The following is a 228,313-nucleotide window of genomic DNA, read 5'->3' as shown; positions in this document are numbered from 1 at the left end:
AGCTTGCTCGCCACCGCCTGCGCCGTGCGTTCGTTGTCGCCGGTTGCCATGATCACCTTGATGCCCAGATCGTGCAACTCGCGGATCGCCGCCTCGGCAGTTGGCTTGATCGGGTCGGCCACGGCGACCAGACCGGCCAGCCTGCCATCCAGCGACACGAACATGGCGGTCTTGCCCTCGCCGCGCAGGCGGTCGGCAGTGTCCTCGCCGGTGTCGCAGTCGATCCCAAGCGAGGTCATCAGCGCGTTATTGCCAAGCGCCACGTCGCGGCCATCGACCTTGCCGATCACCCCCTTGCCGGTGATAGCTTCGAACTCCTCGCCATTACCAAGGCTCAACCCGCGCGTTTTTGCGCCTTCGACAATGGCTTCGGCCAGCGGGTGTTCCGAGGCCCGTTCCAGCGCCGCCGCAGCACCGAGCAACTCGCCCTCGGGCACGTCACCGAAGCTGGTCACATCGGTCAGTGCAGGCTTGCCTTCGGTCAGCGTGCCGGTCTTGTCAACGATCAGCGTATCGACCTCGGCCATCAGCTCCAGCGCCTCGGCATTCTTCACCAGCACGCCCGCCTGCGCGCCGCGCCCCGCCGCCGTGGTGATGGAAATCGGCGTCGCCAGCCCAAGCGCACAGGGACAGGCGATGATCAGCACCGAGACCGCCGAGGCGATGGCGAAGACATATGAGGGGCTGGGGCCGAAGATCAGCCAGACGATGAAGGCCAGCACCGCGATCACCACCACCGTCGGCACGAAGATCGCTGACACCCGGTCGGCCAGCCCTTGAATCGGCGCCTTGGACCGCCGCGCCCCGGCCACCATCTGCACGATCTGCGACAGCACCGTATCGGCGCCGACATCGGTGGCGCGGATCGCCAGCGTGCCGTTCTTGTTGATCGTGCCGCCGGTCACGCGGTCGCCCTGCACCTTCTCGACCGGCACCGGCTCGCCGGTGATCATGCTTTCGTCGACGGAGGACCGCCCCTCGACCACCTCGCCATCGACCGGCACGCTATCGCCGGGCCGCACGCGCAAGAGGTCCCCGGCCGCGATGTTTTCCAGCGGCGCGTCATATTCCGTGCCATCGGGCAGGATGCGCCGCGCCGTCTTGGGCGCCAGATCCATCAGTGCCCGGATCGCATCACCGGTGCGTTCCCGCGCCCTGAGTTCCAGTACCTGCCCGACAAAGACCAGGGCAACGATGACCACCGCAGCCTCGTAATAGGTGTCGACCATGCCGCCCATTCGGTATTCCTCGGGAAAGATGCCCGGCAGGAAGGTGGCGAAGAGCGAATAGAGATAGGCCGCGCCGACACCCAGCGAGATCAGCGTCCACATGTTCGGTGAGCGGTTTTTGAAGGAATCCAACCCGCGCTGAAAGAAGGGCCGCGCCGCCCAGAGCACGATGGGCGTGGCTAACAGGAATTCCAGCCAGACGGCGGTGCGGTGCCCGATCCAGTCACGGACCGGGATGCCCACCATCTCGCCCATGGTCAGGATCAACAACGGCACCGCAGCGGCCACGCTGACCCAGAGCCGCCGGGTGAAATCGGTCAGTTCATGGCTGGGTTCATCCGAGGGAATCATCTGCTCCAAGGCCATGCCGCAGATTGGGCAGGCGCCGGGTTCGTCGCGGACGATCTCGGGATGCATCGGGCAGGTCCATTGCGTGCCCGCCGGGGCGGATTTTTCGACCTTGGCCGCCGCGCCCGAGGCGTAGAACCACGGGTCGCCGTCGAACTTCGACTGGCAACCGTCCGAGCAGAAATAGAACGTCTGTCCCTCATAGTCGCGGTGCCGGGCCTCGGGCTTGATCGTCACCTGCATCCCGCAAACCGGGTCGATGGCCTTACCGGGATCAGCCTGTGCCGGTGCGCCACCGTGTGTCCCGTGATCGTGATGCCCATGCGAATGATCGTGCTTGTGGTCCATGACTCTCTCCCGGCAGATACCTATAGGGGGTATATCAGACTTGCTCTATACCCCTTGAGGGTATAGTACAAGCCTCAGATGTTGAAGTTCGGAGCCCTCCTTGGCGCATGACAAGCAGAACCGAGACGCGATCCTGAAGCGGCTTTCCCGCCTGAACGGTCAGGTGCAGGGCGTCTCGCGCATGGTCCAGGATGGGCGCTATTGCGTCGACATCCTGAACCAGACCGCCGCCATCCGGTCTGCCCTGCGCGGCGTCGAACGCTTGCTGATCGAGGATCACGCGCGAAGCTGCATGGAAGACGCGATCCAATCCGGCGATCAGGACCGTCAGCGGGTGATGTTCCGCGAGGTCGTCGAACTGATGGAAAAGGTACGCGACTGATGCGGTTCCTGCTATCGGCACTGCTTGCCGTCATGCTGGCGGTGACGATGCCACTGGCCCTGACCGGCGCCGCAACGGCGGAAGCGTCGCAGACGGCCTCGATAGCCGAAACATCCGTGCCGCCGGCCGCGCATGAATGCTGTACCCCACAGCCGGACTCTCAGCATGGCGACTGCACAGCCTGTGCCGCCATCGGCCATGCCGAAGTCACGCCGAACGCGGCCCGTTTGCCACGCCGCATCCGGCACATTCCCGCGTTGCAGGATATGAAATCCGCCAGGCCGCGTTTGCCGCTGCCCCCTCCGCGACCCGTTGCTCTCTGACGCCGCCTGGCCCGATGGGCCTGCAAGCTGATCAATTGCGCCACGAGAGGGGCGAATGCCCCTACGGCGCGTAATATCCTGAAGGACATCAGAAATGAGCAATCCCAATTTCTCGCGTCGCGGGGCGATCCTGGCGGTCGCGGCGATGCTGTCGACAACCTCTACCCTTGCCTTTGCCGCCACCGGCTCGGACGAAAAGCCGAACCTGCTGAGCATCACCAAGGACCCCGGCTGCGGCTGCTGCGGCGCCTGGGCCGATCTGGCCATCGAGGCGGGGTTCGAGGTCGAGATCACTGAGGCCAGCGACTATGTCGGTATGAAGCGCGACGCCGCTGTGCCCGAAAACCTGTGGTCCTGCCACACGACCCGGATTGGCGGCTATATCGTCGAGGGCCATGTGCCCTTCGCGGCCATCAGGCAGCTTCTGGAACAGCGCCCCGATATTACCGGAATCGCCGTGCCGGGGATGCCCGCCGGATCGCCGGGAATGGGCGGCGAGGTCGAGGCCACCGCCGAGGTCATCGCCTGGGGCGGCATTGCCGGTGACGGTCGCGCCTTTCCGCTGGACGGGTAGCAGATGACGCGCAACGCACTCATCCTCATCGCAGCGGTCGGTCTGGCCGCTGCGATCCTGATCCTCTGGCGCGGCAGCGCGGCGACTGAGACAGCCGCGCAGGATCAGGCCGTGATCGCGCTTGGCCAGCGGCTCTACGCCGAAAACTGCGCCAGTTGCCACGGCGCCGATCTGGAAGGCCAGCCGGACTGGCAGACCCCGCTGGAAAATGGCCGCTATCCGGCGCCCCCGCATGACGAGACCGGCCACACATGGCATCACGCCGACCCGCTGCTGGAACGGATCATTCGCGACGGCACGGCCGCCGTGGTCGGCGATGGGTATGAAAGCGACATGCCCGGTTTCGGCGATGTCATGAGTGACGCCGAAATTGCCGCCGTTCTGGACTATATCAAATCGACCTGGCCCGAACGGGAGCGCGCAATCCAGAGCCGCATGACCAGCAACAGCGCGCCTTGACAACCCGGCGTGTCACCAACATAGCCAAGGAGTTATTCCAATGCAGAAAAGAACCGCCGCCATATCCTTGACGCTTCTGGTCCTCGCCGGATGCGCGGCTCAGGCGCCCGACGTCGCAGCCGAGGCCGCGTCCCCCTATCCGATCCCGGACGAAGTCGTCGCCGTCGCCGGCCCCAATCAGGACCTGACGACGGCACGGCTGGACCCGGCGGACGATTGCTACTGGTATTATCACGCCGGGCCGGTCGAAACGACGCTGGTGCCGCTGCGCGCCGCGAATGGCAACCAGATCTGCAACGTGCGCGCGTCCTGACGCCAGGCATTACCGGAAGGCACGCGACTAGCTGACGGCCGACACGCTGCCTTCCGGCGAATAGAGATATGCGGTCGCGCCGATCTGGACCCGCGGATACAGTTCGTTGATGTGGGCCATGACCATGCGGACGCAGCCGGAACTGGCGCGGCTGCCGATCGAGGTTGGAAACGGCGTGCCGTGAATGCGCAGATAGGTATCGCGGTCGCCGAGATAGAGATACAGCGCACGCGAACCCAGAGCGTTCCGAGGGCCGGGTTCCATGCCGTCCTCATATTGCGCATAGATCTCGGGTTCGCGCTCGATCATGTTGCGCGTCGGGGTCCAATGCGGCCATTCGGCCTTGCGCTTGATCGTATAGGTGCCCGGCTCATACAGATCGCCCCGGCCGATAGCGACGCCGTAGCGCATCGCCGTGCCACCCTCTTCGATGTGGTAAAGGTATCTTGCCACGGCATCGACATGAATATCGCCCGGCACCAGACCATCATTCGCGACGATCCGCTGCGGCAGGAAGCGCGGATGCAGACCCCAGGGATTGGGGCCACCGGCTTCCACCTCGGCATCCCAGGCGGCCTTCTGCGTCGCGTCGGGCCAGGTCGATGCCATTAACGGATTGGCAGCGGCAGCCGAGAACAGGGCGGTTGTCGTCCGAATGAAATGTCTGCGTGTCAGCATGTGATTGCTCCTCATTTATTTCTAACTTGAGAGAATGTGGTAAATGCAGCGAGTTCAGCGCCCATCTACCTCTGGCGTCGCCGCAGGTCCGCCTTCCAGATCGGCGATCAGCGCCTTCATCTCGGCGATTTCCAGCGTCTGGGCCTCGATGATGCTGTCCGCCAGCGCCCGCACGCGAGGATCCGAGATATCCGCGCGGGTGGATGTCAGGATCGCAATCGAGTGATGCGGAATCATCGCCTTCATCCAGGCGGTGTCGTCGACCGTTGCCTGACTGCGAACCAGAAACAGGCCGAGGGCAAATGCCAGAATTGAAAGGCCTGCGACGGTCATATTGGCGCGCTGGTTGCGATACATCCCAAGCATGAAGGCCAGCATGATCAGCGCCATGGCGCCGCCCATGTAAAGCGCCATCCACATCCGGGTCTGGCTGAAAAAGACATGATCCATCGCCCAGGTGTTCAGATACATCAGCCCGAACATGATCACCGTCGAGGTAGCGATCATCGCCGCAAAACGGCCATAGCTTCCGCCGCTCTGGCTTCCGTGGCTATTGTGTCGATCAGAATTATCCATAGCGTTGTCCTTTCGTGAAATGCTTCAATTGCCACGCGAGGCCGCAACCAGTTCGGCCAGTTCCGTTGATGAAATGGCGCCAAAGCGCGAATCCGATCCGGCGATGAAGGTGGGTGTGCCGACAAGCCCCATCGCCTCGGCCAGCGCATTGGACTGCTGGATATGTTGGGCAATCTCCGGGCCGCCCATATCGCGCTGCAACTGCTGAGTGTCTAAACCCATGGATCGCGCAACACGCAGGACGCTGGCCCTTTCGGCCCGGGGTTTCTGACTCATCAAGGCGCGATGAAAGTCGGCGTAGCGGCCCTGCTTGCGCGACGCCAGCGCCGCGCGGGCCGCGAAAACCGAACCCTCGCCAAAGACCGGCCATTCCCGCATCACCATCCGCAAGCCGGGATCGGCTCCTAACACGGCATCCACCACTGGCATCATCGCACGGCAGAACTGGCAGTTATAGTCGAAGAACTCGATCAGAGTCGCATCGCCGTCAGGATTGCCGAAGATCGGCGCATTCGCGTCATGTTCAAGCTGCCTGCGGAATTCGGGTGGAAGCGAATGACCAGCCCAAGATAGGCGCGGTGCGATGGCCATCGCCGGGGCGGTAAGGGCCAGGGTCAGGATCATGCGTCGCTGAAACATCATGTCACTCCCGTCACGCCGAGACCGCGAACGTCGTCATCATGCCGCTGGCAAGATGCGGCATGTGGTGACAATGCAGCATCCATTCCGCCGCCTCGCCCGCATCCAGCGCCACCGTGACCATCGACATGGGCGGCACATAGACCGTGTCGCGCAATGCACCGGAAAACCGTCTGCCATTGATCGCGACAACTTGGAAATGATGGCCATGCAGATGCATGGGATGGCCCATCATCGACATGTTGTGGCACATGATCTCGACCCGCTGGCCTGTTTTGGCCGTAACCGGAATCCGATCCTCGAACACGCGGTCGTTGATGGTCCAGCGATAGGGCTGCATCTGCCCGCCCAGCATCACCATGGGTGATGCATCGGCAACTCGTTCCGTCAGCGGAGCAACGGCCCGCAAGGCGGCTTCCTGTGCAAGGTCGATATCGAATGCAGGTGCGGCCTCGTCTGCCATTCCAAGCATGACCGGCACCTTGGCGCCAGCGGTCGCAAGGATAAGGCCGGTGCGCTCCTGCGCGCCTTCGCGCAGAGCAAGGATCGGCCATGCGCCGCCTCCGGTGGGCAGGTCAAGCTCGATATCCAGGCGCTGCCCCATGGCCAGACCAAAGCGCGTTCCTGGCAAGGGCTGCACCGGCTGGCCATCCACCGCAACAAGCCGACCCGGAACCTCGCCGCTGTCGAGCCAGAATACCGTGGCCGCAGCCCCGTTGATGACCCGCAGCAGGATACGGCCGCCCTTCTCGACCTGCACGACCTCTGGGTCGCTCAGGGTGCGGTCATTCGCCAGATAGGCATCGAAATCGAAGTCGTTCAGGTCCATCTGCATCCCGCTCATACCGGCCATGGTCATGCCACCCATTTCCGACATCCCGTTCATGGGCATGCCGCCACCCATGTCGTGACCGGCATGGGGATCGGCTGGTTGCGACATTTCGGCTTCGGCGGCCTCGTCATGCCCCTTTCCCGAGCGGATTTCTTCCAGCACCTCTTCCGGCGAGCGGAACGAAAAGTCGTGAAGGAACATGGTGACCTCTTGCCGATCAACTCGCAGATCCTCAGGGCGGCGGACGATCAGGGGTGCGGCCAGCAACTGCATCTCCTGAATGGGCACATGGCTGTGCATCCAGTGCGTGCCTGCTGCGGCCTCAAAATCATAGGCACGCGTCTCTCCTGGCTTCAGCAGCGGCATCGGCATATCGGGAACGCCGTCCTGCGCGTTCGGCGGGATCTGTCCATGCCAATGAATGATCGTCGGCTCGGTCAGATCATTGGTCAGGTCCAGCAGGAAACGCTGGCCGGGGTCCAGAATCAGCCCGGGCGTTCCGTTGCCGTTGATCAGCCCGAAAACAGTGGCGGCGCGGCCATCGATGTCAAGCGTGCGCGTCGTTGCCTGCAATGCCAGCGCGGCTGGCTGCGCAAAGCCCGCGCGCGGGATGACAAAAGCTGCGGCCATGGCAGCGGATGCGGTCAGAAAGCCGCGGCGATTCAGTGTGCAAGTCATATGAATAATCCATCAGATCCCGTAGGGCGAACCATGTTCGGCACCTTGAAAGGTGCGGCAAGCAAGTGTTCAGATGGATTTCGGAGGGCGGTATCCGGGGCCGACCAGACGGCCCTCACGTGTCACTGCTATAGAGTGCCATTTCAGCGAATGCTCGGTCTCAACAGGCGCAAGTTGCGCGGCAGCAAGCCAGGGCGTAGGTGTGCCGACACATACAATCGCACAGGCATCGGTCATATCGTGCCGAGAAGGCTCTCCTGAATAACCGTGCTCATGCCCGGTTGTATCGCCGGGATGGCTGATCGAAGCGACAACGTGATCGGTCGGCAGTCCGGCTGGGCCAGCACTTTGCCCATGCTCCGTCGTGCCCGCCAACACGAGCAGAACAACAAGCACAGAACATATCGCGCGGCACATCATGTGGTTGAGTTGGAACCGATGAAACTAGCTTGACAATACGCAGGACAGGCTCTCGTTGCAATTCACGGTTTAATCAACAGAGGGTGTAGGTTTCTCCCTTCAGAGCCATTGACCGGCAGCCCTCCCCCGAGGTTCTGCCACCTTCCGCCTCCCCGCCGGTCTGACCGGCGATGTATGACTTGCCATGCGCGCGAGGCTGAGCCTCATGTGGGATGCAAGTCGGAGGCACTGGGCATGGTGAAGCGATTGAGGTTGAACGAGAAATCGGTGCGGGAGGCCGCGCCGGAACCGGGCCGGGACTATCAGATCTTCGACAGCGAGGTGCGGGGCTTTGCCATCTGCATCTACCGCTCGGGCAATCGGGCCTTCACGCTGGATTACCGCCATGCCGGGCGGCAACGGCGGATGACGCTGGGGCGCTGGCCGGAATGGTCGACGGCGGCGACGCGGGAACGGGCAAAGGAGCTGCGCCGCAACATCGATGCCGGTGGCGACCCGCTGGGCGTGAAGGAAGACGGGAGGGACGCGCCCGCAAGCTCAAGGGATCGAAATCAACGCCGGTGTGCGCCAACCGGGTCGGCGAGGTGCTCCGAAAGATGTTCACCTATGCGCAAAGCTGGGCTGGCGTGAGGACAATTCGGCATCGGGATTACGCCGCCGGATCGAGAACCAGCGCGAGCGGTTCCTGCCACTGGGGGATCAACAATCGTGGTCGGAAGTAAGTGGTTGCCGCTTGCCGTCAACGGGCCAACGTAAAATGCCGCGCCAAGCATGCAATGGCAGGTCTGGTGATTGCTGCAATGTAGCGCCGAACCGAGCGCAAAAGTCCGCTCTGGGCCGGTCGCGACGCGGTTGGGGCGGCGAAGGAACGTCGCGACGCAAACCTCCGACCGGTCACCCCGTTAGATCGTCGGCGGCGCTGACACCGGCGGCAGGTTCAAGCTTGTGCCGCGCATGTTTGCCCTCGTGGAGGGGAATCTTTGCGCAATCTAGGCCAAGCCCGGCGAGGAAAGATATCACACCAGCAGCCGTCTTGAACTCCCGGATTTTGATGTCATTGTTCGTTTTGCGCGTGCGTGCTGTTACAAGGCGCTTCTGATCTCCCTCCTCGGATACCGCGCGCATGACCCATAAACCGTAGTACGTGGGGCCTTTCTTTTTTGCGGCCTCAAGACAAAGGACTTCAATGCGATAGCCGCTCTTAGCTAGCGCCCGAAACCGGGCCTCAGTCGCGATATCCAGATCTGTACTTTCCCAAGCCATGGTCTTGCTCCCGCTGTTTGCAGCACTGCTGCCCTGGCTGCACGCGATCAATTTTCAATAATATATCATAGGTAGCAAGATGTATTATCGATAGGGCGCAGCAGAGCCTTCCGATTCCTCTGGCGACTCCGGACCCTGGGCCGACATGACATGCTGCTCAAACCATTGTAAACTTTGGCCTACCCTTCTTTGAGACATCACATGCGCAAGCCCACGTCATCCTCGGACCCTGTCCAGCTCGACCTTTTTGCCCCGGCGCCGTCTCCCGCCCATCTGGAGGATTGCGCCGATTATGCGCGCGGCGCCGCGCCCGTCACATCATCCCCTATGCGGCCAGAAGAGATGAGCGACGAGGCCTTGCTGGCGGAGCTTCCCAAAGCGTCGGTGGCGTCCGTCTCGGGTCTTGGCGCCGAGCTGATCAAGCGGCGCCCCTTGGGCTGGCAAGAGGCAGCCCTCAAACTCTGGGGTCGGTTTCTTGGCTTTGGGGGCGAGAGGCCCACGGTAGAGCAAGAGCTCGTCCTCACCATGGCGATCACCACGGCTGATCGGAACTTGGTGGAGGCAATCCTGCGCATGGGGCAGATTCTACCCTGCTTCGAGCCATTCCTTGTTCGGGCAGCAGCCGCCAGTAGAGTTACTCTTCCCAAATCCATTGTGGAGGCCGGGCTGAGCAGCGCACAAGCAGATGTGCGCTGTGCGGCCTTGAGTTTGGCTGTGGCCTCGGATGTCTCGCTCGATGACATCTACCCCTATTTGACAGACCCTGTGCGCGAGGTCCGCCGGGCAGCTGCAGTCGCCCTTGCGGAGGCGGGAGAAGAAGATGCGCGCGACGTGTTGCTCTACGAGATCCGTGTGCGCCCAAGCCGAACTCTCCTTGACGCGCTCAGCTTCGTCGCCAACGAGGATGTTGTCATCCGGCTTGGTCAGCTCGCACGTCAAAGTCCGAAATGGTGTGAGCCGGTCATTGCTGTGCTGGAAACCATCGATCACCCGAAGGCGAGCAAGGTCATTGCCAGCCTTATGCGCTGACCCGCTTCGCTGTAGCAGATTGCCTCGCGACCGCCCTCAACCGGCTGCCGCCTCATTCAGGAACTGATCAAGTTGGCGCGTGCCTTTCTGGTAGGCCTCAGCGTTGGGCGCTGGCCTCGGCTCAGACCTCGATGCCTTCTTGCCTCTGTTGTCTTTCATGGCTTCAACCTCCGCGCGGCGCCTGCCGCCCGCCTTTGCCTTTTTCTTCGCCGGCGCGTTGGGCTCCGCTCCGGGCAACTCCAACGCCCCCACCTTTGCCTCCAGTGCCTTGATCTGCCCCTCCAGCCCGCGCACCTGATCGCTGGCAGACGGGTATGGCAGTGGGCCGCTCTGCTGATCATAGATCGCCTTGAAGAAGCTGTCCTCATAGTACTTGATCCGCTTGGCGCGCACGGGCATCTGAGCATCGACCACCATGACAATGTCGTCGAGCGCCATGCGGCGGGCCTCATCCTCAGGCAGCAGCGCAGTTTCTTCGGTGCGTTCGGACATGCTGCGCCCGGCGAAGGGATTGCGGCCGATCGCGCGGGAGCGTGTGACCACGCGTTTCGTGGTCTTGCCGACGGCCTTGCTCAGTTCTTCGATGGTCTTCTCATCAGAGGGGGTGAGGTAGAGTTTGATCCCGGCATTGCCCTGTAGGGCGCGGCGGGCGTTTTCACCGTAGATCTCGTCGAGGGCGGGAATGGTCTGGGTGACGATGGCGAGATTGGCACGGTAGGAGCGCAGGGTTTCGATACTGTCGAGCACGATGGGCATTTTGCCCAGGCGGTTGAACTCGTCGAGCATGATCATGACCGGCCAGGGCTCGTCCTCGCCTGGTTCATGGTCCTGCAGAGACGCCAACAGGTCGGAGAAGAAGAGCCGGATCAGCGGCGCCAGCGGTTTTACCATCAGCGGCTCGACCACGAGATAGACGCTGAAGGGCGTGCGGCGGATATCGCGGAAGTCGAAGTCTGACGTGGCCGTGGCGCGGTCAATGGCCGGGTTGGCCCATTGCTTGAGGCCGGAGGTCATCAAGAGCGATAGGTACGAGGTCAGCGTATCGTTGTTGGTCGAGGCCATGCGCATGAAGATCAGCTGGGCAGCGGGGTTCTGCACCTCATCGGCGCGGCGGCGATATTCCTTCTGCTTGTCGCCGCCCGAGGCGGTGATGCGGTAGATCTCGCCCAAGGTGGGCCGCTTGCGCTCGAAGGCCAAGAGACCCGCGGCGACGAAGAGATCGATGCCGCCATCCAGCAGGCCCTGCACGCGGTCACTGTCGGCCTGCAGAAAGAGCGAGGCCAGAAGCTGCAGCTCCATCTGCTGACGGTCGACATTCTCCAGCGAGGCGATGCGCAGAAGCGGGTTGTAGCGGTGCGAACGGCCATCCTTCCAATCGGTGGGCGCAAAGCGGAAGACCGCGTCGCCCTGCGCGGCGCGGTGCCGCGCCGTGGCCTCGAAGTTCTCACCTTTGACGTCGAGCACCACGGTGCTGCCCTGATAGGTCAACAGGTTCGGGATCACGAAGCCCGTGGTCTTGCCGCGTCCCGTGGGCGCCACGATCAGGGCATGCGGGAATACGGTGGAGAGCAAGAACGGCACTGAGCGCTTTGGCGGCCCTGTCTTGCCGAGGATGAAGCCCTGACCGGGCTCGCCCATGAAGCCGTTGCGCTTGAGCTCACTGCGCGTCTGCCAGTGGGTCTCGCCAAACCGTGTGAGCATATCGTTCATCAGGATCGCGCTCAGTAGCAGCCCGGCCCCAGTGCTGGTCCCGATGATCAGATGCACGATGGTCATGTCGCCGGGATGGGCGGTGCGCAGCTCAGCGTAGCTGCGGGCAATCACCAGGAAGTCGATCTCGGCGCCCATGCCATACCAATGGAAGGCGAGGAAGGCCGAAGCCAGCGCATAGCCCAAGGCCGCGCCAAGCAGGGCAAAGCTCAGCACGCCGATGACTATCCGTCCCTTACCCATGACGCGGTCCCCCTTCGCCATCGGTGTCGCCATGGCGCTCACGCTGCACGTCGATCTCTTCATTGGCGATCTCGTCCAACACATGTTCCATGGCCGCACTCTGGGCCAGCGCCGCATCGCTCTGCAGATAGGCTTTTGCCATGTAGAGCCGGTCCAGCCGGTCCTCGAGCACCTCCTCCAGCGCATCCTCATCGCCGGTGGCCAGATCGATGGCGCGCTCATCCCCGATCCGCGCGTCGATCTCGCCGCGGAAGGCCAGGCGCTCGGCCTCATCGCGGAACGGATCGCTGGCCGGGTCATCCCGCAGGCGGCCGAGCACCTCGGCCGCGGTTGGCGGCAGGCCGGCCAAATCTGCGTCCCGCGCCGCGCGGTCGGTGTCATCGAGCATGTCGCGTTCGCCACTGTCGCGCAGCACCTCGGCCTCTGCCAGGGCGCGACCCAATTCTCCATGCACGGTATCCAGCCGGTCGATGGCCTGCTCCAGCTCATCGGCCCGGGTCAGATCGAGTCCTTCGGTCTCGGCAATGGCGCGCAGGTCGCGGGCCAGCCATTGCCGCTCGAGCGCGGCGTTCTCCGCGCCAAGCTCCACGCGGGCGACCACGTCCTCGGCTGAGATGCCGGTGCCCTCGAGCGCACGCTCGATCCGGTCGGCCAACGCATCGGTGCCAAGTCGGTCCACGACCTCAAAGTCGATATTCGCCGCGGAATAGACACCGCTGCTCGACGGTTCTTCGAGCAGCGTGTGGGACTGTGTCCCGAGCGGGCTCAGATGGGAGATGTCGCGGTAGATCTCGTTCAGCTCATATTCCAGTTCCACGCGCCGCTCCGCGGGGGCTTCGGCCACTACACGCTCGGCCTGGGCGATCTTGTCATGGAAGGCCTCCACGACCGCGTCGAATGAGGGCTGGTCCTCTGCCATGCCGTATACCTTTCCATCTGCTGTGAGGGGCTGCCCCCGGTCCAAGGCCATCGCGGCCTTCTCCAGGGCGCGAGCGATGTCCTCGTAGTTCTGCTTGGAGGCCTCGGCCGCGAGCCCACGATAGGCCCGGGAATGGCCCGCGATCTCGGCCAAGGTCCGGTCCAGCTCCGGGCCCACCCGCTGGCGCTCGCAGAGCTCCTGGCCGGTTTCCATCGCGCGGCGGATTTCGGCGTCCGCGGGCGGTTTCGCTGTGTGGCCACGCTCGACCCGGCGGGTGGCCTCGAGCCGCAGCCCGTAGCGGTCGCCGACCTCCACCATCGCCTCGCGGAAGGCGTCGTAGTTGAAGTGATGGCCTTCCTTGAGAAAGAACAGCTCGCCATCCTTGCTCCGCCGGTTCAGCACGATATGCGCATGGGGGTGATCACGGTCTTCATGCACGGCGGCGATATAGTCGAAGTGGCTGCCGTCCCCTTGGAAGAACCGCTCGCAGATCTCGCGGGTGATCTCACCCACATCTTCCCCGCGCGTGCCGATGGGATAGGCCATCAAGAGATGCGAGGTATGGCCAAGCTTGGGGTTGAACCGCTCATCCCATTGCGCCGCAAAGCGGCGGGTGACCTGTTCGACCTCTTTGTTGCTCAGCCGGGCCTGCCCGTCATAGGTGCCACGGCTGTCGATGATCAGGGAGGATTTCGAGGTGAGGTAGCCCAGTTGGTTGCTGAGCTGCGCACGGGAATGGGTGCCACCCGAGCGGATGGCTTTGAAGATGGCTGGCGTATGCCCCATGGCGGCGCGCACCATCTGCTTCTGCCGACCCCGCGGTGCGCTGCCGCTGATCCGGCTCCAGTCACGATCGAAGAAGGCGTCGCGATGCGCGGCTATCGCGTTATTCCGCGCCATCGCCCACTCCCTGCAATACGCGCGCGACCTCGCCCGAGAGCGCCTTGCGCCGACGCTCAGCCATCTCCTGCACCTGGTCGGCAATGTCGAAGACAAGCGCTCCAATGGCGCGCACTTGGGAATGGGCGCCCTCACCATAGGGCGCCACCTTGCCGCGCTGCTTGGCCTCGTTCAGGCGCTGCGCGATCTGGTTCACGTTGTTGCCTGCGCGGTTGAGCGCCGCCGACAGCCCGCGCATTTCCGAGGCCAGATCATCATCGGGCACGAAGAGATCGCTCGCCGCATGGATCAGCCGCCGCAGCGCCTCCGCCCGGCTGGCGATCTGACGCCGGGACAGCAGCGCATCGAAGTCCCGCAACTCCCTCTCGGTCAGCCGCACATTGACCAACTCGGTGCGCACCCTGCCATCGACCTTGCGGTTCTGATCGCCCTGCAGCGTGTAGTAGATCGTCCGCTCCGTGACGCCATACGCCCGCGCCAGATCGGCCACCGCCACGCCCTCCGAGCGCTTGCGCACGATGGCGAAGCGCTGCTCTCCTGTGAGCCGGATCATCGATTTGGCGGGGCGGGCGGCCATGTGAAGTAATCATCCCTATTTCTTGCCACTCTCATACGAGGCAGGGTCGTTATGACGGATCATAACGATTGACGCAATGCTATAGCTTTGCATCAAATGCCTCGTATTCCGTGTGGCAGCCCTCAGGCTGCCTCCTCCGCCGGGGGCAGGATGCACCCCGGCGGGTCTTCAAGCACCGGGGCGATCCCGGGCTTGGAAGGGCTGCGGGCCGGCGTGTTTTGGCCAAGCCGCGCAGCCAAACATGACAACGCGCCACCGAACGATCGGCAGCGCGTTATGCGATTTGCAAGCGGTGTTTGGGCCCGAAGGCCCGCCACCAGGATCAGTCTTCGATGACGGCTGCCTCAGCCCGGCGCCGTTCATCATGGCTGAAGTCGTCGATCTGCTCGGCAGCGAGGGTGACGCCGTAGACGGTCGAGCCGTCCTGGGCCTCCCACTGGCTCTGGCGGATCGTGCCGCGGGCGTGGACGATATCGCCGGGGCGGATATTGGCCTTGGCCCAGGTGATGGTCGCCTCGTTGAAGAGCGTGACTTCGTTCCAGAAGGTGTTCTGCTGGAACTCGCCGCGGTCGTCCTTGCGACCGTATTCCGAGGCGAGGCTGATCCGAAGGGTCGGGCCAACCTCTTTGAGTTTGCCAACCCGGCCGATGATCTGGAATTCGCTGAAGCTCCGCATGATCTCATCTCCTGTTCATTGCGTGGTTCGATGACAAACGCCCGCGGCCGGGACGGGCCGCGATCAACTGCAAAATCGGAGGGTCCACCTCGTGGAAACCGGTTTTGTGGTTGAAGGGCGCCCCGCGTCCGCTCGCTAAGCCCGGCCCGCGCCAAAGGTTGCGTTGTGAGACCCACGCGAACAGGAGAGGCAAGGCATGGAGCGCGAGACCGAGGGAATTCCGGATCGGCCCGGGGGCAGCTCAGCTCCGTTGGTCCAGCTCAAGGATCGTGGCGACGAACGGCGCGCTGCTCACCGCGGCATGATCACAGACCCCGAGGAGACGCTCACCCGCAAAAAGCGGCCCGAACTGGGCAGAGCAGTCCGGGCCGAGGCAGCGATCGAGGTCCAGGCGGCGGCGCTCGATCTGAGACAGACAGTGTCAGTGGGTTTGGCTGTCGATCCACCGGCTCATCAGTTGGCGATCCTGGAAACATTCATCCGGCACATGGGTGCGCTTCATGGCGGCCAGACGCTCGGCAAAGGCGACCTGCTTGGAGGTCGGCCGGCGGGCAGCATCCGAATTACGCGCCACGGCCTTCTGCTCATCGATCCAGCGCGACAAAGCCCGGCGATCCTGCTGCGCCTGCCAGGGCAGCACGGCGTTGGCCTGCAGGGACAGCTGGCGCGCATAGAGGATTTGCTTTTGCGTCGGCGGCAGCGGCGTCGGGGCGTGCTGAAGTTCAGCGGCATCAGACATAGGGGCAGCTCCTTTGTTGATAGCCCCAGACTGGAACAAAAGGGGATCAAGGTCAACCATGTTATGCACCCTATCGAGCACGGCACAACATGTAGATGTCGGCCATTCCTTTGGACACCCATCGCGCAATCCGGCGCCTTGCGCCGTTCCGGTCGGCAAGCGGGGGCCTCCCGCGCGCCGACCGGAAATTTTGAATGCAGCGCCGCCGGGGGCTCCGGCAGCGCGGCAGTGCTCAGTGGGTCCAGCTCTCCGTGCCATGGGGCGTCACGAAGAGCGTGCGGCCAAAGAGGCGCACAGGCTGCGTGCTGCCATCGCTACGCGCGACATGTCCGCAATTGCCGTCATACTGGGGATGCTCCGGCCAATCGGGCCGCGTGGTGAAGCCTGTGACATTGTAGCACCATGGCCCGGGGATCGCCGGGCCGAGGGCATAGGCAAAGCTGCCGGTCTCCGGATCGAAGCTGTCCAGCGGTCGCACGAATTCCCGTGCGACCTGCCAGCCGTCTACCTCGCCCACCTGCCAGCCGGTGCCGTCTTCGCGGCGCAGGTCTTGCGTGATCTGAACCTTGGTCATTGCGCGGCCTCCTCTGCCGTCTCGCCGATAAAGAATTCATCCGGCGCGCCATTGAGCAGTGTGCCGGTCTGGTCCGTCAGCCCGATGGCATCACCGGTGCGGGTGTAGAGGATCAGATATTGCCCAAGCTGGTCGCGGGTGACGCGATAGCCCGGGTTGGCCCAGTGAACGCGGTGTCCCGCGTCCACGGCTGCCTTGATCTCTTGCAAGGTCACTTGAGCGCCTCCTCGAGCATGGCGATGGCCACGAGGCAATCGTCGATGAACGGGCCTTCCTCGCCGTCGAGGTCTTTGAGCTCCAGCCGATTGAGGGCCGCATAGAGCGCGGCCCGGGCCTCCCGCGCGGCGTCGCGCAGGGTGACCATGGCGTCGAGCCGGGCGGTGGCGAAGTCGTCGCTGTGATAATCGGGCTGCAGGCTCATACCGTCGCCTCCCGCTTCCAGCGCGGCGCGATGTCCTTCAGCGCCACGTCAAACGGGGGCAGCTGGTTATAGCCGTTCGCACTGCCCACCACCTGCACCTTGGCGCGTGCGTCGCCCACCTCGAGGATCTCCACGGTGAAGACACCGCCCAGGCCAGACGGCACGACGATCTCTTTCAAGCTCGCGAGGGTCTTGCCGCAATAGACGCATGCCGAATAATGCCCTGCGATGATGTGTCCGCCGGTGGTGCGATCACAATCGCAGGTCCAGAACTTCGGGGGCTGATATCTGCAAGCCATCTGTGGCCTCCTTCTCTCTCGCGGGCGGGGCCCCGTGCCCCTCTCTCCGCCTATGGGCTGCGCCGCGGCCAATCTGATCTGACCGGAAACGCATGTTTCCGGCGGAACAGAGTGGGTGGGAGCGAAGCCCGACCCACGGCCCGGGGGCGGACAGTCAAAGGATCGCAGACGGGGACATTGCGCGGCCCGCAGGCCCCAAAGGTCAAAAACGTTTCAGGCTGGAACAGGCTGAATAAGGATTTTGGCCGCAAAAGCAGAGGCCGAGGACACGGGGTCCCCGGCGAAGACGACGCGGCACGCGGCGCTTGTCTTTTTACTTTCCGAACCCGGGATGTTGGGCGGCCCAAATCAAACAGGATCGAGCCTGCGCGGGGCTGAGCGGGCCAAAGGCCCGTTGAAGCCCGGCGCAGACCATTGCCCTACTTGCCCGCGCGCCTGCGCGGCGGGCGCCATATTTTTACCCCGCACGAGGGGGCGTCACCCGCATGGGCCGAGACGGCGGAACGCTGGCTCGGGTCCGGCGCGCCGGACTAGGACCCGGTCCCGTCAGGGACGGGCCAATATCTTGCTCGAATGGCACCAGCCTGTGATGATACAGACCGATCCCAGTTCACCAGCGCGAACCAGATTGCGATCGAGTTATGCGCTCACAAAGGTCGATGACCATTGGCGCGGCATATTCCCAAGCCGGGACATCAGTGCAGCATGGTGCGCCGGCCACAGCATTGCTTGAACTTCTTACCTGAACCGCAAGGACACGGATCGTTCCGCCCGGTCTTTGCACCGGATCGCGCGAATGTGCCCGACGGCATACTGTATGCCGCACGGCGCTTGAGGAAATACCGGTGCATGCGCATGACGCCGGCTGCCGCTCCGATGATCAGCGCCTCACGCCTTTCATCGCTCACGGGCTCTTCGTAGGGGCGCATCTTGGGATATTCATGATGCTCATAGGCCAGCGCAAAAATGGGGATCATCGCACCGCCCTCGTTCTCATCGTCGACAAGCTCGCGCCAGATTTCGTGACGCAGATTTGTTCCGGCCAGAAATCCCTGCGCCCAATGATTGCCTCGGACGTTACCCTCTTCATCCTCGTACAGTTGAGGCAGGTAGACGTCGGCGGTATCAAGTTGGCGGTTCACATGATTCCAGTGACGGCCGACCAGCTCGGTGAACTCCTGGGCCTCGGCCAGGTCTTCGAAAACCAGATCGCCGTCTTCGGTTTCTCCGCTTTGCAGAACGCTCATGTACTCGCTCGGCATGATCAGGTCCGGGCAGCAAGCTAATGCCGCGAAAAAGCCATCAAGCGCTTCGATGTTGGGAATGGTGCCACCCTGCACGCGGGCAAGATATGCGTCGAGGCGGTGCTCTTCTTGCTCTGAAAGCTCTGACTTTAAGTTCATGGCGCCCCCCTATGGCTCTCGATTACCTTCGCCGACAATCCCGTAAAAATCGATTAAGTTCAAACCCCTTCCGACACGTGCCAGCACCCCAAAGGAGCAGTCTCGTTCTCTCTTGGGGCAGCTGTCCCGGTAGCGCAGACTTGCGTCGCCGTCCGGATATTGCACAGCAGTCGTAGGCTTGTGCCACTGCCGTACACAGAGGTTGCGGCTCCCGCGCGGATAGCGCCGGTCCGGTTTGAGGTCGGGCGTGCCCCGGCGTCAAACCGGACAAATTTTTAGATCCTGCCGTCCTCAAAGCAAAACCGCCGCCGGCATGGGCGGGGGTACGGGGCGTCGGATCAAAGCTCGATCCCGGGTTTGAGGTTGCCGTCCGGGTCCAGCCAGTGCCGGGCGCGGGCGCAGGCGTAGCAGATGCATGTTCCAGCGCCGGCCACCACGACGGGGGCGAGAAAAACCACAGGGTTTGACGCGCCGCATTTGCGGCACGTCATGGGCGGCAGGATCGCGGGGGCGCTCACGCCGCCGCCTCCTTGGTCTGGCCTGCCGCATTCAGCAGGTAGTCGGCCGCCTTCTGCGCTTCCGAGGCTGCCCGGAAAATCGCGCGCTTGTCCTGCTTGATGGCCTGTAGCCAACTTTCCACGTAGGCCGCGCTTTGATCGAATTCCGGCTCGATGCCGATCTGCGCGCCAAGGAAACAGGCGCCGATCTCGGCCACCAGCTCTTCGAACGCGTAGGCCTCACGGTTGGCAAACTTCTTGATCCGGTCGAGGCGCTTTTCGCTGCCGGTCCAGTGGACGGATTCATGGGCAAGGGTCGCAAAATACCCTTTAGCGCTGTGGAAGGTCGCCACGGGCGGCATGTGGATGTGATCCTTTGCCGGGCTGTAATAGGCGCGCGGCTCCTCTGTGGTCACGATCTCCGCGCCGGTGCGGGCAAAGAACGCCTCCAGCGCGGGGTCGGTCTCGGTGCCAAGGTCGCGCGGGGGCTCGGGCTGGATATAGTATTCCGCTGGCAAGCCTTCGATCTGATCAGCGTTGAACACGCGATAGGCGCGGGCATAGGGGATGTCCTCCTCTTGGCCGGCCTCGTTCTCACGGGTGAAGGTGCCGTATTTCACGACGGTGGCGGATTTCTCGCCCTTGCGCACCTGCGCGCCAAGCTCTTGGGCTTGCTTGTAGGTCATCCAGCGGCTCGACAGGTAGCCATGCTTGGCCGCCATCACCCAGAGCATCAGAACGTTGATGCCGCGATACTCCTCGCCATTGTGCCGGGTGGGAAAGGCGATGCCGGATGTGCTGCCGGTCCAGGGCTTGCGCCACGGGGGCGTGCCCGCTTCGATCTCGGCAATGATGGTGTCGGTGACATGGGTGTAGACGTCAAATTTCGGTGCCATGTGTGGCCTCCTCTCAAGGTGACGCGAAAGGGCGCTTTCCCTTCCGCCGATGGGCTGCGCCTCGGCCACCTGATCTGACCGAATACGCATGTATTCGGCGGAACAGAGTGGGTGGGGGCGAAGCCCGACCCACGGCCGGGGAGCGGACAGTCCATGGGTCGGAGACGGGCCTGGCGCGGCCCGCAGGCCTTCAGGCCGAGGACACGGGGCCCGGCGGAGACGACGCGGCACGCGGCGCTTGCCCATTGACGGGACGGGACACGGCTGTTGGGCGGACCAACAGAGAAGAAAAAAGGCCTTCGGAGGGGTGAGCGGGCCAATGGCCCGTCGAACCCCTGCGAAGTCTATGGCCTTGTGCTGCCCGCGCGCGAAAGCGCGGGTTCACTATGAAAAGGCGCCATGCGGCGCCCTCAGATCATGCTTTGTGCAAATGTGGGTAAGCGCAAACCTTCATTTGCGGAAGATGCCGGCCTCGTCTTCGAGCTCCTTGATCCGCTGCTCGACGAAGGCCTGAATCTCCGCGCCCATCTTGCGGCCCGTCGCACTGCAGGCCGTCTTGAACCGCGTGTGCATGGAGGCTGGCAGGTCGAGGCTCAGGCGCTTGGTGGGCTCGGTCGACCGCAGAGAAGGCGCACTGCCATCTCGACGGTCATGGCCAGCACCGCCTTGCTCGAAGGCCCGTATTTGATCATCCGTTGGCGGCTTGGGCTTCGGCGCCGTCGAAAAGCTCTTCTTGGACATAGGTCTCGATCTCTTGGGTGAGGGCTTGGATTTCACGGGCGGCGGGGCTCGATGGCGCCCATTCGAAAATCGTCTGGCCCATGGTCAGGCTTTCGGCAAAGGCCACGCGCTGTTCGATCTCAGCATCGAGGATCGGGATGCCGGCCTCGGCAGCCATGGTGCGGATTTCACGGCCGATGATCGTCTTGCCGATCTTGCGGGAAACAACAAACCCACATTTAAGGGACGGCTTGAAGTCCTGCGCCTCGCGCACCTGCCGCACGGTCAGATCAGACGCCCAGGCCGACAGCCCCGAGGGCTCGATCGGCAGGGCCACGAAGTCGGACGCTATGATGCAGGACCGCGCGACCTCTTCGGCATGCGGCGGGCCGTCGATGATCGTATGGGTGTAGTCCCCTGCCAGCTTCAGCGCATCCCGCGCCATATTGGCCCGGGCCATGCTCACCACCTGAAAAGGGGCCTCGTCGCGCAGGCTCGCCCAGGTCCCCGCCGAGCCCTGCTTGTCGGCATCGATTAACAGCACTTTGTGGCCCTGCTGTGCCAGCTGCGCCGCGACGTTCACGGCCAGCGTGGTTTTGCCGACGCCGCCCTTTTGGTTGAGGAATGAGATGATCATGAGGCAAGAGTCCCATAGTTCCATTTATGTGTAAATGTAAAAACCCACATTATTACCTTCATCCGCACACAAACTTGGCGGGTCGAACTTGAAGTGAGGCGTTTTCCAAGCTAGCAAAGTACCAGCACAGAAATTGTGCTGTTGGCGGCAAATGGATTCGTTGGAAGGCGACAGCTTGGAAAAGACAAAAGACAGGCAGCTACGGTGGGGCGTAGAACAACGCCTAGAATTCATTGAGTTCCGCCTGTTTTGGGAGGGGCATGTCAACCGTGGCGACCTGATGGATCAGTTCGGGATATCGATCAATCAAGCGTCCAGCGATCTCAGCCGTTATGCTGAATATGCCCCCGGCAACATGGTCTACGACAAAAGCGCCCGGACCTACGTGCGCGGGCCTGAGTTCAAGCCACAGTTCCTAGAGCCTGACGCAAGCCGCTATCTGGCCCAGCTGCGGTCTGTCGCTGATGGTATCCTCGACAGAGAAGACTCTTGGATAGCCGACCTGCCGCCTTATGCAGCCTCGCCCACTCCCGTGCGAGGCGTCGACCCTGTAACACTCCGGGCAGTCGTCGGCGCCATCCGCCGGTCCGAGGCGATCGAGGTGAAGTACCAGTCCCTGTCTAGCCCCGAGCCGCGCTGGCGCTGGATCGCGCCTCACGCCATCGCGTTCGACGGGTTCCGCTGGCACACCCGGGCGTTCTGCCTGACCGATGACTGCTTCAAGGACTTCCTACTCTCACGGATCATCGACATCCGCGGATCACGGGAAAGCGAAACGTCGGCCGACGAAGATCGCGACTGGCATTCCGAGGTCACCCTGGAGGTCGGTCCCCACCCTGACCTCTCGGAGACGCAGGCGAAGGTCATCGCGCGTGACTACGGGATGCGGGGTGGCAAGGCCAAGATCAAGGTGCGGCGCGCGCTCCTCTACTACGCGCTGAGGCGGCTTGGGCTCGATACGGACCCGGCAGCTAGGAGGCCGCAGGATCAGCAGATCGTGCTCCTCAATCGAGAGCACATAGGTCGCCTCACCCCCTCCGTTGGTAGTGCCTCCGGTCCCGCAAAAACAGGTTCCGGAGAGCTAAATTGATTACGGAATATCACGCCAAACTATTTGCGTACGAATTGAGCAAGCGGCATTCAGTTGCCGACACTGAGAAACTCGCTGGCGCATTGCTGGACGCGCAGGTGGACCTCAATCCTCATCAGGTTGAGGCTGCACTGTTCGCGTTCAAGTCACCGCTCTCGAAAGGGGCGATTCTGGCTGACGAGGTGGGCCTCGGAAAAACAATTGAAGCCGGATTGGTCCTTGCCCAGAAATGGGCTGAGGGGAAGCGTCGCATCCTCATCATCACGCCAGCCAACCTGCGGAAGCAGTGGTCGCAGGAAGTTGAGGAAAAATTCTTCCTCCCCACACTCATCCTCGAAGCAAAAAACTACAACAAGTTGTCGAAGGACGGGGTGCGTAGCCCGTTCGATCAGAAGCGCCTTGTGATCTGCTCTTTTCAATTTGCGGCTCGACACGCCGAGGCTTTGATGGTCATCCCTTGGGACTTGGTGGTAATTGACGAGGCACATCGCCTGAGGAACGTGTACCGACCAGACAATCGGATCGGACGCACTCTGAAGGGAGCACTCATGAACGCGCCCAAGATCCTGTTGACAGCTACGCCCCTGCAGAACTCGCTGATGGAGTTGTACGGACTCGTCAGCCTGATCGATGACTTCACCTTCGGTGACGCAAAGAGCTTTCGGGCCAAGTACGCGCGGCTCACCGGTGATGATCAGTTCGACGAACTGAAGCAGCGACTGCAAGCTGTCTGCCATCGAACGCTCCGTCGCCAGGTGCTCGAATACATACGCTACACAAATCGCATTCCGATCACGCAGGAGTTCGTGCCAACCGAGGCAGAGCAGGCTCTTTACGACATGGTATCAGATTACCTCCGAAGGCCTTCTCTGCACGCGTTGCCGTCATCGCAGCGAACCCTCATGACGCTGATCATGCGGAAGCTGCTCGCATCCTCGACTTTCGCCATCGCAGGCGCTCTCGACACCCTTGCGCGGAAGCTTGAGCGGCAACTCAAGCAAGACACTGACCTGCGGAGCAAGCTCGAGGAGGAACTAGCGGAAGACTACGAGGAGTTCGATGAACTTGCAGACGAGTGGCCAGAAGGCAATGACCAGCCCGAATTGCTGTCCCCGGAAGACGTGAACGCGATCACGAAGGAAATCTCCGACCTACGCGAATTCCGCGACCTCGCTGTTTCGATTTCTGAGAACGCGAAGGGGCAAGCACTTCTCAGCGCGTTGAGTGCTGGTTTCGCGAAGACAGAAGAACTTGGTGCCGCCCAGAAAGCCATCATCTTCACGGAGTCGCGCCGCACCCAAGAGTATCTTGTGCGACTCCTGTCAGATAACGGCTACGGCGATCAGCTCGTTCTTTTCAACGGGTCCAACACCGATGCGCAATCCAAACAGATCTATGATGCATGGCTAGAGAAGCACAAAGGCAGCGATCGCATTACTGGCTCAAGGACGGCCGACATACGTGCCGCATTGGTCGAGTACTTCCGCGAGAATGCGTCGATAATGATCGCAACAGAGGCCGCCGCAGAAGGCATCAACCTGCAATTCTGTTCCATCGTGGTGAACTATGATCTGCCTTGGAACCCCCAGCGAATCGAGCAACGCATCGGTCGATGCCACCGCTACGGCCAGCTTTATGACGTTGTTGTCGTCAACTTCCTAAACAAGAACAACGCGGCGGACCAACGTGTCTACGAGCTCCTGGCTGAGAAATTTCAGCTATTCTCTGGGGTATTCGGCGCCTCGGATGAGGTCCTTGGATCGATTGAATCGGGGGTCGAATTCGAGAAACGGATCGTCTCCATTTACCAGAATTGTCGTACGTCAGAGGAGATCGAGTCCGAGTTCTCCCAACTTCGTGGCGAAATGGACGAGAACATCAGCGCAGCGATGGAGGACACTCGGCGGAAGCTGCTGGAGAACTTCGACGCCGAGGTTCATGACCGCCTGAAGATCAATCTCGACAAGAGCAAGGAGTACATCGGACGATACGAGAGGATGCTCTGGGCGGTGACCCGGCATGAGCTCCGCGACCGAGCTCAGTTCGATGACGAACACCTCACCTTCACGCTGAAGGAGCCGCCAGGCGGGCTCGCTGTGCCTGCCGGAGGCTACGGGATCGCCAAGAACGGTCTGAGTGAACACCGATACCGTTTGGGTCACCCGCTGGCGCAACATGTCATCGAGTGCGCCAAGGCCCGAACCCTCGGAGGATCCTCTTTGGCATTCGATTACTCGGCATGGCCAGCCAAGGCCGTCACCATCGAACCGCTTGTGGGGCGCGGCGGTATCCTCGCGGCGCACTGCCTCAGCTTTTCGGGCTTCGATGCGCAGGACCACATCCTGTTCGCGGCGATGACCGATGAGGGCGAGCTCATCGAAGAAGATGTCGTTCGACGCCTTTTCGACATGCCGTGCCGCATCACAGGCGGGGCTGCGGCGATCGAAAGCTCCCGATTGGAGGGTCCGCTCGCTGCACGCGAACAAGCCGTGACCGACGCCCTGAAGCGCCAGAACGCGGAGTGGTTCTCGTCCGAGAGCCAGAAGCTCGAGAGGTGGGCTGAGGACAAGGTCTTCGCCGCCGAGAAGGAGTTGAAGGACGCGAAGGCGCGGATCCTCGAGCTCAAGCGCGAAGCGCGTACGGCCGAATCCCCCGACGAGCAGCACCGGATCCAGAAGCAGATCCAGGATCTGGAAAAATCCAAGCGCCGGTTGCGCCAGCGCATCTTCGAGGTGGAGGACGAGATCATCGACGAGCGCGATCAGATGATCTCGGACCTGGAAGCCCGCCTCCAACAGGATATCAGCAAGCAAGAGCTCTTCGCCATCCGCTGGACGGTCGTGTGAGCCAACAGAACGCAGGAGAAACCCGCTATATGCCGAACGTCGAGAAACAACGAGAACGCTTGATCAGCCTGCTGAAGGAGCTGTTCCAGCTCGACCAGCCCGACCTGGACTTTGGCTTCTATCGCATCATGCATGCGAAGGCCGGCCAGGTGACGAAGTTTCTCGAGGAAGATTTGCTGGGCATCATCCGAGATGCTTTCGGCGAGGCGGACGGCGCCCGTGTCGAGCAGGCGAAATCCGCCTATGAGGCCGCGCGCAAGCAGGCCGAGGAATTCGGCGCACCCGATCCGGATGCCGCTCCGAAAGTGAAGGAAGCCAAGGCGGCCTGGGATGCGGCCAAGGACAGCGGCAGCAACGAAGGCGACGTCTACGATCACCTCTACCGCTTCTTCGAGCGCTATTACGACAACGGCGACTTCATGAGCCGCCGCTACTTCGCGCGCGAGACGGACGGCAAGGCCGCCCCCTATGCCGTCCCCTATGACGGGCGCGAGGTCTATCTGCACTGGGCCAACCGTGACCAGTACTACATCAAGACGTCCGAGTACCTGACCAACTTCACCTTCGATCCGACGCAGGCGAAGGAGTTCAAGGACAAGCACGGCGCGCTGTTAGAGCAGAAGCCGCTCAAGGTCCACTGCCGGATCGTCTCGGCGTCCGAAGGCGAGCACAACAACGTCAAGGCGTCCGAACAGACCGAACGCTACTTCATCATCCACGAGCCGGAACCGGTGAAGATCGAGGTGGGCGACACCGGCGAGCCGGAGCTGGTGATCCAGTTCCAGTATCGCCCGGATCCCGAGAAGACGGGCCAGGACGGGACATGGCGAAAGAAGCGCGTGGTCGATGCGGCCAAGAAGGTGAAAGAACTGCTGCATAAGCTGGAGGGCGGGGACGACTATGTGACCGCCCTGATGACACCGGCGCCGACCGAGGCCGAGAAGGACCGGACGCTGCTGGAGAAATATCTCACCCACTACACCGGCCGGAACAGTATGGATTACTTCATCCACAAGGATCTGGGCGGGTTCCTGCGGCGCGAGCTGGACTTCTACATCAAGAACGAGGTCATGCGGCTGGACGACATCGAGTCCGGCGATGTGCCGCGGGTGGAAGCCTACCTCGCCAAGGTCAAGGTGTTGCGCCGCATCGCGCGGCACCTGATTGACTTCCTCGCCCAGCTTGAGGACTTTCAGAAGCGGCTGTGGCTGAAGAAAAAGTTCGTTGTCGATACGCATTACTGCATCACGCTCGACCGTATCGCGGAGGAATTCTATCCGGAGATTGCGGCCAACGACGTGCAGCGTGAACAGTGGGTTCAGCTTTTCGCCATCGATCAGCTCGACAATTACTCGGTGCCCCTAACAGTTGAATTCCTGCAAGAGAACGAAAAGCTTCTTCTGGATACCGCTCTTTTTGAGGCCGATTTCAGAGATCGTGTAGTTTCAGAAATTCAAGATATCGACGCCGAACAAATCGGGCAGCTTCTGCACTCTGATAATTTTCAGGCTCTGAGGGTTCTAAAAGAGAAACTTAAGAGCGGCGTCAAGTGTATCTATATCGATCCGCCATACAACACCGACAGCAGTTCCATTCCATACAAGAACAGCTATAAGCATTCGTCTTGGGCAACACTGATGCACGACAGACTTCATGCGATGAAGCCGTTGTTGCCTGAGAATGGCGCGATTTTTGTGAGTATCGACAAGGCCGAGAGAACGGTACTTGAGCATGCAATGGATGCGGTCTTCGGTCCGGAGAACCGGATTGAAGAGCTGATCTGGTCGATGAACACCAATAATAGCCAAGTTCCAAACTATTCGACCAACCACGAATACGTTTTGGTTTACGCGAAGGACAAGCCAACCGCTGAGAAAGACCGGAACATGTTCAGAGAACCCAAGCCGGGTTATCTGGAAGTGATGGAGCTTATAGCAGCTCTGAACGCAGATTACCCGCCGATCTCGGAAATTGAAGAGGCAATCAAGAAATTATACAACGATCACAAAATCGCTTATCGCGAAGAAATTGAAGCGCAAGGTCTTGACTGGGAGGACCTTCAGAAGGACGACCCGTGGAAGGGACTGTTTAACTATAAGAATGCAGAATATCGCGATGCTGATGGGAAGATCGTTGACGAGTCTGTTGCTAGAGAGCTTCAAGCGCAGATCTGGGTCTTCAGGGAGTCTGACCTCGCACTACCAGCGACCAAACAAGCCGCAAGTACACGTGATCCCAAGAGCCCTAACTATCGATTCTATTCCGCCAATCATCCAATAACAGGAAAGCCGGTCACAATGCCCAAGAGTGGCTGGAAGTTTCCGTATGACCGAGCGGAGGATGACACAAATCGAACAACACTTAAGACGTTGGACGAGGACGGGCGTATTGCATGGGGCGACACCGAAGCCAAGGTTCCCCAAATCAAGAGAATGCTCCATGAAGTCGAAACAAACGTCGGAAAGAGTATTTTTGTAGATTATTCGGACGGGGAAAAGCAAACCTCTGCGATGTTTGGTCAGTCTGGTATTTTTCTTGCGCCGAAGCATGCTGATTTTGTTTCTCGTTTCATAACGCACGCGGCAGAAAAAGACTCGACGATCCTTGATTGTTTCGGCGGCTCGGCAAGCACTGGGCATGCCGTGATATCGCTGAACAGAGCTGATCACGGCTCCCGCAAGTTCTGTCTGGTTGAGATGGGCGAATATTTTGATACGGTTACGCGACCGAGAATGCAGAAGGCAATCTACGCGTCACAGTGGCGGGACGGGAAACCGCTTTCGAACGACGGCTTGTCCGCTCTGTTCAAATATGTTCGGCTCGAAAGTTACGAAGATGCCTTGAACAACCTTACGCTCCTCCCCGGGACCGACTTCAAGGGGGCCAAAGGCGACTTCGCACGCGACTACATGCTTCGCTACTGGCTCGATTTCGAGACCAAGGGCAGCCCGTCGCTCCTGAACATCGAATGGTTCGACGATCCGACCGCCTACAAGCTGAAAATCAAGAAGCCCGGCACGGACGAGTATGTCGAGAAGTCCGTGGACCTGGTCGAGACGTTCAATTGGCTGATCGGCCTGCATGTCGAGCATCTGGACCGTTGGCGCGGCTATGACGCCGCCTTTAAGCGCGAGGTCGATCCCGAGCTGCCGGGGGACACGAACACCCGGCTGATGCTCGACGGCGCGCTGAAGGAGACGGATGACGGCGCCTGGCGCTTCCGTAAGGTCGAGGGCTACACCCTGCGCACCCCCGGCGATCACAACGATCGCGAAAGGGCGTTGGTGGTCTGGCGGAAGCTCACCGGCGATCTCGAGCAGGACAACCTGATGCTGGACGAGTGGTTCCGGAAGTACCGCCTCTCAGCGCAGGACACCGAGTTCGACGTGATGTACGTGAACGGCTCCAACAACCTGTTCAACCTCCGCAAGGACGAGGAGACCTGGAAGGTGCGCCTCATCGAGGAAGCCTTCCACCAGGCGATGTGGGACGTGGAGGGCTGACCGATGGCGAGAAAGTCCAAATCCAAGATCAAGCCGCTCCCCTTCGGCCACAAGCTGGTGCTGAACCAGTGGATCGTCAGCCTGTTCGGCTTCGATCCACTGAAGGACCACAAGGACGGCAAGCGCACCCTGCGGCCGGTGCAGCCGCTGGCCAAGACGGTGAAGGACGCGCCCGAAGGCATGACGTCCGAGAACCTGCACCATTTCTACAAGGCGCTGGACGTTCACCTGCAGGCGGGCGCCCAGATCACGCGGGCAGACCTGCTGCGCTACGAGCACAACATCGTCAGCCACACGCTCGCGATCAACGAGAAGCGCGACCGGCCGATCGTCTGGAAGTACTACCAGTGGCTCTCGCTGCTGTTTGCCGAGATCTATCTCGACCGGTTCTTCGCCGACCGCGCGGTGCTGCTGGACTCGCTGAACGCCTATGTCGATGAATTCGACAAATACTGGACCGATGCGGGCTACGAGCCGGGGATCACGCCCTACGAGCTCGACGATCTGAACAAGCTCTGCCTGCAGAACGCCACCGGCTCGGGGAAGACGCTGCTGATGCACGTCAACTTCCTGCAATTCCGGCACTACGCTTCGAAGTCGCCACTCAAGCACGACCTTACGCGGACGGTGCTGATCACTCCGAACGAGCAGCTTTCCCTGCAGCACGCGCGCGAGATGAAGGGCAGCAATATCGTCGCGTCGCGCCTGCTGACGGACAGCGGCGACCTGCTGTCCTCCGGCAAGAACGGGTTGCGCCAGGTGGACTACACCGAGGTCACAAAGCTCGGTGACACCGACGGGCCCAACGTCATCGCGACGCGCAATCTGGGCGACCAAAACCTGCTGCTTGTCGACGAAGCTCATCGCGGGTTGGGAAGCCAGGAAGAGCGCGGCTGGTTCCGAAGCCGCGCCCGCCTGTCGGAGAAGGGTTTCGTTTTCGAATATTCGGCGACGCTGAAGGAGGCTGTCACTGCCGCAAAGCGTCCCGAAATCGAGGCATCCTACGCGAAGACGATCCTGTTCGACTACTCGTACCGGTACTTTTACGAGGACGGCTACGGCAAGGACTACCGCATCTTCAACCTTCCGAGGACCTTCTCTCAGCTTGAATTCTCATACCTGACGGCGTGTCTTCTGAGCTTCTATCAGCAGCTGAAGCTCTACGAGGACAAGCAGACGCTCTATGCGACTTACAACATCGAGAAGCCGCTCTGGGTTTTCGTCGGTTCCAGCGTGACCAAGGCCACCGGATCCAAGGCTGAGAAGGCCACGGTTTCTGACGTAGGCAAGATCCTCGCCTTCATCGCGAAGTTCCTGAAGAGCGAGGGTACATCGGCCGCCGAAATCGAGCGGATCCTCACCGGTAACGCTCAGGAGACCGGTCTCCTCGATGAGAACGGCGGCGACATTTTCGCCGGCGGTTTCGTCTATCTGCAGCAGCTCATGCTTAGGGAGGGCTGGAAGTCCGGCGACCTGTTCCGAGACATCCTCGAAAAGCTCTTTCAGAATCGGGCCGGTGGCGAGTTGTCGATTGCCCGGATCAAGGGCGACGAGAACGAGATCATGCTGCGTGTCGGTCAGGCCGAAAGGCCTTTCGGGCTCATCAACGTCGGCGATGCATCCGGCTTGGCGACCCATATCGCTGAGCAGGGGTTCGACAACGTCGCGGTCCTGGAATCCGAGTTTGCCGAGACGATGTTCGGGCAGATCAACCTCTCCAGCTCCCCGGTCAATCTGCTCATCGGTTCCAAGCGTTTTGTCGAGGGCTGGGATTGTTGGCGCGTCAGCACCCTTGGTCTCATGCATGTCGGCAAGAGCGAAGGCGCGCAGATTATCCAGCTTTTCGGGCGCGGCGTCCGTCTAAAGGGGTATGACTGGTCGCTCCAGCGCAGCGGCTTCGCCACCCCCACCCATCAACCGGAGCTCATCCAGTACGTCGAGACACTGAATGTCTTCGGGATCGAAGCCGATTTCATGGAGCGTTTCCGAAAGTTCCTCGAAGAGGAAGAGCTGCCTCGCAACGATCAGAAGCAGGTCTTCACAGTTCCGCTGACGGTCACATACGACTTCGGGCAACGCCTCAAGGTGCTGCGCCCCCGAAAGAAGCGCGGTGACGGTCGCGAGTACGATTTCAAGAGGGACGGCGCAGTGCCGGCCCTGACGCTGATCCCAGAAAAGATACGCCACAAGGGCGTCGCGATAGATTGGTATCCCCGCATCCAGTCTCTTGAGTCCAAGAAGGGCAGCAAGCTGGGCACCAAGGAGGAGACCGTTTTCGAGGCTGGCCACCTGAACTTCCTAGACTACGATGACCTTTTCTTCCGTCTTGAGAAATTCAAGCGTGAGCGCACCTGGCACAATCTCAACATTACGAAGTCCATGATCAGAACGCTGCTCACTGACCGGACCTGGTACAAGGTCGTCGTGCCTTCGGGTAAGATGGAGTTCTCGGATTTTGGAAACGTCGCGCTCTGGCAGGAGATGGCGGCGGAGCTGTTGCAGAAATTATCGGAAGAATACTACAACTACTGCAAGGCAGCCTTTATCGAGCCACGTCTTGAACTCCGTGAGATCGAAGCCCGTGACGGAAGCCTGCCTGAAGCGGAGGAATACCAGCTAATCGTCGATGCCAGCGAAGCCGCGCTCATTAACGACATCCAGAACCTCACCGGCGAGATATCGGCTCGAAAAGCCGGGGTGTTACGCGCTGGCGACTTGAAAGGCTGCCTGTTTGGTGCGCATCTCTACGAGCCGGTGCTTCATGCGACCAAGGGAAGCAAAATACAGATTGCGCCGGTTTCATTGAATGAGAGTGAATTCCAGTTCCTGGATGATCTGCGCCTCTTTATCGAAAAGGATCAAGCGCGGCTGGCGTCAGAAGGAATTGAACTATTCTTGCTTCGCAATGAGAGCCGTGGGCGCGGGGTGGGCTTCTTTGAGGCGGGAAATTTCTATCCTGACTTCCTTCTATGGCTCGTGAAGGACGGCAGACAGCACTTGGCTTTCGTCGAGCCCCACGGCCTGCAACATGAAGGTCCCGGCCACAAGAAGATCGAGTTTTATCAGGTCATCAAAGACATTCAGGCAAGGCTCGCCACTGAAAACGTCACATTGAACAGCTTTATTGTCACGCCAACGCGCTTCGGCAAGCTGAACTGGGGCAAGACGATCCACGAATTGGAAGATATGCACGTGTTATTTATGGACGATCAGCGGGACACATATGTCTCGAAGCTTGTTCAAGAAATGACCCAATAACTTTGCGGTTCAGTGTTGAGAAAGTACGTTTCAACCCGGAGATGCGAGATTGATCAAGATCTTACACACTGCCGATATTCACCTCGACTCGCCGCTGACCTCTTTGGCGCTTCGTGATGAGCAACTACGTGCAAATATACAATCTGCCACACGCTCGGCTTTCGTTAGGATTATCGACACCGCCCTCTCGGAGGACGTGGCGGCACTTTTGATCTCTGGCGACCTATATGATGGCGCGCAGCGCAGCGCCAAGACGGCGGCCTTTCTGACAGCGCAACTTGAGCGGCTTCAGGTGGCGGGCATCCCTGTCTTCTACATCAAGGGCAACCATGATGCAGAAAACCCGATTACAGGCGAAGTCACGCTGCCCGATAACGTCCATGTGTTTGACGGTCGTGGCGGCAAAGTCCAGTTGGCCGATACCGATATCTGGATCCACGGTGTGAGCTTCAGCGGCAAGCACGCTCCAGACAGTCTTCTCAACAAATTCGCCGCGCCCGTTTCCGGTGCGGTCAATATTGCGATTTTGCATACCTCTCTTGGGGGCGCCGTCGGGCATGACAATTACGCGCCCTGTTCGGTGGCTGAGCTTGCAGCCATGGGTTTTGACTATTGGGCGCTCGGCCATGTGCACAAACGGCAGGTGCATTCTGAGGCGCCCTGGGTCGTGATGCCCGGTATCCCACAGGGGCGTGACATCGGTGAAGCAGGGCGCAAATCCGCCACGCTTCTGAGCATTGATGAGGAAGAGATCACGGTAACGGAAATCCCAACCTCGGTTGTCTTATTCCTAAGCCATGCCGTTGATCTCTCTGGCGCTGAAAGCGATGATGATATCCGTCAGAAAATCCGGGCCGATCTTCATGAAATGACCTCGGAGCTTGGCCGTGCGGAGCGCACAATCTTACGGCTTTCGCTGGCTGGGCACACAACCAGGCACTGGCATGTGCTCCGAGACCGGGACGTCTGGTTTGAAACTGTCACGCAAATCGCGGAAGAAACGGGCCGGCTTTGGGTTGAGAAACTCAGCTTTGCGCTTGAGGCGCCCCGAGTGGCATCTGACAAAAGCGCGACAGAGGAGCTCGGTCAGCTCATGGCCAAGATAGCGGCTGAGGATGGGTTTGTGGCCCAGGCGCAGGCAGAAGTGGAGGAGGTTCTATCGCAGTTACCCTCTGCATGCCGGACCGCGCTCCTGTCGGATCCTGCAGCGCTTGCAACTCTTACAGACGAACTGGCGAAAGCCGGATCAGAGCATCTCTTCGCCTCGATGAAGGGAGCTTCTGAATGATGCGTCTGCGTCGGCTCGATCTGGAGTTTTTCGGCCGGTTTTCCGGCAAGTCATTCGATTTTGGAGCGCGCCGTGACGCCAACACGCCGGATTTCCATGTCATTTATGGGCTGAACGAGGCTGGCAAAACCACGACCATGGAAGGCTATCTTCGGTTGCTCTATGGGTTCCCGCACCGCGAGCCCTACGATTTCTTGCATCAACGCAAGAACCTTCGCGTGACGGGGCTCTTGGATATTGATGGCGCTGAGACAAGCTTTACGCGGATGCCGACTCGCGATCCCTCTCTGCGCGATGCCGAGGGCCGGGAATTGCCAAACAGCGCCTTGCAGGCCCATCTTGGCGGGCTGTCTGAAGACGATTACCGGAACCTGCTGTGCCTTGATGATTTGACCATCGAAAAAGGCGGCGAGGAGATTACGAAAGCCAAAGGCGATATCGGGCGCCTGCTGTTTTCAGCCGCGGCAGGGATCAGCGAGCTTTCCGCAGTTCTCGACACCGTGCGAGAGCAGGCCGATACCCTCTATCGCAAACGGGCCAGCACAACCCGGCTCGCGGCTTTGAAAAAAGAACTGGCCGATGTCGAAGGACAAATCCGTGATCTTGACATCTCCGCCGCGCAATATCGCAGCTTGAAGAAGGCGCTCGGCGTGGCATTACAGGAGGAAACCGAGGTTTCCGGGCGGCGTAAGGAGTTGTTTGCGTTAAAGGCGCAATTAGAGGCCAAACTTCAGGCGCTGCCGATCCTGCATGAGATTGATGAGCTTGATGACAAGCTGGCGGATTTTGAAAACTGGCCGACGCAGCTGAATGTTGACCCAGAGGATCTGGTTCAGATGCTCGCCAACCAGACTAAGGCCACCGGCGACATCACCAAGTTCAAAGAAGAGCTGGAAAGTCTTCGTGCGGAACTGGGGGCGATCAAGCATCATCCGGAGCACGTGGCACTCGCGCAGGCGCTGGAAGACCTCGATCCCCTGAGAAGCAAATATGCGGCCGCCCAACTGGACTTAGACCGTCGGCGAAAGAACCGCGATCAGGTTCTGGTTGATATGGGTATCGCCGTTCGCGACATGGGCATCACCGAGGATATTGACCCAAAGGCACTTGTCCTGCCGGCCGCCACCTTGTCAGAGCTTGAACAAGCGCGGGATCGGATGCGTGATGCTGATGCCGCTGTCAGGCATGAGCAAGATGAGGTCGCGACCCTCAATGACAAAGTCCGGTTCGCGAAGACGCAGCTCGCCGAGCTGAATGACGGCACATCCGCTTCTGCTGACTTGGCTGATCTCTTCGAGCGCTTCGACATTGATACGCTTTCTGCGCGCTATGCAGCCGCGTCAGAGGCGTTGAAAACCGCGCGTGGCGCACGACATGTGGCATTCGATGCGCTCACGCTCAAGGGACAGAGCTTTGAAGCTCTGCCGGTCAGCCCCTTGACCGCTGAGGAGGCGGAAGCACAGCATAGCGAGCTGCAGATTACCGTTCAAAAAATCCGTGCTGCAGAAGAAGACGTCAAGTCGATTGAGGCCACCGTGGAGGAACGCGCCGCGCGGATTGCCGTCATAAAAGACAGTGATGGGTTGGTTGACGATGCCGAGGCCCGCCACCTGCGCACAGAACGCGACGCGTTTTGGCAGGCACATCGGGCAAGCCTGAGTGCTGCAACTGCAGACGCGTTCGAGGGTGCCATGGCGCGCGTTGACACAGTGACAGACCTGCGGCTCTCAAAGGCCGCCGATCTCGGGACACTGCGCCAACAAGAGCAGGATCTTGCATCCGATCAGGCAAAGCTGGAAACAGCGGCACAGAAGGTCGCCATACTCACACGAGCGCGCGACAAGATACTGGAACGAATGGCCGGTGCGGCGCGCGATGCGGGCATCAAAACCTCGATTACCCCCGACACCTTCTGCTCTTGGCTGCGCAAACTCGATCTCGCCAGGCAAGCCCAAGACACGCTGCGCAGACTAGAAGCTGAGCACCAGGATACATTTCAGAAAGCGGATCGGTTAACCCAAGCGCTTGCGGCGCATTTCAATCGGGATACACCAGAATTCGAAGAGCTTGTCGGCGCCGCAAAAGCGAGCCTGACAGCGCAGCGTAGCCATCAAGAACGGCTACGAAGCGCTTCATCGCGGCTCAACGATCTTACGCAGGACCACCAAAGGCGCACCGATAAACTCTCAGCGCTTGAAGACGTAGCCACGACTGCCCGCGGCGATTGGCTCGCGCTGATCAAACATGTGCTGCCGGACATCATCGACGTGAATGCCCTCGAAAACGCGCTTAAACCCCTCCAGGATTTGCGCGAGCTCGACACGCAAAGGGGGCTGCTGGAGCGGCAAATCTCTTCCATGGAAGAGGATCAGGCCCAATTTGGCAAAGGCGTCGAGGCGTTGATCGCGCGCCTTGGCACCATGACCCTTGGCGAGCCAATGGCTGATTATGCCGAGATGAAGGCGCTGGTTCAGAGCGCTGCTGAGGCAGAAAAAACGGCCGAGGATTTAGCAAAGCGCATCAATGCGCATGAAGCGTCAATGGCGGCGGCGCAAAAAACCCTCGGCGATATCAACCGCATGGTGGCTGAGCTGGCGCGTGCCTTTCCCGACGACGTTGACACGGGATCTCTCACCGCTCTGCGGCAGGCTGTCAATAGGGCTTCGGACGTTATCGACAGCCGGTCAAAACGACTGGAACAACAGCGAAAGGTCGCCACACTTCTTGATCTCAAGAATACCGAGGAAGCGCGTTCTTTCCTCACTGGTGCAACACAAGCCGGATTGCAGGCCCAGCTGGATGAGGTCATTGCCGATCTTGAGGGCATTGATACGCACTACAAGGCGGCAATTGAGACCCGCAGCGCGGCCGAGCAACAGCTCCGATCCATCGGCGGTGACGCTGATGTTGCCCTTCTCGTCGAGCGCAAGGCGACCATTGAGATCGAAATGCAGGAGAATGCCCTACGGCATCTCGAGCTGAGCCTCGGCCACCGCCTCGCAGAGACAGCGATCCGCCGATATCGCGACGTTCATCGCAGCATGATGATGCAAGCTACCGAAACCGCTTTCGCGGAACTAACCAACGGCGCCTATTCAACGCTCCAAACCCAAGTGGATGGAAACTCAGAAACCCTTCTTGCCATTGATTCTGCAGGAATGGCGAAGCAGGCCCAAGACATGTCAAAGGGCACCCGGTTCCAGCTATATCTTGCCCTAAGGGCAGCAGCTTATGAGCAATTGGCAGATCAGGGGGCAGCGCTTCCCTTCTTTTGCGATGACATTTTCGAGACTTTCGACGAGGAGCGCACGCGTTCAGCCTGCCGCGTCATGGAGCGGATCGGGCGGCGTGGGCAGGCAGTCTACCTGACTCATCACCAGCACGTTGTCGATATTGCGCGAGATGTCTGCGGCGAGGGGGTGCAAATTCATCAAGTGGCCTAGTGTTAGGGCTGGCAACCTCATACCATCTTCCACCTTTCCGCCCTCAACCCAACAGGCACAGTCGGGCCTTCACGGCCGCCTCGATTGAAGACATCAGCGCCCCAGGGAAATCGCCTGGCAGTCGGTTGAGGGTGGCATCAACGCGCTCGAGCGCGGTATCCTGCAATTCGTCGAATAAGCTCTGCACGGCCGCGCGGGACAATCCGGAATGCACGCCGGTTTCCGTAAGGTGGCGCCCCACGATATCCGCCACCTTGTAGTGATTTGAGTTGCCGAAACTCATGGCGAGCCGGAACTGCTTTCGCTCGATCTGCCGAGCGTCGACGGTCGGCTGAACGGTCAGGATGTCGTACAGCGGCGTCAAGCGGAAGCGGCCGCCTGGCAGGAGGCTGATGCTGAAGTTCTTGCCGTGCCCATCCGTCGCGCCCAGAAGCCAGAACAGGACATTCGCTTTGAAAAAGTCCCTCCGGTCTGTGTTGGCGTCATCACTCCCGAGCAGCAGGCTCATGATGTCCGCGATCCTTGGGCCGCCCTCGTTCTGATACTTCTGCGTGGGCACCACGGACAATGCTTGGCAGCAATCTTCCTGCGGCAGGCGGATCAACCGGCCATCAGACGTCCATCGCCGATCGAACCGCTCAACGACCAAGGCTTTCTTCTCGCCGAACCGCGCCATTTCGGCCTTGGCGACCCGTAGGCCGAAGGCCTCCATCAACTTCAGGCACAGGAATTCGTTTTCCACGCTGTCGGACAGATCCATGCCATTGGGCAGCCGGCCGATTTGCGGCTTGATGATATGCGTGGTGGGCGTCGTGCCGGTTGGTTCGATCCACTGACCGTCCTTGCGCAGAAGGGCCGTTTTTTCCTGAGCGCCTGCGACAGAAATGCGGACATCATTCTCACGCCGAATGCCAAGCGGCGCGATGTCGAGATCGTTCAGAATGGCTTCGATCTGCGCGTCGTCCACCGTCTCACCGCTAAGTTCGTTCATTGGCTGTGGGGATTGCCCATCGGGTAGAAACTGCAACGCGCCGATACAATCGCGCCCAATCTGTGACAGCAGGCTGAAGGCATCCACGCCTTCAGCGCCAACGCGCTCCGCGACCCGACGGCGGATCAGGTCACTGTCGGGCAACAGATTGTCGAATACCGCCATCACCGGCGCGCCGACGGTGCGGTTTTCCTGCAGCGGCAAGGACAGGGAAACAGGCATCCGGTGCTCCCAGTCGAGCCATTCTCGGGCATAGGCGAAACTGATGCCGCCTGAGGACTCCCGCACCAACTGGCCGACAAGCCGCGCGTTCAGGAACACGTTCAGCGGTGTGTAGCTGCGCTTGCGGCCCATGTCAGAAAATATCCTCGAACCCGTCAGAGGCACCCTTGCTGCGCTCGGTGACCGTGAGTTCAAGATCAAGAGCCGCGAGCAACTCGAAGATCGTTTCCAGCTTGGTACCGCCGCTGCCGTTCTCGATCTTGGAGATGGTCTCTTGCCAAACACCGCTCATCGCGGCGAGGTCCGTCTGGGTCAGGCTTTTGGCCTTTCGGGCCTCGCGAATGGCATGGCCGATGTTTTTTGGCGTGCGGACAAGATGCTTCATGGCGGTTCTCCCATAACGCCAAATGGCCCATCGATCATAATTTGTCAATATGGCTTCGAAGCCATAAATCAATTCTATGATCCATTGATCATAAGTGCCAGGTATAGTTCGGGCCTGATTTTCGAGTCTGGTAAGCAAGCTCATGGATGCAGACCCGCCGCAAGTACTTGCTCAGCCGTCACCATTTTCGAGGCAATGAGCCCATCGATTTGCCGTTGGGTGATATGGCGGCACAGGGGGTGGCGGTCTCGGATCCATCCGACAAGATTGGCGCGCCCTTTGGTTTCAGCCTCCACTGCTTTCTCGCGGTCAGCCTGTATTTGCGTGAGCCTCGTCTCCCATCGGCGCATCTTGAACCAGTTGTCCGAGAAACAGACCTTGCTACGCGTATAGCCCTCGCTCTCTTTCGCGTAGGCCTTCACCGCCTGTAGCAGGTCATCGGGGACCGCGCTTTCCTTCAACGCTGCTGAAATTAGGCTTCGGGTCGTCCGTCGGTTCCTGATCCTGTCCTTCGGGTAGGCTGCAAGGATCTTTTCGGTTTCAGGGTTCTCTACCTCCTCCGCCGCCTCGCGTGTGCGCGTAGGTTGTTTATGGATGGTTTTAGGGTGGTTTGGGGTCCGCTGTGGACCCCGTACCCCGTCCACTATGGACCCCGTACCGGGTCCAGGCTGGACGGGGTCCATGGTGGACCCCGTGTCGAGCTCGGGCTCACCGATGGATTCAAGCGTACGAATGCGATCAATCATGATGCGGTAAACGACGGTATAGCCGTTGCGGCAGGGACGGCGCCCGGTCTCAACAAGGATGCCTTCGCTCAGGAAGTCGGAGATGGTCCGCTTCACGGTCGTCTCCCCCAGTTCCGTGTGGCGCTGGATGGTTCCTTTTGAGCACCAAATGCCTGAGCCGTCATCGCTGGCCTTGTCGGCCAGGAACATGATGATCTGCTTGCGCGCGGCACTGCCAAAACGGCGCTCGGCGCATTCATTTGCGATACGCCAGCTCATTGGACTTCTCCACCCCCACAACAATAGGGCAGCGAATTCTTCGCAAGCGAGCTTTTTGCCGTGGTGAACGAGCAGAACTTCTCCGACGGCCCACCCAACATGTCAGACCCAACCATAACGGCAGGAAAGCCATCTAACTTGCCTTGAGCAGCAACGGCATGGTATGCAGACAAGCGTAGGAACTGTCGTTTTCCAACGAAATGACGCCGAGTGCAGTGGCCGCTGCCTCGGCGTTTTTCTTTTTCGGTTCTGCGGTTGGACAAGCCGGGAAATTCCCCAATGTTTTCAATGGGGCAAGGTTTCGGGGTTAGACAGTCTAAGTGTCTGTTTTTGCTGGAGCGGTTTATCTTCTGCCGGGGTCACCAACGCTTTTCGCAATCGCCTTCCCCCAGCCGGCCCTCGGCGGCGTCGGACGCGCCTCGCTCGCTTTTCCCTCACCGGCAGGGCGAGCATGGCGACACAGCTTGACGCGAGGCTGCATTCCCATAACGTCGCCTGATGAGCGAAATCGGCGGCGAGGCTCGGCTACGCGGGGCGATGCGGGGTCGGCGGCAGGATCATCTTCAGGCAGGACTGTTCGGCGCCGGGCTCGCAGGATGTGCCGCGTTGCTGATCTGCTGCGCGGCGTTGCGGCCGATCGGGGTTTCCGGGTGGGTACTGCCCGTCATCGGGTTCGTGCTGCTGTGGCTGCTGATCCGGGGGCTGATGGTGCGGCACTACCCGCTTCACCGGGTCGGGCCGGCCAATACGCTGACCATGATCCGCGCGGCCATGATCCTCAGCCTGACCTCACCGCTCTTGTCAGGCATGGCGGCGGGCTGGACTGTTGCGGCGATTGCCAGCGTCGCCCTGGCCTTGGACGGGATCGACGGCTGGTTGGCGCGGCGCAGCGGGCTCGCCTCGTCATTCGGCGCGCGTTTCGATCTCGAGATCGACGCGCTTCTGGCGCTGCTGCTGGCGGTGCATGGCTATCTCGGCAGCGCCGCAGGCGCGCCGGTCCTGGCGCTCGGGCTGGTAAGATATCTCTTTGCAGCAGCCTCGATGGTCTGGCCGTGGCTGACGGCACCGCTGCCGCAGCGCTGGCGACGTAAGGCGATCTGCGTCGCGCAGCTGGCAACGCTGATCCTGCTTCAGCTGCCCGCCCTGCCGGGTCCGCTTGCGGACGGGTTATCATGGGCAGCGCTTGGCCTCGTCCTCTGGTCCTTTGCCGCCGATATTCTGTGGCTCCGGGCGCGGCGGTGATGAGGCCGGAGGCGGTTCAGCCACCCGGCCCGCTGCGCGCGGCTTGTGCGGCTCTGGTTCTGTGGTTCGTGCTGGTGCTGCCGCATCGACCCGAAGATCTCTCTCCCGAGGCGCTGCTGAGCCTGCCGCCTGAACTGCCATTGCTGTTGGCACTGTCGGTGATGCTGGGGCGTGGCAGGACCGGGCGCATCCTGCTGGTGTCGATAACCGCGGCGCTGGTCTCGATCGTGGCACTGAAAATCGCCGATCTGGCGACGCGGGAGGTGCTTGGGCGCAGCTTCAACCCGGTGGCGGACCTGCCGCTGATAGAGGCCACGCGGCGCATCCTCGCCGGAAGCTTTGGCACGGCGGCGACGCTGATCCTTGCGCTGGCGCTGATCGCGTTGCTGTCGGGGCTGGCGGTGGCGCTGTGGTGGGCGCTGTCGGTCTGGGCACGGATCGCGCCGAGACTGCGCCCGGCCGCGATCCTGACGCTCGGCGCCGCCGCGGCGGGTATTTTCGCACTGAGCGGGCCGGTCGGCGGCAGCACCGAATTCGCCATCCGCACCGCGCAGACCGCCCGGCAAAGCCTGACTGACCTGCGCGCCTTCCGCGCTGCGGCGCAGCGCGATCCGCTTAAAAGGCGGGACGGTCTGCTGAGCGCTATCAACCGCGACGTTCTGGTAATTTTTATCGAGAGCTATGGTCGGACGAGCTTCGATACACCGTTCTACGCGGACACGCATTTGCCGGTGCTGCGCAAAGCCGAAGCGCAGCTGCGACAGGCCGGGCTGTCGATGCGTTCGGGGTTTCTGACCTCGCCGACGCAGGGCGGGCAGAGCTGGCTGGCCCATGCGAGCTTCGCCAACGGCCTTTGGATCAGCGACCAGTCCCGCTATCTTGCCGCGCTGGCAAGCGGGCGGCAGACGATGTTCCATCATGCGCAGCGCGCGGGGTTTCGCACCGCGGCGATCATGCCGGCCATCACCCTGCCCTGGCCAGAGGCGCAGCGCATGGGCTTCGATGATGTGTTTACAGCGGCTGATCTGGGCTATCGCGGAAAGCCGTTCAACTGGGTGACCATGCCAGACCAGTTCACGCTGGCGGCGGCTGACCGGCTGCTGGCAGAGGGCGACACCGATCCGCGCCCGGTCTTCGCGCAGATCGCGCTGATCTCGTCCCACGCGCCATGGGTGCCGATCCCGTCCATGATCGACTGGGAAAAAATTGGCGACGGGCAGATCTTTAACGAGATGGCAGAGGCAGGAGACCCGCCGCGCATCGTCTGGCAGGATCGCGCGCGGGTGCGGCAGCAATATCGCAAATCCATAGACTATGTTCTGCGCGTCGTGACCGGCTATGCGCTGCGCCATGCCGATGCGCCGCCGCTCATGATCGTTCTGGGCGACCATCAGGCTGCGGCCAGCATCGCGCTGGACGACAGGCGCGACGTGCCGGTCCACCTCATCGGCCCCGAGGCGCTCGTGGCCCGCAGCGCGGCATGGGGTCTCGCGCCAGGGCTGGTTCCGCCGGCTGACACTGATCCGCTGCCGATGGAGGCGATGCGCGATCTGATGCTGCTCGGATTCTCCGACGCCGCGAGGGTCGCGCCGCCATGACGACGCGCCGCCTTCTGCAGATTGGCGTGGCGCTTGCGCTGATGGCGCTGCTGTGGATGCGGCTTGACGGCAAGGCGGCACTGCATCTGCTCCGCGAGGCGCGGCCGGGCTGGCTGATCGCGGCGCTGCTGATCTTGTCCGCGCAGACCCTGCTTTCTGCGGCGAGGTGGAGGCTGACCGCCCGGCAACTCGGGCTGCGCATCCCGCCATCGCTTGCGGTGAGGGAGTATTATCTTGCCCAGATCGTCAACCAATCCCTCCCCGGCGGCGTTCTGGGCGATATGGGTCGGGCGGTGCGCTCGCGCCGGGCCGCCGGGCTGACCCGCGCCGCCGAGGCCGTGGTGATCGAACGCATGGCAGGTCAGGCCGCGATCTTCGGCATGATGCTGACGGCGGTGCTGGCGGTCACGCTTGTGCCGGGCGGGCTTGGCTTGCCGACAGCGGTTCTCGGGCTTGTCTCCGCCATCGCCGCTGCGATCCTGATCCTGACGCTGGCCTTGCTGTATCTGCCTGGCGAGAGGATGCGCCATCTGCGCATTGCCGTCGGCCGGTCCATGGGCCGCGAGGTTCTGCCCCTGCAGATCGCGCTGAGCCTTGGCACCGCCACGGCAAATCTTCTGGCCTTCGACGCCTGCGCCCGCGCAACCGGCACCGCATTGCCGCTTTCGGCGTTGATGGTGCTGGTACCGTTGATCATCACCACCATGCTGCTGCCGATCTCGATCAGCGGCTGGGGCCTGCGCGAAGGCGCGGCGGCGGCGCTTTTTCCACTGGCCGGTGCAAGCAGCGAGGCAGGGCTCGCCGCGAGTATCGCTTTCGGGCTGGTCTTTCTGGTCAGCACGCTGCCCGGCATCGCGATTTTGCTGGCGACAACTCGCCGCAGGGTGTCACGGGATTGAACTAATCATTTCTCCCGACCGTTACTCCGATATTGGCCTTTGACCCAACCAGAGCGGAGCCCCGGCATGAGCATGACATTTTTGACGAGACGCCGTCTTCTGGCGGCGGGCGGTGCCGGGCTGGCCGCGCTGCCCCTGGGGATGCGCCCGATGCGGGCGGCTGCACAGACGCCGGTGAGCCTGCAACTGTCCTGGCTGCATTCCGTGCAGTTTGCTGGCAGCTATATCGCGCAGGACCGGGGTTTCTGGCGCGATGCCGGGCTGGAGGTCGCGCTGCAGCAGGGCGGACCGAACGCGCCGGTGGAACCGCCAGTCGTGTCTGGCAATGCTCTCGTCGGGATCTCGGCAGCGGATTACACCGCCGCCGCCGTGGCCGAGGGGGCGCCGTTCAGGATCATCTGCGTGGCGATGCAGAAGAACCCCTTCGTGATCGCCTCGCTGCCCGAGAACCCTGTCAATGAGCCCGCCGATCTGGAGGGCAAGCGCATCGGCATGGCGCTGGCCAACACGCCGGTGCTTCAGGCGCTGTGCAGCATCAACGATGTGGATATCGATGCGATCGAGATCGTGCCGACGCAGTATTCTGCGCAGCCGCTGGTTTCGGGCGAAGTGGACTGCCTTCTGTGCTGGGAAACCGATCTGCCGGTGGCGATGGCCATTCAGGGCATCGAATGCATCACCATGCTGATGGCCGATCACGGCTATGCAGTGCACAGCCAGACCTATATCGCCACAGAGGACAGCCTTGCCAATCGCCGCACTGAGCTGGTCGGGCTGATGGCGGGCGAACTGCGCGGATGGGAGGCCTATCGAAGGGACACCGACGCCGCGGCGCAACTGACGCTGGAGATGTTCCCGGATGCCGGGCTGGATCTGCCGACGCAGCAGCTCCAGGCCGAGCGGCAGGTACCGCTGATGTTTTCCGAGCTGACCGACGAGAACGGCTTTGGCTGGTGGACCGACGATACCGTCGCCGCCAATATCGAAACCCTTGCGCTGCTTGGGCGTGAGGTCTCGCCAGAGCTATGGGATCGCTCGATCCTAGAAGAGATCCATGGAAGCTGACGCGAACCCGGATGCGCCGCCAGAGATCGTCTGCACCGGGCTGAGCAAGGCCTTTCGGGGCGGGGTCCAGGTTCTGCCGCCGCTGGATCTGACCTTTGCCGCGGGGCACACGACCGCCATTGTCGGACCCTCCGGCTGCGGCAAATCCACGCTTCTGCGCCTTGTCGCAGGGCTTGAGACGCCGAGCGGCGGCACGGTGCGCATCGGTGGCGCGCCGCCTGAACGGATGCAGCGCGGCGGGGCGATCTCGATGGCGTTCCAGGACCCGTCGCTGCTGCCCTGGCGCACGGTCAGCGGCAATATCGCCCTGGCCCGGACACTGGCCCGCAAGCCAGCCGACCCGGAAGCCGTTGCGCGCTTGATCGGGCTGGTCGGGTTGAGCGGTTTCGGCGACACACGCCCCGCGGCGCTGTCCGGCGGGATGCGGCAGCGCACCGCCATTGCCCGCGCCATGGTGACCCGGCCGAGCCTGCTGTTGCTGGACGAGCCCTTCGGCGCAGTGGACGAGCTGACCCGTCGCCAGCTTGCACAAGAGCTGCCCCGGCTGTGGGAAGAACGCGGCACCACCACGCTTCTGGTCACGCATTCCGTCGATGAGGCGGTGCTGCTTGGCGACCGGGTGCTGGTCATGTCGCCGCGCCCCGCCCGGATCGTGGGGGATATTTCCATCGGCCTGCCTCGTCCGCGGCGGGCCCATATCACGCGCAGCGCGGCGTTTCAGGAACTGACCGCCCGCGTCTCCGAGGCACTCGCCGAAGGGGTGCATGGCATTCACGGCCAGGCCGCCGAATGACCGGTGCGGCGCAAACCGATCTGCGGATGGCGCGCATCCGCGGCGGCGTTCCGACCGCGCTCGGCATTCTTTTTCTGCTCATGCTATGGGAAACGGGCGCGCAAGCGCTGAGCGGCAGCTATATCCTCGCTGCGCCGTCCGAAGTTTCGGGATGGCTGATGCAGAACGCCTCGCTGTTGGGTCGTGCCGCTGGTGAGACGCTGGGCAATGCGGCATGGGGCTTTCTCGCCGGCAATCTGGCCGCCGTCGCGCTTGCCGGGATCGCGCTCGCGTGGCCCTCGTCGCAGAGGCCCGTGATGGGGCTGGCGCTGCTGGTCTTCTGCCTGCCGCTCGTCGCCACCGGCCCGATCCTGCGTGTGCTTCTGGGGCCGGGGAACGGGCCGCAGATCTGGCTGGCAGCGCTCGCGGTCTATTACACGACGCTGATCCCGCTGATGGTCGGTCTGCGCGCGGCGCCGTCGGTCTGGCTCGATCTGGTGCAAAGCTATGGCCGCGGGCGTTGGGCCGAGCTGGTCTATATCCGCGCCCGCGCCTCGCTGCCCTATCTGTTCGCCGGGCTTCAGATCGCCGCGCCTGCCGCGTTTCTGGGCGCAATGGTGGGCGAGTTCACCGGCGCCGAACGGGGCATGGGGGTGCTGACGGTCCGGTTTCTGCGAGCGATGGATGTGCCCGCGATCTGGGCCTTGGCCAGCGTGGCGGCGGCGATCTCGATCATCGCCTATGCCGCGATCGGCTGGCTGGCCGAGCGAGTGTTGCAGGACAAGCCGCCCGTGATCCTCGCCCCGCCCGCCGCCGGGCCGGCGAGCAGCGTCACGCGCGTCGTGCTGCGCGCCGCGGTGATCGGCGGCCTGGCACTGCTGTTCTGGTGGGGCGCGATGGAGCTTTTGGGGCTGAACAGGTTTTTCGCGAAGCGACCCGGAGACGTATGGGGTGCGCTGTTCCTCGCCCCCGATGCAGCCCAGACCCGCGAGACCCTCGGCGCAGCGCTGGCCGAAACGGCGATATTTGTGCTGCCGGGTTATCTGGCCGGGCTGGCACTTGGGGCCGGGCTGGCGGTGCTGCTGATCCTGATCCCGGCGCTCGCTTCGGTGGCGATGCCCGTGGCGGTGGCGCTCCGTTCGGTGCCGATTGTCACCACGGCGCCGCTGATCGTGCTGGCGCTCGGGCGCGGCGCACTCGGCACGGTGGTTCTGGTCGCCGTCATGGTGTTCTTCCCGACCTTCGTCGCCTGCCTTCACGGGCTGAAGCAGGGGCCGGGGCAGATCATGGATGTGTTCGACAGCTATGCCGCGGGCCCGCTGCGGCGGCTGATCCATGTCCGCATCCCGGCGATGCTGCCTGCCTTTTTCGCGGCCGCCCGGATGAGCGTGCCGGCCGCGATCCTGGCCGTGACTGTGGTCGAATGGCTGGCGACCGGACGAGGCGTCGGAAGCCTGATGGCGCTGTCGGCGTCGCTGTCGGATTACGACATGCTGTGGGCCTCGGTCGTCGCAGTGGCGCTGCTCACGGTGCTGTGCCACGCCGCCGTCGCCGTGCTGGAACAGCGCGTGCTGAGCGTCTATGCCGCCGAACAGGTCGGGCGATGACCACGCTTCGCTCCGCTGTCTTCGCCATACCGGGCGATATCAACACGGTGACGGGGGGCTATATCTATGAGCGCCGGCTTCTGCAGGGGCTGTGCGATCAGGGCCGCGATGTGGAGCATCTGGAGCTTCCGGCGAGCTTCCCCGACCCCTCGGAAGCCGAAATGGCGGCCGCGATCGATCAGTTGCAGGCGCTGCCCGAGGACCGCGTGCTGATCCTCGACGGGCTGGTCTTCGGGGCCATCGCCACGAGGGGTCTGGCCCGGGTCCGCGCGCCGATCCTTGCCATGATCCATCACCCCCTGGCACTTGAAAGCGGGCTTGATCCGCAGCGCGCCGATCACCTGTTCCGCACCGAGCGCGACAATCTGCGTCTCGCTCGGCATGTGCTGGTGCCGAGCCCGCATACAAAGTCAATCCTCGTCGAGCGATACGGCGTCTCGCCCGACCATATCAGCATCGCGCGCCCCGGAATCGACAAGCCGCGCCGTGTCACGGCGCGTGTGTCTCCGCCGCTGATCCTGTCGGTCGGGATCCTCCATCCGCGCAAGGGGCATGATATTCTGATTGCAGCCCTGTCGCGACTGGCCGATCTTGACTGGCGCGCGGTGATCGTCGGCGGGCGCTGGCATCCGGATCATGCCGATGAGCTGGCGCAAATGATTTCGCGCGGCAATGCGTCGGATCGGATCATACTGGCCGGGAAGCTGCCGGATGACGCGCTGCAACGGCTCTTCTCCGAAGCGTCGATCTTTGCGCTTGCGACGCGCTACGAGGGATATGGCATCGTGTTCGACGAGGCTCTGAGCCATGGCCTGCCCATCGTCAGCTGCGATACCGGCGCGGTCCCCGATACGATCCCCGAGGCCGTGCGCCTGCTCGTGCCGCCCGACGACAGCGCCCGCTTCGCGGATGCTCTGCGCCAGTTGCTGGAGAATGAAGATGAGCGCGCGCGGCTTTCCGGGGCGGCGGCGCGGCTTGCGTCCGGTCTTCCGGGCTGGAGCGATACCGCCCGTGCCGCGGGTGCGGTTCTGGACGGGCCAGCATTCGGCTGAACGATCGCGCTTAGCCAGCTGCGGATAGCGCTTTGGGAAGCAACCCGCGACGGCGCATCTCGGCGTCCAGAAGTTCATGTTCAGCCTTCTGAAGCGGTGTCAGCGTCCGCAGCTTGGCGTGGTGATGCCACATGCGCGCGATCTTCAGATCCTGCGCAAAACCCATTAATCGGCGCTGCGGCCATGAAAACCGCCCGTAACCTTTCAAAAACTCGCGGCGATCGACGGCTCGACTGTCCGGCCATGGGCGTCCCTGAAAAGCCGCGTGATGGCGATAGACCATCAACACGGTCAGAAAATCCGCCAGATCGAACACCGGCATGCCGCGCCGCCGCGCCGTTGGATCGAAGGGAATAAGCCCGTTCGGACCGGCGAAGATATTGCCAATATGATAATCAGTATGCAGCAGAGCATGGCCGCTGCGCCGGATCCCGAGCCGGCGGCGGCGGCGGGCCAGTCTGCGGTCGAGTTCCCGGAAGCAGGACCCCTGCGGGTCGATCAGCAGCGCGCCCTCCATCGCCGGATCACGCAGCGGCGTCGTCCGCCAGGTCCGGTCGTGAAGACGTCGCAGCCATCGGCCCGCCGCCTGGATCAGTTCCAGCCGGTTGGGTTCATGCATCATCTGTTTGACAAGTGGCGCGTCGACCCACTCCATCGCGAAAAAGCGAGATTGCGGATCTAATGCAAAGGCGCGAAGCGACTCTCCCGAACTCTCTGCGAGCCGCTGAAGCGCATGATATTCGTTGATCGTCTTGCGCGGATGGGCGCATTGCTTCACGGCAAGCTGGCGACCATCCGCAGCACGGGCATGGAATACGGCCTCGAAGCCCTCGGATTTATCGCGGCTGACCACCCGTCGCAACTGCCAGGAGCCTTTTTCGCGGCTGGACAGAAACGCGGCAATGTCACGGATCAGCGCCGCGTCTTTTGCCTCGGGCATTTGACGCTCCATGCCTCCCCCTTTTTTGCTGTTGTTAACAAGCTAAGGGTCAGAGCGCCGTCGGTGAAGGTCTATCCACAGTAAATTACTCGGGATCACGCGGAAGCCGCTGAACCCGGTCAATATTATTCTGGCAATATCTTGTCGTCAGAAAGCAACCTGATCGGCCCCTTTCAGCGACAGGATCTCGCGCGCCTCGTCCGGCGAAGCGATTTCCAGCCCGAGACCTTCGATGATCTGCCGCACCATCCCTACCTGCTGGGCATTGCTTTCGGCCAGCTTTCCGGGCCCGGCCCAAAGCGAATCCTCCAGCCCGACGCGCACATGCCCGCCCATAGACGCCGAGATCGCGGCGATGGGAAGCTGGTTCTTCCCTGCGCCAAGGACCGACCACCGATACTGATCGCCGAACAGCCGGTCGGCGGTGCGCTTCATATGCATCACGTCCTCGGGATGCGCGCCGATCCCGCCCATCAGCCCGAACACGGTCTGGATGAACAGCGGCGGCTTCACGAAGCCCGCATCCAGAAAATATTTGAGATTATAGAGATGAGAACTGTCGTAACATTCGAACTCGAAACGCGTGCCGAGCGCGCCGAGCGTGGTCAGAATATGCTCGACATCGCCGAATGTGTTGCGAAAGACGATGTTCTTGTTGCCGAGATACTCGCGCTCCCACTCATGTTCCAGCTTGGCGTCGAAACGGTTCAGCATCGGAAACAGGCCGAAATTCATCGTTCCCATATTCAGCGAGGCGACCTCTGGCTGCCATGTTTCGGCGGGGCGGATTCGCTCTTCGATGGACATGGTTGGCGCGCCGCCGGTGGTGATGTTCACGATGCAGGGGCTGCGCTGCTTGATGATTTGAAGAAAGGGCTTGAACGCCTCGGGCGTCTGGTCGGGCCGCCCGTCTTGCGGATCGCGGGCATGAAGATGGACGATCGCCGCCCCGGCTTCGGACGCCCCGATCGCGGCATCGGCGATCTCTTCGGCGGTGACCGGCAGATGCGGCGACATGGAGGGCGTGTGGATCGCGCCTGTCACGGCGCAGGTGATGATGGTCTTGCGTGTCGTGGCCATGAGATCAGTCCTTAGTCCTCGGTGTCATATCGTCTGAGATGCCGATCCAGAGCGGCCAGTTTCGCATCGCGCTGCGCGCTGCGCTCAGGAACATGATCGGCCGGGGGAAAGGCAGCCGCAAGCCGTTCTGCCGTCTGCGCCGTAAAGGCCTCGCCCCGCGCAGCACTGTCGGCCAGCCCGGCCATCATCGGCCCGTAGCGTTCAAGGTAGTCCGGCACGCCAGCCGGCGCGTTGAGATAGATCGTCTCGAGCGGGCCCATCAGCGTCCAACGTCGTCCGAGCCCGTGCCGCATGGTGTCGTCCAGACCCTCGACACTGACGATGCCCTGACCGATCAGCGACATCGCCTCGGCCAGCACCACCGCCTGAAGCCTGTTCAGGATGAAACCGTCGATCTCGCGGCTCATGCGCACCGGCACCTGCCCGACGCGGCGATGCAACGCCTCGGCACGGTCCATCACCTCGGGCGCGGTGTCCGGCGAGGGACACAGTTCGACCACCGGCACCAGATGGGGCGGGTTAACCGGATGCGCCACCAGGATGCGCGCACGGCCCTTTAGTCCCTCGCCGAAACGCGAAGCGACAAGCGCCGAGCTGGATGACGCAAGGACCGTGTCGGGCGCGGCGATCCCGTCCATCTCGGCGAAAAGCGCCTGCTTCACCTCCAGCTTTTCGGGCCCGTTCTCCTGCACATAGGATGCCCCGGAAAGCGCATCTGCCAGACTGTCGAACACCGAGATCTGTTCGCAAACCTCCTCCGCCATGCCGACCGCCCGCAGCATCTCCGCGATGCGCGCAGGCAGCGCGCGACGCAATCCGGCATCGGGGTCCCAGATCCGCACCGGAAGCCCCGCGCGGGCAAAGACGATGGACCAGCCCCTGCCGATCAGCCCGGCGCCGATGATCGCGATGACCGGCCTGTCCTGATGTTCCGTCACAGCCACAGCACCTCCCGCCGCAATTCCAGATTCTCCGACAGCTCTCGCGAGGGGCCTTCATGGAAGACCCTGCCCATCTCGAGCGCCACCGTCCTGTCCGACAAGGCAAGAGCGAGATCCAGATTATGGTCGACGATGACGATCGACAGCGTATCGCGCAAGCGGTCGAAGGCCTGGAAAAGCTGCTCGACCACGGCCGGGGCCAGCCCTTCGAAGGGTTCATCCAGCAACAGGATGCGCGTGTCGCCCGACAACGCCCGCGCCACCGCAGCCATTTGCTGTTCACCACCCGAGAGCTTGTCGGCCTCGGTGTCCATCCGCTCGGCAAGGCGGGGGAAGAAATCCAGGATCTGCTCTTCGCTCCAATGGCTGCCCTCGCCGGTGCGGCGGCGCAGGCGACCGAGTTCGAGATTTTCGCGAACGGTCATTCCGGCGAAAAGGCCCCGGCCCTGCGGGACATAGCCGATCCCGGCCCGCGCGATGGTCGCAGAATCCAGCCCGGCCAGCTCACGACCGTTGAGCGTCAGGCTGCCCGAGCTGATCGGCGCGATGCCCACCATCGCCTTTAGCAGCGTGGATTTGCCCGCCCCGTTCCGGCCCAAAAGTGAAAGTATCTCGCCCTGTCGGATCTCGAAGCTGACATCGTGCAGAATATGGCTCTTGCCGTAATGCACATTGACCCGATCAAGCACCGCGATCGCATCGCCCGGCTGGCCGTGGTGAACCCCGGCGGCGACCTCGGCGGTGCCAGAGCCGATATAGATCTCGCGCACCTCGTCGGAATTGCGGGCCTCATCGACGCTGCCATCCAGCAACACCCGGCCCTCGTTCATCACTGTCACATGATCCGCGAGGTCGAACACGCGGTCGATATCATGTTCGACCAGAAGGACAGGAATATCGGCCGAGACCTGCTTGATGAGATTGCCGACCCGCTCTCGTTCGGCCACGGACAGACCGGCAAGCGGCTCGTCTGCCAGAAGCACGCGCGGCTGCGAGGCCAGCGCAATGCCCAGATCCAGCAGGCGCTGCCCACCATAGGAAAGCGAGCCTGCCTGCGCCGCTTCCATACCGCCCAGACCCACCCATTCGAGGATCGCCGCCGTGGTCCGGTTCACCTCATCGAGGCGCTGCGCATTCAGCCACGGGTTCATGCGCCGCTTATCGCCAGCCTGCACGGCGAGGCGCATATTCTCTTTCACCGACAGATCCGGGAAAAGATTGGTGATCTGAAACGAGCGTCCCATCCCCATATCGGCGACACGGTCGATGCTTTGCCCGGCGACCTGCTGCCCGGCAAGGGTCACACTGCCGCTGTCGCTGCCAAGCGTTCCGGTCAGAAGGTTGAAGGCCGTGGTCTTGCCGGCTCCGTTCGGGCCGATCAGCGCGTGAAGACTGCGGTCCGCAACCGAAAGGTCGATCCCGTCCACCGCCTTGAAGCCGCCGAAGCTCTTGCTGATCCCGCGCGCCTCAAGCACGGTTCCGCCGCCTTCTTCCGGCGCGCGGCGCAGCATCTCGGGCAGCGGCAGCGCCTCGGCTCGGCGTCCTGCCATGGCGGCATCCAGATCGGGACCGGGGCGCAGCCTGGCCATCACCTGACGGCCGATGCCGATCAGCCCGTCGCGGGCGAACAGGACGAACCCGATGAAGATCAGCCCGAACCAGAGCAGCCAGTTTTCGGCGTAGATCGACAGGTATTCCCGGAACAGGATATAGAACAGCGCCCCGAGTGCCGGGCCGAGAAAGCCGCGCATTCCGCCGATCACCGTCATCGCCAGCAACTCGCCCGAGAACTGGATCGACATCGGTTCGGCCGAGGTCAGCCTGTTCTGGAACAGCAGCAACCCGCCCGCCAGCCCGGTGACCGAGGCCGAGACAACGAAGGCCGCCAGCTTGTAATGCCGGGTCGGATAGCCGATGGCGAGGCTGCGTTCCTCGTTTTCGCGTATCGCCTCGAGCACGCTGCCGAGCGGCGAATTGACCAGCCTCAGCAAAAGCACCGCGACCGCAAACAGGATCAGCGCGACGAGGATATAGAAATTCCAGCCATCGTTCAGGTTGATCCCGAAAAGCGGCGGGCGCTCGACGCCGCCCAGACCGTTCTCGCCGCCGGTCAGCCCGGTCCAGCGAAACGCTACGGCAAAGCCGAGTGCCGAAAGCGCCAGAGTCATCAGCGAGAAATACACACCGCGCCGCCGCAGCATGAGCACGCCGAAACCCGCGGCGAAAACGGCCACGATCAGCACCGCACCGAGAAGCGGCAGCAGCATCTGTTCTCCCGGCATGGCTAGCGCGATCAACGCCGCTGCGTAAGCGCCGGTCCCGAACCAGGCGCCGTGACCGAAGGAGACCAGGCCCGTATAGCCCGCCAGAAGGTTCAGACCCATGCAGGCCATGGCGAAGATAGCGACCTCCGAGGCAGAGGTGGTGGTCAGCCCGACCGCAAGCAGCAGGAACGGTAGCACGATCAGCGCGGCGGCGAGCACGACGAGGTTGCGATAGGATGTCATCTGTTTACTCGAAACGCAGGATCCGCTCGCCCATCAGACCGCGCGGACGGATCAGCAGGACGATGAACATCAGCAGATAGATCGCGGCAAGCGACCATGACGTAAAGCCGAGCGCGGTCACGAAACCCTTGACCAGCCCGACAAGCAGGGCCGAGACGACCACGCCCCAGAAAGACCCGAGCCCGCCAATCACGACGACGACGAAGGCAGCGGTCAGCACCTCGATCCCCATCGCCGGATGCACCGGCACGATCGGCGCCATCAGCACCCCGGCCAGGCCGGCCAGCCCGATCGCGATCGCCGCCACTGCCGAGAGATAGGGCCGCAGCGAGATGCCCATGGCCCCCAGAATATCGGGGTTCTGAATCCCTGCCCTGACGATCCGCCCGAAGGCAGTGCGGTTCAGCAGCAGCCAGAGCAGCGCAACCGCGGTGACGGCCACGACAATCAGGAAAATGCGATAGCGGGAATAGATGAAATCGCCCATGGAGACCTGTCCGCGCAGCAGCCCGGGCATGTCGTAGGCCAGAGGCGCCGAGCCGAAGCTCCATCGCAGGGCCTGCTCGATCACCATTGCCAACCCGAATGTCAGCAGCAGGGAATAAAGCGGGTCCACCCGATAGAACCGCGTGAACAGCAGCCTCTCAACCGCCACGCCAATGCAGGCCACCATCAGCGGCGCGACGATGAGCGCGCCGAAAAAGCCCAGATAGGGTGTCACGAGCACGGCCATATAGGCGCCAAGGGCGAAGAACGCCCCATGCGCCAGGTTCACGATGCCGCCGAGCGAGAAGATCAGCGACAAGCCGAGCGCAATCAGCAGATAATAGAATCCGTCGAGCAGACCGTTGAGCAGCTGCGACACAAAAAGAAACACCGACATGAGGTCACCCCGGTTGCGTATCTGGGAAAGGCCCGGGGCCGCGGCGGGCTCCGGGTCGTGTGGCAGCGCTCAGGCGCTGAAGCTGCAACTGCCGCCAACGGCGTCCTTCAACAGATCCTCGAGCGGCTGATCCTCGGCCAGAAGCGCGCCCGACGCGGTGAAGATATCCCACTCGTTCTCGACCTCATCCGGCGGGAGCGCGGTGATCGCATAGATGTCCTGCAACAGCTGGTGGTTCTCGGGGTAGAAATATCCCGGCCTGTCTTTCAGCAGATCGAATTTCGCGTCGGACGATTCGAGATACTCGATCACCGCCGCCGAATCCGTGCCGCCTGCCTCTTCGAAGGCCTGCTTGACGATATAAAGCGCCATGTAATCGCCCCAGGCCTGGTTTTCGGGCGGCTTCCCGTATTTCTCGGTAAAGGATGCCGCAAATTCCCGCGAGGCAGGAATGTCGAGCAGGTGGTTCCAGACATTCGGCCAGGTGCCACGGAAATTCTGCGCGCCCGCCGCCCAGGCAGAGGCAGTGTCGAAACCGAACCCACCCACCGGAAAGTCCAGCCCGAACTCGCCATATTGCTTGAAGAAGCTGGTGATCTGCGTCCCGGCAAGATTCAGGGCAACGAGGTCCGGCTCGGCCTCACGGATTTTCAACATGAATGCGGAAAAATCGGTTGCATCGGTGGGCACCAGATCCTCGCCCGCGATCTCGCCGTTGTTGCGATCGAGAAAGGCCCGCGCAGCTGCAAGCAGGTCATGACCGAATGCGTAATCTGCGGTCAGGATATACCAACGCTTGCCGTCGACCATCCCTTCGTTAAGGAAATGCTGCCCTTCAGCATTCACATACATGACGTTCTGCGTTTCGACATGAAACATATGCCGCTTGCAGTCCTCGCCGCGCAGCGCGTCGGAGTTCGCGCCGGTGTTGAAGAAAAGCGTCTGGTTGCGCTCGACCGTCTGACCGATCGTCAGAGCCGAAGCCGAAGAGATTTCCCCAATGATCGCGGCAACATTGTCCCGCTGAATCATGCGGTCCGCCTTGGTCGAGGCGGTCTGCGGGTTAACCGAATCCTCCATCAGAAGCTCAACCTGCCGCCCCAGTATCCCGCCATTGGCGTTGATCTGTTCGGCAGCCATCTCGATCCCCATCACGGCATAATCGCCGAGCGGGCCGAGAAATCCTGTGCGCGGCGTCAGGTGGCCCAGCACCAACGGCCCGTCCTGCGCGCGCAGAATGGCAGGGCTGGCCAGAAGCCCGATTGCCGATGCGCCGCCCAGACGCAACACACCCCTGCGATCTAAACGAGATGAAGCCATGAGTTCTTCCTCCTCCTCATCGACGCGGCACCGCGCCAAACTGAGATCACAGTTTGAGATGGGACGTGATTCGTCAAGTATTTTATGAGTAATAGGCGGCTTGCCAACTGTGATCGCAGATGTAAGATCAGCAAATATGCCCTGCGGAACCGCTTATGACTGATCTCACTGAACACGCCTCGAACAGCAAGATCCGCAGACCGCTGGCCGGGCAAGTGCATGACGTGCTCTCCGAGATGCTGCTTTCCGGGGCTTTGGCGCCGGGCGACCGGATGTCGATGCGCGAGCTGGCAGAAAAGCTGGGCGTCTCGGTGATGCCCGTCCGCGAGGCCGTGACACGTCTGGTCGCGCGCGGCGCGCTGTCAGTGGCACCGAACCGGGCGGTTCGGGTGCCGGTGCTGAGCCGCGCAGAGTTTCAGGACCTGACCGAGATCCGCATCCACAACGAAAGCTTCGCCGCCCGCCTCGCCGCCGCGCACGTCACCCCAGGCGAGGAACCACGGCTGCGGATGCTGGAAAACGCTTTTCGGGACAGCATGAAAAGCCACGACGTGCGCGAGGCTGTGCGCACCAACAAGGCGCTGCATTTCGACGTCTATGCGCGTTCAGGCTCTCCGATGCTGACCGAGGTGATTTCGGTGCTGTGGCTGAAGGCCGGGCCGATCATCAATCTCGATGTTGGACAGCAGGTGCGACGCAGCCGCAACGCGGCATCGGTCGAAAATCATCGCAAGCTCGTGGATGCGCTGATCGCAGGCGACGGTGACGCAGCCGCGGCGGCATTGGCGGAGGATATCCGCTCGGCTGCGGATTTCATCCTGTCGCGTGACATTCTGGGACGCTCGGAAGAGGAGATTTGAGATGAAACTGGCACTGGAAGGCGCGCGGGTCATCATAACGGCCGGAGCTTCGGGGATCGGTCGCGCGATCCTCGACGGATTCATCGAAGAAGGCGCAACCGTCGCCACCTGCGACATTGACCGCGCGTCTCTGGACACGCTGCCTGCGGGCGTATTGGCCCGGCATGTCGATGTCGGCGACGAAGCGGCGTTGCGCGGCTTTCTGGATGATGCCGTCGGCGCGCTTGGCGGGCTGGATTGTCTGGTAAACAATGCGGGCATCGCCGGGCCGACAGGCCGGATCGAGGATCTGGACCGCGCCGCCTGGGATCAATGTCTGAACATCTGCCTGACCAGCCAGTTCATTGCCGTCGGCCAAACCGTTGATGCGCTGCGCAAAAGCGCCAACCCGTCGATTATCAACCTGTCCTCGGTCGCCGGACGAGTCGGCTTCGGGCTGCGCACACCCTATGCGGCGGCCAAATGGGGCGTAGTCGGCCTGACGAAATCGCTCTCGGTCGAGCTCGGTCCCGACAACATCCGCGTCAATGCAATCCTGCCCGGCCTCGTCGCCGGGGACCGTCAGCGCCGCGTGCTCGAGGCCAAAGCTCAGTCGCAGGGTCGCTCGGTCGGCGAGGTCGAGGCCGAGGCGTTTTCCTATACCTCGATCCGTGACTATGTCCCCCCGCGCGAGATTGCAGATCAGATCCTGTTCCTCGCCAGCTCGCTCGGGCGGCATATTTCGGGGCAGGCCATTTCCATCTGCGGCGACACCCGGATGCTGACCTGAACAGGGCGCAGGCGGCACGGTGCCTGCGCCCAAGCCGCCCGGAACCTTCGCTCTTTACTTGTATGGAAGTATGGTATACTTTCTCGCCGGGATTGGGGGAATCATGTCAGCCACGCCGGCACTGGATCTGAGCCTGTCGACCGCGCCGCAGCTTTACGAGCTCTTGCGGCAGGAGGTGCTGCGCGGCGAGCTTTCGCCCGGCGACCGGCTGAGCGAGACCGAGGTCGCAAAGCGTTTCGGCGTCAGCCGCCAGCCGGTGCGAGAAGCCTTCATCCGCCTGACGGCCGATGGTCTGGCAGAGGTCCGCCCGCAGCGTGGCACTTTTATCCGCAAGATCTCGGTCTCTGCGGTGCTCTCGGCCCGGATGATCCGCGAATCCGTCGAGGGTGATCTGGTGCGCATGGTGACCGATGCGCCGGATGCTTCTCTGGTCGCCAGTCTCGATGAGGAACTCAGACAGCAGGAACTCACCGTCCCTGAGAATGATTCCGAACGCTTCGTCGCGCTCGACGACCGGTTTCACTACATGATCGCTGAAGCGGCCGGGCATGAAGGAGTCTGGCTGGTCCTGGAAGGGCTGCGCTCGCAGATGAACCGGCTGCGCCACATCACTGCCAAGAAATTCGATCTCCAGAAGCTGATCGGCCAGCATCGCGAAATCGTCGAGGCACTGCGCGCCGGCGACGCCGATCTGGCCGAACAGGCAATGCGCGGGCATCTGAACCAGCTTCTCGACGATCTCCCCGAGGTGACCAGCGCGCACCCGGATCTGTTTACCACCTAGAAATTCATCAACAGGAGGAAGATGATGAAACTTTATCGCCGTCAATTCACCGCTCTGGCTGCCGCGACGATGCTGACACTGCCGGCCCTGGGCGCGTCCGCGCAGGAGGTCACGCTGAAGCTCGGCCACCTCGCCAACGAAGAAAACAGCTGGCACAAGGCGTCGCTGAAATTCGCCGAGGATGTTGCCAGCCTCACCGATGGCCGGGTCGAGGTGCAGGTGTTTCCGAATGAATCGCTTGGCAAGGAAATCGACCTCATCAACGGGATGCAGCTCGGCACAGCCGACATGACCATCACCGGTGAGAGCCTTCAGAACTGGGCGCCGATGGCTGCGCTGCTGGCCGTGCCCTATGCCTATTCTTCGCTGGAACAGATGGACGAAGTCGCCTCGGGCGAGATCGGCGATCAGATCGAGGCCGAGATCATCGAAAAGGCGCAGATCCGTCCCATCGCTTATTTCGCGCGCGGTCCGCGCAACCTGACCTCGAACACCGAGATCATGACCCCTGACGACCTGGACGGTCTCAAGCTGCGTGTGCCGAACGTGCCGCTCTTCGTGAAGACCTGGGAGGCGCTGGGCGCCGCGCCGACCCCGATGGCGTTCAGCGAAGTGTTCACTTCGTTGCAGAACGGGACGATCGACGCGCAGGAAAACCCGCTGGCGCTGATCGAATCGGCCAATTTCAACGAGGTCCAGCAATTCGTGAACCGGACCGAGCATGTCCGGTCCTGGATCTATCTGACCATCTCGGAGATGAGCTGGAACAAGCTGTCCGAGGAAGATCAGCAGGCGGTTCTCGAAGCTGCGCAGAACGCGCAGGACTACGAGCGCGAGCTATTCCTCGCCGATGAAGAGCGCCTGGAGCAGGTTCTGAAGGACAAGGGCATGACCTTCGTCGACAGCGATGCCGAAGCCTTCGCGACCGCCGCGCAGGACGCGGTGCTGGCGAATGTCAGCGAAGACATCAAGCCGGTCGTCGAAGAGCTGTTTGCCGCACAGGAATGATCCCTCTCGCCGCGGCCGGATAGGATCTGGCCGCGGCATATCCCGCTTTCGAACCTTTTTCCCTTATATCACGGGCCCGATGTCAGGCCGGGAGAAGATCACATGAGACTCGTGACCGACTGGATGCGGATCGTGCTGCGGATAGGCGTCGGCCTGTCCTTCGCCGTGCTGATCGGCGCGGTGACCATTCAGGTTCTGGGGCGCAGCTTCATTCTCAGCTCGCCGGTCTGGACCGAGGAACTGACCCGCTTCGCGCTGCTTTATCTCGCCGGTTTCGGCACCGGGCTGGCGCTGCTTTCTGGCGATCTGGTCAATGTCGATCTGGTCAGCGAGAGCCTGCCTGGCCGCGCGCCCTGGCTGTTGCGGCTGCTGTCGGCGTTGCTGGTTCTTGGTTTCTGCCTGATGCTGCTCAGCCCGGCCTGGCGCTTTACCGTGATCGGCGCGATGCAGACCTCGCCGACCTTGGCCGTGCCGATGAATTATGCCCATGCCAGCGTACTGCTTTTGCTGGTCTCCCTGGCGCTTGCCGCGCTTCTGCGGGTGATCGGGATGCTGTCCGGCACCAGCGATGGCCGCCCCGAACATCTTGTGGGAGAGATCGAATGAGCCTCGCGATCCTCGGCCTGACCTTTCTCTTCGGGCTTGTCATCGGGATGCCGGTGGCGATTACGCTCGGCGTGTCTTCCATGGCCTATCTGCTGCTCGAAGGCATGCCGCTCGTGGTCATTCCGCAAAAGATGTATGCCGGGATGGACAGCTTTGTGCTGCTGTGCATTCCGGGCTTCATCCTGGCCGGGAACCTGATGAATGGGGGCGGCATCACCGGGCGGATCATCCGCTTTGCACAGGCGCTTGTCGGCTGGATAAGGGGCGGACTGGCGCAGACGAATGTGGCCTCGTCGATGCTGTTCGGCGGCATTTCCGGGACTGCGGTGGCGGATGCGGCCTCGATCGGGGGGATGATGATCCCCGGCATGAAAAAGGCCGGCTATCCGGCGGATTTCTCGGCCGCGGTCACCGCCGCCTCTTCTACCGTGGGGCCGATCATTCCGCCCTCGGTGCCGATGATCATCGTCGGCTCGCTGGCCGGGATCTCGGTCGGAAAGATGTTCATCGCAGGCGCCTTGCCGGGGCTGCTTCTCGGGGGCGCGATGATGGTGACCACCTATCTCATCGCCCGGCGCCGCAACTTTCCGCGTCAACCCTGGCAGGGCTGGTCCGAGCTGGGATCGGCCTTTCTCGGGGCGTTCTGGGCGCTGGCCATGACGGCGCTGATCGTCGGCGGAATGCTGTCCGGCATCGTGACACCGACCGAGACGGCGGTCGTCGCCTCGATCTATGCCGTCATCGTCGGCGCCTTCGTCTATCGTGAGCTGCCGCTGGCCCGCGTCCCCGGCATTCTGGTCGACAGCGCGGTGTCGTCGGCGGGGATCCTGGCGCTTGTCGGCACCGCCAATGTCTTCGGCTGGATCCTCGTCAGCGAGCAGATCCCGCAGATGATCGCCGAAGCGGTGCTGTCCGTGACCGATAACCGGTTCCTCGTGATCCTGCTCATCAACATCGTCCTGCTGATGGTCGGCATGTTCATGGAAACCATCGCCGCGCTCATCATCCTCTTCGTGCCGCTTTTGACGCTGGCCGAGGCTGTGGGCATCGAGCCGCTGCATTTCGCTGTCTTTGCCGTGCTGAACCTGATGATCGGGCTGACCACCCCTCCGGTCGGGGTCTGCATGTTCGTCTGCGCCAATATCGCGCGCCTGCCGCTGGCGCCGGTGATCCGTGCGCTGGTGCCCTATCTCGTGACCAATATCATCGTGCTGCTGCTGGTGTCCTATATCCCCTGGATCAGCACCTGGCTTCCTTCGCTGATGGACAATTGACATGACCTACAATCTTGCTTGCCGTCTTCACGCCGCCCATGACCTGCGCATTGAACCAGCCCCCGAGGCCGCGGCCGACGAAGCCAGCGCGGTGATCCGCGTGGCGCGGGGCGGGATCTGCGGCTCGGACCTGCATTACTACCACGATGGCGGCTTCGGCCCGATCCGTGTGCAAGAGCCGATCATTCTCGGCCATGAAGCCTCCGGCTGGGTCGAGGACGCACCCGAGGGGTCGGGCCTCAGTGAGGGACAGCTGGTGTCGCTCAGCCCGTCCCGCGCCTGCGGAAGCTGCGAGTTCTGCACCGCCGGACAGCCGCGCCATTGCTTGAAGATGCGCTTCAGCGGTTCGGCCATGCGGGTCCCGCATGAGCAGGGCCTGTTTCGCAGCCGCGTCGCACATCCGGTGGGGCAATGCTTCGCGCTGCCCGACGGCACCTCTCCCGCCGCTGCTGCCGGGGCCGAACCGCTTGCGGTCTGCCTGCACGCGCTGACGATGGCGCCGCCGCTTGAGGGGCAGCGCATGCTCATCACCGGTGCCGGCCCGATCGGCGCCATCTGCACCGCGCTTGCCCGGCTGCGCGGCGCGGCCGAGATCGTCGTCACCGACGTCCAGGACTTCACGCTCGAAACTGCCGCGCGCATGGGGGCGGACAGGGTTGTCAATGTCGCGCGCAATCCTGACGGGCTCTCTGATTATGCAACGGGCAAGGGCCGCATTGACGTGGTACTGGAATGCTCTGCCAATCAACACGCGATCGCGCAGGCCATCGGCGTCACGCGCCCGCAGGGCACTCTGGTCCAGATCGGCGTCGGTGGCAGCCTTCCATTGCCGCTGAACCTGATCGTCAGCAAGGAGCTGCGCTTCATCGGCACCCATCGCTTCGACACCGAATTCGCCGAGGCTGTGCGCATGATCGGCACGGGTGAGATCGACCTCTTACCGATGGTGACGCAGGTGATCCCCGCCGCCGAAGCGGTCCGCGCCTTCGACCTGGCAGGAGACCGTTCGCAGGCGGTGAAGGTGCAGCTCGATTTCGGGGGCTGAGCCATGAGCGTCATCACCGAGATCGAGGATCTGCGTCGGCTGCATCAGCGCCGCGTGCCGCGCATGTTCTATGATTATGTCGATGTCGGCGCATGGACGGGCAGCACCTATCGCGCCAACCGCGCCGATTTCGAGAGCATCCTGTTTCGCCAGCGTGTCGCCCGAAATATCGAGGCGCGCAGCCTTGCGACAACGATGATGGGCGAGCCGGTCTCGATGCCGCTGGCGCTTGCCCCGGTCGGGCTGCTCGGGATGCAGCATCCCGATGGCGAGATCCACGCCGCCCGCGCGGCGCGGGCAGCCGGCGTGCCTTTCACCTTGTCCACCATGTCGATGTGCTCGCTGGAGGACATTGCCGAGGCGTCCGGCGCGCCGTTCTGGTTTCAGCTTTACACGCTGCGCGACGAAGAGTTCCTTGACAATGTGCTGGACCGCGCGCGCCGCGCCGGCGTGACGGTGCTCGTGCTGACTCTGGACCTGACCATTCAGGGGCAGCGGCACAAGGATCTGAAGAACAGCATGACCGCGCCCCCCAGGCTGACCTTGCCGAATATGCTCGACATCGCCCGCCACCCGCGATGGGCGCTCGGGATGCTGCGCACCAAGCGGCGCGGCTTCGGCAATATCATCGGCCATGCACGCGGCGTCGACGATCTGGGCGACCTGATGAGCTGGACCGGTCAGCAATTCGACCAGCGGCTCGACTGGGCGCGCGTGGAAGAGATCATCCGCAAATGGGGCGGCAAGGTCATCCTGAAAGGCATCAACGATCCCGAGGACGCGAAGCGCGGGGTCCAGACCGGGGCCGACGCGATCCTCGTCTCGAATCACGGCGGCCGCCAGCTTGACGGCGCGCCCTCGACGATCCGCGCCCTGCCCCGCATCCGGCGGGCGGTCGGAACGGATTACCCGCTCTATCTCGATGGGGGTATTCAGTCTGGGCAAGAGGCGCTGAAGGCCATCGCCTGCGGCGCGGATGGGGTGTTTATCGGCCGCGCCTTTACCTACGGGCTCGGGGCGATGGGTCAGAAAGGCGTCGAAACCGCGATCGAGATCCTGCGCCGCGAGATGGACATCACCATGGCGCTTTGCGGCGTCAACGAGATTGCAGATTTCGGCCCGGACTGCCTGTGGTCCGAGGATGCAACCTGATTTCATCAGATTACAAGGAACGGATTGATGCGACAGACATGGCGGTGGTTCGGCCCCGAGGACCGGGTTTCGGTGGATGACATGCTTCAGGCCGGTGTGCAGGGTGTGGTCACGGCATTGCATCACATGCCCACCGGCACGGTCTGGTCGCCCGACGAAATCGCCCGGCGCCAATCATTGATCGCCCGGATGCGCGACGGCGCGCCCTCGCATCTGAAATGGGAGGTGGTCGAAAGCCTGCCGGTCAGCGAGGCGATCAAGACCCAGACAGGCGACTGGCGGGCGCATGTCGAGAACTGGATCACCTCGATGCGCAACCTCAAGGCGGCCGGGATCGAAGTCATCTGCTATAATTTCATGCCGGTGCTGGACTGGACGCGCACCGATCTGGCCTGGCGGCGACCCACCGGGGCGACCTGCATGCGCTTCGATTTCACCGATTTCGCAGCCTTCGACATCCATATCCTGCAACGCAAGGGCGCGGCCGAGGACTTCCCCGAAGATATCCGCGAAGAGGCCGCCCGCCGCTTCGCCGAAATGGACGATGCGCAGCGCGAACGCCTTGCCGGGAATGTGGTGTTCGGCCTTCCGGGCGCGGCCGAGCGGTTCAGCCTTGACGATGTGCGCGCGCTTCTCGACAGCTATGCGCCGGTGACCGACAGCGTGCTGCGGCGCAACTTCCACGATTTCCTCGAACAGGTCGCCCCCGTCGCGCAGGAGATCGGCGTGCGGCTGTGCTGCCATCCCGACGATCCGCCCTTCGGCCTGCTGGGCCTGCCGCGCATCATGTCGACCGAGGCCGATTACGCCGAGCGCTGCGCCGCCGTCGATCTTCCCGCGAACGGGATCACGCTTTGCGCGGGCTCACTTGGCGCGCGGCCCGACAACGACCTGCCCGGAATGATGGACCGGCTGGGCGAGCGGGTGCATTTCCTGCATCTGCGCAATGTGCGGCGCGACGGGGACGCATTGCGCGGTTCGTTCTTCGAAGATGAGCATCTCGGCGGGCAAACCGATATGGTTGCCCTTGTCGCAGCCGTTCTGCGCGAAGAAAAACGGCGCCGCGACGCGGGCCGCGCCGATGCCGAAATCCCCATGCGGCCCGATCACGGGCAGGATATTCTGGACGATATCGGCCGCGGCGGTCAGCCGGGTTATCCCGCCATCGGGCGGCTGAAGGGGCTGGCCGAGCTGCGCGGCGTCGAGGCCGGTCTGCGTCACGCGGGGGCGGCAGGATGAGCGATCTTCTGACAAGCCTGACCGGGCTGCCCGCCGATGTCGCGACCCCCGCCTATGATCGCGATGCGGCGGGAGTCGGGATCCTGCATCTCGGCCTCGGCGCGTTTCACCGCGCCCATCAGGCGGTCTATACCGATGACGCGCTGGCGGCCGAGGGCGGCGACTGGCGCATCACCGGCGCCAATCTGCGCAGCCGAGACCTGCCAGAGGCGATGAATGCGCAGAACGGACTTTACACGGTGCTTGAACGCTCGGACCACGACCGCGCACGCATCATCGGCGCGCATGGCCCGGCCATTGGCGGAGATCCGGCGGCGATCCTGCGTGTCGCCACTGATCCGGGGATCCGCATCCTGTCGCTGACCGTCTCGGAAAAGGCCTATGGGATCGACCGGGCGGCCATGGATATCGACGACTCCCACCCGGCGATTGCGGCGGATCTGGCCGCGGCAGAGACACCGAAAGGCGTGGTCGGGATCATCACGAGGGCGCTTGCGGCACGGCGCGCGGCTGGCGCTGCTGCGTTCACCGTTCTGTCCTGTGACAACCTGCCGGATAACGGCGCTCTGCTGCGCGCGGGTGTTCTGGGCTTCGCCCGCCGCACCGATCCCGACCTCGCCAGCTGGATCGAGGCAGAGATCGCCTTTCCCGCCACCATGGTCGACCGCATCACCCCGGCCACGACCGATGCCACGCTGGCGGATATCGAGCGGCTGACCGGGCGCCGCGACCTTGCCGGGGTCGAGACCGAGCCGTTCCGGCAATGGGTGATCGAGGATCACTTTCCGCAGGGCCGCCCGGCATGGGATGCGGGCGGCGCCGAATTCGTCCGCGATGTCGGCCCGCATGAGGCGATGAAATTACGCATGCTCAATGGCAGCCACTCGCTGATCGCCTATTCGGGGCAATTGCTGGGTCTGCCACTGGTGCGCGATACGGTGGCGGATCGCGACCTCTCGCGGCTGAGCCGGCGTCACATGGCTGCCGCTGCCGCGACGCTGCCCCGGAATGCAGGGCTCGACCCGGCGGCCTATGCAGATGCGTTGATGGACCGTTTCGCCAATCCCGGCATCGCCCATCAGACGCGGCAGATCGCCATGGACGGCACCGAGAAACTGCCGCAACGCTGGTTCGCCCCTGCCGCTGAGCTGCTGCGCGACGGGCGCGACACTGGCCCCTTTGCCTTCGCCACGGCAATCTGGCTGGCATGGCTCGCAAAGCTGGCTGACCTCGGAGACCGTCCCGACGATCCGCGGGCAGATGCGCTGATCGAACGGGTGCGCAGCGCAGATGGCGACCACGGGGCGCTGATCCGCGCCGTCCTCTCCCTGCCCGGCCTCGCCCCGGCGGAGCTGCAGCACGCCACGGAATTCACCGATGCGGTGGCCCGGCATCTCGACCGCATTCGCGCCGAAGGCCCGCGCGCGGCCATGACGCAGGAGGCGCAGCAATGAGCCATGACCGCATCCTCTCCATCGGCGAGGCGATGGTCGAGCTGTCCCAATCCGGCCAGCCCGGCCTCTGGCGGCTCGGGATTGCGGGCGACACGCTCAACACGGCCTGGTATCTGCGGCGGCTTCTGCCAGAAGCATGGCATGTCGGCTATCTGAGCCGGGTCGGGCGCGGCGAATTCTCTTGCAAGATGATCGACTTCCTGACCTCCGAGGGTATCGACGCCACCCATGTCAGCCGCGACGACAGCCGCGAAATCGCGCTCTATGCCATCTCGTTGCGGGCGGGCGAACGCAGCTTCAGCTATTGGCGTGACAGTTCTGCGGCAAGACGGCTCGCCGATGATCCCAACCTGCTCGCGCGGGCGCTCGACGGGGTCGGCATCGCCTATTTTTCGGGCATCACCCTCGGCATCCTGCCGCAGGAGGGCCGTGACGCCCTGCTCGACGCGCTGCGCGATGCGAGCAAGGCGGGCACACGAATCGTTTTCGATCCCAATCTGCGCGCGAAACTCTGGGCATCCGAGGCCGAGATGTGCCGCACCGTGGAAAACGCCGCCGCGATGGCTGATCTGGTCCTGCCCAGCTTCGACGACGAACAGAGCTTCTTCGGCGACGCCGATCCACAAGCGACCATCGCCCGCTATCTCGACCGTGGCGCGGGCCAGGTTATCGTGAAGGCAGGGGGCGGGCCGGTGCATTACGGCGGCACTGACGGGGCGGGAGAGATCACCGGCCTGTCCCGCGCCGAACCGGTCGACACGACCTCGGCCGGGGACAGCTTCAACGCGGGCTTCCTTGCCGCGCGGATCGAGGGCGCGGATATTCCCGCTGCGATCCGGCGCGCCCATGCGCTCAGCCTGCGCGTGATCGGCCATCACGGCGCGCTTGTCGCCGAGGCGGTCCCGCCGCGCCGATCGTAACGCGCGGCGGCGGCCATCAAGGGCTAACCGCTATTCGGCGGCCTCGGCATAGGCTTCGAGCGGCGGACAGGTGCAGATCAGGTTGCGGTCGCCATGAACATTGTCCACCCGCCCGACCGGCGGCCAGTATTTGTCCACCCGGAAGGCACCCGCCGGGAAACAGCCCTGCTCGCGGCTATAGGGGCGGTCCCATTCTGCGACCAGATCCTCGACCGTGTGCGGCGCATGGCGCAGCGGGCTGGACCCGATCTCGATCTCGCCATCGGCCACCGACTGGATCTCTTCGCGGATCGACAGCAGCGCGGCGATGAAACGGTCGATCTCGGCCTTGGTTTCGCTTTCCGTCGGTTCAACCATCAGCGTGCCGGATACCGGCCAGCTCATCGTGGGGGCGTGGAACCCGTTGTCGATCAGCCGCTTGGCAATATCGTCCACCGTCACACCATGTTCGGCGAAGGGTCGCGTGTCGATGATGCATTCATGCGCGACACGGCCCCGATTGCCCATGAACAGGATCGGATAGGCCCCTGCCAGACGGCTGGCGATATAATTCGCGTTCAGGATCGCCACCCGCGTCGCCTGCGTCAGCCCCGCGCCACCCATCATCAGGATATAGGCCCATGAGATCAGCAGGATCGAGGCTGACCCGAACGGCGCCGCGCTGACCGCGCCCTCGCCTGTCTGGGGATCGCCAGGCAGATGGGGCGCCAGATGCGCCTTCACGCCAATCGGCCCCATGCCCGGCCCGCCACCGCCATGCGGGATCGAGAAGGTCTTGTGCAGGTTCAAATGGCTGACATCTCCGCCGATCTCTCCGGGTTTCACCAGCCCGACAAGCGCATTCATATTCGCGCCGTCGATATAGACCTGACCGCCATGGTCATGGGTGATCTTGCAAACCTCGCGCACGGTGTCCTCGAACACGCCATGGGTCGAGGGATAGGTGATCATCACCGCCGCCAGCCTGTCGCCCGCCGCCCTGGCCTTATCGCCGAAATCCTCCAGATCGATATCGCCATTCGGCGCGGATTTCACCACCACGACCTTCATGCCGCACATCTGGGCGGAGGCCGGGTTGGTGCCATGCGCACTGGACGGCACCAGACAGACATCGCGCTGATCGTCGCCATTCGCACGGTGATAGGCCTGGATCGTCAGCAGCCCCGCATATTCCCCCTGCGCGCCGCTGTTCGGCTGCATGGAAAACGCATCATAGCCGGTGATCGTGCACAGTTTCTGCGTCAGATCGTCAAGCATCTCGGCATAGCCTGCGGCCTGATCGGCAGGCGCGAAGGGGTGCAGAGCACCGAATTCCGGCCATGTGATCGGCATCATTTCCGCCGCCGCATTCAGCTTCATCGTGCAGGAGCCCAGTGGGATCATCGCTCGATCCAATGCCAGATCCCGGTCCGAGAGCCGCCGCATATAGCGCATCATCTCGGATTCCGCCCGGTTCATATGGAACACCGGATGGGTCAGGTAGTCGCTTTCGCGCAGCAGATCCTCGGGGATCGCGGGCGCGGTGGCGGGCGTGGCTTCTTCGGTAATGCCGAACGCATCCAGAAGCCGCGCAATGACGCTGGCATCGGTGGTTTCATCGACGCTGATCCCGACGCGATCCCGCCCGATCCTGCGCAGGTTGATGCCATGGTTTCGCGCGGCCGCAAGGATACCAAGTTGCCCCACGCCCACGCGCACGGTGATCGTGTCAAAGAACGCCTCGGGTTCCACCTCGGCCCCGGCGGCGCGCAGCGCATCCGCAATCGTCACCGCATTCAGGTGCACCCGCTGCGCAATGGCCCGCAGGCCCACCGGGCCATGGAACACCGCATAGAAAGATGCCATTACCGCCAGCAGAGCCTGCGCCGTGCAGACATTCGAGGTCGCCTTCTCACGCCGGATATGCTGTTCGCGTGTCTGCAAAGCCAGCCGGTAGGCCTTGTTGCCCTTGGCGTCGATGGAGACACCGACGATCCGCCCCGGCATGGCCCGCTTGAATTCATCCCGGCAGGACATGAACCCGGCATGAGGCCCGCCATAGCCCATCGGCACTCCGAAACGCTGGCTTGATCCGACGCAGATATCCGCCCCCATCGCCCCCGGCTCGCGCAGCAGACACAGCGCCAGCAGGTCTGTCGCCACCACGGCAACGGCCTTCGCCTCATGCAGGGCGGCGCATTCCGCACTGAGATCCCGGATATGTCCGTAAGTGCCGGGATATTGGAAGATCGCGCCAAACACGGCTTCGGGGTCCAGATCCTCGGGCTGCCCCTTGATGATCTCGATCCCCAGGGGCTGCGCCCGCGTCTCGATCACGGAAATCGTCTGCGGGTGCAGGTTCTCGCTGATAAAGAACGCCTTGGCCTTCGACTTCGCCACCCGCTGCGCCATGGCCATGGCTTCCGCCGCCGCCGTCGCCTCATCCAGCAGGGACGCATTCGCCACCGGCAGCCCGGTCAGGTCGCTCACCATGGTCTGATAGTTCAGCAGCGCCTCAAGACGGCCCTGCGCGATCTCGGGCTGATAGGGCGTATAGGCCGTATACCATGCCGGATTTTCCAGAATGTTCCGCTGGATCGCGGGCGGAGTCACCGTGCCGTAATAGCCCTGCCCGATCAGGCTGGTCATCACCTCGTTCTTCGCCGCAACCGCGCGCATCTTGTCCAGCAACCCGGCCTCGGACAAAGGCACCCAGTCCAGCGCCTCTTCCTGCCGGATCGAAGCCGGCACGGTCTGTTCGATCAGCGTGTCGAGGCTGTCCACCCCGACCGCCGCCAGCATCTCGTCCATCTCGGCCGGAGAGGGGCCGATATGGCGGCGATTGGCGAAATCATCGGGGTTATAATCGGTCGGGTTCCAGCGGGTCATCTGTCCATCCACGCCCGGATGAGGAGTTCATCCTGGCTTAAATATCCTCGGGGGTCCGGGGGTGGAAACCCCCGGCAGCGGCATCAGCCGATCAGCTCTTTATAGGCCGCTTCGTCCATGAAGCCGTCAATCGCCTCGCCCGCGGCGGGCTTGATGCGGAAAAACCACGCCGCCATCGCGTCGTCATTCACCGCACCGGGATTATCGGCCAGGTCGTCATTTACGGCGACGATCTCGCCCGAGATCGGCGCCACGATGTCCGACGCCGCTTTCACCGATTCAATCACCACGATCTCCTCGCCCTTCTCGACCTCGCGGCCGATCTCGGGCAGTTCGACGAAAACGACATCGCCAAGCTGTTCGCTGGCATGGGCAGTGATGCCGACCGTGACCTCGTCGCCGTCCTGCTTCAGCCATTCATGATCTTCGGTATATTTCAGCATGGGTCGCGCTCCTCAGCGTTTATAGTCGGGTTTGATGAAGGGCAGATCAGAGACCTTCACCGGCACGCGCTTGCCGCGCAGCTCAGCATAAACCGTATCACCATCCGAAAGACCAGATGGCAGGATGGCCATGGCGACCGGACCGCCGACAGACGGACCGAAACCGCCCGAACAGACCGTGCCGATCTGCGCGCCACCCTCGGCGGCATCGTAAATCGCCACCCCCTCGCGGATCGGCGCGCGCCCCTCGGGGCGCAGCCCGATGCGCTTGCTCGCGGCCCCTTCGGCCAGTTCGGGAAGGATCACATCCGCACCGGGGAAGCCGCCTTCGCGCTCGCCGCCCGTCCGCCGTATTTTCGGGATCGACCAGCCAAGCGCCGCCGCGCCCGGCGTCACGTCCGCATCCATGTCATGCCCGTAAAGCGGCATCCCGGCCTCGAGCCGCAGCGAATCGCGCGCGCCGAGACCGATGGGCGCGACCGCTTCATCGGCCAGCAGCGCCTTGGCAAACGCCTCGGCCCGGTCGGCGGGCACGGAAATCTCGAACCCGTCCTCGCCGGTATAGCCGGAACGCGAGACCCACATCTCGGCCCCGTCCCAGTCCAGCACGGCCACATCCATGAATTTCATCTCGGCCACAGCCGGGATCAGCGCGGATAGCACCCGAACCGCTTCCGGCCCCTGCAACGCCAGCAGCGCGCGGTCGGTGATCGGCTCGACGCTGACGCCATCCAGCTTGCGCAGCAGGGCGATATCCTGATCGGCACAGGCGGCATTGACCACCAGGAACAGATGGTCCCCCCTGTTCGCGATCATCAGATCGTCAAGAATGCCACCCTGTTCGTTTGTGAAAAGCCCATAGCGCTGCCGCCCCTCGCCCAGCCCGACAATATTGGCGGGCACGGCGGTTTCCAGCACCTGCGCCGCATCCGCCGCCTTCCCCGAGGGCGCGCGCAGGATCACCTGTCCCATATGGCTCACATCGAACAGCCCGGCCTTTCCGCGCGTATGCAGATGCTCGCCCATCACACCCATCGGGAATTGCACCGGCATTTCCCAACCGGCAAAGGGCACCATCTTGCCCCCCAGCGAGACATGCAGGTCATAGAGCGGTGTTCGTTTCAACTCGGCCAAAGGCATCCTCCTTGCACGGGTCTCGTGCGGTTGGTCACCCCCTCTGTCCCTGCCCGGCCTTCCGGCCTCTGGGCGCCTGAGATCGTCATCCTTCGGCGGGCCCGGATGGGCCACTCTTCAGAGTTTATGGCGGATACGGTCCCTTTGCCTGAGAGATTACCGGGGCGGTTGCTCCTTCGGCCCTGGCCTGCGCCAGCGTCTCCCGTATTCCGCGAGCACGCCTAGCGCGGCTGGACCGATTCAGGCAAGCGGAAAGTGAAGCCGCCGATCCCCGTAACCCTTGAAGCTGCGGCATGCCGGCTGTCTAATCCCGTTATGGAGAACATCACCCCGCCAGAGGATATCATCGACGCTGCCGGAGGCTTCTGGCAACAGCTCGATCTGCTCGTGCGCAACATGCTGTCGCCCTCACGGCTGGCACAGGTCGCGGCGGTGATCCTGCTGATGTTGGCGGCGCATCTGCTGGCGCGGCTGCTCTCGCCGATGCTGCGTCGCTGGCTGCGCAAGCGGGAGGGCTGGCCGAAATGGCAGCTCCGCATCGGGCTTATCGTCGACCGTCGGCTGAGGCTGATCCTGTTCACCCTGATGGCCTGGGCGGCGGTGGGCGTGCTGACGCAGCTCTCGCTGCCGGCGTTGGGCTATGTCGTCACCATCGCAGCCGAACTTGCTACCGCGGTTCTGCTGATCGCCTTTCTGTCGCGGCTGATCGCCAATCCGCTGGCCCGCCGCATCGCGAAATGGGCGGCCTGGATCTGGGCGGTGTTGTATCTTTTGAACCTCACCCCCTCGGCGGGACGGCTGATGGACAGCATCGCGCTGAGCCTCGGCTCGTTCCGCATCTCGCTGCTGACGGTGGTGCAGGCGGCGGCGGTGATGACGGCGCTGCTGGCCGGGGCGCGGGTGCTGACCGGAGTGCTGACGCGGAGGCTCGCGACATCTGCGGATCTGTCGCCGACCATGCGGGTGCTGACAGCGAAGATCCTCCAGATCGGGCTGTTCACTTTGGCCATCGTCATCGGGCTGAAGGCGATCGGGGTGGATCTGACCGGTCTGGCGGTATTTTCCGGCGCGGTCGGTGTCGGTCTGGGCTTCGGTCTTCAGAAAGTCGTGTCGAACCTCGTGTCCGGCGTCATCATCCTGCTGGACAAATCGGTCAAGCCCGGAGACGTCATCAGCCTCGGAGACACATTCGGCTGGATCGACGCGCTCGGCGCGCGCTATGTCTCGGTGGTGACGCGGGACGGGAAGGAATACCTGATCCCGAACGAGGATCTCGTCACCAATCAGGTGGTTAACTGGTCGCATACCAATAATTTCGTGCGGCTCGACGTGCATTTTGGCACCGCCTATGGCGACGACCCGCATGAGGTGTCGCGCGTGGCGATCAATGCAGCCATGACGGTCAAGCGTGTGCTGGCGCAGCGCACGCCGGTCTGCTGGATCACCGGCTTCGGCGACAGCTCGGTCGATTACGTGCTGCGCTTCTGGATCTCGGACGCGCAGGGCGGGCTTACCAATGTGCGCGGACAGGTCTTCATCGCTCTCTGGGATGCGTTCAAGGAACACGGCATATCCATTCCCTTCCCGCAGCGTGAGGTCCGGGTTCTGGGCGAGGATGACGGGGCGGCATCGCCGAAATTCATCGCCGGAGATTGAGAAACACGCTATCGGTGCTATATTGATATCAGCCCGGCGCCGGGGCGATCAGGCGCGAAGACCGGAGGATCTACCCCTGTCCAATCACGTCCAATCGGCAGACCAGCCGAATGTGACCGCCGCGCCGCAGGATCTGAGCAGCGACGAGATCTTGCAGCGTATCCTGACTTCTCTTGATGATGACAAGGCCGAGGATGTCGTGACCATCGACCTCCGCGGCCGTTCGGCCATGGCCGATCACATGGTCATCGCATCGGGCCGCAACGCCCGTCAGGTCGCGACCATCGCCGAGAAACTCGCACAGCGCATCAAGGACGCCACCGGGCGTTCGGCCCGGATCGAGGGCAAGGATGCGGGCGACTGGGTGCTGATCGACACGGATGATGTCGTCGTCCATGTCTTCCGCCCGGAAGTGCGCGAGTTCTATCAGCTCGAAAAGATGTGGATGCCGAGCGACCAGCTGAAAACGCTCCGCGCTGAAATGGCTGCGCATTAATCCACGTTGCTGCGTCGGGCCGTCGCCACGCCGCGATGCGCCGCGCTCAGAGCCTTCGCCCGGTGGTCAGCGCCGGGCGGCCCCTGCCGACCCCGCAGGCGGGGCTCTCGCCCCCACCCGGTCGGGCGCTGCTGAGTTTTTTCGCTTCACCCTCCGATCACGCAAATCTGTGTCATGCGCATCACCCTTCTCACCGTGGGCCGGCTGCGGAAATCGCCCGAGCTGAGCTTGATTGACGACTATCTCGACCGCTTTGCCAAGACCGGGCGCAGCCTCGGCCTGCCGCCGGTGCAGCTTGTCGAGGTCGAGGATAAGCGCGGCGGCGGCATGGCGGCCGAAGCACCGCTGATCGAGCGTGCCATTCCGCAGGGCAGCTTTGTCATCATGCTGGACGAGCGGGGCGAGCAGCCCTCCTCGCCCGAATTCGCGCAGCGCATCGCTGCGTTGCGTGACCAGTCCCGCGATATCTGCCTTATCATCGGCGGGGCGGACGGGCTGGCCCCCGCCCTGCGCAACCGCGCCGACTGGCAGATCAGCTTCGGGCGCATGGTCTGGCCGCATATGCTGGTCCGCGTCATGCTGGCCGAACAGCTCTATCGCGCGGCCTCGATCCTGGCCGGATCGCCCTATCATCGGGCGTGAACCGCGACCGAGACGAAGAAGGGGGGCTGTCTGCCCCCCTTCGTCCGCCCCAGGGGGCGAACGCCCCCCGAGGATATTTGCGTCAGGATGAAAGCCGCGCCTATTCCGCCGGCACCGCCGCCAGATCGCCCGATTCCGCGATCGGATGTTCCAGATTCGGCAGCATTTCCTTCGGGCAGACCTGAAGGAAATTTCCGCGCTCCAGATCCCAGTTCTCGAGGATCTCGCGCGCCTTGGCCGAATTGGTCTCCTCGGCATGGCGCTCGATCAGGGTTTTCAGCTCTTCCTCCCAATGGGCGACGGTCACCGGGCAGGTCACCAGCGTCTCTGGGTTGATATAGCTCGTCGCGACATTTTCTGGATCGTAGAGATAGGCCATCCCGCCGGTCATCCCGGCGCCGAAATTGGCCCCGATCCGGCCGAGTATCACCGCCGTGCCGCCGGTCATGTATTCGCAGCCATTCGAACCGCAGCCCTCGATCACCGCTTTGGCGCCGGAGTTGCGGACGGCGAAACGCTCGCCTGCCTTGCCCGCGGCAAAGAGATACCCCTCGGTGGCGCCATAGAGCACGGTATTGCCGATGATCACGTTCTCTGCGGCATTCAGCGGCGAGGCCATGGGCGGGCGCACGACGACGATGCCACCGGACAGCCCCTTGCCCACATAGTCATTCGCATCGCCCGACACCTCGATCTTCAGCCCCGGCGCCGCGAAGGCGCCCAGCGACTGCCCCGCGCTGCCGGTCAGACGAACCGTCAGGTGATCGGGCTGAAGATTATTGTTCATCCCGAAGCTCTGCACAATCATCGACGAGGTGCGCGTGCCGATGGTGCGCAGCGTGTTGCGCACCGCGTAATGGAGCTGCATCTTCTCACCGGCGCTGAAGAACCGCTCGGCATCGCGGATGATTTCCGCGTCCAGCGTGTCCATCACCGCGTTGCGCGGCTTGGAACGGTCATAGACGATCTTGTCCGACCCATCGACGGTGATCAGCAGCGGGTTCAGGTCCAGGTCGTCCAGATGCGCCGCGCCGCGGCTGACCTGGGTCAGCAGATCGGCCCGCCCGATCACCTCATCGAGGCTGCGCGCCCCGATCTCGGCCAGCACCTCGCGCACCTCGGTCGCATAGAAGGTGATCAGGTTCACCACCTTGTCGGCCGAGCCGTTGAACATCGCGCGCAGCTTTTCATCCTGCGTGCACACGCCCACCGGGCAGGTATTCGACTGGCACTGACGCACCATGATGCAGCCCATGGCGATCAGCGCGGCGGTGCCGATGCCGTATTCCTCGGCCCCCATCATCGCGGCCATGACGATGTCGCGGCCGGTGCGCAGCCCGCCATCGGTGCGCAGCGTGACGCGTTCGCGCAGATTGTTCATCGCCAGAACCTGATGCGCTTCCGTCAGGCCCATCTCCCAGGGCAGACCGGCAAATTTGATCGAGGTCGCAGGCGATGCCCCCGTCCCGCCATTATGGCCCGAGATCAGGATGATATCGGCCTTCGCCTTGGCCACACCCGCCGCAATCGTGCCGACGCCTGACGACGCCACCAGTTTCACGGTGATCTTGGCCCGCGGGTTGATCTGCTTGAGGTCATAGATCAGCTGCGCCAGATCCTCGATACTGTAGATATCGTGATGCGGCGGCGGCGAGATCAGCGTGACTCCGGGGGTCGAGTGGCGCAGCCGCGCGATCAGCTTGGTCACCTTCATGCCCGGAAGCTGGCCACCCTCACCGGGTTTGGCACCCTGGGCGACCTTGATTTCCAGCTCTTCACAGGCATTCAGATATTCCGCCGTGACCCCGAACCGGCCCGAGGCGACCTGCTTGATCTTGGCGCAGGGATTGTCGCCATTGGGCAGCGGATGGCTATGCGCCGGGTCTTCGCCGCCCTCGCCGGAATCCGACTTCGCCCCGATCCGGTTCATCGCGATGTTCAGCGTCATATGCGCCTCGGGCGACAGCGCCCCCAGGGACATGCCCGGCGTCACGAAGCGCTTGCGGATCGAGGTGATGGATTCCACCTCTTCGATCGGGACCGGCTTGCCAAGCGGCTTCACGTCCAAGAGGTCGCGCACATGGATCGGCGGGTTTGACCGCACAGCTTTCGAGAACTGCTTCCAGACGTCGTAGGACGCCTTTTCGCAGGCCAGTTGCAACAGCCGCATATTGTTGGCGCCCCAGGCGTGTTTTTCGCCCGAGCGGCGCAGCTTGTAGAAACCGCCCACCGGCAGAAGCTGTGCCTCGCCCTGAAAACCGCGGGCATGGACCTCTTCCAGCTTGCGTTGAATGCCGTGTAGCCCGATGCCCGAGATGCGGCTCTGCATGCCGGGGAAATATTCGTTTACCAGCGCCCGCGACAGCCCGACCGCCTCGAAATTCAGCCCGCCGCGATAGGAGGACAGGACCGAAATCCCCATCTTCGACATGATCTTCAACAGACCCGCGTCGATAGCATCGCGATAGCGGCGCATATTCTCGATCAGCGTGCCCTCCAGCAGGCCCCGGTCGATCCGGTCGGCGATGCTGTCCTGGGCGAGGTAGGGGTTCACCGTGGTCGCCCCGCAGCCCATCAGCACCGCGAAATAATGCGAATCGACACATTCCGCCGAGCGCACATTCAGCGAGCAGAATGTCCGCAGCCCCTTGCTGGTCAGCCAGCTATGCACCGCCGAGGTGGCCAGGATCATCGGGACCCCGATACGCTCTGCCCCGATCCTCTCGTCGCTCAGCACCAGATGCCCCGCACCCGAGCGCACCGCATCCTCTGCCTCGGCCCGAATCCGGGCAAGCGCTTCGCCAAGCGCCTCGGCGCCGGCATCCTTCGGATAGGTGCAGTCGATCTGCGTGACCGAGTCGCCGAACAGTTTCATCATCTCGGCGAATTCGCCATTGGCGACGAAAGGTGTTTCCAGCAGCAGAATCTCGGTCTGGCTGGAGCTCTCGTCGAGCACGTTCTTGAGATTGCCGAACCGCGTCTTGAGGCTCATTACCCGCGTTTCGCGCAGCGAGTCGATGGGCGGGTTGGTCACCTGGCTGAAATTCTGCCGGAAGAAATGGCTCAGCGGGCGATACTGGCTGGACAGCACCGCGGGCGGGGTATCGTCGCCCATGCTGGCGATCGCTTCCTTGCCGTCCTCGGCCATGGGGGACAGCACGTTTTCCAGCTCTTCGATGGTAAAGCCGGCCGCGGTCTGGCGGCGGCGCAGCTCTTCGCCCTTGAAAACCAGCTCTTCGGGGAGATCGCGCATTTCTTCGGAAAGCTGCACGACCTTCTCGATCCATTCTCCAAAGGGCTGGCTGGCCGATAGCCGGTCCTTGATCTCGGAATCGTGGTAGAGCTTGCCGTCTTCCATATCGACGCAGATCATCTGCCCGGGGCCGAGCGCGCCCTTCTCGACGACATTGGCCTCATCGACGGGCACCATGCCGACCTCGGAACCCGCGATCAGCAGATTATCCCCGGTGACCACATAGCGCATCGGGCGCAGCCCGTTGCGGTCCAGCCCGCCGCAGACCCAGCGCCCGTCGGTCATCGCCAGCGCCGCCGGTCCGTCCCACGGCTCCATCACGGCGTTGCAATAGGCATACATATCCGCCCAGGCCTTCGGCATGTCGGTGACCGTCTTCGACCAGCTTTCCGGCACCAGAATGGTCTTCGTCATCGGCGCCGAGCGGCCCGAGCGCACCATCACCTCGAACACCGCATCCAGAGCCGCAGAATCAGACGACCCGCCCGGCGCGATCGGCTTGATATCCTCGGCCATATCGCCGAACGCGCTCGACGCCATGCGGATTTCGTGGCTTTTCAGCCAGTTCAGATTGCCCTTCAGCGTGTTGATCTCGCCGTTATGGGCCAGCATGCGGAAGGGCTGCGCCAGCCACCATTGCGGGAAGGTGTTGGTGGAATAACGCTGGTGATAGATCGCGAAAGCGCTTTCGAAGCGCTCATCCTTCAGGTCGGGATAGAACTCGGCCACCTGTTCGGCCAGCATCATCCCCTTATAGATGATGCTGCGGCAGGACAGCGAGCAGAAGTAAAGCTGCGGGATCTGCGCCGCGGCGGCGGCCTTTTCGATGCGGCGGCGGATGATATACAGCTCGCGCTCGAACTCGACCGCCGACAGCCCCTTGTCGTTGCGGATCAGGATCTGCTCGATCTCGGGGCGAGTGGCATTGGCCTTGTCGCCAAGCACCGAAATATCGACCGGAACATGCCGCCAGCCATAGATATAGTGACCCATGCGGATCACCTCGGTCTCGACGATGGTCCTGCAACGTTCCTGAGCGCCGAAATCGGTGCGCGGCAGGAAGACCTGCCCGACCGCGATCAGCTTGTCCTTGTCGGGCTCGTGCCCGGTGCGGCGGATCTGGTCATAGAAGAACGGCACCGGGATCTGCACATGGATCCCCGCCCCGTCGCCGGTCTTGCCATCCGCATCCACCGCCCCGCGATGCCAGATCGCCTTCAGCGCATCGATACCGTTCTGCACCACCTGCCGCGAAGGCGTGCCGTCGATGCTGACCACCAGACCAACCCCGCAGGATGAATGCTCGTCCTCCGCCCGGTACAGACTGTTCTCCGCCATCCATTTGCGGCGAGCGTCTTCATTGGCGTGCCAGTTATGCGCGAGTTCAGTCATTGGGCAACCTCCTGACCAGAGATATGGGACGCATCGGGCCGCGCGGCCGTTTGCAGATAAGGGCGCGTTGAAGTCCTTACCGACGCAAGCTTCGTACGGAGCATTTCATCGCCGGGGGAAAGCGGTGTGGCCCGCACCATCTGGATCTCGCAATCGAAAAGCGGCTCGGTCATGCCGAACCCGTCCTCGCCCGGAAAGGCAAAGGTGACGGGGCTGTCATTTTCTTCGTAACGTTCGCCCGTCCAGTCCGAGGATTGCTCGATCCCGCCATAGAACCGCCCGTGGCTGCGGCTGATGAATTGCTGTCCCCGCGACTGGATGAGCAACTGCCCATCCTCGGAAAACACATCCAGCTTGAACTCGGTCAGCTCCAGTTCGACCCCGTCGATCGTGGCCGTCTCTCCGGTCAGTTGGTCCTCGCCGATATTGCGCAGACGCTCGCCGCTGTTCGAAACGGTCCAGAAATCGAAATCGTCGCGCCCGGTCTCGATCAGGGTCGAGAAAGAGGCATGGTCCGGCGCATCCGGCACCAGAAAATCCGACAGCCCGGTATTCAGATCATTCGATTCAAGCCAGCGCGTCTCGGCGTCGATCTTGGAATGATAGCTCGGCCCCTCGCGGTCGTAATAGACCACATGCTGATCGCCCGCCCGGTCCGCCGCGCAGATGTAATGCTGGGACACTTTGCAGCCGCGGGTCTGAACCGTCATCTGGAGACTGCACCCCTCGGGCGCGGTAAACCGCGCAGCCTGGGCCGGCGCCTCTGTCGGCTGAAGGGTTAGCAATGTTGACGCGATCCCGACAGCCGCAAATCCGCGCCAGACCGGCCTCGGCCCTGCGCGGCCACGGCTGTGCACAGGCCGCGTGCCCCCTGTGGACGCGCCATGCACATGCTGTGCAGACCGGATTGCCATCACTCCGCCGCGACCTGCGCCGGCGTGCCCAGATAGGTGGCGATGCTGTCCGCCGCCTCGCGCCCGTCCCGGATCGCCCAGACGACAAGGCTCGCGCCGCGCACGATATCGCCCACCGCATAGACCCCCGGAAGGCTGGTCTGGTGGCTGCGGAAATCGGCCTTGATGGTGCCCCAGCGGGTCACCTCCAGCCCCTCGACGCCCCAGAGACGCGGCAGCTCTTCGGGCTCGAAGCCGAGCGCCTTGATGACCATGTCGGCGGGCTCGTCATAATCGGCCCCCTCGATCAGCTCGGGGCTCTGACGGCCTGATACATCGGGCTTGCCGAGCCGCATCTTCTGCACCCTCACCGCGGCGATATGCGCCTGCTCGTCATTGATCGGCGTCTCCATCCCGGTCTCGCCTTCGATGCCGCCGACAAAGCTGCCCGGAGCGGAGAGCCACACGAATTCAACGCCTTCTTCTTCGGCGTTCTGCACCTCGCGCTGCGAGCCGGGCATGTTCGCGCGGTCCCGGCGATAAAGGCATTTGACCGACTCCGCGCCCTGCCTGATCGCGGTGCGCACGCAGTCCATCGCCGTATCGCCGCCGCCGATCACCAGCACGCGCTTGCCTTTCGCGTCCAGTTCGCCGTCCGCGTAATCGGGGATTTCGTCGCCCAGATCGATGCGGTTCGAGGCGGTCAGATAGTCCAGCGCCCGGATGACACCCTTGGCAGCGGCATTGTCGATATCCAGATCACGGGTCTTGTAGACCCCAGTGGCGATCAGCACGGCGTCATGCTTTTCGCGAATGGCATCGAAGCTCAGATCCTCGCCGATATTCGTGTTCAGCACGAATTTGACGCCGCCATCCTCGAGCTGCCGGTTGCGGCGCTCGACGATCTCTTTCTCCAGCTTGAAGCCGGGAATTCCATAGATCAGCAGCCCGCCCGAGCGGTCATGCCGGTCATAGACGGTCACCTGATAGCCCATGCGCCGCAGCCGGTCCGCTGCCGCTAGACCGCCCGGCCCGGCGCCGATGATCCCGACCGATTCGTCACGCTCTTGCGCGGGGCGGATCGGCTCGACCCAGCCCTGCTCGAAGGCGGTGTCGGTGATGTATTTCTCGATTGCGCCGATGGTGACGGTGCCGTGGCCCGACTGCTCGATGACGCAATTGCCCTCGCAAAGCCGGTCCTGCGGGCAGATGCGGCCGCAGATCTCGGGGAAGGTATTGGTCTCCTGGCTGAGCCAGAACGCCTCCTGGGTGCGGCCCTCCGCGGTGAGGCGCAGCCAGTCGGGGATATTGTTGTGCAGCGGGCAGTGGCTCTGGCAATACGGCACGCCGCATTGGCTGCACCGGCTTGCCTGCTCGGTCGCCTTGAGATCGGCGAATTCGCGGTAGATCTCGTGAAAATCGTCGCTTCGTTCCGCTGCCGAACGTTTCTCGGGCATCTCGCGCTCGAGCTTGACGAATTTGAGCATTTTCTGCGTGGCCATGTGCTGCGCCCCTTCCCTTCACCCCACCCCAGTATACGCGGTGAAAAGCGAATAAAAGGCACTCATGCTGACCTATTTGCGTTTTCCCGGCGGTCCAGCGGGATTTTCACCAGCACAAGACCTAAAACAAGGTCAGTAATGCTTACATACCAGCCGCCAGCGCCAGCAAAACCACGCTCCCGACGATGATTCTCCACCAGCCGAACAAGGCGTAGCCATGGCGCGACACATAGCCGAGCAGCCATTTGACGACGATCACCGCCATGATGAAGGCGCAGATAAAGCCGATGACGATATTCCCGATGGCCTGTCCGTCCAGAATATCGCGATTCTGAAACAGGTCGTAGACAAAGGCACCGGCCATGGTCGGCATCGACAGGAAAAACGAAAACTCCGCGGCGGCCCGCTTGCCCACCCCCATCAGCATCGCACCAACGATGGTTGCGCCAGATCGCGATGTGCCGGGAATCATCGCAAGGCACTGGATGAACCCGATCCCCACCGCCATTGGCAGAGAGATCTGCTCGACCTCGGTCACACGCGGCGTCGGCGCCTTGCGGTCGACGATCAGGATGACGATGCCGCCGATGACCAGCATCCACGCGATCAGCGCCGGGGTTTCGAAGAACACCGTCTTGATGATTTCATGCGCCAGCACTCCGATCACTGCGGCCGGCAAAAAGGCGAGCAGCACCGCAAGGATAAAGCGCCGCGATGCGGGGTTATGCGGTGCCGAGCTGAACAGGTGCCACAACCGTTTGGCATAAACCCCGAGAATGGCCATGATCGCGCCAAGCTGGATCAGCACCTCGAAGGCGCGGCCCGGACTTTCGAAACCGAGGAAATATCCGGCAAGCAGGACATGGCCGGTCGAGGAAACCGGGATGAACTCGGTCAGCCCTTCAAGCAGGCCCAGCAGGGCCGCGACAATGGTGTTATCCATGACTAATCTATCAGCGTGAGCGCATGTTCCTGGCCGAGGCGGTCATATCCGCGTATTGGCCATTCGGACGGAAGCGCCAGAGATATTCGTCAATCACCGCACCGGGAGAGATCGGTTCGATCCCCAGCTCGTCGAAACCGCGCGCGCCGTCGGCAACGACGTTGTCATGGCGCAGCAGCCGGACCTGATCGCGCGTCAGGACACGGTTTGTCAAAAGCCCGCCGGTGATCTTGGAGCCGATATCGAGCACCCAGCCGACGACCCCGGCCAGCCAGAAGGGCAAATTCACCACCAGCCGACGGCGATAGGTCGCGTCCAGCACCTGACTCACGATCTCGCGCAGGGTCATCACATCGGGACCGCCGAGTTCGTAAACCCCCGGCGCAGCATCGCCCAGCACGCCCTTTTCAGCGGCGGCCGCGACATCGTCAACATAGACCGGCTGCATCCGCGTATTGCCGCCGGTGATCGGCAGAATCGGACCGAGCCCGGCCATTGCCGCAAAGCGGTCGTAAATCCCGCCTTCTGGCCCGAACACGACCGAGGGACGGATGATCATAGCGGTCGGGAAATGTTCCAGCACCGCCTCTTCGCCCTCGGCCTTGGTCGCGGCATAGGCGCTGTCGGACTCTGCATCGGCGCCGATGGCGGAAATCTGGACAAGCCTCTTCACCCCGGTTTCCGAAGCTAGCCGCGCGATACGGGCAGCACCTTCGGCCTGCACAGTGTCGAAGCGGTTCTTGCCCTCGCTGACCAGGATACCGACGCAGTTCACCACCGCCTCGGCATCGGCCATGGCGGCCAGAACGGAAGTTTCGTCGCGGATATTGCAGGGCACCGGCTCGACCTGACCGACCGCGCCATAGGTGCGCACGAACAGCGCCTCGCTCGGGCGGCGGACCGCCACGCGCACGCGCCAGCCCTGCTTGGCCATGCGGCGCGCGATCTGGCGTCCGATGAACCCGGACCCGCCGTAAACCGTGACGATCTTCGACATGCGTTGCTTTCCTCAAACCGGCTTTGCCCCGCTGATACCTTGCGCAGCCGGGGCGAGCAAGCGCCGACCCCGGACAAGAGCGGCAAGCCGCCGTGATGATTTTCGGCAGAATCCCCGTTGACACCCCCATGCCACGGGTCTAATCACCCGCCTCACGACACCTGCCCAGGTGGCGGAATTGGTAGACGCGCACGGTTCAGGTCCGTGTGCCGCAAGGCGTGGAAGTTCGAGTCTTCTCCTGGGCACCAAAAGACCCCCGCAGGCCGCCTGGTCCGCGGGGGTCTTTGTTTCTGCGCCCAGCGTTTTGAGAATGTTCGCAAAAATCAGCGGAACCTGCGGGCGGGCGGACCGTTGGCTTGCGTAATTCGGGCAAAAAGGCACCTGTCGCACCATGAAGAGCTTCTCTTTCCTGCCGCATCGGAACTGCTGGCGCGTGGCGTCGGCGGATCGCTTTGGCGTCATCATTGACGCCGCCCAATATTTCCGCGCCCTGCGCGAGTCGCTGGAACGGGCGGAAGATCTTATCATCCTCGTCGGCTGGGATTTCGATTTCGAGATCGAGATGCTGCCCGGCGAAAGCGACGAGGACGGCAACGCGCCCGACGGGCTGCCCAACCAGATCGGGCCGTTTCTCGAGGCTCTGGTCGATCGCCGCCCCAAGCTAGAGATCTATCTGCTGAAATGGAGCGGCGGCGTGCTGATCGCGCCAGGGCGGGCGCTCCCCACCGCGCAGATCAAGCTGCTGTCGCCCGAGCAGGTGCATCTGGGGTTTGACGGGCGCCACCCGATCGGGGCCTGCCATCACCAGAAAATCGTGTCCATCGATGACTCGCTGGCGTTCTGCGGCGGAATCGACGTGACCGACGGGCGGTGGGATACGCGCGACCACACGCCGGGCGACGAGCGGCGCAAGCTGAAAAGCGGCGAGATCGCTCAGCCCTGGCATGACGTGACCACCGTGATCTCGGGCGAGGCTGCCGCCGAATTCAGCAATCTCTGCCGCAAACGCTGGCAGCGCGCGCAGGATGAAGAGCTGGAGGAGCCATTCAGGCCCGGTCGCGACCGCTGGCCCGAGAGCGTCCAGGTCGACTTTACCGATATCGACATCGCCATTGCCCGTACCGAACCGCCCGAACATGACCGCCCCTCCGTGGCAGAGATCGAATCGCTCTATCTCGACAGCATCGCGGCGGCGGAGGATTGCATCTATCTCGAGTCGCAGTATTTCGCCGCAGACGGAATCACCAATGCTATCCGTGACCGGTTGCAGGAAGAAGACGGGCCCGAGGTGGTCGTCATCAACCCCAAGGCCGCGCAGGAAATGGTCGAAGATGCAGCGATGCATGTCACCCGCAGCCGCATGATCCGCGATCTGGAGGAAGCGGATATTTACGACCGTTTCCGCATTCTCTACCCGCGCAACGCCGATGAAGAGCCGATCTATGTCCATGCGAAGGTCTCGATCATCGACGACCGGTTCCTGCGCGTCGGGTCGAGCAATATCGACCGCCGCTCTATGGGATTCGACACGGAATGCGACGTGGCGCTGCTTGCGGATGACGAGCGGGATCGGGACAAGGTCCGCGCCACGCGCGACAACCTGATCGCCGAACATCTGGGATGTCAGCCCGAAGAGGTTGCCGAGGCGATCGAACGGCAAGGGGGCGTGATTGCGGCGCTCGACGCGCTCGAACAGCCTTCAGGGCGGGGCTTGCGTCCGATCCGCCCGCGCAAGGAATCGCTGATGGGTCGTGTGCTGGCCGATACGCGGTTTTTCGACCCGCGCTATCGTCGCAGCGCGCAGGCGCGGCTCGGGGTCACGTCGCGGCATGTGATGATCGGTGCCGCGGTTGTGGCCGCGGGGCTGTTTCTGTGGTCGCGCCAGCGGCGGAGATAGGCTCCCCGCCAGCCGGGATCAGCCGGGGCGGTTTGCGGCATAGCCGCTCGCCTGCTCATAGGCATGGCCGATTTGCAGAACTGAGAGATCCGCGAGACGCGGTCCGATGATCTGAAGCCCCATCGGCTGGCTGTCGCCCTGCGGACCGAATCCCGCCGGGACGGCCAGAACCGGCATCCCCGACAGCGTGCCGGGGATCACAACCTCCATCCAGCGATGATAGCTGTCCATCTCGGTACCGGCGATCTGCTTGGGCCAGTCCATCTCGGCATCGAAGGGGAAAATCTGCGCCGTGGGCAGCACGAGATAATCGTAATCTTCGAACATCGCATTCATCGCCAGATAAAAGGCCGAGCGGTTGGCGCTGGCGCGATAGATGTCCGCACCGCTGAGCTTCAGCCCGTTCTCGACCTCCCAGACCGCTTCCGGCTTCAGCTGCGCGCGGGTGTCTTCGTTGGCGTAAAGCGCTCCGGCGTTTCCGGCGACGAGGAAGCCGCGCAGAGTCAGCCATGTCTGCCAGAGCGTGGCCATGTCGAAATCAATCGTCGCCGCCTCGACCGTGCAGCCCGCCGACTCGAAATATGTGAGCGCCGCTTCGCAAACATCGAGCACGCCGGGCTCCATCGGCAGATAGCCGCCGAGATCGCCGAGATAGCCGATCCGCTTTCCCGACATATCGGCAGAGAGATCGCCGCGGAATTGCAGGGGATCGAGATCACGCGACAAGGGGGCGCGGGCGTCATAACCCGCCTGCACCGACAGCAGGTAAGCCGTGTCGGCCACCGTCCGGCCCATCGGCCCCTCATAGCCGAGCTGCTGCATGAACAGCTCGCCGCTCGGGGCATAGGGAACGGTGCCCTGCGTTGCGCGAAACCCGACCACGTTGTTCCAGCCCGCCGGATTGCGCAGCGACCCCATCATGTCGCTGCCATCCGCGACCGGCAGCATCCGCTGCGCCAGCGCCACCGCCGCACCGCCGCTGGAGCCGCCCGCAGAGAGCGCCGGGTCCCATGCGTTGCGGGTGACGCCGAACAGCGTGTTATAGGTATGTGAGCCAAGGCCGAATTCCGGCGTGTTGGTCTTGCCGACAAAAATCGCGCCAGCCCGCCGCGTCCGCTCGACCAGCACGCTGTCGGCGGCGGGGAGATTATCCTTGAGGATCGGTGAGCCCTGCGTCGTCGGCATATCCGACGTCGCCGTCAGATCCTTCGGCGCCTGGGGCACCCCGTGCAGCGCGCCCAGCTCGTCACCCGCCGCAAGGGACCGGTCGGCCTGGTCCGCAGCCGCCATCAGGGCGTCAGGGTCCTGACGCGTGATGATCGCGTTGTAGATCGGGTTCACGCGATCAATTCGCGACAGATACGCCTCCATCACCTCGCGGCAAGAAAGCTCCTTGCCGCGGATCGCGGCCACCAGATCGACCACACCGAGGTCGGTCACTTCGCCGGGGGCCGATTGCGCCAGCACTCTGCCAGCCTTCAGACCGACCGTGGTCGCCGTGGCAAGCCCGGCGGATGTGTTCAGGAAATGCCGGCGCGTCACACCGTCCTCGTTGCTGTGATCTCTGCTGCTCATGGCCTCTCCTTGGGTGATACGGCGCAGCCTCTGTGCGGGACAGCCGCGCTTTACGCCATCAGACCCTATGGCGAAGCGGGCGTCTTGGCTTGTCGCGTCAAAATCCTGCCGTGCAATCAAGGCGCTGTCGAGCCTCGGGCGCGTGTCGGCATCAATCCGCCGGGGCGGCCCCGGTCGAGGCGCGGATCAGCAGTTCGGGCTGTAGCACGGTCGAGGCGGGTGCGTCGCCGCGCATATGGGCCAGAAGAATGCGGGCCGAGGCGCGGCCGAGATCGCGCTTTGGCTGGCGGATCGTGGTCAACGGCACCGGAAGATGCGCGACCCAGTCGATCCCATCGAACCCAACGACCGAAACATCGCGCGGGATCGAGACGCCATGGCGCTGCAACTCTCCCATAAAGCCCGCAGCCGATTCGTCGCTGAACGCCATGATCCCGGTCGGGCGTTGCGCCGGCGGCTCGGCCATCCAGCTCTGCGCCGCAGCCGCCCCGGCCTGCGGTGTGAAATCGCCCGCATAGCCCGGCGGCGCCCCGCCCGTGACCCGGCAGATCCCTTCCAGCCGGGCGCGATGCAGCACATTGGCCGGCGGTCCGCCGATCCAGCCAAGACGCCGATGACCCAGTTCGCGCAGGTGCCGCGCCGCCATTTCCGCGCCAAGCGCATTGTCCAGCACGACGCGAGGCAGGCTGACGCCCTCGATCCATTCGCAAGCCATGACAAGCGGCGGCGCGACCGGAAGCGCGGCAAGATCTGCCTCCGTCACCTGCCCGTCGAGCAGGATGATCCCGTCGGCGCGGGACGGGTCCAGAAAACGGTGCAGCGCGCGATGACGGCCACCCGCCTCCATCGTGTCACCGACCAGCAGATCATATCCCGCAGCGCCGAGTTCCTGCCCCATCCCGGCGAGGATGCGGGCGAAGAAGGGATTGCCGAGATTTGGGACGAGCGCGACGATTGCACCGGTGCGCTGCTTGCGCAGATTCCTCGCGGCCAGGTTCACCCGGTAGCCGGTCGCCGAGACTGCGGCCATGACCGCCTCGCGAGTGGCTTCGGTCACCAGCTCGGGACGGGACAGCACACGGCTGACGGTTGCCGTGGACACGCCGGCATGACGGGCCACATCGGCGATCCTCACCGTGGCAGAGATCGGGACATCGCTCATTGGGCTTCCTTGCAACGTCCGCAAAGATTGCGCCATCCTGAAATCGTTTACAACACGCGAAACTTCCATTGAAATCGATTTCATTCTATGGCTTGATGGTGCTGAGGGGGATTTCAGCCATGAAAACGATGCAGGGGCCCGGGCTGTTTCTGGCGCAATTCGCGAGCGACAGCGCTCCGTTCAACGACTGGGCATCGATCACCGCGTGGGCGGCCTCTCTCGGCTATCGCGGCGTGCAGGTTCCAAGCGGAGATTCGCGGCTGTTCGAACTGGACAAGGCGGTTGCCTCGCAGGATTACCGAGACGAATTTCTTGGAACGGCACGGGAAAACGGGGTCGAAGTCACCGAATTATCGGCCCATCTTCAGGGCCAGCTCATGGCCGTTCATCCCGCCTATGACGGTGCCTTCGACGCCTTTGCCCCCGCGGCTGTGCGCGGCGATCCGCAGGCGCGGCAGCAATGGGCTGTGGATCAGCTGAGCAAGACGATCCGGGCAAGCAGACTGATGGGGCTGAACGCGATGGCGGCGTTTTCCGGCGCGCTCGCCTGGCCCTATCTTTACCCTTGGCCGCAACGTGCGCCGGGGCTGGTCGAGACCGCCTTCGACGAGCTGGCGCAACGCTGGCGTCCCTTGCTGGATCTGGCCGAGGAACACGGCGTCGATATCTGTTACGAGATCCATCCCGGCGAGGATTTGCATGACGGTGTCACCTTCGAGATGTTCCTTGACCGTGTGGACGGCCATGCCCGCGCCAACATGTTGTATGATCCGTCGCATTACCTGCTTCAGCAGCTCGATTATGTTGAAAACATCGATATTTACCACGACCGTATCCGCATGTTCCATGTCAAGGACGCCGAATTCCGCCCGACCGGCCGGCAGGGCGTCTATGGCGGCTATCAGGGCTGGGTCGAGCGTGCCGGGCGCTTCCGCAGCCCCGGCGACGGGCAGGTCGATTTTGCACAGATTTTCGCCAAGCTGGCGCAGTATGATTTCCAGGGTTGGGCCGTTGTCGAATGGGAATGCGCATTGAAACACCCCGAAGACGGGGCCAGGGAAGGAGCCGAATTCGTGAAACGCCACATCATCCGAACCACCCCCCACGCCTTTGACGATTTCGCCGCTCAGGGCAGCGACGAGGCCGCAAACCGCCGCATGCTGGGGCTGTCGTGATGGCTGCCGGTCCGATCCCGCTGGGCATGGTCGGTGGCGGCGAGGGCGCATTCATCGGGGCCGTCCACCGCATCGCCGCGCGGATCGACGGGCAGTTTGCACTGGTCGCCGGGGCGCTGTCATCCGATGAGAGCCGCGCGCAAGCCTCTGCCGAAAAGCTGGGGATTGCCCGCAGCTACGGCGATTTCCGCGTTATGGCGCAGGAAGAGGCCGCGCGCGAAGATGGCATCCGCGCCGTGTCGGTGGTGACGCCGAATCATATGCACGCACCGGTCTCGATCGCGTTTCTCGACGCGGGGATCAACGTCATCTGCGACAAGCCGCTTACCGCGACGCAAGAACAGGCGCAGGAGCTGGCCGAGGCAGTGCGCCGCAGCAAGGCGCGTTTCTTCCTGACCCATAACTATTGCGCCCATCCGATGATCCGAGAGGCGCGCGCGATGGTTGCCGAGGGCGCGATTGGCGATCTGCGTCTTGTGCAGGCCGAATATCTGCAAGGCTGGATGTCGGAAGAGGTCAAGACCAAGCAGGCTTCCTGGCGCACCGATCCGGCGAAATCGGGCGCGGGCGCGATCGGCGATATCGGCACCCATGCCTGGCAGCTGGCAGAGTTCGTGACTGGACAGACCCCGGCAGAGATCTCGGCCGAGCTGTCCAGCATCGTCGTCGGGCGTCGGGTCGATGACGATGTGCGCGTCAAGCTGCGCTATGCCAGCGGCGCAAAGGGTGGGCTTTGGGCCAGCCAAGTGGCGCTCGGTCAGGAAAACGGGCTGTCGCTGCGGCTGTTCGGCAGCAAAGGCGCGTTGGCGTGGCGGCTGCAGGACGCCGAGGCCTTGATCTTCACCGGCAAGGACGGTCAGTCGCAGCGCCTGACACGGGCGCGGGACCGCAGCGAATCCTATCGCACCCCGCCGGGACATCCGGAAGGCTATCTGGAGGCGTTCGGCAATCTCTACCGCGACATCGCCGAGGTGCTGAGGGGCGATGAAACGCATCTGGACCGCATCCCCGGTCTCTCTGACGGGCTGTCGGGCATGGCCTTCATCGCCGCTGCGCAGGAATCGTCGGCGCAGGACGGCGCATGGGTGCGGATCGCGACATGACCCCGGTTCTCGCGCTCGATCAGGTCACCAAGAGCTTCGGCCCGGTCGAGGTGCTGCACGGTGTCGATCTGGCGCTGCACGCCGGTGAGGTCCACGCGCTGATCGGCGAGAACGGCGCCGGGAAATCGACGATCATGAAGATCCTTGGCGGCTATCTGTCGCCAAGCTCCGGTCAAGTGCTTTTGGACGGAAAGCCTGCGCCCTATCGCAGCGGCCCCGATGCCGAGGCACAGGGCGTGGTGGTGATCCATCAGGAATTTAACCTCGTCCCGGATCTGACCGTCGCCGCGAATATCTTCCTGGGCCGCGAGCTGACACGTGGCATGCGCCTGGACCATACAGCGATGCGGGATGAGACGGCGGCGCTTCTAAAGCGTCTGGACAGTCCGATCAGCCCGCAGGCGCGCATCCGTGAACTGTCTGTGCCAGACCGGCAGATGGTTGAGATCGCCAAGGCCCTGTCCCGCAAGGCACGGGTTCTGATCATGGACGAACCCTCTGCCGCGCTGACCCATCGTGAGGTCGACGCGCTGTATGAACAGGTCAATCGTCTCCGCGGAGAGGGGGTGGCGCTGATGTTCTGCTCGCACCGTCTGGACGAGGTGACACATCTGGCCGATCGGGTGACTGTGCTGCGCGATGGCTCGGTCGTGCAGCAGGCCATGCGGGGCGAGATGACCGAGGATGGCATGGCGACGGCGATGGTCGGGCGAGAGCTGAGCGATATTTTCCCGCCGAAGGACGCCATCCCCGGCGCGCCGCTGCTGGAAATCGACGGGCTGAGCGTGGCGGGGCTTGTGCACGATGTCTCGCTGACGCTGCGCAAGGGCGAGGTCCTGGGAATTGCCGGGCTGGTCGGCGCGGGCCGGACCGAACTGGCCGAGGGGATCGCCGGATTGCGTCCCGCGACCGGCGAGGTCCGGGTTCACGGCAAGCCGGTCCGCATTCAAAGCCCACGCGACGCCTTGGCCGCGCGCATCGCCTATCTGACCGAGGACCGGAAAGAGGCGGGGCTGCTGCTGAACAAGGCTCTGCCCCAAAACCTGACGCTTGCCGCGCTCGACCGTTTCGGTTTCCGCATCGACCGCAAGCGCGAGGCCGAGGAAATGGCCCGCGCCCGCAAGGAATTCGACATTCGCGCCGCGTCGGATGCAATGGAGGCCGGTGCGCTGTCCGGCGGCAATCAGCAGAAGCTGCTGCTGGCCAAGACGATGCTGACCGACCCGGAGATCGTCATCATCGACGAGCCGACGCGTGGCATCGATATCGGCACCAAGCAGCAGATCTATAACTTCATGCGGGCGCTGGCAAAGGACGGCAAGGGTGTGATCGCCATATCGTCCGAGCTGCCCGAAGTGCTGGGTCTGTCCGACCGGGTACTGGTGATGCGTCAGGGCAGGATCGCCGGGGAAGTGGCGGGCGCCGAGATTACCGAAGAAAATATCGTGCGGCTGGCCATGGGGCTGGACCGTCAGGAGGAGCCGGCTTGAAACGGATCGACTTGCATGTGCTTGGCCCGCTGATCGCGCTGATCGCGCTGTTCATTCTCGGGGCGCTGCTTAACCCGGCCTTTCTGGCCCCGGCCAACCTGTCCAACGTGCTGGCGCGATCCGCCTTTATCGGGCTGATCGCGGTCGGCATGACCTTTGTGATCACGCAAGGCGGGCTGGACTTGTCCGTCGGCTCAATGGCTGCATTTCTTGCCGGGATCACCATCATGGCGATGAATGCACTTGCCGGGTTCACCGGCGAGAACTGGGGCACGATTCTGCTGGGCATGGGCGTCGCCCTGGCCGGTGGCGCGGCGGCGGGCTTCGTGAACGGCGCATTGATCACCAAGGCCCGAATAGAGGCGTTCATCGTCACGCTGGGCACAATGGGTATCTTCCGCAGCCTGGTCACATGGCTGGCCGATGGCGGCACGCTGAGCCTCGATTCGGGTCTGCGCAGCATCTATCGCCCGGTCTACTACGGCGGAATCGGCTGGATCACCTGGCCGATCATCATCTTTGCCATTGTCGCGGTTCTGGGCGAATGGGTCATGCGCCACACCCGCTTCGGCCGTCACGTCGAGGCCATCGGCTCGAATGACCGCGTCGCCCGCTATTCCGCCGTCGATGTCGAGCGGGTGCGGCTGATGACCTATGTGCTGCTCGGCGCGCTCGTCGGGCTGGCGACGATCCTTTACGTGCCGCGTCTCGGCTCGGCCTCCGGCTCGACCGGGGTGCTGTGGGAACTGGAGGCGATTGCCGCCGTCATTATCGGCGGCACCGCGCTGAAAGGCGGGCGGGGACGGGTCTGGGGCACGGTGGTCGGCGTGCTGATCCTGTCCATGATCGACAATATCCTGAACCTGACGGACCTCGTCAGCCCCTATCTGAACGGGGCGATCCAGGGCGTCATCATCGTGCTCGCTGTGATCCTGCAGCGAGAGAAACGGGCCGCGGAATAAGCGGCCGATACTGGGAGGACCACAATGAAACGTCGCAATCTGCTGAAGCTGCCAATGGCCGCCGCCGCGCTGTCCCTGATGGCCGGTGCCGGCTTTGCCCAGGACGAGGAAGGCGCCGTCATCGGCGTCTCGATCCCTTCTGCCACCCACGGTTTCATGGGCGGGCTGAACTGGCACGCCCAGGACACGATCGACCGCCTGGGCGAAACCTATCCGAATATCGAATTCGTGCTGTCTACCGCCGGAGACGCGGCCAGCCAGGTCGCGGATATCGAGGATATGCTCGCCACCCGCAATATCGACGGGCTGGTGGTGCTGCCCTTCGAATCCGAGCCGCTCACCGATCCGGTGAAGATGGTCAAGGAACAGGGCAAATTCGTCACCGTCGTCGATCGCGGCCTTGCCGAGGAAGGGATCGAGGATCTTTACGTCGCCGGGGACAACACCGCCTTTGGCCGTGTCGCGGGCGAGTATTTCCGCGACAATCTCGATGCAGGCGCCAAGATCGTCGTGCTGCGCGGCATTCCGACCACGCTCGACAATGAGCGGGTCGAGGCGTTCGAGGCTGCGCTCGAAGGGTCCGACAAGGAGATCCTCGATATGCAGCACGGCAACTGGAACCGCGACGACGCCTTTAACGTGATGCAGGATTATCTGGCGAAATATCCGGAAATCGACGCGGTCTGGGCCGCCGATGACGATATGGCCATCGGCGTGCTGGAAGCCATCGCGCAAGCCGGCCGCGAAGAGGAAATGGTCGTCGTGGGCGGCGCCGGGATGAAGGATATCGTCAAGCGCATCATGGACGGCGATCCGCAGCTTCCGGTGAACGTCACCTACCCACCGGCGCTGATCTCGTCGGCGATCGAGATGACGGCGCTGAACTTCACCTCGAGCGCGCCGATGACCGGCCGCTATATCATCGGCAGCCAGCTCATCACGCCGGAAAACGCCGAGCAGTTCTATTTTCCGGACAGCCCGTTCTGATCCGCAAATCGGCGCCGGGCGGTTCCTGCCCGGTGCCACGCCTCAGGCGCTTTCCTCTTCCTCGCGCATCACTGCAACGCTCGCCGCGATGGCCAGAAGCCAGGGCATGACCCAGAACCGGGCGTAGTAATGGGTGATGCCCATCTGCGAAAAGGCGAGCATGATCGTGGCCGTGATGGTAAGGACGCCGAACCAGCGAGTGCCGCGCGACAGCCAGACCGGCCAGGCAATGAACACGCTGGTGACCTGAAGCCCGAGATGGCCCAGCAGGCTGATCAGCCCGCCCTCGGCCAGCAACAGCAGATAGACATTGTGGACCGGCGCCCCGAAGATGCTGACGGTCCGATACTGGTCCGCCCCGAGCCCGAGAAAGATCGTGTTTCGGGTCAGGCTGAAGGCTTCGCGCATGAGCTCCAGCCTGTCCTCGAATGTGCCTGCCTCGCTGACATCGCCGCTTTCAAGCGCACCGAAGACGCGTTCCATGAAAACCTCAGGCAGGAACAGCTCGCCCCATTGATAGATGGCGAACATGAACAGCGCAGTGCCGATCGTCATGCCGATCCACACCCGAAGCGCGCCGCTGAACAGCGTCAGGAAAGAGATGCCGATCGCGGTCAGCAGAAAGCCGGAATTCGATCCGGTCAGAAGCAGGCCCCATACAAGCGGGACCATGATAAGCGGCAGCAGCCACGACCGTAGCTCGCTGATAAAGTAAAGCCAGAGGGTAAAGGTGATCGCGACCGCCGCAAGCGCAGCCGTCGCGTTCTCGCGCTCGACAAGCCCTGCGAGACGGCCATTCCGGCTGACGAAGCGCAGATCTTCGGGGGTATAGCTGACGGCCCAGGCCCCGTGGACCATGACCACGACCATCGAGAGGACGAAGATCTTAACCAGCAACACCACCTCGTCGCGGCTGCGCTGCATGACGATCAGCGGAAGCAGGATCAGCGAAAAGCAATACTGACCGACAACGATGATACCCGTCAGCAGATCGCCGTTCATGGCGGAGCCGAGCAGAAGGCCCGAGGCCAGCATCAGCACGCTGATGAGCCATCCCGCAGTCGCTCGGCCCAACGGATGCAGCGGCAGCAGCCCGCGCATGAACATGATCGAACAGGTCAGCAGCGCAAAGATGTCACCGAGCGTGATATAGGCGAAATCTGCCCGAAAATAGTTCATCGGGGACAGGAACACCGTGATCCCGACCAGAATCAGGTCGGCGCGCCAGAAGCTTTCCTTCGGCGCGGTGATCGCGTCGGACGCGCCTGTCGCTAGGGCCAATCGTCTCAAATCTTCCGCCGGATCGTGAAATCACAGCCGCGATTATGCGTCGCGTAACCATATCCAGCAAGAGCCTTTGTAATGTTCCGGAATCGTGCTAGGAGGGGATAACGTATTGAGTTTGCGCCGAAATTGTTAATTATTATCGGCCCTTAGCGAGAACGGTTTGCATGCCGCCCATCACGATACTGTATCCCTTTGCTGGCGACACCGGGCTTGGGGGAAGTCACGTCTCTGTGCTCAGCCTGATTACCGGACTCGACCCGGATAGATACCGCGCCAAGATCCTCCTTCATCGCCAGCCCGGCATCGTTGGCGAGTATATCGGCGATCTCGGACTCTCTTTCGAGGTTGCCGAGGACCTGCCCCTGATGCGCACACCGAATTATCCGCGTGACGGAGATGTGGGCGTCGCGCGCTATCTGATGTCTCTGTCACGTCAGATGGTCCGGGAGATCCGGCGCCTCGACCCGCAGATCGTGCACACGAATGAAGGGCGCATCCACACGAACTGGGTGATTCCGACCCGCATGGCCGGGCGCAAACATCTCTGGCATCATCGTCAGGATCCGCGCGCATTCGGCATCAACAAACTCGCGCCCCTGTTCACCAATCAGATCGTCAGCGTATCCCACTTCTCGCACCCGGCAAGGCCGGTGCGCCCGGTCGAGGGACGGTTTACGGTCGTGCGGAGCCCCTTCGACTTCAGCTCTGACATCCCCGACAAGGAAGAATCCCGCAGCAAGCTGTTATCCGAGCTGGGCCTGCCAGAGGAAACGCTTCTGCTCGGCTGGTTCGGAACATTGGTCGATCGCAAGAAGCCGGTCCGATTTGTCGAGGCGGTGGCCGAGATTGCACGGGCCATGCCCGGACGCCCGGTGCACGGCCTGCTCTTCGGCAGTGTCGATGAGGCCGATCCCACGCAAAAGCAGCTATGCCTGAGCCGAGCCGCCGAGCTTGGGATCACCGAAAACATTCACATGATGGGCTTCCGCCATCCGCTGGCCGGATATATGGCCGCGGTGGATATTTATCTTGTGACCGCCATCAACGAACCGTTCGGTCGCACTCTGATCGAATCGATGCATCTCGGCACGCCCGTCATTGCCACCGCACATGGCGGCAACCCAGAGGCGATCGTCGATGGCAAGAACGGCTTTCTGGTCGAGGCCGAGAATCCGGCCGCTTTTGTCGGGCCGACCCTGCGACTGGCCAGCGACCCCCAGCTATACGACCGCATCGTCCGGACCGCGCGTAACGAAGCGCATCAGAAATACGGTCGAGAACGCCATATTTCGCAGATGACCGAGATCTACGATAAACTCGCGCGTCGTTCAGGCACGTGAGGTGGTCTCGCCCGAGGCCGGCCCGACAAGATGCACGGCGCGCAGCATGTTGATCAGTTCCGGTTGCCGGGACGCACCGCTTTTCTGATAGATGTTGCGCAGGTGATAATTCACCGTCGGCTTGGCGATCCCCATCGTCTCGCCGATCTGATCGAGCCGCAATCCTTCAGCCAGATGACCCGCCAAACGCGATTCGGTTGGCGTCAGCCCGATTGCGTCAGAGACCAGTTCGCTTCCCAGCAAGCCGACATGAGATGACGCGAAGATCGTGGCCGCGAAAATCGTGGTCGCATCTTTGCTTTCCGACAGATCGAGCGTCGCCACGAAGAGATGCTGAGCGGAATTACCGCGTGAGGCACCCACGGGGATCATGCGGAAATCCAGAACATGCTCGTCGGGTAGCATTGGCTCGCGCACCGATTGCGCGGCCAGACGAGACACCCAGACCCGGATTTTCGCGACGTTTGCCCGCGACAGTTGACGGGCGATAAGATTCATAAAAATCGGCTGTCCGTGCAGATCATACAGCACCACCCCAAAGGCAAGCCGGTCGAGTAATGCGTGAAATGCCGAAAGTTGCGGCGCGCCGCGAGTCGGGATGGTCGCCGCGGCCTGCATCGCCCGCAACCGTGACACCAGCCTGAGCTGAGATTCGAGCGAGGCGGCAAGCAGCTCGGTGTCGAGCGGCTTTGCCAGATAATCATCCGCACCCGCCATCTTGCCGGCGACGATATCCGCAGGCTCTCCGAAATCGGACATGACGATGATGGGCATATCCGCGAGATCCGGGCGCTCTCGCCGGATCATCTGGGTCAGCGCCATGCCCTCGTGCCCCGGCAGGGACTGGTCACACAGCATCGCGTCAGGCGGCGCAACGTTCAGCTGGAACAACACGCTGTCGGCATCGGCGGCGCTCGTTGCTGTAAAGCCGCGTCCGGACAGCGCCTTGCCGATCCTCTCGGTCAGAGCGGTGTCGGCGGTGCAGATCATCACCCGCCGCGCACCTATGACCCGGGGTTTATCCATGGGCTTGGCCTCCGGCGCAGGGCCGCGAAGGTCTCGCAATGTCGATGCCCCTAGACCGCCGCATCCGAGAGAATCTCGAGCAGCGTGTTGCCGACATGATCGAGCTCTTCATCGCGCCATGTGGGGTCGACCAGAAAGGCGAGGCTGGTTTCGCCAAGCTCCTGCGCGACTGGCAGTGGGGCCACCGGGTGATGGTCCGGATCGGAGAAAATCTCTTCACGGTAGATCTCTGAACAGCTGCCGGAAAACACCGGCAGACCCTGCGCCGCCGACGCTTGAAGAATGCGGTCGCGGTCCCAGCCTTTTGCAAGGCGATCGTGCCGGACAAACGCATAGAAGCGATACCAGGCGTGGGTCACATTATCGGGTGGCACCGGAATCCGCAGTGACGACGCTTCGCTCAGGATCGAGGCCAGCCGCTGCGCATTGCGTGCCCGCGCCGCCCGCCATTCGGGCAGTCTGCGAAGCTGCACACGCCCGATTGCCGCCGATGGGCCGGTCATCCGCAGATTTGTGCCGGTGCCATTGGCGTGCAACCAGCGAAAGCCCGGCGGCGGGTCCGGCGCGAACACCAGAGAGCGGTCCTTGCCGTGATCCTTGAGGCTCCAGATCCTGTCGTAAAGCGCTTCGTCGTCGGTCACGATCATGCCTCCCTCGCCGCCGGTGGACATGATCTTGTCCTGACAGAAGGAATAGGAGCCGAGTGTTCCGAAACCGCCAACGGGCCGATCCCCGATCCGCGCACCATGGGCCTGCGCGCAATCCTCGATCACCCATATGCCGTGGGTTTCCGCAAGCGTCATGATTCCCGCCATGTCACAGGGCCAGCCGGCCAGATGCACGGGAATGATTCCCTTCGTCCGTTCAGTAATCAGGGGCGCAATGGTTTCGGGCGTAATGTTTTGCGTATTGCGGTCGACGTCGGCAAAGACGGGTCGCCCGCCGGCATGCAGCACACAGCTCGCCGAGACGACGAAGCTACGGGGTGTGACGATGACCTCATCACCCGATTGCAGGTCGAGCGCCTGCAGCGCCGCATCCAGCGTCACCGATCCATTGGCCATGGCAATCGCATGGGCGGTCCCGGTGTGTTCTGCAAATTCAGCCTCGAACGCACGAACATCGGGGCCGGTCCAGGCGTTGACCTTTCCCGAACGTAGAAGCTCTGTCACTGCCGCGATCTGTTCATCGTCGAAGACCGGCCATGTTTCGTCGCGTTGCATGCTCATTCCACCATCCTGATCGTGACGAAACCTTCCGCCGCATGGCGGTGCACTGTCGCCCCCCGAAGGGTCGCCAGAGCCTTCAGCGCCTCGACCGAGCGTTCATGCGGTGCAGGCTTCTGCTGGCTTTCGAACATAGCGAATGCGTCGAGCTTGCGCTGTAACGTGTCGGAGATGTCGATGAAAAGATTCGGCAGAAAGCCGGGCGTCAGATAGGGCGCGTTCCAATTCGTTTCTGACAATGTCTCATAGGCGAAGATCCGGGCCGGATAGCGTGGCTGATGGGGCCGGGACGCCACAAGGGCCGAAAGAAAGCTGAGCTGGTGGTCCAGGTGGATATCGCCTGGATGCGGCGCGAAAATCGTGCGCGGGTCGACCTGCTGCACCACCGCAGAGATGGCACGGTTCAGCTCGGTATGGGCATACTCGCCAAGCTCTGCCGCAGGGCAGTCGAGATAATGCGTCTGTGTCACGCCAAGCGAATCATGCGCGGCCTTCGCCTCGGCACGGACTTTCGCGACCTGATCTTCGGGAAAACGCGGAGCGCGTCCGGTTGTGACGATGGCAACATGAAGCTCGGCCCCGGCGTCGGACAGCCGGGCCATGGTGCCGCCGACGCCGAGAATTTCGTCATCAGGATGCGGCGCGATGACCAGCACCGGACCGTAGTTTTTCAGCGCGTCGCTCATCTTGTCTGTCCCAGCATCCCATGGCGGACCAGCCTGTCAGGACCGCTCCATTCCAGAAGGTCGAGGCAGCGCCCGTCGCCGCACATGACCGTTACAATGTTTTCGTCGACAGATTGGATCTGACCGGGCAGACCGATGAAATAACCGTCGCGTGGGTGAAGCCGCGCCCCGGTGACATGGACGGTCTCGGCCTTCGCCGTTTGGGTGGTGGCGCCGGGATAGGGTGGTCCGACGGCGCGAACCAGCCTCTCGATCTCTGTCGCGGAGCGAGACCAGTCGATCTCACCATCCTCGGGACGCCGGCGCGCGCAAATGCTGGCCTTGTCATGATCCTGCGGCCTTGCAGGACGCTCCCCCGCCGCGAGCCTGTCGAGCAAACCGGGCAGCATCGCTGCCATCTCGGTCACCGCCCGATCATACAGCTCGCGGACGGTTATCCTGTCCGGATCGATGTCAAACACCGCTTGCGCCGCGATCGGACCGTCGTCGATCCCCTCATCGATCCAGAAAAGAGTCGACCCGCCCTGCGTCTGCCGCGTCAGGATCTGCCATGGCAGCACCGCCCGCCCCCGCATTTTCGGCAGCGGCGCGGGATGAAAGCCAAGCGTCCCAATCCGCGGTAGAGCGATCAGATCGGCGCCGACAAGCTGCGACCATCCAATGATCATCACCAGATCGGGCGTCATATCCCGAAGCTTCTGCATCAGCGCCGGATCATCGCTTCGCGCAACGCGAAGCAGATCGATGCCGTATTCTTCGGCAATGGGGCCCAGATCCGCGAAATCGCTATGCGCGCCGGATTTTTCCAGCGGCAGGGTCACCACCAGCGAAGGCGCGTGCCCCGCCGCGCAGAGCGACCGCAACGCAATCGCCGAGCCTTCGACCGCGCCGATGAAGGCTGTCTTCATGCGACCACCTCGAACCAGTTGCCGAAGCGGCGTTTGACCCAGTCCATCGCGGCTTGCAGTCGATCATCATCGCGAATCTCGCCCCGCAGCGGCACCATCGCCGTTTCCAGCAGGATGCGCAGATCCATTCCGAAGCTGCGATGCGTGACATACCAGACATCCAGAGCCAGCTTTTCGGCATTGCTCAGCCGCGTATTGCCGCTGATCTGCGCCCAGCCGGTCAGGCCGGGGCGTACTGAATTGCGCAACTCGCCAAGTGAACCGAAAGACGCGACGGTGGCTGGCAGTAGCGGTCGCGGGCCGACCAGCGACATGTCGCCACGCAGGATCGACCAAAGCTGCGGCAATTCGTCCATGCGGAGGCGGCGGATGATTCGCGTTATTCGGGTCTGACGCTGATCGTCGGGCAGCAACTCTCCATCCGCGTCGCGCCGGTCGGTCATGGTGCGGAATTTTCTGACAATGATGGTCTTGCCGTTCATCCCGGCGCGAATCTGACTGAAGATCAGCGGAGGGCCGAGCTGGAACCACAATATAGCGGCGGCGACAATCGCAAGCGGCACCGAAAAAACGAGCAAAAGCAGTGTAAGAGGAAGCTCCTGATACCGTGACACGCAACAACCTATTTAAACCTGGAACATCAGGACTATGATGCCACATTTACCCGGCAACAGCATCCACTTGCAACAGAAATAGCCATTGGCCGGCGCTTATGTGCCGGAAAATATACCACTTTTTAAGATAGTTATTTTAATGGACACAGTTCTCGATTAGCTTGGAATCACTACCCTGTAACCAGTCATGAATTTTTGTTAGAAGATTCTATCATGCCTTGTGCTATAATTAACTTTGCCATTTATGGTGGTAAGGCCCCTACCTCCGATAGGCTTGTTCTGTTATCTGATATCCGGTTTTCGAAATGATCTGTTCATTTCAATCGCATCGTGATCGCGGAAATTTGTCAATTGCCGGGCGGCGACTCGTTGCGCCTGCGCTGATGATATCAGACACTTGCCGCCTGTGCTTCGCAGCCTGTTTCTTCGCGCATGTCAGTTGCGACGTTCTTCCGGTTAAGGAGGCCGCATGAACAGCCCGTCCCGTCCTCACCGCGCCGCGATGCGCGCGGCACCACCGCGTTCCGAGCGGATTGACAGCGAAGAATTCGTTCAGCTTCTGCGCCGCAACGCATGGCTGATTCTGACCGTCGTCATTCTGGTGATGGCGGCGACCTTTTTCTACCTGTCCCGCCAGACGCCGATGTATCGCGCACAGGCAGCCATGGCGCTGACCACCTCCGAAGTGCGGATCAGTCAGGTGAACACCCAGCTTGAGGTCTATGACCTCACACGCGCAAGGGTAGAAACCGAAGAGGATCGGCTGCGCTCGCGCAACTTTGCCGAGCGTGTGGCGGATGGGCTCGACCTGTTCAAGGACCCGAGCTTCCTGCCTGAAAGCGAGGGGAACCCCGCGCTCGGCACGCCGGAACGCAGGCGCGCGGTGGTGGATAAGGTGCTGAGCTCGTACCGGACCAGCCGGTCGGGCGAGAGCCTCGTCATTACCATCATCGCCGAGGCGACATCGCCCGAGCTGTCTGCGCGGATTGCGAACGCCGTGGTGAAGGCCTTCGTGAACTCCTCGGTCGACAGCCAGACTCAGACCATCGAGAAGTCGATCAGCTATCTCAGCAATCAGGTCGACGCCATCGGCGAAGAGCTGACGCTGGAACAGATGCAGCTCGCCGAGTTCATTCGTGAGAACGTACTAGACGACGAAGAACTTCCCGAGAGGCTGCGTCGAGAGCGGACGCATATCACCTCCGTTCTCGAGGTTATGGACAGCCGCAACGAAGGCAACACGGCTGAGCGTCAGAAGCTGGAATCGGATCTCGCCAAGGTCGAAGAACAGCTGTCGGCGCGAACCCTGAACGAATTGAAGCTCAGCAGAATGCGCCTGGGGGTCGAGCTTCTGAATACCCGCTATCAGACCACGGTCGAGCGGCTGAACGTTCTGGAGCCCCAGATCAATCAGGTTCAGCCGGATGCCCGGCAGGTGACGGTTGCCGAGGTTCCGGTCGCGCCGTTCAGGCCGAATATTCCGACGACGATGGCGCTGGCGGTTCCGGGCGGGTTGATCCTCGGGTTTATCCTGGCGCTGCTGCGCAGCACGATGAGCCGCCAGGTCTGGACCGGCCCGCAGGCGACACATATCACGCAGCTGCCCAATCTTGGCAATCTGCCGCGGATCCCGGGGCGCGGCGTGTTTCGTCGCCACCGCCCCACCTGGTTTGTGAAGCGTTTTCCGAGATCGGAATTCAGCGAGGCCATGCGCGCACTGTTGACCGTGCTCTCCACACAGGAATCGCACGACAAGCCGCCGCGCGTGGCGATGGTCACCTCTGCGCTTCCGAATGATGGGAAATCGACGGTCACGACCTCGATGGCATCCGTCGCCGCACAGGACGGTCTGGATGTCCTTCTGCTCGACTTCGACACGCAGCGTGCAGGCGCGAGCCAGCTTGTCGGCGTTTCCGGTCAGCGCCGCAACTCGGTGGTCGCGCTGCTGAATGGCGACCAGCCGATCGAGGACGCCATCATCCCCGCAGAGGGAGAGCGGAATTTCGACTTCATGAGCTTCGAGCAGAAATCGAGGCTCACACCGCGGATGGTGCTGGACTTCGAAAAACATGTGCTTCCGAAGCTGATCCGCAAATACGACATGATCATCATCGATACGCCGCCCGCTCTGGGTGTGTCCGACGCCGCTCGTCTCGGGGCTCTGGCCGATACCACTCTGATCGTCGTTCGGTCGGGGAAAACGCCCGAGCGCGCCCTGCGCAACTGCGCCGAACGCCTGGAAGATAGCGGCGTGAGGCTGGCCGGGACGATCGTCAACGACATTGATGCCCGCCGCTATAGGCAAACCAATCTTGGTGGCAAATATGGGTATTACTAAGCGTGCCGGCGTTCTGACGCGTCATTTCCGTCGTGTCGCGGGCAGTTTTGCCCTGTTCTTCTCCGCAACTTGCCTGCCCGCTGCGGCGCAGCAGGACAACATCGCCTTTCCGGGCGCCATCGGCTACGGCTCGGCGGCAAGCGGCTGGCGCGGCGGAGAGGTGATTGCGGTCACGAATCTGGAAGAGAACGGCCCGGGCAGCTTGCGCGACTGCGCAGAACGTGACGTGCCGCGCGTCTGTGTGTTTCGCGTCTCGGGCACCATCCGGGTGACAGAGCCGATCATGGCCGGGTCAAACCTCTATATCGCGGGACAGACCGCACCTGGCGACGGCATTCAGCTGCGCAATGACGAATCGACCCATGGCCCGCTGATCGTGAAGGATGCGGAGGATGTGGTGATCCGCTTTCTCAAGCTGCGGCCAGGACCCGCGCAGAAGAAAAGCACCACGATCGATGCGCTGACGGTCGAGAACTCAAGCCGGGTCTATCTGGGAAACCTGTCTCTGATGTTCGCCACCGACGAGACATTCGCGATCCATGTCTCGCGCAGCACGGCGCGCGACATCACACTCGCTGACAGTATCCTGGCCTACAGCCTCGACGATTCCAATCACGGAAAGGGCGAGCATTCGAAAGGCGCGCTCATCTGTTCGACGGAAGGCGAGGGCAATGAATGCGGCCGTATCAGCCTGATCCGCAACATTTTTGCACATCATCGCGACCGCAACCCCGATGTGAAGGCCACCGAGATCGGGCCGGTCGAAGTGGTGAACAATATCTTCTATGACCCGATCAGCCAGTTCGGCGAATTTTACGACCTGATTGGGGATACCCGCATCGCCTATGTCGGAAATCTGGCAATGACCGGCCCGTCGACCAACCCGCGCGCCCGGTCGGCGGTGGAACTTTTCGACCGCACCGAAGGGAATGACATCCGGGTCTGGGCATCCGGTAACGAGGCCCGAAGCTGCAATGGCGAGGCCTCGCTTCCGATCCTGGATCCGGTGGCCGAGGCGCTGCAAACCGAGGGCCCGATCTCACTGACCGTCGCACCAATGCCTGCCGCCGAGTTGCTGACGAACCTTGCCACAACTGCTGGGGACCGCCTGCCGGATGACACGCATCGCGACAGGCTCGACCAGCAGATCATCACCGATATCACTGAGTGTCGCGGAAAGGTGATCGACCGGCCCGATCAGGTGGGGGGCTGGCCCGACATACTGCCATCTTCCGCCAAGCCTGACGGCGATGGTGACCTGCTTCCCGATCGCTACGAAGCCATTCAGCCGGAACTCGACCCGAGAATTCCGACAGATCCTTGGGCGGATGCGGATGGCGACGGGCTGTCCAATCTTGAAAGCTGGCTGGCCGAGCTGGCAGGGGACCGCCGGGCGTGAAAGGGCGTGTGAAGAACCGGCTTGCTGCAACGCGCTCGGGGCTTGGGTCCTGTCTTGTCGCAGTCGCACTCCAGCTGGCCCACTCTGCCGCCGCCACGGCAGAGCCCTATCGTCTGCACGCTCAGGACCGTCTCATGGTCCGTGTGCTCACATGGGATTTTCGGCTGAACAGCCTGAGCGGATGGCAGGGCCTGTCGGGCGAATACAGCATCAGCCCGGAAGGCAATCTGCATCTGCCTCTGGCCGGAACGCTGGCCGCCGAAGGGCTGACGCAGGCCGAGCTGAGCGACGCGGCGGGCGAACTTCTGCGCCGGCGCGCCGGGCTCGACGAACAGCCTATGCTTTCGATCGAGCTTGTGTCGAGCCTTCCGGTCTATGTGCTTGGATCGGTCGAGACGCGTGGCGCGGTCAGCTATCGTCCGGGGCTCACCGCGCGACAGGCATTGTCGCTGGCAGGCGGTTTGTTCCGCGCACCGGCAGCGCAGAACATCGCCCGCACCATTGTGCTGTCTGGCGAAATTACCGAAGCGCAGTCGCAGCTCCGGGCGCTGCGCGACGAGCAGGCCCGGATCCAACAGGAGCTGGCCGAACTGGAAAACGCGCCTTTCGCGGCCCCTCAAGATGTCACCCGGTCGGACGATGTGCAAAGCCGCCTTCAGGAGGCGGAGCGAGAGGCGCGGCAAGTGCGCCTTGACAGCTATAGCGACCTTGCCGTCGTTTTGGGTGAAAAGGCCGATCGACTGAATCAGCAGCTTGTGCTGCGGGATGAACAGATTGCGGCGACGCGCGAGGAATTGGCGAGTATCACATCGCTGAACGAACGCGGGCTCGCCGTCAATGCGCGGGTCACATCGCTGTCCTCGGCGCTAAGCGAGCTTGAGGCGAAGCGTCTCGAAATAGAGACCGCATTGCTGCTTTTGGATGAGCAGCGCAACCAGGCCGCACGCGACCGCGACACGATCACCACCGACGCGATTGCATCCCGACTGGCCCGTCTGGTGCAGCTCGAACCCGATATTGCCAACGCGGAGATTGGGCTCTCGACCGCGCAATCCCAGTTACAGGTCGAGATGGGCGTGGTCATGTCCGATGAGGATGAAACAGCTGAACCGCTGCCCGTGTTCACGCTGACCCGCGGCGGTCAGGAACAAGAGGTCAGCCCGAGCGCCGAACTTCATCCCGGCGACACGTTGGAGATCACCACCCGACTGCCCGAAAACACAGAGCTTTCACAGAACTGATCAGACATGACAGCTTCATCACGCCTTCCCGACTTCATCATCGCCGGAGCCGCCAAATCGGCGACGACCTGGTTGCAACATTCCTTGCAGCAATCTCCGCGCGTTTCGATGCCCAATCACGAGCCGCATTTCTTCTCGCGCCGTTATGAGGAAGGCATGGAGGCTTATCTGGCCGAACTTGGCCCGGCGCCAGACGCGGTGCTGTTGGGCGAGAAGTCGAACAGCTATCTGACCATGCCCGACGCCGCGGCGCGCATTCACCGCCACATCCCGGATGTCAGGCTGATCTTTCAGCTGCGTGACCCGGTGGCCCGCGCCTATTCCGATTATCTGATGCTGTTTCGCAGGGGCGAGGTCGATGGTGACATTAACCGTCACCTTGATCCGGACCGCGCGGCGAATGGCCGCTTCCTGAGCGATGGGCGCTATGCCGATCATTTGCAACGCTTCTTTGACCTGTTCCATCGCGAGCAGATCCTCGTGCTGCGCTATGAGGATATTGCCGCGCAGCCGCAGCGCCAGCTCAAACGATTCTCCGAGCATCTCGGCCTGGCGGAACAGCTTGCCCCGCCTATCGAAGGGCGCGTGAAAGATGCCAGCTCGGCCCGGGTGCCGCGTTCGTTACGCCGCATACTGACTCCGCTGCGACCGGTCCTCGACCCGATCCGTCATACCAGGGTGATCGACACGCTCCGCAGCGCCGTCGCCCGACCCGAAAAATACCCACCATTCGACCCGGCGCTGCGTGCGGATCTTGCGGAATTCTACGCCCCGCAAATCTCAGATTTGCGCAAGTTGACGGGGCTGGATTTCGCGGCCTGGGGCTCCGCTTAGAATATATCTGTCAAGAATTCGTCACGTCATGGTTGCGCATAGGCGATTCGCCGCCTGTGCGCAATTTGCTGCTGTGCTGAATCAGAAGCACCAACTATACTCGGCATTAAAGAGAATTAATTTACATAAATACACCTCACGGTTGAGATGGTTAATATTTCCTATCTTCGTATGTTATGTGAACCAAGGCGATTCTCCGGCGTTACGCCCATTGATTTAACGATTGTTTGTATCAAATTATAGGGATCTCTATTTTCGCAACCTATGCAAAAGAACGGGTTACTTGTATAGAGAACGTGCGATCATCACGTTGGGGAAATTGTACTGTTATTGTGAGGGGTTGTCCGGGGGTCTTCCTGTAGGACATGAATGGGTGCTTGGTAATGCTAGCGAATGTCGTAGAGTTTTGGCAACAGAGGCCTGTTGCACAGAAAAACTTTCAGCTAATCAGATCTGAACTTCGTGCCAATCGTAAACTATTTGCGGCAGATGCAATCGCGGTGCTGATTGCATCGAGTTCGGCCGTCATTCTTGCGTCTGGCGCACATCTGAGCACGACCGAACTGGCCGTCGTGCCGGAATTCGTCATTGCGTCTTTGCTGGTCGTCATGCCGATCCTGACCATGTCGGGATTCTATCGACAGCATCGGCATTCCGCGACCATGCCCGGACTTTTGTCCCTGCTTCCGGGCAGCCTGTTCGGGGTTGGTGCCTGCTGGTTCCTGGCGCGCGGGATTGGCTGGCTTCCGGAACTGCCGGTCACAACTTTCCCGATCATGCTGCTTATCATGCTGACCCTGTTCGTGGGCGCCCGCGTCACGGCGCTGACGCGCGAGGTCATGCGGCGCAACCGCCGTCATGCAGCGATAGCATCGCAGGGTGAGCCGGTGGTTTTGGTGGGCCTGGGCGCCACAAGCGATCTGTTCATGCGCGCCGTGCATCAAGGTCTGTCACCCTACAAGGTCGTCGGGATCATCGACGATTCGATGGAAAGCACCGATCTGCTGTTCCACTCGGTGCCAATCCTCGGCTCGATCCGCGATCCGAAGCCGATCATCCGCAAGCTCATGACCGCCGAAGAGCTGCCGCGATGCCTTCTGCTGACCGAAACCGTCACACATTTCGATCGTGAAGGCATCGAGATGCTGCGCAATTGGGCAGAGGCTCAAGGAATCAAGGTGCGCTCGCTGCCCAACTTGACCGAAGAACAGCCGACCTTCCGTATGGGCGGCAATGTGGCGACCATCGATCCTGAGGATGTGCTCACCCGCCCCCAAAAGAGGGTTGAGATGCAGCTTTTGCGCGACACATATCGCGGTAAGCGTGTGCTGGTGACAGGCGCTGGCGGTTCTATCGGCAGCGAACTCGTCAGGCAGCTTGCCTCGCTGAACCCGGCAGAGCTGGTGCTGGTCGAAAATTCCGAATTCAACGCCTATCAGGTGGATCGCCTGCTGGGACGGCATTTCCCCGACGTGCCGCGCGCGCTTCATCTGTGCTGCATCCGCGACCGTGTGCATCTCCAGTCGATCTTCGAAGAACATCGACCGGACATGGTGTTCAACGCCGCGGCGCTGAAGCATGTGCCTCTGGTCGAAGCCAACCCGTGCGAGGGTGTGCTGACCAATGTGATCGGCACGCGGAATGTCTGCGACGCGGCCCGTTCCGTCGGCGTGAAAGCCTTTGTGCAGGTGTCGACCGACAAGGCTGTCAACACGACGAATATTATGGGCGCGACCAAGCGCGTGGCCGAATTCTACTGTCAGGCGCAGGATCTCATTACCCGCGATCTGGGCTGCGATACGCGCTTCTTTGCGGTGCGCTTCGGCAATGTGCTCGGCTCCTCCGGCTCGCTGATCCCCCTGTTCCAGGAACAGATCGCACGCGGTGGCCCGCTGACCGTGACCCATCCGGACATGGAACGTTACTTCATGACAATCCGCGAGGCCGTCGAGCTGACACTTGTCGCCGCTGCCCAGGGGCTGCGCAGCGGGGACGATAATGGCCGCATCTATGTTCTGGATATGGGTCAGCCCGTCCGCATCGTCGATTTGGCCGAGCGCATGATCCGCATGGCCGGTAAGGAACCGGGTAAAGACGTGAAGATCGACTTCATCGGCATTCGCCCAGGCGAAAAGCTCTTTGAAGAGCTGTTTGACCGCACGGAGGTTGTGCAGCCTGCTGGCTTCGCCGGTGTGAGCTGCGCGATCCCGAACGCAGTCCCGATGTCGCGGCTTCGTGCGGCACTGCTCAAGCTGGAACGTTCGGCGCGCAGCGGTGATGAACAGTCGGTGCGTCGCGGTCTGGCCGATCTCGTCCCGGGTTTCGGCGGCGCGTTGCCCGAGGCCGAGGTGCGCCCCTTCCCTGCCCCCAAACCGCAGCCGGCCGCGTCCCGTCAGCTGAGCAGACCGCCTGTCGAGGCGGAGATCGAGCGAGGAAAGGCCTTCGCATGAACGCGCTGGTGGCAACCGCCACAGCCCCGGCCGAAGCCAACGCGCAATCACCCGGCCGCATTGTGCTGGTGATTGCCGGGCTGGCTTGGTCGCTGGTCAATTTCAGGCTCGAGCTGATGCGGCGGATGGTCGCGAATGGCCATCACGTGCTGGCGGCGGCACCCGATTTCGACAGCGAGACCGAAGCGACACTCCGCGCTGAGGGGATCGAACCGCTGACGGTGCCAATGGACCGCACTGGCCTTAATCCGGTGCGGGATCTCAAGACACTCGTCGCGCTGCGCAAGCTGATCCGCGACCGCAAGCCCGATGTGATCCTGCCCTATACGATGAAGCCGATCGTCTGGGGCAGCATGGCCGCCAAGATGGAAAATCATCCGCGCTGCTATCCGCTTTTTACCGGACTCGGTTACGCCTTTTCCGAGGACGAACCCAAGGGCAAGCGCCGTATCGTTCGCCGGGTCGCGATCGAGCTGCATCGCCGCGCCCTCAGCAAGATGCGGCTTGGCTTTCACTATAACTCTGCGGATTTGCATGACCTCCTCCGCTTCAGCATGATCCCCGAAGAAGCACGGATGATAGCCCTGCCCGGATCTGGCGCGGACACGCAGCGCTTCGTGCCCACACCGATGCCGGACGGCCCGACCACCTTTCTGTTCACCGCGCGGATGCTGCGTAGCAAGGGGCTGGACGATCTTCTCGATGCGGCCGCTCGACTTCGGGCAGAAGGTCTCGAATTCAAGCTTGGGCTGCTCGGTCCGACCGACAGCAATCCCGACGCAATCGACGCCGGAACGCTGCAAATCTGGCACGAAGCGGGAGAGATTACCTATCACGGCGCGACCCGCGACGTGCGCCCCTATCTCGCGCAGGCTCATGTCTTCGTGCTTCCGACGCGGCTTCGCGAGGGTATTCCGCGCACCATACTCGAGGCGATGTCCTGCGCCCGACCGGTCATCACCACTGACGCGCCGGGCTGCGGCGAGACCGTGGGGGATGGCGATGGCGGTTTCGTCGTCCCGACGGGAGACAGCGCCGCGCTCGCCGATGCGATGCGCCGCTTTATCGAAGACCCCGGACTCGCTCCGAAAATGGGCGCCCAGGCGCGCAGCCGGGTCTGCCGGAACAACGATGTTCATCTGGTGAACCGCCGTCTTCTGACCGAAATCGGTCTGGAGCCGGAGAATGCCTCAGACTCCGCCGCCTCTGACACCGCCAATCAGGTCGCGGTCGCATGATGGGTGCGTGCGCAGGCGGGGCGCGTTTGCCAGTAAGACGAAAGGACGCGAGATGAAGACGATCCTGCTCGCTGGCGGCGCTGATGACCTGCCGGCAGGAGAGCATAATCAGATACCGAAACCCATGATCGAGGTCGGCGGTCGCCCGATCATGACCCGCGTGATGGATATCTACAGCCATTTCGGCCATAGGGATTTCATTGTCGCTGCGGGGCATCAGGCCGTCACGATCAAGCAGTTCTTCGCCAATTATCATCTTATGGCGAATGACGTGCGGGTCTCGATCGACAGCGGAAAGATCGACCTGCACCCGACCCATGGTGCCGGCTGGAAGGTCGGAGTGGTCGATACCGGGCATTACACGTCAAGCAGCGGGCGGCTGCGGCTGCTCCGAAAATGGGTCGGGGATGAGCGTTTCATGGTCGGCTACGCCGATGCGCTCGGCAATATCGACATCGAGTCTCTGCTCGACTTCCATGACAGCCACGGCAAGATCGCCACTCTCACCGCCGTCCGCCCACCGGCACGCCTCGGCAGTGTCGAGCTTCTGGATAGCCGCGTGACGGCCTATACCGACAAGCTGCGCAGCCAGGATGCTTGGATCAATGGCGGGTTCTTCGTGTTTGAGCCAACGATTTTCGACTATCTCGTCGATGATCAGGAACCGCTGGAAGGCGCGCCTCTGTCGCAGCTTTCAATGGATGGCGAGCTGATGGCATTCCGTCATTACGGCTTCTGGCAGCCGGTGGATACGGTCGCTGATCGCAAGCGGCTGAGCACATATTGCATGTCCGACCCGCCGCCCTGGCTACAGCTTGGCCGTCCCGCAGCGTCGAAAGCTGCCGAATAGTCTGCGGAGAAACCGTATGAAAATCCTTATGATGCAAGCCGGTTTCTCGGCAGGAGGAGCCGAGAAGGTCATGGCAGCGCTTGCAGCACATCGCGCGGCACAGGGCGACGAGGTTCACGTCGGCGCCATGACGATGGGACCCGAGGGATCGTTCTTTCCCTATCCACCAGAGGTGACGCTGCATGTGGTCGGCCCGCGCGGAAAAGGCGGACGCTTCGTTCAGCCACGCCGCGCGCTCGGCACGGCGCGGCTGATCCGAAAGCTGCGGCCCGATCTGATCGTCAGTTTTCTGACCAAGGTCAATTGTCTGACATTATTCGCGGCGACCGGGTCCGACATTCCGGTGGTCATCTCTGAGCGAAACAATCCAAGCGCCCAGTCCGCGAGATTCTGGCGCAAGTTTCAGCGGAAATTGATGCCCCGCGCCGCCGGGATTGCGATGCAGACGCGGGACGCCGCCGCGGATCTTCCACCTGCGCAGCAACGGCGGGCCCATATCATCCCGAATCCATGCCTTCCCGTGGATTACACCCCCGCCGCACCGACGGATCATTGTCGTTTTGTGGCCGTAGGTCGTCTGGTCGAACAGAAGGGCTTCGATATGCTGATCGACGCCTTTGCAGCGCTGCCGCAGGATCTTGACGCAACGCTGGATATTTTCGGGCAGGGCCACCGCGCCGATACGCTTCAGCGCCAGATCAACTCGCGCGGATTGGAGAAGCGGGTCCGGCTGGCCGGGCTGGCCGGCTCGGCGCGAGAATGGTTGGGTGCAGGCGACGCGCTTGTGGTCAGCTCGCGCTACGAGGGGTTCTGCAACGTTCTGGCCGAGGCCACCTGTTCCGGCCTGCCCGCAATCGGCTTCGACTGTCCTTACAGTATCGGCGAAATGATCCATGACGGGGTGAACGGGCTGCTTGTTCCTGACGGCGATGTCCCGGCGATGACCGCTGCGATGGAGAAATTTGCCCGCGACGCGACGCTGCGCAAGCATCTGAGCAGCTCGCCTGAGATCATGGCCTCGCGGCTCGACCCAGATCGGATCATGGGGCTCTGGGACCAGTTGATCGACGAGGCTGCGCGCGGCCTAAGCAAATCGCCAGTCGGTTCAGATCTCCGAGAGGACGGCATCCAGCTGATCGAGTGAAGCGATCTGTGCCTGCGCCGCGTGGTCGGTGTCAGGCGGCGGGGCATCGTGAACCCGGCCCGGTCGCTGAATCTGCACTGTCAGCCAGCCCATGCGGTTGGGCGTAACGAAATCCTTCAGCGCGTTGTCCCCGACATAGACGCATTGCCGTCCGCCCGCCGTGGTCGCGATCTCATCGAAGGCGCGCCGATGTGGTTTGCCGAACCCGTCGGGCCACTGCCCGGTCGGGATAATTGCATCGAAATGCCCGGCGATACCAAGCGCAGCAATCTTCGAGCGCTGCGTCCGCTCCGGCCCGTCTGTGATCAGGGCGAACGGTCCTTCATGATCGTCCAGATAGCGCGCCGCATCGGGACACAGCGCGATATCAGGCTTGTGACCCCGGTAGACGGACACCAATTCGCCGACATTCTGCCGGTTCGAAAGCCGGCACTGCTGCAACGCTTCATCGAAAATCCGCCGCCGATGCGCGTTGTCGAAAAGGCACCGGCAGACACCTGCGAAGCCTTCGACCCCGTGGCGCTTGCCGATCCATTCTCCGACCGCGGCGAAGCCGCTATAGGCAAAGTCACGCTCAAGATAGAGCGTGTCGTCGAGGTCGAACACGATCCTCTTATCCGGTGAAGACGGCATCGTCATATCTCAACATGGTTACCCCCTCGCGCCAAGCGTCGTTGGCATCGCTTGCCTTGCCGCCCAGCTCTTGCACAAGCCAGTCGGCGAAGCGCGCTCCGGCGTGATGAGCCAGCGGGTAGCCGCCGCCGAAGCGTGCATTGATTTCGATGACCTGAGGGCCGCGATCAGCGTCGTCGATGACCTGAAAACACAGCACACCCCGCGCGGAGGGTAATGCGCGATGAATACCCTCCGCGATTTTCCGCAGATCGGCACGGCGCTCGGTCCGGCCTTTTTCCACCTCTCCGGCGCGGGTCTGGATACGCAGATGCGGCACCACGCAGCGCAGCGAACCCTTCCGGTCGATAAAAATATTCACTGTGTATTCGGGGCCGGACAGCACGGGCTGAAACATCATCGGCTCGGGAAAGCGCGCCGGAAGCTCTTGCAAGTTGGCGTAAATGCCCAGACCGCGGCTGGCACTTCCGCCGACGGGCTTTCCGAAGACCGGCCAGCCCAGACGGGTGGGCGCGTCGCGCAGCTCATCCTCGGTGCAGGTCTCGGGGACCGGCACGCCAGCCGCGGAAAGCGTCTGCATCGTGCTCAGCTTGTCGCGCACGACCGAGATCACTTCGGGTGGAGAGACATGGACCTGCGCACCTGCCGAAGCCAGCCGATCCGCCGCGGCGGCGTAAGCGGCGAGCTCGGTGTCGATGGTCGGCACGATCATCCGAATGCCGTTTTCACGCACAATCTGTTCGATCCGGTCAATGAAACCGGGATCGGTGCAGCGCGGAACCTGATGCGCAAAGTCGGACAACATGCAGCCCGAAGACAAGTCCGGCTGCATGTCGCAGCCATGCACCACGACACGGCCCGACGCACCGCCCGCTTGTTGAAAGCTGCGGACAAGCGCCCCGCGGCGACCGGCGGAAGAGATCAGGACGGGGATGTCGTCTGCGTCTGTCACCCTGCATCTACCCCGTAATATTCCCGGAACCAGTCGACATAGGCCTTCATTCCCTCGCGGACCGAGGTCTGCGGCGCATAGCCGGTGAGCCGGCGCAGCAGCGCCGTGTCCGCCCAGGTCGCAGGCACATCGCCCGGCTGGATCGGCAGCATTTCCTTGATCGCTTCGCGTCCGGAGGCCGCCTCGATCGCGGCGATGAAATCCATCAGCTCGACCGATTCGCCGTTGCCGATATTGACCACCCGCCACGGTGCGACCGGAGACAGGCTGTCATCCGCGCCGATCCGGGACGCGTCCCCAGGACGCTCGGGCGGGGCGTCGATCAGCAGGCGGATAGCCCGCACGAGATCGGTCACATAGGTAAAATCGCGCCGCATATTCCCATGATTGAACACCTTGATCGGTCGCCCCTCGAAGATTGCCGAGGTGAAGAGATACGGCGCCATGTCGGGCCGCCCCCAAGGGCCGTAAACGGTGAAGAAGCGAAACATGGTCGTCGGAATATCGAAGAGATGCGCGTAGCTATGCGCCATCGCCTCGTTCGACTTCTTGGTCGCCGCATAGAAGGACATCTGAGTGTCGACCTTGTCGATCTCGCGATAGGGCATTTCGGTATTGGCGCCATAGACCGAACTGGTCGATGCCATCAGAAGATGTTTGGGAGGATGGGTCCGAGCGGCCTCCAGCAGTTCGAAACTGCCGAGAAGATTTGCCTCCACATAGGCGCGCGGATTCTCGATTGAATAGCGAACGCCGGCCTGTGCGGCCAGATGAACGACCGCCTCGGGCTGGTGCTTCGCGAAAAGCCCTGCCAGCAGACCGGGGTCTTCGACCTTGCCGCGCACCGCGTGATAGGCGTCGCTTCCGGTCAGACGAGACTCACGCGCGGTCTTCAGCGCCGGGTCGTAGTAATCGTTATGGCTGTCGAGACCGATCACCTCGTGGCCTTCGGCCAGCAGAAGTTCGGAGAGATGGTAACCAATGAAACCGGCCGCGCCGGTCACAAGCACTCGCATAAATCATTCCTTCAACACACGCGGCGCCGGGCTATGTCGCCACGCCGATAACACGCCCATACTTGCTGACAAGTCCTGCAACCCGAACAGCTTAACACATTCCCGGGCGCTCGCGGGTATCTTCCGGTGTGAAAAGAGCGTTAAACTTGTCACGCGAATTCCGTTGATTTGCCCGGCACGGGGCCAGATAAGGCGATAGCGGTGTTTCTGTCGAGAGCCGAAAGATTTGTTGGTTAGTTTGAACGGTTTGATCTGGGGCTAAGAATGGGGGACAGAAAAGCTCGGACCCTGCGGGAGCGTATGTCCCGCAACCTGTCCTGGACCTTCGCGAGCGAGCTGTTCATCTCTATCGGCGCGGTGGCAACGCTGTTCATCAGCGCGCGCGCGCTCGGCCCGGCGGGGCTGGGGATTCTGGCACTCGTGGAATCCTTCATACGCATCGTCGATCTTCTGGTCCGGCTCGAACCGTGGCAGGCTGTCATCCGATACGGGATCCAGGCGCAGGAGCGGGGCGATCGCGCCGCGTTTCTGCGACTGGTGAAATTGTCGATCCTGATCGACATGGCCGGAGGCTTCCTGTCGGGCATGCTGTGCATGTTGTTGGCCGGCATCGTGGCGCCACGGATCGGGCTGCCCGACGAGAGCGGTGCGCAATATATCTATCTGGTAGCGATCAGCCTGTTCTTCTCGCTACGCCCAACCTCGATCGCGGTGCTGCGCATCTTCGACCGTTTCGACCGGTTGGCCAAGGTGGATATGCTGACCACCGTGCTGCGTCTGGTGCTGACGCTGATAGCCTGGCAGACCGGGATGGGCGTCTGGGGTTTCCTCGGCATACTGCTGGTCCAGAATCTGCTCGACCGGGCCTTGTGTTTCGGCTTCGCCATGCACGAGCTGAGACGCCAAGGCTATCGCGGTGTGAGGCAAGCCAGAGCGCGTGCCGCGATCAAGGAAAACCCCGGCATTCTGCGTTTTCTGTGGAATTCGAACTTCAACGTCATCCTGCGGCAATCCGCGAATCGCTTCGATGTGCTGGCGCTCGGCGCGCTGATGAACCCGACCGCGGTGGGGATGTACCAGCTTGGCAAGCGGGTGATGAACCGCGTGCAAAAGCTGGCCGGCCCGGTCCGGCAGACCATCTACCCTGAACTGTCCCGCCTTTGGGAACAGCGGCGCATCCCCCAATTCACCCGGCTGATGGCCATCGTGACCGTGTCGATCTTCCTGCTGCAGATGGTCGTCGCGGTCCCCTTCATGCTGAATGTCGAGCAGGTGATCGCGCTTGTCTTCGGCCCGCAATTTGCCGGTGCTGGCACGGTGATGAACATTCTGCTCATGTCTTCGATCATCTTTGCCTCGGGCGTGGCACTGAACCCGGCCTTGCTCAGCATGGGCAAGGATAATCTGCTGGTCCGGGTGACAACGCTGTCGACGCTGGTCTTTGCCGCGTCCTTCCTGCCGATGGTGCATTTCTTCGGCGTCGAGGGGGCCGCGCTCAGCAATCTTTTCTTCAATCTCAGTTGGACAATCGGCTGCACCCTGGTCTTCCTGCGCGCGAAGCGGGCGCTTGACTAGGCGGACAGGCGGCCGCGGCGCTCAGACCGGAACCACGCCGCGGCGCTTGATCTCTTCGAGAACCACATTGGTCTGTGCGCTTTCGATGGCCGGCTGGCGAAACAGGAAATCATCGAGGAACCGCCGATAGGCCGCCATGTCGGCACAGAGAACGCGGAGGTGATAGTCCGACTGTCCGGTGGTGGCATAGCACTCCACGACCTCGGGCCGCGCGGCAAGATCGGTCATGACCCGCTTCACCGCGTCCCGGTCATGCCGCACCAGCCGGACATGCACGATGGCGTGAAACTCCAGCCCGGCGCGGTCAGGATCGACAATGGCACCATAGCCGGCGATGACCCCGGCCTCTTCAAGCATCCGCACGCGCCGCCAGCAGGCAGAGGCCGACATGCCCACCCTCTCGGCCAGCTGCGCATTCGAGAGACGGCTGTCCTGTTGCAGCACACGCAGGATCGCGCGGTCATTGGCAGTCAGGTCAAAATCATCCATCTTTCCTGCCAATTCTTCCAAAATCTCTCACAATTTCTCTCGAATCTCACCAATTTCGGTCATTTTTACCAACGCTTCTGGCATATCCTACCGCAAACAGGGGAGGGAACGCCATGCTGGATCAGGCGAATCAGCAAAGCTACGCATTGGAAGATCGCTATCAGGCCGAACGCGGCCGGGTCTTCCTGACCGGAACCCAGGCGCTCGTGCGGATCATGCTGGATCAGGCCCGCCGCGACCGTGCGGCCGGGCTGAAAACCGCCGGGTTCATCTCGGGCTATCGCGGCTCACCGCTCGGCGGCGTCGATCTGGAGCTATGGCGCGCCAAGACCCGGCTGAAAGAGGCTGACATCACCTTCCTGCCAGCCGTGAACGAGGATCTTGGCGCGACCGCCGTTCTTGGCGCACAGCAAGCGACGCTCGACCCCGAGGCGCGGGTCGAGGGGGTTTTCTCGATGTGGTATGGCAAAGGCCCCGGCGTCGACCGCTCAGGCGACGCGCTGCGCCACGGAAATGCCTATGGCAGCGCCCCCAAGGGCGGCGTTCTGGTCGTGGCCGGCGACGATCATGGCTGCGTATCCTCGTCCATGCCGCACCAGTCCGACGTGGCCTTCATGACCTGGTTCATGCCGGCGCTGAACCCGGCCTCGGTCGCAGAATATCTCAGCTTCGGGGAATACGGCATCGCCTTGTCGCGATTCTCCGGCACCTGGGTGGGCTTCAAGGCGATTTCGGAAACCGTGGAATCCGGCGCCTCGGTCGAACTGCCCGAGGATCGCAGCTTCACCATCCCCTCTTTCGATCCGCCTCCCGGGGGGCTGCATGTGCGCCCCGCCGACCTGCCCAGCCCCGAGATCGAGACCCGGCTGACCCACAAGCTGCGCGCCGTCGAAGCTTTTGTCGAGGCCAATCCGATCGACCGCCGCATCTATGACGTCAAGGATGCCAGCTATGGAATCGTGACCACCGGCAAGGCGCATCTCGACCTGATGGAGGCGCTGCGCTTGCTGGGCCTGGACGAGGCCGCCTGCCGCCGCCTCGGCATCGACATCTACAAGGTCGGCATGGTCTGGCCGCTGGCCCGGCGCGATGCGCTGCGATTCGTGCGCAACAAGGAAGAGGTTCTTGTTGTCGAAGAAAAACGGGGAATCATCGAAAGCCAGCTCAAGGAACATTTCTACGACCTGCCCGACCACAAGCCCGAAGCGATGGTCGGCAAACATACCGAAACCGGCGCATCGCTGATCCCGTTTTCGGGCGAGTTGTCGCCGCGCCTCCTGGCCCCCATCGTGGCAGAACGGCTGCACCGGCATTTCCCGGCTGAAAACCTGCCCGAGAAGGCCGCCACGCTAGAGGCGATTCCGGACCTGTCGATGAATGTCACGGGCGCGACGCGGACACCTTATTTCTGCTCCGGCTGCCCTCATAACACGTCGACCAAGCTGCCCGACGGCTCGATGGCGGCCTCTGGCATCGGCTGCCATGTCATGGCCAGCTGGATGAACCGCGAGACCGTCGGCTATGCCCAGATGGGCGGCGAAGGCGTGCCGTGGATTGCGCGGCAGGAATATAATGGCGGCAAGCATATCTTTCAGAATCTCGGTGAGGGGACCTGGTATCACTCCGGCTCGCTGGCGATCCGGCAAGCGGTCGCGGCCAAGGCAAATATCACCTACAAGATCCTCTATAATGACGCGGTGGCGATGACCGGCGGACAGCCGGTTGACGGCCCGGTCAGCCCCGCCGCCATCGCGCAGTCTTGCCGAGCAGAGGGTATCGAGCGCATCGCCGTGGTGAGCGATACGCCCGAAAAATTCGACCGGGCGGAGTTCCCGGGCGCGACCAGTTTTGACCACCGCGACAGGCTGGACGAGGTCCAGCGCGAGCTGCGCGAGATACCGGGCGTCACCGTTCTGATCTATGAACAGACCTGCGCCACCGAAAAGCGCCGTCGCCGCAAGCGCGGGCTGATGCCGGATCCGGCCAAGGCCGTGGTCATCAACGAGCGCGTCTGCGAGGGTTGCGGCGATTGCTCGGTCGCGTCCAACTGCCTGTCCGTTGAACCGCTGGAGACGCCGTTCGGGCGCAAGCGGCAGATCAACCAGAACAGCTGCAACAAGGATTTCTCCTGCCTCGGCGGGTTCTGCCCCAGCTTCGTCACCGTCGAGGGCGCGACGCGGCGCAAAAAGGATGCGGCCAATCTTGACATTCAGGCGATGATGGAAGGCATTGAGATGCCGCATCAGGCGTCGCTGAAGGAGCCGTTCGACCTGTTGGTGGGCGGCGTGGGCGGCACCGGGGTGGTTACGGTCGGCGCGCTCATCACCATGGCAGCGCATCTGGAGGGGAAAGGCGCCTCGGTTCTGGATTTCACCGGCTTTGCCCAGAAATTCGGCACGGTGCTCGGATATGTCCGGCTGGCCCGGCATCCTGACGAGATCAATCAGTTGCGGATAGAGAACGGCTCCGCGGATGCGGTGATCGGCTGCGACGTCGTTGTGGCCTCGGCGCCGAAGGCTTCCGCGCTTTACCGCAAAGGGACGCAGGTCGTTCTGAACCTCGCCGAGATGCCGACGGGGGATCTGGTGCTGAACCGCGATGCCGATCTTCGGGTGGATGCGCGGGTGCAGGCAATCCGCGACAGTGTCGGCGCAGAGAATGTGTCGGGCTTTGATGCGAACCGTCTCTCTCAGCGGCTCTTGGGCGACAGCGTCTTTGCGAATGTCATGATGCTGGGTCACGCATGGCAGTCGGGGCTGGTGCCGGTCGGTCTGGCTGCGATGCAAGAGGCGATCATCCTCAACGGGACCGCTATCGAGGCCAATCAGCGCGCCTTCGATCTTGGCCGGGTGCTGGCCGCCGCGCCGGAACGGCTCCCACAGCCTGACCTGCCCGCGCCCGCTGAAGATCTGCCGGAACTTCGGGCGCGTCTCGAGGCGGAACTGACCGAGTATCAGGATGCCGCCTATGCCGCGCAGTTCCGCCGTCATATCAACCGTTTTGACGATGCGCTGCGGGGGATGCCGGACAACAGCAGGGCAGACTTGGTCGAAACGGCGTCGAAATCGCTGTTCAGGCTGATGGCCTATAAGGACGAATATGAGGTGGCGCGGCTGCTGACCTCTTCCTCGTTCAGCGACCGGCTCGCGCAGGACTGGGAGGGCGGCAAGATCGTCTATCACCTCGCCCCGCCCCTGCTGCCCGCGCGACGGGATTCGCGGGGTCGGCCGGTGAAACGGCGCTTCGGCGCATGGCTCACCCCGGCACTGCGGGTGATGGCTCGGGGCAAGGTGCTGCGCGGAACCGCCTTCGATCCGCTCGGCTGGATGGCAGAACGCCGGCAGGAACGGGCGCTGATCGACTGGTTCACCGATCTTCTCGACGCTCTGCCGCCGCTGACGAGCGAAGCAACTTTGACAGAGGCGATGACGGCTCTGGCCGCGCCACAGCAGATGCGCGGCTATGGCCCGGTCAAGGAGGCGGCGATCAAAAATCACCGCGCCGAAGCCGAAGCTGCCCTCGCGCGCATGTCAGGGTAAGGGGCGCGGCGCCGATCATTCCGGCGTGGCGGCGCGCTCGACCAGCACCGCGGACATGTCGTCGGCCTGCTCGCCGCCGCTATGCGCAAGGATTGACCAGACCATCGATTCGACCAGACCGACCCCTGTCGTGTCCCGGTTGCTCTGCAATATCGTCGACAGCCCGTCGCCGCCGGGCACCCGACCCGCACCGTCCGCCGCATCCCACACCCCGTCTGAGGCGATCAGCAGCCTGTCGCCCGGCTCTATCCGAAACGAAAATTCTTCATAGGTCGCGGTCTCGAGCATTCCGATCGGCATCCCGCCATGGCCGAGCTGCTCGATCCCGCCGTGGGCGCGTTGCAGGATCGGGTGGGGATGACCCGCCTGCACCATGCGCGCCTCGCCGGTTTCGCGGTCGATGGCGGCGTAGACCATGGTGAAATAGGCATCCGTGTGCAGATCGGTCAGCATCAGATGATTGAGATAGCGGGCCAGCACCGCAGGGGGGCGCGATTCGAACAGGCCCAGCTCATTGATATAGAGCGCTGCGTTCTGATCGACAGAGGCGGAAAACTGCGTGGCGAGCCGCGCGGTCAGCAGCGCCGCCGCCACGCCGTGCCCTGATACGTCGATGGCGAAGACGCCGAACTGGTGCGAGTTGATGGCAAAGCTGCCAGTCAGATCCCCGCCGATGTGACCGGCAGGCCGCAGCAGGTTCGAAACGGTGTAATCGCCAAACCGCCCGTCTCTGTCGCCGATGAGACCCTGCTGCAGGCGCCGCGCCTCGTCCAGATCGCGATCCATTGCCTTCTGCGCACTGCGCAGCGCGGCCAGCGTTTCTGACAGCCGAGCGTTCGCGCTTCGGGCATCGTCCTGCAACGCCAGAATTCGTTCGCCAGCACGGAGCCGCGCGAGCAATTCGGACGCAGAGGTCGGCTTGGTCAGGAAATCATCCGCGCCGCTTTCCAGACCGAAGGCAATATCCGACGGGTCTGCCTTCGAGGTAAGCAGGATAAAATAAACGTAATCATCAACCCCGTCCGAGCGGATCTGATGACAAAGTGCCGGCCCGGTCATGCCCGGCATAACCCAGTCGGAGAGGATGAAATTCGGCCGAGCCTCGCGGCAAAGACGCAGCGCCGTTTCGGCGCCATCGGCCTCCATCACCTCATATCCGGCGCGGCGAAGCTGGATCGCGAGCATCATCCGCTGGGCGCGGCTGTCATCGACGACCAGAACCCGCCTGTGACCAGAAGGGGCGGGCATTTCATCAAGGGTAATGCGGTTCAGCGCGGACATGGTCCCGGCATAGCCGAGATTCCCTAAACAGTGATGAATCCGCATCCCGGAAAAGGAAACGGGCCGCGCCAAAGGCAGCGGCCCGCGAGATCCTCGGAGATGGTCCGGTTAGGGATCGAAGATCCGCCCGTCCCAGCCAGGGTTCTGAAACCTGGGGTCTGCCCTCAGGCCGCGGCCCCCCTGACTGTCCCGACACCTCTCTCCAATATCACTCTCGACACTGGACCACCTCCTTTCAATATGTTGCCACGTAAGGGAAGCCTGCCACAGCTTGTGGATAAGTCAACTCAAAATGCAGGGTCGCGACCCAAGATATTGCGGACAATGAGCCGGAACGGCACCAGAGACAGCACGCAGAGCGCCATCTTCAGCATCCAGTCGGCTGCAGCCAGAGACGCCCAGACCGGCGCGACCGGACCGACGCCCAGAAGCGGGATCATCTCGTTGGCCCAAGCGACATTGTCGGAAGGGTCGATAAAGCTCAGCTGTGCCGCGAAGGCGATGGAGAAAAACAGCGCCGTATCAAGCGCCGAGCCGACGAAAGACGATGTAACAGGCGCCGTCCACCACCCGCCCCTGTTGCGCAGGGCGTCGAAGACACCGATGTCGAGAAGCTGCGCAAACAGGAAGGCCGAGCCCGAAGCGATGGCGATGCGCAGCGTCGTCTTGTCGAACCCGGCAGCGATCAGCGAGCAGCCGACACCGATGACGAAGCCGACCAGCACAACCCGGCGCGCTGCCGCAGGCCCATAGACGCGGTTCATCACGTCGGTCACCAGAAAGGCGAACGGATAGGTGATCGCGCCCCAGGTCAGCCAGGCGCCGAGATGATACTGAACGAGGATATTCGAGGCCACGACAATGATGGCCATGGCGAAGACGCCGGGGAGGAAGCGTGTCATAGGGACTTTCCGTTTTACAAGGTCGCGGAACAACTCGGCCCCGATCATCGGGACGCTCGTCCCCTAGTTGCCGGAGCGAGCCGAGTCAATGCCGGGCCTCGCCTCCGGCGCTTGCGTTTTGCAGGCCGATCTCTAGGGTTCGAAGAGGTTTCCGGTGCTTTACGGTTGGTGCATATTGATGATCCGCTTGGTTTTTTCCGTCACGCTGACGACCGTCGCCGCTGCCGTTCCCGTCCGGTCCGAACCGACGCTGTTATGGACGCGCGATGACCTGGGCGAGCAGGTTTACGACATCGAGATCATGCCGGAACACGGCATTGCTCTGGCCGCCGTGACCCTGTCGGCGGAAAGCGAGGGCGATTTCACTGCCGACACGGAATATGCCGTCGCCGTGCTCGATCTCGAGACCGGCGAAACGAAGTCCTGGCTGACCTCCGAGGTCGAGGGCCAGTCCTATGTGCCGTCGATCACCGGTCTGGCCGCCGACGGGGACACGATCGTTCTTCAGGCTCAAGGCGGGTCGGCTGGAAACGAGCGCGGGTATTCTTTTCTCGGCTATGACGCAAACAGCCTGGAACCGCTTTATCAGACCTTCTTGCCCTCCGAGGCGTTTCCCGACCACCGTCCTTTTGATTATGAACCGATGGTGGGTAGCGGCAAGCTTGTGGTGGTGACTGACAAAACCGGCAACAAATCCGGCGTGGACCCGATCATCCAGATCTTCGACCTGCGCAGCGGCGCGTTCGAGCGGGGGCTGGGTCTGCTGGAAACCGACCCCGAGGCCAAGGAAGGCTGGTTCGGACGCAGGCCAAAGGCGCGTGATTTCTTGTTCATGGGAAGTCTTGTCGACGACACGACGCTTTATATCAACGACGACGAGGGCGGGCGCGTCCTGACCTATGATCTGGCAACGAATGAAAAGGGCCCGGTCCTGCCGCTTACCGACCACGAAAGCTTTGCGGGCAGGCTTGCCGTGACCAGCGATGCGCGGCTGTTCTACGCCCTTGCGACCCCTCTCGTCAGCCAGGGCGGCGATCTGTTCAAGACGGGTGAGATCTGGTCGATCTCGCGCGAGGATCCGGAGGACAAGATCGTCTTCGCCGACCCGATCGCAGGGGGTGACGCGGACATGACCTTGGCGGATTTCATTATGCAAGACATAGAGGGCGGCCAGTCTCCGTTCACCGGCAGCATGTTCCCCGGCCTCATTACGGTGTCGCCGGATTATCTTGTCGCCGGTGTGCCGAATTCGCCGCCTTCGCTGGATGGTCTGCCCCTCGTGGCGGTCTATGACATCGAGACCGGAGAACAGCTTGACCTGTTCCTGCCGGGAAGCGACCCTCGGCAAGGCCTCTATATCGGTAATTTCGACCAGGGCGGCGATCTGCTCCTGTCCGAGGTTCTTGACGGCTCGGACGGGGTGGACCAGTCGTTGCATGACATTCGGCTGTACAGGCTGGACTATCCCTGAGCGTCCCGGCGGGACGGATGTCAGAGCACTGTTCGGCTGCGCCGGACCGCGCCCAGCGGCATGCGCTCGGTCGGATCAGGTCAGTTGACGACGCGGTATTCCACCAGCTCGGTGCGTTGGATCGGCAGGAAATTGTCGTCCGAGATCATGGTGATCCGCACGCCCAGCCCGTCATCCCAGGCGGCGATCCCTTCGAGATTGTCATATTGCAGCGTCGCAGATTCAAAGAGAATCTCCTCTGCGGAGATGTCGTCGTCGGCCAGAGCAAAGCGCCGGACCCGCGACTGAAACCCGAGAACGCCGCGAAAATTCCGTTCCAGAAGATAGAGCCGCCCATCGGGGCCGATATCCGCCCCCACCGCCTGCCATTGCTCCGATCCGGGGATCGAAAAGGGTTGATCCCAGGCTCCGTCGCGATAGCGCCAGACCGGGAAGCTGTGATCGACGCCCACCGCATATTCCGGCAATGTCAGGATGGTGCCGTCCCCGGTGATTGCAAGCGCCTCGAATCCCTCATTGGTCGGGATGCTCGACCAGCCTTGCGGGATATCGATGCGCGTGGCCGGGCGGTCCACATCGTCATAGCGGGCGATGCGATCGAGCCCCTCGAAGCTGATCCATCTTGTGCCATCCGCCGCCACCGCCAGCCCCTCGCTGTCGCCAAGCCGTCCGGGTTGAAGGACGCGGCCCCGGCTGTCTTGAAGATGCGCCCGCCCAGCCATGCGCATGCCGCGGATTCTACCCGAGCTGTCGCGGTCTACCGTGCCCCATCTGATCCAGGCGCGGTCAGAAATCACCGTGAAGCCGCTGCCGTCAGCGCTGAGCTCGATCCCTGAAAAGCCGCCGAAATCCCTGTCTGGCAAAGACCAGACATAGGTGCCCACATACTCGACCCGTGCCGCGCCGAAAACGGGCGCGGCCAACAGGCCGAAGATGCAGGACAGAATCAGCGAGCGGTAGCGACGGCCTGACATTGCCTCGGCATTTCGCTCAGCCGGAAGCTCCGGGGGTGGCGATAGTTGGGATTCGGCGTGCCTTTCGGTCGTGTCGAGGGGTTGGCACGGTAGCGAAGCTCTTGCCGCGCGGCGCCGCAGCCATTGTCATTGCCCGAAAGCGAGGCGACAGAGGCGGCGGTATTGCTGCAACTCGGGCTGCCGGGAGGGCAGTTCAGCCGGACATGGAAATGATAATCATGGTTCGGCGTCGGCCGCAATTTCTGAAGCCAGGCCCCGCGATCGCGGTTCTGATCGCACATCGCCACCTTGATCGCCGCGTCCAGGAAGATCCGGTCAACGCGCGGGTCCATCGCCGCCGACTGGATAATTGCCGAATGCGAGCCGGTCCAGTTGCCGTTCACGCTCAGCCCGTTGCCCGCAACGACCGAAATCGACGAGATATTTTCGCGCTCGGAGCGTGACAGGTTCAGCCGCGACGGCGGCAGCATCCAGATATCGGCATCCAGACCCAGCTGGTGGCTGGCATGGCCCGACAGCATCGGACCGCCGCGCATCTGGCTCATATCGCCGATATAGAGGCCGCGAAAACCCATCTTGGTCGCTGCCTGAGACAGGCCAATCACGAAATTCACCATCTCGGGATGGGCCCAGTTGCGGTTGCGCGACAGCCGCATCGCCTGCCAGGTCGGGCCGGTTTCCGGGAGCTGGACCGCGCCCGAAACGCAGCCTTTGTTATAGGTTCCGATCGCCACGCCCGGCGCCGCGGTCGGGCCGGGCGTATAGCCGAAAATGTCCTTCGCCAGCGGGTCGGCGATGGCGGGGGCGGTCAGGCCGACAAGGGCCGCCGCCGTCAGAATAAATTTGCGGATCACTGCTCTGCCTCTCCGTTCTTGTTGACCCAGTTTAACAGGAAGATCGCCAGAAGGAACATCACGATCAGTGGAGAGATCCCGATCCGCTGGTTTCCGGTCAGATCGGTGACCACCGCGATCAGAAACGGGGCGAGGAACGCGGTGGCCTTGCCGGACAGCGCATAAAGCCCGAACACCTCGGTGGCGCGCGCGTCAGAGGTGTGCAGCACGGTCAGGGTGCGCGACGCGGCCTGCAGCGCGCCTCCGGCTCCGCCGATCAGGGCGCCACAGACGAAGAACATCGCGTCGGGGATGATCGAGCCCTCGGCCAGCGGGATGCCGAACAGCGATTGGCGGCTCATCGCGACGACGATCACGCAGACGGTGATCAGGACGATCATGGCAGCGATGATGACGGGTTGAGGCCCCCAACGCCGATCCGCCCGGCCGCCAAGCCACGAGATCAGCGACGCGGAGCCGGCGCTGACAACCCCGAACGCCGCCGAGGTGGGGACCGACCAGCCGAGGATGTTGCCCGCATAGAAGCCGCCGAAGCCGTAAAGCGCGTTCAGCGCATCCCTCGACAGCATCGACGAAACCAGCCATGTCGCGAGGCTCCTGCGGTGCCGTAGGCTGCGGATCAACGCCCACAGATCCCGCATCGCCGGGCCCAGCCGCACCGGACGTGTGATGCCACGCGGCTCTTTCACCCACAGGAAGAAGGGGATCATGAAAAGCGCATACCAGATCGCGGTGAACGGGCCGACGAAACGGGTGCCCTTTGCCTCGGTATCCAGCCCGAAGGGCGGGGTCAGCCCGGCGATGGTCAGCCCGTTATCCCCCTGGGCGAAGAACACCCCCATGATCCCGAGCGACACCAGCCCGCCGAGATAGCCGAAGGCGAAGCCCGATCCCGAGACGCGGCCCACCTCTTCCCGCGGGACGAGGCTGGGCAGCAGCGCGTTGGTGAAGATGGTGGCGAATTCCAGACCCAGCATCCCGATGCCGAAGAAGATGACGGCCTGCACCAGCCTCGGGTCTGTCGGTGTCAGGAACCACAGCCCCGCCGCGCCGATCACCACGAAGCCCGAGAAGAACCAGACCCAGGGCAGCCTGCGCCCGGTCGTGTCCGCCACCGCGCCCAGGATCGGAGCCAGAAGCGCGATGGTCAGCCCGCCCACGGTCAGCCCATAGCCCCACAAGGCCTGTGCCTGCGCCCCGGCGGCATCGGCATCGAGGCCCTGCGCCATGAAACTGTCCTGCGCGACCCCGGCGAAATAGACCGAGAAGATGAATGTGACCAGCAGAGTGTGGTAGGGCTGGCCTGCCCAGTCGAAAAACCACCAGCCCCAGATGCGTTTACGGTCCACTCGGCTTCCTTCCCGTCGCTTGCGACGAGATAAGTCCGAAGCACCGTGGCTTGGCAACCTTCTTTTCGCTCTGGTTTGCCGCGGGGGAAGGGCTGGCAGATCAGCCCGCCGCCTGCATCTGACGAACCGCATCTTCGGGCAGCACCGGCGGCCAGGGGCGTTGCGCATCCGCGTCGATCCACGCCCGGACCCAGTCTGGCAAGGGCGGGCTGTCCATGTCATATCCCATCGCCGCGACGATCTCGGCGGGCGGAATGATCCCGTTCCCGCCGGTGCAGGCGCTGCGCAGCAACATCTGGTTGCAGCATTCACCGTTCCGCCACATCGACTGCTCCATATAGATGAAACGCCGGTCCCAGCCGAGCACCCGGCTGACCATGGTGAAACGGTGAAAGGCACGGATCCGGCGGCGATAGCGGACCGAGTTTCCGGCGACGGTGATGCCCCATTTCTTCTCGCGCATGACCTCGACCAGACCGGCACGCGCCGCCATCGGCAGGCGGCCCAGATCATAGAGGGTCAGGGTCCGGCCGTTATTCAGTTCGATCCACGGGTCCAGATCCCAGGGCCAGCATCTGTGCGTCGAGACATGGCTGTCCAGCATGCCGAGCTTTGGCGCGTTGCGGAATTTCAGAGCTTCCTTGATGAAGCGGATGACGGGATACATCGGCACCTCCTGCGCGGCCCCGGCTAGCAGCCGCCGCGCCGGTGTCAACGCGGACGTCGCGCAACCTTGCTTATGCGGCGCCGCTGCCTTAGGTCAGGGGCGGAATTTACAGGGGAAACGGCTATGGCGATGCATGAGACGCCGCGTGTCGGCCTGATCGGCTGGCGGGGCATGGTGGGTTCGGTGCTGATGGACCGAATGACGACCGAGGGCGATTTCGACAAGATCGAGCCGGTGTTCTTCTCGACCTCGAACGCCGGCGGCATGGCGCCGATGGGCGATGCGCCGCTGGCTGATGCCTATGACCTGCAGGCGCTGAAAAGCTGCGAGGCGATCCTGACCTGTCAGGGCGGCGACTACACTAAGGACATGCATGGCAAGCTGCGCGCCGAAGGCTGGGACGGACACTGGATCGACGCGGCCTCGACCCTACGGATGAACGATGACGCGCTGATCGTGCTGGATCCGGTGAACCGGCCCCAGATCAATGACGCGATGGCGGCGGGCAATCGCAACTGGGTCGGCGGCAACTGCACCGTCTCCTGCATGCTGATGGGGGTGGGCGCGCTGTTCAAGGCAGGGCTGGTGGACTGGATGTCCACCCAGACCTATCAGGCGGCCTCCGGCGGCGGCGCCAAGCATATGCGCGAGCTGCTGACCCAGTTCGGCACGCTGAACGCCGAAGTGCGTGACCTGCTGGATGACCCGAAATCCGCGATCCTGGAGATCGACCGCAAGGTGCTGGCCCGCCAGCAGGCGATGCTGGGCAGCGACGAGTCCGCGCAGTTCGGCGCGGTGCTGGGCGGCTCGGTGATCCCGTGGATCGACGCCGATCTGGGCAATGGCACCAGCAAGGAAGAATGGAAGGCGATGGCCGAGACTAACAAGATCCTTGGCCGCGGCCCGGATGCGCTTGGCGGCTCGGATGAGCGCGCGATCCCGGTGGACGGGTTCTGCGTGCGGATCGGCGCGATGCGCTGCCATTCGCAGGCGCTGACCTTCAAGCTGAAGGGCGATGTGCCCGTGGGCGAGATCGAGGCGATGATCGAAGAGGACAACCCCTGGTCCAAGGTCGTCCCGAACGAAAAAGAGGCCACAATGCGCGACCTCACCCCGGTTGCCGTCACCGGCACGATGAACATCCCGGTGGGCCGGATCCGCAAGCTGGCCATGGGGCCGGAATATGTCGGTGCCTTCACAATCGGCGACCAGCTTCTGTGGGGCGCCGCCGAACCTCTGCGCCGTATGCTGCGCATCCTGATCGAGGGCTGAACCATGGTCACACTCTACCAGACGATTGACCTGATCCTTAGCGTGATCTGGTTCCTCATGATCGCGCATATCATCATGTCGTGGCTGATCAATTTCCAGGTGCTGAACCTGCGTCAGCCTTTGGTCGCGACGATCTGGGACGGGCTGAACCGGTTGCTGGAGCCGGTCTACGCGCCGATCCGCCGGATCTTGCCGAATACGGGCGGGCTGGATCTGGCGCCGCTGGTGGTGTTCATCATCATCATCATCCTGCGGATGGCGCTGCAGAACAACGCGGGCTTCTTCCTGGGGTATTGATGTCGGACAGGCTGTGGAGCAGATCGGAAGGTGAGGGCCCGCCGGTCGTATTTCTGCATGGCTGGATGATGACCCATGACGATGAGTTCGCGATCTATGACCCGATCTTTGCGGCGCGTGGGCATCGCCGGATCTATATCGACCTGCCCGGCATGGGAAACAGTGCCGAAATGCCGGTGCCGCATGATCTGGACGGATTTGCCGATCTGCTCTGCCAGGAGATCTCCGCGCAGCTCGGGGAAGAACGGTTTTTGCTGTCGGGCAGCTCTGCCGGGGCGCTGATCGCCTGCGGTGTTGCGGCGCGTCTGCCGGGTCGCCTTCGTGGGCTGATGCTGCGCATACCGGTCGTGAAAGGTCCCGAACATCTCCGCGATCTGGATCCGCCGGTGCCGGTTTATGCGGACCCGGCTCTCCTCGATGAGATGCCGCCCGAAGATCGCGCCGTTCTGGACACGTCACCGCTGATCCAGCGTCGCGACTGGATCGCGGCAATGCTGGACAAGCTTCGTGGCCGTGTTCTGCCCGCGTTTGCCGCCGTCAATCTCGACGCGGTGGGCCCTGTCCGTGACGACCCCTCTCGCTATGACATGCGGCGGAATATCGAAGCGTTCGACCGGCCCGCGCTGATCCTCGTTGCCCGCCAGGATGGCGATGTGGGCTGGCGCGACGCAGTGGCAAAATTCGGCAGCTGGCCGCGCGCCACAGTCGCAGTCATTGACGCCGCCGGGCACGAGTTTCCATTGCCGCATCAGATGCCTCTTCTTTCGGCTCTGGTCGACGACTGGCTGGACCGACTGGAGCTCGCGCCATGAAAGACGGGGCAGAGCAGCATCTGCGCGAGATCTGGGGGTTTGATGGCTTCCGTCCCGGACAGGAAGAAATCGTCGAGGCCGTCGCCGCGGGGCAGGATGTCCTGGCGATCATGCCCACAGGCGGCGGCAAGTCGCTTTGCTATCAGCTTCCTGCACTGCTGCGCGATGGAGTCACCGTGGTGATCTCGCCGCTGATCGCATTGATGCGGGATCAGGTTCGCGGGCTTCGAGAAGCAGGTGTCGCGGCGGGTGCGCTGACCTCAGGCAATACCGAGGCCGAAACCGATGAGGTGTTTTCGGCCATCCGCGACGGCGCGCTGAAGATGCTCTACATGGCGCCAGAGCGTCTGGCCTCTGGTGGGACGCTGCCGTTGCTGCGCCGGGCGGGTGTCACCGCCATCGCCGTGGACGAAGCGCATTGCGTCAGTCAGTGGGGTCATGATTTCCGCCCCGACTATCTGCGCATTGGCGAGCTGAAGCGCGCGCTGAACGTGCCGCTTGCCGCCTTCACCGCCACCGCCGATGCCGAAACCCGGGCCGAGATCGTCTCGCGCCTTTTTGCCGGGGCAGAGCCGCTGAGTTTTCTGCGCGGCTTCGACAGGCCCAATATCCACCTCGCCTTTCAGCCCAAGGAGGGCCCGCGTCGCCAGATCATGGATTTCGTTGCCGCACGGCCCGGCCAGTCCGGCATCATCTATTGCGGAAGCCGCGCCAAGACCGAAACACTGGCCAGTGCGCTGAACGCAGCGGGCCACCCGGCGCTGCATTATCACGGCGGGATGGAGCCTGACGCGCGCCGCGAGGCCGAGGCAAGGTTCCAGCGCGAGGACGGGTTGATCGTCGCCGCCACCGTCGCTTTCGGTATGGGTATCGACAAGCCCGATATTCGCTGGGTCGCCCATGCCGATCTGCCCAAATCCATCGAGGCCTATTATCAGGAAATCGGACGCGCAGGCCGCGACGGCGCGCCCGCCGAGACGCTGACGCTTTTCGGTCCCGACGACATCCGCATGCGCCGTGCCCAGATCGACGAAGGGCTGGCCGAGAATGACCGCAAGACAGCCGATCATGCCCGTCTCAACGCGCTGCTCGGGCTGGCCGAGGCGACCTCGTGCCGACGTGTGAAGCTGCTCGGCTATTTCGGCGATGAGGCAGAGCCCTGCGGCAATTGCGATCTTTGCGACACGCCGCCAAAGCTGTTCGACGCGACGAAGCCGGTTCAGATGGCACTTTCGGCCATGCTGCGCACGGGTGAGTGGTTCGGCGCTGGCCACGTGATCGATGTGCTCACCGGCAACGAGACCGACAAGGTCCGAGAGCGCGGACATGGCAAGCTGCCCACTTTCGGCGTCGGCTCCGGCTGGTCGCGCCCACAATGGCAGGCGATCATCCGCCAGATGATGGGCCGCGACCTGTGCCGCCCCGATCCGTCCCGCCACGGCGCGCTGCACATCACCGATGCCGCCCACCCGATCCTGCGCGGCGAGGCCGAGGTGACGCTGCGGGAGGACAGCATCAAGCGCGCCAAGCCCGCCTTCACGCCGAAAATGCAGGTGGCAGAAGAGGACGCGCCGCTGTTTTCCGCGCTCAAGGCCAAGCGACGTGCCCTGGCCGAAGCGCAGCGTGTGCCGGCCTATGTGATTTTCCCCGACCGCACGCTTCAGGAAATGGCCGAGCGCCGCCCGCAAACACTGGACGAGATGGCGCGGATCAACGGCGTCGGGGCCAAGAAGCTGGACAGCTATGGCGACGCCTTTCTCGAAGTCATCGCTGGCGAGGCCACGCCCATGCACCCGCAACGCCGTGCGCTTGCCGGACGCGAGGCGGGGACACTGTTTGACCGGCTCGCCGAAACCCAGATGCGGCTTGTGCGGGGCGAGGACGGCACCGAAAAGCCGCTGAGCTGTTCTACCGGACAGCTCCGCCGCATCGCCGAGAATCGCCCCGCCAGTCGCGAGGCCCTGTCGCGCCTGTTGGACGAAGCGCGCCTCGACCGTTTCGGAGACGCGTTCATCGACGACATCATATCACACTGACCCTTGCCGCGCAGTCGCGTTCGGTTACTGTCGGCGTGACAGATACAGGAGGCATAAGCCGATGGCACTTCAGGAAGGCGACAAGCTGCCCGAGGGCAAGCTGCTGAAAATGACCGATAATGGTCCGCAGGACGTCGATCTCAGCGAATATCAACAGGGCCGCGTGGCGATCTTTGCGCTGCCCGGCGCCTTTACCGGCACCTGTTCGACCCAGCATGTGCCCAGCTTCATGCGAACGGCGGACAAGTTTTGAGAAAAGGGCGTCGACCGCATCGTCTGCGTTTCGGTCAACGATCCCTTCGTGATGGGCGCATGGGAAAAGGATACCGGCGCGGGAGAGGCGGGGCTGACCTTCCTGTCGGATGCGGATGGCAGCTTCACCAAGGCGATGGGCATGAATTTCGACGCCCCGCCAGCCGGGTTGTTCGGCCGGTCCAAGCGCTATGCGATGCTGGTCGAAGACGGCACGATCAAGACGCTTCAGGCAGAAGAATCGCCGGGCGAATGCTCGATCTCGGGCGGTGAGTCGTTGCTGGAAAAGGCCTAGACCGGGATCATGGTGCCCTGCAGCATGGCGACATGTTTGCGGGCACCCTTCAGCTCGGCAAAGACATCGGCGGCGACGACAACGACGCGCCGCCCAGGCCGGATGACGCGCCCCTCTGCAATCAGGCGCTCACCCACGGACGGTGACATGAGGTTGATCTTCATCTCGACCGTCATCACCTCGGCACCCTCCTCCATTACTGTCAGCGCGGAATATCCCGCCGCGGAATCGCCAATGGAAAAGGCCAGCCCGGCGTGACCCGCCCCGTGCTGCTGCAAAGCCGTCGGCAGGATCGGAGATGTGATCACAACGCGACCCTTCTCGACGCTGACAATCTCGGCGCCGAGGCTTTGCATCATGGTCTGCTTGCCGAAACTGTCGCGGATCCGCGTTTCGATATCCATCTTGTTCGCTCCATACATCTCGGGGTTCGCGGCGCTTTCCGGTCCGGCCTCACTCCTCGAACAGGGGCTGCTGCGCGGGCGCGCGGGGCGCATCCAGCTCCAGATGCCGCCAGCCTTTCGCGGCCAGCATCCGCCCGCGCGGAGTCCGCGCGATCAGCCCCTGTTGCAGCAGATAGGGCTCGATCACCTCTTCGATGGCATCGCGGCTTTCGGACAGCGCCGCCGAGATCGTCTCGACCCCGACTGGCCCGCCGCCGTAATTCTCGGCGATCAGCCCCAGATAGCGCCGGTCCGCGCCGTCCAGCCCCAGATCGTCGACGCCAAGCCGGGTCAGCGCGTTATCCGCGACCGCCCGAGAGATGCGCCCATCGCCCTCGACAAGCGCGAAATCCGCCACCCGCCGCAGCAGCCGCCCCGCAATCCGGGGCGTGCCGCGCGCCCGGCGCGCAATCTCGCGCGTGCCGTCCGGGTCGGCTTCATAGCCCATCAACCGTGCGCCCCGCCGGACGATCTCGTCCAACTCGTCCTCGGTATAGAATTGCAGCCGCGTCGGGATGCCAAAGCGGTCGCGCAGTGGCGTTGTCAGCAGCCCGAGCCGCGTCGTCGCGCCAACCAGTGTGAAAGGCTGCAATTCGATCCGCACCGTCCGCGCCGCGGGGCCCTCGCCGATCATCAGATCCAGCTCGAAATCCTCCATCGCGGGATAGAGAACCTCTTCTACCGCCGGATTCATCCGGTGGATCTCGTCGATGAACAGCACGTCGCGCGACTCGAGATTGGTCAGGATCGCCGCCAGATCCCCCGCCCGCGCCAGAACCGGGCCGGAGGTCATCTTGAAGTTCACCCCAAGCTCGCGCGCCATGATCTGCGCCAGCGTGGTCTTGCCAAGACCCGGCGGGCCGTGGAACAGCGTGTGATCCATCGCCTCGCCCCGCCGCCGCGCGCTTTCGATGAAGACGCGCAGATTGGCGCGGGCCTCGGCCTGGCCGATGAATTCGCTCAGCGCCTGCGGGCGCAGGGCGCGGCCGCTATCGTCCTCGGGCAGCGGAGCGGGCCGCAATGTTGGGTCAGGGGCGTCCATTCAGCCTCAGTTCTCTCAGCGCGGCGATGCGGTCCTCGGTTGGCGGATGGGTGCGGAACAGGCTGTCCATATTCATGCCCGAAAGCGGGTTTATGATGAACATCGAGGCCGAAGCCGGATTGCGTTCAGCCGGGACATTGACCACCCGCCCCGCCGCCTGCGCGATCTTTTGCAGCGCCGAGGACAGCCCCTCGGTCTGGCCCGCGATCTCGGCGCCCAAAGCATCGGCGCGAAATTCCCGCGTGCGAGAGATGGCCATCTGCACGAGGCTCGCCGCGACCGGCGCGAAGATCATCGCCGCAAGACCCGCCAGCAACCCGCCGCGCCCGTTCCGGCCGCCGGTCCACAGCGCCATGTTGCCCAGCATCGCGATCGCCCCGGCGAGCGTTGCGGCAACGGTCATGGTCAGCGTGTCGCGGTTGCGGATATGGGCCAGCTCATGCGCGATGACGCCAGCCAGCTCGTCGCGGTTCAGGATCTGCATCAATCCCTGCGTGACCGCCACTGCGGCGTTTTCGGGATTGCGCCCGGTGGCGAAGGCATTGGGCTGTTCGGTCTGCATCACATAGACCGCCGGTATGGGCAGGTTGCCCCGCTGCGCCAGCTCGGCCACCAGATCGACCAGCTCGGGCGCGTTCTGGCGGGTCACCGGAACGGCATTGTTCCGGCGCAGCATCGCCTTGTCGCTGTTCCACCAGGCCCAGATATTGCCCGCGCCCGCGAAAATCAGTGCGATCAGCGCGCCGCCCCGGCCACCGATCAACCAGCCAAGTCCCATCAGCAGCGCGGTCAGCGCCGCCATCAGGGCAAAGGTGCGAAGCGTGCTGGACATGGATCCCCCCGTCATTCCTTCGGCGCCAGAAGCCGCAGCGCCGCGCGGATCAACGCCGTTGTCGCGGCCTCGGGTTCCGCCTGTGCGGCCTGCGCCACTGCAGAGGCCGCCTCGGAGGGGTTATAGCCCAGATTGGTCAATGCGGACAGCGCCTCGGACTGGGCGGCGGCGCTGCTCGGGTCCTTTGCCGCGGGCTTGGCAGCGGGTTGGGCGGGGGCCGCAGGCGCGGGCGCGTCGGTCTCGATGACCGAGGCACCCGCATCCACCGTCAACGCGCCACCCATCGCCATGACCGAGGGCGCCTTGTCCTTCAGTTCAAGCACGACGCGCTGCGCCAGTTTCGGCCCGACGCCCTGAGCCTTGCGCACCGCCGACCAGTCACCAAGCGCAATCGCCCGGCCAAGCCCCTCGGCGCCGAGCGTGCCCAGTATCGCCAGCGATGCCTTCGCCCCGATCCCCTGAACCGAGGTCAGCAGCTTGTGCCACTCTTTTTCCAGCAGGGTCGGGAAGCCGAACAGCTGCAACAGATCCTCGCGCACCAGCAAATCGGTATAAAGCGCCGTCGCCTGTCCGACCGGAGGCAGATTGGCCGCCGTGCGCTCGCTGATATGAACGATATAGCCAACACCGCGCACATCGATCATGACGTGATCCGGCGCGCGGTGCAGGATCACCCCCGCAATACGCCCGATCATGCGCTCGCCTTGATGCGCACGCTGCGCGATTGCAGGTGATGCGCGTGGCAGATCGCGATGGCGAGTGCATCCGCCGCGTCTGGCCCGTGAAACTCGACGCCGGGAAGCTGGTGGCGCACCATGTGCTGCACCTGCTCTTTGGCGGCGTGGCCGACACCGACCACGGCTTTCTTCACCGCGTTTGGCGCATATTCCCCGATTTCGAGCCCCGCCTCGGCCGGCGCAAGCAGGGCAATGCCGCGCGCCTGACCCAGCTTCAGCGTGCCGACCGCGTCCTTGTTCACGAAGGTCTGTTCCACCGCCGCCGCATCGGGGAGATGCGCTGTGATCACATCGGTCAGCCCGCGATACAGAAGTAGCAGCCGCGCCCCAAGCGCGCCCGGCCCCGAGCGCACGACACCATTGGCAATATGTCGCAGCCGCGGGCCGTCCAGCTCGATCACGCCCCAGCCCATATTCTGCAATCCGGGGTCGATGCCCAGAACCCTCATGCCTGCCCTCGTTTTTCTCGTTCTTTCCGGGACGCTAGCACGAAACGCGAACATCGGGAAAGGCCCTATCCGCCCCGGCGGCTTGCTTGACACCGGGCGCGCCTTCATTGACACAAATTAAGAAAAGATTTGCGGAGGACAGATGTCGCCAGCCCTGATCGCCGCGCTGCCCTTCCTCGGCGCGCTCTTGCCCGGATTGCTGATCCGCTCGGGGCGGAATGTGGCCGCAATCTCCTGCGGGACGATGACATTCCTCGCGCTGATCGGGGCATGCCTGCACATCCCCGCGATACTGGGCGGTGCGGTCATCACGGCCGACTACGCCTGGCTGCCCCGGATCGGGCTGAACGCAAGTTTCCGCATCGACGGGCTGAGCCTGCTCTTCGCGATCCTGATTCTGGGCATCGGCCTGCTCATCATCACCTATGCGCGGTATTACCTTTCGAAAGATGATCCGGTCGGGCAGTTCTATACCTATCTGATGCTGTTCCAGGGCGCGATGGTCGGCATCGTCCTGTCGGATAACATCCTGCTTTTGCTGATCTTCTGGGAGCTGACCTCGCTGTCCTCCTTCCTGCTGATCGGCTATTGGAAACACCTTCCCGAAGGACGTCAGGGCGCGCGGATGGCGCTGACCGTGACCGGGATGGGCGGGCTTGCGATGATCGCGGGGATGCTGATCCTCGGGAATATCGCGGGCAGCTACAAGATCAGCGACATCCTTCAGGCGAAAGAGGCTATCCAGGCCTCTCCCATGTATCTTCCCGCGCTGATCCTGATCCTGATCGGCGCCTTCACGAAATCGGCGCAGTTCCCGTTCCATGTCTGGCTGCCGCACGCCATGGCCGCCCCGACGCCGGTCTCGGCCTATCTGCACTCGGCGACCATGGTAAAGGCCGGGCTGTTCCTGATGGCGCGGCTCTGGCCGGTGCTGGCGGGCACGCCGGAATGGTTCTATCTGGTCGCGACCACCGGGCTGATCACCATGCTGATCGGAGCGGTAATCGCGCTGTTCAAGGATGATCTCAAGGCGCTGCTGGCTTTCTCGACGGTCAGCCATCTGGGGCTGATCACGATGCTTCTGGGACTCGGGACCGAGGCAGGTGCCATCGCGGCGGTGTTCCACATCATCAACCACGCGACCTTCAAGGCCGCCTTGTTCATGAGCGCCGGGATCATCGACCACGAGACCGGCACACGCTCCATCGCCCGGCTGGGCGGGCTGCGCAGGCTGATGCCGATCACTTTCCTGATCGGGACGATTGCCGCGCTTTCCATGGCCGGGATACCGCCGCTGAACGGCTTCCTTTCGAAAGAGATGATGCTCTATGAGGCAGCACATACGGACTGGGCAGGCTATCACAACCTGTTCTTCATCGTGGCCAGCATCGCGGCGATTTTTTCGGTCGCCTATTCTTTCCGTTTCATCTGGCACAGTTTCTTCGGGGAAGAGCGCGACGATTATCCGCATCATCCGCATGACCCGGGTCCGGGGCTGTGGTTCAGCCCTGCGCTTCTCGTGGTTCTGGTGGTGCTGATCGGATTGATGCCGATGACCATGGCCGGATGGCTGGTCCGCATCTCTGCCGACGCGGTGACCGGGCTTGCGACCGAGCCGGATATCTATCTCTGGCACGGGGTGAATGCGGCGCTGATCGCCTCGATCATCGCGATCATCGTCGGAGCCATCCTCGTGTCGTTGCACCGGCTCCTGCAGGCGGGATGGGACTCGACCCCCCGCCCTGAGGCCAAAACCATGTTCGACGCGGTGATCCGGCGTGCCGCGCGTTGGGCGCAGGCGGCGAATGACGCGCTGCATGATGGGCGACTGGCGCGGGGGGCGACGATGATGTCGATCACCGTGGTCATGGCGGGCGTTTTCGGCTGGGCGACGGGCGCGGTCGGACTCGCCACCCGAGAGATGCTGCCCATCGAACCAGTCGCGGCGATCGGCTTTCTGCTGCTGATCGCCGCGACCGGCTGCATGGTCACCTTCCACCGCAATCGTCTGCTGGCACTGGTGCTGATCGGCATCATCGGGCTGATCGTATCGGGCGCCTTCGTCTATCTGTCGGCGCCGGATCTGGCCCTGACCCAGATCTCGGTCGAGGTGGTCACAGTGATGCTCATGCTGCTGGCGCTCAATTTCCTGCCCAAGCGCACCTGGGTCGAGACCGGCGGGCTGCGGCGCGGCGCCGATGCGCTGATCGCCACGGCGGTCGGGCTCGGATTTGGCGGGCTGGCCTACGCGGTGATGCGACGGGATTTCGCTTTCGACACCATCTCTGGCTATCACCTCGAGAACAGCTACAAGCAGGGCGGCGGCGATAACGTGGTGAACGTCACCCTGGTCGATTTCCGGGGCTATGACACGTTCGGCGAGATCACGGTCCTCGGGATTGCCGCGCTCGTCATCTTTGCGATGACCGAGACGCTGATGACCGGGCGGTCGTCCCGGCGGCTGCTGAACTGGCGGCATGACAAGCGCGACGCGGGCGACCGTCACCCGCTGATGCTGGTCGTTGCGACCCGGCTGATCCTGCCGATTTCGCTGACGGTCGGGCTGTTCATCTTCCTGCGTGGCCATAACGAGCCGGGCGGCGGCTTCGTGGCGGGTCTGATCGTCGCGATCTCGCTGCTCATGCAATACATGGCGTCGGGCTTTGCCTGGGCGCAAGAGAAACAGCGCGTGCCCTTCCACGCCATGATCGGCGCGGGCGTCGTCGTCGCCGCCGCGACCGGCATGGGGGCCTGGCTTTGGGGCGTGCCCTTCCTCACCTCGAATTACACCTACGTGAAGCTGCCTCTGCTGGAGGAATTCGAGCTTGCCACCGCCATGGCCTTCGATCTGGGCGTGTTCCTGTGTGTTCTGGGCGCGGTGATGCTGGCGCTGAATTCGCTGTCGCGGATCGCGCGCCGGGCCGGAGAGACGGTCAACCGCGAGCCGATGGATGTGGACCCCTCGCGCAACAGCCACCAACAGGGGGAGGCAAACTGATGGAAGCGCTCGTAGCCATCGCCATCGGAGCCATGTCCGCCGCCGGGGTTTACCTCGTGTTGCGGCTGCGCACATTCCCGACCGTGATCGGCATGACCATGATGTCTTATGCAATCAACGTGTTCCTGTTCGCATCGGGACGGCTCGCGGTGAACAAGCCACCAATCCTCGATCCCTATGCCGAAGCTGCGGTCTATACCGATCCGCTGCCGCAGGCGCTGACGCTGACCGCCATCGTGATCTCGTTCGGGATGACGGCCGTGGTCGTTCTGCTGGCGCTCGGCGCGTTCATCGAGAGCGGGGACGACTACATCGACATGCCTGACGCCGACCGGCGCGAGGACGGGGATACCGAATGAACCATTTTATCATTGCCCCTGTCGTTCTGCCGGCGGTCATTGGCGGTCTCATCATCCTGTGGATGCGGCATGACATGCTGTTGCAGCGGGTCTTTTCCACCGCCGGGTCCGTCATTCTTCTGGGCGTCTCGCTGTATCTGGCCTTCTATGCCAGCAGCGGAGAGGTCTTCGTTTACCGTCTCGGTAACTGGCCCGCGCCCTTCGGCATCGTGCTGATGCTGGACGAGCTGGCCGCGATGATGCTGGTACTCGGCGCGTTCCTTGCCGTCGTGGTGCAGCTTTACGCCATCGGCTCGGGATGGGACCGCAAGGGATGGCATTTTCACGCGCTCTGGCAGTTCCAGATGATGGGGGTGATGGGCGCCTTCCTGACCGGAGACGCCTTCAACCTGTTCGTGTTCTTCGAGGTGCTGCTGATCGCGTCCTACGGTCTGATGATCCACGGAGGCGGGCCGCTGCGGCTGCGGGCGGGCGTGCAATATGTCATCATCAACCTGCTCGGCTCGACTCTTTTCCTGGCCGCGCTGGGGACGCTTTATGCGGTGACCGGCACGCTGAACATGGCGGATATGGCGGTGAAGGTCGCCGAGATGCCGCCCGAGGACACCTCGCTTCTGCGCACCGGCGCGGTTCTGCTGATGCTGGTGTTTGCGATCAAGGCCGCATTGGTGCCGCTACATTTCTGGCTGCCCTCGACCTATGCCAATGCGCCGGGCCCGGTGGCCGCGCTGTTTGCGATCATGTCGAAGGTCGGGATCTATTCGATCATCCGTTTCTACACGCTCGTCTTTCCCGGAGACTCGGTGGTCGAATCAATCGTCGCGGACATGCTTCTGCCCGCCGCGCTGATCACCCTGGTCGTCGGACAGATCGGCGTGCTTGGCGGGCGGCATCTGGGCCGGGTGGCTGCGCTGTCCACGATCGGATCGATCGGGACACTGGTGATCGCTGTGTCGATGTTCACCCCGGATTCGATCTCGGCGGCGCTGTATTACACGATCCATTCGACGCTCGCCTCGGCAGCGCTGTTCCTGATCGCCGACATGATCGCCGCGCGCCGGGGCGGAGAGCTTTGGCTGACCCTGCGCCCGAAGATCCGCGATTCCGGGCTGATCGCCGCGATGTTCTTCGCCGCCGCCATCGCCGCTGCCGGGATGCCGCCGCTTTCGGGCTTCCTGGGTAAGCTGCTGGTGCTGGATGTGACCCGAGCCGATCCGTGGTGGATCGGGATCTGGTCGACCATCCTCGTGACCTCTCTTTTTGCGATCATCGGCTTCGGGAGGGCCGGATCGACGCTGTTCTGGCTGCCCTTCCAGCTTCAGCGCATCGAGGCGCTGGCCGAGGAAGAGGGTCGCCCGCCGCCACGCGGCCCGATCCCGCCCAAGCTGGAGCCGGATGAACATATCCAGGACATCGACGATGCGGTATCGCCGACGATGACCTTTATCGCGGTCGGCGCGCTGCTTGCCGGGCTGGTGGCGATGACGGTTTTTGCGCGTCCGGCGCTGCAAATGACCGATGCCATTGCCGAGCAGCTTTTCGATCCGCAGCCCTATGTCGATTCGGTGCTGATCGAGCAGGAGGGCGCGCGCAAATGAGACGGCTCTTTCCGCATCCCTATCTTTCGGTTCTGCTGGTCCTGACCTGGCTTCTGCTGGTCAACGAATTCCGCTGGGGCTCTCTGGTCTTCGGTATCATCCTTGCAGTGCTGATCCCGGCACTGATCGCGCCCTATTGGCCAAAGCGCGAGACGATCACCTCGCCGGGCAAATGGCTGGCCTATTGCGCGATGGTGGTCTGGGACATCATCGTCGCCAATATCGAGGTCGCCCGCATCGTCCTGTTCAAATCGCGGCGCGATCTGCAACCGGCCTGGATCGTGGTCCCACTGGATCTGCGCTCCCCCGAGGCAATCACCATGCTGGCCGGCACCATCACGCTGACACCGGGTACGGTCAGCTGCGACCTGTCCGAATGCGGCCACGCATTGCTGGTGCATTGCCTGCACGCACCCGATCCGGACAGCGTGGTGACCGACATCAAGACCCGCTACGAGGCCCGGCTGAAGGAGATCTTCGCATGATCGACTATGCTATCCTGTTCGCCTTCGCCTGTTACGGCATCGGGTTGCTGTTCAACCTGTATCGCGTGGTGATCGCGCCGGGGGTGCCGGACCGCATCCTCGCGCTCGATACGATGACGATCAACATGATCGCCATCCTCACGCTGTTCGGCATCCGCGAGGGGACCGATATGTATTTCGAGGCGGCGCTGCTTTTCGCGATGGTCGGCTTCGTTTCCACCGTTGCCTACGCGAAATTCATCCTGCGCGGCGATATTATCGAATAAGGGGGCGGCCATGGATCTGTTCTTTGAAATCCTCGTATCGGCGCTGCTGATCATCAGCGGGATCTTCGGCTTTGTCGGCTCCTACGGTCTGGTGAAGCTGCCCGAGCCGATGACCCGGCTGCATGCCCCGACCAAGGCGGCGACGCTTGGCGTGGGCGCGGTGCTGATGGCGTCAGTGGTCTATTTCGCCTGGTTCGGCGGGCGGGTCACATGGCACGAGCTGATGATCACGCTGTTCAGCTTCCTGACCGCACCGATTACCGGGTTGATGATCGCCAAGGCGAACATTCATCTGCAATGGACGCGGGAGGAACTGCCACCCACGGGAACCGGCACAAGCTGGGCCACCAAGTCGGATCGGCCCAGCCTGATGGATGACGGCGCCGATTCGCGCCTGACACATGAGGGTGACTGAGTAACCGGCACCGCGCTGACGCGCAGCCCACCCGCCCGCAATCAGATCAGCCCGGCATGGGCCATCGCATCGTCGATGCGGTTTTTCGTGCCCTGGGTCAACCCGATCAGGGGCAGGCGCACCCGTTCATTGCAGATCCCCAGCCTCGACAGCGCGTATTTCGCACCGACCAGACCCGGTTCGATGAACAGCGCGATATGAAGCGGCATTAGCCTGTCCTGCAATTCGAGAGCGCGGCGGAAATCGCCCTCGAGCGCCGCCTCCTGAAACCGGGCGCAAAGCGACGGCGCCACATTGGCGGTCACGCTGATGCAGCCGATACCACCATTCGCGTTGAACGCCAGCGCGGTGTCGTCATTGCCCGAAAGCTGGATAAAGTCGCGCCCGCAGGTGATGCGCTGCTGGCTCACCCGTTCCAGCTTGCCCGTCGCGTCCTTCACCCCGGCGATGCGCGGCAGCGTCGCCAGCTCGCCCATCGTCTCGGGCAGCATGTCCACCACCGAGCGGCCGGGGATATTATAGATGATGATCGGCAGGTCGGTCGCGTCGTGCACCGCAGTGAAATGCGCCACCATTCCGGCCTGTGTCGGCTTGTTATAATAGGGCGTCACCACCAGCACCCCGTCCGCACCGACGCTTTCCGCATGCTGCGCCAGCCCGATCGCCTCGCGCGTGGAATTCGACCCCGCCCCGGCGATGACCGGAACGCGCCCCGCCGAGAGCCGCACGACCTCTTCGACGACCTGGCGATGCTCGTCATGACTGAGCGTCGGGGATTCTCCGGTGGTCCCTGTGGGCACGAGACCGTGGCTCCCCTCCGCGATCTGCCAGTCGATGAATTTCTTGAGCGTGTCCAGATCCAGCTCGCCGTCCGGGGTGAACGGCGTGATCAGTGCGGGCATCGACCCTTTGAACATGACACGCTCCTGTTGCATGAGGTTGAAAAAACTTGCGGGACACTAGACGCAGCCATGCGAATTGCCAAGCTTGTGAATTGAATGCAACGGGCAGCGGCCCCAGATTGAACGGGATGATGTATCCATTTCGCGACACGATCCTGGCCGGGCTTCTGCTGCTGACGGGCGCAAGCTTTGCGCGCGCCGAATCGGTGTCAGAGATGGCCACGGCGCTGACCGCCGCCGGAGCGGGCAACTGGGCGGCGGCAACGGAAGCCGCCGATGAATCGGGACCGCTGGCGCAGGCACTGGTCCAGTGGCACGCGCTGCGTGCCGGGACCGGCAGCTTTGACGATTACCTGTCCTTTGCGACAGATCACCCCGACTGGCCGGGGATGGAGCTGCTGTATCGGCAGGGCGACAGCCGCATTCCGGCTTCGGCAAGTCCCACTGACATCCGGGAATGGTTCGCGGATCGGATGCCAGAGAATGCCGACGGCGCGATGGCGCTGATCGCCGCGCTGCGGGCCGAGGATCAGGCGCAGGCCGAAGAGATGGCGCAGCGGGTCTGGACCTCGATGCCGATGAGCGCGGCAGAGGAAGCCGCCTTCCTGTCGGAACATGGCGAGGCCGTGTCGGAACTGCATGACGCGAGGGTATTCGCTCTGCTGGATCAGTTCGAATGGCAGGCGGCGCAACAGGGGCTTTCGCGGATGAGCGCGTCGAACCGCCCGCTGGCCGAGGCGCGCATTGCGACACAGGCACGCCGCAGCGGGGTGGACGATCTGATCCTCGCCTTGCCCGAGGCCCAGCAAAACGACCCCGGTCTCGCGATGGACCGGTTCCGCTGGCGGGTGCAGGCGAAGCTGCATGATCTCGCGGAAGAGTTGATGATCGCGCAATCCAGCTCGGCCGAGGCGCTGCGCCGGCCCGAGATATGGGCCTCGGCCCGCGCCGATTACACACGCGCCGCGCTGCGGGCCGGCGATTGGGAACGGGCCGAAGCCATCGCCGCGCCGCATTTCCTCGATGAGGGCACCGAAGACTTCGCTGAGATGGAATTTCTCGCCGGCTATGCGGCGTTGCGAGGCGGCGCGCCAGACCGTGCGCTGAGCCATTTCAGCAATCTCGGCGACGGGACCAATAGCATTATCAGCCAGTCCCGCGCCTTGTATTGGCAGGGTCGCGCCCATGAGGCGGCAGGTCATGGCACTGCCGCACAGGCCGCATTTGCCGAAGGCGCGACGATGCAGACTGCCTATTACGGCCAGCTTGCCGCGGAACGGATCGGCGCAGAACCGGACCCCGCGCTTTCCGTCCCCGGTCGCGCCGAAGCCGCGCTGCCGCAATGGCGCCGTTCGGAGCTGCGCGAAAACGAGGTGTTTCAGGTCGGGGTCTACGCATTTGCGGCGGGTCTGCCGGATCTCGGTCAACGTTTCTTCCTGCATCTGTCCGAAACCGCCGAGGCCGACGATATCGCCCGCATGGCACGCCTGACGCTGGAAATGCGTTATCCATGGTATGCGCTGCGTCTGGCGAAGCGGGCAGCGTCGAAGGGGGCAACCTATACAGCGGCCTATTTCCCCTTGACCGGGCTGGAAGCCTCTGATCTGGAGCTGCCGCCAGAGCTTGTGATGGCGATCTCTCGGCAGGAATCAGAGTTCAATCACACCGTCTCTTCTCATGTCGGGGCGCAGGGGCTGATGCAGCTCATGCCGGCGACGGCGCAGCAAATGGCGCGGCAGGTCGGGCTGGATTACGACTATGCGCGGCTGACGCAGGACCCGGAATATAATGCGACCCTCGGGGCCGCCTATCTGCAAGGGCTCCGTGACCGCTTTGGGCCGTCCTCGGCGCTTGTTGCGGCAGGGTATAATGCCGGTCCTGGCCGCTCGCGCCAATGGACCGAGCGTTTCGGCGATATTCGCAATGGTGCGGATCCGGTGGACTGGGTCGAGATGATCCCCTTCGACGAGACCCGCAACTATGTGATGCGCGTCACAGAGGCGCTGCCCGTCTATCGCGCACGGATCGCGGGATATCCGGTGCCGCTGACACCGACGAAGGACCTGACCGGTGACGGTTTCATCCCGCCACCGCCCAAGGCGCGGCAGACTCTGGCCGAGGTGCTGACACGCTCGGTTCCGCCACCGCAGCCGGGCGATCCGATGTCAGCGGCGGCAGAGGCTTTTGTCGAACCCGATCCTGCCGCTCCGCTGCGTCCCGCGCCGCGTCCTACCGGCGGCTGAGCAGCACCGGGCGCGCGGATTCAGCCCTTGACGCCCCGGCTCATATGGCGCTTGCGGCCGTAGCCGGGCACCCGCGTGACCGAAAACCCTGCCGCTTCGAGCGCACGGCGGACGTGACCGGCGGCGGTATAGGTGGCGAAACTTCCTCCGGCTGCCGTATGCGCCGCGACCTCTGCCATCAGCGCGGCATCCCAGAGCTCGGGATTCTTTGCCGGTGAGAATCCGTCCAGAAACCACGCATCGGCCGCGCCCGGCCAGCCCGTCAACGTTTCCCGCGCATCGCCGATCACCAGCTCTGCTTCTACCTTCCCGACGCGGAAGCGCCGATGCCGCGCATATCCCGCGCGCAGCTCTGCCGAGAGATCGCACAGCTCCGGAAAGGCTGCATGTGCCCGTTCCATCTGCGCCAGTTCCATCGGATAGGCCTCGAAGCTGGTGAAGCGGATCGGCGTCGTGGCGATCTGCGCCAATGCCAGCAGGTTCAGCCCGGTGCCGAATCCGAGCTCGGCCACGTGAAATCCCGGCCTGAGCCGCGCAGCCAGTTCGTTTCCGGCCAGAAACACATGCCGCGTTTCTGCCAGACCCCCGGCGAGGCTGAAATAAGGGTCGTCGAATCGGCGCGATACCGGCACGGCACCGTCACGCCAATCAAGATCCGGTGTCTGGCCCTGATCGTGCATCGCGGTTAACTCCTTCGCTGGTGAGACCTGACGAAAGGCGGCAAGAATGGCAAGCATCACGGTGATCGGCGCAGGTATTATCGGTCTTTCCGCCGCGTGGGAGATGGTCCGGCGCGGACGGCATGTCAGGGTGATCGAGGCACGCCACGTCGCCGCCGGCTCTTCCGGCGGCACGGTCGGTGCACTTGCCCCGCATTCACCCGATGGCTGGAACGAAAAGAAGCAGGTGCAACTTGATAGTCTGTTAGCCGCGCCGGACTTCTGGGCCGAGGTCGCGGATGTCGGGGGCCGCGATCCCGGCTATGCGCGCACAGGGCGAGTCCAGCCCGTGCTTGCCGTGGATCTGACCCGGATGCACGCCCGGATCGAGGGGGCCGCACGGCACTGGCGCAATCAGGCGCGCATGTGGCTGACCCGCGATCCCGACGGGCCGCTTATCCCTGAAAGCGCGGATGGCTGGTGGCTGATGGACGATCTGACCGCGCGCATCTCGCCACGGCGGGCCTGCGACGCTCTGGCCGCAGCGATCCGCGCGAAAGGTGGTGAGATTGTGACCGGAGTGGAGGCCACGCCCGACGATGTCCAGGGGCCAGCGATCTGGGCCACCGGGACGGACGGGCTGATCGCACTGAATGCCGAGCTGGGCCGCAAGATCGGACAGGGCGTCAAGGGTCAAAGCGCCGCGCTGCGTTTCAATGCGCCTGACGCGCCGCAGGTCTTCGCGGACGGGCTCCATCTCGTGCCGCATGCGGATGGCTCGGTCGGGATAGGGTCGACCTCGGAAAACAGTTTTGAACATGGTCGGGTCGATGCAAAGCTGGACGAGGTCATCGCGCGTGCCAGAGCGATCTGCCCCGCGCTGAACGAGGCGCCTCTGATCGAAAGCTGGGCGGGGACCCGTCCGCGCGCCCGGTCCCGCGCGCCGCTGATTGGCGCCTGGCCAGGGCGCGCAGGGCATTTCGTGCTGAATGGCGGCTTCAAGATCGGGTTCGGGATGGCACCGTCCATGGCCGGAATGATCGCCGATCTCGTGCTGGGGGGGAGCGCGTCGATTCCCGAGGGTTTCCGACTGGGCGACCCTGCCTCTGGCGCGCGGGGTCGGGACTGACCCGATCCCCGCGCCGCTTGTGGTCGAGCCACCCCCGTGATTGGCTGCGGTGAGGATCAACCATATCAGCACGGACGCCAAATCATGACCCGCCCTGCCATCATCGTCGCTCACGGCCAGCCTTCCAATCCCGGTCCACAGCAGCGCGCGGTCGAGGCACTGGCCGCAGAAGTGGCGCGCCGGGCAGGCAGGCAGGTTCTCGGCGCGACGCTGGCGCAGCCCGATGCTCTGGGTGATGCGGTCCGCAGCGCGCCGAATGGGCTGATCTATCCGATGTTCATGGCCGAGGGCTGGTTCACCGGCACCGAACTGCCGCGTCGCCTTTCGGCGCTTGGCGCGGGGCAGGTGACGCTATTGCGGCCTTTCGGTGTCGATCTGACGCTGCCCGATCTCTGCATCGGCATGGTCCGGCAAGGTGCAGCGGCCGAAGGCTGGGACCCCGCACAGGTAACGCTGCTGCTGATCGCGCATGGATCGCAGCGGGCGCGCGGCTCGGCGCGTGGGGCCGAGGCGATGGCCGAGAAGCTTCGCCCCGCCTTCAGACAGGTCGTGACCGGATTTATCGAGGAGGCACCTTTTCTTGCAGACGCGGCGCGCGATCTCGGGCCGCACGCAATTGCGCTGCCGTTTTTCGCCACGCGCGCCGAACATGTCACCGACGATATCCCCGAAGCCCTTGCCGAGGCCGGATTTACCGGCCCATGCCTTCCGCCCATCGGCCTTGCCCCCGAGGCTCCAAAGCTGATCGCCGCTGCGCTCGACCGCTGCGACGCCGCGATTGCGCCGAGCGCCGCGGGCGCTTAGGTTCCGCCCACAAACGCAGCAGGAGATTTTCCGATGACCCAGCGACTTCATCTCGTGTTCGGCGGCGAGCTGACCGACATCGACGGCACCGAGTTCCGTGACACCTCGGCCATCGACGTGGTCGGTGTGTTCCCCGACTTCGAATCCGCCAAGGCGGCATGGAAAGGCGCGGCGCAGCGCACCGTCGACAGCGCCCATACCCGTTATTTCATCGCCCATCTGCACCGGCTGATGGATGAAGAGCGCGAGACAAGCCCGACCGCGGAACTCGGCGTCTGATGCGCATGCGGGCGGGCGGCGTCAGCTCCGGCTGGTGGCACAGCCTGATCGGACGCAAGTCGCCCGCGCCCGTCCCGCCGCCAGACCTGACCCTGCCAAGCGGCGACGGTCCGCTGATCTGGATGCGCATCGGGGGCGATCATGTGCCTGCCGCGGGCGGCAGCGACACGTTGCCTGCCACCCTGATCCAGCTTCTGGCACAGTTGCGGCGCCGCGGGTTGCAGGTCGCGGTCAGCCGCGCCAACGCGCCGCCGCCCATCATCTCGACACGGGGTGTGAGCGCCATTCCCGACGGTGCGCGCACCGAGCCGATTGCCGAGGCCCATCTGGCCGTGCTGAACCCGGCGGCGATCCTGTTTATCGGGGCCGAGACACCGCAGCCGCTGATCGATACGGCGTTGCGGCGGGGCGTCCCGCTGATCCAGGCAGAAGCGCGCATGGCGTCCGCAAGGCGAAGCGGGTTTCTGAGCCGCGCCGGTCGTCATGGCGATCTTTCCGGCTTCGCACAGCTGCTTTTGCCCGACAGCGCCAGCAAAAATGCGGCAATCGAGCGGGGCGCGCGCCCAGAGCGGGCCGAAATCACCGGCCCGATCACCCTGACCCGCGAACCTCTGCGCCATAACGAGGCCGAGCGCGAGTCGCTGGCCGAGGCGTTTCACGGGCGGCAGCTCTGGCTGGCGGCCTGCGTCAACGAGGACGAGGAGGCAGCGGTGATCGAGGCGCATCTGAATGTGCTGCGCTACAGCCATCGCGCGCTTCTGATCCTGCTGCCCGCGGATCCGCGCCGTGCCGATGGCATGGCCATGCGCGCCAAGGCCGCCGGGCTGGCGGTCGCCGAGCGCAGCCTGGATGACGATCCGACCGAGGAAGTGAATGTCTATCTCTCGGATGATTATTTCGAGATGGGTCTGTGGTATCGCCTCGCCCCTCTCTGCTTTCTCGGCACGACGCTTGCCGGCCCGACCGAACCCGCGCGCGATCCGTTTGAGGCAGCGTTGCTGGGTTCGGCGGCGATCCACGGCCCCCAGGCGGGCAGCCATGCCGAGGAGTGGGCGCAGCTCGACAGCGCCGGAGCGGCCTATCGCATTAACGACGCGGCAGAGCTGACCCAGGCGGTGCTGACCCTGCTCGCGCCCGATCAGGCGGCGCAGATCGCCACCCATGCCTGGGGCGTCGCGACCGGCGGCGCGGGCGCTGCGAGCCGCATCGCGCAGGCGGTGCGCGACATCGTTATTTCGCCCGAACCAGCGCCATGAGCCGCAGCGCGCCCGCCTATTGGTTCCGTAGCCCGCCGACCGCGCAGGCACAGGTGTTACGGCCACTCGGCGCGCTTTACGCCCGCGCAACCGCCAGGAGACTGGCGCAAGGCCAGCGCGAGCGCGTCGGCGTGCCGGTGATCTGCGTGGGCAATCTGAATGCGGGTGGCACGGGCAAGACGCCGACCGTCATCGCCATCGCACAACGTCTCGTGGCGCAAGGCATCTCGGTAAGGATCGTCAGCCGCGGCTATGGCGGCCAGCTCAGCGGACCGCTGCGGGTCGACGAACGCCGCCACAGCGCCGAGGCGGTTGGCGACGAACCGTTGCTGATGTCCGCTTTCGCCCCGGTCTTGGTCGCCGATGACCGGGTCGCGGGCGCTCGGGCAGCCGTATCAGAGGGTGCAGAGGTGATCCTGCTGGATGACGGGTTTCAGGACCCCGCGCTTGCGCATGATCTGTCATTGGTCGTGGTGGATGCGGCGAAGGGCTTCGGCAACGGGCTATGCCTGCCCGCCGGTCCGCTGCGCGAACCGGTCAATACCGGGCTGGCGCGGGCCGATGCGCTGATCTCGATCGGGCCGGAGCAGATGCAGGCGCGGTTTCGGGAGCAATGGGGGGCAATGCTGGACCTGCCGCATCTGTGCGGCGCGCTCCAGCCCCTGCAAACCGGGCTCGACTGGCAGGGGCATCGCGTGCTGGCCTTCGCCGGGATCGGCCACCCAGAGAAATTCTTCACCACGCTGCGCGATCTGGGCGCGGATCTGGTGCGCGGCGAGGCTCTGGACGACCACCAGCCATTTACTCCGGCCTTGCTGCAAAGGCTGGCAACCGAATCGCGGATGACCGGCGCACAGCTTGTGACGACCGAAAAGGACGCGGTTCGGCTGCCCGAGGAGTTTCGCCGTCATGTCCTCGCCCTGCCGGTCCGGCTGGAGCTGAGCGACTGGCAGGAGCTCGACCGTCTGCTTCAGCGCGTCCTGCCGGGCGGATCGTCCTGACCGAGCCGGGGCGAGGGCGCATCCGTGGCCAGCTTGGCATCCGAAAATATCACTGGGAGACGCACACCCGGCACGCCACCCGGATCGATGCGCAGCCCGCGCGCAATGACCTGCGGATCGGCAAAAACATCCGACATGTCGTTGATCGGTCCAGCTGGAATGCCCTGCGCCTCCAGCCCGGACAGCAGAGCCTCGCGCGTCCAGCCACGGGTGACCGCTGTCAGCGCCGATGTCAGCGCCTCGCGGTTGCGGATGCGGTCGGCATTGGTCGCATAATCGGGCGCCTCGGCGAGCGCGGGCAGGCCCAGAACATCGCAAAGCCGCCGGAACTGCGCGTCATTGCCGGTCGCGATTATGATCCACCCATCCGAGCAGTCGAAGACCGCATAGGGCACCAGATTCGGATGCGCATTGCCCATACGCTGGGGCGCGGTGCCGGTGGCGAGATAATTCATCGCCTGATTGGCCATCACCGACACGGCGACATCCATCAGCGCCATGTCGATATGCTGGCCCTTGCCGGTCACATGGCGCTGCTGAAGTGCCGCAAGAATCGCCGTGGCCGCATAGATGCCGGTGAAAATATCGGTCACCGCCACCCCGACCTTTTGCGGCTGCCCGTCCCTCTCTCCGGTGACGCTCATTAGCCCGGACATGCCCTGAATGATATAGTCATACCCGGCACGATGGGCGTAGGGACCGGTCTGGCCGAAGCCGGTCACGCTGCAATAGATCAGCCGCGGATTCAGCGCGGCGAGGCTGTCGAAGTCGAGCCCGTATTTCGCCAGCCCGCCGACCTTGAAATTCTCGATCAGGATATCCGCATCGGCCACCAGCTCACGAACCTTGTGCTGGCCCTCCTTGCTGCGAAAATCGGCCGTCACCGATTTCTTGCCGCGATTGGCGGAATGGAAATACGCTGCCGAGCGGTCCTCCTCGCGTTCGATGAAGGGTGGACCCCACCGGCGCGTGTCGTCGCCCTCGGGCGATTCGACCTTGATGACCTCGGCGCCGAGATCGGCGAGGATCTGACCGGCCCAAGGACCGGCCAGGATCCGCGCAAGCTCGACGACCTTCAGCCCGGCGAGCGGCGTCATCAATTCGCGGACCCGGTTGCTTCACCCTCATCAGAGCCCGCATCTGCGTCTTCCGCATCGTCCGAACCGCCAGCATCGGCCAGCTTTTCTTCGATGACGGCCTTCATGTCCTCCCATGATTGGTTCGGCACCTGTTCTCCGCCGATCATGAAGGTCGGGGTGGCCTGGATCTCATCGGCGGTGGCGTTCTGCTGGAAAGTCGCGACGAGCCGCTCCACGCGGGCCTCGTCCTCCCAGCAGGCGTCGATCTGTTCCGAGGTCATGCCGGCCTTGGCGCCGATCTTGCGCAGGTTTTCGACAAGTTCCTCGCCGTTTTCGGCACCCATCCAGTCCTCCTGCTCGCTCAGCAGCATGTCGGAGACCGGATAGAACTTGTCTTCGTCGCAGCGCGCCAGGATCCCGGCCCAGAGACCGACCTGATCGAAATACACGTCGCGCTGCGCGAAGCGGACCTTGCCGGTGTCGATATATTCCGCCTTCAGCTTGGGGAAGGTCTCGACATGGAAGCTGGCGCAGTGCGGGCAGGTAAAGCTGGCATATTCATAAATGGTAAGCGGCGCCGAGTCGTCGCCAAGGAAAATATCGTCAAGCGGCTCGACCTCTGCGGTCTCGGCGGCAGCGTCGCCTGTGCCGGCCTCTGCCTCGGATGCGGTTTCGGCGGCGTCGGTGTCGGTCGTTGCTTCCTGTGCAAAACCCGGCATGGCGAGCGCCGCCGAGAACAGCGAGGCGGACAGGATATGGCGAAGATCGAAGCTCATGGAATGGCCTTTCATTGGTGTTTGCCTTCGCGGGCAAGCTTAAGCGCCGCTAACCGCGCAACCGCGGCCCTCAGCGCAGGGTCAGAGATATCGGAAGCCAACGCCTCCGCGACGCGGCAAGTTGCTGCATCCGGCGTCGGGGGAGCCTTCGGTGCGTGATCGAACTGCGCCCGGCCCTCGGAAAACCCGGTCGGCGCGGTCTGGGTCAGGCTGATCCGAGACACGGCGTTATAGCCGTAGCAGGCGTTGACCTTCTCGCGGATGGTAGGCAGCTGCATGTTCAGCAGCGGCGCATAGGCGCCTGTGGTCAGCAAGGTCAGCGTTGCCCCGAACCCGCCCCGGCTATGGCTGATCTTGACCGGTCGCGCGCGCGCAGCGATCTCGGCACCGACGATCTCGGCCCAGTTGGTCAGCAGCCGCGACACCGCAAAACCCCGCCCCTCGGCGGCGTGGCGGATCGGTTCGGCGACAAGGATCGACGCCTGGCGGAAACCGCGTGACCTGCGGCGGGGTTGTGACATGCGGGGCTCCGCAGTTTAGAACGGGGCCAGTTTACCAAGCCGCAGATGGGATGCCAGTGAGCCAGACCAAAAAACCTGTGATCCATGCGTGAGATCGCCCCCAAGCTGCTTGACTGGTATGACCGCCATGCGCGGCAACTGCCGTGGCGCGTGCCGCCGGGGTCTGGCCGCGCCGATCCCTATCGCGTCTGGCTGTCCGAGATCATGCTTCAGCAGACGACGGTCGCGGCGGTCAAATCCTATTTCGAGCGCTTCACTGCGTTGTGGCCCACGGTCGAAGCCCTCGCCGCGGCGGATGACGAGCGGGTGATGGCGGAATGGGCGGGGCTTGGCTATTACGCCCGCGCCCGTAACCTTCTGGCCTGCGCCCGCGCCGTTGCTGCGGAGGGTCGCTTTCCCGAGACGCGGGCAGAGCTACAGGCGCTGCCCGGCATCGGGCCTTATACTTCGGCAGCGATCTCGGCGATCGCTTACGACCAGCCCGAAACTGTGGTGGACGGCAATGTCGAGCGCGTGGTGTCGCGGCTTTTTGCGGTCGAAACGCCATTGCCTGCGGCAAAGCCAGAGCTGGTCTCGCTGGCCGAAACGCTTACACCGCAGCAGCGGCCCGGCGACTTCGCGCAGGCCATGATGGATCTGGGCGCAACGATCTGCACGCCGCGCAATCCCGCCTGCGCCATCTGCCCGCTGATCGCGGATTGCGATGCGCGCGCCGCAGGCATCGCCGAAGAGTTGCCGCGCAAGCTGAAGAAGGCCGCGAAGCCGCAGCGTCAGGGCATTGCGTGGGTCGCGGTGAATGACAGCGCCGTTCTGCTGGAACGGCGCCCCCCGAAAGGTTTACTTGGCGGCACACTGGCCTTCCCCTCGACCGGTTGGGACGGCAGCACAGCGCCACCGCCTTTGAACGCGGAATGGCGGAGCCTCGGCAGCGTGACCCATGTCTTCACGCATTTCTCGCTGGATCTCGACGTGCAGATCACCCGCAGCGAGGACGCTCCGTCGCGTGGCGCTTGGCATCCCCTTTCAGAGTTTGCCGCGGCGGAGCTTCCGGGGCTGATGCGCAAGGTCTGGCAACGCGTCGAGAGCGAAATCGGCTAGAGTCGGTCAGGCCTCGTGACCGCGTTCGATCCGGGCATATTCGCTGGTCTTGCGGCTTTCATAACTTTCGCGCCCATGCGGGCGGCGGTGCAGCTTCGTGATCGCCGGATGGATGCCGGATTCCCGCTCTTGCGTGACATAAGAGCGCAGGCGGCCATTGCCGGTGCTGCGTTCGCGGTCGGTCAAGCTTTTGGTCATGATGAAATCCTCCCCCTGAGACCTCAATATAAGGCCGAATCAGCTGAGGACCAAACTCAGGCTGCCTGCACGCCCGGACCCGAGCTGAGGATCGCATGCAGCGCCGCCGGATCGGAATTGGCGCGCAGCTTGGCGCGCAGCTCGGAATCGCGCAGCGTGCGCGAGACAAGCGCAAGCGCCTTCAGGTGATCGACCCCGCTGCCCTTCGACGCGAACAGGGCAAAGACCAGATCGACGGGCTGACGGTCCACCGCGTCAAAATCCAGGGGCTTGTCCAGCTTGACGAAGACGCCCGCGACCTTTTCCAGCCCGTGCAGCCGGGCATGCGGCAGCGCCACCCCGTTTCCGACGCCGGTGGGGCCAAGGCTCTCACGTTCCTGAAGCGCATCGAGCGTCTGGCTGGCATCGAGATTATAAACCTGCTCGGCCAGATCGGAAATATCCTGAAACAAACGCTTCTTCGAAGTAACTTGCGGGAATGCCCGAACCGCGCCGGGCTTGACGACAGTGCTGAGTTGCATCGCTATCCGTCTTTCTGCCACCCCGGAACAGAATGATCCGGGGCGACACGCCACGCAAGGCGGCTATTTGATGTTTCGGGGATCGATCCAGCCGATATTGCCGTCATCGCGGCGGTGAACGACATTCACGCCCCCGTGTTTTTCGTTGCGGAACACCAGAAGCGGTGCCCCAGCGAGTTCCATTTGCATGACCGCATCCCCGACAGACAGCGTCGGAACGCGCGATTCCATTTCCGCGACGATCACGGGCTGAAGGCCATTGGCGTCCTGTGATTCCCACTCATCCTCGTCGGCGGGGAGGACATACAAGTCCGCGGAGCCGTATTCAACCGGAGTCGAGTTGCGGTCCTTATGGTGATCCTTCAGGCGCCGCTTGTAACGGCGAAGCTGCTTGTCCATCCGCTCGCGCGCGGCCTCGAACGCGGCATAGATTTCCGGGTCCTCGCCCTTGGCCTGAACCGTCAGACCGGTGGAGAGGTGAACCAGCGCGTCACAAACCAGCATATGAGCCTTTTTCGAGAAGGTGACGACGGCCTCTGTCGGCCTCTGGGAATACTTGCCAACCGTTTCACCCAACTCTGACTGGACATGCTGTGTCAAAGCATCGCCAATATCGATCTGCTTTCCACTGATCTGATAACGCATAGGTTTTTCCTTTCTCTGCCCGGCCCCCGCCGATAGCTGACAGGGCCTTTCCGGACTGAACCAGTCTGCGACCGGGCCGCGATGCTGTCAACGATGCGAACGCAGCAGAACGGCAACAAGACCCAGGCCCTTCCCGCAGCCCTTCGCCTAGCTCAGAGAGAAGCTCTCACCCAGATACACCTCGCGCACGCGAGGATCGGCGACGATTTCATCGGTGCTGCCGGACATCAGCACATGGCCATCATGCAGAATATAGGCGCGATCCACGATACCCAGCGTCTCGCGCACGTTATGATCGGTAATCAGCACCCCGATGCCGCGCGATTTCAGATCATGGACCAGCCCGCGAATATCTCCGACGGCGATCGGATCGACGCCCGCGAAAGGCTCGTCCAAAAGAAGATATTTTGGATTCGATGCCAGGCAGCGTGCGATTTCCGCGCGGCGGCGCTCACCGCCAGAGAGCGCCATCGCAGAGGCATTGCGGATATGGCCGATCGAGAACTCGCCCAGCAATTCCTCCAGCCGGTCGCGGCGGCGATGGGCGCTCTGCTCGACCACCTCCAGCACCGCCATGATGTTCTGCTCGACCGTGAGACCGCGAAAAATCGACATTTCCTGCGGCAGATAGCCGATCCCCATCCGCGCGCGCCGGAACATCGGCAGGCCGGTGGCGTCGCCGCCATCGATAAAGACCTGGCCCGCATCAGGCGAGACGAGCCCTGCGATGCAATAGAAGCATGTGGTCTTGCCCGAACCGTTCGGCCCGAGCAGCGCCACCACCTCGCCCCGCGCCAGCTCCAGCGAGACATCCCGGATCACCGGACGCTTGCGGTAGGATTTGCGCAGGCTTCGGACCGTCAGCCCCGCCATATCGCCGGTCCTGACGTCCATCAGTTCCCGCTCGGCTGAAGGACCGAGCGGACACGCCCGCTGGCCTGAGCGGTGCCATCCTCGAGATTGACGACCACCTCATCGCCGGACATGACGTTCTGGCCCTGACTCAGAAGCACGTCGCCGATCAGGGTGATATTGCCCGATCCGACCTCATAGACCGCGCGCTGCGATTCGGCCGCATCCTCGCCATTGACCAGCGTGACATTGCCCGAAGCTTCCAGCGACTCGATGCGGCTGTTGTCGCCCTCGGCGTAATCCACGACCACCTTTTCGGCCGACAGCTTCATCTCGCCCTGTGCAATCAGAACATTGCCCGAGAACTCTGCGCTGCCCGCACTCTGGCTGACGCGAAAATTATCGGCCGAGATCTCGACCGGCGCGCCGGTATCGCCCGCTTCCCCGCCGAAGGGAACGGTCTGCGCCGCCAGTGGCGCAAGATTCAGCACTGCAATCATCAGGGTCAAACTCGTCACACGCAGCATCTCGCTTCCTTTCGCGGCCGGTCAGGGTTGATATACCAGACGCACATCGCCGGATAAATTCAGAACATGCGCGCCCTCGTCATCGCGGCTGATCTCCATGCTGTTGGCATCGATCCGCCCCAAAGGCGCAAAGGCGGTCAGCCCGCCCGTGCCGGTAATGAGATCCGCGCGCAGATCGCTATCCACCTGGGGCACGGTCATCGCCCATCCATCCGAGGTGGTCACGCGCACCCCGCCCGACAGCCGGACCGATTGCCCGTCCACCTCGCCGCGCGGGGCGGTCAGATCGGCGGCCAGACCTTCCGGCGCCCGCCACGTCATGCGCAGCGTCTCGGCGGCGCCGGTATCGGATTGCGCCGGGGTGGCCCGCTCGGCCGTCAGCGTCACCGCGGCGCCCCCATCGGTGACCCCGGCGAATTCGGGCCGCGTCATGCGCGGGTCCCGCGCCAGCGCCTCGGCATCCACATCGGCATAAGGAATGGCATCATCCGGGTTCGGCGACCGGCTGAGCAGAAACAGAGTCGACAGGATTACGAGAGCCGCCAGCGGCAGCAGCACGCGCAGCCATGCCACGATGCGCGACCGCATCAGACAATTCCGGCGCGGAGGAAATCATGGATATGCAGGATCCCGGTCGGTTTGCCCTCTTCGACGGCGAAAAGGCAAGTGATCCTGCGCGATTGCATCTCGGCCAAAGCCTCCTCGGCCAGTTGCTCGGGCCGGATCACCCTTGGATCGGCGGTCATCACATCGGCGGCGCGATGATCGAGAAGTCCATCCATATGCCGCCGCAAGTCACCGTCGGTGATGATTCCGACAAGCTGCCCATCCGCGCCTGTCACGCCGGTCACGCCATAACCTTTTCGGCTGATCGTCAGCAGCGCCTCGGTCATCGGCGTATCTTCCGCCACGAGCGGGAGGTCCTTATGCATCAGATCACCGACACGCGACAGCCGCGCGCCCAGCTTGCCGCCGGGATGGAAGGTGCGGAAATGTTCAGCGGTAAAGCGCCGGTGCTCCATCAGCGCGATGGCGAGCGCATCGCCAAGCGCCATGGTCATCGTGGTCGAGGTGGTCGGCACGATGCCGTTGCCGCAGGCCTCGGCTGCGGAGGGCAGCAACAGCGCGACATCGGATTGCCGGATCAGCGTCGAGCCCTCGCGACTCGCGATGCCGATCAGCGGAATCTCGAAGCGGCGGGTATGGGCAACGATATCCGCGATCTCGGGAGTCTCGCCAGAGTTCGAGATCACGATTACCACATCGCCTTTCGCAACCATGCCCAGATCGCCGTGACTGGCCTCGGCCGGGTGGACGAATTGCGCCGGCGTCCCGGTTGAAGCGAAGGTCGCGGCTATCTTGCGCCCAACATGGCCGGACTTGCCCATCCCCGACACGACAACCCGCCCGCTGGCCGCGAGCATCGTCTCAACCGCGCGGTCAAAAGCCTCGCCCAACCCATCGGAGAGCGCGGCGAGCCCTTCGGCTTCGGTGGCGATGACGCGGCGGGCGGTGTCGAGATAGCGGCTCATCGGTGGCGATCAGTGGTGAAAAATGTCGTTGTCATCGCCCCATCCCAGCAGATCCAACTGCGCGCGGGTGGGCAGGAAATCGAAGCATGATTGCGCGAGAGCCAACCGATCCTCACGAATCAGAAGCGCCTCTAGCCTGTCCTTGAGCTGATGCAGATGCAGCACGTCCGACGCGGCATATTCCAGCTGCGCCTCGCTCAGCTCGGTCGCGCCCCAATCCGAGGTCTGCTGCTGCTTCGAGATATCCACGTCGAGTTGCGACTGAAGCAGGTATTTCAGCCCGTGGCGGTCGGTATAGGTGCGGATCAGCTTAGACGCGATCTTGGTGCACCAGACCGGGGCAGTCACCACGCCAAGCGCGTTTTGCAGCGCCGCGATGTCGAAACGGCCGAAATGGAACAGCTTCAACACCTGCGGATCGGCCAGCATCCGCGACAGGTTTGGGGCGTCTGTCTGCCCCTGCGCGATCTGGACCATATGCGCATCACCGTCGCCGGACGACATCTGAACCAGACAGAGCCGGTCGCGCCGGGGGTCGAGCCCCATCGTCTCGGTGTCGATGGCCACGACCGGGCCGAGGTCCAGATCGTCGGGAAGGTCGTTCTGATAAAGATGATTGGCCATGCGGAAATCCTTTTCCCGCGTCTATAAGCCGCTTTGCGGCAAAGGTCAGCCCTTGGCGGATAAAAGCCGCGTCATCGCCCTGTTGCGTCGCAGGCCGGATCGGGCGCTATCGGGCGGCAGGAAACCTGATGGGCGCGGACGGGTCGATCGCCTCTGCCGCCTCGGACTCGACATTCAGCGTGGCCTCGACAATGGGCGCATTGATGTTCTTGGTCTGCATGAAGATGCGCCCGATATATTCCCCGAGTATCCCCAGAAACATCGCGTTGAGCGTCATCGACATCAGCAGCAGGATCACGACGGTCGCGAAGCCCGGCGGCCATTGCTGGCCGAAGAGCAGCTTGCCGACCAGATAGCCGAGCAGGATCAGGAAGGTAAACAGCCCGGTGAACAGCGACACGGTCGAGGCGAAGCGCAGCGGCACCAGCGAATGGTTCACCATCCCATCGACCGCCAGCGACAGCATCGCCTTGAATGGAAATTTCGATTCGCCCGCGGTTCGCGCCGCGCGGTCATATTCGAACCCTGTCTGCGTGAAGCCCATCGCGCTGATCATGCCGCGCATATAGGGGGACCGATCCTCGCTGCGTCTGATCTGGTCCAGCACCCGGCGGTCGGTCAGACGGAACTCACCCGCATTGCGGGGCAGGTCATCGGGGCTGATCCGGTCGATGAACCAATAAAACCCGCGCCGCAGCGCCGCGACAACCGGGCCGTCCGGCAACTTTCGACGGATGCCGTAGACGACCTGATTACCGTCCTTCCACAGCTCCAGCATCTGCGGGATCAACTCGGGCGGGTCCTGCAAATCGCAGTCGAGCTGAATCGCGCAATCGCCCCGCGCCGCCTTATAGGCAAACATCACCGAATTCTGGTACCCGACATTGCGCGAAAACCGGAACACGCGGACCCGCGTATCTTCGGCGGCAATCTCGGACAGGATGGCAAAGGTCCGGTCGGTCGAGTGGTTGTCCGTGAAGATGATCTCGGCATCGTAACCCGGCAGACCGTCCAGAACCGCTGCCATACGTTCATAGCAGTGGCGGACATTGTCTTCCTCGTTATAGGCCGGAACCAGCAGGGAAATCATGCTCATGCGCTGCGCCTTGTCGTTCCGTTTTTCATGAGCTCGCGCTCTGATGCGATGACCTGCCGCAGCCCCTCCTGAAGCGGGACTTGCGGGCGCCAGCCAAGCGACAATAGTTCGACCGAGGCCGGGCTGGACACGATGTCGGCTGCCCTACATCCTTGCAACGGCGCGTCAAAATCACCGCCGGTCAGCCGCGCAATTGCGCTTGCCACATCGCCGAGACGCAGCGACTCGCCGGTCGAAACATGCAGCACTGGCGGAAGGGCAAGCGCGTTGTCTGAAATAAGCCGCAGCGCCGAGATCGCGTCGTCGACATGCAGCAGGTCGCGCCGCGCCTCGGGGCGGTGCGGTGCCTCGGGCTGGCCGCTCAGCGCCTTGCGAATCGAACCGGGAACGAAAAAATCGGGCGACTGATCGGGACCGTAGGTCAGGCTGAGCCGGGCGGTGACCGACGGAATCCCGGTAAACTGCCGCCAGATGCGGAGCAGATGCGTCCCCATGAGCACCGACAGACCATAGATGCCCGCCGGTTCTTCGCTGCGCGAGTCGTCGCCCGAAAGTTCGGCCAGCGTACCGGTGCGGACCACGCTTTTCGGAAACGTCTCAAGACCTGCGATCTGGTCCAGCAGAACACGCAAAGGCTCGACATTGGATTTCAGGGCGATGTCCATATCCGCAAGCGCAGCATCGCCACGCAGCTGCGTTGCCGCGGCAAGAAGATAGATCCGCTCGGGCTGTGCCTCGCGCAGCGCCGCCGCAACCGCATGGGGATCGAGAGGGTCGGCCTTGACGTAGTGTAGCTGGCCGAGCACGTTTTCAAGCCGCCACGGATCGCTTGACGGGCGCGCCAGCACGGTAACTTCATCACCGTGCCGCAACAACGCGCGTACCAGATGCGCACCAATAAAACCGGTTCCCCCGGTAATCAGGACCTTCACCGCCAATCCCCGCCTCTGTGGTGTTACGCCACGATCTTAGGGAAGGGCAGCGGGAGAATAAACCGCCCGCCGGCCTCCTCATAGGCAGAGAGTTGCTGCCGGATCTCGTCGAAGAAATTCCAGGCCAGCACCAGCAGATAATCCGGCTTGCGCTCTGCAATCACGGAAGGATCGTGTATCGGAACCTTCACCCCAGGCGAAAGCATGCCCTGTTTCAGCGGATTGCGGTCTACCAGATAGTCCAGCATCTCGGGACCGATGCCGAAATAATTCAGCAGCGTGTTGCCCTTGGCCGGCGCGCCATATCCCGCAATGGACTTGCCTTCGGACTTGAGGCGCGCAAGAAGCGCGCGCAGCGCTTCGCCCATCTCTTCGACCCGTTCGGCCATCTGACGGAAGGTTTCTTCGCTGTTCATGCCGGCCTTGTCCTCTTCGGCCAGCATCCGAACCACCTCTGCGCTTGGCTCACCGGCCACGGAGGCCTTGCGCATGAAGACACGCATCGAGCCACCATGCACCGGAAGATAAGTCACATCGACGACTTGCATCCCGGTCCGCTCGGCCAGCTTCACCAATGAGCGGAGGCTCATTTCCGACATATGCTCGTGATAGACATTGTCGAACTGGTTGGTGCGCAGAATATCGCGGCCCCATGGCACCTCGACGACAAACCAGCCGTCCTTGGCCAGCAGGCGGCCCACGCCCTCCATGAAGCCGACCAGATCGCCGATATGGTTCAACGTGTTGGTGGTCGAGATCACCTGAGCCGGACCGTGCTTTTCGCGCACTTTGTCAGCCGTCTCCGGATGAAAATAGGCGACATGCACATCCACCCCAAGCTCGGCCGCTTTTTCGGCGAGATTGGCGGCCGGGTCGATCCCAAGCGTCTTGCCGCCCATCCGGTTCGCAAAACCCAGCATGAGCCCGTCATTGCAGCCGATATCGACCACCAGCCCGCCCTCGGCCTTTTCGATCAGGACCTTCGCCAGCCCCTCGAAATGACCATGCATCGTGCGCGCACCCGAGGGAATATAAAGATAATGCGTAAAGAACCCGTCCGGGATCTGATCCGCCACCTGAATCATTCCGCAATCCAGGCAGGCTTGGGTGTTCAGCGGAAAGCTCGGCTGCTGTTCGTCGGCTTCTTCCGGGCGGACAAACATATTCGCGGGCGGATGATTGCCCATCGGCAGGAACAGGAACATCCGGTCCGATGCGCAGGCGCGGCAATGGCTCAGCTTGGAAGGGCGCTCTGTGGTCAGGCTTTCCATGTGATTCATTCCCCGCTCTGGACGCTGTCCGCAAAGCTGCGGAAACTCTCATGCATGAAGTCGATCTGAGCCTGATCCAGGCCGTGGTGGCAGGCCAGCAGGATCCCGCCGCGCATCACCGCATCGGCGACCGGATAACCGCCGTCGCGGCTGCGCAGCTCGATATTGCGCATCGCGGGCTGACGCAGAATATTGCCGGTGAAGACAGGGCGCGTCTGAATCTCGCGCTTTTCGAGGAAGATCTGCATGTCGCGGCGGCTGAACGGGGCGCTGTCGCGGATCGTCAGCGGGAAGGCCAGCCAGCCGGTACGCGATTCCGGGAGCTGCTTCGGAAGGATGAACCAGTCTTCATATTCTTTGAAAAAGGCCAGGTGCTGCGCGAAATTCTCCTCACGCGCGGTGATGTTCCGGTCCAGCTTGTCAAGCTGGACCAGCCCGAACGCGGCACTGACCTCCGAGGGTTCGAGATTATAGCCCAGCTCTTCGAACAGGAATTTCGCGTCATAGGAAATCCCGTCCAGCTCGACATTGAACCTGTTCTCGATCGCTTCGCTGCCCTCCTGAAACAGGGACGAGGTCCTGCCCCAGCTTCGGAGCAGCAGCGCGCGCCGCGCGAGGTCGTCGTCATTCACGCACAGCATCCCACCGTTTCCGGCGCCGTTGATGACGTGGCTGCCGTAAAAGCTCGTCGTCGAGATGTCCGAGTTCACCCCGGTGCTGGTCCCGCCGATGGTCGCGCCGAGCGTGTCGGCGCTGTCCTCGATCACCTTGAGATTATTTTTCCGCGCAATCTCGGCGATGCGGGTCCAGTCGGGCAGATTGCCGATCAGCGACGGAATCATGATGGCGCGGGTCTTTGGGCCGATCATCGATTCGATCTGCGAGACATCGGCATTATAGGTGCCCTCATCTGCATCGACGAAGGCCGGGATCAGCCCGTGCTGCACGATGGGCGCGACGGTGGTGGCAAAGGTCAGCGCCGGGGTGATCACCTCCGAGCCCTTCGGCAAATCCAGCAGCGCCACAGCAATGAAGTTCGCCGACGAGCCGGAATTCACCATGATCCCATGCGATTTGTCGAAGAGCGCCGCGACGCGGGATTGCATCTCTCGGACATGTTTGCCCATCTGGGTCGAGCTGCGCAGCACGTTCACAACGGCTTCGATCTCTTCCTCACCATGAACGGTCTGGCCGTAATTCACGCGCATCGGTCGACTCCTATCTGGATAGTTCGGCGTTGGTGGACAGGTCCGGCGGCGGGCTGAGCCGCGCGGCATATTTCTTGATCTGATCGAGACTGTGCTGCCGCATATCCCCACCCTCGGCATGTCTGCGATACCAGTCGGCGGTCATCGACAACGCTTCTTCCAGGCAGAGCTGCGGATGCCAGCCGAGATGCAGCTTGGCGCGGGTACTGTCGAGCCGCAGCAACCCGGCCTCGTGGGGTGCATCAGCATTGCTATGGAAGGTAAAACGCGGACCCTCATCGCCCCAGAGCCGCCCGAACATCCGGCAAAGATCGCCCACAGGGACCGTGGCATCGGAATCCGGGCCGAAATTCCAGGCCCCGGCTGCCACGTCACCTTTTCCAGACAGCATTTTTTCGGCGACCGTCAGATAGCCCGACAGGGGTTCAAGCACATGCTGCCATGGCCGCACACTCGCGGGATTGCGGATCACGGTATCTTCGCCCGCCGCGATCGCACGGATTATATCGGGGATCAGCCGGTGCGCCGCCCAGTCCCCGCCCCCGATCACATTGCCGGCGCGGACCGATGCCAGTTGCGGGCCTTTCGGATCGCTGAAGAAGGATCGCCGATAAGCTTGTGCGACGAGTTCGGTACAGGCTTTCGACGCACTGTAGGGATCTGAGCCGCCGAGCGGATCAACCTCGCGATAGCCCCACTCCCATTCGTTATTCTCGTAGCATTTATCGCTCGTGACCACGACGACCCCCTGCAACTGGGGCGAGCGCCGCGCGATCTCCAGCACATTTGCTGTGCCGACGACATTGGTGGTGAAGGTCTCGACCGGGATGTCATAGCTGTCACGAACAATCGCCTGAGCCGCCATATGAATGATGAGATCGGGCTGGAAATCCCCGACAGCCTCGGACAAAGCGGCGGCGTCGTTGATGTCGGCATTTCGGCTATCGCAAAGCCCTTCGACACCCGCCACCTCGAACAGAGAGGGCTGTGTCTCGGGCGGGCGCGATACACCCAGAACCTCGGCGCCAAGCTGGTGCAGCCACAAGGTCAGCCAGCTGCCCTTGAAGCCGGTATGGCCGGTCAGCAGAACCCGCTTGCCAGAAAAGGCCGCGCCGAATTCGGGGCCGGGGATATCGCTCGTCATGTTCATCAGATCGTGGCCCGCTGCGGCTTTTCAGGATCGGCCGCTGCGTCGTCGAAATCGAGCCAGGGCGGTGGGTCCTGGTCGCTCAGTTCATTCAAAGCATTTCTGTCGCGGATCGTATCCATCGGATGCCAGAAACCGTAATGCTTGAAGGCCATCAGCTGGCCATCATGGGTCAGGTTAACCATCGGCGACTGTTCCAGAGGCTCCATATCGTCGATGAGATAATCAAAGACGCCCGGCTCAAAGACGAAAAATCCGCCATTGATCCAGGTCTCATAGCGGCGGACTTTTTCGGTGAAGGCCTGCACCTGATTTTCGCCGCTCAGCTCCATATTGCCGAAGCGCGCCGGGGGCTGGACGGCGGTCACGGTGGCCAGCTTGCCATGAGCGCGGTGAAACTCGATCAGCTTGTTGATGTCGACATTGCCGAGACCATCCGAATAGGTGACCATGAAGGTCTCATCCCCGACCCAATCACGCAGTCGACGGATACGACCGCTGGTCATGGTATGTGCGCCGGTATCGACCACGCTCACTTTCCAGCCGCCCGCCGAAATCGGCTTGAGTTGCAGTTCACCCGTGTCCAACTGCACACTGATATCATTCGCGATGAGGTGGTAATTGGCAAAGAAATGCTTGAGCATCAGCCCTTTATAGCCGCCCGCCACGATGAATTCATCATGTCCGAAACGGCTATAGATATCCATGACACGAGCAATGATCGGCCGTCCGCCAACCTCAACCATAGGCTTTGGGATCGCCACGGTTTCTTCGGCGAGACGCGAGCCGAGCCCGCCCGCAAGCAGAATGGTTTTCATGAGTTCTCTCCTGTCTCTGTCCCGCCTGCCGGGGGCTGACGCAGCCACAGCACGGCTTTGCCGTAGCGGTCGCGGATGCCGTCGAAATCCGACTCCACATAGCCATGGTTGCGGGCATAATCGATCATGGGCGCTTCCAGCGTATCATCAAAACCGGTCAGAAACGCGTCGGGCGGATTAGTTTCGAACAGCGCGGGAAGATCTTGCGCACCGGCCATTACATAATTGCGGCGCAGTTCGGGATCGGTATACGGCGCGACCCGATAGGCGAAGAGACCGGCCGAAAATTCCGGGTAGATCCGAAGCCCCGCCTCAAGCGGATATAGCGGCGAGAATGTCGCCACAAGCCCGGCATCTGCCAGATCAGCCTCAGCAAGTGCCTGCCGAAGTTCCGCGGCGCCACCGGCGACACGCGCGGTGGTGAAACGATCGGGATCGCGCAGATCGTTCAAACCGATGCCCAGACGCGGAGCGGAAAAAACCGCCATCATGACCAGGGCCACGATCATTGCCGGACGCAGTTTTGACCGGGCGGCCTCGTCCGATGCGCGATAGAACAGCGCCGCCAGCAGCGGAAAACCGATTAGCGGGCCGGCATAATATTGCGGGAAGCCGGGTGTCGGCACGAAAGCCAGAGCGGCCGTCACAAGCACCGCCGCGAAGACCGTCATCGTAGCCCCCCAGAGGCCCGGCTCAATATCGGCCTGCCGCGATGCTTTCGACAGCACCCAGGACAGCGCGGCAATGAATATCGCCAGCAGCGGCGCGCCGACCAGCCAGACCGAATAGGCAAGCTGCAGCTTGGCAGGCGCGCTCAACGCCAGACCGGGCTCTGTCGCCGCGTTTTCCTGCCAATAGGCGACATGCGGGCCGGAATGGTAGCCTGCGATATGGGCAAAGAACAACTCGGTCGAGCTCAGCGCCAGCCAGAACAGCGGCAACGCTCCGACCAGCCCGCCAAGGCCGACGGGCAGCACCAGCCGCCGAAGGCGCTGTGACAGGGGCAGGTCGCGCGGGATGAGAAAACTGGCAATGGCCACCGCAGGAACGAACGCGATAGCGCTCGCCTTCATTCCAGCGGCGATAGACAGGGCCACGCCAGCTGCGAAAAGCTTGCCCGGCGCGAAATCGCCCTCGATGACGGCAATGGCGAACAGCCCGAGTCCGATCAGCGCGAAAGGCAACGGCAAGAGGTTATTCGTCGCCGCCATGCCGGTCTGCCCCAGCAGAACCTCGGCAGTCAGCAGGCTTACAGGACCGAAAAGCGCGACGAGCGCAGACCGCGTCAGCCGCCAGCCAATCCACCCCGAGGCTCCGAGAAGCAGCAGCCAGCCAAGAAAAATTGTCAGCCGCGCTGCCGCCAGCAAGCTGAGCCAGGGCAGCAGCAGATGGATGATGCGAAACAGCCAGGCCGAATAGGGAACATGGTTGTAGAACAGGTCCCGATACAGCGTGTAATCGCCCAGCAGGGCTGCGGGCGGGACGAACATAAACTCATCACGGCGCAGCTCATAGCCCATGATCCGGCCGAACAGCCCAAGAAGCGCAATGCCCATAAGCAGCCAAAGCGCCGATGTGGCAAGGCTGCGCAATGGCCAGGGCCTTTCTTTGCCAGAGGGGTTTGCGAAGGACAGACTCATACCTGCCTCCGCCGATGACGAAAGCCCATCACCCGACCGATGAGGAACCATGATGCGAGCACGACAAGGGGCAAAAGCACGAGCTGAGCCAGAAGCGGAGGCATATCCTGCGCCAGCAGGAGCCGCAGCGCGACCGCATTCACGGCATAGATCAACAGGTAGGCGCCGATATATTTCGGCAGCCGCCCCCAACCCTCAACGGCGAAGACCAGCCGCGCATGCATCTGATAGTTCCACAGCGCACCCAGCAGAAATTGCAGCACGAGGGCGATCTGAGGCGGCGCACCCATAAGCACTGCAATTGCGTACACCGCATAGCCGAAAGCCGTATTGGCCACACCAACCGCGATAAAGCGAAGGAAGGTTTCTGGGGTAGAGCGCTGCCGCCCGCCCGTCGGGTTGCGAGTCAACTCCATCCCGACACCCGGATGCCGGAGGAAGACCGGTCGTAACGGGCGCTGTCAGCCATCAATGTCACCACCTGCCAGCCGCACTGGAAGCGGGATATAACGACAAAAACACCGAACCGACTGGCCCATCTTCAAACTAACGCACATACAAGTGACCAAAACCAGAGACAAACAGCTGACGCAGCTTGTATAGTTTTGCCGCAGAAAGGCTCGATTCTCAAGTGAAAGCTAAGTTGGAATTTAGCTGATTTCGTCTCTGCGACGAAAAAGGGCTGAAAATTCATCCTTCGAAGGAGGCGGCGCCTTACCGAGCAAGGCGGGTCACCTATCACCCTGATTTATGTATTTTTAACAGTAAATTACACGGAAAAAGCCGCGGTAGACAGCCTGGCAACGCACAGAAACATTCTTTTTCATCCAACTTTAAGACAAGCCAGGACCGTTTCGTTCACCCTGAAACTGCTCGGAAAACGGCTTTCCAGATTTTTCAAGATATCGTTAACAGCTCTGCCCGCGTGGAGATATTTCGGGAAAAGGTCAGATAAAATGGATCAGCCTGAGGCTTCGACTCGGGAAAACATGCGTAGCAGCGTTCTTTGTTCGGCGTCCGGCAGCACCGTGCTCTCGGCAGCGATTCTGATCCGGCAGAACAGCTCGTATCCTTGCGGCGTCGCGACAATCTGGCGGAACCGGGTACGATGCCAGTCTATTGCGGAACGGTGAAGATCCGCCACGCCGGGCAGGGCCTTCAATGCCTCGATTCGCTGCACGAGCGCTGGCTGGAAGCGCAGTGCGGCGGCGTTCTCGACAGCGTTGAAATTGCGCTCGATCCAATAAGCCAGATCGATCCGCTTCGATGAGCGATTCGGAAGCCCGCGCTGCGATTTGACCATGAAGCCCTGAGCAGAGCGCAGAGAGTAGTGATGCATCTCGGCCAAAGCGCGATTCTCATGCACGCCGAGCAGGGACAACCGCTTGTCGCGCTCACCGATATATGACGGCATCGCCAGACCAGAGCCATCGACCCAGTTTGGGATCTGTTCCTTGCGGTGCCGGGGCCTGTGCACACCGGCGCCGGCGAACGACTTGGGCCGGAACAGCGACTTGAAAAATGTCGCCGCGATGGGATGGATCATACCGGGCGGCGCTGCGCGGTTGAATTGCGCGGTCACCGGCGCGTCGGCAATATCAGAGCGCCCATTCGCACCGAACAGCCTCCAAGGCAGCGCGATGGCGTCGGTATCCGCAGGAACCGCGCCGATGAGATCGGCCAGACGCCCCGCCCCTGCATGAATGACCGGGAACTCATCGAGGTCCGAGATAAGCATCCAGTCGGCGCGCTTGCGCAGATCGTGTCGCCAAGCCGAATGAAGCGCGCTCCATTGAATCGACTTGCCGGAGGGAGGGTCATGGCGCTGATGCGAGATCACAGCGTGACTGTCCAGCAGGTCCAGCAGACGGTCGCTGCCATCCTCGCAGTCATTGGAGTAGACGAGGAAATCGGTCACGCCCAGCATCTGATGCCAGGCGATCCACTCCAGCAGATAGGGGCCTTCGTTTCGGATCGTGGTGGCGGACAGGATCTTCATGCCGGTATCGGGACCGCCGCGCCCAGATCAGTCAACCCCGAAGAGATCGCGCGTATAGACCTTGCTGGCCACATCGGAGATATCCGAGGACAGCCGGTTGGCAAGGATGATATCGCTTTCAGCCTTGAACGCCTCCAGATCGCGGGTGACACGGCTGTTGAAGAACAGATCTTCCTGAAGCACCGGCTCATAGACGATGACCTCGATCCCCTTGGCCTTGATCCGCTTCATGATCCCCTGAATCGAGCTGTCGCGGAAATTATCCGAACCCGCTTTCATCACCAGCCGGTAGACGCCCACCACCGCAGGCTTGCGCGCCACGATCTGATCCGAGACGAAATCCTTCCGTGTCCGATTGGATTCGACGATGGCCGAGATGAGGTTCTGCGGCACCTGATCGTAATTCGCCAGCAGCTGCTTGGTGTCCTTGGGCAGGCAATAGCCACCGTAACCGAAGCTTGGGTTATTGTAGAAATCGCCGATCCGCGGATCGAGGCAGACGCCGTCGATGATCTCGCGCGAGTTCAGGTTATGGGCGATGGCATAGCTGTCCAGCTCGTTGAAATAGGCGACGCGCAGGGCGAGATAGGTGTTCGAGAACAGCTTGATCGCCTCGGCCTCGACCGCACCGCAGAACAGCACCGGCATGTCCTTGCGAATGGCGCCGTCAACCAGCAGATTGGCGAAGCGCTCGGCCCGGTCCGACCGCTCGCCGACGACGATGCGCGAGGGGTGCAGGTTATCGTAGAGCGCCTTGCCCTCGCGCAGGAATTCCGGCGAAAAGATCACGTTGTCCCAGCCCATCTCGGCCCGGATCCGATCCACGAAACCGACCGGGATCGTGGATTTGACGATGGCCACCGCATTCGGGTTGATCCGATGCACATCGGCCAGCACCGACTCCACGGTCGAGGTGTCAAAGCGGTTGGTCCTGGCATCGTAATTCGTCGGGGTCGAGATCACCACGAATTCGGCATCAGCAAAGGCTTCTTCGGGGTCGAGCGTCGCCGTCAGATCCAGTTCGCGATTGGCGAGGAAGTCGCTGATTTCCGCGTCCTCGATCGGCGACTGCCGGTTATTGATCATCTCGACCCGGTCCTGCGCCACATCCAGCGCCACGACCTTGTTATGCTGCGCCAGCAGCACGGCGTTGGACAATCCCACATAGCCGAGACCGGCAACCGCGATTTTGGTACTCATCACATCCTCGTTTCTCTACTGGCTGTCCCTATCGCGCATCGCCACGCATATCGAGAGCAGAGCGATCATAACTCAGCGAGCCGCCGCCAGCAGCATCCCTATTCTCGAAAAAGCCTTTTTGTTCAAGAACCGGCCCGAATTCTTTGCGAAGCGCTTCGGCCTCATCCTCGCTTTCGAAGGGCAGAATGACCCGCGCGATCATGCCGAGCTCCTGAGCGGCGAGACGGTTCGCCGGCAGCCCTGCTCGGGACGAGATGCGCAGCACATCGGGGCGGAATTCGCGCAGGCAGGCCGAAAGACCGCCTGCTTCGTCGCCGCTGTCGGCTGCCAGAACCAGCGGGCCGTCGACGAAGCGCAGGTGGGCTGTGTCGGCCAGCCCGTTCCGCTCTCGGATCAGCGCCACTGCCTTGGCCATGCCCGGCTGCGAATCCTGAACAAGAAACACAGTGCCGTCATCCTGCTGCGCCGCCCGCATCGCGGGCAGGCCGATCCCGGCACCCAAATCGAGCACGCGGCGGCTGCCGGAGAGGTAGGAACGGATGTTGCGCCCGTTGCGCCGGTCGAACTTCCCGGCCAGCACCGCCATCAGCGCATCCTGCGTGAAAATGCCCGGATCGCAAGGTAGCGCGATCTCCTGCGAGTCGACCCAGTCGATGCTCTCATCGGTCGATGGGACGATCCTGCCATCGACATAATGCGACACCCCGATCGCGCCCCAACCCGACGCCGGCGCGGATTTTCGCGCACTGCCCGAACCCGAGTTCGCCCGCTCTTCGACCTCCGACATGAGTGCGGCGATCTTGGCAGGGTCGCGGGGTTTGGGCGGCTTTGCCTCGACGCTGGTGATGGGCACCTTGCCCGCCTCGATCAGGTTTTCGCGCAGCTCGGCATAGGCGTCGGTCCGGCGATACTCGTCAAGTCGAGCCTCCAGCGCGTCCAGCGCCGCGAAATGCAGCTTCGACAGCACCGGGTCATTCAGCAGCGCCGCCATGATCTCGGCCCGGCGCGGCGCATGCCGCAGGATGCTGGTATCGGAAACCTCGTTGCGGTCCTGAAGCGACCAGTATTCGGCGTTATACTTGTCCTTCTTGTTGTTCACATTGCCCCGAAAGCGCCGTGCCGCATAGCTGTCCACCGATTTGATCGCATAGTGATTAAGCTGAACCCAGTCATAGCCGAGCGTCCGCCTGATCGAGCGCCAGCCGCGAAACTTGAAGTAATCCTCCATCTGCTGACCAGAGCCGTTCAGCCATTTCACGCTGTCGGGAAAACCGTCATCCAGATGCTTGTTCTTGATCGAGGGCCGGTGAATGCCGAGCTTCCAATATTCAGGATCGAAGCGGAACAGCGTCTTGACCCCCCACCCCTTGTTCCATAGCGGCGGCGCGGCGCGGGTATATTGCTCGGTCACCGGCGCGCGCGACCAGTCCACCACGCCGTTCGAGCCAAAGATCCGCCAGGTGACGACGATCCCGTTCGCATCCCGCGCCACCACGTCAGCCAGCAGCCCGTCCAGATGGCCGGCGGGATGGTTGATGCACAGAAACTCGTCAGCATCGAACAGCATCACCCAATCCGCCTGCTGAACCAGAGGCTCGCGCTGCGCATGCTGGATCGCCGAGGGCTGAGGCTTGACGCCCTCGGGTATGTTGTTCGGACGATGATGGCCGACGCCAAGCTGTTCCAGACGTTGCAGCATCTCGACCGTGCCGTCGGAGCAGTCATTGGTGTAGACGAGAATGTCGGTGAATCCGACCGCAAGATGATGGGCGAACCATTCCAGCAGAAACGGTGCCTCATCCTTCATCATCGACACCGCCATGACCGTGCCATGCGGGCTTATATGACGGGTCAGCTTCACAGTTGCATCACTCAGGACGGGCGGTCATAGCCGAACGTCTCGAAATCCTTGGCGTAGTAGTTCCGGACCCAATCAACCATGTCATCGGTCAGCTCAAGCTGCTCATGCTTGCTCTTGTTGATTTCGCGTGTTTCGGGTTTCTCGAAGCCGAACCGCGCGGCGATACGCGAGTCGAAATCCCGTTCGACATGGAATATCTCGGTTTCCGGCGCGACGAAGCGGTGTTGCGGCAGAAAGCCGATCGGAATGATCCCCCGCTTCTTTCCACTGGCCAGCATGCGCACCCTCCGGAAGCGGGACCGGAGAATTCTTCGAGCGACATGTCGCGGGGTCGCAGCCCGTATTCATAGCGCAGGATCGAGCTGAACCGCGCCAGAGGATCGCGGATCACCGCAAAGCTGGCATCGAACGGCCCCCAGCTTTCCCAGATCTCGCGCGTCGCGTGCTGCATCGGGTAGGGGTAATCGCCCTTTTCGCCCTCGGTCGGCACCTCTTCGATGCCGAATTCGGTAAACAGCCGATGGCCGATGCGACCCTTCCGGTTCGCGGATTCGACATTCGCGATGGTCCAGCCATTCGCCAGGAAGGTCAGATATAGCGCGCTTCCGGCCGTTTTCGGCACATGGGCGAAGTAGATTCGCGTGTCGCCCTTGCTGAAGATCGGCATGCGCTTGCCCCCGTCAGACCTAGTTTTCCAGAGCCGCAGCAGGATCGATACCCACCTCGTCACACATGCGGGCGGCATAGGAATTGGCCAAAGGCGGGTTCTTCCGCCACCAGGGCTTGGTGCCGTTGGTGTACAGATGCACAGACAGCGTGTCTTCGGTGAACCACCCCTCAACGCGGCCATGCGGGTCATAGAAAATATCGTTCAGCTGGAACGGCACCGGATACAGGACGTCAGAGCCCATCGCCCTTTCGATATCGCCGGTCTGCTGTGCGAACCAGGTAAAGGCCTGCGGGCCGAACGCGGTGCGTTCCGCCTTGTAGATCGAGGCCGCGTGCGACAGCCCGCCCTTGGCCTTGATCCGGTCCATCTGCTTGCGCTGCTTCTTGTTCCACCATGCGGGATAATCGGGCAGATTCTCGTAGTAATCCAGAAGCTGATCCATCAGCTCGCATTCCTTTGGCAGTCCGACCACGCCGCAATTCAGCGCCCCGCGCATCCCGTGGCCGGCAAAGATCCACTCCCATTCATCCGGGAAGGGTTGGTGGCAGAACGCATCGCAGTCGATCCACACCGCGCCGGTCTGGCGAATCATCTTGTAGCGGAACACGTTGGACAGGAACGAGGCCGAGGTATCGTTCACCAGCTCCATGTCGATCCGCATGATCTCGGAGGCAGGCCGGATCTCGACGCCTTCGGGCGCATTCTGCACATCATCGGTGCAGTACAGCGTCACCGGATGGCCATGACGGAGATGCGACTTCAAGCAGAGCTGGTTGAGATAGTGAAGTCGCTCTCCGATCCAGAGCGACGCGACAGGACGGCGATCGAGCTTCATGCAGTGCCTCGGCGTTTCTTGACCTTTTTCTTCTAGACCAGTCGCGCCAAAGCGGCCAGTGCCTGCGGCGCAACGTCGTTACCCGGTTCGGCGGACAACGCGGCGATCCTATTCCAGCTCGTCCTGGCTGTCCGCCTCTGCTTCCCGTTCACGATCTGCGTCAGGCGTATTGACCAGACGGCGCACGAAGCGCACGCCGGTCTGTGCGTTCAGCATCTGCCGCGCAGGCTTTCGAAGCCCGACCTCGCTCAGAAGATTGTTGTTTCGGTAGTGGACTGTGTAGATCTCTCGGTCCTGTGGCAGAGGCTCACCGCGCAGCTTGCCGCCGAGGATATAGTGATGTTCCTCGGGGATCTCGCTCCAGCCGAGGCCGGAGCGGCGGATGGCGACGGGCAGGCTGAGCTGATCCAGATAGGGCCGCCGCCGCGGGATGGTCTCGACCCGGTCGATGGTCCGCGCGGTCTCATACCACATATCGGCGAACCGCCCTGCCGGTCCATCAGCCTCGGGGAATACCACGAAGCCCGAGCTGTAATAGGGCAGTACATTCGAGCCGCGCCGCATCAACGACACCCGCTCTTCGGGCAGCGGCATATCGAAGGCGCCGTAGACATCATCCCAGATCGACTGCTCGGCCCAGACCATCGAGGCCGCGACCGAACAGGCGACATGCCCGGGCCGGATCAGATTGTCGGGACTGTTCGGGCGCAGGAACAGCACATCCGTGTCGACAAAGGCGGAATATTCCGTCTCGCGCGGCTGAAGGGCGGCGATGATCTTGTTGCCATGTGGATAAGGCTCGTCCCACATCCCTTCTGTCTTCATCGAACGGATCTCGCCGCCCATCATCTCATGGGCCTTGAACACCGCGGGGTGCACATCGTCGATCATGTGCTCGGAGCAATAGCCGATGGTCTTGACGCTGTCCCCGAAAGCCTGGCGGATCGAGGCAAGCAGCGTGCAGGACATGATGTCGTAATTCGCGGGATCGGCGATATAGAAGATCGTCAGTTTCGGCATATGGCTGTCCGGTCCGCCCGTCACTTGCTGGCACCGGGGCCGCTGCCCGGATCGTGGACAGAGTGTCCTGTCACGGCAGCGGGATCAACCCGTTGCTGCGTGCCACATGGACTTGCTGCTTATGCCCAGTCCCAGGGCCGGGTGAATTCGCCGAGCTTCTGACGTACAGCGGCCTGATCGGTGCCCTCGCCCCCCTTGATCCGGGCCACAAGCCCACGCTTTTTGTCATCGACGATCTCGGCGACACTGGCGCCGGTGCCTTGCAACGCCTCGTCATAGACCCGACGGATCGCCATTTTCCGCAGATCCGGCTTGAAGATCTTACCCACCGCGGTTTTGGGCAATTCGTCGAGGATTTCGAGATATTTCGGCACCGCCGCGCGTTCATGGATGCGCGGTTTGGCGTGTTCCAGCAGCTCATCCACGGTGACCTCGCTATCCGCAACCAGTTCGACATAGGCACAGGGCAGCTCGCCCGCGAAGGCGTCGGGCTGTCCGATCGCTCCGGCAAAAGCCACGGCGGGATGCGAGAGCAGCGCGTCCTCGATCTCGGCGGGGTCAAGATTATGGCCGCCTCGGATGATCAGGTCCTTGGCGCGGCCGGTGATCCAGAGATATCCATCCGCATCGATCCGCCCAAGATCTCCGGTGCGCAGGAAACGCTCCTCCGCGAACAGATCATTGTTCTTCTCGGCCTCGGTATAGGTCGAACCCTCGAACACCCCCGGATTGGCCACGCAGATCTCGCCCACCTCGTCAGTGCCGCATTCCACGAAAGCGCCGTCCCGCTTGTTCAGGATTCGCACCTTCGTATAGGGCAGCGGCAGACCGACCGAGCCGACCTTCTTCATCCCGTCCACCGGATTGCAGGACACAAGGCAGGTCGCCTCGGTCAGCCCGTAACCTTCCGCAATCTCGACGCCGGTCGCGGCCTTGAAGCGGTTATAAAGTTCGATCGGCAGCGCCGCCGAGCCCGAAATCGCCGTGCGCAGCGAGGACACATCGGCATCCACCTTGCGCTGCATCAGCGCCGAGATCGCGGTCGGCACGGTGATCAGGAAGGTCACCTGCCAGCGTTCGATCAGCTTCCAGAAATTGTCGAAGACCCCATCGCCGCGATACCCGGCAGGGGTCGGCATGACCATATGCGCACCCGAGGCGATGCAGCTCATCAGCACCGGATAGGCGGCGAAGACATGGAAGAGCGGCAATGGGCAGATCAGCACATCGGTTTCATCGAACAGCAGCGTGCCTCCGAGGAACCCGTTATAGATCATGCCCGAGTATTTATGCTGCGCGACCTTGGGCATTCCGGTTGTGCCGCCCGTGTGGAAATAGGCCGCGACACGGTCCTCGCTGGGGTCGTCGAAATCCAGGCGGTTGTGATTCTCGGCCGATACCGAGGCCTCGAACTGATGCACCTGGGCGTGGTGCTTGACCGGCATTTTCGGGCGCGCCAGCGGGACAATGAATTTCTTCACCCCGGTCAGATGCCTGTTCAGGTCGATCTCGAGCACATGCTCGACATTGGGCGCATCCCTTACCGCCTGCGCCGTTTTCTGCGCCACATCGGTCTTGGGGAAAGATTTTAGCGTCACCACCACCTTGGCATTGGTCGAGCGCAGGATGGCCGAAATATGCTCTGGCTCCAGCAAGGGGTTGATCGGATTGACGATCCCCGCCGTCATGCCGGCCAGAAGTACGACCGGAGTCTCGATGCTGTTTGGCAGGATGAAGGCAACGGTGTCGGACGGACCGACGCCCAGCTTGCGCAACAGATTGGCGGTTTCCGTCACGCGCTCGCGCAGCTCGGACCAGCTCAGCGTGGTGGCATGATCCCGCGGCCCGGCGAGAAGCTGAAACGAGACTGCGGGCCGATCCGGGAAACGTTCGGCTGTCCGGGTCAGAAACTCATAGATGGTGCGCCCATTGTCGCGCGCCTCATACGGCATTTCCTGCTCGACCGCATCGCGGTCGGCGACAGAGCTGAACTGGCCCATTATTCCCCCCTTCGCCAGACCCGCTGCCGGGTCCGTAACTTTGCCGGAGAGCATGGGACATAAAGGGGCCGCGGGGCAAGCCTGATGGCTGCCGCGCGGCCCGAAGACGCAGCGTCAGTGGCGCGACGTCAAGCAGCGCGGCTCACTGAGGAATGCGCAGCGTCTGGCCCGGATAGATCTTGTCGGGATCCGAGAGCATCGGACGATTGGCTTCGAAAATCTCGTTATAGCGGTTCGCGTCGCCAAGATATTTCTTCGAGATCGCGGACAGGGTTTCACCTGACTTGACTTCGTGGAACACCGGCTCCGCCGACGGAGACTTGCTGCTGACCGTCGCGGTCTTCTTCTCCGGCTCGGGAAGATCGGCCTCGACCTTCGCGATGCCTTTGATGTTGCCGATTGCCACGATCAGCTTTTCCATCGTCTCGCGATCGGCGCCGCGAGATTCGATCTTCACCGTTTCCTTGTCGCTGCGGAGCGTAAGCTGAACATCATCAGAGCCGAGCCCCATCTCTTTCAGCTCGGCCTTCATCGCCGCGACCTTGCGCTCGGTCTCGGCCTTTTCGGCGGATTCGCCGTCATCCTTCACCTCGGCGGCCTGCGCCTCGCCAAAGACGGATTTACCGGCATCCTTCACAAAATCCCACAAAGCCATTGGCTTATCCTTTGTTGGTTTCACCGCGACTGTAACGTGTTGCCGCCGTGGCGGTTCCCGATGCTGGTGCCGGCGCAGGATTTGCGCTAACCGCTCGGCGCAGCCGCCAGAGGATATGTCATGCACACGATCACCGTTCTCGCCGCACCCGACCGCGCCGATCTGGATCAGGACAGGATCACTGCGCTGCGCGATCTGTTCGGCGGCGGCAATCCGATCTGGCTGGCCGACAGGATCGCCGCCGAATTCCCGGCAACCCAGCTTCCCGCCGATGCGGCGGCCATTGCCGAGGATACGCGCATGGCGGGTTTCGATCTGGTTATTCAGCCGACCGCGGGACGGCGCAAGGCGGTGCTGTTGGCGGATATGGATTCCACGATGATCCTTCAGGAATGCATCGACGAACTCGCCGCCGAAGCCGGCGTCGCCGAACGTGTCGCCGACATCACTGCGCGCGCGATGAACGGCGAACTGAATTTCCACGAAGCCCTGATCGAGCGGGTCGGACTGCTGGCCGGGCTGGATGAGCGGATCATCGACAAGGTCATCGACGAGCGGATCACCCTTGCCCCAGGCGGACGCGAGCTGATCGCGACGATGCGCGATCAGGGCGCGTATACGGCGCTGGTCTCAGGAGGTTTCACTGCCTTCACAAGTGTCATCGCCGCAGAGCTGGGTTTTGATGAGCATCGCGCCAACAGCCTTCTGGCCGATCAGGGCGTTCTGACAGGACATGTGGGTCTTCCCGTTCTGGGACGCGAGGCGAAAGTCGCGGCGCTGCAAGAGATCACATCGGCGCGGGGCCTGACCCCGGCCGAGGCGATGGCGGTGGGCGATGGTGCGAATGATCTCGGAATGCTTCAACGCGCGGGGAGCGGCGTGGCACTGCATGCCAAGCCGGTCGTCGCGGAACAGGCCGGGATCCGCATCGACCATGCCGATCTGACAGCGCTGCTTTACATCCAGGGCTACGGGCGGGACGAATTCGTCACCGGCTGACCACCGCCGGGGGTGGCGCATTTTTGCCGCTCGCCGCGAAATTGCACGCCGCCCCCTCGCAAACCGGCGGGATCATCGCTATATAGGCGCTGCATCTCTTTTTCGAACCTGTTCCTTTCGGCTCAGCTTTCGACTTCAAGCTTTGCCGGGCCGCTGCGCTGTGTGAGCGGCATGAATATAAGGAATACCACGATGGCCAACGGCACCGTGAAATGGTTCAACGCCACCAAAGGCTACGGCTTCATTGCCCCGGAATCGGGCTCCAAGGACGTGTTCGTCCACATCTCGGCCGTGGAACGCGCCGGTCTGCGCGGGCTGGATGATGGTCAGGCCGTGACATTTGATCTGGAACAGGATCGCAATGGCCGCGAGTCGGCCAGCAATATCGCGCTCGCCTGAGCCGATTGCCAGTCAGTAGACAGAACGGGGCCGCAACGATTGCGGCCCCGTTTTCTTTTGCGCGTTCCAACCACGAAGAAAGGCGCCGCAACGGGCGCCTTTTTTGATCGTCCAAGTCGCAGCGGCTCAGTCCTTGGCGCGCTCGACATAGCTATTGTCAGCGGTGTTGATGACAATGCGCGTGCCGGTGCCGATATGCGGCGGCACCATCACCCGCAGACCATTATCCACCTGCGCCGGCTTATAGGAAGAAGACGCTGTCTGGCCCTTGACCACCGGCTCGGTCTCGGTCACCTCGACGGTCATCTTCTGCGGCAGCTCCATCGCGATGGGCGCGCCGTTGAACACCTGAAGGAAGACCCGCATCCCCTCCTTAAGATACACGGCCTGATCGCCGATCACATCTTCCGAGGCCACGAGCTGCTCATAGGTCTCGGGCTCCATGAAGTGATAACCCTCGCCGTCATTATACAGATAGTCATATTCCCGCTCATCGACATGAGCCTTCTCGACCTGATCGGTGGTCTTCCAGCGTTCGGCGACCTTGGTGCCGTCCGAGATGCGGCGCATATCAACGCTGGTGGTCGGTGTGCCCTTGCCGGGGTGGAAGTTCTCGGCCTTCAGAACGACATACAGCTTTTCGCCGATCTCGACGACATTGCCCTTCCGGAGGCTGGAGGCGATGACTTTCATCTCAGGTTTCCTTGCGAGTTTGATCGGATGCGCCTATGCGCGTTGGCGGTGTCCCTACCCCAAGCAAAGCCTCATTGCCAGTGAAACCATGAGCGATTCCCCCTGGTGGCAGCCCCACCGTCATGCCGACCGCCGCCCCGCATTGATGGCCCGCAACCGCATCCAGCGGGCGATTCGGGACTGGCTGGACGACAATGGCTTCGCCGAGGTCGATCCCTCCGCGCTGGCGGTCAGCCCGGGCAATGAAACCCATCTGCACGGCTTCGCGACCGAGATGGTCGGCAATGATGGCAAAGCCCGCGCGATGTATCTGCACACCTCGCCAGAATTCGCGATGAAGAAGCTGCTCGCTGCCGGAGAGCCGCGCATCGCTGCTTTCTCGCATGTCTGGCGCAACCGCGAGCGCGGGAAGCTGCACCATCCGGAATTCACCATGCTGGAATGGTATCGCGCCGGCGAGGATTACACGGTGCTGATGGACGATTGCGCCGACTTCCTGATGCTCGCCGCCGAGGCCGCCGGCGCGAATGAGTTTCGCTGGCGGGATTCCGTGTGCGACCCCTATGCCTCACCGGAACGGGTCAGCGTCGCCGAGGCTTTCGCCGATTTTGCCGGGATAGACCTGCTTGCGACGATCTCGGCGGATGGCGCGACGGACCGGGATGGGCTGGCGGCGCAGCTGGACAAGGCCGGGATCGCGCGAGCGCTGCACGATAGTTGGTCCGATCTGTTTTCTCGTGCCCTGGCCGAGCGGGTCGAGCCGCATCTGGGCCGTGGCTGCGCCACGATTCTGGACCGATACCCGGCCCCCGAGGCCGCGCTTGCCCGCCGCGCGCCCGATGATCCGCGCGTTTCGGAACGCTTCGAGCTGTATGCCTGCGGGGTCGAGCTTGCCAATGGTTTCGGCGAACTTACCGATCCGGCCGAGCAGCGCGCCCGGTTCCAGCACGATATGGCCGAACGTGCGCGCATCTATGGCGACGCCTACCCGCTGGACGAGGATTTCCTCGCCGCGCTCGCGATCATGCCCGAGGCATCGGGGATCGCTCTGGGCTTCGACCGGCTGGTGATGCTGGCCACGTCGGCCCCTTCGGTCGAGGCGGTGATGTGGGCGCCGGTGGCCGGCTAAGGGGTCAGCCGGGAAAGGATTTCAGCCGCGCCGCCAGGTTCAGCCCTGGCGCAGCCCGTCCCGGCCCAGAACGGACCGTAGCCATGCTCGCCCTGTGCGGATGCCGCCGCATGAAGAGCCTTCAGCGCCGAATATGGTAGCGGATAATCCGGCGCATTGCTGTCATCGCGGCTGCTGATGATATTCTCGACCCCGCGCGCCTGGCGGCCCGAGATCGCCCGCGTCATACGCGTCTGGCCGCCGGCGAGCGCCGCGCGGTGCGGATCGGATGTGCCCGCCTCATCTGCGACCAGAAAAGCGGTGCCGCACTGCGCCGCGACTGCGCCCGCATCAAGCGCCGCCTGCACATCTTCGCGCGTCATAATTCCGCCTGCCGCGATCAGCGGAAGACCGGCTTCGGTCAGCGCGGAAAGAAGCTCCATCGTCTCAAGCCGCTCATCCGGGCCGTTAGCATCGAACAGTCCGCGATGCCCGCCCGCCTGCCAGCCTTGCGCGACGATGCCGTCCAGCCCCGCTGCCCTGATCTTCAGCGCATCCGCCAGGTTCGTGGCCGACCCCAGCAGGACCGCCCCGCTCTCGCGCAGCGCCGCGACGCGTCCGGCATCGGGCAAGCCGAAGTGAAAGCTGACCACGCCAGGTCGCTCTTCCAGAAGCATCTGCAGCATCGCATCATCTTCCGCGAAAGGCGTGTATCCCGAGGTAAGCTGATCTGGGGCTGCTGCTCCGAACCGGCCGAAATCCGGTGCGAGCCCGTCAAGCCAGTCACGCTCCTTCTGCGCATCCCGGCGCGGCGGAGCGTGACAGAAGACATTCACATTGAACCGCGCTGACGTCTGCGCGCGCACGGCCCGGATATCTTGCCGCGCCCGTTCCGCGTCCTGCGCCGCCACGCCAAGCGAGCCCAGCCCGCCCGCATTCGCCACCGCAGCGGCGAGCGCTGGGGTGGTAATTCCGGCCATCGGCGCCTGCACCACCGGCACGCGCATCCCGATCTTCGCAAGCAGCATCGGAGCCTCCGTTTCCACACATCCTTGATGCGCCGCCGGGCAGGCGGCCTCAACCGTTAAATCGTCCTCTCCGCTCAGATCGGTAGCCCGCCATCCTGCTTGGCCGATTTCAGCACGATCTCGGACCGGACCTGCGTGACCTGAGAATGCTGCAACAGCCGATCATGGATGAAATCCGCAAGCGCATCCAGATCCCGGACCTGCAATTCCATCACGTAATCTGCATCGCCCGAGACCGAATGCGCCGCCCGGACCTCTGGCTGCGCCGCCGCGAAGCTGGCGAAATCCTTGTCCCCCGCCGCACCGTGGCTGCGCAGGTTCACCCGCGCAAAGGCCCGGATCCCAAAGCCGAGCGCGCGCGCGTCGAGCTGTGCCGTATAGCGTCGGATCACGCCGGATTTTTCGAGCGCGGCCCTGCGGCGCGAACATTGCGACGGCGAGAGGTTCACGATCTCGGAGAGCTGCGCATTGGTCAGCCCTCCGTCTCGCTGCAATGCGGCAAGAATCGCGCGATCAAAGCTGTCATGCAAGATTTCGTCCATCACGCCCTCCGATATGCGCGTTTCGTGCATAGCCTCGCCTCAGCCTGATGCAATTGCAACCGGCTTGCATCCGAATCGGCGCATAATCAACGGAAGCGAACAGGAGGACATCATGGGACCTTTCCCGCACGACGCACCGAAAGCCGAAATCAGCAAATCGAACCCCGCCGGCACGGACGGGTTCGAATTCGTCGAATTCGCCCACCCCAACCCGGAAGAGCTGGACAAGCTGTTCCGCAAGATGGGCTTCGTCCCGGTGGCCAAGCACAAGTCGAAGAATGTGACACTCTATCGTCAGGGCGGCATCAACTATGTGCTGAATGCCGAACCGGACAGCCATGCCAGCCAGTTCATCACCGATCACGGCCCCTGCGCCCCGGCCATGGGCTGGCGCGTCGTGGATTCGCAGCACGCGCTGAAACGTGCCGTCGAGCTGGGCGCAGAGGAATATACCGGCCCCGGCAAGGTGCTGGATTTCCCGGCTGTGCTGGGGATCGGTGGCAGCCTGCTTTATTTCATCGACAAATATGACGACACCGGCAGCGCCTGGGATGCGGAATATGACTGGCTGGGCGAAACGGACCCGCGCCCCGAAGGCGTCGGCTTCTATTACATCGACCACCTGACGCATAACGTCGTGCGCGGGAACATGGACACCTGGTATAAATTCTATAACCAGACCTTCAATTTCCGCGAGATCCGCTATTTCGACATCAAGGGCAAGCAGACCGGGCTGTTCAGCCGCGCGCTGACCTCGCCCGATGGCAAGATCCGCATTCCGATCAATGAAAGCGCGGATGAGCACAGCCAGATCGAAGAGTATCTGAACGAATACAAGGGCGAGGGCATCCAGCATATCGCGGTCGCCTCGGAGGATATCTATGCCTCGACCGACGCGATTGCCGAGAAGGGACTGGAATTCATGCCCGGCCCGCCGGATGTCTATTACGAGATGTCCCGCAAGCGCGTGACCGATCATGAAGAACCGCTGGACAAGATGAAAAAGCACGGGATTCTCATCGACGGCGAAGGCGTGGTCGATGGCGGCACGACGCGGATCCTGTTGCAGATCTTCTCGAAAACCGTGATCGGGCCGATCTTCTTCGAGTTCATTCAGCGCAAGGGCGATGACGGCTTCGGCGAGGGCAATTTCCGCGCCCTCTTCGAATCGATCGAGGAAGACCAGATGCGCCGCGGCGTGCTGAAATCCGAACCGGCGGAATGAGCTGGCAGGACCTGTCGACCGCACCCGCACCGGGCACGGTCGTCTGCGAAACGGACGAGGTCGAGGGCGTGAAAGCCCTCGACCTTGCCGGCTTTCCGCTTCTGGTGGTGAAGGATGCGCACGGGTTGCGCGGTTTCGTAAACCTCTGCCCGCATCAGTTCCTGCCTTTGGATTACCGTGGCGGCAATCTCCTGTCGTCGGATGGGGCGCGGCTGATTTGCAGCTCGCATCAGGCCCAGTTCGATGCCGCCAGCGGAGAGGTCTGCGATGGACCCGCCGAGTGCGGGCTCGACCCGGTGCCGTTGCGTCAGGAACACGGCAGGGTCGTCATCGGCAACGCCTGAGATCGGCCTTGCCCCTGCGCCGGTCGACAAGCTTTCGCCAGCAAGCGTTGAACAAACTCCAGATGAGACACCGAGCGACCTCGATCGCCCCACAATGGAGCGATTCTGTCAACCCATAGATAATCTGTGGACGACCTACACAAAATGTTGACATGCCCCCTCGCCACACCACAATATGGTCGAGCTTTGACAGGCACGGGAATCACCCGGAAGCGAGACAGAAGGGGCAAGAAAGCACCCTCGAAACCCCTCGCGGCGGACAGGTGTCAGGGCAGCAACAAACCATGGTGCAGGGGCCATGGGGCGCTTTGACCGGAAAGCCGCGCTTTGCCGGATACTGACGTTCTGCCCTGCATCGAAGACAGCATGAGGGACAGATGAGCATCACCGTTTATTCCAAGCCGGCCTGCGTTCAATGCACCGCCACCACCCGCGCCCTGCAGGCGCGCGGCATCGAATTCGACATTGTCGACCTGACCCAGGACGAAGACGCCTTTGCGCATGTCTCGGGCCTCGGCTATCGTCAGGCACCGGTGGTCATCGCTGGCGACGCACATTGGTCCGGCTTCCGCCCGGACCTGATCGGCCAGCTTTCCTGACACGGCGCGGCAGGCTCTGGTGGCACCGATCCGATGGCGCAGCTCGTCTATTTCTCCTCCCGCTCGGGCAACACGGCGAAGTTCGTCGCCCGGCTGGGCATGGAGGCGCTGCGCATTCCGATCAGCCTCGATGAGCCGTTGCCGATGCCCGATCGGCCCTATGTGCTGATCTCTCCAAGCTATTCGGACGGCCAGGGGCGCGGTGCCGTGCACCCCCAGGTCGTCCGTTTCCTGAACGATCCCGCAAGACGGGCGCTGATCCGCGGCGTCATCGCCGCAGGCAACCGCAATTTCGGACAGTTTTATGCGCTTGCCGGGCGACGCATCGCCGACAAGCTGAACGTGCCGCTGCTCTATAAATTCGAGCTGGCCGGCAATGACGAAGACATCGCCCGCGTGACCCAAGGGCTACACCGATTCTGGAGAGAGACATGCTTGACGACCGCCTGAACCGTCCCGCGCCCGAGGCGAAGGACTATCATGCGCTGAATGCGATGCTGAACCTGTATGACGAGGCAGGCCAGATCCAGTTCGACGCGGACCGCAAGGCGGCGCGGCAGTATTTCCTGCAGCATGTGAACCAGAACACGGTCTTCTTCCACAGCCTTGACGAAAAGCTGGGCTATCTGGTCGAGGAAGGCTATTACGACGCCGCCGTGCTGGACCAGTATTCCAAGAACTTCCAGCGCAAGATCTGGGACGAAGCTTACGGGAAGAAGTTCCGCTTCCCCAGCTTCCTTGGCGCGTTCAAATATTACACCTCCTATACGCTGAAAACCTGGGACGGCGAACGCTTCCTGGAGCGTTACGAGGATCGCGTCGTCATGGTCGCCCTGACCCTGGCCCGCGGCGACGAGACGCTGGCCATGTCGCTGATGGAAGAGATCATCGAGGGTCGCTTCCAGCCCGCGACGCCGACCTTCCTGAATGCCGGCAAGAAAGCGCGGGGGGAATTCGTGTCCTGCTTCCTGCTGCGCATCGAAGACAACATGGAATCGATCGGGCGCGGCATCAACTCGGCCCTGCAGCTGTCCAAGCGCGGCGGCGGCGTCGCGCTGATGCTGACCAATATCCGCGAACATGGTGCGCCGATCAAACAGATCGCCAACCAGTCCTCGGGCGTGATCCCGGTGATGAAACTGCTGGAGGACAGCTTCAGCTATGCCAACCAGCTTGGCGCAAGGCAGGGTGCAGGCGCGGTCTATCTGAACGCGCATCACCCCGATATCCTGCGCTTCCTCGATACCAAGCGCGAAAACGCGGATGAAAAGATCCGCATCAAGACCCTGTCGCTGGGTGTCGTGATCCCCGACATCACCTTCGAGCTGGCGAAGAAGAATGAGGACATGTATCTCTTCTCGCCCCATGATGTGCAGAAGGTCTATGGCCTGCCCTTCTCGGACATTTCGGTGACCGAGAAATATCACGAGATGGTCGACAACCCGAAGATCCGCAAAAAGAAGATCAATGCCCGCGCCTTCTTCCAGACCATCGCGGAAATCCAGTTCGAATCCGGCTATCCCTATATCATGTTCGAGGACACGGTGAACGCCGCGAACCCCATCGCGGGCCGCATCGCCATGTCGAACCTGTGCAGCGAAATTCTGCAGGTGAACACGGCCTCGGAATTCAATGACGATCTGTCGTATGCGCAGATGGGCACGGATATTTCCTGCAATCTCGGCTCGCTGAATATTGCCAAGGCCATGGATAGCGGCGATCTGGCGGCAACCGTCGGCACCGCCATCCGGGCGCTGAACGCCGTGTCCGAAATGTCGGCCATTGATTCGGTCCCGTCCATCCGCAAGGGCAATGACGAGGGCCATGCGATCGGCCTTGGCCAGATGAACCTGCACGGCTATCTGGCGCGCGAGCGTATCCATTACGGATCGCCCGAAGGGATCGACTTCACCAATATCTATTTCGCGACGGTGCTGTATCACGCGCTGCGGGCCTCGAACGCCCTGGCGAAAGAGCGTGGCAGAAGCTTCGCGGGCTTCGAGCAGTCGAAATATGCCGATGGCACCTTCTTCAACAAATATACCGGGCGTGACTGGCTGCCCGAAACAGAGCGCGTGACGGAACTGTTCGCGGATGCCGGCATCCCCGTTCCCACGCGTGAGGAATGGGCCACCCTGCGCGACGCGGTGATGACCGACGGGCTATATAACCGCAACCTGCAGGCGGTGCCGCCGACCGGCTCGATCAGCTATATCAACTACGCCACCTCCTCGATCCACCCGATCACCGCCAAGATCGAGGTCCGCAAGGAAGGCAAGATCGGCCGCGTCTATTATCCCGCGCCCTATATGACCAATGACAATCTGGAATATTACCGCGACGCCTACGAGATCGGCCCCGAGGCGATCATCGACACCTATGCCGCCGCGACCCAGCATGTCGATCAGGGCCTGTCGCTGACCCTGTTCTTCCCCGCCGATGCCACGACGCGCGACATCAACCGCGCCCAGATCTACGCCTGGAAAAAGGGCATCAAGACCATCTACTATATCCGCCTGCGCCAGGCCGCCCTTGAAGGGACCGAGGTCGAGGGCTGCGTTTCCTGCACGCTGTAAGGGGCAAGATTCATGAAAGATTCCGTCAATACCACCCGTGCCGTCCCCGCCGCCGTCAACTGGAACCGCCTTCAGGACGACAAGGATCTGGAGATCTGGAACCGTCTGACCGCGAATTTCTGGCTGCCGGAAAAGGTGCCGCTGTCAAACGATATTCAAAGCTGGTCACAGCTGAAACCGGCTGAACAGACGCTGACGATCCGCGTTTTCACCGGGCTGACCCTGCTGGACACGATCCAGAATACGGTCGGCGCCCCCTCGCTTCTGCCCGATGCGATCACGCCGCATGAAGAAGCCGTACTGACCAATGTCGCCTTCATGGAGGCCGTCCACGCCCGCAGCTATTCTTCGGTCTTCTCGACGCTCTGCCAGACATCGGAAGTGGATGAAGCCTTCCGCTGGTCGTCCGAGAATGAACAGCTTCAGGCCAAATCGCGGCTGATCCTTGACGAATACGATTCGGCCAGCCACCCGCTGAAAAAGAAGATCGCCAGCGTCTTCCTGGAAAGCTTCCTGTTCTATTCCGGCTTCTACCTGCCGATGCACTGGTCCAGCCGGGCGCGCCTGACCAACACGGCCGACCTGATCCGCCTGATCATCCGGGATGAGGCGATCCACGGCTATTATATCGGCTATAAATACCAGCGAGGGCTGGAGAAAGCCTCCGAGCAAGAGCGGGCCGAGCTGAAGGATTTCGCCTTCTCGCTGCTGTTCGATCTCTATGAAATTGAAGGGAAATATACCGAGACGCTGTATGATCCGGTGGGGCTCACCGAGGATGTGAAGCATTTCCTGCATTACAATGCCAACAAGGCGTTGCAGAATCTCGGATACGAGGCGCTGTTCCCGGCCGAGGCGTGCAAGGTCTCTCCGGCGATCCTGGCAGCGTTGTCCCCGAATTCGGATGAAAATCACGACTTTTTCTCGGGTTCCGGGTCCAGCTATGTGATCGGAAAAGCCGTTGCGACGGAGGATGAGGACTGGGATTTCTGATCCCGGCTTTCGCCATCACGCAAACCGGCCGCGCTTTCGGGTGCGGCCTTTTACATGCGTAAGCCGGTCTGCGCCGGGTGTGCACCGCGCGTCCACAGGGGCGGTGAAAGCGTGATTAGGTGACGCGCAGCTTTCGCGTTAGAATGACTGCGCAACTGGTCCCGCATCGAAGAAAGGAACCGCCATGTTCCGACTGACGATCACCGCCGCTGTCGCCGCTTTTCTCAGCCTGCCCGTCGCCGCGCAGGAGGCCAAGCCGGTCACGCCTGCACCCGAGACCGCCCCCGAGACCGGGGCCGCGCCCGACAGCAGTCTTCCCGCCGATCCGGCAATTCCGCTTCCGGTGCTGCCGATGCAGGGGCGCGACTGCAACAAATCACGGCAGATGACTTCCTGAGCCTGTCTTGGCAAAGACGGAAATGCGCGAGTGCCTGTGGCGGCTGTCCCAAGCCGAAATCCGGCGACGCAGGGTCACGCTGTTCCGCGGCAGACAGGCGACTCTCGGCGAGTCGTGCAGACCCTATGTGCAGCAGCAATTTCACACGTCAAGCGCGTAAGAAACTCAGCGCGCAATCATAAGTTGCTGATATAGCAGCCTCTCTGTGGCCCTACACGAATATGTGATCAGCCAGATCAGCGACTGAACCGTTCGGGCAGTGAACCCGCCTCTATTACTTATCGTAACCTTAACATGGCACTAGGTTCACGGCACTCAGAGAGTTAACTTTCACATATAGCTTTAGATAGTTGCACAGCGGCAACGGCAGTGACCAATTGCCAACTTGTTACTGCCCAGAGTCAGGGCACCGCGTTACCTCCGCGCAGTCTTTATTCAGTCAGGAGGTTGAAGATGACAAAATTTATGACGACCGCAGCCGTTGCTGCGCTTTTTGCAGGATCGGCGACGGCGGGCGGTTATGTGGCTCCGACGGTCGACACCGTTGCGCCGCCGGTGGTCCTTCAGGCGCCAATTGCAAGCTGGTCGGGCTTCTACGCCGGGGTCCAGTATGGTGGCGGCGATACCGATTTGTCATATCCGGCGTCGAATAACGATGATGACGGCGGCGACCCGAACCCCGGTGGCGGTGGCAGCGACCACGATTCCGGCGGCGGCGGAGGTAATGGCGGCGGCGGCGATGATGGTGATAACGGGGGTGGCGGCGACCATGAGGATGGCGGGTCCACCGACGAGGGCGATCACGAGGATGGCGGCTCGGATGAGGGCGATCACGAGGGCGGCGGTTCGGACGAGGGCGATCACGAGGGTGGCGGCGACCACGAAGGCGGCTCGGGCGGCGGCGATCACGCCACCACCGCGCAGCGTCCGATCCTGCGCGCGGCCAATCCGCAAATGGCGGATCCGCTGGCACCCTATGACGACGGCGATCTGGACGCGATGGGCGCCCATATCGGCTATATGCATGATTTCGGGCGTTTCGTTCTGGGCGGAGAGCTGGATTACAACAAGCTCAGCAACGATTCCCGCACCATGGGGCTGACCCGGCTGCGGGCGCGGGCCGGCTATGACATGGGCCGTTTCATGCCTTATGCGACGGTCGGTGGCGCCAAGATCGCCGATGGCGACCTGTCGGAGACCGGGGTCACCTATGGTCTTGGCGGGATGTTCAAGGTCAACGAGCGCGTGACGCTCGGCGCCGAATACAGCGTGCAGGAATTCGATGATGTGCACAGTGTTGACGGGCAAGAACTGAAGCTGGACCTGCTTCAGCTTCGCGCCTCGTATCGGTTCTGATTCGCGCCGTCCGGCAAGGTTCGGGGCGGTCCCGCGGGGCCGCCCCTTTTGCGTTCACTCGATGCCCAGAATCTGCCGTTCCCAGTCTTCGGTAATCACCTTGCCCGAACGGTTCCGCGCCCGTTCGGCCTCGCGCCGCGCCGCTGGCAGATGACCGCTGACCGCCAACGCGCCAAGACAGTCCAGCAGCGTCTGCTGGACTTCGAGCGTCGAGACACCGTCACGGGCGATCGGCGCGAAAAAGTTGGCGTACATCTGCGGCACGTCCAGCGGCGGGGCGAAGACGCGGTCGTAATCGGGCGCCTGATCGCCCTCGGGCTGATCGTGATAGGCCTGAAGCACCCTCGTGCCCGCGCGGAGCACCTCGATGGCAGTGCCCGGATCGTTGATGCCAGGCGAAAGCGCCTTGCTGGCCACCTCGCCCAGAACGGTCATGCCATATTGCAGATCCTGTTCGAAACTGCGCGACTCTCCGATGGTGAAGGAATTGCGCATGGCCTGGACGAATTCGTCGCCGATCTCGTCACGGAGACCCAGCAGAGCCTCGCCGCGATGCACGTATTTGCCAGGCATGCGCAGCACCTCGACCTCGGTTTCAGCGGTCTTGGCTGCCTTCTGCATCTCGGCGAAGTCGATATAGCGGACATAGCCAGCGCGTTGCGCATGGACCTTGATCGACCGTTCCAGCGCCGCCTGCCGGGGCACCGCGCCAAGCGACGGATTTTCGCGGAACCGCTTGGCGGGTTCCATCGCGGCGCGTTCGATCCGGTCGATGATGTCGCTCATCCGGCCGAACTCGTTAAGGTGGTTGACCCAGCGCAGCAGCGCCCAAGTGATCAGGAAGATGTCCAGCAGCGTGGCAATGAACAGCAGCACGCGCGCATTGTCGGGATACAGCCCCGCCGACAGCCCGATGATGCCGACGATCGAGAAGAGGAACGAGCCGATGAAGATCGATACAGCAGTCTGGGCGACGCGGTCCTCTTCCAGCAGGCGTGTGGCGCGGGGCGTGGCGTTGGCCGTGGCCGAGCTATAGGCCGAAACGATGATCGACATCGAGAAGGTGGTTACCGCCAGCATCGACGATGCGATGATGTTCAGCAGCGACCCGACCGAGCCGGAGGCCAGGTCGATTTTGGGAATATAAGGCAGATAGGGCCCGACAAACTGCGCCGTCAGCGCCAGGGCAATACCCGCGATGCTGTAGAGCGTCACGCGGACCCACATCTTGCGAAGCTGCTCTTTCAGCCGGATCATCCAGCCGCTTTGTAGCCAGCGGAACATGCATTGACCTCATGTCTTTACGGTTTGCCGGACCCGCCGGACAGAGGGTTTCTGCCGGTTTTCAGTGCGATGTTCAATGATCTGCCGGCCCGCGGGCCGGAGGGCGGGCACGACAAGGCCGCGCCCGTGACCGACAAAAGCTGGTCTGCGGCGCGGTGGGCGCGCGCCGCGTCAGGTCAGCGGCTGAACTTCTTGTATTTCACCCGCTTCGGCTCCACAGCATCCGGCCCCAGACGCCTGATCTTATCCGCCTCGTAATCCTCGAAGTTGCCCTCGAACCATTCGACATGCGCATCGCCCTCAAACGCGAGGATATGCGTGCACAGACGGTCGAGGAAGAAGCGGTCGTGGCTGATGATCACTGCGCAGCCGGCGAAATCGTCAAGCGCGGCCTCCAAAGCCTGCAACGTCTCGACATCCAGATCGTTGGTCGGTTCGTCAAGCAGCAGCACATTGCCGCCGGATTTCAGCAGCTTGGCCATGTGGACGCGGTTGCGCTCACCCCCTGACAGCTGGCCGACCTTCTTCTGCTGATCGCCGCCCTTGAAGTTGAACGCCGATGCATAGGCGCGAGAGTTCATCGACACGTCGCCCAGCTCGATCTGCTCGGCCCCGCCGGAGATTTCCTCCCACACGGTCTTGTCGCCGCCAAGCGCGTCGCGGGACTGGTCGACATAAGACAGCTCGACCGTGTCGCCATAGCTGATCTCGCCCGCATCGGGCTGTTCCTGACCGGTCAGCATGCGGAACAGCGTCGATTTACCGGCACCGTTCGGGCCGATCACGCCGACAATGCCGCCCGGCGGCAGGCTGAAGGACAGATCCTCGATCAGAAGCTTGTCGCCCATGGCCTTTTTCAGCCCCTCGACCTCGATCACCTTGGATCCGAGGCGTTCGCCATTCGGGATGATGATCTGGGCGCGGGACAGTTTTTCACGCTCGGACTTCGACGCCATTTCGTTATAGGCGTTGATCCGGGCCTTCTGTTTTGCCTGACGGGCCTTGGCCCCGGCGCGGATCCATTCCAATTCGCGTTCCAGCGTCTTCTGGCGGGCCTTGTCCTCACGCGCTTCCTGTTCCAGCCGCTTGGCCTTCTGTTCCAGCCACGAGGAATAATTGCCCTCATAGGGAATGCCGCGCCCGCGATCCAGTTCGAGAATCCAGCCAGTGATGTCGTCGAGGAAATAGCGGTCATGGGTCACGACAAGGATCGTGCCGGGATATTCGATCAGGTGCTTTTGAAGCCAGGCGATGGTTTCCGCATCCAGATGGTTGGTCGGTTCGTCCAGCAGCAGCATGTCGGGCGCTTCCAGCAGCAGCTTGCACAGCGCCACACGGCGGCGTTCGCCGCCTGAAAGGGTCGAGACATCGGCCTCGTCGGGCGGGCAGCGCAGGGCCTCCATCGCGACGTCGATCTGGCTGTCAAGATCCCACAGGTTTTCGGCGTCGATTTCGTCCTGAAGCTTCGCCATCTCATCGGCGGTTTCGTCGGAATAGTTCATCGCCAGCTCGTTGAAGCGGTCCAGCTTAGCTTTCTTTTCCGCCACACCAAGCATGACGTTTTCGCGAACGTTCAGCGATTCATCGAGTTGCGGCTCCTGCGGCAGATAACCAACCTTGGCGCCCTTGGCCGCCCAGGCCTCGCCCTGAAAATCCTTGTCGAGCCCGGCCATGATCTTCAGCAGCGTCGATTTACCGGCACCGTTCACGCCGACAACGCCGATCTTGACGCCGGGCAGGAAGTTCAGGCGGATATTCTCAAAGACCTTCTTGCCGCCGGGATAGGTCTTGGACACGCCGTCCATGTGATAGACGAATTCATAGGCTGCCATCGGGCGCTCCTGTCGGATAGGGGTTTGGGGGCTATTTAGGCGATGCAACGGCGAAGTTGAAGCGCGGCGGGAAGGTCGCGGCGATCACAGCCGGCCCCAGAGGTCATATTCGCCGGCCTCATCGACTGTGACGCTGACGATATCGCCGGGTTTGAGGCGCTCGAACCCCTCGTCGATGAACAGGTTGCCGTCGATTTCCGGCGCGTCGGCTTTGGTGCGGCAGGTCGCGGCTTCGTCGTCCACCTCGTCCACGATCACCTCAATCCGGGTGCCGACCTTGCTGGCCAGCTTGGACCCCGAGATCGCCTGCGCCTTCTGCATGAAGCGTTCGAAACGGTCCTGCTTCACATCCTCCGGCACGTGGTCGAGCAGGTCATTGGCCCGCGCACCGGCGACGTTTTCGTATTGGAACGCGCCGACCCGGTCCAGTTGCGCTTCATCCAGCCAGTCCAGAAGCGTCTGGAATTCGGCCTCGGTCTCGCCGGGATAGCCGACGATAAAGGTGGAACGCAGGGTAATGTCCGGGCAGATGTCGCGCCATGCGGCGATCTCGTCCAGCGTTTTCGCCGCCGCTGCGGGGCGGGCCATGCGTTTGAGCGTATCGGGATGGGCGTGCTGGAACGGAATATCCAGATAGGGCAGCACCAGCCCTTCCGCCATAAGCGGGATCAGATTGCGGACATGCGGATAGGGATAGACGTAATGCAACCGCACCCATGCCCCAAGCGAACCCAGATCGCGGGCGAGATCGGTGATATGGGCGCGGTGGCCGCGATCCTCGGCGTGCTTAAGGTCCACACCATAAGCAGAGGTGTCCTGCGAGATCACCAGCAGTTCCTTCACCCCCGCCGCGACCAGCTTTTCGGCTTCCCGGATAACCGCATGGGCCGGGCGGCTGACCAGACGGCCGCGCATATCGGGGATGATGCAGAATTTGCATTTGTGGTTACAGCCCTCGGAAATCTTCAGATAGCTGTAATGGCGGGGTGTCAGGCTGACGCTGCTTGCGGGCAGCAGATCCACGAAAGGATCGGGCGCGGGCGGAACCGCGCCATGCACCGCGTCCAGCACCTGTTCATATTGATGCGGCCCGGTGACGGCCAGAACCTTGGGGTGCGCGCCGGTGATATAGTCCGGCTCGGCGCCCAGGCAGCCGGTGACGATGACCCGACCGTTCTCGGTCAGCGCCTCGCCGATCGCATCGAGGCTTTCCGCCTTGGCGCTGTCCAGAAAACCGCAGGTGTTCACGATCACCGCATCCGCGCCCGCATAATCCGGGCTGATCGCATAGCCCTCGGCCCGCAGCCGGGTCAGGATGCGTTCGCTATCGACGAGCGCCTTGGGACAGCCGAGGCTGACCATCCCGATGGTCGGCTGCCCGTCGCGGCGCGGCGCGTCGGGAACCGTGGCGCGGGCGAGATCGGGGCGCAGATTGGGCGGGTTCGCTTGCATCCGCTGCACATAAGCGATTCGCGGCGCTGCGAAAAGAGATCAGCGCAGGTGGCGCAACTTTTGCCCGCCGCGGCGCGTCTCATTCAGCGGACGGATGAGCCATGGAGGAGCCCGACATGACCGCGACCCGACGCATCTCGCTTGCGCTGCTGGTGGCGCTGACCCCCGCGCTTGCACAGGCGGCAGAGCGGATCACCTCACGCGAGGGATTTCTTTCGGCGGTCGAAGGGCGGACGCTCAGCCGGACCGGGATCTCGCTGTCGGTATTGCCGGACGGACGCATCACCGGAAGCGCGCTCGGCGCTTCGGTCAGCGGAAGCTGGGACTGGCAGTCGGGCTGGTTCTGCCGGAAGCTGGCCTGGGGGAGCCGCGAATGGGCGCGCGACTGTCAGCTTGTCCAGATCGAGGGCGACCGGATCATCTTCACCGCCGGAAAGGGCGCGGGCGATCAGGCTGTGCTGACCATTCGCTGAGACCGCCCGCCCCTGAGCGGCTTAATCGGTGGCCTTGCGCGTCGTCGACAGCGCGACCATCGACACCCCCGTCGAGATCAGCTCGACCGCGAGCAGCACGCCCAGAATGGTCAGTGCCGAGGCAGGGAAATTGCCGAAGATCATCAGCGCCAGCGCCACCGAGACAATGCCGCTGAGAAGCACCAGCCAGAAGGCGTTGGTGCCGCGGAAATCGAAGGCAAGGAAAATCTTGAAGATTCCGCCGGCCAGAAAGCTGATCGCTGCCAGAATGGTCAGCGACACGACGCCGGCAAGCGGATTGCGCAGCAGGAAGATGCCCAGGAAGATGCAGGCCGCGCCCAGCAGCACGACCCAAAGCTTGCCGCCCGTGCCGCGGATCTGGAACGCGGCAATGATCTGAAGCAGGCCGATGAACAGGAATGACCAGCCGGCCAAAAGCTCGGCCGTCAGCGTCGCCGCGAAGGGGTTGGCCAGCGCCAGCACCCCGGCGAGAATCGACAGCAGGCCAATGATGATCCACATGATGCGTCCTCTCATAATTCATCTCCTTGAAATCTGTCGGGCGGATTCTGCGGATAACCGCACGATTCGCACTAGTGCCGCGCCGCGAGACGGAACTCTGAGGCCACCTGTGTCAATATTGTCATCGCCCGGCGGAACGGATCACGCAGCTGTCACTTTTTCTGACGCGCGAGCAGGCTAGATTACGCTCATGTTCAGCGTCTTTGCCCGTATGGCCCGTTTCTCTGTCCTGGTCCTCGCCGTGACCCTGCCGCTCGCCGTGCAAGCCGATATTCGCGAGAGCGAGAGCCGCATCGTCGTGCGCAACCATCGGGGCGGCAACGTGCTGGAAATGGTGCGGCTGCGCTCGAAGCTGGAAAATTCGGGGAAGCGGGTCGAGGTCCGGGGCTATTGCCGCTCGGCCTGCACCATGCTGATCACGATGCGCAATGCCTGTCTCGGCTCGGGCGCGACGATTGGCTTTCATGCTCCGCGCATTCCCAATACGACCATCATCCCGCCCTATGTCGATCAGATCATGGCGATGTTCTATCGCAACGGCATCCGCGACCGCTGGGAGAGCGAGTGGAAGTATTCGCTAGAGATGAAGAAGATCAGTTCCAAGGATTACATCAGGCTCGATCCGCAGACGCAGCTTTGTCGGGACTTCAAACGGGGATAAAAAAGGTCCGCGCCGAAGCGCGGACCATCTAGCATTCGCCCAAATCGTTAATGCGCCGCCTCGGCATACGGGCCGGGCGACCTACTCGTTATTCGGCGCGCGGCCGTTATCGGGCCCGCCGCAATGCACGGGCTTTTGTCGTTCGAGCCATGAAACGGGTCTCGCCGACTCGCGCACCGTCCTGACAGTGACGAACGGGGACGAACGGGTCAGCATCGGCAAGGTTCCGCCGTATCCGATCACAGAGACTTCATCGGCGCCCGCCCGAGGAAATCAGATGCTGACAAGACGCTGGTGTTGCTGCGTAAATCGGGTTCCAAGAAAAATCGCGATGACGCGACTGTGTCCGGCTCTTTTGGGTTATTCCCGCAGCCGCCAGCCGGTCGCGAAGATCCAGCGGATCACGCCCAGCGCAACGATCAGCGTCAGGCAGACCGCGAAAAGCGACACCCCGACCGGCACATCGGCCATGTCGAAAAACGCCCAGCGGAAGCCCGAGATGAGATACAGCACCGGGTTCAGCTTGGCGACGGTTTCCCAGAACGGCGGCAGCATCGAGGCCGAATAGAACGCGCCCCCGAGAAATACGAGCGGGGTGACCACCATCAGCGGCACGATCTGCAACTGCTCGAAATTCTTCGCCCACAGACCGATGATGAAACCCAACAGCGAGAACGACACCGAGGTCAGCACCAGAAAGGCAACCATCCAGAACGGATGCTCGATATGGATGCCGACGAAGAAGAAGCTGGTGATGAGGATCAGCACCGCGATCAGGATCGCCTTGCTCGCGGCGGCGCCGACAAAACCCGCCGTGACCTCGATCCAGCCTGCCGGAGCGACCAGATATTCATAGATCGTGCCGGAGAATTTCGGGAAATAGATCCCGAAAGAGGCATTGGACACGGATTGCTGCAACAGCGTCAACATCATCAGCCCCGGCACGATAAAGGCGCCATAGGGAATGCCCTCGACCGACTGGATGCGCCCGCCGATCGCGGCGCCGAACACGACGAAATACAGCACCGTGGACAGCACCGGCGAGGCGATGGACTGCCAGATGGTGCGAAAGAAGCGGGTCATCTCGTGGTGATAGATGGCCCGGATCGCGCCGGTATTGATCATGCCGAGCCCTCCTCTGCGGTGCTTGCTCCGCTGCGGTCATCCTCGGAGACGAGCGACATGAATACCTCTTCCAGGCTCGATTGCTTGGTCGAGACGTCGCGCACCTGAATGTCGAGCCGGGCCAGATCGGCCAGCAGATGCGCGATTCCGGTGCGGTCCGAGCGGGTATCGTAGTCATATCCCAGCCGCATCCGGTCATCCGACAAGGTGATGCCACGCTCGGCCAGTTCGGCGGGAAGCAGATCCAGCGGGGCGTTCATCTCGACCGTGAGATGTTTCTTGCCGAATTCGCCCATCATCTCGTTCTTGTCCTGCATCAGCAGCAGCCTGCCCTTGCTGATGACGCCGATCCGGTCGGCCATCTCTTCGGCCTCTTCCAGATAATGCGTGGTGAGGATGATCGTCACCCCGTCGCGACGCAGCTGTTCGACCACCTGCCACATCTCGCGGCGCAGGGCGACATCGACGCCGGCGGTGGGTTCGTCCAGAAACAGCACCTTCGGCTGATGCGAGAGCGCCTTGGCGATCAGCACCCGGCGCTTCATTCCGCCCGAAAGCTCACGCGTGGCGGCGTCGCGCTTGTCCCAAAGGGCGAGGCTGCGCAGCACCTGTTCCAGATAGGCATCGTCGGGCGGCGCGCCGTAGAGCCCGCGCGTGAAGCGGACGCAGTTCAGCACCGTCTCGAAGGGCTCCAGCGCGATTTCCTGCGGCACCAGCCCGATCAGCTTGCGCGCCGCGCGCCAGTCGCTGCGGATGTCGTGTTCGCCGACGCGCACCGTGCCGCCTGTCGGCACGACCAGCCCGCAGATGATCGAGATCAGCGTGGTCTTGCCCGCCCCGTTCGGACCCAGCAGGGCAACGATTTCGCCCTCGTCAATGGACAGTGAAACCTTGTCCAGCGCCTTGGTGCCGCCGGCATATTGCTTGCTCAACTGGTCTATCTCGATGATCGCCGTCACGATACCGCTCCTCAGTTCCGGGAGATCTGGGCGAGGCTTAGTGCGCGCGGGCCGGACTGTCCACCGTGGGCGGCGGTCGGCGCTTCAGCGTCACCGCCAGGATCAGCGCCAGCACCGCGAAACAGCCCGCGCCAAAGGTGAAGGCGGTCCGGTAATTCCAATATGTGATGACAGGCTGCATGACGATGGGCGACAGGAACTGCCCGAGAAAGAAGGACGAGGTGACAAGCCCCGATACCAGCCCGCGCCGCTTGGCCGGGGCGGCGTTCAGCGCGGTGGTGATGAAGGTCGGCATGCAGAACCCCAGCCCGCTGCCGATCAGCGCCGTGCCCAGCATCGCCATCGGCAGATGCACCGCATGCGCCACCGTCCAGAAGCCGGTCGCCATCAGCACGAACCCCGTCACCGGCGTGCCGATCCTGCCCAGCCAGGGCCGCACCCAGCCCGAGATCACCGCCATCAGCGCTGCCGCCATCATCATCGAAGCCATCACCTCGCCAGCATAGCGCGGATCTTCCAGCCCGATCTCGACCAGGTGATAGGGCAGCTGCGTCGGCACCGAATAGAATACGACGAAGGTCAGCGAGGCCGCCGTCGCCATGATCGCCACCGTCATCGGCCAGCCCGGCTCTCCCATTGCGGTTGCAGCTTGGGCGGCATCGCTGCCCGGCCCGCGATCCGGCTCTGGCAACAGCCACCACAAAAGCGGAAACATCGGCACGGCAAGACCATAGATCAGAAAGGGCAGCCGCGCATTGCCTGCGGCGAGGAACCCCGCCGTCATCACGAAGATCAACCCGCCGAAATTCACCGCCGCAAGCTGATAGCCCATCAGCCGCCCGCGCTCCGGCCCGGTGAAGTAATCCCCGATCAGCGCCGATTGCGCGGTCATGATCGCCGCCACGCCCAGACCCAGCGCCAGCCTGCTGAGAAAGATCGCCTCCAGCGATTGCAGATACAGCCCCGCCGTTCCGGCCACTGCATAGACCGCCAGCCCGGTAAACAGCGGGCCACGCCGCCCCAGCCGGTCCACCAGCGCCCCGGCAAAGGGCGCGACGATGGCCACGATCAGCGACGGCGCGGTGATCAGCAGCCGGGTGAGAAGCTCGGCATTGGGGTTGTCGGCAAAGATCTCCTGGATGCCGGGCAGGGCGGGGGTGATCGTCGCATTCGACATGATCGTCAGCGTCGCCGCCAGCATGAGCCCCCAAGCGCGAGAATCCCGCAAGATACGGTCCATCATCCAGCCTTTCGATCACAGGGTCTCGCGGAACGGGCCGTGGCAGGCGTCTCTGACCACCACCGGAGGCATTCCCCGAAAAGAGACATCGCAGCCGAAGCGGCCGCATCGCCGTCAGAATCGTTCAGTTGACCGGAATCGTCAAACCGATTCCAGACCGCTTGCGGTGTTCCGGCGCGCGGCTCCTGCCGGTGCTTCATTTCATGAGCATCTTCGATACCATCTGTCAGACATGACCCTCTGACACCGCATTACGAGAAAATCGTTGAGAAAAGGCCAACGTCGCCGTGCCTGGGACACCAGACTTGCCTCCGCGCGGGCTCTCGGGCATCGTCCCGGCACGAATTGCCGAGGAAGCGATGTTCCCGATCCGCGATCACAACCCGTCAGAGCGCACGCCCTATGTCACCATCGCGCTGATCGCGATCAATATCGTGATGTTCCTGCTGACTGCATCCTGGGCAGGCGGCATGGTCCGGCTGTGGGAGGATCTGGCGCTGTATCCGGTCGCGGTGACCAATGGCGCCAATCTCTGGGGACTGGTCAGCCATATGTTCCTCCATGCCGGCATCTTCCACATCGCGGGCAACATGCTGTTTCTCTGGGTGTTCGGGGATAATCTGGAAGACCAGATGGGGCATCTGGGCTTCCTTCTGTTCTATCTCGCCTGCGGACTCGCCGCTGCCGGGGCGCAGATCGCCGCAAACCCGTCCGAGGGCATCCCGATGGTCGGTGCCTCCGGAGCGGTGGCGGGGGTGATGGGCGGCTATCTGCTGCTGTTTCCGAAAGCCCGTGTCGATGTGCTGGCGATCATCATCATTTTCATCAAGGTGTTCACCATTCCTGCCTGGGTCATGCTCGGGCTCTGGTTCCTGTTCCAGATCTTCGGAAGCTTCTCGCTGATGGGCAGCGACGGCGTCGCCTATTGGGCCCATGCGGGCGGGTTCCTTGCCGGGATCGTGCTGACCGCACCACTGTTCCTGCGCCGCGGTGCGACCGGGTTCTGGGATCGCACAGAGGGCCACCCGCCTCATCCCGAGGCCAAATATCCGCGCAGCCGGATTCCCCAGGTGCGCCGATGACCCTGCCGCAGATCGCCACCCCGCACCGCCTGACCTGCCATTGCGGCGCAGTCGAGCTTGCCGTGACCCTGCCCGAGGGGCTGTCACACCGCTATCGCTGCGATTGCTCCTATTGCCGCCGGCGGGGCACGGTCATCGTGCCGACCGCGCTTGCCAATATCCGCATCGTGAAGGGCGCCGACACGTTGCGGCTCTATCAGTTCAACACCGGCACGGCGAAACATTATTTCTGCCCGCAATGCGGCATCTCCACCCATCACCAGAGGCGCTCCAACCCCGAGGAATACAGCGTCAACGCAGCCTGTCTCGACGGCGTCAATCCGCGCGATCTGGACCCCGTGCCGTGGAATGACGGGGTCAACCATTCCTCGGATCGCTGATTCACCTTGAGCCAAATATCCCGGGGTGAGCCGCATGGCGGCGAGGGGCAGCGCCCCTCTGCCCGGCTCAGCCCGCCCGCACCCCGGCGGCGGCATAGTTCACCGCCAGATCGCGATCCGAAAGAGACCAGCTCCAGCGGATGGGGTTGAACACCATCCCGGTGCGGTCGACCACGCGCAGCCCGGCGGATTGCATCATTTCGCCCAGCTCGTCGGGGGTGATGAAACGGGACCACTCATGCGTGCCCTTCGGCAGCCAGCGCATCACCCATTCCGCGCCGATGATCGCGGCGGCATAGCTGCGCGCGGTTCGGTTCAGCGTCGAGGCGACCAGCACCCCACCCGGATTCAGCAGGTCATGACAGCTTTTGACGAAGCCCGGCGGATCGGCAACATGTTCGACGATCTCCATCGCCAGCACCGCATCGAAACGCTCGCCCGCCGCCAGCAGCGCCTCGGCGGTCTCGGCGCGATAATCGATCTGCAGCCCGACCTGCTCGGCATGCAGCCTCGCCACCTCGATATTTCTCGGCGCAGCATCCGCGCCGACCACTTCGGCGCCCAGCCGGGTCATAGGTTCCGACAGCAGCCCGCCGCCACACCCGATATCCAGGACCCGCAGCCCGTCAAAAGGCCTCTGCCCCTTCAGATCCCGGTCGAACTGGGCCGCAATCTGCTGCGTGATATAGCCAAGCCGCACCGGGTTCATCATGTGCAGCGGCTTGAATTTCCCCGCCGGGTCCCACCATTCGGCGGCCATCGCCTCGAACTTGGCGATTTCGGACGGATCGCGGCTGTCTGTGGTCATGCTCTGTCCTTTCGCGCGGCTCGTTCGGCGTATATAGGGAAAGCATGGATCGCACATCAGGGCAAATCGGCGCAGCGCGGCTTTATCCGCATATCGAGCCCTTCGAACGGCGCAAGATCGAAGTCGGCGACGGTCACGTGATCTATCTCGAACAATCCGGCAATCCCGAGGGGCCCCCCGTTGTGGTGCTGCATGGCGGTCCGGGGGGCGGATGCAGCCCGTTCATGCGGCGCTTCTTCGATCCCGCGCATTATCGCGTGGTACTGTTCGATCAGCGCGGCTGCGGGCTGTCCACGCCCCATGCCAGCGTGACGGCGAACACCACGCAGCATCTCGTCGCCGATATCGAAACCATCCGCCACGCGCTGGGCATCCGACGCTGGACGGTTTTCGGCGGAAGCTGGGGCGCGACGCTGGCGCTCGCCTATGCCGAGACGCATCCCGGCCAGGTCAGCGGGCTGGTGCTGCGCGGCGTCTTCCTCGCCACGCAATCAGAGCTCGACTGGTTCTATGGCGGCGGGGCGGGGCGGTTCTGGCCCGAGCGCTGGCGCGATTTCTGCGCGCCGATCCCGCCCTCGGAACAGGACGATCTGATCGCGGCCTATCACCGGCGGCTCTTCTCGGGCAGGGCGCAGGAAGAAAAGCATCACGCGCGGCAATGGATCCTGTGGGAGAACGGGCTGGCCGGAATGGACATCGCGCGCCCCGGTGCCGCCTCGGACAATTACGCCCGCGCCTTCGCCCGGCTCGAATGCCATTACTTCCAGAACAAATGCTTTCTCGATGAAAATCAGCTTCTGCGCGACCGGCACCTTATCGAGCATCTGCCCTGCACCATCGTTCAGGGCCGCTATGACATGGTCTGCCCGCCGATCAACGCCTGGCGGCTGGCCGATGGCTGGCGCGGCTGCGATCTGCGGCTGATCCCCGGCTCGGGCCATGCGCTGTCAGAGCCGCGAATCGCCGCCGAGCTGGTCACCGTCATGGATGAGCTGAGGGGCCAGACCGCATGACCGCCTTTTACTTCCTCGTCTTTCTCTCGGCCTGCGCGGCAGCCGCGGCCACCGGCAGCGTTTTCCTGCCCGGCCCCTGGTATCAGGCGCTGAGGAAACCCGCCTGGACACCGCCGAAGAAAGCCTTCCCGATCGTCTGGACGACGCTTTATGTCGCCTCGGCCATCGCCGCCACGCGCATCGCCCTGACCGAGACCCCTGCGCCGGGCCTCGCACTATGGGCATTGCAGATTGCGCTGAATACGCTCTGGACCCCGGTTTTCTTCGGCGCGCGCCGCATGGGCATGGGGATGATCGTCATCGCCGCGCTGTGGCTGGTGCTTGCGGTGACGACGGTGCTGTTCCTCCAAACCGACCTGATCGCGGGACTGCTGATGATCCCCTATTTCACCTGGGTTGGACTCGCCGCGGCGCTGAACTGGCGCATCTGGAGAGACAACCGCGATTCGGCTTGAACTCCGCGGATCGTGGCGCTATATCCACGCTCAACAGCGGTGCAGGCTTCCACCCCCTGCGCCACCGGAATTTCGCACGGGCCGCTGACGGCCCGTTTTTCATTTCAGGGATGCTCATGTCGAACGACCTGATCGCCAAGACCGCCATCGACCGCCGCCTGGCAGAGATCATCACCCCCGTCATCGAAGATATGGGGTTCGAACTGGTGCGCGTGCGGCTTCAGGGCGGCAAGACCGCGACGCTTCAGATCATGGCCGACCGCCCCGATGGCGGGATCAATGTCGATGATTGCGCGGAAATCTCGACCATGGTCAGCGCCACGCTGGATGTCGAAGACCCGATCGAGGATAAATACATGCTCGAAGTGTCCTCGCCTGGCATCGACCGCCCGCTGACCCGGCTCAAGGATTTCGCAACCTATGAAGGTTACGACGCCAAGCTGGAAACCGATCAGCAGATTGACGGGCGCAAGCGCTTCACCGGTGTGCTGGCCGGGGTCGAGGGCGACGATGTGCTCATCAATATCGAGGTCGCGGGCGAGACCCAGACCGTCGGGCTGAATTTCGACTGGCTGGCCGATGCCAAGCTGCTGCTCACCGACGAGCTGATCGCCGAGATGCTGCGCCAGAAGAAAGAAGCCGGGGTCGAGATCGACAATCTCGACGAATCCATGTTCGACGATATCCAAACCGAAAGCGGCGACAGCGCCGATTCATCAGAAGGCGGGCCCGCGAACGGCGCCGCAACCAAGGAGTAAGTGATGGCAATCACCTCTGCCAACCAGCTTGAACTGCTGCAAACCGCCGAGGCCGTGGCCCGCGAAAAGATGATCGAGCCGGAGCTCGTCATCGAAGCGATGGAAGACAGCCTCGCGCGCGCCGCAAAGTCGCGTTATGGCGCGGAAATGGATATTCACGTGTCCATCGACCGCAAGACCGGCAATGCGACCTTCACCCGCGTCCGCACCGTCGTGGACGAGGAAGAGCTGGAAAACTATCAGGCCGAATTCACCACCGATCAGGCCAAGCCCTATTTCGAAGCGCAGAAGGACCCGGCCAATTACTGGACCCGCGAAGGCGCGAAGATCGAAGATTTCGCCGGCGGCCCGCAGATCGGTGACGTGTTCCAGGAACAGGTTCCCCCGGTCGAACTTGGCCGGATCGCCGCGCAGTCGGCCAAGCAGGTGATCCTGCAACGCGTCCGCGAGGCAGAGCGTGACCGTCAATATGAAGAATTCAAGGATCGCGCCGGCTCGATCATCAACGGCATCGTCAAGCGCGAGGAATACGGCAATATCATCGTCGATATCGGCCGCGGCGAGGCGATCCTGCGCCGCAATGAAAAGATCGGCCGCGAAAGCTATCGCCCGAACGACCGCATCCGCGCCTATGTGAAGGATGTGCGCCGCGAAACCCGCGGCCCGCAGATCTTCCTCAGCCGGACCGATCCGCAATTCATGGCGGAACTGTTCAAGATGGAAGTGCCGGAAATCTATGACGGCGTGATCGAGATAAAGGCCGTGGCCCGCGATCCGGGCAGCCGCGCCAAGATCGCCGTGATCTCCTATGACAACTCGATCGACCCGGTCGGGGCCTGTGTCGGTATGCGCGGCAGCCGCGTTCAGGCCGTTGTGGGCGAATTGCAGGGCGAAAAGATCGACATCATTCCGTGGTCGGAGGATCAGGCGACCTTCCTGGTGAACGCGCTGCAACCGGCAGAGGTCGCCAAGGTCGTCGTCGACGAGGACGCGCCGCGTATCGAGGTCGTCGTGCCTGAGGAACAGCTTTCGCTGGCCATCGGCCGTCGCGGCCAGAACGTGCGCCTGGCGTCGCAGCTCACCGGGCTGGATATCGACATCCTGACCGAGGAAGAAGAATCCAAACGTCGTCAGGCCGAATTCAACGCCCGCACCCAGCTGTTCATGGACAGCCTCGATCTGGACGAATTCTTCGCCCAGCTTCTGGTCGCGGAAGGCTTCACCAATCTCGAAGAGGTGGCCTATGTCGAACAGGACGAGCTTCTCTCCATCGACGGTGTGGATGAGGGCACTGCCGAAGAGCTTCAGGCCCGCGCCCGCGACGTGATCGAAGCCGCGAATCGCGCCGCTCTCGAAAATGCCCGCGGTCTCGGCGCCGAGGACAGCCTCATTGAATTCGAGGGACTCACCCCCCAGATGGTAGAGGCTCTGGCCAAGGACGGCGTCAAGACGCTGGAAGATTTCGCCACCTGCGCCGACTGGGAACTCGCCGGCGGCTGGACCACGGTGGACGGTCAGCGCGTCAAGGATGAGGGGCTGCTGGAACCGCATGGTATCTCGCTCGAAGAGGCGCAGGATATGGTGATGACCGCCCGCGTGATGCTGGGCTGGGTCGATCCCGACGAACTCGCCGCCGCGCAGGCGGAAGACGCCGAAGCCGGCGCCCAGCCCGAGGAGGCCGGGGCGTGATGCCCCGGACCGGACGCGGAAGCGGGTGCCATGACCAGGGGCGGGCGCGATAAGAACCGGACGACAGCCGAACGGCGTTGCCTCGTCACCGGCGAGGTGCAACCGAAGGCGGATCTGATCCGTTTCGTGCTCGGACCCGACGGAATCGTCGTTCCCGATCTGGCAGAGAAACTGCCCGGACGCGGCTTCTGGCTGACCTCCGACCGGGCGGTGATCGAAAAGGCCATCGCCAAGGGCGCGTTCTCTCGCGGGGCGAAGGCGCAGGCGAAGCCCCCGGAAGGGCTGGCCGATCTCATCGAGGACGGGCTGGCGAAGCGGGTTGTCGAGCTGATTTCGCTGGCGCGCAAATCCGGCCGCGCGGTGGCCGGATATGAAAAGGTAAAGGACCGGCTCGCGGCCGGTCAGGTGCGGGTTCTTCTGCAGGCATCGGACGGTTCCGACCGCGGCAAGGGGAAACTCTGGACACCGGAAGGGGCACGCTGGTTCGGCTGTCTCACCGCATCAGAATTGGGTTTGGCTTTCGGACGCGATCATGTCATACACAGCGCGCTTTCGAAGGGCGGACTCGCAGACAAGATCATCCGGGACGCTGGCAGGCTGAATGGCCTGCGGGGGCAATCGGCCATCCGGGCCGGGAAGGAATAAGACGCAGATGAGCGATACAGACGGCAAGAAACCCCTCGGCCTCGGCGGCAATCGTCCGGGTCAGGTGAAACAGAGCTTCAGCCACGGACGCACCAAGAACGTCGTGGTGGAAACCAAGCGCAAGCGCGTTGTGGTGCCGAAACAGGGTGCGGCGGCGGGCGAAAAGCCGCGCCCATCGGTCACGCCCGAAAATGCGGCCAAGGCCGTGAAGTCCTCATCCAAGCGCCCTGCCGGGATCTCGGATGCGGAAATGGAGCGCCGTCTCAAGGCCTTGGCCGCCGCCAAGGCGCGTGAGGCCCAGGAAGCCGAGGCCCGCGCCGTCGAGGAAAAGGCGCGCGAGGAAGAACGCGAACGCCGCCGCGCCGAGGCCGAGGCCAAGGAACGCGAAGAGCGTGAGCGCGAAGAGGCGCTGAAGGCCAAGGCCGAGGAGGACGCCCGCAAGGCCGAGGAAGAAAAGCTCCGCGCCCAGAAAAAGGAAGAGGTGCGCAAACCCTCTGCCAAGGACGCGCCGGTCGATGCGGCGACGGCCCAGGCAGCCGCGTCGCGGGCCGAGACCAAGGGCGTGCCGAATCGCGGCCGCAACGACCGTGGCCGCGACAACCGGCAGGACGACCGCGATTCGCGCGGCAAGGGCGATCGCGGGAATCGCCGCTCGGGCAAGCTTTCCGTCACCGCCGCGCTGGAAGGCGAAGGCGGGCGCCAGCGCAGCCTCGCGGCGATGAAGCGCAAGCAGGAACGCGCCAAGCAGAAAGCCATGGGCGGGACTCAGCGCGCCGAGAAACAGTCGCGCGAAGTCCAGCTTCCGGACACCATCGTCGTTCAGGAGCTCGCCAATCGCATGGCCGAACGCGCCTCGGACGTGGTCAAGTCGCTGATGCAGATGGGCATGATGGTCAATATGAACCAGCCCGTCGACGCCGACACCGCCGAGCTTGTGATCGAGGAATTCGGTCACAAGGCGGTCCGCGTCTCGGATGCCGATGTGGAACAGGTGATCGACACGGTGCAGGACAAGGACGAAGACCTTCGGTCCCGCCCGCCGATCATCACCATCATGGGCCATGTCGACCACGGCAAGACCTCGCTGCTCGATGCGATCCGCAAGGCGAATGTCGTCTCGGGCGAGGCTGGCGGGATCACCCAGCATATCGGCGCCTATCAGGTGAAGACCGAAAGCGGCGCGGTGCTGTCCTTCCTGGATACGCCCGGCCACGCGGCGTTTACCTCGATGCGCGCTCGCGGTGCCAATGTCACCGATATCGTCGTCCTGGTCGTCGCGGCGGATGACGCGGTCATGCCGCAGACGATCGAGGCGATCAACCACGCCAAGGCCGCGAATGTGCCGATGATCGTGGCCATCAACAAGATCGACAAGCCCGACGCCGATCCGCAAAAGGTCCGCACCGACCTGCTGCAACACGAGGTCATCGTGGAACAGCTTTCCGGTGAGGTGCAGGATGTCGAAGTCTCCGCCCAGACCGGGCAGGGGCTGGACGAGCTTTTGGAAGCAATCGCGCTTCAGGCCGAAATCCTCGAACTCAGGGCCAACCCCGAACGCGCTGCGCAAGGTGCGGTGATCGAGGCCAAGCTGGATGTCGGCCGCGGCCCCGTCGCCACGGTTCTGGTCCAGAACGGTACACTCAAGCGCGGCGATATTTTCGTCGTGGGCGAGCAGTGGGGCAAGGTCCGCGCGCTCATCAACGATCAGGGCGACCGCGTTGACGAGGCCGGCCCCTCGGTTCCGGTCGAGGTGCTGGGTCTGAACGGCACGCCCGAGGCCGGGGACGTTCTGAACGTCGTCGAGACCGAGGCTCAGGCCCGCGAGATCGCCGAATACCGGCAAGAGGCTGCCAAGGACAAGCGCGCCGCTGCCGGTGCCGCCGTGACGCTGGATCAGATGCTGGCGCAGGCCAAGGCCAATGAAAACTTGGCCGAGCTTCCGGTGGTGGTGAAGGCCGACGTGCAGGGCTCTGCCGAGGCCATCGTTCAGGCACTGGAAAAGGTCGGCAATGACGAGGTCCGCGTCCGCGTGCTGCATTACGGCGTCGGCGCGATCACCGAATCCGATGTCGGTCTGGCCGAGGCCTCCCGCGCGCCGGTGATCGGCTTCAACGTCCGCGCCAACGCGCCGGCGCGCAATTCGGCGAACCAGAAAGGGGTCGAGATCCGCTATTACTCGATCATCTACGATCTGGTGGACGACATCAAAGCCGCGGCGTCGGGCCTGCTTTCCGCCGAAGTGCGCGAGAACTTCATCGGCTATGCCGAGATCAAGGAGGTCTTCAAGATCACCGGCGTCGGCAAGGTCGCGGGCTGTCTCGTCACCGAGGGCGTCGCTCGCCGGTCGGCCGGCGTCCGCCTGCTGCGCGACAACGTGGTGATCCACGAGGGCACGCTGAAAACCCTCAAGCGCCACAAGGACGAGGTCAAAGAAGTCCAGTCGGGTCAGGAATGCGGCATGGCATTCGAGAATTACGACGACATTCGCCAGGGCGACGTGATCGAGATTTTCGAACGCGAAGAGGTGGAACGGACGCTGTAAAACAGTCGTCTCGGTCGAAGCTGAAAATGAAAAGCCCGCCATTACGGCGGGCTTTTTTAATCGAACTCTCCGAAATCGCCCGCCCAGCGCAGCGTCGCCACGGTCGCGCCAGAGGTGTACGACCTGCGCACGGGGAGGGTGCGCCTTGTGCGGTGCCAAATCCCAGTAAGTGCAGCCCAGATAGGTACCGGCCCCGTCACGCCGCGATAGCCCGCGAACGCTCCGCGCTGCTGCTTCTTCTGTCCTTGCTCAGCGCGCTGCCTTCGCCGCCTCCAGCGCTTCGCTTATCACCGCCATCTCGCCGATATGGTTCATCAAGATCAGGATCAGCCGCGCATTCAGTGCGTCGGATTCGGCTTTGCTCAGCCCCTCATGAGCCTCCAGCAGCAGCGCATAAGCATCGTCTGGAGCGGTCAGGTTCGGTTGCAGATTAACACTCATCTCTGATTCCCCGTTGCGCGACGGATTGCGGTGCGAATGGACTCCGCGTCGAACCCCTCCCAGCGGGCCGCGACATGCTGGTCGGGGCGGATCAGATAGACGCCCTGCCCATAGCGCTCGGCCAAGGGACCCTCGGCGGGAAAATGCAGCAGATCGGCAGAGGTCGGGCCTTCCTGGACCGGCTCGGCCACCGCACCGATGGCCAGCACAGTAAACCGCCCGCCCAGCCGATCCAGCAGAAATCCGTCCCCGATCGGCGCATCGGGGCAGGGACTTCCGGGTCGCGTCCTGCGCGGGCCATCGGGCATGGCGTCTTCGCTGTTCAGCGCTGATTTGTCATAAGTGCAGGGGACGGAAAGCCTGCCGGAATTCACGAAGGGCCGCGCGAAATCATGCTGTTCCGACAGGCTCAGCGCGGCATCGCGGAAGAGCCGGCTGATTTCGGATTTCGGCGTGATGAAATCGGTCGAGCGGGTGGAGTTCAGGATATTTTCCTCGGCCCCATGAACACGCTCGGTATCATAGCTGTCGATCAGGTTTTCGGGCGCGGCACCGTCCAGCACCAGCTTCAGCTTCCAGCACAGATTATCCGCATCCTGTATGCCGCTATTCGCACCCCGCGCCCCGAACGGGCTGACCTGATGCGCCGAATCTCCGGCGAAGATGACGCGCCCATGCCGGAAACGCTCCATCCGGCGGCATTGGAAGGTGTAGACGCTGACCCATTCAAGTTCGAACGGGACATCATCGCCCAACATCGCCTTGATGCGGGGGATGACGTTTTCGGGCTTCTTCTCTTCGGTCTTGTCGATATCCCAGCCCAATTGCAGGTCGATCCGCCATACGCCGTCGGGCTGTTTGTGCAGCAGCGCGGATTGGCCGGGATTGAAGGGCGGGTCGAACCAGAACCAGCGTTCGGTGGGAAAATCGGCCTGCATGGTCACATCGGCGATCAGGAAGTTATCCTCGAACACACGCCCGACGAAATCGTGACCCAGCATCTCCCGCGTCGGCGAGCCCGCGCCGTCACAGGCGATCAGCCATTCGGCTTCAAGATCATAGGAACCTTCGGGCGTGTCGATCTCGACCGTGGCGTGATCGTCATGCTGGCCGATGGCCGAGACACGGGACTTGCCGCGCAGGTCAATCGGCGCGCCCTGCCCCTGCAGCGCTCGCAGCCGGTCCAGCAGCATCTGTTCGACGTAATATTGCTGCAGGTTGATGAAGGCCGGGCGGCGGTGACCCGTTTCGGGCAGCAGGTTGAACTCATAGACCTGACGGTCACCCATGAAGACCTTGCCGACATTCCAGACGACGCCCTTGTCGACCATTTCCTGACCGCAACCGAGGCGGTCGAAAATTTCCAGCGGGCGTTTGGCGAAACAGATGGCACGGCTGCCGGTCGAGACGCGGTCGTTATCGTCCAGCACCACGAGGGGTACGCCCTGCAGGCCCAGATCAATGGCGGTGGTCAGGCCAACCGGTCCGGCACCGATGACGATGACCGGATGGCGCACCGGCATGACGGCATCCTGATCGGGATGGCGCTGATAAGGGTAAAGCGATTGTTCAAAGATCTTCGCGTCTGCCATGGGCCTCCCCTCCCGATGGTGGCGTCAGCCTTGCAACATGTCCCACATCTGCTTGTCGCGCTCTGCGGTCCAGATGCGCGGCGTGTCGATGCCAAGCGCTTCGTCGAAGGCGCGGGCGACATTGAAGGGCAGACAATGTTCGTAAATCGCATAATCGCCGAATTTCGGGTCGCATTCGGCGCGAACCGCGTCCCATGCCTGTTTCAGCGTCCCGCCACCCTGAGCCACGCGGGCCGCCGGCAGATAGGTCGAGCGGACGAAATCGGCGGTATTGTCCAGTGCCGCATTCACCATATCCGATCCGACAAGCGCATCGCCGCGACCCGGCGCGATGGCGTCCAGATCGAAATCCCGGATGTTTTCCAGCGTTTCCGGCCAGTCGGCGAAATGCCCGTCGCCGCAATAGCAGGCGGAATGATATTCGACGATATCGCCGGTGAACATAACATTCGCGTCCGGCACATAGGCCACGATATCGCCCGCCGTATGGGCGCGGCCCAGATGCATCAGATCGACCCGGCGATTGCCCAGATAAACCGTCATGCGGTCGTTGAATGTCACGGTCGGCCAGGTCAGGCCGGGGATTTCCTCATGCCCCTGGAACAGGCGCGGGAAGCGCTGAAACTCACTGTCCCAGTCCTCCTGCCCGCGTTCCACGACCATGGACCGGGCCTTTTCGCCCATGATCACCGTCGGCGCGCCGTAGGCCGAGGCCCCCAGCACCCGCACGGCGTGGTAATGCGTCATCACAAGATGGCTGATCGGCTTGTCGGTGACCTCACGGACCTTTTCGATGACCTTCCGGGCCAGACGCGGGGTCGCCTGCGCCTCGACGATCATCACCGATTCGTCGCCGATGATGACGCCGGTATTCGGATCGCCTTCAGCGGTGAAGGCCCAGAGCCCCTCGCCGATCTCGGTAAAGCTGATCTTCTTTTCCGCCATGTCGCCGGCGGAGGCGAATTGCTTGCTCATCTCAATATCCTTGCTGTCCGGTGCCGCGCAGGGCGGCCCGTGTCAAACGCGGCGCGTCACTGTTTTGCAGGCAAGATCTTGCCCGAGCAGGGACCGAAGCCAATGCGGTAGCCGTCGCCCTGAGCATGGCCATGCAGCGCGACCGTGTCGCCATCCTCGATAAAGGTCCGCTGACCGTCGCCGACCGAAACCGGGTTCTTCCCGCCCTCGGTCATCTCGAGCAGCGCGCCGGTCTGGCCGCGCTCTGGGCCGGAGATGGTGCCGGTGCCCAGCAGATCGCCGACACGCATTGGACAACCCGATTCGGTGTGATGTGCCAGTTGCTGCGCCGAAGAATAATACATCACATTGTAATTCGTGTTCGACAGCACCTCACCGTTCAGCGACCAGGACAGGTTGATGTCATAAAGGCCGGGGCGCTTTTCCTTCAGATAGGGCAGAAGCTCGTGATCGCGCTCGGCGCCCTCGCTGCGGAAGGGTTCAAGCGCGGCCTGAGTCACGATCCAAGGGCTGATCGTGGTGGCGAAGGCCTTGGCCTGGAATGGGCCGAGCGGCTGATACTCCCAGGCCTGAATATCTCGCGCCGACCAGTCATTCAGCAGCACATAGCCGAAGATCATATCCTCGGCCTCTTCCACGCTCACCCGCTCGCCTAGCGTCGAGTTCGCGCCGACGATGGCGCCGATCTCAAGCTCGAGATCCAGACGTTTGCAGGGCGACCAGACCGGCCCGTCCTCGCCTTTGAGCTGGCCCATGGGGCGGATCACATCGGTGCCCGAGACGACCACCGACGAGGCGCGGCCATTATACCCGATGGGCATGTGGGTCCATTGCGCGGGAAGGGCGTTTTCCGGGCCCCGGAACAGAACGCCGACATTGAAGGCGTGGTTCTTTGAGGCGTAGAAATCAGTGTATTCAGTCACATGGATCGGCAGGTGCAGCCTGGCATCGGACATGGCAACGGTGGGGGTTTCCGTATTGCCGCCTTCGGCCAGAAGCTCCGTCAGTTTCGCGCGAATTTCGTCCCATTTCTCGCGGCCGAGCGCCATGAAGTCATTAAGCTGCGGCGCCGAGAAGCTGCCCCCTGCATCCAGCAGACCCTGCGCCTCGCAGGCGGCCAGATCGACGATACGGTCGCCGATGGCCACACCGCAGCGCGGCGGGTCGCCGGCCACGGAAAATACGCCATAGGGCAGGTTCTGTATCGGAAACTCGCTGTCAGCCGCATTGGCGCTTTCGATCCAGCTTTTCGTCGGATTTGCCATAATCCCTCCATAAGTTGCAAACGCAACTAACACAGCGGGGGATTCGGTTCAAGACCTAGTCAGGCTGCCGCTCGATCAGCTCATCGAGGATCTGCGCAAGTGTCGCGGCGCGCTCCGGCCCGAGACGCTGCACCAGCCCGGACTGGAAATCCTGCGCATAGGCCGAAAGCTCTGCATGAACATCCCGGCCGCGTGCCGTCAGCGATAAAAGCTCGGCCCGGCGATCGCTGTCCGACGGCGCGCGGCGCACCAGTCCGGCCTCTTCCAACGCCGCGACAGCCCGAGAGACCTTGGATTTTTCCAGAAAGCCGCGACGGCAGATCTCGGTCGCGGTCAGAGCGCCGAAACTGCCCAGATGGGCCATGATCCGCCATTGCGCGCGGGTCATCCCGTGATCCCTGCGGTAATGCGCCGAAAAGGCCCGGCTGGTCGATTCGGCTGCATTGTTCAGCAGATAAGGCAGAAAACCGTCGAGGCTGAAATCGCTCATCCTGTCACTCGCGCTGTGATCGTCACGCTGCAACTGTCGCATATGCAACCACCACTTGCCAATGCGGCGGAAACGCGCAACGGAAGACAGATGGCTGGTTTCGTGTCCTTCGTCTCGTCCGGGCCGGGTGATCCCGAGCTTTTGACCCGCCGCGCTGCCGACCGGCTCGCGCGGGCGGAGGTCGTGCTGTACGACGATCTGTCATCCGGGCCGATCCTTGCGCTCGCCGAACGGGCAGAGCTGATCCCGGTCGGCAAGCGGGCCGGACGGCCGAGCGCCAAGCAGGATGCGGTGAACGCGCTGATCCTTGAACATGCGCGGGCCGGGCGGCGCGTGGTGCGGCTGAAATCCGGCGATGCGGGCATGTTCGGGCGCCTGGAGGAAGAACTTCACGCCGTGCGCGGGGCAGGGATCGCGTTCGAGATCGTGCCGGGCGTGTCCTCGGTCAATGCGGCGGCGGCGGTGGCGGGTCTGCCGCTGACCCGGCGGCTGACCGCGCGGCGGGTGCAATATGTGACCGGCGCGGATGTGACGGGGCGGCTGCCGACCGAGCTGAATTGGGCGGCGCTGGCCGATCCTCATGCGGTCACGGTCGTTTTCATGGGGCAGCGCAGCTTCCCGGAGCTGGCCGAGGGGCTGATCGCCCACGGCCTTCCCGCAACCACCCCGGCGCTGATCGCCGAAGCGGTGACCCAGGACGGGCAGAGGCTGAGGCGTGGCACGGTGGAAAGTCTTGCCGCCACGCTGCGCCGCGACGGGCCGAGCACATGGCCGGGGCTGATCTTTTACGGCCCGCTCGCCGCGATGGGCGACGTGGCGGTCGAGATGCTTGACGCGTGATGCGTAAGCCGCCGGCTCAACCCGTCAGCGCGGCCTTGGCATCAGCATATTCCCGTGCGAGCTGGTCGATATAGCTGGCCGCAGACTGCACCTTGTCGATGGTCCCGATACCCTGCCCGGCACCCCAAATCGCGCTCCACGCCTTGGGCTTGCTCTGACCGTCGCTGAAATTCATCGAAGAGGCATCGGCGCGTTCCAGATTATCCGGGTCGAGCCCGGCATTGCGCACCGAGGGCTTCAGGTAATTGCCGTGCACCCCGGTGAACAGCGACGAGTAAACGATATCCTCGGCCCCGGAATCGACGATCATCTGCTTGTAGTCGGGCACGGCATTCGCCTCTTCGGTGGCAATGAACGGGCTGCCGATATAGCCGAGATCCGCGCCCATCGCCTGCGCCGCGAGCACCGCCTGCCCGGTCGAGATCGCCCCTGACAGCGCAAGCGGACCATCGAACCATTGCCGGATTTCGTGGATCAGCGCAAAGGGCGACTGCATCCCGGCATGACCGCCCGCGCCCGCCGCGACCGCGATCAGCCCGTCCGCACCCTTTTCGATGGCCTTGCGGGCGAAGGTGTTGTTGATGATGTCGTGAAACACCACGCCGCCGACGGAATGGGCGGCCTCGTTCACCTCGGGCCGCGCCCCGAGCGAGGTGATCCAGAGCGGCACCTTGTGTTTCACGCAGATCTCGATGTCGCGCTCGAGACGCGCATTCGAGCGATGCACAATCTGGTTCACCGCGAAGGGCGCCGCCGGACTGTCGGGATTGGCCTGATTATGGCGGTCGAGTTCCTCGTTGATGCGCGTCAGCCAGGCTTCGAGCTGGATCGGCTCGCCCTCTTTCTCGCGCGCATTCAGCGCCGGGAAGCTGCCGACGATCCCGGCCTTGCACTGGGCGATGACCAGTTCCGGCCCCGAGACGATGAACATCGGCGAGCCGACGACCGGAATGCGCAGATCGGACAGGATGGGCGGCAGCGACATGAGGCAACTCCTGTTCAGGTTTTGCGCATCATTGCGGGCGGCACCCGGCTCGGCAAGGGTGACGTCGCGGAGGAGGGCAGGCATTGGAAGCCCGCAGGCCGGCGGAGGCCGCGCCTTACGAGGCGCGGCGACCAAGACGTTTCAGATAGGACGGCGCGACATCGGATGCAGCGTCCCATTGCTCCCACGGCTGGCGGCGGGCGAGATCATAGTCGATCTCGACCTCGTCAAAGCCAGAACGGCGCGCCATCGGAAACTGGTCCGCGATAACATGACCCGCTGCCCGCAGACGACCGCGATACCCGGCCACGCGCAGGCGACGGGCGATGGTAAAACCACGACCATCGGCAAAGCTCGGAAAGGCGATGCGAATCATCGGCGCGTCACGGAAGCTGTCATCCAGCTCGTCGACGCGCGCATCGGGATCGAGATCCAGAATCTCGCCGGTGAAATCCTCGGCGGCGAAACCGGTGTCGCGCACGATCACGGGCTGACCCTCTCGCGGCACGAACTCGACTTCGGTTGGCTTGATACGTTGCAGCTTACCGTTCACGAAATGAATCCCACATTCTGTTTTGTCCTGACCCCGCCAGCGGCCCGAGCGGGGGTCTTCACCTTCGGCGACCGGGCTGGTGCAGGGCATGCAACCGATCGACGGGTAGCCCTGAGAGACCAGCGGATGCCGGGGGAGTTTGTTGTTGGCGATATAGTCCGCCACGTCCTGCGCCGTCCAGTGCGCCAGAGGATTGATCTTGACCCGCGGCCCGGCCGGATCTTCCTCGAAAAAGTCGATCTCGGCACGGGACGCCCCCTGGAACCGCTTGCGTCCGGTGATCCAGCTGTCGAACCCGTTCAGCGCCCTGTTCAGGGGCACTGTCTTGCGCAGATCGCAGCAGGCGTCCGGGTCGGTCCGATTCAGATCGCCATCCGGGTCCGCCGCAGCTATGGCGGCGGGAGTCGCCCGGATGGTTCGCAAATCGGTCAGCCCAAGCGCCGCCGCCACCTCGGCCTGATAGGCGAGGGTTTCGGGGAACAGCATCTGCGTATCAATGAACAGCACCGGCGTGTTGCGATCCACCAGCGAGATCATGTGCAGCAGCGCCACCGAATCCGCCCCGAACGACGACACCATCGCCACCCGACCCAGCTCGGGGTCGGACAAGGCGTCCCGCAACACCTGAATTGCCGCGCGATGGCGATAACGCTTGTTCAGCGCCGCCACCCGCGCCGGTCGCGTCGGGATGGTCTGGACCTGCGCCATTACGCGGCCTCCGCGGCCTTGGGATAGAGCGCTTCCTTGAAGGGCTCGGGGCCGAGGCGACGATAGGCTTGCAGGAAGGTCTCGGTCTCATCCTCGCGCAGCTCGAGATAGCCGAGCACCAGACGTTCGATCGCCGGCACGATCTCTTTATACGAGAAGCCGGGACCGGCGCGTTCGCCGACGCTCATCGTCTCGGTGCCGTCGCCACCGAGCGTGACCTGATAATTCTCGACCCCTGCCCGGTCGAGCCCGAGAATGCCGATATGGCCGACATGGTGATGACCGCAGGCATTGATGCAGCCCGAGATCTTTATTTTCATCTCGCCAATCTCGTGTTCGAGATTCAGCTCCTTGAAGCGCACGGCGATCTGCTGCGCGATTGGGATCGAACGCGCCGTGGCCAGCCCGCAATAATCCAGCCCGGGGCAGGCGATGATGTCGCTGACCAGGCCGATATTCGCGGTCGCCAGATCGGCCTCGCGCAGCGCGGCATGGATCGCGGGAAGATCATCCTTGTGGATATGCGGCAGAATGACGTTCTGTTCGTGGCTGATGCGCAGATCGCCATGGCCATAGGTCTCTGCCAGATCGGCCAGAACGCGCATCTGCTCGGCGGTCGCGTCGCCTGGTGTGGCGCCGTGCTTCTTCAGCGAGACGGTGACGATGGCATGATCGTCCTGCTTATGCGCGTGAAGATTGGTGTCGGCCCAGGACCGGAACACCGGGTCGGACTCGCGCGCCGCGTCATACCCGGCGGTGCTGCGGCCCTGCGGCAGGTCAGGCGCGGCGAATTGCCGTTGTATTTCAGCCAGCACCTGCTGGTCCGAGCCGTCAAAAAGCGGGCGGATCTCGGCAAAGCGCGCATCGACCAGCTCGCGGATGTGATCCAGACCCAGCTCGTGCACGGCGATCTTGAGCCGCGCCTTGAACTTGTTGTCGCGGCGGCCGACCGAGTTATAGGCTGACAGGATGGCTTCGAGATAGGGCAGCAGGTCCACCACCGGCACGAATTCGTTGATGACCTTGCCCACCAGAGGCGTCCGCCCCAGACCGCCACCGACTGACACCTCGAATCCGGTTGCGCCGTCGCGGCTGACCATGCGGAGCCCGATGTCATGCGATTTCACGACCGCGCGGTCATTCGGGCTGCCCGATACGGCGATCTTGAACTTGCGCGGCAGGAACTGGAACTCCGGATGGTCGGTGGACCACTGGCGGATCAGCTCGGCATAGGGGCGGGGATCGGCGATCTCATCCGCGGCGGCCCCCGAGAAATGGTCGGCGGTCACGTTGCGGATCGTGTTGCCGGAGGTCTGGATCGCGTGCATCCCCACCTCGGCCAGGCTGTCGAGCATATCGGGAATATCGACCAGCTTCGGCCAGTTGAACTGAATGTTCTGACGGGTGGTGAAATGTCCGTAACCCTTATCCCATTTCTGCGCGATATGGGCGAGGCGGCGCATCTGATCGGGGTTGATCGAGCCATAGGGGATCGCGATCCGCAGCATATAGGCATGCAACTGCAGATAGACGCCGTTCATCAGCCGCAACGGGCGGAACTCGTCCTCGGTGAGCGAGCCGTCGATGCGGCGCTGAACCTGATCGCGGAATCGCTGCGCGCGGTCGACGACGAAAGCCCGGTCGAATTCGGAATGATGATACATTACGCGTCCTCTGCCTGCTTGCCGTGGAAATAATTGGAAGGCCCGTTCGCCCGGAACGATTCACGCGGGTGGCCCGGCTCGGGGCCGTCAACGCCTGCACGCGCCGGGGCGAGGAAGACGCCCACCGCCCGGTCGGACAGCGCCATGGCGTGCGCCATCCGATGCTTCGCACGCTCTTCCTCGGTGATGAGCTCGGCTTGCTTGAGATGCGGGACCCATTCATCCTTGCCGGTGAAATAGATCACCCGGCCGTCAAAAAGATCATTGGCCGAAATGACGACTGGCTCAAATTTGCGCGCCATGGCGAATCTCCGTGTTTGCTGCGCATAATATGGGATATTTTTCTGCGTTTCCGCTAGTATCCCCGGATAATAAGGAATACTGTTCCGGTATCGCCGCCCAAGAGGACAAAGCCCCGCCATGAGCGACAATAGCGAAAAGAAACTCCGCCTTGATGCTCTGGACCGGAAAATCCTGACCGAGCTTCAGGACGATGCCAGCCAGTCCCTGGATGACATCGCCCGCAAGGTGGGCTCGTCCAAGACCCCGGTCTGGAACCGAATCCGCAAGCTGAAGGATGCCGGGGTCATCACCCGGCAAACCGTGATTCTCGACCCTGATACGGTCGATCTGGGCACCTGCTTCTTCGTACTGATCCGAACCTCGGAGCACGAGGCGGGCTGGCAGCAGCGCTTTCTCGCCGCATTGCAGGCCCGGCCCGAGGTTCTGGAGGCGCATCGTCTTGCCGGTGAGATCGACTATATCGTAAAATTGCGCGTGTCCGATGCGCGCGCCTATGACGCTTTCTATCAGGCCCTCATTGCCGAGGTGAAAATCTTCAACGTCACGGCGCTCTTGTCGATGGAAGAGCTGAAATCAACCACCTTCCTGCCAGTCTGAACGAAGGCGGAGGCCAGAACCATGCCGGATTACGCCGCGCTCTCGGCGCGAATCACCGCGCTGACCGAGGGCGAGACCGACGAAGTCGCGCTCATGGCCACGCTGGCCTGCGAGCTGCATCACGCGGATGACCGCTTCGACTGGACCGGGTTTTACCGCGTAACCGCGCCCGAGACGCTGAAGATCGGACCCTATCAGGGCGGGCATGGCTGCCTGGTGATCCCGTTCTCGCGCGGGGTCTGCGGGGCGGCGGCGCGCAGCGGAGAGGTTCAGCTTGTGGCAGATGTCGATGCGTTTCCCGGCCATATCGCCTGCGCCTCATCCACCCGGTCCGAGCTGGTCATTCCGGTCACCGGCAAGGACGGCCGGCTGATCGGTGTGCTGGATATCGACAGCAATCAGCCGAATGCCTTTACCGAAACCGACGCAGAGGCCCTGCAGGAGATCTTGCATCATGTCTTCCGAGAAAGCTGACATCGCAGGGGGGTGCCTGTGCGGTGCCATCCGCTTCCGAGCGACACAATTCGACACGCCGAGCCTGTGCCATTGCGGCCAATGCCGACGATGGGCCGGTCATGCCTGGGCGGCTGTGGGCGGCACCGATCTCAAGATCCGCGGGCGCAAGCATCTGCGCTGGTATCACTCCTCCGAGGATGCGCAGCGCGGGTTTTGCGGCACATGCGGCAGCTCGCTGTTCTGGAAACGGGACGGGGCGCTGCATATCTCCATCTCGATGGGCTGTATCGACGCGCCGACCGGCATGCAGCTGGGCGGGCATATCTTCACGGCGCATAAGGGCGATTACTATGATATCGCCGACGACCTACCGCAGGAGGAAAACTGATGACGCATCTCTGGGTCCGCGCCGAAACCCGTGCGAACGAGAATCGCGTGGGGATCACGCCCGACGGGGTGCGCGACCTGATCGGGCAGGGCTTCGCGGTCACGGTCGAGAGCAGCGACAACCGGGCAATCCCGACCGACGCCTATCGGGATGCCGGGGCAGAGATCGTTGCGCCGGGCAGTTGGACAGATGCGCCGGCTGAGGCGATCATCTTGGGGCTGAAGGAGCTGCCCGATGACGGCGCGCCGCTGCGGCATCGCCATGTCATGTTCGGCCACGCCTATAAGGGGCAGGACGGTGCTGCGGCGCTGATCGACCGTTTCCGCGATGGCGGCGGGCGGCTTTACGATCTGGAGTATCTGACGGATGAAGACGGTCGCCGCCTCGCCGCATTCGGTTTCTGGGCGGGCTATGTCGGTGCCGCCCTGTCTTTGCGGGCCTGGTCGGCGCAGAAGCACGGCACGATCTGTGCCCCGGTCCATGCCTATGCGGATCGTGCCGCCCTGGCGGCCGAACTGCGCGCCGAGCTGGATTCCCTCACCGAGCCGCGGCCGGCGGCGATTATCGTCGGGGCGAAGGGCCGGGTGGGGCGCGGCGCGCAGGAGCTGCTGACAGAGATGGGCTGCCATGTCACCGCCTGGGATGTCGAGGAAACCGCGCATGGCGGCCCCTTCCCCGAGATTCTGGAACATCAGATCCTCATCAACGCCATCCTCGCCCGCGAGGGCTGTCCGGTTCTGGTCCCCGAAAACGCCACGAGACCGATGCGCCTGTTGCGGGTCATCGGCGACGTGGCCTGCGATCCGACAAGCGAGTTCAACCCGATCCGCGTCTATAACCGCAGCACAAGATGGGATGCGCCGGTGATCCGCATTGCCGAGGAGCCGCCGCTCGACGTGATGGCGATCGATAATCTGCCCTCGGTCCTGCCACGCGAATCCTCCGAGGATTTCGCCGCTCAGATTCTGCCGCTGCTGCGCGAGCTGGATCGGCCAGAGCAGGGCGCATGGGGCCGCTCCGGGGCGGTGTTCGACGAGTTTAGCGCTGTAAGGGCGGCAGAATGACGATACATTGGGTCCATGCCGGGCAGGATGCGCTTTTCGGTCTGCAGCGGCTGTCCCGAGCAAGCTGCGATCTGTCGGTCTGGACCGACGAGGACACGGGGCTGAAGGGCATCGCGCCGGAGATTCAACATCTTCACGATACCAGCGCGCTCAGCGAGGCCGTGGCACAGGGCGACATCATCGTCGCGCCGCGCCCGACCGATCTCGATGTGGCGCGCATCGCGATGAGCCGCGGCGCGCATCTTGCGGCAGGCTGGCATGTTTCACCCGCGCTGCGCGAAATCATGGCCGGGGCCGAAGCGGCCGGGCTGTCGGTGCTGGCCGAAGTCGGTATGGTGCCGGGCATCGATCATCTCATGGCGCGCGATCTGGTGAATGATTATCGAGCCTCCGCCGAGCAAGGGGATGTGCTGCATTTCAACTGTTACGGCGGCGGGATGCCGAAATATCCGGATAATTTTCGTCACAAGTTCAACATATCGCCGCTGCCGCTTCTGAACGCGCTGGCGACACCGGTGTCGTGGATTGAGAACGGCAGAACAGAGCGTGCCGATTTTCCATTCGAGGTCATCCGAAGCTTCGATCTGAACCTCCCCACGCCAGAGCGGCACGAGGTTTACCCGCATTACGACGTCGCGCCCTATCTGAGAGCCTATGATTTCGATCCCGGCTGGCAGATCGGCACCGCGCGGCGCGGGGCAATCCGGCTGAAAGGCTGGGGCGAGGGCTGGTCCAGGGTTTTCGCTGCCATTCGCAGCACGGGAAAGGACCCCGTAGCGCTGTCGCGTCAGGCCGAGATGCTGTGGGCCGAACACCCCTTCGCCGCAGACGAGGCCGACCGCGTGGTGCTTTCCGTCAGCCTCCGCGCGGAACGCGATGGCAGGACCCGCTGGCACAAGGAATGGGTTCTGGACAGCGCCGGTGGACGCAAGGGCTTTACCCGCTTCCGGCTGAAATCGCTGATGCTGTCCCTCGCCGCAGAGGCACTGCTTGAGGGTCGCGTTTCTCCCGCACTGCATATCGGCGTGACCTGCCCCGAGCTGATCGCTTCCTGGCTGGTCGAGATCGTGCATGAGGCCGGCCATGCCCAGCGGATCGATCATATGCGCGGCGCGGATGAGGCGATCCGGCTGGCAAGCTAACCCCTCGGGATCGGATAGTGGCATGGCCTATGACGAACATCTCGCTGACCGGATGCGCGGCATCATCGCCGCTTTGGGTGGCGCGGACGAAGTGAAGATGATGGGGGGTCTTTGCTTCATGCGCGACGGCCGCATGAGCTGCGGCGTCATCGGCGAACGCGCCATGATCCGTCTCGGCAAGGACGCGGCGGCAGAGGCGCTGAAAAAGCCGGGGGTTGAGCAGATGGAGATAGGCGGTGGGCGCATCGCGAATGCCTTCGTGACACTGCTGCCCGAGCTTGTCGATGACGAAGCCGCGCTGTCCCACTGGATCGCACGCGGTGTGGGGTTTGCAGATGCGCTGCCGCCCAAGGTTCAACGGCGCAGATAGACATAGTAGGCGCCACCCCCGCCATGCCGGAAATGGGCCGGCGTCACCTGCTGCACGACCCCGGCCAAAGGCGGGCGATGCAGCCAGTGCGGCACCTGATGGCGCAGCGCGCCGGGTCGCGTCGGCAGCGGTCCCTCGTGTTCGGCGCGGCTGCCCTTGCCCGTGATGACCAGCACGAGCCGCAGCCCATTGCCGTGGCAGGACAGGATGAAACGGCTCAGCTCCGGCCCGGCCTCGGCCAGTGTCATGCCGTGCAGATCCAGCTTGGCCTCAGGACGCAACTTGCCGCGGCTGAGTTGTTTGTGAAGTTTCCGGTCCATGCGCAGCGGCTGCGCATCCAGAGCGTCGGCCGGGCTCGGCGCCAGATCGTGACCGCGAGGCGCGCCATTGCCGCCCAGCCGGGTGCCATTCGCGGGCAGAAAGTCCGACGGTGAGCGCGGCACGACCGGCACAGCCTTGCGCGTCTGCGCCGGCTGATCTGAAGCGGGTGAATGCGTCCTTCCCTCCAACGGGGTCGCGCTGCGGGCCACTCGCGCCCATAACTCGCGATCCTCAGGCGTAAGACCGCGTCGGCGGGCCATCAGGCCCCGGTTGCGACGAGCCGCCAGTTCGGATCGTCCGCACCCATCTCACGCTCGAAGGTCCAGGTGTCACGCTGCTTCCGCGGCGACTTCGGGTCGCCCTCGACCACATTGCCCTGGGCATCGCGGGTGGCGACGATCATCTCGCCCAGAAAGCGCACCGAAAGCTCGGCCACGCTGGTCGTGGTATCGAACTCGGCCGCAGAGAGCCCGGTCTCACGCGTGCCGAGGAATTGCACATCGACGGTCTGGCCCGACCGGTCCCGCGCCTCGATCGCCGACTGGAAGGCCGCGGCCACATCGTCGGACAGGAACGGACGCACCTCGCTCAGATCGCCGCGTTCGAAGGCGACGAGGATCATCTCATAGGCCTGTTTCGCGCCAGAAAGAAACTCGGTCAGTGAAAACGACGGCTCGACCTGCTTCATCGCCACAAGCGCGACATAGGCCGGGCTTTCAGGATCGACATGATCCGAGATGTCGTCGTCCGGGATGGCCACATCGTCATCGGGCAGGTCATAAGGCTGCTCTGGCTGGCGCTGTTCGACCCGCGGCTGTTCAAACCCGTCGCGGGTTCCCAGAACGCCACGCAGGCGCAAAATCAGGAACACCGCAATCGCGGCCAGAACGATCAGTTGGATCATCGGGTTCGACATCGTCCATCCTTCGCCTTTGCATCGGGCAGTTTGTTTTTCCGCCATCCGCACCTATGTAGGGACGCAGCGGAGGCAAGTCCAGTTTCCGCCCGCGCCGAGGAGACCCATGCCGCTTCTGATCCTGTTCATTCTTATCCCGATCATCGAAATCGCCCTGTTCATCCAGATTGGCGGGCTGATCGGTCTTTGGCCGACAATCGGACTGGTCCTGCTGTCCGCAGTGGTGGGGACGGTGCTGATCCGCAGCCAGGGGCGGCGGGCGCTTGAGGATCTTCAGGGGTCGTTCCGCACGCTCAGCGATCCGATGAGGCCGCTTGCGCATGGGGCGATGATCCTCTTTGCCGGCGCGCTGCTGCTCACGCCTGGGTTCTTTACCGATATTGTCGGCCTGCTGCTGCTTGTGCCTGGCGTGCGTGACTGGATCATGCGGGCCGCGGGCAAGCGGGTGAAGGTCACCAGCAGCGGCTTCGGCTTCGACAGCTCGCGGCAGCCGCGGCATGGCTGGGCCGGCCGGCAGGATGATCCGATCGACGCCGATTATGTTGTGCAGGACGATCCCCATACCGTGCGCGACGATTTCGAGCAGCCGCAAGAGCCTCCGCGCCGCGAGGGTCCGCGCAAACCCTCCGGCTGGACCCGTCGGGACTGAAGGTTCCGTCCGACGCGCCGTTGAGGCGGGTGGCGGCGGATGCTAGAAACCCGCCAAGCCAATCCGGAAAGGACCAGACATGACCGACGAAACCCCGAAAGAAAACGGTGACGCAACGCAGCCCGCCGCCAATCCGCAGCAGCCGCGCATGCAGATCCTCGCCCAGTTCACCCGCGATCTCTCCTTCGAGAACATCGTGGCGCAGAAAGGGCTGAACGGGGCCGATGTGAAGCCCGAGATCTCTGTTCAGGTCAGCCTCGATGCCCGCAAGCGCGGCACCGAGAACCAGTATGAGGTCATCAGCAAGTTCAAGGTCGAATCCAAGAATAGCGGCGATGGCAGCAGCCTTTTCCTGTGTGAGCTGGATTACGGCGGGGTGTTCCATATCGAGGGTGTGCCGGAAGAACAGCTTCATCCGTTCCTGATGATCGAATGCCCGCGGATGCTGTTCCCCTTCGTGCGCCGCATCATCAGCGACACCACGCGCGACGGGGGCTTCCCGCCGGTCAATCTCGACCCGGTCGATTTCGTCGCGCTGTATCGTCGCGAAATCGCCCGCCGGGCCCAGGCCGAGCGCCCTGCCGACGCGCCTGTCTCCTGACACGGCGTGGCCCGTCGTACCAAGCGCGCCTGGCAGCGGATGCTGTCGGGGCGCAGGCTCGATCTTCTTGATCCGACGCCGTTCGATATCGAAATCGAAGACATCGCGCATGGTCTGGCCTTCGTCGCCCGCTGGAACGGACAGACCCGCGGCGACTGGCCCTATTCGGTGGCGGAGCATTCATTGCTGGTTGAGGAGGCGTTCCGCCGCATCAACCCCGATACCACTCCCGAATGGCAGCTTGCGGCGCTTTTGCACGATGCGCCGGAATATGTCCTCGGCGATATGATTTCGCCGGTGAAGGGCGCGCTCGGGCAGGAATACGGGGACATGGATGCCCGCATCGCAGAGGCGGTGCATCGCCGATTCGGTCTGCCAGCGAAGATCCCAGCGAAGATCAAGCGCCAGATCAAACAGGCCGATGAGGTTTCTGCATGGCTCGAAGCTTTGGAAATAGCCGGGTTTTCGGAGAAAGAGGCACGCAGCATCTTCAAAGTTCCGAAACCGGAACATTGCGATGGTCTGGTAATAAAACTGAGACCTCCTGCCGAGGCGCGCCGCGACTATCTCGACAGGTTTCAGAGCCTAATTGAAAAGATCTGATTGAAAACTTTCATTTGAAGGGCCCGCATAATTGCGGGCCTTTCACTCAAATAGCAAGATCTTCCAGAGATTTACCCGAGCCCAATGCGTCCTGCACCCAACGCGGACGGCGGCCGCGACCGGTCCAGGTCTGCGAGGGATCTTCGGGATTGGCGTATTTCGCCGCCACTCTGGCGCCGCGACGAGCCTTGCCGCCGGTCAGCTCATTCAGGGAAAAACCGTGCTCACGCGCGGCTTCCTCGACGGCTGCCATAGCCTCCCTTCGCTTGCGCTCCTCGAAGCTCGCAATAGAGCGATCGACCTGGGTCCGCAAATCGCGGAGTTCTTTCAAGGAGAGATTTTCAAGATCGAGCATCGGCGACTCCACTGGTAATTGGAAGTAGGAGAAAATAAATCGACAATCACAACAAAGTCAATTCGGATTTACCTGATTTTCTATCTTGGGCTTCTTTTTGCCAGAATGCGCTGAAGCGTGCGGCGATGCATATGCAATCTGCGCGCCGTTTCACTGACATTTCGGTCACATTGTTCGTAAACGCGTTGAATATGTTCCCATTTCACGCGATCCGCCGACATCGGATTTTCCGGCGGAGGTGGTAAGGTCTCACCAGATTGCAGAAGCGCCGAAACAATATCATTCGCGTCAGCCGGTTTTGCCAGATAATCTGTCGCGCCCATCTTCACCGCGGCCACCGCGGTGGCAATCGCGCCATAGCCGGTGAGCACGATGATCCGCGCATCGGGCCGCGCATCTCGCAGCGCCTCGACCACGTCGAGTCCGCTGCCATCTTCCAGCCGCAGATCGACCACCGCATAGGCCGCAGGCGCAGACCGCAGCGCAACGAGCGCCTCTGCAACGGACAGGGTCACGCGCGGCTGAAACCCGCGCCGCTCCATCGCGCGGGACAATCGGTTCACGAAAATTTCGTCGTCATCCACCAGGAGGAGAGACGGGTCAGGTCCAAGCTCTGCTGCGTTATCTTCGGCCATATTCCGAGACGGCCATAATTACGGGCCAATGTCCAGTCGGTTCAGAGCGACAACCGGGGCGAGAATTTATGACGTTGCGTTTGCGAAGCAGGCCACGGTGTCGGCCATTTCCTCGGGCGTCACATCACGATTGAAGAACTCCACGGTACCGTATTCCGGCAACACCAGATAGGTCATGGTGGTATGGCCGACCGAGTAATCCTCGGTCCCGTCATCCTGGACCTCATAGGCGACCCGCCAGGCTTTCGCCGCGGCGGCGATATCCTCCTCTGAGCCGGTCAGGCCGATCATGTTCTCATGCATATTGTCGGTATAGCGATCCATCACCTCGGGCGTGTCGCGTCCAGGATCGACGGTGACAAAAAGCGCCTGAGCGTTAATGCCCCTATCATCGAGAAGATCGAGCGCCTCGCTATTTCGCGAATTGTCCAAAGGACAAATATCAGGACAGAAACTAAAGCCGAAATACATGAGCGAGGGCTTCGTGATAATATCCTTATCCGTCACCCGCGCACCGGTTTCGCTGGTAAGCTCGAAACTGCCGCCGATGGCATCGGACCCGCCAGCCACCGCACTTGTCCGGCAATTGGCGAAAACATCGCCATTAGCTCCCGCCCCGGTCTGGCTCATCCAAAGCCAGCCACCAACCAAAAGAGCAGCAGCCGACGACGTTCCCAAAAGCAGCAATCGCTTGTCATTCATATCGAGTTACCTGCGCGCGTTGGTTCGCCGCATTGATCGCGCATAGAGACGCCGATATCAACGGGGCGAAACATCGCAGCACGGAACCCGACATGTCGCTTGGCTCTCTTTCTGCCGTGGCACTGTCCGCGCAGCTTCCACCGCGGGCCGAGCCGATCCGGCGCCGGACGCTGATCCTGATCCGATGGGTCGCGCTCGGCGGCCAGATCATCGCGGTTTCGCTGGCTTGGCTGATGGGAATTCGCTTCGATCTCGCGCCGGTGCTCGTGGTGATCGGGATCGGTGCGGCGCTGAATCTGTGGATGACCGCGACGACTGCGCGGGTCACCCATCGCGGCGCCACGGGGCAGCTGGTCTTCGATCTGATCCAGATCTCTATGCTGATCGGGCTGACCGGCGGGCTCTCGAACCCATTTGCGCTTCTGGTTCTGGCGCCGGTCACCATCGCGGCCACAGCGCTGCAGGACCGCGAGACGGTTCTGGTCGGTGCCGCGACGGTGGTGATGATCTCGCTCGCCGCGCTTTTGGCGATGCCCCTGCAACATCCGCGACTGGATCTTTCGATGCCACCGGTGCTTCAGCTTGCCCATCTCTCGGCGATCCTGATCGGCGTGGTATTCTTCGCGGCCTATGCACGCCGGGTCGCGGGCGAGTTGGCGACGACCTCCGATGCGCTGTTCGCCAGCCAGATGGCTCTGGCGCGGGAACAGAAACTGCAGCATCTCGGCGGCATTATCGCAGCTGCCGCACATGAGATGGGCACGCCGCTCGCCACCATTAAGCTGATCGCAGCCGAGCTGAATGACGAACTCAGCAGCGCATTGCCCGACCGAAGCGATCTGGCCGAAGACGCGGCGACGCTGGCCCAATCCGCCGATCGCTGTCGCGACATCCTGCGCTCGATGGGACGGGCCGGGAAGGATGATCTCAAGATTCATGCCGCGCCGCTGCCAACCGTGCTGGAAGAGGCCGCGCAGCCCCATGCCGATCGCGGGACGCCGCTGCGTATCACACTGCCGCCCGACGGCGTTCCTCCGACGGTGATGCGTGATCCCGGCATCATTCACGGCTTGCGCAACATCATTCAGAATGCGGTGGATTTCGCTGAAACCAAGGTCGAGATAGAGGCAAGCTGGACCGACGCGACCCTTATGATCCATGTCCGCGATGATGGACGAGGGTTTTCGCAGGCGGTGCTGACCCGCCTGTCCGAACCCTTTCCCGTCAGCCGGCGCAGCGACCGGCGTGGCAGCTATGAGGGGATGGGGCTGGGGCTGTTTATTGCCCGCTCTCTTTTGGAAAGCAGCGGCGCGACGTTGTATTTCCGCAATCGCAGCGCCCAAGGGGCTGAAGTCACAGTGTCTTGGCCGCTCGACCGGATCGCCGCCGATGACCGCGCTGCCTTGCGTGAGAACCCGCCGATTTCGTGATATGTTTACTGAATGTTAAGGCTTGCCGTGTGACCTGTGCGGGAAGTCATTGAAGCGTATGGAATATGCAAGGACTGACAATGATCGTCGCGGCGCTTGCCGGCGGGGCACTATCGGTTCTGCTGGCGTTGCTGGCGATTCGCTGGTTCGACCGGCCGGAGAGGCCTGCGCTTCTCACGTCAGAGCTGGTTGCGCCGTGTATTTTCCTGTTTCGGCAGAACAGGCTGATCGACGCCACCGCACCTGCGCAAGCGATCATGGATACATGTCCCAGCGGAGACCTAACCGGGCTGAAATCATG

The 228,313-nt window shown here is 62.9% G+C and carries 214 protein-coding genes, 1 tRNA gene, 5 pseudogenes and 1 riboswitch (2 of these 221 only partly in view); of the genes and pseudogenes, 105 read left to right on the top strand and 115 right to left on the bottom strand.

What is annotated here, in order from left to right:
* A protein-coding gene (locus tag PAF18_RS14065; protein WP_271114198.1) for a heavy metal translocating P-type ATPase crosses the window boundary here: on the bottom strand, positions 1–1,925 show its 5' portion. It extends 439 nt beyond the left edge of the window; only the first 1,925 of its 2,364 coding nucleotides appear in the window; the start codon lies at positions 1,923–1,925; its stop codon lies beyond the left edge, outside the window.
* Positions 1,926–2,025: 100 nt separating this feature from the next.
* Between PAF18_RS14065 and PAF18_RS14060 the strand changes: the two genes are divergently transcribed.
* The 5 genes from PAF18_RS14060 (at position 2,026) to PAF18_RS14040 (ending at position 3,976) form a co-directional block, all read left to right on the top strand.
* Positions 2,026–2,307, top strand: coding sequence for a metal-sensitive transcriptional regulator (locus tag PAF18_RS14060; protein ID WP_010400326.1), 282 nt, complete (start codon positions 2,026–2,028; stop codon positions 2,305–2,307).
* Positions 2,307–2,630: a hypothetical protein gene (locus PAF18_RS14055; protein WP_136650133.1), complete on the top strand. Its 324-nt coding sequence runs from the start codon at positions 2,307–2,309 to the stop codon at positions 2,628–2,630. The genes PAF18_RS14060 and PAF18_RS14055 overlap by 1 nt, the downstream gene beginning before the upstream one ends.
* Positions 2,631–2,724: 94 nt before the next feature.
* Positions 2,725–3,204 (top strand): DUF411 domain-containing protein, encoded by a 480-nt coding sequence (locus tag PAF18_RS14050; RefSeq protein WP_271116316.1) that lies wholly within the window; start codon positions 2,725–2,727, stop codon positions 3,202–3,204.
* Between the two features lie 3 nt (positions 3,205–3,207).
* Positions 3,208–3,663, top strand: coding sequence for a c-type cytochrome (locus PAF18_RS14045; protein WP_271116315.1), 456 nt, complete (start codon positions 3,208–3,210; stop codon positions 3,661–3,663).
* A 40-nt stretch (positions 3,664–3,703) separates the two neighbouring features.
* Entirely contained in the window at positions 3,704–3,976 is a 273-nt protein-coding gene (locus tag PAF18_RS14040) for a hypothetical protein (protein WP_260278242.1), read from the top strand.
* A 27-nt stretch (positions 3,977–4,003) separates the two neighbouring features.
* Here PAF18_RS14040 and PAF18_RS14035 read toward each other — a convergent pair whose 3' ends face one another.
* From PAF18_RS14035 to PAF18_RS14020, 4 genes are all read right to left on the bottom strand, one after another.
* Positions 4,004–4,654 carry a L,D-transpeptidase gene (locus tag PAF18_RS14035; protein WP_271116314.1) on the bottom strand — a complete coding sequence of 217 codons (651 nt, stop codon included), beginning with the start codon at positions 4,652–4,654 and terminating at the stop codon, positions 4,004–4,006.
* A 54-nt stretch (positions 4,655–4,708) separates the two neighbouring features.
* A complete protein-coding gene (locus tag PAF18_RS14030; protein ID WP_010400332.1) occupies positions 4,709–5,161 on the bottom strand; it encodes a DUF305 domain-containing protein in 453 nt (150 codons plus the stop codon).
* 93 nt (positions 5,162–5,254) lie between these two features.
* Positions 5,255–5,869 carry a DsbA family protein gene (locus PAF18_RS14025; RefSeq protein WP_010400333.1) on the bottom strand — a complete coding sequence of 205 codons (615 nt, stop codon included), beginning with the start codon at positions 5,867–5,869 and terminating at the stop codon, positions 5,255–5,257.
* Between the two features lie 13 nt (positions 5,870–5,882).
* Positions 5,883–7,331, bottom strand: a complete 1,449-nt coding sequence (locus PAF18_RS14020; protein WP_271116313.1) for a multicopper oxidase family protein — start codon at positions 7,329–7,331, stop codon at positions 5,883–5,885.
* 702 nt (positions 7,332–8,033) lie between these two features.
* Here PAF18_RS14020 and PAF18_RS14015 point away from each other — a divergent pair.
* A pseudogene (locus PAF18_RS14015) lies at positions 8,034–8,487 on the top strand (Arm DNA-binding domain-containing protein); the annotation flags it as partial.
* A 206-nt stretch (positions 8,488–8,693) separates the two neighbouring features.
* On the opposite strand, the gene PAF18_RS14010 reads toward PAF18_RS14015, so the two are convergent.
* Complete coding sequence (locus tag PAF18_RS14010) at positions 8,694–9,062, bottom strand: hypothetical protein (RefSeq protein WP_271116312.1); 369 nt, start codon at positions 9,060–9,062, stop codon at positions 8,694–8,696.
* A 201-nt stretch (positions 9,063–9,263) separates the two neighbouring features.
* On the opposite strand from PAF18_RS14010, the gene PAF18_RS14005 reads away from it, so the two are divergent.
* A complete protein-coding gene (locus PAF18_RS14005) occupies positions 9,264–10,091 on the top strand; it encodes a hypothetical protein (protein WP_271116311.1) in 828 nt (275 codons plus the stop codon).
* Positions 10,092–10,127: 36 nt separating this feature from the next.
* Here the strand turns inward: PAF18_RS14005 and PAF18_RS14000 are convergent, their stop codons facing one another.
* From PAF18_RS14000 to parA, 14 genes are all read right to left on the bottom strand, one after another.
* Positions 10,128–12,044, bottom strand: a complete 1,917-nt coding sequence (locus PAF18_RS14000) for a type IV secretory system conjugative DNA transfer family protein (RefSeq protein WP_271118147.1) — start codon at positions 12,042–12,044, stop codon at positions 10,128–10,130.
* The gene (locus PAF18_RS13995) at positions 12,037–13,863 is read right to left on the bottom strand and encodes a relaxase/mobilization nuclease domain-containing protein (RefSeq protein ID WP_271116310.1); all 1,827 of its coding nucleotides are present in this window, start codon (positions 13,861–13,863) and stop codon (positions 12,037–12,039) included. Before PAF18_RS13995 ends, PAF18_RS14000 begins: the two co-directional genes overlap by 8 nt.
* Positions 13,850–14,416: a plasmid mobilization relaxosome protein MobC gene (gene mobC, locus PAF18_RS13990; protein ID WP_271116309.1), complete on the bottom strand. Its 567-nt coding sequence runs from the start codon at positions 14,414–14,416 to the stop codon at positions 13,850–13,852. The genes PAF18_RS13995 and mobC overlap by 14 nt, the downstream gene beginning before the upstream one ends.
* Before the next feature lie 346 nt (positions 14,417–14,762).
* Positions 14,763–15,116, bottom strand: coding sequence for a single-stranded DNA-binding protein (locus PAF18_RS13985; RefSeq protein WP_271116308.1), 354 nt, complete (start codon positions 15,114–15,116; stop codon positions 14,763–14,765).
* Positions 15,117–15,537: 421 nt separating this feature from the next.
* Complete coding sequence (locus tag PAF18_RS13980; protein WP_271118146.1) at positions 15,538–15,855, bottom strand: hypothetical protein; 318 nt, start codon at positions 15,853–15,855, stop codon at positions 15,538–15,540.
* A 232-nt stretch (positions 15,856–16,087) separates the two neighbouring features.
* Positions 16,088–16,429, bottom strand: coding sequence for a hypothetical protein (locus PAF18_RS13975; protein ID WP_271116307.1), 342 nt, complete (start codon positions 16,427–16,429; stop codon positions 16,088–16,090).
* Positions 16,426–16,644 (bottom strand): hypothetical protein, encoded by a 219-nt coding sequence (locus PAF18_RS13970; protein ID WP_271116306.1) that lies wholly within the window; start codon positions 16,642–16,644, stop codon positions 16,426–16,428. Before PAF18_RS13970 ends, PAF18_RS13975 begins: the two co-directional genes overlap by 4 nt.
* Entirely contained in the window at positions 16,641–16,850 is a 210-nt protein-coding gene (locus PAF18_RS13965) for a hypothetical protein (protein ID WP_271116305.1), read from the bottom strand. Before PAF18_RS13965 ends, PAF18_RS13970 begins: the two co-directional genes overlap by 4 nt.
* Positions 16,847–17,149 (bottom strand): hypothetical protein, encoded by a 303-nt coding sequence (locus PAF18_RS13960; protein WP_271116304.1) that lies wholly within the window; start codon positions 17,147–17,149, stop codon positions 16,847–16,849. The genes PAF18_RS13965 and PAF18_RS13960 overlap by 4 nt, the downstream gene beginning before the upstream one ends.
* Before the next feature lie 695 nt (positions 17,150–17,844).
* Positions 17,845–18,552, bottom strand: a complete 708-nt coding sequence (locus tag PAF18_RS13955; RefSeq protein WP_271116303.1) for a UPF0149 family protein — start codon at positions 18,550–18,552, stop codon at positions 17,845–17,847.
* A gap of 338 nt (positions 18,553–18,890) precedes the next feature.
* A complete protein-coding gene (locus tag PAF18_RS13950) occupies positions 18,891–19,070 on the bottom strand; it encodes a hypothetical protein (RefSeq protein ID WP_271116302.1) in 180 nt (59 codons plus the stop codon).
* Positions 19,067–19,945: an ArdC family protein gene (locus PAF18_RS13945; RefSeq protein WP_271116301.1), complete on the bottom strand. Its 879-nt coding sequence runs from the start codon at positions 19,943–19,945 to the stop codon at positions 19,067–19,069. The genes PAF18_RS13950 and PAF18_RS13945 overlap by 4 nt, the downstream gene beginning before the upstream one ends.
* Positions 19,946–20,395: 450 nt before the next feature.
* Positions 20,396–20,686 carry a hypothetical protein gene (locus tag PAF18_RS13940; protein WP_271116300.1) on the bottom strand — a complete coding sequence of 97 codons (291 nt, stop codon included), beginning with the start codon at positions 20,684–20,686 and terminating at the stop codon, positions 20,396–20,398.
* A complete protein-coding gene (parA, locus tag PAF18_RS13935) occupies positions 20,634–21,302 on the bottom strand; it encodes a ParA family partition ATPase (RefSeq protein WP_271116299.1) in 669 nt (222 codons plus the stop codon). Before parA ends, PAF18_RS13940 begins: the two co-directional genes overlap by 53 nt.
* 151 nt (positions 21,303–21,453) lie before the next feature.
* Here parA and PAF18_RS13930 point away from each other — a divergent pair, with 151 nt between their 5' ends.
* From PAF18_RS13930 to PAF18_RS13905, 6 genes are read left to right on the top strand one after another with little or no spacing between them, the layout of a single operon-like run.
* Entirely contained in the window at positions 21,454–22,392 is a 939-nt protein-coding gene (locus PAF18_RS13930; protein WP_271116298.1) for a BrxR family helix-turn-helix transcriptional regulator, read from the top strand.
* Positions 22,389–25,238 (top strand): SNF2-related protein, encoded by a 2,850-nt coding sequence (locus tag PAF18_RS13925; protein WP_271116297.1) that lies wholly within the window; start codon positions 22,389–22,391, stop codon positions 25,236–25,238. The genes PAF18_RS13930 and PAF18_RS13925 overlap by 4 nt, the downstream gene beginning before the upstream one ends.
* A 29-nt stretch (positions 25,239–25,267) precedes the next feature.
* Positions 25,268–28,741, top strand: a complete 3,474-nt coding sequence (locus PAF18_RS13920) for a site-specific DNA-methyltransferase (RefSeq protein ID WP_271116296.1) — start codon at positions 25,268–25,270, stop codon at positions 28,739–28,741.
* 3 nt (positions 28,742–28,744) lie between these two features.
* Positions 28,745–31,999 (top strand): DEAD/DEAH box helicase, encoded by a 3,255-nt coding sequence (locus tag PAF18_RS13915; RefSeq protein ID WP_271116295.1) that lies wholly within the window; start codon positions 28,745–28,747, stop codon positions 31,997–31,999.
* A gap of 49 nt (positions 32,000–32,048) precedes the next feature.
* Complete coding sequence (locus tag PAF18_RS13910; RefSeq protein ID WP_271116294.1) at positions 32,049–33,287, top strand: metallophosphoesterase family protein; 1,239 nt, start codon at positions 32,049–32,051, stop codon at positions 33,285–33,287.
* Positions 33,284–36,730: an ATP-binding protein gene (locus PAF18_RS13905; RefSeq protein ID WP_271116293.1), complete on the top strand. Its 3,447-nt coding sequence runs from the start codon at positions 33,284–33,286 to the stop codon at positions 36,728–36,730. Before PAF18_RS13910 ends, PAF18_RS13905 begins: the two co-directional genes overlap by 4 nt.
* Positions 36,731–36,773: 43 nt before the next feature.
* Here PAF18_RS13905 and PAF18_RS13900 read toward each other — a convergent pair whose 3' ends face one another.
* The 3 genes from PAF18_RS13900 to PAF18_RS13890 form a co-directional block, all read right to left on the bottom strand.
* Positions 36,774–38,075 carry a type II toxin-antitoxin system HipA family toxin gene (locus PAF18_RS13900; RefSeq protein ID WP_271116292.1) on the bottom strand — a complete coding sequence of 434 codons (1,302 nt, stop codon included), beginning with the start codon at positions 38,073–38,075 and terminating at the stop codon, positions 36,774–36,776.
* A 1-nt stretch (position 38,076) separates the two neighbouring features.
* Entirely contained in the window at positions 38,077–38,328 is a 252-nt protein-coding gene (locus tag PAF18_RS13895) for a helix-turn-helix domain-containing protein (RefSeq protein ID WP_271116291.1), read from the bottom strand.
* A 140-nt stretch (positions 38,329–38,468) separates the two neighbouring features.
* Positions 38,469–39,332 carry a hypothetical protein gene (locus PAF18_RS13890; protein WP_271116290.1) on the bottom strand — a complete coding sequence of 288 codons (864 nt, stop codon included), beginning with the start codon at positions 39,330–39,332 and terminating at the stop codon, positions 38,469–38,471.
* A gap of 498 nt (positions 39,333–39,830) precedes the next feature.
* Between PAF18_RS13890 and PAF18_RS13885 the strand changes: the two genes are divergently transcribed.
* From PAF18_RS13885 to PAF18_RS13855, 7 genes are all read left to right on the top strand, one after another.
* Positions 39,831–40,574: a CDP-alcohol phosphatidyltransferase family protein gene (locus PAF18_RS13885; protein ID WP_271116289.1), complete on the top strand. Its 744-nt coding sequence runs from the start codon at positions 39,831–39,833 to the stop codon at positions 40,572–40,574.
* A complete protein-coding gene (locus PAF18_RS13880) occupies positions 40,574–42,172 on the top strand; it encodes a sulfatase-like hydrolase/transferase (RefSeq protein WP_271116288.1) in 1,599 nt (532 codons plus the stop codon). The genes PAF18_RS13885 and PAF18_RS13880 overlap by 1 nt, the downstream gene beginning before the upstream one ends.
* Positions 42,169–43,071 (top strand): lysylphosphatidylglycerol synthase transmembrane domain-containing protein, encoded by a 903-nt coding sequence (locus tag PAF18_RS13875; protein WP_271116287.1) that lies wholly within the window; start codon positions 42,169–42,171, stop codon positions 43,069–43,071. The genes PAF18_RS13880 and PAF18_RS13875 overlap by 4 nt, the downstream gene beginning before the upstream one ends.
* A gap of 66 nt (positions 43,072–43,137) precedes the next feature.
* Positions 43,138–44,136, top strand: coding sequence for an ABC transporter substrate-binding protein (locus PAF18_RS13870; RefSeq protein ID WP_271116286.1), 999 nt, complete (start codon positions 43,138–43,140; stop codon positions 44,134–44,136).
* Positions 44,126–44,929 (top strand): ABC transporter ATP-binding protein, encoded by an 804-nt coding sequence (locus PAF18_RS13865; RefSeq protein WP_271116285.1) that lies wholly within the window; start codon positions 44,126–44,128, stop codon positions 44,927–44,929. Before PAF18_RS13870 ends, PAF18_RS13865 begins: the two co-directional genes overlap by 11 nt.
* Before the next feature lie 26 nt (positions 44,930–44,955).
* A complete protein-coding gene (locus tag PAF18_RS13860; protein ID WP_434802262.1) occupies positions 44,956–46,515 on the top strand; it encodes an ABC transporter permease in 1,560 nt (519 codons plus the stop codon).
* Complete coding sequence (locus PAF18_RS13855; RefSeq protein WP_271116283.1) at positions 46,512–47,567, top strand: glycosyltransferase family 4 protein; 1,056 nt, start codon at positions 46,512–46,514, stop codon at positions 47,565–47,567. The genes PAF18_RS13860 and PAF18_RS13855 overlap by 4 nt, the downstream gene beginning before the upstream one ends.
* A gap of 10 nt (positions 47,568–47,577) precedes the next feature.
* On the opposite strand, the gene PAF18_RS13850 is transcribed toward PAF18_RS13855, so the two are convergent.
* From PAF18_RS13850 to PAF18_RS13825, 6 genes are all read right to left on the bottom strand, one after another.
* Complete coding sequence (locus PAF18_RS13850) at positions 47,578–48,519, bottom strand: phosphotransferase (protein ID WP_271116282.1); 942 nt, start codon at positions 48,517–48,519, stop codon at positions 47,578–47,580.
* 135 nt (positions 48,520–48,654) lie between these two features.
* On the bottom strand, positions 48,655–49,587 hold the full coding sequence (gene kce, locus PAF18_RS13845; protein WP_271116281.1) for a 3,5-dioxohexanoate:acetyl-CoA acetone transferase: 933 nt from the start codon (positions 49,585–49,587) through the stop codon (positions 48,655–48,657).
* An 11-nt stretch (positions 49,588–49,598) separates the two neighbouring features.
* Complete coding sequence (locus PAF18_RS13840) at positions 49,599–50,525, bottom strand: 3-hydroxyacyl-CoA dehydrogenase (protein ID WP_271116280.1); 927 nt, start codon at positions 50,523–50,525, stop codon at positions 49,599–49,601.
* A complete protein-coding gene (locus tag PAF18_RS13835) occupies positions 50,522–53,035 on the bottom strand; it encodes a branched-chain amino acid ABC transporter ATP-binding protein/permease (protein ID WP_271116279.1) in 2,514 nt (837 codons plus the stop codon). The genes PAF18_RS13840 and PAF18_RS13835 overlap by 4 nt, the downstream gene beginning before the upstream one ends.
* 4 nt (positions 53,036–53,039) lie before the next feature.
* Positions 53,040–53,918, bottom strand: a complete 879-nt coding sequence (locus PAF18_RS13830) for a branched-chain amino acid ABC transporter permease (protein ID WP_271116278.1) — start codon at positions 53,916–53,918, stop codon at positions 53,040–53,042.
* A 69-nt stretch (positions 53,919–53,987) separates the two neighbouring features.
* Entirely contained in the window at positions 53,988–55,238 is a 1,251-nt protein-coding gene (locus tag PAF18_RS13825) for an ABC transporter substrate-binding protein (protein ID WP_271116277.1), read from the bottom strand.
* Between the two features lie 155 nt (positions 55,239–55,393).
* Between PAF18_RS13825 and PAF18_RS13820 the strand changes: the two genes are divergently transcribed.
* The 11 genes from PAF18_RS13820 (at position 55,394) to PAF18_RS13770 (ending at position 66,349) form a co-directional block, all read left to right on the top strand.
* Positions 55,394–56,098: a GntR family transcriptional regulator gene (locus PAF18_RS13820; protein ID WP_271116276.1), complete on the top strand. Its 705-nt coding sequence runs from the start codon at positions 55,394–55,396 to the stop codon at positions 56,096–56,098.
* A 1-nt stretch (position 56,099) separates the two neighbouring features.
* Positions 56,100–56,867: an SDR family oxidoreductase gene (locus tag PAF18_RS13815; RefSeq protein ID WP_271116275.1), complete on the top strand. Its 768-nt coding sequence runs from the start codon at positions 56,100–56,102 to the stop codon at positions 56,865–56,867.
* A 103-nt stretch (positions 56,868–56,970) separates the two neighbouring features.
* A complete protein-coding gene (locus tag PAF18_RS13810; RefSeq protein WP_271116274.1) occupies positions 56,971–57,651 on the top strand; it encodes a GntR family transcriptional regulator in 681 nt (226 codons plus the stop codon).
* 21 nt (positions 57,652–57,672) lie between these two features.
* On the top strand, positions 57,673–58,659 hold the full coding sequence (locus tag PAF18_RS13805) for a TRAP transporter substrate-binding protein (RefSeq protein WP_434802224.1): 987 nt from the start codon (positions 57,673–57,675) through the stop codon (positions 58,657–58,659).
* A gap of 102 nt (positions 58,660–58,761) precedes the next feature.
* Complete coding sequence (locus tag PAF18_RS13800) at positions 58,762–59,265, top strand: TRAP transporter small permease (RefSeq protein ID WP_271116272.1); 504 nt, start codon at positions 58,762–58,764, stop codon at positions 59,263–59,265.
* Entirely contained in the window at positions 59,262–60,539 is a 1,278-nt protein-coding gene (locus tag PAF18_RS13795; protein ID WP_271116271.1) for a TRAP transporter large permease, read from the top strand. The genes PAF18_RS13800 and PAF18_RS13795 overlap by 4 nt, the downstream gene beginning before the upstream one ends.
* A 1-nt stretch (position 60,540) precedes the next feature.
* On the top strand, positions 60,541–61,584 hold the full coding sequence (locus tag PAF18_RS13790) for an L-idonate 5-dehydrogenase (protein WP_271116270.1): 1,044 nt from the start codon (positions 60,541–60,543) through the stop codon (positions 61,582–61,584).
* A 3-nt stretch (positions 61,585–61,587) separates the two neighbouring features.
* Positions 61,588–62,736 (top strand): alpha-hydroxy acid oxidase, encoded by a 1,149-nt coding sequence (locus tag PAF18_RS13785; protein WP_271116269.1) that lies wholly within the window; start codon positions 61,588–61,590, stop codon positions 62,734–62,736.
* Between the two features lie 27 nt (positions 62,737–62,763).
* A complete protein-coding gene (uxuA, locus tag PAF18_RS13780; RefSeq protein ID WP_271116268.1) occupies positions 62,764–63,975 on the top strand; it encodes a mannonate dehydratase in 1,212 nt (403 codons plus the stop codon).
* Complete coding sequence (locus tag PAF18_RS13775; protein WP_271116267.1) at positions 63,972–65,429, top strand: mannitol dehydrogenase family protein; 1,458 nt, start codon at positions 63,972–63,974, stop codon at positions 65,427–65,429. Before uxuA ends, PAF18_RS13775 begins: the two co-directional genes overlap by 4 nt.
* Positions 65,426–66,349, top strand: coding sequence for a sugar kinase (locus tag PAF18_RS13770; RefSeq protein ID WP_271116266.1), 924 nt, complete (start codon positions 65,426–65,428; stop codon positions 66,347–66,349). The genes PAF18_RS13775 and PAF18_RS13770 overlap by 4 nt, the downstream gene beginning before the upstream one ends.
* A gap of 30 nt (positions 66,350–66,379) precedes the next feature.
* On the opposite strand, the gene gcvP is transcribed toward PAF18_RS13770, so the two are convergent.
* From gcvP to gcvT, 3 genes are all read right to left on the bottom strand, one after another.
* On the bottom strand, positions 66,380–69,217 hold the full coding sequence (gene gcvP, locus PAF18_RS13765) for an aminomethyl-transferring glycine dehydrogenase (protein ID WP_271116265.1): 2,838 nt from the start codon (positions 69,215–69,217) through the stop codon (positions 66,380–66,382).
* 83 nt (positions 69,218–69,300) lie between these two features.
* The gene (gene gcvH / locus PAF18_RS13760) at positions 69,301–69,660 is read right to left on the bottom strand and encodes a glycine cleavage system protein GcvH (RefSeq protein ID WP_271116264.1); all 360 of its coding nucleotides are present in this window, start codon (positions 69,658–69,660) and stop codon (positions 69,301–69,303) included.
* Between the two features lie 12 nt (positions 69,661–69,672).
* The gene (gene gcvT, locus PAF18_RS13755; protein WP_271116263.1) at positions 69,673–70,794 is read right to left on the bottom strand and encodes a glycine cleavage system aminomethyltransferase GcvT; all 1,122 of its coding nucleotides are present in this window, start codon (positions 70,792–70,794) and stop codon (positions 69,673–69,675) included.
* Between the two features lie 126 nt (positions 70,795–70,920).
* A riboswitch (glycine riboswitch) is annotated at positions 70,921–71,009 on the bottom strand.
* 100 nt (positions 71,010–71,109) lie between these two features.
* Between gcvT and PAF18_RS13750 the strand changes: the two genes are divergently transcribed.
* The 3 genes from PAF18_RS13750 (at position 71,110) to rlmH (ending at position 73,588) form a co-directional block, all read left to right on the top strand.
* A complete protein-coding gene (locus PAF18_RS13750; protein WP_271116262.1) occupies positions 71,110–72,450 on the top strand; it encodes a mechanosensitive ion channel family protein in 1,341 nt (446 codons plus the stop codon).
* A 112-nt stretch (positions 72,451–72,562) separates the two neighbouring features.
* Positions 72,563–72,946, top strand: coding sequence for a ribosome silencing factor (gene rsfS / locus PAF18_RS13745; RefSeq protein WP_271116261.1), 384 nt, complete (start codon positions 72,563–72,565; stop codon positions 72,944–72,946).
* A 174-nt stretch (positions 72,947–73,120) separates the two neighbouring features.
* Positions 73,121–73,588, top strand: a complete 468-nt coding sequence (gene rlmH, locus PAF18_RS13740) for a 23S rRNA (pseudouridine(1915)-N(3))-methyltransferase RlmH (protein WP_271116260.1) — start codon at positions 73,121–73,123, stop codon at positions 73,586–73,588.
* Between the two features lie 100 nt (positions 73,589–73,688).
* Here rlmH and gltB read toward each other — a convergent pair whose 3' ends face one another.
* The 5 genes from gltB to PAF18_RS13715 form a co-directional block, all read right to left on the bottom strand.
* Complete coding sequence (gltB, locus tag PAF18_RS13735; RefSeq protein WP_271116259.1) at positions 73,689–78,233, bottom strand: glutamate synthase large subunit; 4,545 nt, start codon at positions 78,231–78,233, stop codon at positions 73,689–73,691.
* A complete protein-coding gene (locus PAF18_RS13730) occupies positions 78,230–78,943 on the bottom strand; it encodes a hypothetical protein (RefSeq protein WP_271116258.1) in 714 nt (237 codons plus the stop codon). The genes gltB and PAF18_RS13730 overlap by 4 nt, the downstream gene beginning before the upstream one ends.
* Before the next feature lie 203 nt (positions 78,944–79,146).
* Positions 79,147–80,628 (bottom strand): NAD(P)-dependent oxidoreductase, encoded by a 1,482-nt coding sequence (locus PAF18_RS13725; RefSeq protein WP_271116257.1) that lies wholly within the window; start codon positions 80,626–80,628, stop codon positions 79,147–79,149.
* A gap of 142 nt (positions 80,629–80,770) precedes the next feature.
* Positions 80,771–81,571, bottom strand: a complete 801-nt coding sequence (locus PAF18_RS13720) for an undecaprenyl-diphosphate phosphatase (protein WP_271116256.1) — start codon at positions 81,569–81,571, stop codon at positions 80,771–80,773.
* A gap of 10 nt (positions 81,572–81,581) precedes the next feature.
* Positions 81,582–82,568, bottom strand: a complete 987-nt coding sequence (locus PAF18_RS13715; RefSeq protein WP_271116255.1) for a complex I NDUFA9 subunit family protein — start codon at positions 82,566–82,568, stop codon at positions 81,582–81,584.
* Positions 82,569–82,731: 163 nt separating this feature from the next.
* On the opposite strand from PAF18_RS13715, the gene PAF18_RS13710 reads away from it, so the two are divergent.
* Together PAF18_RS13710 and PAF18_RS13705 are read left to right on the top strand one after the other, a co-directional pair.
* Positions 82,732–82,816, top strand: a tRNA-Leu gene (locus PAF18_RS13710).
* 143 nt (positions 82,817–82,959) lie between these two features.
* Positions 82,960–84,465, top strand: a complete 1,506-nt coding sequence (locus PAF18_RS13705) for a phospholipase D-like domain-containing protein (protein ID WP_271116254.1) — start codon at positions 82,960–82,962, stop codon at positions 84,463–84,465.
* 18 nt (positions 84,466–84,483) lie between these two features.
* On the opposite strand, the gene PAF18_RS13700 is transcribed toward PAF18_RS13705, so the two are convergent.
* Positions 84,484–86,040: an amidase gene (locus PAF18_RS13700; RefSeq protein ID WP_271116253.1), complete on the bottom strand. Its 1,557-nt coding sequence runs from the start codon at positions 86,038–86,040 to the stop codon at positions 84,484–84,486.
* Positions 86,041–86,191: 151 nt separating this feature from the next.
* Positions 86,192–87,202, bottom strand: coding sequence for a LacI family DNA-binding transcriptional regulator (locus PAF18_RS13695; RefSeq protein WP_271116252.1), 1,011 nt, complete (start codon positions 87,200–87,202; stop codon positions 86,192–86,194).
* Between the two features lie 119 nt (positions 87,203–87,321).
* On the opposite strand from PAF18_RS13695, the gene PAF18_RS13690 reads away from it, so the two are divergent.
* The 5 genes from PAF18_RS13690 to PAF18_RS13670 are packed head-to-tail and all read left to right on the top strand — an operon-like array spanning position 87,322 to position 92,919.
* A complete protein-coding gene (locus tag PAF18_RS13690) occupies positions 87,322–88,377 on the top strand; it encodes a sugar phosphate isomerase/epimerase family protein (RefSeq protein ID WP_271116251.1) in 1,056 nt (351 codons plus the stop codon).
* Entirely contained in the window at positions 88,377–89,480 is a 1,104-nt protein-coding gene (locus tag PAF18_RS13685; protein ID WP_271116250.1) for a Gfo/Idh/MocA family protein, read from the top strand. Before PAF18_RS13690 ends, PAF18_RS13685 begins: the two co-directional genes overlap by 1 nt.
* Positions 89,459–90,970, top strand: a complete 1,512-nt coding sequence (locus PAF18_RS13680) for a sugar ABC transporter ATP-binding protein (RefSeq protein ID WP_434802223.1) — start codon at positions 89,459–89,461, stop codon at positions 90,968–90,970. The genes PAF18_RS13685 and PAF18_RS13680 overlap by 22 nt, the downstream gene beginning before the upstream one ends.
* Complete coding sequence (locus PAF18_RS13675; protein WP_271116249.1) at positions 90,967–91,932, top strand: ABC transporter permease; 966 nt, start codon at positions 90,967–90,969, stop codon at positions 91,930–91,932. Before PAF18_RS13680 ends, PAF18_RS13675 begins: the two co-directional genes overlap by 4 nt.
* A 24-nt stretch (positions 91,933–91,956) precedes the next feature.
* Complete coding sequence (locus PAF18_RS13670) at positions 91,957–92,919, top strand: ABC transporter substrate-binding protein (RefSeq protein WP_434802222.1); 963 nt, start codon at positions 91,957–91,959, stop codon at positions 92,917–92,919.
* Between the two features lie 42 nt (positions 92,920–92,961).
* On the opposite strand, the gene PAF18_RS13665 is transcribed toward PAF18_RS13670, so the two are convergent.
* Positions 92,962–94,209, bottom strand: coding sequence for an O-antigen ligase family protein (locus PAF18_RS13665; RefSeq protein WP_271116248.1), 1,248 nt, complete (start codon positions 94,207–94,209; stop codon positions 92,962–92,964).
* 161 nt (positions 94,210–94,370) lie between these two features.
* On the opposite strand from PAF18_RS13665, the gene PAF18_RS13660 reads away from it, so the two are divergent.
* On the top strand, positions 94,371–95,546 hold the full coding sequence (locus PAF18_RS13660; protein ID WP_271116247.1) for a glycosyltransferase family 4 protein: 1,176 nt from the start codon (positions 94,371–94,373) through the stop codon (positions 95,544–95,546).
* Here the strand turns inward: PAF18_RS13660 and PAF18_RS13655 are convergent.
* From PAF18_RS13655 to PAF18_RS13635, 5 genes are read right to left on the bottom strand one after another with little or no spacing between them, the layout of a single operon-like run.
* Positions 95,535–96,572 carry a response regulator gene (locus PAF18_RS13655; RefSeq protein WP_271116246.1) on the bottom strand — a complete coding sequence of 346 codons (1,038 nt, stop codon included), beginning with the start codon at positions 96,570–96,572 and terminating at the stop codon, positions 95,535–95,537. The genes PAF18_RS13660 and PAF18_RS13655 overlap by 12 nt on opposite strands.
* A gap of 50 nt (positions 96,573–96,622) precedes the next feature.
* The gene (locus tag PAF18_RS13650) at positions 96,623–97,801 is read right to left on the bottom strand and encodes a DegT/DnrJ/EryC1/StrS family aminotransferase (protein ID WP_271116245.1); all 1,179 of its coding nucleotides are present in this window, start codon (positions 97,799–97,801) and stop codon (positions 96,623–96,625) included.
* Positions 97,798–98,484, bottom strand: coding sequence for a PIG-L deacetylase family protein (locus tag PAF18_RS13645; RefSeq protein WP_271116244.1), 687 nt, complete (start codon positions 98,482–98,484; stop codon positions 97,798–97,800). Before PAF18_RS13645 ends, PAF18_RS13650 begins: the two co-directional genes overlap by 4 nt.
* The gene (locus tag PAF18_RS13640; RefSeq protein WP_271116243.1) at positions 98,481–99,392 is read right to left on the bottom strand and encodes a methionyl-tRNA formyltransferase; all 912 of its coding nucleotides are present in this window, start codon (positions 99,390–99,392) and stop codon (positions 98,481–98,483) included. The genes PAF18_RS13645 and PAF18_RS13640 overlap by 4 nt, the downstream gene beginning before the upstream one ends.
* Complete coding sequence (locus tag PAF18_RS13635; protein WP_271116242.1) at positions 99,389–100,006, bottom strand: sugar transferase; 618 nt, start codon at positions 100,004–100,006, stop codon at positions 99,389–99,391. The genes PAF18_RS13640 and PAF18_RS13635 overlap by 4 nt, the downstream gene beginning before the upstream one ends.
* A gap of 469 nt (positions 100,007–100,475) precedes the next feature.
* On the opposite strand from PAF18_RS13635, the gene PAF18_RS13630 reads away from it, so the two are divergent.
* From PAF18_RS13630 to PAF18_RS13595, 8 genes are all read left to right on the top strand, one after another.
* The gene (locus PAF18_RS13630) at positions 100,476–102,344 is read left to right on the top strand and encodes a GumC family protein (protein WP_271116241.1); all 1,869 of its coding nucleotides are present in this window, start codon (positions 100,476–100,478) and stop codon (positions 102,342–102,344) included.
* Positions 102,331–103,743 (top strand): pectate lyase family protein, encoded by a 1,413-nt coding sequence (locus PAF18_RS13625; protein WP_271116240.1) that lies wholly within the window; start codon positions 102,331–102,333, stop codon positions 103,741–103,743. Before PAF18_RS13630 ends, PAF18_RS13625 begins: the two co-directional genes overlap by 14 nt.
* Positions 103,740–104,984, top strand: coding sequence for a polysaccharide biosynthesis/export family protein (locus PAF18_RS13620; protein ID WP_353620661.1), 1,245 nt, complete (start codon positions 103,740–103,742; stop codon positions 104,982–104,984). Before PAF18_RS13625 ends, PAF18_RS13620 begins: the two co-directional genes overlap by 4 nt.
* 6 nt (positions 104,985–104,990) lie before the next feature.
* On the top strand, positions 104,991–105,818 hold the full coding sequence (locus tag PAF18_RS13615; RefSeq protein WP_271116239.1) for a sulfotransferase: 828 nt from the start codon (positions 104,991–104,993) through the stop codon (positions 105,816–105,818).
* 500 nt (positions 105,819–106,318) lie between these two features.
* Entirely contained in the window at positions 106,319–108,268 is a 1,950-nt protein-coding gene (locus tag PAF18_RS13610) for a polysaccharide biosynthesis protein (protein ID WP_271116238.1), read from the top strand.
* The gene (locus PAF18_RS13605) at positions 108,265–109,506 is read left to right on the top strand and encodes a glycosyltransferase family 4 protein (RefSeq protein ID WP_271116237.1); all 1,242 of its coding nucleotides are present in this window, start codon (positions 108,265–108,267) and stop codon (positions 109,504–109,506) included. The genes PAF18_RS13610 and PAF18_RS13605 overlap by 4 nt, the downstream gene beginning before the upstream one ends.
* Positions 109,507–109,558: 52 nt before the next feature.
* Complete coding sequence (locus PAF18_RS13600) at positions 109,559–110,356, top strand: glycosyltransferase family protein (protein ID WP_271116236.1); 798 nt, start codon at positions 109,559–109,561, stop codon at positions 110,354–110,356.
* Positions 110,357–110,372: 16 nt separating this feature from the next.
* Entirely contained in the window at positions 110,373–111,500 is a 1,128-nt protein-coding gene (locus tag PAF18_RS13595; RefSeq protein WP_271116235.1) for a glycosyltransferase, read from the top strand.
* On the opposite strand, the gene PAF18_RS13590 is transcribed toward PAF18_RS13595, so the two are convergent.
* From PAF18_RS13590 to PAF18_RS13580, 3 genes are read right to left on the bottom strand one after another with little or no spacing between them, the layout of a single operon-like run.
* Positions 111,462–112,133 (bottom strand): HAD family hydrolase, encoded by a 672-nt coding sequence (locus tag PAF18_RS13590; protein WP_271116234.1) that lies wholly within the window; start codon positions 112,131–112,133, stop codon positions 111,462–111,464. The two genes, PAF18_RS13595 and PAF18_RS13590, sit on opposite strands and share 39 nt — an antisense overlap.
* The gene (locus PAF18_RS13585) at positions 112,114–113,085 is read right to left on the bottom strand and encodes an ATP-grasp domain-containing protein (protein WP_271116233.1); all 972 of its coding nucleotides are present in this window, start codon (positions 113,083–113,085) and stop codon (positions 112,114–112,116) included. Before PAF18_RS13585 ends, PAF18_RS13590 begins: the two co-directional genes overlap by 20 nt.
* Positions 113,082–114,101 carry an NAD-dependent epimerase/dehydratase family protein gene (locus PAF18_RS13580; protein ID WP_271116232.1) on the bottom strand — a complete coding sequence of 340 codons (1,020 nt, stop codon included), beginning with the start codon at positions 114,099–114,101 and terminating at the stop codon, positions 113,082–113,084. The genes PAF18_RS13585 and PAF18_RS13580 overlap by 4 nt, the downstream gene beginning before the upstream one ends.
* Positions 114,102–114,401: 300 nt before the next feature.
* Between PAF18_RS13580 and PAF18_RS13575 the strand changes: the two genes are divergently transcribed.
* Complete coding sequence (locus PAF18_RS13575; RefSeq protein ID WP_271116231.1) at positions 114,402–115,676, top strand: lipopolysaccharide biosynthesis protein; 1,275 nt, start codon at positions 114,402–114,404, stop codon at positions 115,674–115,676.
* A 21-nt stretch (positions 115,677–115,697) separates the two neighbouring features.
* Here the strand turns inward: PAF18_RS13575 and PAF18_RS13570 are convergent, their stop codons facing one another.
* Positions 115,698–116,165 carry an Lrp/AsnC family transcriptional regulator gene (locus PAF18_RS13570; protein ID WP_271116230.1) on the bottom strand — a complete coding sequence of 156 codons (468 nt, stop codon included), beginning with the start codon at positions 116,163–116,165 and terminating at the stop codon, positions 115,698–115,700.
* 113 nt (positions 116,166–116,278) lie between these two features.
* On the opposite strand from PAF18_RS13570, the gene PAF18_RS13565 reads away from it, so the two are divergent.
* Positions 116,279–119,704 (top strand): indolepyruvate ferredoxin oxidoreductase family protein, encoded by a 3,426-nt coding sequence (locus PAF18_RS13565; protein ID WP_271116229.1) that lies wholly within the window; start codon positions 116,279–116,281, stop codon positions 119,702–119,704.
* Between the two features lie 15 nt (positions 119,705–119,719).
* On the opposite strand, the gene PAF18_RS13560 is transcribed toward PAF18_RS13565, so the two are convergent.
* Together PAF18_RS13560 and PAF18_RS13555 are read right to left on the bottom strand one after the other, a co-directional pair.
* Positions 119,720–121,057, bottom strand: coding sequence for a PP2C family protein-serine/threonine phosphatase (locus tag PAF18_RS13560; RefSeq protein WP_271116228.1), 1,338 nt, complete (start codon positions 121,055–121,057; stop codon positions 119,720–119,722).
* Positions 121,058–121,272: 215 nt separating this feature from the next.
* Positions 121,273–121,887: a queuosine precursor transporter gene (locus PAF18_RS13555; RefSeq protein WP_271116227.1), complete on the bottom strand. Its 615-nt coding sequence runs from the start codon at positions 121,885–121,887 to the stop codon at positions 121,273–121,275.
* 178 nt (positions 121,888–122,065) lie between these two features.
* Here PAF18_RS13555 and PAF18_RS13550 point away from each other — a divergent pair, with 178 nt between their 5' ends.
* Entirely contained in the window at positions 122,066–123,358 is a 1,293-nt protein-coding gene (locus PAF18_RS13550) for a hypothetical protein (RefSeq protein ID WP_271116226.1), read from the top strand.
* Between the two features lie 80 nt (positions 123,359–123,438).
* On the opposite strand, the gene PAF18_RS13545 is transcribed toward PAF18_RS13550, so the two are convergent.
* The 4 genes from PAF18_RS13545 to PAF18_RS13530 form a co-directional block, all read right to left on the bottom strand.
* A complete protein-coding gene (locus tag PAF18_RS13545; protein WP_271116225.1) occupies positions 123,439–124,332 on the bottom strand; it encodes an esterase-like activity of phytase family protein in 894 nt (297 codons plus the stop codon).
* Entirely contained in the window at positions 124,305–125,186 is an 882-nt protein-coding gene (gene mepA / locus PAF18_RS13540; protein ID WP_271116224.1) for a penicillin-insensitive murein endopeptidase, read from the bottom strand. The genes PAF18_RS13545 and mepA overlap by 28 nt, the downstream gene beginning before the upstream one ends.
* Positions 125,183–126,535 carry an MFS transporter gene (locus PAF18_RS13535; protein ID WP_271116223.1) on the bottom strand — a complete coding sequence of 451 codons (1,353 nt, stop codon included), beginning with the start codon at positions 126,533–126,535 and terminating at the stop codon, positions 125,183–125,185. Before PAF18_RS13535 ends, mepA begins: the two co-directional genes overlap by 4 nt.
* A gap of 100 nt (positions 126,536–126,635) precedes the next feature.
* On the bottom strand, positions 126,636–127,202 hold the full coding sequence (locus tag PAF18_RS13530) for an acyl-CoA thioesterase (protein ID WP_271116222.1): 567 nt from the start codon (positions 127,200–127,202) through the stop codon (positions 126,636–126,638).
* Positions 127,203–127,325: 123 nt separating this feature from the next.
* Here PAF18_RS13530 and asd point away from each other — a divergent pair, with 123 nt between their 5' ends.
* The 5 genes and pseudogenes from asd (at position 127,326) to PAF18_RS13505 (ending at position 132,166) form a co-directional block, all read left to right on the top strand.
* Positions 127,326–128,474: an aspartate-semialdehyde dehydrogenase gene (gene asd, locus PAF18_RS13525; RefSeq protein WP_271116221.1), complete on the top strand. Its 1,149-nt coding sequence runs from the start codon at positions 127,326–127,328 to the stop codon at positions 128,472–128,474.
* 3 nt (positions 128,475–128,477) lie between these two features.
* Positions 128,478–128,771: a YggT family protein gene (locus tag PAF18_RS13520; RefSeq protein WP_271116220.1), complete on the top strand. Its 294-nt coding sequence runs from the start codon at positions 128,478–128,480 to the stop codon at positions 128,769–128,771.
* On the top strand, positions 128,771–129,583 hold the full coding sequence (locus PAF18_RS13515; RefSeq protein WP_271116219.1) for an alpha/beta fold hydrolase: 813 nt from the start codon (positions 128,771–128,773) through the stop codon (positions 129,581–129,583). Before PAF18_RS13520 ends, PAF18_RS13515 begins: the two co-directional genes overlap by 1 nt.
* Entirely contained in the window at positions 129,580–131,619 is a 2,040-nt protein-coding gene (gene recQ / locus PAF18_RS13510; RefSeq protein WP_271116218.1) for a DNA helicase RecQ, read from the top strand. Before PAF18_RS13515 ends, recQ begins: the two co-directional genes overlap by 4 nt.
* A 61-nt stretch (positions 131,620–131,680) precedes the next feature.
* A pseudogene (locus tag PAF18_RS13505) lies at positions 131,681–132,166 on the top strand (peroxiredoxin).
* Here PAF18_RS13505 and PAF18_RS13500 read toward each other — a convergent pair.
* From PAF18_RS13500 to ruvC, 5 genes are read right to left on the bottom strand one after another with little or no spacing between them, the layout of a single operon-like run.
* Positions 132,163–132,570, bottom strand: coding sequence for a PaaI family thioesterase (locus PAF18_RS13500; protein WP_271116217.1), 408 nt, complete (start codon positions 132,568–132,570; stop codon positions 132,163–132,165). The pseudogene PAF18_RS13505 and the gene PAF18_RS13500 sit on opposite strands and share 4 nt — an antisense overlap.
* 49 nt (positions 132,571–132,619) lie before the next feature.
* Positions 132,620–133,651 (bottom strand): Holliday junction branch migration DNA helicase RuvB, encoded by a 1,032-nt coding sequence (gene ruvB, locus PAF18_RS13495; RefSeq protein ID WP_271116216.1) that lies wholly within the window; start codon positions 133,649–133,651, stop codon positions 132,620–132,622.
* Positions 133,638–134,483 carry a zinc metalloprotease HtpX gene (locus PAF18_RS13490; protein WP_271116215.1) on the bottom strand — a complete coding sequence of 282 codons (846 nt, stop codon included), beginning with the start codon at positions 134,481–134,483 and terminating at the stop codon, positions 133,638–133,640. Before PAF18_RS13490 ends, ruvB begins: the two co-directional genes overlap by 14 nt.
* An 11-nt stretch (positions 134,484–134,494) precedes the next feature.
* Complete coding sequence (gene ruvA / locus PAF18_RS13485) at positions 134,495–135,178, bottom strand: Holliday junction branch migration protein RuvA (RefSeq protein ID WP_271116214.1); 684 nt, start codon at positions 135,176–135,178, stop codon at positions 134,495–134,497.
* On the bottom strand, positions 135,175–135,669 hold the full coding sequence (gene ruvC, locus PAF18_RS13480; RefSeq protein ID WP_271116213.1) for a crossover junction endodeoxyribonuclease RuvC: 495 nt from the start codon (positions 135,667–135,669) through the stop codon (positions 135,175–135,177). Before ruvC ends, ruvA begins: the two co-directional genes overlap by 4 nt.
* A gap of 142 nt (positions 135,670–135,811) precedes the next feature.
* Between ruvC and PAF18_RS13475 the strand changes: the two genes are divergently transcribed.
* From PAF18_RS13475 to PAF18_RS13450, 6 genes are read left to right on the top strand one after another with little or no spacing between them, the layout of a single operon-like run.
* Positions 135,812–138,667, top strand: coding sequence for a monovalent cation/H+ antiporter subunit A (locus tag PAF18_RS13475; RefSeq protein WP_271116212.1), 2,856 nt, complete (start codon positions 135,812–135,814; stop codon positions 138,665–138,667).
* Entirely contained in the window at positions 138,667–139,026 is a 360-nt protein-coding gene (locus PAF18_RS13470) for a Na+/H+ antiporter subunit C (protein ID WP_271116211.1), read from the top strand. The genes PAF18_RS13475 and PAF18_RS13470 overlap by 1 nt, the downstream gene beginning before the upstream one ends.
* On the top strand, positions 139,023–140,624 hold the full coding sequence (locus tag PAF18_RS13465) for a monovalent cation/H+ antiporter subunit D (RefSeq protein WP_271116210.1): 1,602 nt from the start codon (positions 139,023–139,025) through the stop codon (positions 140,622–140,624). The genes PAF18_RS13470 and PAF18_RS13465 overlap by 4 nt, the downstream gene beginning before the upstream one ends.
* Complete coding sequence (locus PAF18_RS13460; protein WP_271116209.1) at positions 140,621–141,109, top strand: Na+/H+ antiporter subunit E; 489 nt, start codon at positions 140,621–140,623, stop codon at positions 141,107–141,109. Before PAF18_RS13465 ends, PAF18_RS13460 begins: the two co-directional genes overlap by 4 nt.
* On the top strand, positions 141,106–141,375 hold the full coding sequence (locus PAF18_RS13455) for a K+/H+ antiporter subunit F (RefSeq protein WP_271116208.1): 270 nt from the start codon (positions 141,106–141,108) through the stop codon (positions 141,373–141,375). Before PAF18_RS13460 ends, PAF18_RS13455 begins: the two co-directional genes overlap by 4 nt.
* A gap of 10 nt (positions 141,376–141,385) precedes the next feature.
* Positions 141,386–141,790, top strand: a complete 405-nt coding sequence (locus tag PAF18_RS13450; protein ID WP_271116207.1) for a Na+/H+ antiporter subunit G — start codon at positions 141,386–141,388, stop codon at positions 141,788–141,790.
* Between the two features lie 41 nt (positions 141,791–141,831).
* On the opposite strand, the gene dapA is transcribed toward PAF18_RS13450, so the two are convergent.
* Positions 141,832–142,707 carry a 4-hydroxy-tetrahydrodipicolinate synthase gene (dapA, locus tag PAF18_RS13445; protein WP_271116206.1) on the bottom strand — a complete coding sequence of 292 codons (876 nt, stop codon included), beginning with the start codon at positions 142,705–142,707 and terminating at the stop codon, positions 141,832–141,834.
* A 113-nt stretch (positions 142,708–142,820) separates the two neighbouring features.
* Between dapA and PAF18_RS13440 the strand changes: the two genes are divergently transcribed.
* Positions 142,821–144,935: a lytic transglycosylase domain-containing protein gene (locus tag PAF18_RS13440; protein ID WP_271116205.1), complete on the top strand. Its 2,115-nt coding sequence runs from the start codon at positions 142,821–142,823 to the stop codon at positions 144,933–144,935.
* 20 nt (positions 144,936–144,955) lie between these two features.
* On the opposite strand, the gene mnmC2 is transcribed toward PAF18_RS13440, so the two are convergent.
* The gene (mnmC2, locus tag PAF18_RS13435; RefSeq protein ID WP_271118142.1) at positions 144,956–145,615 is read right to left on the bottom strand and encodes a tRNA (5-methylaminomethyl-2-thiouridine)(34)-methyltransferase MnmC2; all 660 of its coding nucleotides are present in this window, start codon (positions 145,613–145,615) and stop codon (positions 144,956–144,958) included.
* Positions 145,616–145,661: 46 nt separating this feature from the next.
* On the opposite strand from mnmC2, the gene PAF18_RS13430 reads away from it, so the two are divergent.
* The 5 genes from PAF18_RS13430 to lpxK all read left to right on the top strand — a co-directional run bounded on the left by PAF18_RS13430 (position 145,662) and on the right by lpxK (position 150,063).
* A complete protein-coding gene (locus PAF18_RS13430) occupies positions 145,662–146,723 on the top strand; it encodes an NAD(P)/FAD-dependent oxidoreductase (RefSeq protein WP_271116204.1) in 1,062 nt (353 codons plus the stop codon).
* An 84-nt stretch (positions 146,724–146,807) separates the two neighbouring features.
* Positions 146,808–147,527, top strand: coding sequence for a CbiX/SirB N-terminal domain-containing protein (locus PAF18_RS13425; protein ID WP_271116203.1), 720 nt, complete (start codon positions 146,808–146,810; stop codon positions 147,525–147,527).
* Positions 147,528–147,560: 33 nt separating this feature from the next.
* A complete protein-coding gene (locus PAF18_RS13420) occupies positions 147,561–147,806 on the top strand; it encodes a DUF4170 domain-containing protein (protein ID WP_271116202.1) in 246 nt (81 codons plus the stop codon).
* The gene (locus tag PAF18_RS13415; RefSeq protein ID WP_271116201.1) at positions 147,806–149,062 is read left to right on the top strand and encodes a 3-deoxy-D-manno-octulosonic acid transferase; all 1,257 of its coding nucleotides are present in this window, start codon (positions 147,806–147,808) and stop codon (positions 149,060–149,062) included. The genes PAF18_RS13420 and PAF18_RS13415 overlap by 1 nt, the downstream gene beginning before the upstream one ends.
* Positions 149,059–150,063, top strand: a complete 1,005-nt coding sequence (gene lpxK, locus PAF18_RS13410) for a tetraacyldisaccharide 4'-kinase (protein WP_271116200.1) — start codon at positions 149,059–149,061, stop codon at positions 150,061–150,063. The genes PAF18_RS13415 and lpxK overlap by 4 nt, the downstream gene beginning before the upstream one ends.
* Here lpxK and PAF18_RS13405 read toward each other — a convergent pair.
* The 3 genes from PAF18_RS13405 to PAF18_RS13395 are packed head-to-tail and all read right to left on the bottom strand — an operon-like array spanning position 150,033 to position 152,439.
* The gene (locus PAF18_RS13405; RefSeq protein WP_271116199.1) at positions 150,033–151,163 is read right to left on the bottom strand and encodes a CaiB/BaiF CoA transferase family protein; all 1,131 of its coding nucleotides are present in this window, start codon (positions 151,161–151,163) and stop codon (positions 150,033–150,035) included. The genes lpxK and PAF18_RS13405 overlap by 31 nt on opposite strands.
* On the bottom strand, positions 151,160–151,918 hold the full coding sequence (locus tag PAF18_RS13400; protein ID WP_271116198.1) for a DsbA family protein: 759 nt from the start codon (positions 151,916–151,918) through the stop codon (positions 151,160–151,162). Before PAF18_RS13400 ends, PAF18_RS13405 begins: the two co-directional genes overlap by 4 nt.
* Before the next feature lie 11 nt (positions 151,919–151,929).
* On the bottom strand, positions 151,930–152,439 hold the full coding sequence (locus PAF18_RS13395) for a DUF721 domain-containing protein (protein WP_271116197.1): 510 nt from the start codon (positions 152,437–152,439) through the stop codon (positions 151,930–151,932).
* 84 nt (positions 152,440–152,523) lie between these two features.
* On the opposite strand from PAF18_RS13395, the gene mutY reads away from it, so the two are divergent.
* Positions 152,524–153,537 (top strand): A/G-specific adenine glycosylase, encoded by a 1,014-nt coding sequence (gene mutY / locus PAF18_RS13390; protein ID WP_271116196.1) that lies wholly within the window; start codon positions 152,524–152,526, stop codon positions 153,535–153,537.
* 6 nt (positions 153,538–153,543) lie between these two features.
* Here mutY and PAF18_RS13385 read toward each other — a convergent pair whose 3' ends face one another.
* The 24 genes from PAF18_RS13385 to lysM form a co-directional block, all read right to left on the bottom strand.
* On the bottom strand, positions 153,544–153,735 hold the full coding sequence (locus tag PAF18_RS13385) for a hypothetical protein (protein WP_271116195.1): 192 nt from the start codon (positions 153,733–153,735) through the stop codon (positions 153,544–153,546).
* A 56-nt stretch (positions 153,736–153,791) separates the two neighbouring features.
* Complete coding sequence (locus PAF18_RS13380; RefSeq protein ID WP_271116194.1) at positions 153,792–154,256, bottom strand: PTS sugar transporter subunit IIA; 465 nt, start codon at positions 154,254–154,256, stop codon at positions 153,792–153,794.
* Positions 154,257–154,319: 63 nt separating this feature from the next.
* Positions 154,320–154,901: a ribosome hibernation-promoting factor, HPF/YfiA family gene (gene hpf / locus PAF18_RS13375; protein WP_271116193.1), complete on the bottom strand. Its 582-nt coding sequence runs from the start codon at positions 154,899–154,901 to the stop codon at positions 154,320–154,322.
* Positions 154,902–155,048: 147 nt separating this feature from the next.
* On the bottom strand, positions 155,049–155,795 hold the full coding sequence (gene lptB / locus PAF18_RS13370) for an LPS export ABC transporter ATP-binding protein (protein WP_271116192.1): 747 nt from the start codon (positions 155,793–155,795) through the stop codon (positions 155,049–155,051).
* Positions 155,795–156,280 carry a lipopolysaccharide transport periplasmic protein LptA gene (lptA, locus tag PAF18_RS13365; protein WP_271116191.1) on the bottom strand — a complete coding sequence of 162 codons (486 nt, stop codon included), beginning with the start codon at positions 156,278–156,280 and terminating at the stop codon, positions 155,795–155,797. The genes lptB and lptA overlap by 1 nt, the downstream gene beginning before the upstream one ends.
* A 21-nt stretch (positions 156,281–156,301) precedes the next feature.
* Positions 156,302–156,868: a hypothetical protein gene (locus PAF18_RS13360; protein WP_271116190.1), complete on the bottom strand. Its 567-nt coding sequence runs from the start codon at positions 156,866–156,868 to the stop codon at positions 156,302–156,304.
* On the bottom strand, positions 156,868–157,812 hold the full coding sequence (locus PAF18_RS13355) for a KpsF/GutQ family sugar-phosphate isomerase (RefSeq protein WP_271116189.1): 945 nt from the start codon (positions 157,810–157,812) through the stop codon (positions 156,868–156,870). The genes PAF18_RS13360 and PAF18_RS13355 overlap by 1 nt, the downstream gene beginning before the upstream one ends.
* 9 nt (positions 157,813–157,821) lie before the next feature.
* Complete coding sequence (locus tag PAF18_RS13350; RefSeq protein ID WP_271116188.1) at positions 157,822–158,436, bottom strand: ribonuclease D; 615 nt, start codon at positions 158,434–158,436, stop codon at positions 157,822–157,824.
* Positions 158,437–158,542: 106 nt separating this feature from the next.
* On the bottom strand, positions 158,543–159,532 hold the full coding sequence (locus tag PAF18_RS13345; protein ID WP_271116187.1) for a glycosyltransferase family 2 protein: 990 nt from the start codon (positions 159,530–159,532) through the stop codon (positions 158,543–158,545).
* A complete protein-coding gene (locus PAF18_RS13340; RefSeq protein ID WP_271118141.1) occupies positions 159,529–160,464 on the bottom strand; it encodes an NAD-dependent epimerase/dehydratase family protein in 936 nt (311 codons plus the stop codon). Before PAF18_RS13340 ends, PAF18_RS13345 begins: the two co-directional genes overlap by 4 nt.
* Before the next feature lie 23 nt (positions 160,465–160,487).
* Positions 160,488–161,735 (bottom strand): class I SAM-dependent methyltransferase, encoded by a 1,248-nt coding sequence (locus PAF18_RS13335; RefSeq protein ID WP_271116186.1) that lies wholly within the window; start codon positions 161,733–161,735, stop codon positions 160,488–160,490.
* 5 nt (positions 161,736–161,740) lie between these two features.
* Positions 161,741–162,943, bottom strand: coding sequence for a DegT/DnrJ/EryC1/StrS family aminotransferase (locus PAF18_RS13330; protein ID WP_271116185.1), 1,203 nt, complete (start codon positions 162,941–162,943; stop codon positions 161,741–161,743).
* A gap of 10 nt (positions 162,944–162,953) precedes the next feature.
* Positions 162,954–164,087, bottom strand: coding sequence for a CDP-glucose 4,6-dehydratase (gene rfbG, locus PAF18_RS13325; protein WP_271116184.1), 1,134 nt, complete (start codon positions 164,085–164,087; stop codon positions 162,954–162,956).
* A gap of 5 nt (positions 164,088–164,092) precedes the next feature.
* Positions 164,093–164,908, bottom strand: coding sequence for a glucose-1-phosphate cytidylyltransferase (gene rfbF, locus PAF18_RS13320; RefSeq protein WP_271116183.1), 816 nt, complete (start codon positions 164,906–164,908; stop codon positions 164,093–164,095).
* The gene (locus tag PAF18_RS13315; RefSeq protein WP_271116182.1) at positions 164,905–166,500 is read right to left on the bottom strand and encodes a glycosyltransferase family protein; all 1,596 of its coding nucleotides are present in this window, start codon (positions 166,498–166,500) and stop codon (positions 164,905–164,907) included. The genes rfbF and PAF18_RS13315 overlap by 4 nt, the downstream gene beginning before the upstream one ends.
* Positions 166,501–166,544: 44 nt before the next feature.
* On the bottom strand, positions 166,545–166,964 hold the full coding sequence (locus PAF18_RS13310) for a GtrA family protein (protein WP_271116181.1): 420 nt from the start codon (positions 166,962–166,964) through the stop codon (positions 166,545–166,547).
* A 545-nt stretch (positions 166,965–167,509) separates the two neighbouring features.
* The gene (locus tag PAF18_RS13305) at positions 167,510–168,547 is read right to left on the bottom strand and encodes a glycosyltransferase family 2 protein (RefSeq protein ID WP_271116180.1); all 1,038 of its coding nucleotides are present in this window, start codon (positions 168,545–168,547) and stop codon (positions 167,510–167,512) included.
* 27 nt (positions 168,548–168,574) lie between these two features.
* Complete coding sequence (locus PAF18_RS13300) at positions 168,575–169,747, bottom strand: nucleotide sugar dehydrogenase (protein WP_271116179.1); 1,173 nt, start codon at positions 169,745–169,747, stop codon at positions 168,575–168,577.
* A 28-nt stretch (positions 169,748–169,775) separates the two neighbouring features.
* Positions 169,776–171,608 (bottom strand): glycosyltransferase family 2 protein, encoded by a 1,833-nt coding sequence (locus PAF18_RS13295; protein ID WP_271116178.1) that lies wholly within the window; start codon positions 171,606–171,608, stop codon positions 169,776–169,778.
* Between the two features lie 11 nt (positions 171,609–171,619).
* Positions 171,620–171,886: a hypothetical protein gene (locus PAF18_RS13290; protein WP_271116177.1), complete on the bottom strand. Its 267-nt coding sequence runs from the start codon at positions 171,884–171,886 to the stop codon at positions 171,620–171,622.
* A gap of 408 nt (positions 171,887–172,294) precedes the next feature.
* Positions 172,295–173,113, bottom strand: coding sequence for a hypothetical protein (locus PAF18_RS13285; RefSeq protein ID WP_271116176.1), 819 nt, complete (start codon positions 173,111–173,113; stop codon positions 172,295–172,297).
* A gap of 108 nt (positions 173,114–173,221) precedes the next feature.
* Positions 173,222–174,133 (bottom strand): GT-B fold glycosyltransferase domain-containing protein, encoded by a 912-nt coding sequence (locus PAF18_RS13280; protein WP_271116175.1) that lies wholly within the window; start codon positions 174,131–174,133, stop codon positions 173,222–173,224.
* A 119-nt stretch (positions 174,134–174,252) separates the two neighbouring features.
* A complete protein-coding gene (locus PAF18_RS13275; protein WP_271116174.1) occupies positions 174,253–176,133 on the bottom strand; it encodes an acyl-CoA synthetase in 1,881 nt (626 codons plus the stop codon).
* Between the two features lie 142 nt (positions 176,134–176,275).
* Positions 176,276–176,788: a peptidoglycan-binding protein LysM gene (lysM, locus tag PAF18_RS13270; RefSeq protein ID WP_271116173.1), complete on the bottom strand. Its 513-nt coding sequence runs from the start codon at positions 176,786–176,788 to the stop codon at positions 176,276–176,278.
* 120 nt (positions 176,789–176,908) lie between these two features.
* Between lysM and serB the strand changes: the two genes are divergently transcribed.
* Entirely contained in the window at positions 176,909–177,787 is an 879-nt protein-coding gene (gene serB / locus PAF18_RS13265; protein ID WP_271116172.1) for a phosphoserine phosphatase SerB, read from the top strand.
* 192 nt (positions 177,788–177,979) lie between these two features.
* Positions 177,980–178,186 (top strand): cold-shock protein, encoded by a 207-nt coding sequence (locus tag PAF18_RS13260; protein WP_271116171.1) that lies wholly within the window; start codon positions 177,980–177,982, stop codon positions 178,184–178,186.
* Positions 178,187–178,312: 126 nt separating this feature from the next.
* Here PAF18_RS13260 and efp read toward each other — a convergent pair whose 3' ends face one another.
* On the bottom strand, positions 178,313–178,879 hold the full coding sequence (gene efp / locus PAF18_RS13255) for an elongation factor P (protein WP_271116170.1): 567 nt from the start codon (positions 178,877–178,879) through the stop codon (positions 178,313–178,315).
* A gap of 88 nt (positions 178,880–178,967) precedes the next feature.
* Between efp and epmA the strand changes: the two genes are divergently transcribed.
* Positions 178,968–180,008: an EF-P lysine aminoacylase EpmA gene (epmA, locus tag PAF18_RS13250; RefSeq protein ID WP_271116169.1), complete on the top strand. Its 1,041-nt coding sequence runs from the start codon at positions 178,968–178,970 to the stop codon at positions 180,006–180,008.
* Here the strand turns inward: epmA and PAF18_RS13245 are convergent.
* Together PAF18_RS13245 and PAF18_RS13240 are read right to left on the bottom strand one after the other, a co-directional pair.
* Positions 180,005–181,015 (bottom strand): NAD(P)H-dependent flavin oxidoreductase, encoded by a 1,011-nt coding sequence (locus tag PAF18_RS13245; protein WP_271116168.1) that lies wholly within the window; start codon positions 181,013–181,015, stop codon positions 180,005–180,007. The two genes, epmA and PAF18_RS13245, sit on opposite strands and share 4 nt — an antisense overlap.
* A 74-nt stretch (positions 181,016–181,089) precedes the next feature.
* The gene (locus PAF18_RS13240; protein ID WP_271116167.1) at positions 181,090–181,557 is read right to left on the bottom strand and encodes an Lrp/AsnC family transcriptional regulator; all 468 of its coding nucleotides are present in this window, start codon (positions 181,555–181,557) and stop codon (positions 181,090–181,092) included.
* A 112-nt stretch (positions 181,558–181,669) separates the two neighbouring features.
* On the opposite strand from PAF18_RS13240, the gene hppD reads away from it, so the two are divergent.
* The 8 genes from hppD (at position 181,670) to PAF18_RS13200 (ending at position 189,047) form a co-directional block, all read left to right on the top strand.
* Entirely contained in the window at positions 181,670–182,782 is a 1,113-nt protein-coding gene (gene hppD / locus PAF18_RS13235) for a 4-hydroxyphenylpyruvate dioxygenase (RefSeq protein WP_271116166.1), read from the top strand.
* Positions 182,779–183,126: a Rieske (2Fe-2S) protein gene (locus PAF18_RS13230; protein WP_271116165.1), complete on the top strand. Its 348-nt coding sequence runs from the start codon at positions 182,779–182,781 to the stop codon at positions 183,124–183,126. Before hppD ends, PAF18_RS13230 begins: the two co-directional genes overlap by 4 nt.
* A gap of 377 nt (positions 183,127–183,503) precedes the next feature.
* A complete protein-coding gene (gene nrdH / locus PAF18_RS13225; RefSeq protein WP_271116164.1) occupies positions 183,504–183,725 on the top strand; it encodes a glutaredoxin-like protein NrdH in 222 nt (73 codons plus the stop codon).
* A 33-nt stretch (positions 183,726–183,758) separates the two neighbouring features.
* A complete protein-coding gene (gene nrdI / locus PAF18_RS13220) occupies positions 183,759–184,175 on the top strand; it encodes a class Ib ribonucleoside-diphosphate reductase assembly flavoprotein NrdI (RefSeq protein WP_271116163.1) in 417 nt (138 codons plus the stop codon).
* A complete protein-coding gene (gene nrdE, locus PAF18_RS13215; RefSeq protein ID WP_271116162.1) occupies positions 184,157–186,301 on the top strand; it encodes a class 1b ribonucleoside-diphosphate reductase subunit alpha in 2,145 nt (714 codons plus the stop codon). The genes nrdI and nrdE overlap by 19 nt, the downstream gene beginning before the upstream one ends.
* A gap of 12 nt (positions 186,302–186,313) precedes the next feature.
* Positions 186,314–187,294, top strand: coding sequence for a class 1b ribonucleoside-diphosphate reductase subunit beta (gene nrdF / locus PAF18_RS13210; RefSeq protein WP_271116161.1), 981 nt, complete (start codon positions 186,314–186,316; stop codon positions 187,292–187,294).
* 184 nt (positions 187,295–187,478) lie between these two features.
* Positions 187,479–187,691, top strand: a complete 213-nt coding sequence (locus PAF18_RS13205; protein WP_271116160.1) for a hypothetical protein — start codon at positions 187,479–187,481, stop codon at positions 187,689–187,691.
* 453 nt (positions 187,692–188,144) lie between these two features.
* The gene (locus tag PAF18_RS13200) at positions 188,145–189,047 is read left to right on the top strand and encodes an outer membrane protein (RefSeq protein ID WP_271116159.1); all 903 of its coding nucleotides are present in this window, start codon (positions 188,145–188,147) and stop codon (positions 189,045–189,047) included.
* Between the two features lie 54 nt (positions 189,048–189,101).
* Here the strand turns inward: PAF18_RS13200 and PAF18_RS13195 are convergent, their stop codons facing one another.
* From PAF18_RS13195 to rimO, 3 genes are all read right to left on the bottom strand, one after another.
* Positions 189,102–190,331 carry a DUF2254 domain-containing protein gene (locus tag PAF18_RS13195; protein WP_271116158.1) on the bottom strand — a complete coding sequence of 410 codons (1,230 nt, stop codon included), beginning with the start codon at positions 190,329–190,331 and terminating at the stop codon, positions 189,102–189,104.
* 176 nt (positions 190,332–190,507) lie between these two features.
* A complete protein-coding gene (gene ettA / locus PAF18_RS13190; RefSeq protein WP_271116157.1) occupies positions 190,508–192,163 on the bottom strand; it encodes an energy-dependent translational throttle protein EttA in 1,656 nt (551 codons plus the stop codon).
* Positions 192,164–192,247: 84 nt separating this feature from the next.
* On the bottom strand, positions 192,248–193,615 hold the full coding sequence (rimO, locus tag PAF18_RS13185) for a 30S ribosomal protein S12 methylthiotransferase RimO (protein WP_271116156.1): 1,368 nt from the start codon (positions 193,613–193,615) through the stop codon (positions 192,248–192,250).
* A 116-nt stretch (positions 193,616–193,731) separates the two neighbouring features.
* Here rimO and PAF18_RS13180 point away from each other — a divergent pair, with 116 nt between their 5' ends.
* Entirely contained in the window at positions 193,732–194,088 is a 357-nt protein-coding gene (locus tag PAF18_RS13180) for a dihydrodipicolinate reductase (protein ID WP_271116155.1), read from the top strand.
* A gap of 21 nt (positions 194,089–194,109) precedes the next feature.
* Here the strand turns inward: PAF18_RS13180 and PAF18_RS13175 are convergent, their stop codons facing one another.
* Entirely contained in the window at positions 194,110–194,625 is a 516-nt protein-coding gene (locus PAF18_RS13175; RefSeq protein WP_271116154.1) for an HdeD family acid-resistance protein, read from the bottom strand.
* Positions 194,626–194,800: 175 nt separating this feature from the next.
* Here PAF18_RS13175 and PAF18_RS13170 point away from each other — a divergent pair, with 175 nt between their 5' ends.
* Positions 194,801–195,271, top strand: coding sequence for a hypothetical protein (locus PAF18_RS13170; RefSeq protein ID WP_271116153.1), 471 nt, complete (start codon positions 194,801–194,803; stop codon positions 195,269–195,271).
* Between the two features lie 360 nt (positions 195,272–195,631).
* Here PAF18_RS13170 and PAF18_RS13165 read toward each other — a convergent pair whose 3' ends face one another.
* Genes PAF18_RS13165 through PAF18_RS13155 form a run of 3 tightly spaced genes read right to left on the bottom strand, consistent with a single transcriptional unit; the run spans position 195,632 to position 198,595 of the window.
* A complete protein-coding gene (locus PAF18_RS13165) occupies positions 195,632–196,393 on the bottom strand; it encodes an ABC transporter permease (protein WP_271118140.1) in 762 nt (253 codons plus the stop codon).
* Entirely contained in the window at positions 196,393–197,355 is a 963-nt protein-coding gene (locus PAF18_RS13160; RefSeq protein WP_271116152.1) for an ABC transporter ATP-binding protein, read from the bottom strand. The genes PAF18_RS13165 and PAF18_RS13160 overlap by 1 nt, the downstream gene beginning before the upstream one ends.
* Before the next feature lie 37 nt (positions 197,356–197,392).
* Positions 197,393–198,595 (bottom strand): MFS transporter, encoded by a 1,203-nt coding sequence (locus PAF18_RS13155; protein ID WP_271116151.1) that lies wholly within the window; start codon positions 198,593–198,595, stop codon positions 197,393–197,395.
* 359 nt (positions 198,596–198,954) lie between these two features.
* Here PAF18_RS13155 and PAF18_RS13150 point away from each other — a divergent pair, with 359 nt between their 5' ends.
* Both PAF18_RS13150 and PAF18_RS13145 read left to right on the top strand, forming a co-directional pair.
* The gene (locus tag PAF18_RS13150; protein WP_271118139.1) at positions 198,955–199,677 is read left to right on the top strand and encodes a rhomboid family intramembrane serine protease; all 723 of its coding nucleotides are present in this window, start codon (positions 198,955–198,957) and stop codon (positions 199,675–199,677) included.
* Positions 199,674–200,057 carry a GFA family protein gene (locus PAF18_RS13145; protein ID WP_271116150.1) on the top strand — a complete coding sequence of 128 codons (384 nt, stop codon included), beginning with the start codon at positions 199,674–199,676 and terminating at the stop codon, positions 200,055–200,057. Before PAF18_RS13150 ends, PAF18_RS13145 begins: the two co-directional genes overlap by 4 nt.
* 67 nt (positions 200,058–200,124) lie before the next feature.
* Here the strand turns inward: PAF18_RS13145 and ubiG are convergent, their stop codons facing one another.
* Entirely contained in the window at positions 200,125–200,865 is a 741-nt protein-coding gene (ubiG, locus tag PAF18_RS13140) for a bifunctional 2-polyprenyl-6-hydroxyphenol methylase/3-demethylubiquinol 3-O-methyltransferase UbiG (RefSeq protein ID WP_271116149.1), read from the bottom strand.
* 44 nt (positions 200,866–200,909) lie between these two features.
* Here ubiG and pip point away from each other — a divergent pair, with 44 nt between their 5' ends.
* From pip to infB, 7 genes and pseudogenes are all read left to right on the top strand, one after another.
* Entirely contained in the window at positions 200,910–201,878 is a 969-nt protein-coding gene (gene pip, locus PAF18_RS13135; protein WP_271116148.1) for a prolyl aminopeptidase, read from the top strand.
* The gene (tspO, locus tag PAF18_RS13130) at positions 201,875–202,333 is read left to right on the top strand and encodes a tryptophan-rich sensory protein TspO (protein ID WP_271116147.1); all 459 of its coding nucleotides are present in this window, start codon (positions 201,875–201,877) and stop codon (positions 202,331–202,333) included. Before pip ends, tspO begins: the two co-directional genes overlap by 4 nt.
* Positions 202,334–202,449: 116 nt before the next feature.
* On the top strand, positions 202,450–203,091 hold the full coding sequence (rimP, locus tag PAF18_RS13125) for a ribosome maturation factor RimP (RefSeq protein WP_271116146.1): 642 nt from the start codon (positions 202,450–202,452) through the stop codon (positions 203,089–203,091).
* A gap of 3 nt (positions 203,092–203,094) precedes the next feature.
* Complete coding sequence (gene nusA, locus PAF18_RS13120) at positions 203,095–204,780, top strand: transcription termination factor NusA (RefSeq protein ID WP_271116145.1); 1,686 nt, start codon at positions 203,095–203,097, stop codon at positions 204,778–204,780.
* Positions 204,781–204,810: 30 nt separating this feature from the next.
* Complete coding sequence (locus PAF18_RS13115; RefSeq protein ID WP_271116144.1) at positions 204,811–205,425, top strand: RNA-binding protein; 615 nt, start codon at positions 204,811–204,813, stop codon at positions 205,423–205,425.
* Between the two features lie 7 nt (positions 205,426–205,432).
* Positions 205,433–205,577 (top strand): annotated as a pseudogene (locus PAF18_RS17540) (translation initiation factor IF-2 associated domain-containing protein); the annotation flags it as partial.
* A 449-nt stretch (positions 205,578–206,026) separates the two neighbouring features.
* Positions 206,027–207,967, top strand: a pseudogene (gene infB, locus PAF18_RS13110) (translation initiation factor IF-2); the annotation flags it as partial.
* 249 nt (positions 207,968–208,216) lie between these two features.
* On the opposite strand, the gene PAF18_RS13105 reads toward infB, so the two are convergent.
* The 5 genes from PAF18_RS13105 to PAF18_RS13085 are packed head-to-tail and all read right to left on the bottom strand — an operon-like array spanning position 208,217 to position 212,730.
* Positions 208,217–208,408, bottom strand: coding sequence for a DUF2783 domain-containing protein (locus tag PAF18_RS13105; RefSeq protein WP_271116142.1), 192 nt, complete (start codon positions 208,406–208,408; stop codon positions 208,217–208,219).
* Positions 208,405–210,000 carry an FAD-dependent oxidoreductase gene (locus PAF18_RS13100; RefSeq protein ID WP_271116141.1) on the bottom strand — a complete coding sequence of 532 codons (1,596 nt, stop codon included), beginning with the start codon at positions 209,998–210,000 and terminating at the stop codon, positions 208,405–208,407. Before PAF18_RS13100 ends, PAF18_RS13105 begins: the two co-directional genes overlap by 4 nt.
* Positions 210,001–210,024: 24 nt before the next feature.
* On the bottom strand, positions 210,025–210,975 hold the full coding sequence (locus PAF18_RS13095) for an MBL fold metallo-hydrolase (RefSeq protein WP_271116140.1): 951 nt from the start codon (positions 210,973–210,975) through the stop codon (positions 210,025–210,027).
* A gap of 56 nt (positions 210,976–211,031) precedes the next feature.
* Positions 211,032–212,240, bottom strand: coding sequence for a fumarylacetoacetase (fahA, locus tag PAF18_RS13090; RefSeq protein WP_271116139.1), 1,209 nt, complete (start codon positions 212,238–212,240; stop codon positions 211,032–211,034).
* A gap of 55 nt (positions 212,241–212,295) precedes the next feature.
* Entirely contained in the window at positions 212,296–212,730 is a 435-nt protein-coding gene (locus PAF18_RS13085; protein WP_271116138.1) for a MarR family winged helix-turn-helix transcriptional regulator, read from the bottom strand.
* Between the two features lie 90 nt (positions 212,731–212,820).
* Between PAF18_RS13085 and cobA the strand changes: the two genes are divergently transcribed.
* Positions 212,821–213,570, top strand: coding sequence for a uroporphyrinogen-III C-methyltransferase (gene cobA, locus PAF18_RS13080; protein ID WP_271116137.1), 750 nt, complete (start codon positions 212,821–212,823; stop codon positions 213,568–213,570).
* A 16-nt stretch (positions 213,571–213,586) separates the two neighbouring features.
* Here the strand turns inward: cobA and PAF18_RS13075 are convergent, their stop codons facing one another.
* From PAF18_RS13075 to PAF18_RS13055, 5 genes and pseudogenes are all read right to left on the bottom strand, one after another.
* On the bottom strand, positions 213,587–214,555 hold the full coding sequence (locus PAF18_RS13075; RefSeq protein WP_271116136.1) for an NAD(P)H-dependent flavin oxidoreductase: 969 nt from the start codon (positions 214,553–214,555) through the stop codon (positions 213,587–213,589).
* Between the two features lie 115 nt (positions 214,556–214,670).
* The gene (locus PAF18_RS13070) at positions 214,671–215,036 is read right to left on the bottom strand and encodes a DUF934 domain-containing protein (RefSeq protein ID WP_271118138.1); all 366 of its coding nucleotides are present in this window, start codon (positions 215,034–215,036) and stop codon (positions 214,671–214,673) included.
* Positions 215,037–215,087: 51 nt separating this feature from the next.
* Positions 215,088–215,816, bottom strand: a pseudogene (locus PAF18_RS13065) (phosphoadenylyl-sulfate reductase); the annotation flags it as partial.
* On the bottom strand, positions 215,816–217,480 hold the full coding sequence (locus PAF18_RS13060; protein ID WP_271116135.1) for a nitrite/sulfite reductase: 1,665 nt from the start codon (positions 217,478–217,480) through the stop codon (positions 215,816–215,818). The gene PAF18_RS13060 and the pseudogene PAF18_RS13065, both read right to left, overlap by 1 nt.
* Positions 217,480–217,782, bottom strand: a complete 303-nt coding sequence (locus PAF18_RS13055; protein WP_271116134.1) for a DUF2849 domain-containing protein — start codon at positions 217,780–217,782, stop codon at positions 217,480–217,482. The genes PAF18_RS13060 and PAF18_RS13055 overlap by 1 nt, the downstream gene beginning before the upstream one ends.
* Positions 217,783–217,900: 118 nt before the next feature.
* On the opposite strand from PAF18_RS13055, the gene PAF18_RS13050 reads away from it, so the two are divergent.
* From PAF18_RS13050 to PAF18_RS13025, 6 genes are read left to right on the top strand one after another with little or no spacing between them, the layout of a single operon-like run.
* A complete protein-coding gene (locus tag PAF18_RS13050; protein ID WP_271116133.1) occupies positions 217,901–218,380 on the top strand; it encodes an Lrp/AsnC family transcriptional regulator in 480 nt (159 codons plus the stop codon).
* Positions 218,381–218,401: 21 nt separating this feature from the next.
* Positions 218,402–218,854, top strand: a complete 453-nt coding sequence (locus PAF18_RS13045; RefSeq protein WP_271116132.1) for a GAF domain-containing protein — start codon at positions 218,402–218,404, stop codon at positions 218,852–218,854.
* On the top strand, positions 218,835–219,224 hold the full coding sequence (locus PAF18_RS13040) for a GFA family protein (protein WP_271116131.1): 390 nt from the start codon (positions 218,835–218,837) through the stop codon (positions 219,222–219,224). The genes PAF18_RS13045 and PAF18_RS13040 overlap by 20 nt, the downstream gene beginning before the upstream one ends.
* Positions 219,224–220,288: a saccharopine dehydrogenase gene (locus PAF18_RS13035; RefSeq protein ID WP_271116130.1), complete on the top strand. Its 1,065-nt coding sequence runs from the start codon at positions 219,224–219,226 to the stop codon at positions 220,286–220,288. Before PAF18_RS13040 ends, PAF18_RS13035 begins: the two co-directional genes overlap by 1 nt.
* Complete coding sequence (locus PAF18_RS13030; RefSeq protein ID WP_271116129.1) at positions 220,285–221,430, top strand: saccharopine dehydrogenase C-terminal domain-containing protein; 1,146 nt, start codon at positions 220,285–220,287, stop codon at positions 221,428–221,430. Before PAF18_RS13035 ends, PAF18_RS13030 begins: the two co-directional genes overlap by 4 nt.
* A gap of 22 nt (positions 221,431–221,452) precedes the next feature.
* The gene (locus tag PAF18_RS13025) at positions 221,453–221,800 is read left to right on the top strand and encodes a TfoX/Sxy family protein (protein ID WP_271116128.1); all 348 of its coding nucleotides are present in this window, start codon (positions 221,453–221,455) and stop codon (positions 221,798–221,800) included.
* On the opposite strand, the gene PAF18_RS13020 is transcribed toward PAF18_RS13025, so the two are convergent.
* Both PAF18_RS13020 and PAF18_RS13015 read right to left on the bottom strand, forming a co-directional pair.
* Positions 221,785–222,381 (bottom strand): Smr/MutS family protein, encoded by a 597-nt coding sequence (locus PAF18_RS13020; RefSeq protein WP_271116127.1) that lies wholly within the window; start codon positions 222,379–222,381, stop codon positions 221,785–221,787. The genes PAF18_RS13025 and PAF18_RS13020 overlap by 16 nt on opposite strands.
* Positions 222,381–223,037: a Tim44/TimA family putative adaptor protein gene (locus PAF18_RS13015; protein ID WP_271116126.1), complete on the bottom strand. Its 657-nt coding sequence runs from the start codon at positions 223,035–223,037 to the stop codon at positions 222,381–222,383. The genes PAF18_RS13020 and PAF18_RS13015 overlap by 1 nt, the downstream gene beginning before the upstream one ends.
* Before the next feature lie 106 nt (positions 223,038–223,143).
* On the opposite strand from PAF18_RS13015, the gene PAF18_RS13010 reads away from it, so the two are divergent.
* The 3 genes from PAF18_RS13010 (at position 223,144) to PAF18_RS13000 (ending at position 224,890) form a co-directional block, all read left to right on the top strand.
* Positions 223,144–223,686, top strand: coding sequence for an FxsA family protein (locus PAF18_RS13010; RefSeq protein WP_271116125.1), 543 nt, complete (start codon positions 223,144–223,146; stop codon positions 223,684–223,686).
* Positions 223,687–223,765: 79 nt separating this feature from the next.
* Positions 223,766–224,287: a protein-export chaperone SecB gene (gene secB / locus PAF18_RS13005; RefSeq protein ID WP_271116124.1), complete on the top strand. Its 522-nt coding sequence runs from the start codon at positions 223,766–223,768 to the stop codon at positions 224,285–224,287.
* Between the two features lie 39 nt (positions 224,288–224,326).
* Positions 224,327–224,890, top strand: coding sequence for an HD family hydrolase (locus PAF18_RS13000; protein WP_271118137.1), 564 nt, complete (start codon positions 224,327–224,329; stop codon positions 224,888–224,890).
* Positions 224,891–224,936: 46 nt separating this feature from the next.
* On the opposite strand, the gene PAF18_RS12995 is transcribed toward PAF18_RS13000, so the two are convergent.
* The 3 genes from PAF18_RS12995 to PAF18_RS12985 all read right to left on the bottom strand — a co-directional run bounded on the left by PAF18_RS12995 (position 224,937) and on the right by PAF18_RS12985 (position 226,582).
* Positions 224,937–225,245, bottom strand: coding sequence for an H-NS histone family protein (locus PAF18_RS12995; RefSeq protein WP_271116123.1), 309 nt, complete (start codon positions 225,243–225,245; stop codon positions 224,937–224,939).
* Between the two features lie 80 nt (positions 225,246–225,325).
* Positions 225,326–225,880 carry an ActR/PrrA/RegA family redox response regulator transcription factor gene (locus PAF18_RS12990; protein WP_271116122.1) on the bottom strand — a complete coding sequence of 185 codons (555 nt, stop codon included), beginning with the start codon at positions 225,878–225,880 and terminating at the stop codon, positions 225,326–225,328.
* Positions 225,881–225,946: 66 nt separating this feature from the next.
* Positions 225,947–226,582 (bottom strand): SCO family protein, encoded by a 636-nt coding sequence (locus PAF18_RS12985; RefSeq protein WP_271116121.1) that lies wholly within the window; start codon positions 226,580–226,582, stop codon positions 225,947–225,949.
* Positions 226,583–226,674: 92 nt separating this feature from the next.
* Between PAF18_RS12985 and PAF18_RS12980 the strand changes: the two genes are divergently transcribed.
* Together PAF18_RS12980 and PAF18_RS12975 are read left to right on the top strand one after the other, a co-directional pair.
* Positions 226,675–228,012, top strand: coding sequence for an ActS/PrrB/RegB family redox-sensitive histidine kinase (locus tag PAF18_RS12980; protein WP_271116120.1), 1,338 nt, complete (start codon positions 226,675–226,677; stop codon positions 228,010–228,012).
* Between the two features lie 65 nt (positions 228,013–228,077).
* Positions 228,078–228,313, top strand: partial view of a PAS-domain containing protein gene (locus tag PAF18_RS12975; RefSeq protein ID WP_271116119.1) — the start only. Its footprint extends 1,330 nt past the window's final position; the window shows 236 of its 1,566 coding nt (coding positions 1–236); its start codon is at positions 228,078–228,080; its stop codon lies beyond the right edge, outside the window.

This window comes from Paracoccus sediminicola (assembly GCF_027912835.1).
In the GTDB taxonomy this organism is placed as follows: domain Bacteria; phylum Pseudomonadota; class Alphaproteobacteria; order Rhodobacterales; family Rhodobacteraceae; genus Paracoccus; species Paracoccus sediminicola.
Note: the sequence above shows the minus strand (reverse complement) of the source record. Positions and strands in the feature narration are given on the sequence as shown.

Coding starts and splice junctions, on each gene's coding strand:
- PAF18_RS14055 (WP_136650133.1), top strand. CDS start 2,307: ATGCGGTTCCTGCTATCGGCACTGCTTGCCGTCATGCTGGCGGTGACG.
- PAF18_RS14050 (WP_271116316.1), top strand. CDS start 2,725: ATGAGCAATCCCAATTTCTCGCGTCGCGGGGCGATCCTGGCGGTCGCG.
- PAF18_RS14045 (WP_271116315.1), top strand. CDS start 3,208: ATGACGCGCAACGCACTCATCCTCATCGCAGCGGTCGGTCTGGCCGCT.
- PAF18_RS14040 (WP_260278242.1), top strand. CDS start 3,704: ATGCAGAAAAGAACCGCCGCCATATCCTTGACGCTTCTGGTCCTCGCC.
- PAF18_RS14035 (WP_271116314.1), bottom strand. CDS start 4,654: ATGCTGACACGCAGACATTTCATTCGGACGACAACCGCCCTGTTCTCG.
- PAF18_RS14030 (WP_010400332.1), bottom strand. CDS start 5,161: ATGATCGCTACCTCGACGGTGATCATGTTCGGGCTGATGTATCTGAAC.
- PAF18_RS14025 (WP_010400333.1), bottom strand. CDS start 5,869: ATGTTTCAGCGACGCATGATCCTGACCCTGGCCCTTACCGCCCCGGCG.
- PAF18_RS14020 (WP_271116313.1), bottom strand. CDS start 7,331: ATGGCCGCAGCTTTTGTCATCCCGCGCGCGGGCTTTGCGCAGCCAGCC.
- PAF18_RS14010 (WP_271116312.1), bottom strand. CDS start 9,062: ATGGCTTGGGAAAGTACAGATCTGGATATCGCGACTGAGGCCCGGTTT.
- PAF18_RS14005 (WP_271116311.1), top strand. CDS start 9,264: ATGCGCAAGCCCACGTCATCCTCGGACCCTGTCCAGCTCGACCTTTTT.
- PAF18_RS14000 (WP_271118147.1), bottom strand. CDS start 12,044: ATGGGTAAGGGACGGATAGTCATCGGCGTGCTGAGCTTTGCCCTGCTT.
- PAF18_RS13995 (WP_271116310.1), bottom strand. CDS start 13,863: ATGGCGCGGAATAACGCGATAGCCGCGCATCGCGACGCCTTCTTCGAT.
- mobC (WP_271116309.1), bottom strand. CDS start 14,416: ATGATCCGGCTCACAGGAGAGCAGCGCTTCGCCATCGTGCGCAAGCGC.
- PAF18_RS13985 (WP_271116308.1), bottom strand. CDS start 15,116: ATGCGGAGCTTCAGCGAATTCCAGATCATCGGCCGGGTTGGCAAACTC.
- PAF18_RS13980 (WP_271118146.1), bottom strand. CDS start 15,855: ATGTCTGATGCCGCTGAACTTCAGCACGCCCCGACGCCGCTGCCGCCG.
- PAF18_RS13975 (WP_271116307.1), bottom strand. CDS start 16,429: ATGACCAAGGTTCAGATCACGCAAGACCTGCGCCGCGAAGACGGCACC.
- PAF18_RS13965 (WP_271116305.1), bottom strand. CDS start 16,850: ATGAGCCTGCAGCCCGATTATCACAGCGACGACTTCGCCACCGCCCGG.
- PAF18_RS13960 (WP_271116304.1), bottom strand. CDS start 17,149: ATGGCTTGCAGATATCAGCCCCCGAAGTTCTGGACCTGCGATTGTGAT.
- PAF18_RS13955 (WP_271116303.1), bottom strand. CDS start 18,552: ATGAACTTAAAGTCAGAGCTTTCAGAGCAAGAAGAGCACCGCCTCGAC.
- PAF18_RS13945 (WP_271116301.1), bottom strand. CDS start 19,945: ATGGCACCGAAATTTGACGTCTACACCCATGTCACCGACACCATCATT.
- PAF18_RS13940 (WP_271116300.1), bottom strand. CDS start 20,686: ATGTCCAAGAAGAGCTTTTCGACGGCGCCGAAGCCCAAGCCGCCAACG.
- parA (WP_271116299.1), bottom strand. CDS start 21,302: ATGATCATCTCATTCCTCAACCAAAAGGGCGGCGTCGGCAAAACCACG.
- PAF18_RS13930 (WP_271116298.1), top strand. CDS start 21,454: ATGGATTCGTTGGAAGGCGACAGCTTGGAAAAGACAAAAGACAGGCAG.
- PAF18_RS13920 (WP_271116296.1), top strand. CDS start 25,268: ATGCCGAACGTCGAGAAACAACGAGAACGCTTGATCAGCCTGCTGAAG.
- PAF18_RS13915 (WP_271116295.1), top strand. CDS start 28,745: ATGGCGAGAAAGTCCAAATCCAAGATCAAGCCGCTCCCCTTCGGCCAC.
- PAF18_RS13905 (WP_271116293.1), top strand. CDS start 33,284: ATGATGCGTCTGCGTCGGCTCGATCTGGAGTTTTTCGGCCGGTTTTCC.
- PAF18_RS13900 (WP_271116292.1), bottom strand. CDS start 38,075: ATGGGCCGCAAGCGCAGCTACACACCGCTGAACGTGTTCCTGAACGCG.
- PAF18_RS13895 (WP_271116291.1), bottom strand. CDS start 38,328: ATGAAGCATCTTGTCCGCACGCCAAAAAACATCGGCCATGCCATTCGC.
- PAF18_RS13890 (WP_271116290.1), bottom strand. CDS start 39,332: ATGAGCTGGCGTATCGCAAATGAATGCGCCGAGCGCCGTTTTGGCAGT.
- PAF18_RS13885 (WP_271116289.1), top strand. CDS start 39,831: ATGAGCGAAATCGGCGGCGAGGCTCGGCTACGCGGGGCGATGCGGGGT.
- PAF18_RS13880 (WP_271116288.1), top strand. CDS start 40,574: ATGAGGCCGGAGGCGGTTCAGCCACCCGGCCCGCTGCGCGCGGCTTGT.
- PAF18_RS13875 (WP_271116287.1), top strand. CDS start 42,169: ATGACGACGCGCCGCCTTCTGCAGATTGGCGTGGCGCTTGCGCTGATG.
- PAF18_RS13870 (WP_271116286.1), top strand. CDS start 43,138: ATGAGCATGACATTTTTGACGAGACGCCGTCTTCTGGCGGCGGGCGGT.
- PAF18_RS13865 (WP_271116285.1), top strand. CDS start 44,126: ATGGAAGCTGACGCGAACCCGGATGCGCCGCCAGAGATCGTCTGCACC.
- PAF18_RS13860 (WP_434802262.1), top strand. CDS start 44,956: ATGGCGCGCATCCGCGGCGGCGTTCCGACCGCGCTCGGCATTCTTTTT.
- PAF18_RS13855 (WP_271116283.1), top strand. CDS start 46,512: ATGACCACGCTTCGCTCCGCTGTCTTCGCCATACCGGGCGATATCAAC.
- PAF18_RS13850 (WP_271116282.1), bottom strand. CDS start 48,519: ATGGAGCGTCAAATGCCCGAGGCAAAAGACGCGGCGCTGATCCGTGAC.
- kce (WP_271116281.1), bottom strand. CDS start 49,587: ATGGCCACGACACGCAAGACCATCATCACCTGCGCCGTGACAGGCGCG.
- PAF18_RS13835 (WP_271116279.1), bottom strand. CDS start 53,035: ATGACATCCTATCGCAACCTCGTCGTGCTCGCCGCCGCGCTGATCGTG.
- PAF18_RS13830 (WP_271116278.1), bottom strand. CDS start 53,918: ATGTCGGTGTTTCTTTTTGTGTCGCAGCTGCTCAACGGTCTGCTCGAC.
- PAF18_RS13825 (WP_271116277.1), bottom strand. CDS start 55,238: ATGGCTTCATCTCGTTTAGATCGCAGGGGTGTGTTGCGTCTGGGCGGC.
- PAF18_RS13820 (WP_271116276.1), top strand. CDS start 55,394: ATGACTGATCTCACTGAACACGCCTCGAACAGCAAGATCCGCAGACCG.
- PAF18_RS13815 (WP_271116275.1), top strand. CDS start 56,100: ATGAAACTGGCACTGGAAGGCGCGCGGGTCATCATAACGGCCGGAGCT.
- PAF18_RS13810 (WP_271116274.1), top strand. CDS start 56,971: ATGTCAGCCACGCCGGCACTGGATCTGAGCCTGTCGACCGCGCCGCAG.
- PAF18_RS13805 (WP_434802224.1), top strand. CDS start 57,673: ATGATGAAACTTTATCGCCGTCAATTCACCGCTCTGGCTGCCGCGACG.
- PAF18_RS13800 (WP_271116272.1), top strand. CDS start 58,762: ATGAGACTCGTGACCGACTGGATGCGGATCGTGCTGCGGATAGGCGTC.
- PAF18_RS13795 (WP_271116271.1), top strand. CDS start 59,262: ATGAGCCTCGCGATCCTCGGCCTGACCTTTCTCTTCGGGCTTGTCATC.
- PAF18_RS13790 (WP_271116270.1), top strand. CDS start 60,541: ATGACCTACAATCTTGCTTGCCGTCTTCACGCCGCCCATGACCTGCGC.
- PAF18_RS13785 (WP_271116269.1), top strand. CDS start 61,588: ATGAGCGTCATCACCGAGATCGAGGATCTGCGTCGGCTGCATCAGCGC.
- uxuA (WP_271116268.1), top strand. CDS start 62,764: ATGCGACAGACATGGCGGTGGTTCGGCCCCGAGGACCGGGTTTCGGTG.
- PAF18_RS13775 (WP_271116267.1), top strand. CDS start 63,972: ATGAGCGATCTTCTGACAAGCCTGACCGGGCTGCCCGCCGATGTCGCG.
- PAF18_RS13770 (WP_271116266.1), top strand. CDS start 65,426: ATGAGCCATGACCGCATCCTCTCCATCGGCGAGGCGATGGTCGAGCTG.
- gcvP (WP_271116265.1), bottom strand. CDS start 69,217: ATGACCCGCTGGAACCCGACCGATTATAACCCCGATGATTTCGCCAAT.
- gcvH (WP_271116264.1), bottom strand. CDS start 69,660: ATGCTGAAATATACCGAAGATCATGAATGGCTGAAGCAGGACGGCGAC.
- PAF18_RS13750 (WP_271116262.1), top strand. CDS start 71,110: ATGGAGAACATCACCCCGCCAGAGGATATCATCGACGCTGCCGGAGGC.
- rlmH (WP_271116260.1), top strand. CDS start 73,121: ATGCGCATCACCCTTCTCACCGTGGGCCGGCTGCGGAAATCGCCCGAG.
- gltB (WP_271116259.1), bottom strand. CDS start 78,233: ATGACTGAACTCGCGCATAACTGGCACGCCAATGAAGACGCTCGCCGC.
- PAF18_RS13730 (WP_271116258.1), bottom strand. CDS start 78,943: ATGACGGTTCAGACCCGCGGCTGCAAAGTGTCCCAGCATTACATCTGC.
- PAF18_RS13725 (WP_271116257.1), bottom strand. CDS start 80,628: ATGGCCACGCAGAAAATGCTCAAATTCGTCAAGCTCGAGCGCGAGATG.
- PAF18_RS13720 (WP_271116256.1), bottom strand. CDS start 81,571: ATGGATAACACCATTGTCGCGGCCCTGCTGGGCCTGCTTGAAGGGCTG.
- PAF18_RS13715 (WP_271116255.1), bottom strand. CDS start 82,568: ATGTCGAAGATCGTCACGGTTTACGGCGGGTCCGGGTTCATCGGACGC.
- PAF18_RS13705 (WP_271116254.1), top strand. CDS start 82,960: ATGAAGAGCTTCTCTTTCCTGCCGCATCGGAACTGCTGGCGCGTGGCG.
- PAF18_RS13700 (WP_271116253.1), bottom strand. CDS start 86,040: ATGAGCAGCAGAGATCACAGCAACGAGGACGGTGTGACGCGCCGGCAT.
- PAF18_RS13695 (WP_271116252.1), bottom strand. CDS start 87,202: ATGAGCGATGTCCCGATCTCTGCCACGGTGAGGATCGCCGATGTGGCC.
- PAF18_RS13690 (WP_271116251.1), top strand. CDS start 87,322: ATGAAAACGATGCAGGGGCCCGGGCTGTTTCTGGCGCAATTCGCGAGC.
- PAF18_RS13685 (WP_271116250.1), top strand. CDS start 88,377: ATGGCTGCCGGTCCGATCCCGCTGGGCATGGTCGGTGGCGGCGAGGGC.
- PAF18_RS13680 (WP_434802223.1), top strand. CDS start 89,459: ATGGGTGCGGATCGCGACATGACCCCGGTTCTCGCGCTCGATCAGGTC.
- PAF18_RS13670 (WP_434802222.1), top strand. CDS start 91,957: ATGAAACGTCGCAATCTGCTGAAGCTGCCAATGGCCGCCGCCGCGCTG.
- PAF18_RS13660 (WP_271116247.1), top strand. CDS start 94,371: ATGCCGCCCATCACGATACTGTATCCCTTTGCTGGCGACACCGGGCTT.
- PAF18_RS13655 (WP_271116246.1), bottom strand. CDS start 96,572: ATGGATAAACCCCGGGTCATAGGTGCGCGGCGGGTGATGATCTGCACC.
- PAF18_RS13650 (WP_271116245.1), bottom strand. CDS start 97,801: ATGAGCATGCAACGCGACGAAACATGGCCGGTCTTCGACGATGAACAG.
- PAF18_RS13645 (WP_271116244.1), bottom strand. CDS start 98,484: ATGAGCGACGCGCTGAAAAACTACGGTCCGGTGCTGGTCATCGCGCCG.
- PAF18_RS13640 (WP_271116243.1), bottom strand. CDS start 99,392: ATGAAGACAGCCTTCATCGGCGCGGTCGAAGGCTCGGCGATTGCGTTG.
- PAF18_RS13630 (WP_271116241.1), top strand. CDS start 100,476: ATGAACAGCCCGTCCCGTCCTCACCGCGCCGCGATGCGCGCGGCACCA.
- PAF18_RS13625 (WP_271116240.1), top strand. CDS start 102,331: ATGGGTATTACTAAGCGTGCCGGCGTTCTGACGCGTCATTTCCGTCGT.
- PAF18_RS13615 (WP_271116239.1), top strand. CDS start 104,991: ATGACAGCTTCATCACGCCTTCCCGACTTCATCATCGCCGGAGCCGCC.
- PAF18_RS13605 (WP_271116237.1), top strand. CDS start 108,265: ATGAACGCGCTGGTGGCAACCGCCACAGCCCCGGCCGAAGCCAACGCG.
- PAF18_RS13600 (WP_271116236.1), top strand. CDS start 109,559: ATGAAGACGATCCTGCTCGCTGGCGGCGCTGATGACCTGCCGGCAGGA.
- PAF18_RS13595 (WP_271116235.1), top strand. CDS start 110,373: ATGAAAATCCTTATGATGCAAGCCGGTTTCTCGGCAGGAGGAGCCGAG.
- PAF18_RS13590 (WP_271116234.1), bottom strand. CDS start 112,133: ATGCCGTCTTCACCGGATAAGAGGATCGTGTTCGACCTCGACGACACG.
- PAF18_RS13580 (WP_271116232.1), bottom strand. CDS start 114,101: ATGCGAGTGCTTGTGACCGGCGCGGCCGGTTTCATTGGTTACCATCTC.
- PAF18_RS13575 (WP_271116231.1), top strand. CDS start 114,402: ATGTCCCGCAACCTGTCCTGGACCTTCGCGAGCGAGCTGTTCATCTCT.
- PAF18_RS13570 (WP_271116230.1), bottom strand. CDS start 116,165: ATGGATGATTTTGACCTGACTGCCAATGACCGCGCGATCCTGCGTGTG.
- PAF18_RS13565 (WP_271116229.1), top strand. CDS start 116,279: ATGCTGGATCAGGCGAATCAGCAAAGCTACGCATTGGAAGATCGCTAT.
- PAF18_RS13555 (WP_271116227.1), bottom strand. CDS start 121,887: ATGACACGCTTCCTCCCCGGCGTCTTCGCCATGGCCATCATTGTCGTG.
- PAF18_RS13550 (WP_271116226.1), top strand. CDS start 122,066: ATGATCCGCTTGGTTTTTTCCGTCACGCTGACGACCGTCGCCGCTGCC.
- PAF18_RS13545 (WP_271116225.1), bottom strand. CDS start 124,332: ATGTCAGGCCGTCGCTACCGCTCGCTGATTCTGTCCTGCATCTTCGGC.
- PAF18_RS13530 (WP_271116222.1), bottom strand. CDS start 127,202: ATGTATCCCGTCATCCGCTTCATCAAGGAAGCTCTGAAATTCCGCAAC.
- asd (WP_271116221.1), top strand. CDS start 127,326: ATGGCGATGCATGAGACGCCGCGTGTCGGCCTGATCGGCTGGCGGGGC.
- PAF18_RS13520 (WP_271116220.1), top strand. CDS start 128,478: ATGGTCACACTCTACCAGACGATTGACCTGATCCTTAGCGTGATCTGG.
- PAF18_RS13515 (WP_271116219.1), top strand. CDS start 128,771: ATGTCGGACAGGCTGTGGAGCAGATCGGAAGGTGAGGGCCCGCCGGTC.
- recQ (WP_271116218.1), top strand. CDS start 129,580: ATGAAAGACGGGGCAGAGCAGCATCTGCGCGAGATCTGGGGGTTTGAT.
- PAF18_RS13500 (WP_271116217.1), bottom strand. CDS start 132,570: ATGGATATCGAAACGCGGATCCGCGACAGTTTCGGCAAGCAGACCATG.
- ruvB (WP_271116216.1), bottom strand. CDS start 133,651: ATGGACGCCCCTGACCCAACATTGCGGCCCGCTCCGCTGCCCGAGGAC.
- PAF18_RS13490 (WP_271116215.1), bottom strand. CDS start 134,483: ATGTCCAGCACGCTTCGCACCTTTGCCCTGATGGCGGCGCTGACCGCG.
- ruvA (WP_271116214.1), bottom strand. CDS start 135,178: ATGATCGGGCGTATTGCGGGGGTGATCCTGCACCGCGCGCCGGATCAC.
- ruvC (WP_271116213.1), bottom strand. CDS start 135,669: ATGAGGGTTCTGGGCATCGACCCCGGATTGCAGAATATGGGCTGGGGC.
- PAF18_RS13475 (WP_271116212.1), top strand. CDS start 135,812: ATGTCGCCAGCCCTGATCGCCGCGCTGCCCTTCCTCGGCGCGCTCTTG.
- PAF18_RS13470 (WP_271116211.1), top strand. CDS start 138,667: ATGGAAGCGCTCGTAGCCATCGCCATCGGAGCCATGTCCGCCGCCGGG.
- PAF18_RS13465 (WP_271116210.1), top strand. CDS start 139,023: ATGAACCATTTTATCATTGCCCCTGTCGTTCTGCCGGCGGTCATTGGC.
- PAF18_RS13460 (WP_271116209.1), top strand. CDS start 140,621: ATGAGACGGCTCTTTCCGCATCCCTATCTTTCGGTTCTGCTGGTCCTG.
- PAF18_RS13455 (WP_271116208.1), top strand. CDS start 141,106: ATGATCGACTATGCTATCCTGTTCGCCTTCGCCTGTTACGGCATCGGG.
- PAF18_RS13450 (WP_271116207.1), top strand. CDS start 141,386: ATGGATCTGTTCTTTGAAATCCTCGTATCGGCGCTGCTGATCATCAGC.
- dapA (WP_271116206.1), bottom strand. CDS start 142,707: ATGTTCAAAGGGTCGATGCCCGCACTGATCACGCCGTTCACCCCGGAC.
- PAF18_RS13440 (WP_271116205.1), top strand. CDS start 142,821: ATGATGTATCCATTTCGCGACACGATCCTGGCCGGGCTTCTGCTGCTG.
- mnmC2 (WP_271118142.1), bottom strand. CDS start 145,615: ATGCACGATCAGGGCCAGACACCGGATCTTGATTGGCGTGACGGTGCC.
- PAF18_RS13430 (WP_271116204.1), top strand. CDS start 145,662: ATGGCAAGCATCACGGTGATCGGCGCAGGTATTATCGGTCTTTCCGCC.
- PAF18_RS13425 (WP_271116203.1), top strand. CDS start 146,808: ATGACCCGCCCTGCCATCATCGTCGCTCACGGCCAGCCTTCCAATCCC.
- PAF18_RS13420 (WP_271116202.1), top strand. CDS start 147,561: ATGACCCAGCGACTTCATCTCGTGTTCGGCGGCGAGCTGACCGACATC.
- PAF18_RS13415 (WP_271116201.1), top strand. CDS start 147,806: ATGCGCATGCGGGCGGGCGGCGTCAGCTCCGGCTGGTGGCACAGCCTG.
- lpxK (WP_271116200.1), top strand. CDS start 149,059: ATGAGCCGCAGCGCGCCCGCCTATTGGTTCCGTAGCCCGCCGACCGCG.
- PAF18_RS13400 (WP_271116198.1), bottom strand. CDS start 151,918: ATGAGCTTCGATCTTCGCCATATCCTGTCCGCCTCGCTGTTCTCGGCG.
- PAF18_RS13395 (WP_271116197.1), bottom strand. CDS start 152,439: ATGTCACAACCCCGCCGCAGGTCACGCGGTTTCCGCCAGGCGTCGATC.
- mutY (WP_271116196.1), top strand. CDS start 152,524: ATGCGTGAGATCGCCCCCAAGCTGCTTGACTGGTATGACCGCCATGCG.
- PAF18_RS13385 (WP_271116195.1), bottom strand. CDS start 153,735: ATGACCAAAAGCTTGACCGACCGCGAACGCAGCACCGGCAATGGCCGC.
- PAF18_RS13380 (WP_271116194.1), bottom strand. CDS start 154,256: ATGCAACTCAGCACTGTCGTCAAGCCCGGCGCGGTTCGGGCATTCCCG.
- hpf (WP_271116193.1), bottom strand. CDS start 154,901: ATGCGTTATCAGATCAGTGGAAAGCAGATCGATATTGGCGATGCTTTG.
- lptB (WP_271116192.1), bottom strand. CDS start 155,795: ATGGACGTCAGGACCGGCGATATGGCGGGGCTGACGGTCCGAAGCCTG.
- lptA (WP_271116191.1), bottom strand. CDS start 156,280: ATGCTGCGTGTGACGAGTTTGACCCTGATGATTGCAGTGCTGAATCTT.
- PAF18_RS13360 (WP_271116190.1), bottom strand. CDS start 156,868: ATGCGGTCGCGCATCGTGGCATGGCTGCGCGTGCTGCTGCCGCTGGCG.
- PAF18_RS13355 (WP_271116189.1), bottom strand. CDS start 157,812: ATGAGCCGCTATCTCGACACCGCCCGCCGCGTCATCGCCACCGAAGCC.
- PAF18_RS13350 (WP_271116188.1), bottom strand. CDS start 158,436: ATGGCCAATCATCTTTATCAGAACGACCTTCCCGACGATCTGGACCTC.
- PAF18_RS13345 (WP_271116187.1), bottom strand. CDS start 159,532: ATGAGCATGATTTCCCTGCTGGTTCCGGCCTATAACGAGGAAGACAAT.
- PAF18_RS13335 (WP_271116186.1), bottom strand. CDS start 161,735: ATGGAAAGCCTGACCACAGAGCGCCCTTCCAAGCTGAGCCATTGCCGC.
- PAF18_RS13330 (WP_271116185.1), bottom strand. CDS start 162,943: ATGCGCGTGAATTACGGCCAGACCGTTCATGGTGAGGAAGAGATCGAA.
- rfbG (WP_271116184.1), bottom strand. CDS start 164,087: ATGACGAGCGATATCCCCGGCCCCGAATTCGGCGCGGCCTTTTCTGGC.
- rfbF (WP_271116183.1), bottom strand. CDS start 164,908: ATGAAAACCATTCTGCTTGCGGGCGGGCTCGGCTCGCGTCTCGCCGAA.
- PAF18_RS13310 (WP_271116181.1), bottom strand. CDS start 166,964: ATGGAGTTGACTCGCAACCCGACGGGCGGGCGGCAGCGCTCTACCCCA.
- PAF18_RS13305 (WP_271116180.1), bottom strand. CDS start 168,547: ATGAAGATCCTGTCCGCCACCACGATCCGAAACGAAGGCCCCTATCTG.
- PAF18_RS13300 (WP_271116179.1), bottom strand. CDS start 169,747: ATGAGTACCAAAATCGCGGTTGCCGGTCTCGGCTATGTGGGATTGTCC.
- PAF18_RS13290 (WP_271116177.1), bottom strand. CDS start 171,886: ATGCTGGCCAGTGGAAAGAAGCGGGGGATCATTCCGATCGGCTTTCTG.
- PAF18_RS13285 (WP_271116176.1), bottom strand. CDS start 173,113: ATGAAGCTCGATCGCCGTCCTGTCGCGTCGCTCTGGATCGGAGAGCGA.
- PAF18_RS13280 (WP_271116175.1), bottom strand. CDS start 174,133: ATGCCGAAACTGACGATCTTCTATATCGCCGATCCCGCGAATTACGAC.
- PAF18_RS13275 (WP_271116174.1), bottom strand. CDS start 176,133: ATGGGCCAGTTCAGCTCTGTCGCCGACCGCGATGCGGTCGAGCAGGAA.
- lysM (WP_271116173.1), bottom strand. CDS start 176,788: ATGGCTTTGTGGGATTTTGTGAAGGATGCCGGTAAATCCGTCTTTGGC.
- serB (WP_271116172.1), top strand. CDS start 176,909: ATGCACACGATCACCGTTCTCGCCGCACCCGACCGCGCCGATCTGGAT.
- PAF18_RS13260 (WP_271116171.1), top strand. CDS start 177,980: ATGGCCAACGGCACCGTGAAATGGTTCAACGCCACCAAAGGCTACGGC.
- efp (WP_271116170.1), bottom strand. CDS start 178,879: ATGAAAGTCATCGCCTCCAGCCTCCGGAAGGGCAATGTCGTCGAGATC.
- epmA (WP_271116169.1), top strand. CDS start 178,968: ATGAGCGATTCCCCCTGGTGGCAGCCCCACCGTCATGCCGACCGCCGC.
- PAF18_RS13245 (WP_271116168.1), bottom strand. CDS start 181,015: ATGCTGCTTGCGAAGATCGGGATGCGCGTGCCGGTGGTGCAGGCGCCG.
- PAF18_RS13240 (WP_271116167.1), bottom strand. CDS start 181,557: ATGGACGAAATCTTGCATGACAGCTTTGATCGCGCGATTCTTGCCGCA.
- hppD (WP_271116166.1), top strand. CDS start 181,670: ATGGGACCTTTCCCGCACGACGCACCGAAAGCCGAAATCAGCAAATCG.
- PAF18_RS13230 (WP_271116165.1), top strand. CDS start 182,779: ATGAGCTGGCAGGACCTGTCGACCGCACCCGCACCGGGCACGGTCGTC.
- nrdH (WP_271116164.1), top strand. CDS start 183,504: ATGAGCATCACCGTTTATTCCAAGCCGGCCTGCGTTCAATGCACCGCC.
- nrdI (WP_271116163.1), top strand. CDS start 183,759: ATGGCGCAGCTCGTCTATTTCTCCTCCCGCTCGGGCAACACGGCGAAG.
- nrdE (WP_271116162.1), top strand. CDS start 184,157: ATGCTTGACGACCGCCTGAACCGTCCCGCGCCCGAGGCGAAGGACTAT.
- nrdF (WP_271116161.1), top strand. CDS start 186,314: ATGAAAGATTCCGTCAATACCACCCGTGCCGTCCCCGCCGCCGTCAAC.
- PAF18_RS13205 (WP_271116160.1), top strand. CDS start 187,479: ATGTTCCGACTGACGATCACCGCCGCTGTCGCCGCTTTTCTCAGCCTG.
- PAF18_RS13200 (WP_271116159.1), top strand. CDS start 188,145: ATGACAAAATTTATGACGACCGCAGCCGTTGCTGCGCTTTTTGCAGGA.
- PAF18_RS13195 (WP_271116158.1), bottom strand. CDS start 190,331: ATGTTCCGCTGGCTACAAAGCGGCTGGATGATCCGGCTGAAAGAGCAG.
- ettA (WP_271116157.1), bottom strand. CDS start 192,163: ATGGCAGCCTATGAATTCGTCTATCACATGGACGGCGTGTCCAAGACC.
- rimO (WP_271116156.1), bottom strand. CDS start 193,615: ATGCAAGCGAACCCGCCCAATCTGCGCCCCGATCTCGCCCGCGCCACG.
- PAF18_RS13180 (WP_271116155.1), top strand. CDS start 193,732: ATGACCGCGACCCGACGCATCTCGCTTGCGCTGCTGGTGGCGCTGACC.
- PAF18_RS13175 (WP_271116154.1), bottom strand. CDS start 194,625: ATGAGAGGACGCATCATGTGGATCATCATTGGCCTGCTGTCGATTCTC.
- PAF18_RS13170 (WP_271116153.1), top strand. CDS start 194,801: ATGTTCAGCGTCTTTGCCCGTATGGCCCGTTTCTCTGTCCTGGTCCTC.
- PAF18_RS13155 (WP_271116151.1), bottom strand. CDS start 198,595: ATGGACCGTATCTTGCGGGATTCTCGCGCTTGGGGGCTCATGCTGGCG.
- PAF18_RS13150 (WP_271118139.1), top strand. CDS start 198,955: ATGTTCCCGATCCGCGATCACAACCCGTCAGAGCGCACGCCCTATGTC.
- PAF18_RS13145 (WP_271116150.1), top strand. CDS start 199,674: ATGACCCTGCCGCAGATCGCCACCCCGCACCGCCTGACCTGCCATTGC.
- ubiG (WP_271116149.1), bottom strand. CDS start 200,865: ATGACCACAGACAGCCGCGATCCGTCCGAAATCGCCAAGTTCGAGGCG.
- pip (WP_271116148.1), top strand. CDS start 200,910: ATGGATCGCACATCAGGGCAAATCGGCGCAGCGCGGCTTTATCCGCAT.
- tspO (WP_271116147.1), top strand. CDS start 201,875: ATGACCGCCTTTTACTTCCTCGTCTTTCTCTCGGCCTGCGCGGCAGCC.
- rimP (WP_271116146.1), top strand. CDS start 202,450: ATGTCGAACGACCTGATCGCCAAGACCGCCATCGACCGCCGCCTGGCA.
- nusA (WP_271116145.1), top strand. CDS start 203,095: ATGGCAATCACCTCTGCCAACCAGCTTGAACTGCTGCAAACCGCCGAG.
- PAF18_RS13115 (WP_271116144.1), top strand. CDS start 204,811: ATGACCAGGGGCGGGCGCGATAAGAACCGGACGACAGCCGAACGGCGT.
- PAF18_RS13105 (WP_271116142.1), bottom strand. CDS start 208,408: ATGAGTGTTAATCTGCAACCGAACCTGACCGCTCCAGACGATGCTTAT.
- PAF18_RS13100 (WP_271116141.1), bottom strand. CDS start 210,000: ATGGCAGACGCGAAGATCTTTGAACAATCGCTTTACCCTTATCAGCGC.
- PAF18_RS13095 (WP_271116140.1), bottom strand. CDS start 210,975: ATGAGCAAGCAATTCGCCTCCGCCGGCGACATGGCGGAAAAGAAGATC.
- fahA (WP_271116139.1), bottom strand. CDS start 212,240: ATGGCAAATCCGACGAAAAGCTGGATCGAAAGCGCCAATGCGGCTGAC.
- PAF18_RS13085 (WP_271116138.1), bottom strand. CDS start 212,730: ATGAGCGATTTCAGCCTCGACGGTTTTCTGCCTTATCTGCTGAACAAT.
- cobA (WP_271116137.1), top strand. CDS start 212,821: ATGGCTGGTTTCGTGTCCTTCGTCTCGTCCGGGCCGGGTGATCCCGAG.
- PAF18_RS13075 (WP_271116136.1), bottom strand. CDS start 214,555: ATGTCGCTGCCGCCCATCCTGTCCGATCTGCGCATTCCGGTCGTCGGC.
- PAF18_RS13060 (WP_271116135.1), bottom strand. CDS start 217,480: ATGTATCATCATTCCGAATTCGACCGGGCTTTCGTCGTCGACCGCGCG.
- PAF18_RS13055 (WP_271116134.1), bottom strand. CDS start 217,782: ATGGCGCGCAAATTTGAGCCAGTCGTCATTTCGGCCAATGATCTTTTT.
- PAF18_RS13050 (WP_271116133.1), top strand. CDS start 217,901: ATGAGCGACAATAGCGAAAAGAAACTCCGCCTTGATGCTCTGGACCGG.
- PAF18_RS13045 (WP_271116132.1), top strand. CDS start 218,402: ATGCCGGATTACGCCGCGCTCTCGGCGCGAATCACCGCGCTGACCGAG.
- PAF18_RS13040 (WP_271116131.1), top strand. CDS start 218,835: ATGTCTTCCGAGAAAGCTGACATCGCAGGGGGGTGCCTGTGCGGTGCC.
- PAF18_RS13035 (WP_271116130.1), top strand. CDS start 219,224: ATGACGCATCTCTGGGTCCGCGCCGAAACCCGTGCGAACGAGAATCGC.
- PAF18_RS13030 (WP_271116129.1), top strand. CDS start 220,285: ATGACGATACATTGGGTCCATGCCGGGCAGGATGCGCTTTTCGGTCTG.
- PAF18_RS13025 (WP_271116128.1), top strand. CDS start 221,453: ATGGCCTATGACGAACATCTCGCTGACCGGATGCGCGGCATCATCGCC.
- PAF18_RS13020 (WP_271116127.1), bottom strand. CDS start 222,381: ATGGCCCGCCGACGCGGTCTTACGCCTGAGGATCGCGAGTTATGGGCG.
- PAF18_RS13015 (WP_271116126.1), bottom strand. CDS start 223,037: ATGTCGAACCCGATGATCCAACTGATCGTTCTGGCCGCGATTGCGGTG.
- PAF18_RS13010 (WP_271116125.1), top strand. CDS start 223,144: ATGCCGCTTCTGATCCTGTTCATTCTTATCCCGATCATCGAAATCGCC.
- secB (WP_271116124.1), top strand. CDS start 223,766: ATGACCGACGAAACCCCGAAAGAAAACGGTGACGCAACGCAGCCCGCC.
- PAF18_RS13000 (WP_271118137.1), top strand. CDS start 224,327: ATGCTGTCGGGGCGCAGGCTCGATCTTCTTGATCCGACGCCGTTCGAT.
- PAF18_RS12995 (WP_271116123.1), bottom strand. CDS start 225,245: ATGCTCGATCTTGAAAATCTCTCCTTGAAAGAACTCCGCGATTTGCGG.
- PAF18_RS12990 (WP_271116122.1), bottom strand. CDS start 225,880: ATGGCCGAAGATAACGCAGCAGAGCTTGGACCTGACCCGTCTCTCCTC.
- PAF18_RS12985 (WP_271116121.1), bottom strand. CDS start 226,582: ATGAATGACAAGCGATTGCTGCTTTTGGGAACGTCGTCGGCTGCTGCT.
- PAF18_RS12980 (WP_271116120.1), top strand. CDS start 226,675: ATGTCGCTTGGCTCTCTTTCTGCCGTGGCACTGTCCGCGCAGCTTCCA.